At 70.0% G+C, this 210,104-nt stretch carries 205 protein-coding genes and 2 pseudogenes; 112 read left to right on the top strand and 95 right to left on the bottom strand.

Translation table 11 applies throughout. From position 1 onward, the window contains the following. The first annotated feature begins 660 nt into the window (after nt 1-660). The 7 genes from ASD35_RS15645 (at nt 661) to ASD35_RS15615 (ending at nt 6,292) form a co-directional block, all read left to right on the top strand. The gene (locus tag ASD35_RS15645; protein WP_056875856.1) at nt 661-2,388 is read left to right on the top strand and encodes an ABC transporter permease subunit; all 1,728 of its coding nucleotides are present in this window, start codon (nt 661-663) and stop codon (nt 2,386-2,388) included. Further along, nucleotides 2,388-3,683, top strand: coding sequence for a nitrate/sulfonate/bicarbonate ABC transporter ATP-binding protein (locus tag ASD35_RS15640; protein WP_056875855.1), 1,296 nt, complete (start codon nt 2,388-2,390; stop codon nt 3,681-3,683). Before ASD35_RS15645 ends, ASD35_RS15640 begins: the two co-directional genes overlap by 1 nt. Nucleotides 3,684-3,873: 190 nt before the next feature. After that, nucleotides 3,874-4,575: a hypothetical protein gene (locus ASD35_RS15635; RefSeq protein WP_157275591.1), complete on the top strand. Its 702-nt coding sequence runs from the start codon at nt 3,874-3,876 to the stop codon at nt 4,573-4,575. A gap of 2 nt (nt 4,576-4,577) precedes the next feature. After that, nucleotides 4,578-5,105, top strand: a complete 528-nt coding sequence (locus tag ASD35_RS15630) for an ATP/GTP-binding protein (RefSeq protein WP_056875853.1) — start codon at nt 4,578-4,580, stop codon at nt 5,103-5,105. A gap of 17 nt (nt 5,106-5,122) precedes the next feature. Further along, nucleotides 5,123-5,509, top strand: coding sequence for a roadblock/LC7 domain-containing protein (locus tag ASD35_RS15625; RefSeq protein ID WP_056875852.1), 387 nt, complete (start codon nt 5,123-5,125; stop codon nt 5,507-5,509). Then, nucleotides 5,506-5,883, top strand: coding sequence for a hypothetical protein (locus tag ASD35_RS15620; protein ID WP_056875851.1), 378 nt, complete (start codon nt 5,506-5,508; stop codon nt 5,881-5,883). Before ASD35_RS15625 ends, ASD35_RS15620 begins: the two co-directional genes overlap by 4 nt. 49 nt (nt 5,884-5,932) lie before the next feature. Further along, on the top strand, nt 5,933-6,292 hold the full coding sequence (locus ASD35_RS15615; protein WP_056875850.1) for a hypothetical protein: 360 nt from the start codon (nt 5,933-5,935) through the stop codon (nt 6,290-6,292). A 43-nt stretch (nt 6,293-6,335) separates the two neighbouring features. Here the strand turns inward: ASD35_RS15615 and ASD35_RS15610 are convergent, their stop codons facing one another. Continuing rightward, a complete protein-coding gene (locus ASD35_RS15610) occupies nt 6,336-6,857 on the bottom strand; it encodes a DUF1697 domain-containing protein (protein ID WP_056875849.1) in 522 nt (173 codons plus the stop codon). Between the two features lie 170 nt (nt 6,858-7,027). Between ASD35_RS15610 and ASD35_RS15605 the strand changes: the two genes are divergently transcribed. The 3 genes from ASD35_RS15605 (at nt 7,028) to ASD35_RS15595 (ending at nt 10,121) form a co-directional block, all read left to right on the top strand. After that, the gene (locus tag ASD35_RS15605; protein ID WP_157275590.1) at nt 7,028-8,200 is read left to right on the top strand and encodes a hypothetical protein; all 1,173 of its coding nucleotides are present in this window, start codon (nt 7,028-7,030) and stop codon (nt 8,198-8,200) included. Beyond that, nucleotides 8,187-9,215, top strand: a complete 1,029-nt coding sequence (locus ASD35_RS15600) for a DUF4034 domain-containing protein (protein ID WP_157275589.1) — start codon at nt 8,187-8,189, stop codon at nt 9,213-9,215. Before ASD35_RS15605 ends, ASD35_RS15600 begins: the two co-directional genes overlap by 14 nt. A gap of 210 nt (nt 9,216-9,425) precedes the next feature. Continuing rightward, nucleotides 9,426-10,121, top strand: coding sequence for a hypothetical protein (locus ASD35_RS15595; RefSeq protein WP_157275588.1), 696 nt, complete (start codon nt 9,426-9,428; stop codon nt 10,119-10,121). 9 nt (nt 10,122-10,130) lie between these two features. Here ASD35_RS15595 and ASD35_RS15590 read toward each other — a convergent pair whose 3' ends face one another. Both ASD35_RS15590 and ASD35_RS15585 read right to left on the bottom strand, forming a co-directional pair. Then, nucleotides 10,131-10,928: a helix-turn-helix domain-containing protein gene (locus ASD35_RS15590; RefSeq protein WP_056875845.1), complete on the bottom strand. Its 798-nt coding sequence runs from the start codon at nt 10,926-10,928 to the stop codon at nt 10,131-10,133. Beyond that, a complete protein-coding gene (locus tag ASD35_RS15585; RefSeq protein WP_056875893.1) occupies nt 10,925-11,305 on the bottom strand; it encodes a hypothetical protein in 381 nt (126 codons plus the stop codon). The genes ASD35_RS15590 and ASD35_RS15585 overlap by 4 nt, the downstream gene beginning before the upstream one ends. Before the next feature lie 110 nt (nt 11,306-11,415). Here ASD35_RS15585 and ASD35_RS15580 point away from each other — a divergent pair, with 110 nt between their 5' ends. The 3 genes from ASD35_RS15580 to ASD35_RS15570 all read left to right on the top strand — a co-directional run bounded on the left by ASD35_RS15580 (nt 11,416) and on the right by ASD35_RS15570 (nt 12,689). After that, entirely contained in the window at nt 11,416-11,742 is a 327-nt protein-coding gene (locus ASD35_RS15580; protein WP_056875844.1) for a hypothetical protein, read from the top strand. Nucleotides 11,743-11,827: 85 nt separating this feature from the next. After that, entirely contained in the window at nt 11,828-12,313 is a 486-nt protein-coding gene (locus ASD35_RS15575) for a GFA family protein (protein WP_056875843.1), read from the top strand. Between the two features lie 169 nt (nt 12,314-12,482). Further along, nucleotides 12,483-12,689, top strand: coding sequence for a hypothetical protein (locus tag ASD35_RS15570; protein WP_056875842.1), 207 nt, complete (start codon nt 12,483-12,485; stop codon nt 12,687-12,689). A gap of 21 nt (nt 12,690-12,710) precedes the next feature. Here the strand turns inward: ASD35_RS15570 and ASD35_RS15565 are convergent, their stop codons facing one another. From ASD35_RS15565 to ASD35_RS15535, 7 genes are all read right to left on the bottom strand, one after another. Beyond that, nucleotides 12,711-13,277 carry a nucleotidyltransferase family protein gene (locus ASD35_RS15565; protein ID WP_369819220.1) on the bottom strand — a complete coding sequence of 189 codons (567 nt, stop codon included), beginning with the start codon at nt 13,275-13,277 and terminating at the stop codon, nt 12,711-12,713. After that, nucleotides 13,274-14,935 (bottom strand): long-chain-fatty-acid--CoA ligase, encoded by a 1,662-nt coding sequence (locus ASD35_RS15560; protein ID WP_056875841.1) that lies wholly within the window; start codon nt 14,933-14,935, stop codon nt 13,274-13,276. The genes ASD35_RS15565 and ASD35_RS15560 overlap by 4 nt, the downstream gene beginning before the upstream one ends. Beyond that, complete coding sequence (locus ASD35_RS15555; RefSeq protein WP_056875840.1) at nt 14,932-15,807, bottom strand: DMT family transporter; 876 nt, start codon at nt 15,805-15,807, stop codon at nt 14,932-14,934. Before ASD35_RS15555 ends, ASD35_RS15560 begins: the two co-directional genes overlap by 4 nt. A 54-nt stretch (nt 15,808-15,861) precedes the next feature. Beyond that, on the bottom strand, nt 15,862-16,083 hold the full coding sequence (locus ASD35_RS15550; RefSeq protein ID WP_056875839.1) for a cysteine-rich CWC family protein: 222 nt from the start codon (nt 16,081-16,083) through the stop codon (nt 15,862-15,864). Next, nucleotides 16,080-16,484 carry a DUF1801 domain-containing protein gene (locus ASD35_RS15545; RefSeq protein WP_056875838.1) on the bottom strand — a complete coding sequence of 135 codons (405 nt, stop codon included), beginning with the start codon at nt 16,482-16,484 and terminating at the stop codon, nt 16,080-16,082. The genes ASD35_RS15550 and ASD35_RS15545 overlap by 4 nt, the downstream gene beginning before the upstream one ends. A 103-nt stretch (nt 16,485-16,587) precedes the next feature. Beyond that, complete coding sequence (locus tag ASD35_RS15540) at nt 16,588-17,259, bottom strand: hypothetical protein (protein ID WP_235538357.1); 672 nt, start codon at nt 17,257-17,259, stop codon at nt 16,588-16,590. Nucleotides 17,260-17,354: 95 nt separating this feature from the next. After that, nucleotides 17,355-18,665, bottom strand: a complete 1,311-nt coding sequence (locus ASD35_RS15535) for a DUF4397 domain-containing protein (RefSeq protein WP_056875837.1) — start codon at nt 18,663-18,665, stop codon at nt 17,355-17,357. A 187-nt stretch (nt 18,666-18,852) separates the two neighbouring features. On the opposite strand from ASD35_RS15535, the gene ASD35_RS15530 reads away from it, so the two are divergent. Continuing rightward, the gene (locus ASD35_RS15530; RefSeq protein WP_056875836.1) at nt 18,853-20,904 is read left to right on the top strand and encodes an NADPH-dependent 2,4-dienoyl-CoA reductase; all 2,052 of its coding nucleotides are present in this window, start codon (nt 18,853-18,855) and stop codon (nt 20,902-20,904) included. Nucleotide 20,905: 1 nt separating this feature from the next. On the opposite strand, the gene ASD35_RS15525 is transcribed toward ASD35_RS15530, so the two are convergent. Beyond that, nucleotides 20,906-21,115 carry a hypothetical protein gene (locus ASD35_RS15525; protein ID WP_056875835.1) on the bottom strand — a complete coding sequence of 70 codons (210 nt, stop codon included), beginning with the start codon at nt 21,113-21,115 and terminating at the stop codon, nt 20,906-20,908. Nucleotides 21,116-21,306: 191 nt separating this feature from the next. After that, the gene (locus tag ASD35_RS15520) at nt 21,307-21,984 is read right to left on the bottom strand and encodes a DNA alkylation repair protein (protein WP_056875834.1); all 678 of its coding nucleotides are present in this window, start codon (nt 21,982-21,984) and stop codon (nt 21,307-21,309) included. 67 nt (nt 21,985-22,051) lie between these two features. On the opposite strand from ASD35_RS15520, the gene ASD35_RS15515 reads away from it, so the two are divergent. Further along, nucleotides 22,052-23,605, top strand: a complete 1,554-nt coding sequence (locus ASD35_RS15515) for a thioredoxin fold domain-containing protein (RefSeq protein ID WP_082580194.1) — start codon at nt 22,052-22,054, stop codon at nt 23,603-23,605. Here the strand turns inward: ASD35_RS15515 and ASD35_RS15510 are convergent. Continuing rightward, nucleotides 23,602-24,483, bottom strand: a complete 882-nt coding sequence (locus ASD35_RS15510; RefSeq protein WP_162254471.1) for a LysR family transcriptional regulator — start codon at nt 24,481-24,483, stop codon at nt 23,602-23,604. The genes ASD35_RS15515 and ASD35_RS15510 overlap by 4 nt on opposite strands. 111 nt (nt 24,484-24,594) lie before the next feature. Between ASD35_RS15510 and ASD35_RS15505 the strand changes: the two genes are divergently transcribed. The 6 genes from ASD35_RS15505 (at nt 24,595) to ASD35_RS15480 (ending at nt 30,385) form a co-directional block, all read left to right on the top strand. Next, the gene (locus ASD35_RS15505) at nt 24,595-25,482 is read left to right on the top strand and encodes an amino acid ABC transporter substrate-binding protein (RefSeq protein WP_056875831.1); all 888 of its coding nucleotides are present in this window, start codon (nt 24,595-24,597) and stop codon (nt 25,480-25,482) included. 156 nt (nt 25,483-25,638) lie between these two features. Then, nucleotides 25,639-26,331 (top strand): aspartate/glutamate racemase family protein, encoded by a 693-nt coding sequence (locus ASD35_RS15500; RefSeq protein WP_056875830.1) that lies wholly within the window; start codon nt 25,639-25,641, stop codon nt 26,329-26,331. Nucleotides 26,332-26,454: 123 nt separating this feature from the next. After that, nucleotides 26,455-27,918 (top strand): alpha/beta hydrolase, encoded by a 1,464-nt coding sequence (locus ASD35_RS15495; protein WP_056875890.1) that lies wholly within the window; start codon nt 26,455-26,457, stop codon nt 27,916-27,918. Beyond that, the gene (locus tag ASD35_RS15490; RefSeq protein WP_082580184.1) at nt 27,915-28,697 is read left to right on the top strand and encodes an ATP-binding cassette domain-containing protein; all 783 of its coding nucleotides are present in this window, start codon (nt 27,915-27,917) and stop codon (nt 28,695-28,697) included. Before ASD35_RS15495 ends, ASD35_RS15490 begins: the two co-directional genes overlap by 4 nt. Then, complete coding sequence (locus ASD35_RS15485; RefSeq protein WP_056875829.1) at nt 28,694-29,857, top strand: ABC transporter permease; 1,164 nt, start codon at nt 28,694-28,696, stop codon at nt 29,855-29,857. Before ASD35_RS15490 ends, ASD35_RS15485 begins: the two co-directional genes overlap by 4 nt. 12 nt (nt 29,858-29,869) lie before the next feature. Further along, nucleotides 29,870-30,385, top strand: a complete 516-nt coding sequence (locus ASD35_RS15480; protein ID WP_056875828.1) for a hypothetical protein — start codon at nt 29,870-29,872, stop codon at nt 30,383-30,385. Here the strand turns inward: ASD35_RS15480 and ASD35_RS15475 are convergent. Next, nucleotides 30,382-30,876, bottom strand: a complete 495-nt coding sequence (locus ASD35_RS15475) for a hypothetical protein (protein ID WP_056875827.1) — start codon at nt 30,874-30,876, stop codon at nt 30,382-30,384. The two genes, ASD35_RS15480 and ASD35_RS15475, sit on opposite strands and share 4 nt — an antisense overlap. Nucleotides 30,877-30,977: 101 nt before the next feature. On the opposite strand from ASD35_RS15475, the gene ASD35_RS15470 reads away from it, so the two are divergent. After that, nucleotides 30,978-31,202, top strand: coding sequence for a DUF2061 domain-containing protein (locus ASD35_RS15470; RefSeq protein WP_056875826.1), 225 nt, complete (start codon nt 30,978-30,980; stop codon nt 31,200-31,202). Here ASD35_RS15470 and ASD35_RS15465 read toward each other — a convergent pair. From ASD35_RS15465 to ASD35_RS15450, 4 genes are all read right to left on the bottom strand, one after another. After that, nucleotides 31,189-32,157, bottom strand: coding sequence for a tripartite tricarboxylate transporter substrate binding protein (locus ASD35_RS15465; protein WP_056875825.1), 969 nt, complete (start codon nt 32,155-32,157; stop codon nt 31,189-31,191). The two genes, ASD35_RS15470 and ASD35_RS15465, sit on opposite strands and share 14 nt — an antisense overlap. Nucleotides 32,158-32,189: 32 nt before the next feature. Further along, nucleotides 32,190-32,477, bottom strand: coding sequence for a YkgJ family cysteine cluster protein (locus tag ASD35_RS15460; protein ID WP_056875824.1), 288 nt, complete (start codon nt 32,475-32,477; stop codon nt 32,190-32,192). Between the two features lie 25 nt (nt 32,478-32,502). After that, nucleotides 32,503-32,697, bottom strand: a complete 195-nt coding sequence (locus ASD35_RS15455; RefSeq protein WP_056875823.1) for a DUF2892 domain-containing protein — start codon at nt 32,695-32,697, stop codon at nt 32,503-32,505. 68 nt (nt 32,698-32,765) lie between these two features. Then, complete coding sequence (locus ASD35_RS15450) at nt 32,766-33,404, bottom strand: Crp/Fnr family transcriptional regulator (protein WP_056875822.1); 639 nt, start codon at nt 33,402-33,404, stop codon at nt 32,766-32,768. A gap of 107 nt (nt 33,405-33,511) precedes the next feature. On the opposite strand from ASD35_RS15450, the gene ASD35_RS15445 reads away from it, so the two are divergent. The 11 genes from ASD35_RS15445 (at nt 33,512) to ASD35_RS15395 (ending at nt 44,348) form a co-directional block, all read left to right on the top strand. Next, complete coding sequence (locus tag ASD35_RS15445) at nt 33,512-34,243, top strand: cytochrome b/b6 domain-containing protein (RefSeq protein ID WP_056875821.1); 732 nt, start codon at nt 33,512-33,514, stop codon at nt 34,241-34,243. 7 nt (nt 34,244-34,250) lie between these two features. Next, complete coding sequence (locus ASD35_RS15440) at nt 34,251-35,015, top strand: response regulator (RefSeq protein ID WP_082580193.1); 765 nt, start codon at nt 34,251-34,253, stop codon at nt 35,013-35,015. A 54-nt stretch (nt 35,016-35,069) separates the two neighbouring features. Then, nucleotides 35,070-37,019, top strand: coding sequence for a tRNA uridine-5-carboxymethylaminomethyl(34) synthesis enzyme MnmG (gene mnmG, locus ASD35_RS15435; protein ID WP_056875820.1), 1,950 nt, complete (start codon nt 35,070-35,072; stop codon nt 37,017-37,019). Continuing rightward, a complete protein-coding gene (gene rsmG, locus ASD35_RS15430) occupies nt 37,016-37,642 on the top strand; it encodes a 16S rRNA (guanine(527)-N(7))-methyltransferase RsmG (RefSeq protein WP_056875819.1) in 627 nt (208 codons plus the stop codon). The genes mnmG and rsmG overlap by 4 nt, the downstream gene beginning before the upstream one ends. A 76-nt stretch (nt 37,643-37,718) precedes the next feature. Then, nucleotides 37,719-38,492 carry a ParA family protein gene (locus ASD35_RS15425; protein ID WP_056875818.1) on the top strand — a complete coding sequence of 258 codons (774 nt, stop codon included), beginning with the start codon at nt 37,719-37,721 and terminating at the stop codon, nt 38,490-38,492. After that, nucleotides 38,489-39,028: a GNAT family N-acetyltransferase gene (locus tag ASD35_RS15420; protein WP_056875817.1), complete on the top strand. Its 540-nt coding sequence runs from the start codon at nt 38,489-38,491 to the stop codon at nt 39,026-39,028. Before ASD35_RS15425 ends, ASD35_RS15420 begins: the two co-directional genes overlap by 4 nt. Beyond that, nucleotides 39,021-39,767 (top strand): GNAT family N-acetyltransferase, encoded by a 747-nt coding sequence (locus ASD35_RS27610; protein WP_056875816.1) that lies wholly within the window; start codon nt 39,021-39,023, stop codon nt 39,765-39,767. The genes ASD35_RS15420 and ASD35_RS27610 overlap by 8 nt, the downstream gene beginning before the upstream one ends. A 103-nt stretch (nt 39,768-39,870) precedes the next feature. Further along, a complete protein-coding gene (locus ASD35_RS15410) occupies nt 39,871-40,899 on the top strand; it encodes an OmpA family protein (protein ID WP_056875815.1) in 1,029 nt (342 codons plus the stop codon). 24 nt (nt 40,900-40,923) lie between these two features. Next, entirely contained in the window at nt 40,924-41,937 is a 1,014-nt protein-coding gene (locus ASD35_RS15405; protein ID WP_056875814.1) for an OmpA family protein, read from the top strand. A 62-nt stretch (nt 41,938-41,999) separates the two neighbouring features. Beyond that, complete coding sequence (locus ASD35_RS15400; RefSeq protein ID WP_056875813.1) at nt 42,000-43,685, top strand: ExeA family protein; 1,686 nt, start codon at nt 42,000-42,002, stop codon at nt 43,683-43,685. A gap of 6 nt (nt 43,686-43,691) precedes the next feature. Then, nucleotides 43,692-44,348, top strand: a complete 657-nt coding sequence (locus tag ASD35_RS15395; RefSeq protein ID WP_056875812.1) for a general secretion pathway protein GspB — start codon at nt 43,692-43,694, stop codon at nt 44,346-44,348. 10 nt (nt 44,349-44,358) lie between these two features. Here the strand turns inward: ASD35_RS15395 and ASD35_RS15390 are convergent, their stop codons facing one another. The 3 genes from ASD35_RS15390 to argC form a co-directional block, all read right to left on the bottom strand. Next, nucleotides 44,359-45,705: a hypothetical protein gene (locus ASD35_RS15390; RefSeq protein ID WP_056875811.1), complete on the bottom strand. Its 1,347-nt coding sequence runs from the start codon at nt 45,703-45,705 to the stop codon at nt 44,359-44,361. Continuing rightward, the gene (locus ASD35_RS15385; RefSeq protein ID WP_056875810.1) at nt 45,702-48,158 is read right to left on the bottom strand and encodes a hypothetical protein; all 2,457 of its coding nucleotides are present in this window, start codon (nt 48,156-48,158) and stop codon (nt 45,702-45,704) included. The genes ASD35_RS15390 and ASD35_RS15385 overlap by 4 nt, the downstream gene beginning before the upstream one ends. Nucleotides 48,159-48,231: 73 nt before the next feature. Then, a complete protein-coding gene (gene argC / locus ASD35_RS15380; RefSeq protein WP_056875888.1) occupies nt 48,232-49,179 on the bottom strand; it encodes an N-acetyl-gamma-glutamyl-phosphate reductase in 948 nt (315 codons plus the stop codon). 45 nt (nt 49,180-49,224) lie between these two features. Between argC and ASD35_RS15375 the strand changes: the two genes are divergently transcribed. The 5 genes from ASD35_RS15375 (at nt 49,225) to ASD35_RS15355 (ending at nt 55,998) form a co-directional block, all read left to right on the top strand. Next, nucleotides 49,225-49,755 (top strand): alpha/beta hydrolase, encoded by a 531-nt coding sequence (locus tag ASD35_RS15375; RefSeq protein ID WP_056875809.1) that lies wholly within the window; start codon nt 49,225-49,227, stop codon nt 49,753-49,755. A 16-nt stretch (nt 49,756-49,771) separates the two neighbouring features. Next, nucleotides 49,772-50,665, top strand: coding sequence for a ParB/RepB/Spo0J family partition protein (locus ASD35_RS15370; protein WP_056875808.1), 894 nt, complete (start codon nt 49,772-49,774; stop codon nt 50,663-50,665). A 465-nt stretch (nt 50,666-51,130) separates the two neighbouring features. Continuing rightward, nucleotides 51,131-53,053 carry a PrkA family serine protein kinase gene (locus tag ASD35_RS15365; RefSeq protein WP_056875887.1) on the top strand — a complete coding sequence of 641 codons (1,923 nt, stop codon included), beginning with the start codon at nt 51,131-51,133 and terminating at the stop codon, nt 53,051-53,053. 14 nt (nt 53,054-53,067) lie between these two features. Continuing rightward, nucleotides 53,068-54,348: a YeaH/YhbH family protein gene (locus ASD35_RS15360; protein ID WP_056875807.1), complete on the top strand. Its 1,281-nt coding sequence runs from the start codon at nt 53,068-53,070 to the stop codon at nt 54,346-54,348. Nucleotides 54,349-54,396: 48 nt separating this feature from the next. Beyond that, complete coding sequence (locus ASD35_RS15355; protein WP_056875806.1) at nt 54,397-55,998, top strand: SpoVR family protein; 1,602 nt, start codon at nt 54,397-54,399, stop codon at nt 55,996-55,998. A gap of 40 nt (nt 55,999-56,038) precedes the next feature. Here the strand turns inward: ASD35_RS15355 and ASD35_RS15350 are convergent, their stop codons facing one another. The 8 genes from ASD35_RS15350 to bla all read right to left on the bottom strand — a co-directional run bounded on the left by ASD35_RS15350 (nt 56,039) and on the right by bla (nt 61,001). Further along, nucleotides 56,039-56,692: a hypothetical protein gene (locus tag ASD35_RS15350; protein ID WP_056875805.1), complete on the bottom strand. Its 654-nt coding sequence runs from the start codon at nt 56,690-56,692 to the stop codon at nt 56,039-56,041. 75 nt (nt 56,693-56,767) lie between these two features. Continuing rightward, on the bottom strand, nt 56,768-57,091 hold the full coding sequence (locus tag ASD35_RS15345) for a TM2 domain-containing protein (RefSeq protein WP_082580182.1): 324 nt from the start codon (nt 57,089-57,091) through the stop codon (nt 56,768-56,770). Between the two features lie 79 nt (nt 57,092-57,170). Further along, on the bottom strand, nt 57,171-57,896 hold the full coding sequence (locus tag ASD35_RS15340; RefSeq protein ID WP_056875803.1) for a helix-turn-helix transcriptional regulator: 726 nt from the start codon (nt 57,894-57,896) through the stop codon (nt 57,171-57,173). Beyond that, on the bottom strand, nt 57,893-58,216 hold the full coding sequence (locus ASD35_RS15335) for an antibiotic biosynthesis monooxygenase (RefSeq protein WP_056875802.1): 324 nt from the start codon (nt 58,214-58,216) through the stop codon (nt 57,893-57,895). Before ASD35_RS15335 ends, ASD35_RS15340 begins: the two co-directional genes overlap by 4 nt. Further along, nucleotides 58,213-58,524 (bottom strand): NIPSNAP family protein, encoded by a 312-nt coding sequence (locus ASD35_RS15330; RefSeq protein ID WP_056875801.1) that lies wholly within the window; start codon nt 58,522-58,524, stop codon nt 58,213-58,215. The genes ASD35_RS15335 and ASD35_RS15330 overlap by 4 nt, the downstream gene beginning before the upstream one ends. 82 nt (nt 58,525-58,606) lie before the next feature. Beyond that, nucleotides 58,607-59,206: a GyrI-like domain-containing protein gene (locus ASD35_RS15325; RefSeq protein ID WP_235538356.1), complete on the bottom strand. Its 600-nt coding sequence runs from the start codon at nt 59,204-59,206 to the stop codon at nt 58,607-58,609. Between the two features lie 23 nt (nt 59,207-59,229). Beyond that, nucleotides 59,230-60,129 carry a GyrI-like domain-containing protein gene (locus ASD35_RS15320; protein WP_056875800.1) on the bottom strand — a complete coding sequence of 300 codons (900 nt, stop codon included), beginning with the start codon at nt 60,127-60,129 and terminating at the stop codon, nt 59,230-59,232. A gap of 2 nt (nt 60,130-60,131) precedes the next feature. Continuing rightward, on the bottom strand, nt 60,132-61,001 hold the full coding sequence (bla, locus tag ASD35_RS15315; protein ID WP_162254470.1) for a class A beta-lactamase: 870 nt from the start codon (nt 60,999-61,001) through the stop codon (nt 60,132-60,134). Nucleotides 61,002-61,294: 293 nt separating this feature from the next. On the opposite strand from bla, the gene ASD35_RS15310 reads away from it, so the two are divergent. Next, a complete protein-coding gene (locus ASD35_RS15310) occupies nt 61,295-63,514 on the top strand; it encodes a TonB-dependent receptor (RefSeq protein WP_056875798.1) in 2,220 nt (739 codons plus the stop codon). Nucleotides 63,515-63,566: 52 nt separating this feature from the next. Here the strand turns inward: ASD35_RS15310 and ASD35_RS15305 are convergent, their stop codons facing one another. Together ASD35_RS15305 and ASD35_RS15300 are read right to left on the bottom strand one after the other, a co-directional pair. Then, nucleotides 63,567-63,959 carry a VOC family protein gene (locus tag ASD35_RS15305; protein WP_056875797.1) on the bottom strand — a complete coding sequence of 131 codons (393 nt, stop codon included), beginning with the start codon at nt 63,957-63,959 and terminating at the stop codon, nt 63,567-63,569. 14 nt (nt 63,960-63,973) lie between these two features. Further along, a complete protein-coding gene (locus ASD35_RS15300) occupies nt 63,974-65,383 on the bottom strand; it encodes an FAD-binding oxidoreductase (protein ID WP_056875796.1) in 1,410 nt (469 codons plus the stop codon). Nucleotides 65,384-65,471: 88 nt separating this feature from the next. Between ASD35_RS15300 and ASD35_RS27275 the strand changes: the two genes are divergently transcribed. Both ASD35_RS27275 and ASD35_RS15295 read left to right on the top strand, forming a co-directional pair. Beyond that, a complete protein-coding gene (locus tag ASD35_RS27275; protein WP_157275585.1) occupies nt 65,472-65,648 on the top strand; it encodes a hypothetical protein in 177 nt (58 codons plus the stop codon). A gap of 43 nt (nt 65,649-65,691) precedes the next feature. Beyond that, nucleotides 65,692-66,273 carry a cob(I)yrinic acid a,c-diamide adenosyltransferase gene (locus ASD35_RS15295; protein WP_056875795.1) on the top strand — a complete coding sequence of 194 codons (582 nt, stop codon included), beginning with the start codon at nt 65,692-65,694 and terminating at the stop codon, nt 66,271-66,273. A gap of 38 nt (nt 66,274-66,311) precedes the next feature. On the opposite strand, the gene ASD35_RS15290 is transcribed toward ASD35_RS15295, so the two are convergent. Beyond that, the gene (locus tag ASD35_RS15290; protein ID WP_056875885.1) at nt 66,312-66,620 is read right to left on the bottom strand and encodes a YqjD family protein; all 309 of its coding nucleotides are present in this window, start codon (nt 66,618-66,620) and stop codon (nt 66,312-66,314) included. Between the two features lie 64 nt (nt 66,621-66,684). Beyond that, the gene (locus ASD35_RS15285; RefSeq protein ID WP_056875794.1) at nt 66,685-67,671 is read right to left on the bottom strand and encodes a YafY family protein; all 987 of its coding nucleotides are present in this window, start codon (nt 67,669-67,671) and stop codon (nt 66,685-66,687) included. Between the two features lie 120 nt (nt 67,672-67,791). Here ASD35_RS15285 and ASD35_RS15280 point away from each other — a divergent pair, with 120 nt between their 5' ends. Beyond that, a complete protein-coding gene (locus ASD35_RS15280; protein ID WP_056875793.1) occupies nt 67,792-68,835 on the top strand; it encodes a hypothetical protein in 1,044 nt (347 codons plus the stop codon). Nucleotides 68,836-68,901: 66 nt separating this feature from the next. Here the strand turns inward: ASD35_RS15280 and ASD35_RS15275 are convergent, their stop codons facing one another. Genes ASD35_RS15275 through ASD35_RS15265 form a run of 3 tightly spaced genes read right to left on the bottom strand, consistent with a single transcriptional unit; the run spans nt 68,902 to nt 70,482 of the window. Next, nucleotides 68,902-69,420: a GNAT family N-acetyltransferase gene (locus ASD35_RS15275; protein ID WP_056875792.1), complete on the bottom strand. Its 519-nt coding sequence runs from the start codon at nt 69,418-69,420 to the stop codon at nt 68,902-68,904. Then, entirely contained in the window at nt 69,411-70,157 is a 747-nt protein-coding gene (locus ASD35_RS15270) for a PolC-type DNA polymerase III (protein WP_082580180.1), read from the bottom strand. Before ASD35_RS15270 ends, ASD35_RS15275 begins: the two co-directional genes overlap by 10 nt. Nucleotides 70,158-70,167: 10 nt before the next feature. After that, the gene (locus ASD35_RS15265; RefSeq protein ID WP_056875791.1) at nt 70,168-70,482 is read right to left on the bottom strand and encodes a nucleotide pyrophosphohydrolase; all 315 of its coding nucleotides are present in this window, start codon (nt 70,480-70,482) and stop codon (nt 70,168-70,170) included. A gap of 372 nt (nt 70,483-70,854) precedes the next feature. Here ASD35_RS15265 and ASD35_RS15260 point away from each other — a divergent pair, with 372 nt between their 5' ends. The 3 genes from ASD35_RS15260 (at nt 70,855) to ASD35_RS15250 (ending at nt 73,161) form a co-directional block, all read left to right on the top strand. Next, a complete protein-coding gene (locus ASD35_RS15260; protein ID WP_056875790.1) occupies nt 70,855-72,018 on the top strand; it encodes an SGNH/GDSL hydrolase family protein in 1,164 nt (387 codons plus the stop codon). A 30-nt stretch (nt 72,019-72,048) separates the two neighbouring features. After that, nucleotides 72,049-72,726 (top strand): OmpW family protein, encoded by a 678-nt coding sequence (locus ASD35_RS15255; protein ID WP_056875789.1) that lies wholly within the window; start codon nt 72,049-72,051, stop codon nt 72,724-72,726. Nucleotides 72,727-72,816: 90 nt separating this feature from the next. Beyond that, nucleotides 72,817-73,161, top strand: coding sequence for a hypothetical protein (locus ASD35_RS15250; protein ID WP_056875788.1), 345 nt, complete (start codon nt 72,817-72,819; stop codon nt 73,159-73,161). A gap of 37 nt (nt 73,162-73,198) precedes the next feature. Here ASD35_RS15250 and queE read toward each other — a convergent pair whose 3' ends face one another. Then, complete coding sequence (gene queE, locus ASD35_RS15245; RefSeq protein WP_056875787.1) at nt 73,199-73,828, bottom strand: 7-carboxy-7-deazaguanine synthase; 630 nt, start codon at nt 73,826-73,828, stop codon at nt 73,199-73,201. Beyond that, nucleotides 73,825-74,919 (bottom strand): 6-carboxytetrahydropterin synthase, encoded by a 1,095-nt coding sequence (locus tag ASD35_RS15240; protein ID WP_056875786.1) that lies wholly within the window; start codon nt 74,917-74,919, stop codon nt 73,825-73,827. The genes queE and ASD35_RS15240 overlap by 4 nt, the downstream gene beginning before the upstream one ends. Before the next feature lie 146 nt (nt 74,920-75,065). On the opposite strand from ASD35_RS15240, the gene ASD35_RS15235 reads away from it, so the two are divergent. Together ASD35_RS15235 and ASD35_RS15230 are read left to right on the top strand one after the other, a co-directional pair. Then, entirely contained in the window at nt 75,066-76,430 is a 1,365-nt protein-coding gene (locus ASD35_RS15235; protein ID WP_056875785.1) for an MFS transporter, read from the top strand. A 164-nt stretch (nt 76,431-76,594) separates the two neighbouring features. Next, entirely contained in the window at nt 76,595-77,686 is a 1,092-nt protein-coding gene (locus ASD35_RS15230) for a hypothetical protein (protein WP_056875784.1), read from the top strand. 143 nt (nt 77,687-77,829) lie between these two features. On the opposite strand, the gene ASD35_RS15225 is transcribed toward ASD35_RS15230, so the two are convergent. The 3 genes from ASD35_RS15225 to ASD35_RS15215 form a co-directional block, all read right to left on the bottom strand. Then, entirely contained in the window at nt 77,830-78,555 is a 726-nt protein-coding gene (locus ASD35_RS15225) for a PleD family two-component system response regulator (RefSeq protein WP_162254469.1), read from the bottom strand. Nucleotides 78,556-78,719: 164 nt separating this feature from the next. Further along, on the bottom strand, nt 78,720-79,880 hold the full coding sequence (locus ASD35_RS15220; RefSeq protein WP_056875782.1) for a PAS domain-containing sensor histidine kinase: 1,161 nt from the start codon (nt 79,878-79,880) through the stop codon (nt 78,720-78,722). Beyond that, entirely contained in the window at nt 79,870-81,165 is a 1,296-nt protein-coding gene (locus tag ASD35_RS15215) for a sigma-54 dependent transcriptional regulator (RefSeq protein ID WP_056875781.1), read from the bottom strand. Before ASD35_RS15215 ends, ASD35_RS15220 begins: the two co-directional genes overlap by 11 nt. A 154-nt stretch (nt 81,166-81,319) precedes the next feature. Here ASD35_RS15215 and ASD35_RS15210 point away from each other — a divergent pair, with 154 nt between their 5' ends. The 7 genes from ASD35_RS15210 (at nt 81,320) to ASD35_RS15180 (ending at nt 93,917) form a co-directional block, all read left to right on the top strand. Beyond that, nucleotides 81,320-83,782, top strand: a complete 2,463-nt coding sequence (locus ASD35_RS15210) for an FtsX-like permease family protein (protein WP_056875780.1) — start codon at nt 81,320-81,322, stop codon at nt 83,780-83,782. 51 nt (nt 83,783-83,833) lie between these two features. Further along, nucleotides 83,834-85,099 carry an efflux RND transporter periplasmic adaptor subunit gene (locus ASD35_RS15205; protein ID WP_162254468.1) on the top strand — a complete coding sequence of 422 codons (1,266 nt, stop codon included), beginning with the start codon at nt 83,834-83,836 and terminating at the stop codon, nt 85,097-85,099. Nucleotides 85,100-85,102: 3 nt separating this feature from the next. Then, the gene (locus tag ASD35_RS15200) at nt 85,103-85,786 is read left to right on the top strand and encodes an ABC transporter ATP-binding protein (protein ID WP_056875778.1); all 684 of its coding nucleotides are present in this window, start codon (nt 85,103-85,105) and stop codon (nt 85,784-85,786) included. Nucleotides 85,787-85,906: 120 nt separating this feature from the next. Further along, on the top strand, nt 85,907-88,984 hold the full coding sequence (locus tag ASD35_RS15195) for a ligand-binding sensor domain-containing diguanylate cyclase (protein ID WP_157275584.1): 3,078 nt from the start codon (nt 85,907-85,909) through the stop codon (nt 88,982-88,984). 145 nt (nt 88,985-89,129) lie between these two features. Then, nucleotides 89,130-91,955 carry a xanthine dehydrogenase family protein molybdopterin-binding subunit gene (locus ASD35_RS15190; protein WP_056875776.1) on the top strand — a complete coding sequence of 942 codons (2,826 nt, stop codon included), beginning with the start codon at nt 89,130-89,132 and terminating at the stop codon, nt 91,953-91,955. Between the two features lie 421 nt (nt 91,956-92,376). After that, entirely contained in the window at nt 92,377-92,901 is a 525-nt protein-coding gene (locus ASD35_RS15185) for a (2Fe-2S)-binding protein (RefSeq protein WP_056875775.1), read from the top strand. Beyond that, complete coding sequence (locus ASD35_RS15180; protein ID WP_056875774.1) at nt 92,898-93,917, top strand: hypothetical protein; 1,020 nt, start codon at nt 92,898-92,900, stop codon at nt 93,915-93,917. The genes ASD35_RS15185 and ASD35_RS15180 overlap by 4 nt, the downstream gene beginning before the upstream one ends. Nucleotides 93,918-93,937: 20 nt before the next feature. On the opposite strand, the gene ASD35_RS15175 is transcribed toward ASD35_RS15180, so the two are convergent. The 3 genes from ASD35_RS15175 to ASD35_RS15165 all read right to left on the bottom strand — a co-directional run bounded on the left by ASD35_RS15175 (nt 93,938) and on the right by ASD35_RS15165 (nt 96,936). Then, nucleotides 93,938-94,618, bottom strand: coding sequence for a methyltransferase (locus ASD35_RS15175; protein ID WP_056875773.1), 681 nt, complete (start codon nt 94,616-94,618; stop codon nt 93,938-93,940). A gap of 142 nt (nt 94,619-94,760) precedes the next feature. Further along, nucleotides 94,761-95,426: a glutathione S-transferase family protein gene (locus ASD35_RS15170; RefSeq protein WP_056875772.1), complete on the bottom strand. Its 666-nt coding sequence runs from the start codon at nt 95,424-95,426 to the stop codon at nt 94,761-94,763. A gap of 91 nt (nt 95,427-95,517) precedes the next feature. Then, nucleotides 95,518-96,936, bottom strand: a complete 1,419-nt coding sequence (locus ASD35_RS15165; RefSeq protein WP_157275583.1) for a peptide MFS transporter — start codon at nt 96,934-96,936, stop codon at nt 95,518-95,520. A 133-nt stretch (nt 96,937-97,069) separates the two neighbouring features. On the opposite strand from ASD35_RS15165, the gene ASD35_RS15160 reads away from it, so the two are divergent. Together ASD35_RS15160 and ASD35_RS15155 are read left to right on the top strand one after the other, a co-directional pair. Continuing rightward, nucleotides 97,070-98,137: a serine hydrolase gene (locus tag ASD35_RS15160; RefSeq protein ID WP_056875771.1), complete on the top strand. Its 1,068-nt coding sequence runs from the start codon at nt 97,070-97,072 to the stop codon at nt 98,135-98,137. Next, the gene (locus ASD35_RS15155) at nt 98,134-99,156 is read left to right on the top strand and encodes an NAD-dependent epimerase/dehydratase family protein (protein WP_056875770.1); all 1,023 of its coding nucleotides are present in this window, start codon (nt 98,134-98,136) and stop codon (nt 99,154-99,156) included. The genes ASD35_RS15160 and ASD35_RS15155 overlap by 4 nt, the downstream gene beginning before the upstream one ends. Nucleotides 99,157-99,267: 111 nt before the next feature. On the opposite strand, the gene ASD35_RS15150 is transcribed toward ASD35_RS15155, so the two are convergent. The 6 genes from ASD35_RS15150 to ASD35_RS15125 form a co-directional block, all read right to left on the bottom strand. After that, nucleotides 99,268-99,570 (bottom strand): type II toxin-antitoxin system RelE/ParE family toxin, encoded by a 303-nt coding sequence (locus tag ASD35_RS15150; RefSeq protein ID WP_056875769.1) that lies wholly within the window; start codon nt 99,568-99,570, stop codon nt 99,268-99,270. After that, entirely contained in the window at nt 99,567-99,788 is a 222-nt protein-coding gene (locus tag ASD35_RS15145; RefSeq protein ID WP_056875768.1) for a hypothetical protein, read from the bottom strand. The genes ASD35_RS15150 and ASD35_RS15145 overlap by 4 nt, the downstream gene beginning before the upstream one ends. Nucleotides 99,789-99,843: 55 nt before the next feature. Next, complete coding sequence (locus tag ASD35_RS15140) at nt 99,844-100,197, bottom strand: hypothetical protein (protein WP_056875767.1); 354 nt, start codon at nt 100,195-100,197, stop codon at nt 99,844-99,846. Between the two features lie 6 nt (nt 100,198-100,203). Beyond that, entirely contained in the window at nt 100,204-102,426 is a 2,223-nt protein-coding gene (locus ASD35_RS15135) for a helicase-related protein (protein WP_056875766.1), read from the bottom strand. A 63-nt stretch (nt 102,427-102,489) separates the two neighbouring features. Beyond that, complete coding sequence (locus ASD35_RS15130) at nt 102,490-103,284, bottom strand: serine protease (protein ID WP_056875765.1); 795 nt, start codon at nt 103,282-103,284, stop codon at nt 102,490-102,492. Then, nucleotides 103,284-103,529, bottom strand: a complete 246-nt coding sequence (locus tag ASD35_RS15125) for a hypothetical protein (RefSeq protein WP_056875764.1) — start codon at nt 103,527-103,529, stop codon at nt 103,284-103,286. Before ASD35_RS15125 ends, ASD35_RS15130 begins: the two co-directional genes overlap by 1 nt. A 385-nt stretch (nt 103,530-103,914) precedes the next feature. Here ASD35_RS15125 and ASD35_RS15120 point away from each other — a divergent pair, with 385 nt between their 5' ends. Further along, on the top strand, nt 103,915-105,705 hold the full coding sequence (locus ASD35_RS15120) for a DUF885 family protein (RefSeq protein WP_056875763.1): 1,791 nt from the start codon (nt 103,915-103,917) through the stop codon (nt 105,703-105,705). Nucleotides 105,706-105,707: 2 nt separating this feature from the next. Here ASD35_RS15120 and ASD35_RS15115 read toward each other — a convergent pair whose 3' ends face one another. Together ASD35_RS15115 and ASD35_RS15110 are read right to left on the bottom strand one after the other, a co-directional pair. Continuing rightward, entirely contained in the window at nt 105,708-106,403 is a 696-nt protein-coding gene (locus ASD35_RS15115) for a DsbA family protein (RefSeq protein WP_157275582.1), read from the bottom strand. Next, a complete protein-coding gene (locus tag ASD35_RS15110) occupies nt 106,400-107,296 on the bottom strand; it encodes an MBL fold metallo-hydrolase (RefSeq protein ID WP_056875761.1) in 897 nt (298 codons plus the stop codon). Before ASD35_RS15110 ends, ASD35_RS15115 begins: the two co-directional genes overlap by 4 nt. Nucleotides 107,297-107,401: 105 nt before the next feature. Between ASD35_RS15110 and ASD35_RS15105 the strand changes: the two genes are divergently transcribed. Next, nucleotides 107,402-108,307 (top strand): LysR family transcriptional regulator, encoded by a 906-nt coding sequence (locus tag ASD35_RS15105; RefSeq protein WP_056875760.1) that lies wholly within the window; start codon nt 107,402-107,404, stop codon nt 108,305-108,307. 20 nt (nt 108,308-108,327) lie between these two features. Here the strand turns inward: ASD35_RS15105 and ASD35_RS28115 are convergent. Beyond that, nucleotides 108,328-108,468: pseudogene (locus ASD35_RS28115) on the bottom strand (short-chain dehydrogenase/reductase); the annotation flags it as partial. Here ASD35_RS28115 and ASD35_RS26715 point away from each other — a divergent pair. Further along, entirely contained in the window at nt 108,469-108,948 is a 480-nt protein-coding gene (locus ASD35_RS26715) for a substrate binding domain-containing protein (protein WP_235538362.1), read from the top strand. Between the two features lie 6 nt (nt 108,949-108,954). On the opposite strand, the gene ASD35_RS15090 is transcribed toward ASD35_RS26715, so the two are convergent. After that, the gene (locus ASD35_RS15090) at nt 108,955-109,707 is read right to left on the bottom strand and encodes an SDR family oxidoreductase (RefSeq protein ID WP_056875757.1); all 753 of its coding nucleotides are present in this window, start codon (nt 109,705-109,707) and stop codon (nt 108,955-108,957) included. A gap of 111 nt (nt 109,708-109,818) precedes the next feature. Between ASD35_RS15090 and ASD35_RS15085 the strand changes: the two genes are divergently transcribed. Next, on the top strand, nt 109,819-110,712 hold the full coding sequence (locus tag ASD35_RS15085) for a LysR family transcriptional regulator (RefSeq protein WP_056875756.1): 894 nt from the start codon (nt 109,819-109,821) through the stop codon (nt 110,710-110,712). Between the two features lie 79 nt (nt 110,713-110,791). Here ASD35_RS15085 and ASD35_RS15080 read toward each other — a convergent pair whose 3' ends face one another. Genes ASD35_RS15080 through ASD35_RS27270 form a run of 4 tightly spaced genes read right to left on the bottom strand, consistent with a single transcriptional unit; the run spans nt 110,792 to nt 112,862 of the window. Further along, nucleotides 110,792-111,931 carry an MBL fold metallo-hydrolase gene (locus ASD35_RS15080; protein ID WP_056875755.1) on the bottom strand — a complete coding sequence of 380 codons (1,140 nt, stop codon included), beginning with the start codon at nt 111,929-111,931 and terminating at the stop codon, nt 110,792-110,794. Next, nucleotides 111,928-112,311, bottom strand: coding sequence for a YkgJ family cysteine cluster protein (locus tag ASD35_RS15075; protein WP_200956054.1), 384 nt, complete (start codon nt 112,309-112,311; stop codon nt 111,928-111,930). Before ASD35_RS15075 ends, ASD35_RS15080 begins: the two co-directional genes overlap by 4 nt. Then, on the bottom strand, nt 112,308-112,688 hold the full coding sequence (locus tag ASD35_RS15070) for a RidA family protein (protein WP_056875754.1): 381 nt from the start codon (nt 112,686-112,688) through the stop codon (nt 112,308-112,310). The genes ASD35_RS15075 and ASD35_RS15070 overlap by 4 nt, the downstream gene beginning before the upstream one ends. A gap of 15 nt (nt 112,689-112,703) precedes the next feature. Then, entirely contained in the window at nt 112,704-112,862 is a 159-nt protein-coding gene (locus ASD35_RS27270; RefSeq protein ID WP_157275581.1) for a hypothetical protein, read from the bottom strand. A 96-nt stretch (nt 112,863-112,958) separates the two neighbouring features. Between ASD35_RS27270 and ASD35_RS15065 the strand changes: the two genes are divergently transcribed. After that, nucleotides 112,959-113,282, top strand: a complete 324-nt coding sequence (locus ASD35_RS15065; protein WP_056875753.1) for a hypothetical protein — start codon at nt 112,959-112,961, stop codon at nt 113,280-113,282. A gap of 1 nt (nt 113,283) precedes the next feature. On the opposite strand, the gene ASD35_RS15060 is transcribed toward ASD35_RS15065, so the two are convergent. From ASD35_RS15060 to ASD35_RS15045, 4 genes are all read right to left on the bottom strand, one after another. Next, nucleotides 113,284-113,520 carry a hypothetical protein gene (locus tag ASD35_RS15060; protein WP_056875752.1) on the bottom strand — a complete coding sequence of 79 codons (237 nt, stop codon included), beginning with the start codon at nt 113,518-113,520 and terminating at the stop codon, nt 113,284-113,286. Further along, complete coding sequence (locus tag ASD35_RS15055; RefSeq protein WP_056875751.1) at nt 113,517-115,586, bottom strand: HAMP domain-containing sensor histidine kinase; 2,070 nt, start codon at nt 115,584-115,586, stop codon at nt 113,517-113,519. Before ASD35_RS15055 ends, ASD35_RS15060 begins: the two co-directional genes overlap by 4 nt. Then, nucleotides 115,583-116,281, bottom strand: coding sequence for a response regulator transcription factor (locus ASD35_RS15050; protein ID WP_056875750.1), 699 nt, complete (start codon nt 116,279-116,281; stop codon nt 115,583-115,585). The genes ASD35_RS15055 and ASD35_RS15050 overlap by 4 nt, the downstream gene beginning before the upstream one ends. A gap of 66 nt (nt 116,282-116,347) precedes the next feature. Next, a complete protein-coding gene (locus ASD35_RS15045; RefSeq protein WP_056875749.1) occupies nt 116,348-116,749 on the bottom strand; it encodes a DUF1801 domain-containing protein in 402 nt (133 codons plus the stop codon). 89 nt (nt 116,750-116,838) lie between these two features. Here ASD35_RS15045 and ASD35_RS15040 point away from each other — a divergent pair, with 89 nt between their 5' ends. Then, nucleotides 116,839-117,219 (top strand): VOC family protein, encoded by a 381-nt coding sequence (locus ASD35_RS15040; RefSeq protein ID WP_056875748.1) that lies wholly within the window; start codon nt 116,839-116,841, stop codon nt 117,217-117,219. Between the two features lie 3 nt (nt 117,220-117,222). Here the strand turns inward: ASD35_RS15040 and sodC are convergent, their stop codons facing one another. Further along, complete coding sequence (gene sodC / locus ASD35_RS15035) at nt 117,223-117,744, bottom strand: superoxide dismutase family protein (protein ID WP_056875747.1); 522 nt, start codon at nt 117,742-117,744, stop codon at nt 117,223-117,225. A gap of 242 nt (nt 117,745-117,986) precedes the next feature. Between sodC and ASD35_RS15030 the strand changes: the two genes are divergently transcribed. The 11 genes from ASD35_RS15030 to ASD35_RS14980 all read left to right on the top strand — a co-directional run bounded on the left by ASD35_RS15030 (nt 117,987) and on the right by ASD35_RS14980 (nt 128,347). Beyond that, the gene (locus ASD35_RS15030; protein ID WP_056875746.1) at nt 117,987-119,228 is read left to right on the top strand and encodes an SPFH domain-containing protein; all 1,242 of its coding nucleotides are present in this window, start codon (nt 117,987-117,989) and stop codon (nt 119,226-119,228) included. 6 nt (nt 119,229-119,234) lie between these two features. Next, nucleotides 119,235-120,704, top strand: a complete 1,470-nt coding sequence (locus ASD35_RS15025) for a hypothetical protein (RefSeq protein ID WP_235538355.1) — start codon at nt 119,235-119,237, stop codon at nt 120,702-120,704. A gap of 82 nt (nt 120,705-120,786) precedes the next feature. Continuing rightward, nucleotides 120,787-121,134 carry a YciI family protein gene (locus tag ASD35_RS15020; protein ID WP_056875745.1) on the top strand — a complete coding sequence of 116 codons (348 nt, stop codon included), beginning with the start codon at nt 120,787-120,789 and terminating at the stop codon, nt 121,132-121,134. Between the two features lie 256 nt (nt 121,135-121,390). After that, complete coding sequence (locus ASD35_RS15015; RefSeq protein WP_056875744.1) at nt 121,391-121,795, top strand: YciI family protein; 405 nt, start codon at nt 121,391-121,393, stop codon at nt 121,793-121,795. 10 nt (nt 121,796-121,805) lie between these two features. After that, nucleotides 121,806-122,345 carry an SRPBCC family protein gene (locus ASD35_RS15010; protein WP_056875743.1) on the top strand — a complete coding sequence of 180 codons (540 nt, stop codon included), beginning with the start codon at nt 121,806-121,808 and terminating at the stop codon, nt 122,343-122,345. After that, nucleotides 122,342-122,785: an SRPBCC domain-containing protein gene (locus tag ASD35_RS15005; RefSeq protein WP_056875742.1), complete on the top strand. Its 444-nt coding sequence runs from the start codon at nt 122,342-122,344 to the stop codon at nt 122,783-122,785. Before ASD35_RS15010 ends, ASD35_RS15005 begins: the two co-directional genes overlap by 4 nt. Before the next feature lie 11 nt (nt 122,786-122,796). Continuing rightward, complete coding sequence (locus ASD35_RS15000; RefSeq protein WP_056875741.1) at nt 122,797-123,186, top strand: VOC family protein; 390 nt, start codon at nt 122,797-122,799, stop codon at nt 123,184-123,186. 8 nt (nt 123,187-123,194) lie between these two features. Beyond that, nucleotides 123,195-123,605: a VOC family protein gene (locus ASD35_RS14995; protein WP_056875740.1), complete on the top strand. Its 411-nt coding sequence runs from the start codon at nt 123,195-123,197 to the stop codon at nt 123,603-123,605. Between the two features lie 18 nt (nt 123,606-123,623). Further along, entirely contained in the window at nt 123,624-124,109 is a 486-nt protein-coding gene (locus ASD35_RS14990; protein ID WP_056875739.1) for a VOC family protein, read from the top strand. A gap of 4 nt (nt 124,110-124,113) precedes the next feature. Next, nucleotides 124,114-125,373 (top strand): RNA polymerase sigma factor, encoded by a 1,260-nt coding sequence (locus tag ASD35_RS14985; RefSeq protein WP_056875738.1) that lies wholly within the window; start codon nt 124,114-124,116, stop codon nt 125,371-125,373. 112 nt (nt 125,374-125,485) lie between these two features. After that, nucleotides 125,486-128,347 carry a pitrilysin family protein gene (locus ASD35_RS14980; protein WP_082580176.1) on the top strand — a complete coding sequence of 954 codons (2,862 nt, stop codon included), beginning with the start codon at nt 125,486-125,488 and terminating at the stop codon, nt 128,345-128,347. A 198-nt stretch (nt 128,348-128,545) separates the two neighbouring features. Here the strand turns inward: ASD35_RS14980 and ASD35_RS14975 are convergent, their stop codons facing one another. From ASD35_RS14975 to ASD35_RS14965, 3 genes are all read right to left on the bottom strand, one after another. Continuing rightward, a complete protein-coding gene (locus ASD35_RS14975) occupies nt 128,546-129,163 on the bottom strand; it encodes a phosphatase PAP2 family protein (RefSeq protein ID WP_162254467.1) in 618 nt (205 codons plus the stop codon). A 74-nt stretch (nt 129,164-129,237) separates the two neighbouring features. Next, nucleotides 129,238-129,975, bottom strand: a complete 738-nt coding sequence (locus ASD35_RS14970) for a hypothetical protein (RefSeq protein WP_056875735.1) — start codon at nt 129,973-129,975, stop codon at nt 129,238-129,240. A 12-nt stretch (nt 129,976-129,987) separates the two neighbouring features. Beyond that, complete coding sequence (locus ASD35_RS14965; protein ID WP_056875734.1) at nt 129,988-130,545, bottom strand: DUF2242 domain-containing protein; 558 nt, start codon at nt 130,543-130,545, stop codon at nt 129,988-129,990. Between the two features lie 136 nt (nt 130,546-130,681). On the opposite strand from ASD35_RS14965, the gene ASD35_RS14960 reads away from it, so the two are divergent. The 3 genes from ASD35_RS14960 (at nt 130,682) to ASD35_RS14950 (ending at nt 135,130) form a co-directional block, all read left to right on the top strand. Further along, nucleotides 130,682-131,344 (top strand): hypothetical protein, encoded by a 663-nt coding sequence (locus tag ASD35_RS14960; RefSeq protein ID WP_056875733.1) that lies wholly within the window; start codon nt 130,682-130,684, stop codon nt 131,342-131,344. Between the two features lie 233 nt (nt 131,345-131,577). Next, entirely contained in the window at nt 131,578-133,833 is a 2,256-nt protein-coding gene (locus ASD35_RS14955) for a hypothetical protein (protein ID WP_157275579.1), read from the top strand. Between the two features lie 103 nt (nt 133,834-133,936). Next, nucleotides 133,937-135,130, top strand: coding sequence for a hypothetical protein (locus ASD35_RS14950; protein WP_056875731.1), 1,194 nt, complete (start codon nt 133,937-133,939; stop codon nt 135,128-135,130). Between the two features lie 308 nt (nt 135,131-135,438). Here ASD35_RS14950 and ASD35_RS28110 read toward each other — a convergent pair whose 3' ends face one another. Further along, on the bottom strand, nt 135,439-135,576 hold the full coding sequence (locus ASD35_RS28110) for a hypothetical protein (RefSeq protein ID WP_235538364.1): 138 nt from the start codon (nt 135,574-135,576) through the stop codon (nt 135,439-135,441). On the opposite strand from ASD35_RS28110, the gene ASD35_RS14945 reads away from it, so the two are divergent. Together ASD35_RS14945 and ASD35_RS14940 are read left to right on the top strand one after the other, a co-directional pair. Continuing rightward, complete coding sequence (locus ASD35_RS14945) at nt 135,517-136,998, top strand: IS1182 family transposase (protein WP_235538361.1); 1,482 nt, start codon at nt 135,517-135,519, stop codon at nt 136,996-136,998. The two genes, ASD35_RS28110 and ASD35_RS14945, sit on opposite strands and share 60 nt — an antisense overlap. 559 nt (nt 136,999-137,557) lie before the next feature. Continuing rightward, a complete protein-coding gene (locus ASD35_RS14940; protein WP_157275578.1) occupies nt 137,558-137,917 on the top strand; it encodes a hypothetical protein in 360 nt (119 codons plus the stop codon). A 410-nt stretch (nt 137,918-138,327) separates the two neighbouring features. On the opposite strand, the gene ASD35_RS14935 is transcribed toward ASD35_RS14940, so the two are convergent. Continuing rightward, a complete protein-coding gene (locus tag ASD35_RS14935; RefSeq protein WP_056875728.1) occupies nt 138,328-139,344 on the bottom strand; it encodes an IS110 family transposase in 1,017 nt (338 codons plus the stop codon). Nucleotides 139,345-139,465: 121 nt separating this feature from the next. On the opposite strand from ASD35_RS14935, the gene ASD35_RS27265 reads away from it, so the two are divergent. The 3 genes from ASD35_RS27265 to ASD35_RS14925 all read left to right on the top strand — a co-directional run bounded on the left by ASD35_RS27265 (nt 139,466) and on the right by ASD35_RS14925 (nt 140,913). Continuing rightward, a complete protein-coding gene (locus ASD35_RS27265) occupies nt 139,466-139,891 on the top strand; it encodes a hypothetical protein (protein ID WP_157275577.1) in 426 nt (141 codons plus the stop codon). 2 nt (nt 139,892-139,893) lie between these two features. Next, nucleotides 139,894-140,205, top strand: coding sequence for a hypothetical protein (locus tag ASD35_RS14930; RefSeq protein ID WP_157275576.1), 312 nt, complete (start codon nt 139,894-139,896; stop codon nt 140,203-140,205). A 264-nt stretch (nt 140,206-140,469) separates the two neighbouring features. Beyond that, the gene (locus tag ASD35_RS14925) at nt 140,470-140,913 is read left to right on the top strand and encodes an OsmC family protein (protein ID WP_056875726.1); all 444 of its coding nucleotides are present in this window, start codon (nt 140,470-140,472) and stop codon (nt 140,911-140,913) included. Between the two features lie 13 nt (nt 140,914-140,926). Here ASD35_RS14925 and ASD35_RS14920 read toward each other — a convergent pair whose 3' ends face one another. The 7 genes from ASD35_RS14920 to ASD35_RS14890 form a co-directional block, all read right to left on the bottom strand. After that, nucleotides 140,927-141,733, bottom strand: coding sequence for a hypothetical protein (locus tag ASD35_RS14920; protein WP_157275575.1), 807 nt, complete (start codon nt 141,731-141,733; stop codon nt 140,927-140,929). 78 nt (nt 141,734-141,811) lie between these two features. Next, a complete protein-coding gene (locus ASD35_RS14915; protein ID WP_235538354.1) occupies nt 141,812-142,573 on the bottom strand; it encodes an ABC transporter ATP-binding protein in 762 nt (253 codons plus the stop codon). A 4-nt stretch (nt 142,574-142,577) separates the two neighbouring features. Beyond that, entirely contained in the window at nt 142,578-143,339 is a 762-nt protein-coding gene (locus ASD35_RS14910; RefSeq protein WP_235538353.1) for an ABC transporter permease, read from the bottom strand. Further along, the gene (locus tag ASD35_RS14905; RefSeq protein ID WP_082580175.1) at nt 143,336-143,755 is read right to left on the bottom strand and encodes a hypothetical protein; all 420 of its coding nucleotides are present in this window, start codon (nt 143,753-143,755) and stop codon (nt 143,336-143,338) included. Before ASD35_RS14905 ends, ASD35_RS14910 begins: the two co-directional genes overlap by 4 nt. Before the next feature lie 8 nt (nt 143,756-143,763). Next, nucleotides 143,764-144,342, bottom strand: coding sequence for an SCO family protein (locus ASD35_RS14900; RefSeq protein WP_056875722.1), 579 nt, complete (start codon nt 144,340-144,342; stop codon nt 143,764-143,766). Further along, a complete protein-coding gene (locus tag ASD35_RS14895) occupies nt 144,339-145,379 on the bottom strand; it encodes an ABC transporter substrate-binding protein (RefSeq protein ID WP_056875881.1) in 1,041 nt (346 codons plus the stop codon). Before ASD35_RS14895 ends, ASD35_RS14900 begins: the two co-directional genes overlap by 4 nt. 214 nt (nt 145,380-145,593) lie before the next feature. Further along, on the bottom strand, nt 145,594-146,865 hold the full coding sequence (locus ASD35_RS14890; protein WP_056875721.1) for a Glu/Leu/Phe/Val dehydrogenase: 1,272 nt from the start codon (nt 146,863-146,865) through the stop codon (nt 145,594-145,596). A gap of 182 nt (nt 146,866-147,047) precedes the next feature. Between ASD35_RS14890 and ASD35_RS14885 the strand changes: the two genes are divergently transcribed. The 3 genes from ASD35_RS14885 to ASD35_RS14875 all read left to right on the top strand — a co-directional run bounded on the left by ASD35_RS14885 (nt 147,048) and on the right by ASD35_RS14875 (nt 152,501). Next, nucleotides 147,048-149,039, top strand: a complete 1,992-nt coding sequence (locus tag ASD35_RS14885) for a monovalent cation:proton antiporter family protein (RefSeq protein WP_056875720.1) — start codon at nt 147,048-147,050, stop codon at nt 149,037-149,039. 68 nt (nt 149,040-149,107) lie between these two features. Further along, entirely contained in the window at nt 149,108-150,370 is a 1,263-nt protein-coding gene (locus ASD35_RS14880) for an acyl-CoA dehydrogenase family protein (RefSeq protein WP_056875719.1), read from the top strand. Between the two features lie 76 nt (nt 150,371-150,446). Continuing rightward, nucleotides 150,447-152,501: a DUF1631 family protein gene (locus ASD35_RS14875; protein ID WP_082580173.1), complete on the top strand. Its 2,055-nt coding sequence runs from the start codon at nt 150,447-150,449 to the stop codon at nt 152,499-152,501. A 10-nt stretch (nt 152,502-152,511) separates the two neighbouring features. Here the strand turns inward: ASD35_RS14875 and ASD35_RS14870 are convergent, their stop codons facing one another. Both ASD35_RS14870 and ASD35_RS14865 read right to left on the bottom strand, forming a co-directional pair. Further along, complete coding sequence (locus ASD35_RS14870; RefSeq protein ID WP_235538352.1) at nt 152,512-154,284, bottom strand: ATP-dependent DNA helicase RecQ; 1,773 nt, start codon at nt 154,282-154,284, stop codon at nt 152,512-152,514. Continuing rightward, entirely contained in the window at nt 154,281-155,018 is a 738-nt protein-coding gene (locus ASD35_RS14865) for an alpha/beta hydrolase (protein WP_157275574.1), read from the bottom strand. The genes ASD35_RS14870 and ASD35_RS14865 overlap by 4 nt, the downstream gene beginning before the upstream one ends. Before the next feature lie 151 nt (nt 155,019-155,169). Here ASD35_RS14865 and ASD35_RS14860 point away from each other — a divergent pair, with 151 nt between their 5' ends. From ASD35_RS14860 to ASD35_RS14780, 17 genes are all read left to right on the top strand, one after another. Then, nucleotides 155,170-155,403, top strand: a complete 234-nt coding sequence (locus tag ASD35_RS14860; RefSeq protein WP_056875716.1) for a DUF2805 domain-containing protein — start codon at nt 155,170-155,172, stop codon at nt 155,401-155,403. Nucleotides 155,404-155,698: 295 nt separating this feature from the next. Beyond that, entirely contained in the window at nt 155,699-158,377 is a 2,679-nt protein-coding gene (locus ASD35_RS14855; protein ID WP_162254466.1) for a TonB-dependent receptor, read from the top strand. 91 nt (nt 158,378-158,468) lie between these two features. Next, nucleotides 158,469-159,434, top strand: a complete 966-nt coding sequence (locus tag ASD35_RS14850) for a family 43 glycosylhydrolase (protein WP_235538351.1) — start codon at nt 158,469-158,471, stop codon at nt 159,432-159,434. Nucleotides 159,435-159,562: 128 nt separating this feature from the next. Beyond that, entirely contained in the window at nt 159,563-161,317 is a 1,755-nt protein-coding gene (locus ASD35_RS14845; RefSeq protein WP_056875714.1) for an IlvD/Edd family dehydratase, read from the top strand. 15 nt (nt 161,318-161,332) lie between these two features. Further along, nucleotides 161,333-162,913 (top strand): aldehyde dehydrogenase (NADP(+)), encoded by a 1,581-nt coding sequence (locus ASD35_RS14840; protein WP_056875878.1) that lies wholly within the window; start codon nt 161,333-161,335, stop codon nt 162,911-162,913. 38 nt (nt 162,914-162,951) lie between these two features. Next, complete coding sequence (locus tag ASD35_RS14835; RefSeq protein ID WP_056875713.1) at nt 162,952-164,493, top strand: alpha-N-arabinofuranosidase; 1,542 nt, start codon at nt 162,952-162,954, stop codon at nt 164,491-164,493. A gap of 201 nt (nt 164,494-164,694) precedes the next feature. Next, nucleotides 164,695-166,218: a glycoside hydrolase family 43 protein gene (locus tag ASD35_RS14830; protein WP_082580170.1), complete on the top strand. Its 1,524-nt coding sequence runs from the start codon at nt 164,695-164,697 to the stop codon at nt 166,216-166,218. A gap of 2 nt (nt 166,219-166,220) precedes the next feature. Beyond that, complete coding sequence (locus ASD35_RS14825) at nt 166,221-168,599, top strand: glycoside hydrolase family 127 protein (protein ID WP_056875876.1); 2,379 nt, start codon at nt 166,221-166,223, stop codon at nt 168,597-168,599. A gap of 31 nt (nt 168,600-168,630) precedes the next feature. Continuing rightward, a complete protein-coding gene (locus ASD35_RS14820; protein WP_056875712.1) occupies nt 168,631-169,587 on the top strand; it encodes an ABC transporter substrate-binding protein in 957 nt (318 codons plus the stop codon). 473 nt (nt 169,588-170,060) lie between these two features. After that, entirely contained in the window at nt 170,061-171,587 is a 1,527-nt protein-coding gene (locus tag ASD35_RS14815) for a sugar ABC transporter ATP-binding protein (RefSeq protein WP_369819218.1), read from the top strand. A 25-nt stretch (nt 171,588-171,612) separates the two neighbouring features. Next, nucleotides 171,613-174,525, top strand: a complete 2,913-nt coding sequence (locus ASD35_RS14810; protein ID WP_056875711.1) for a TIM-barrel domain-containing protein — start codon at nt 171,613-171,615, stop codon at nt 174,523-174,525. Next, complete coding sequence (locus tag ASD35_RS14805; RefSeq protein WP_056875710.1) at nt 174,522-175,526, top strand: ABC transporter permease; 1,005 nt, start codon at nt 174,522-174,524, stop codon at nt 175,524-175,526. The genes ASD35_RS14810 and ASD35_RS14805 overlap by 4 nt, the downstream gene beginning before the upstream one ends. Then, a complete protein-coding gene (gene yjfF, locus ASD35_RS14800) occupies nt 175,523-176,491 on the top strand; it encodes a galactofuranose ABC transporter, permease protein YjfF (protein ID WP_056875709.1) in 969 nt (322 codons plus the stop codon). Before ASD35_RS14805 ends, yjfF begins: the two co-directional genes overlap by 4 nt. Nucleotides 176,492-176,511: 20 nt before the next feature. After that, entirely contained in the window at nt 176,512-177,291 is a 780-nt protein-coding gene (locus ASD35_RS14795) for a DUF1080 domain-containing protein (RefSeq protein ID WP_056875708.1), read from the top strand. A gap of 45 nt (nt 177,292-177,336) precedes the next feature. After that, nucleotides 177,337-178,302 (top strand): glycoside hydrolase family 43 protein, encoded by a 966-nt coding sequence (locus tag ASD35_RS14790; protein WP_056875707.1) that lies wholly within the window; start codon nt 177,337-177,339, stop codon nt 178,300-178,302. Between the two features lie 108 nt (nt 178,303-178,410). Then, complete coding sequence (locus tag ASD35_RS14785; RefSeq protein WP_056875706.1) at nt 178,411-178,995, top strand: PAS domain-containing protein; 585 nt, start codon at nt 178,411-178,413, stop codon at nt 178,993-178,995. Between the two features lie 85 nt (nt 178,996-179,080). Then, nucleotides 179,081-179,383, top strand: coding sequence for a hypothetical protein (locus ASD35_RS14780; RefSeq protein WP_056875705.1), 303 nt, complete (start codon nt 179,081-179,083; stop codon nt 179,381-179,383). Nucleotides 179,384-179,546: 163 nt separating this feature from the next. On the opposite strand, the gene ASD35_RS14775 is transcribed toward ASD35_RS14780, so the two are convergent. From ASD35_RS14775 to ASD35_RS14715, 13 genes are all read right to left on the bottom strand, one after another. Continuing rightward, nucleotides 179,547-180,380 (bottom strand): sterol desaturase family protein, encoded by an 834-nt coding sequence (locus ASD35_RS14775; protein WP_056875704.1) that lies wholly within the window; start codon nt 180,378-180,380, stop codon nt 179,547-179,549. A 16-nt stretch (nt 180,381-180,396) separates the two neighbouring features. Continuing rightward, nucleotides 180,397-181,020 (bottom strand): hypothetical protein, encoded by a 624-nt coding sequence (locus tag ASD35_RS14770; protein ID WP_056875703.1) that lies wholly within the window; start codon nt 181,018-181,020, stop codon nt 180,397-180,399. Nucleotides 181,021-181,149: 129 nt separating this feature from the next. After that, on the bottom strand, nt 181,150-182,127 hold the full coding sequence (locus ASD35_RS14765) for a LysR family transcriptional regulator (protein ID WP_056875702.1): 978 nt from the start codon (nt 182,125-182,127) through the stop codon (nt 181,150-181,152). A gap of 13 nt (nt 182,128-182,140) precedes the next feature. Beyond that, the gene (locus tag ASD35_RS14760; RefSeq protein WP_056875701.1) at nt 182,141-182,893 is read right to left on the bottom strand and encodes a FadR/GntR family transcriptional regulator; all 753 of its coding nucleotides are present in this window, start codon (nt 182,891-182,893) and stop codon (nt 182,141-182,143) included. Between the two features lie 29 nt (nt 182,894-182,922). Beyond that, nucleotides 182,923-184,818 (bottom strand): glycoside hydrolase family 97 protein, encoded by a 1,896-nt coding sequence (locus ASD35_RS14755; RefSeq protein ID WP_056875700.1) that lies wholly within the window; start codon nt 184,816-184,818, stop codon nt 182,923-182,925. Nucleotide 184,819: 1 nt separating this feature from the next. Beyond that, nucleotides 184,820-185,764: a family 43 glycosylhydrolase gene (locus ASD35_RS14750; protein WP_056875699.1), complete on the bottom strand. Its 945-nt coding sequence runs from the start codon at nt 185,762-185,764 to the stop codon at nt 184,820-184,822. Then, nucleotides 185,761-187,287: an alpha-N-arabinofuranosidase gene (locus ASD35_RS14745; RefSeq protein WP_056875698.1), complete on the bottom strand. Its 1,527-nt coding sequence runs from the start codon at nt 187,285-187,287 to the stop codon at nt 185,761-185,763. The genes ASD35_RS14750 and ASD35_RS14745 overlap by 4 nt, the downstream gene beginning before the upstream one ends. Then, nucleotides 187,284-188,615 (bottom strand): extracellular solute-binding protein, encoded by a 1,332-nt coding sequence (locus ASD35_RS14740; RefSeq protein WP_056875697.1) that lies wholly within the window; start codon nt 188,613-188,615, stop codon nt 187,284-187,286. The genes ASD35_RS14745 and ASD35_RS14740 overlap by 4 nt, the downstream gene beginning before the upstream one ends. Continuing rightward, the gene (locus ASD35_RS14735; RefSeq protein WP_056875696.1) at nt 188,612-189,448 is read right to left on the bottom strand and encodes a carbohydrate ABC transporter permease; all 837 of its coding nucleotides are present in this window, start codon (nt 189,446-189,448) and stop codon (nt 188,612-188,614) included. Before ASD35_RS14735 ends, ASD35_RS14740 begins: the two co-directional genes overlap by 4 nt. Further along, a complete protein-coding gene (locus tag ASD35_RS14730) occupies nt 189,445-190,335 on the bottom strand; it encodes a carbohydrate ABC transporter permease (RefSeq protein WP_056875695.1) in 891 nt (296 codons plus the stop codon). The genes ASD35_RS14735 and ASD35_RS14730 overlap by 4 nt, the downstream gene beginning before the upstream one ends. 106 nt (nt 190,336-190,441) lie before the next feature. Continuing rightward, on the bottom strand, nt 190,442-191,533 hold the full coding sequence (locus tag ASD35_RS14725) for an ABC transporter ATP-binding protein (RefSeq protein ID WP_056875694.1): 1,092 nt from the start codon (nt 191,531-191,533) through the stop codon (nt 190,442-190,444). A gap of 16 nt (nt 191,534-191,549) precedes the next feature. After that, nucleotides 191,550-192,482: an arabinan endo-1,5-alpha-L-arabinosidase gene (locus tag ASD35_RS14720; protein WP_056875693.1), complete on the bottom strand. Its 933-nt coding sequence runs from the start codon at nt 192,480-192,482 to the stop codon at nt 191,550-191,552. Beyond that, complete coding sequence (locus ASD35_RS14715; protein WP_056875692.1) at nt 192,482-193,411, bottom strand: dihydrodipicolinate synthase family protein; 930 nt, start codon at nt 193,409-193,411, stop codon at nt 192,482-192,484. Before ASD35_RS14715 ends, ASD35_RS14720 begins: the two co-directional genes overlap by 1 nt. A gap of 222 nt (nt 193,412-193,633) precedes the next feature. Here ASD35_RS14715 and ASD35_RS14710 point away from each other — a divergent pair, with 222 nt between their 5' ends. The 11 genes from ASD35_RS14710 to ASD35_RS14660 all read left to right on the top strand — a co-directional run bounded on the left by ASD35_RS14710 (nt 193,634) and on the right by ASD35_RS14660 (nt 205,864). After that, on the top strand, nt 193,634-194,401 hold the full coding sequence (locus ASD35_RS14710) for an SDR family NAD(P)-dependent oxidoreductase (protein ID WP_056875691.1): 768 nt from the start codon (nt 193,634-193,636) through the stop codon (nt 194,399-194,401). Then, the gene (locus ASD35_RS14705; protein WP_200956053.1) at nt 194,398-195,465 is read left to right on the top strand and encodes an aldose epimerase family protein; all 1,068 of its coding nucleotides are present in this window, start codon (nt 194,398-194,400) and stop codon (nt 195,463-195,465) included. Before ASD35_RS14710 ends, ASD35_RS14705 begins: the two co-directional genes overlap by 4 nt. 16 nt (nt 195,466-195,481) lie before the next feature. Further along, entirely contained in the window at nt 195,482-195,949 is a 468-nt protein-coding gene (locus ASD35_RS14700; RefSeq protein ID WP_056875689.1) for an acyl-CoA thioesterase, read from the top strand. After that, the gene (locus ASD35_RS14695; RefSeq protein WP_056875688.1) at nt 195,939-196,865 is read left to right on the top strand and encodes an SMP-30/gluconolactonase/LRE family protein; all 927 of its coding nucleotides are present in this window, start codon (nt 195,939-195,941) and stop codon (nt 196,863-196,865) included. The genes ASD35_RS14700 and ASD35_RS14695 overlap by 11 nt, the downstream gene beginning before the upstream one ends. A gap of 31 nt (nt 196,866-196,896) precedes the next feature. After that, the gene (locus ASD35_RS14690) at nt 196,897-197,508 is read left to right on the top strand and encodes a YdeI family protein (RefSeq protein ID WP_056875687.1); all 612 of its coding nucleotides are present in this window, start codon (nt 196,897-196,899) and stop codon (nt 197,506-197,508) included. Between the two features lie 48 nt (nt 197,509-197,556). Continuing rightward, a complete protein-coding gene (locus tag ASD35_RS14685; RefSeq protein ID WP_056875686.1) occupies nt 197,557-198,435 on the top strand; it encodes a 2-dehydropantoate 2-reductase in 879 nt (292 codons plus the stop codon). Between the two features lie 115 nt (nt 198,436-198,550). Next, nucleotides 198,551-199,831, top strand: coding sequence for an oligogalacturonate lyase family protein (locus tag ASD35_RS14680; protein WP_082580167.1), 1,281 nt, complete (start codon nt 198,551-198,553; stop codon nt 199,829-199,831). A 42-nt stretch (nt 199,832-199,873) separates the two neighbouring features. Further along, the gene (locus tag ASD35_RS14675; RefSeq protein ID WP_056875685.1) at nt 199,874-201,136 is read left to right on the top strand and encodes an amidohydrolase family protein; all 1,263 of its coding nucleotides are present in this window, start codon (nt 199,874-199,876) and stop codon (nt 201,134-201,136) included. A gap of 73 nt (nt 201,137-201,209) precedes the next feature. After that, nucleotides 201,210-203,354, top strand: a complete 2,145-nt coding sequence (locus tag ASD35_RS14670; RefSeq protein WP_056875684.1) for a hypothetical protein — start codon at nt 201,210-201,212, stop codon at nt 203,352-203,354. Beyond that, nucleotides 203,351-204,640, top strand: a complete 1,290-nt coding sequence (gene pelA / locus ASD35_RS14665; protein ID WP_200956052.1) for a pectate lyase — start codon at nt 203,351-203,353, stop codon at nt 204,638-204,640. The genes ASD35_RS14670 and pelA overlap by 4 nt, the downstream gene beginning before the upstream one ends. Nucleotides 204,641-204,700: 60 nt before the next feature. Continuing rightward, nucleotides 204,701-205,864: an alpha/beta hydrolase gene (locus tag ASD35_RS14660; protein ID WP_056875683.1), complete on the top strand. Its 1,164-nt coding sequence runs from the start codon at nt 204,701-204,703 to the stop codon at nt 205,862-205,864. A gap of 52 nt (nt 205,865-205,916) precedes the next feature. Here ASD35_RS14660 and mnmE read toward each other — a convergent pair whose 3' ends face one another. The 5 genes and pseudogenes from mnmE to ASD35_RS26710 all read right to left on the bottom strand — a co-directional run. Then, nucleotides 205,917-207,281 (bottom strand): tRNA uridine-5-carboxymethylaminomethyl(34) synthesis GTPase MnmE, encoded by a 1,365-nt coding sequence (gene mnmE, locus ASD35_RS14655; protein ID WP_056875682.1) that lies wholly within the window; start codon nt 207,279-207,281, stop codon nt 205,917-205,919. 202 nt (nt 207,282-207,483) lie between these two features. Then, nucleotides 207,484-209,202, bottom strand: a complete 1,719-nt coding sequence (gene yidC / locus ASD35_RS14650; RefSeq protein ID WP_056875681.1) for a membrane protein insertase YidC — start codon at nt 209,200-209,202, stop codon at nt 207,484-207,486. Then, complete coding sequence (yidD, locus tag ASD35_RS14645) at nt 209,195-209,509, bottom strand: membrane protein insertion efficiency factor YidD (RefSeq protein ID WP_056875680.1); 315 nt, start codon at nt 209,507-209,509, stop codon at nt 209,195-209,197. The genes yidC and yidD overlap by 8 nt, the downstream gene beginning before the upstream one ends. Continuing rightward, nucleotides 209,506-209,991 (bottom strand): ribonuclease P protein component, encoded by a 486-nt coding sequence (locus tag ASD35_RS14640; protein ID WP_157275573.1) that lies wholly within the window; start codon nt 209,989-209,991, stop codon nt 209,506-209,508. Before ASD35_RS14640 ends, yidD begins: the two co-directional genes overlap by 4 nt. 51 nt (nt 209,992-210,042) lie before the next feature. Further along, nucleotides 210,043-210,104, bottom strand: a pseudogene (locus ASD35_RS26710) (50S ribosomal protein L34); the annotation flags it as partial.

Here is a 210,104-nt window from a genome sequence, read left to right as displayed (position 1 = left end):
CTCAGCGAAACCTTCAGCTCTTCGAAAAGGCGCGGTCAATTCCATGAGGCTCAACGTGTTATCGGTGGATCGTTAACGATATTTGCCTAACATTTGAGCATGCGACCCTACCGTCCAGCAACGGCTGCTGAGCGCGATGCTCGGCGCGAGCGTCGCTTGAGGACTGCAGGCCAGGAACCCGCCCTCGATATCCCTCTGCCGAGGCGCGAGGACCTACGCCAGCCGTTCGACTGGACGTTCTCATGTGGCGGCGTTGCCTGGGTCCTGCACTTTGAGCCGAATCCCAGGGACGTGAGGCAGTGGCGCGTGCACAGAGATGGCAAGCCGTGGATGTGTGCAGGCTTGGAGCGGGTCTGGCGCGCCTTGCAGCGCGAGATGAGTCCCGCGCTTGGCCGCCGTCACTGGCGATGACGCGGCCGTCGAAGGCACAACCTGCTTCTGCTCAGGGCGCAAAGTTGAAACTTTGACATCGCTTCGCCTTCTGGCGAACCGGCCTACTTCGAAACATTGGCAGTCAGTTCGACACTTTGTTATCAGCCCCCAGTAGGCGTGGCGCCGGCATCGAGCGCCGGCTGAGCGCTCCCGCAAGGCTGCGGACAGCGACGCTTCACGGGCCAGAGACATGGCCCGCCTAGGCTGCCGGGTTTTGCCGCACAGCCCATGGCCGACCGTCGCTTCTTCACCCGCACCGCCGTCGAGGCCAGCTTCAACCGCTGGGACTGGGCGCTGCTGCCGCTCGTGCTGGCGGTGCTGTGCCTGCTGACCATGGCCGCGGCGCAGATGGCGCGCCCCTTCCATGTCGGCGAACCCCTGCCGCTGACGCTGGACGTCGCCTGGCTGCCCTACTACCTGCTGCGCACGACGCTGCGCATGTTCATCGCGCTGGCGGCGTCGGTGGTGTTCGCCTGCGTGTTCGCGGTGCTGGCGGCCAAGGTGCGCGCGGCCGAGAAGGTGTTGGTGCCGCTGCTGGACATCCTGCAGTCCATCCCCATCCTGGGCTTCCAGGCGATCGCGGTCGCGCCCTTCATCGCGCTGTTCCCGGGCAACCTGTTCGGCGTGGAGCTGGCGGCGCTGTTCGCGATCTTCACGTCGCAGGCCTGGAACATGGCCTTCAGCCTCTACCAGTCGCTGCGCACCGTGCCGGGCGAGCTGCAGGAGGCCGCCCACATCTTCCAACTGTCGGGCTGGCAGCGCTTCTGGCGGCTGGAGCTGCCGTTCGCGATGCCGGGGCTGCTGTGGAACATGATGATGAGCATGTCGGGCGGCTGGTTCTTCGTCGTCGCGTCGGAAGCCATCTCGGTGGCCGGCCAGGACATCAAGCTGCCCGGCGTGGGCTCGTACATCGCCGTCGCCATCCAGGCGCGCGACCTTCACGCCATCGCCTGGGCCATCCTGGGCATGCTGGTGGGCATCCTGCTGTACGACCAGCTGTTCTTCCGCCCGCTGCTGGCCTGGGCCGACAAGTTCCGCTTCGAGGCCGCGGGCGGCGAGCCGGCGCCGCGGTCCTGGCTGCTGGCCTGGCTGCGCCGCACGCGGCGGCTGCAGCGACTGGGCGCCTGGCCGGGGCGCTGGATCACGGCGAGCTTCGCGCCGCTGAGGAAGACCTACGACGGCCGCTCCATCCGCGCCCGCCCACAGCCGCCCAACCCGCTGTGGGCGCGCGCCTGGGACGCGCTGGTCGCGGCGCTGGTGCTGTTCGCCGTCTGGCGGCTCGTCACCTTCATCCACACCGAGGTCGGCTGGGGCGAGGCGGCACATGTCTTCAAGCTCGGGCTGTACACGCTGGCGCGCGTGCTGGTGCTGACCGCGCTGGCCGCGCTGATCTGGGTGCCCATCGGCGTGTGGATCGGCCTGCACCCGCGCATCGCCGGCCGCGTGCAGGCGGTGGTGCAGTGCCTCGCGGCCTTCCCGTCCAACCTGGTGTTCCCGGTCGCCGTACTCGCCATCGTCAAGTGGCGGCTGAATCCCGACCTGTGGCTGTCGCCGCTGATCATCCTGGGCACGCAGTGGTACCTGCTCTTCAACGTCGTGGCCGGCGCGTCCACCATCCCGACCGAGCTGCGCCTGGCGGCGCGCAACCTCGGCCTGAAGGGCTGGCTGGCCTGGAAGCGCTACCTGCTTCCGGCCATCTTCCCGAGCTTCGTGACCGGCGCGCTGACGGCCAGCGGCGGCTCTTGGAACGCGAGCATCGTGGCCGAGTCCGTGAGCTGGGGCGACACCCAGCTGCAGGCCGCGGGCCTGGGCAGCTACATCCAGCAGATGACGACGGCCGGCGACTTCCCGCGCATCGCCTTGGGCATCGGCGTCATGTGCGTCTTCGTCATGGCGATGAACCATTGCGTGTGGCGGCGGCTGTACCGGCTCGCCGAACAGAGGATGCATTCCTGATGGACGACTTGATTGAACTGAAGGGCGTCGCCAAGGGCTTCAAGTCCTCGGATGGCAGCCTGCGCACGGTGCTGCAGGAAGTGGACTTCTCGCTGGCCAAGGGCGAGATCGTCGCGCTGCTGGGCCAGAGCGGCTCGGGCAAGAGCACGCTGCTGCGCATCATGGCCGGGCTGGTGCCGGCCGATGCGGGCGACGTGCGCTACCGCGGCCAGCCGCTGTTCGGGCCGGCGCAGGGCATCGCGATGGTGTTCCAGAGCTTCGCGCTGTTCCCGTGGCTGACGGTGCAGCAGAACGTCGAGCTGGGCCTGGAGGCGGCGGGCGTGCCGGCGGCCGAGCGCGCGCGCCGCGCCGGCGCGGCCATCGAGCTGATCGGCCTGGCGGGCTTCGAGGGCGCGCTGCCGCGCGAGCTGTCGGGCGGCATGCGCCAACGCGTGGGCATCGCACGGGCGCTGGTCATGCAGCCGGCCGTGCTGCTGATGGACGAGGCCTTCTCGGCGCTGGACGTGCTGACCGGCGAGCGGCTGCGCCAGGAGATCCTGCAGCTGTGGGACAGCGACCAGATGCCCACGCAAGCCATGCTGGTCGTCTCGCACAACATCGAGGAGGCCGTCATGATGGCCGACCGGGTGCTGATCTTCGCCAGCAACCCGGGCCGCGTGCGCACCGAGCTGCCGATCACGCTGCCGCGCCCGCGCCACGCCGACAGCGCGGAGGTGCGGCTGCTGGTCGACGAGGTCTACCGGCTGATGACCAGCGCCGCGCCCGCCGCGGGCGCGCCCGGGGAGCCGGCGCGGCCGCACCTGTCGGACCGCCTGCCCGAGGCCGACATTGGCCGCATGGAGAGCCTGCTGGAGCTGCTGGCCAATGCGCAGTTCCAGGGCCGCGCCGACCTGCCGCGGCTGGCCGAGCAGAGCGCGCTGACCGACGAGGCGCTGCTGCCGCTGGCGGACGCGCTGCACCGCCTGGGCCTGGCCCAGCTCAGCGGCGGCGACCTCATCGTCACGCCGCTGGGCCACAACTACGTGCAGGGCGGCCACGAGTTCCGCCGCGAGATCTTCGGCCAGCAGCTGCTGGCCCACGTGCCGCTGGCCGCCTTCATCCGCCACAGCCTGGAGCAGGAGGCCGGCGGCGAGCTCAAGCAGGGGCCCTTCCTGAAGCTGCTGCAGGACAGCATGGAGGCCGCCGAGGCGCAACGCGTGCTGCGCGTGGCCATCGAATGGGCGCGTTATGGCGAGGTGTTCGACTACAACTTCCACACCGGCGTGATCCACCTGCCCGAGTCGGGCCAGACGTGAACCTGCGGGCCGGGCGTGTCGACGCGCTTCAGCAAGCCTTCTGTAGATAAACATCTACTCACGTAGATTAATATGTACATCGGGGCTGCACTGCAGCCCCACGGCACAAGCAGTCCGTCATGAATGCCTATCTCCGGTCCTCACCGTCCTCACCGTCCTCACCGTCCGCACGGCCCCTGATCACCGCCCGGTGGCACTGATGGGGCAGGCCGCATCGTTCAGCAGCGCCTTGCCGCGTCGCATCCTGCTGGCCGGCCTGCCGGAGAGCGACACCCGCCGCCTGCAGGTGTTCCTCCTCGTGGACAGCGACCGGCTGCGCCAGGAGTGGCGCATCGTGACCGAGGGCCCGGTGGACGTTTACTTCTACGCCGCGGACGACCCACCCACCGTGCCGGGCTGGCTGGAGCGCGCGCCGCATCAGGTGCGCATCGTCGAGGCCGCCGCGCACGTCGAGGCCGGTGACTTGCTCGTGCTGCGGCGGCCGCTGCAGTACGACGACTTCGTGGAAGTCCTCGCCGCCATCGAGCGCCAGACGCCCGCCCCGCCTCCGGCGCTCCGCACGCGGGCGCCCGCCGCCGCGGCGCCGTTGGCCGTGCGCTTCCGGCTGCGGCGCTGGCCGGGCACCAACCTGCTGGACGCCATCCCCCAGGGCCTGCGCATGGCCAGCTTCATCACCGTGCGCTACCTGAGCGTGGACGAACTGGCGTCGCTCAGCGGCGTGGCCCTGGAGCGCTGCCGCCATTTCCTGGACCTGATGCGGGACAACGACCTGCTGCGCGCCGAGCCCGCCGCCCCGCCCCCACTGCGCGCGACGAGGGACCCGGCGCGCCCGGACCGCGCCCTGCTGACCCGGCTGCGCGCCCGGCTCGGCATTCCCGAGGAAAGCCGCTGACGATGGACTTGAAGATCGTCTTCACCGGCACGCCCGGCGCCGGCAAGACCACCGCCATCGCGGCGCTCAGCGACATCGCGCCCATCGTCACCGACGTCGCCAACAGCGACCCCGGCCTGGCCAAGGCGGTGACCACCGTGGGGCTGGACTACGGCCACGTCGACCTGGGCGAGGGCGTGCGCGTGCGGCTGTTCGGCACGCCCGGCCAGCAGCGCTTCGACTTCATGTGGCGCATCCTGGTCGAGCAGGCGCTGGGCCTGGTCATCCTGATCGACAACTCGCGCCCCGACCCGCGGGCCGACCTGCGCGTCTACCTGGACCACTTCGCCGACCTGCTGCCGCAGATGAACTGCGCCATCGGCGTGGGCCGCACGCTGGAATGCCCGCTGCCGACGCTGGACGACTTCACCGACCTGGTGGCCGAGCGCGGCCTCGCCATCCCGACGCTGGCGGTCGACGTGCGCGAGCGCCATGACGTGCTGCGGCTGATCGATGCCATCCTGGCCCAGGCCGAGGCGGCTGCCCCCTGACCGACAACCGCCCCGCCATGAACCTCCGCGACCATCCCTACAGCGCCCCCGGCGCGCGCGCCGCCCAGGACCTCCTGGACGGCATCGACGGTGCCCGCACCGTGCTCGTGGCCACCATCGACGGCTTCTCGCTCGCCGTGGCCCAGCGCCAACCCCTCGACGCCGACCGCCTGGCCGCCCTCATCAGCTCCATCGGTGCGCTGGGTGCGGCGGCCAGCCGCGAAACGGGCATCGGCACCCCGCGCTGCCTGGTGGTCGAGTCCACCCAGGGCCGCCTGGTCGTGCGGTGCGTGAAGGCCGGCATGCACGAGCTGGTCGTCGGCGTGCTGACCGACACCCAGGCGCTGCTCGGCATGGTCTGGGCGGCGCTCGCGCAATGCGAGAAGGCGCTGCTGCGCGCATGAGGGCCAGCAAGGACGAACTCTCGCAAGCCGTCGACACGCTCGCGCAGCGGCCCGGCATCCGCGGCTGCGCGCTGGTCGAGGCCGGCTCCGGCATGGTCTGGACCGCCCACGGCGAACTGGCGGCGCAGGCCTCGCTGTGGGAGGCGGCCTCCGACCACTGGCGGCTGCACCGCCGCCATGCGGCGCATTTCGGCTGCCTGGGGGATTTCATCGCCGTGGCGCTGTACCACGCCGACGGCCTGATCGCCGTGTTCCGCTGCGCCGCCGACCCCGAACTCCTCTTCATCGCCGTCGGCCAGCACCGTGCCGTCGACTGGCCGACGCTCCAACGCATGGGCATGCGCATCGGCGAGCTGGTGGCTGGCCGCGGCTGACACCCCACCCCTTTTTCACAACCCGTCTGAACGACAGAAAGCAAACACCATGGCCAACATCCGCCAAAGCCTCGAAGACCTCCTGACCGTGGACGGCGCCATGTGCGCCGCCGTCGTCGACGCCGGCAGCGGCATGATGCTGGGCTCCGCCGGCTCGGGCGTGGACCTGGAGATCGCTGCCGCCGGCAACACCGAAGTCGTGCGCGCCAAGGCCAAGGTCATGCGCCAGCTGGGCCTGAACGACGTCATCGACGACATCCTCATCACGCTGGGCAAGCAGTACCACGTCATCCGCCCGATGTCGCGCAAGGAAGGCGTGTTCATCTACTTCGTGCTCGACAAGGCCAAGTCCAACCTGGCCCTGGCGCGCCGCAAGGTGCAGGACGTGGAGCGCGAGCTGACGATCTGACGGGCCGACGCTCAGCCCGGGGCGACAAGTGCGTGGGAACGCCTCAAGCGCGGGCGCACCTGGCGACGGTGTCCCAGGTGCGCGTCGTGATCGCCTTGCCGAAGGTCTTCTCCAGCAGCTGCATGAAGGCCGGGCCCTTGGCGTTGGGCACGTAGACGCACAACACCTCGCCGCCCCTGCGCTGGAGGATGCTGGCCTCGTCACGCGAGATGGGCAGCTCGACCTCGTGCACCGCGTCGGGCTCGCGCAGGAAGGTCAGCACACGCTTGCCGCCGGCCGGCAGCTTGAACGCCGCAAACGGGTCCGCGTCGAGCAGCCGCTGCAGGTGCGCGGTCGAGCGCACGACGGTCAGGAAGTCGTAGCCTGCGCCGTCGCGCATCGCCTTCTCGACGCGCTTCTGCAGCGCGGGCAGCGATGCGGACCGGGCCGTAGAGAAAGCCACGTTGCCGCTGCTCAGCAGCGTCTTCACATCGGTGAAGCCGGCCTCCTCCAGGCAACGCTTGAGCACCGGCATCTGGCAGTTCATCGGGCTCACGCCTCGGAGCAGTGCGACGTAGCGGGGCATGGTTCACAGCGCCACAAACAGGGGATGCAACGATAGCCGTGAACTCGTCGGATGCTTGAACCTCGGTCTGCAGCGCGGCGACCAGCGAATCCACGCATACCCGATGAACTGCCGGGCGCTTTCTCCCTAACATCCGCCGCTGCTCAGGGACTGCGCTTGGGAGGGCGTGTATGCGTTGGTTGAAAACCGGGTTGGGGCGTCTTTTGCTTTGCTGCGCTAGCGCACCGTTGCCATCGATTGCCAGCGCCGCAACCGAAGCGCCCACGGTCCAGGCGCTGCTGGCGGAACAGGACGCAGCGTTGGTCAATGGCTTGGCGAGGTGGCATGAGAACGCCTATGCGGTGCCCGACGACATCGCGCTGGACTCCAGCTTGCGTGACGCGGCAGCTCAACTCGCCCGCGATCATGTGGCCCGTTTGAAGACGCTGATCCCCGCCTGGATCGCCGAGGAACGCGCCGCGGCAAACAACCCGAACTTGAGAGGCGCCGACCTGCATCAGGCGCTGTACCTGAGGTCCCTCAACGAGATCGCCATCGCGTCCGTGGAGAGCGCCGGTCCGGCCCTTGACGAAGCCTGGTTGAAGGCGGCTCTGGCGCCTAAGGCATGCAGCACCTTGCCCGCGGCCTATTTCGGTCGCCGGATCGCCATGATCCAGGCCGCACCGGCCGATGCGCGGGCGGCGCTGCTGGCCGCGGAGAAGGAACTGCTGTCCCGGGTGGGCACCACGCGGCAGGGGCTGGCGGCACGCCCGGCAGCGGCCGAACTGATGGCGGCGGATCACGCCGTGACGCGCCTGCGCGAGGGCCTGCCCGTGGCGGCCGCACCGATGACGCCCTTCCTGGCCGCACAGGTTTTCGCTCGCGACCGCAAGCCCGCCAAGCCGGATCGCTGGGAACAGTGCGCCAAAAGCCAGTGGTGGCTGCAGTCGCAGCTCGCCGACGTGAAGACGGACCGAACCCGGGCGCTGACGGTCTACCGCTACTCGACCATGCTGGACGTCAATGACTTCGTGCCTGCCGGCTACAAACCGAAGGCGGCGTCGGCGCCCCGAGCCGACGGCAAGCCCGCCTATCCGGCCGTCGCGAGTTTCTTTCACGTTCAAGGAGAGAGCACGCTGCAAGTCAACGTGGACGACCAGGGCAAGGCCTTCAAGACCGAGGTGGTGGCGCGTGAGATGCGGGTGCCCGGCGTGCGCGGCAACAGGCCGCTGGCGTTTGAAGCGCTGCTCGATGACGCCGCCCTCGACTACGCGAGGCAGCGGAGCTATCCCACCGGCAAGGCGGGGAAGGCTGAATTCGTCATGGAATGGAACCTCGACAAGGGCAGCGATGAAGCAAAGTAGGTTTTCACTGGCCCTCTGCGCCGGGCTCCTGTGTGGATGGCTCGCCCTGGGCCAGCCAGCGCATGCGCAGACCCCCGACAAGCCAAAGCCGCCCACGGTGCCCGACCAGGTGGAGGCCGCGTTCCGCTATGGAGACTTCGTCGAGCTGGAGCGCCTGTATGCGATCTACGGCAAACCCGGTGAACGCTCGCCGTTGACCGGCAACCCACGCGTCGAGCATTTCTGGATGGGCATCGGAAAGGTCAGCGACTCGGGCTTGCACGTCACCGAGGCGTACTACGCGCAGATGGACGCCCTGACGCGCAAGTGGGCGCTGGACCATCCGCAATCGGTCCTGGCGCAACTGCTCTATGTGAACAGCCTCTCGGCCCATGCATGGTTCCACCGGGGCGGCGGCTACGCCAATACGGTGTCACCGGCGTCCTGGGCCGAATTCGGCAAGTACCTGGGTCTGGCCCTCGATCATCTGCGGCGCAACCAGGAACTGGCCGCCAAGGACAGCTCCTGGAACAGCCTCATGCTGAACGTCGGCCGCGGCCTGGGATGGGAGATCGATCGCTTGATGGCGGTCTTCGAGAAGGGCATCGCGAAGAACCCCGACCATGACGCGCTGTATTTCCTGATGGAGGAGTCATTGCTGCCGAAATGGGGCGGCGACCTCGACCTCGTCGAGCGGTTCATCACATCGGTGACCAAAAGCACCCGGGAGAAGCGCGGCATGGAGATGTATGCGCGCCTGTATGCCGGGCTCAGCTATGCGGAGACGAAGCAGTCGCTGTTCAGCGCGACGCATGCCTCCTGGCCGAAGATGAAAGCGGGATTTGAGGACCGCCTGTCGCGCTACCCGCACACCGACCATCGGAACATGTACGCCTATTTCGCATGCATGGCCAAGGACAAACAGGCCTTGCAGGAACAGCTGAAGCTGATGGGCGACGGCTTTGACCGCATATTCTGGGGCGACAGCCCCGAGCGAAGTTTCGAAGAGTGCAAGGCGATGGCGCAGCAGCTCTAGCCGGAGCCTGCGGTCGCCCAAGGCATCGCGCCGCACGCCGGCGACGGCCGCTCCGTCGCGGTCGAAGCGGGCTCGTCGCCGGCCTTGCCCGGTTCGTCGCATGCCCCTGACCGCCGTCCTGCTCGCGCCTAGATTGCAGGCCTTTCAACTCCACGGGGGAAGCGCATGCACACGACGGGGCGCGGCCGGTCAAGGCGGGTGGTGCTGGGCATGATGGCCGCCGCCAGTGCCGCCGCCACGCAGGCACTGGCGAATCCGCCAGGCGACGTGTTTGTCATCTCCACCTTGTACGCACGCCACCGCACGGTGCCGGCCTACGGGCTCGCCGCCCTGCAGCGGCTGATCGATGCGGTGAAGCCCGAGGTGCTGGTGCTGGACGTCACGCCGACGGAGCTGCGCGACCGCAAGGTCTGGCCCGGCAAGGTCGAGTACACCGAGGTCATCTTCCCGTACCTCGACGCCACCGGCGCGCCGGCTTTCGGCTCGGAGCCGGATGGGGCCTTGTTCACGGAGCTGACGGGCGCGGCGGGGCAGGCGTACAAGGCCTTCGGCGAGCGCAACCCGGCGGGCGCCAAGGCGCTCGACGAACTGAAGCAGGCCACGTACCGGGCGATGGCTGCCGGGTGGGCCTCCGCCGCCGACGTGAATAGCGCGAAGACCGACCAGCTGGTGGCGGCGATGCGGGAGCTCGAGGAAGGCCTGGTCGGCGGGGCGGCGGCCCGCGTGCAGCAGCAGTGGGACCAGCACCATGCGGACCGCCTGCGCGACGTCGTGCGCGCACATCCGGGCAAGCGGGTGCTGATGCTGGTGGGCATCGAAAGCCGGCATCGCGTGCTGCGCAACCTGCAGTCCGCCGGCGTCCGCGTGGTCGAAACCGAGGCGTGGCTGCGCCGCGCGGGACTGTGACGTCAGCGTTCAGCCGTTCGGCCCGGCACTCTTGGCCCGTGGCTCGTCGTCGGCCTCCGCGAGTGCCCGCCGTGTCAGTTCGTCGGCCGGGAACAGATGCTCCACCTTCAGCGACGCCAGCGTGATGTCCAGCGGCGTGCCGAAGCTGGTGAGGGCCGAGAAGAAGCTCAGCGTGCGGCCGTCCGCCGCGCGCAGGCGAAAGGAGAGGACGGGCAGGTTGCCGGTTTCGACCGGGGCCCACGGCTGCAGCGTCGGCCGCAGTTCGTCCAGCAGCGCGCGCAGCCGCGGCAGGTGTTCGGCCTCGCGGCTGGCGCGGGCCCACATCTCGCCGCACAGCTCGGCCTCGTTCACGCACAGGCCCCGCAGGCCTCCGGGTGAGAAGACGGCACGCAGCAGGTTCATGGGCTGGCTCAGCATCGCTTCGCCCGGCAGGCCCAGCAACGTCAGCAGACGGGCCAGGCCGACGTTGGCCATGACAAGGTTGTAGTCGCCGTCGATCACCAGCGCGGGCGTCGCGCCGTGGGCGTGCAGCAGCTGCTCCAGCGCGGCGCGCACCGGCGCCATCTCGGGCGCGTCCAGCGCGCGCTCGGCATGGGCGGGTGCATAGCCGGCAGCGAGCAAGGCCTGGTTGCGCTCCTCCAGCGTGGCGCCGAGGGCGTCGAGCAGCGCGAACAGCGTCTCGCGGCCGGCGCGTGAGCGGCCGGTCTCGATGCAGCTGAGGTGGCGTTGCGAGACGCCGGTGCGCAGCGACAGCTCCAGCTGGCTGACGCGGCGGCGCTTGCGCAGGGCGGCGAGGGTGGCGGTCATGGCGATGGCTGGGTTAGCAGGTGGGCAAGGCCTGCGGCAATCAGCAGTATCAACGCCACGATGTCGAGACGCACGACGGTGACGAGGGCGGCGTTGAGCGGCCCTTCCAGCAGCGCCAGCAGCAGGAAGGCGCCGACGCTGACGAGGCCCGCCACCAGGCCCGCACCGTGCAGCGCGGGCCGCAGCGCCGCGGTGGCCAGCAAGGCCGCGAGCAGGCCGAAGAGCACGGCGCGGTGGCGCAGCAGCAGCGCGAGGTTGGGCTCCTGCACGTCGATGCCGTAGAGCATGGACAACCGCGCGGCGCCCAGCACGCCGGCCAGGGGCAGCGCATGCAGCAGGGCGACGAGCAGCAGGGCGGTGGGAACGATGTGCTTCATGGCCGCCACCTTAAGGGCCGCGGGTCAAGCCGGCGATGACCTCCCAGGTCATTGCGGCGCCGTGGGCCGCTGCCGACGATGGCACCACCCCAACCCACCGGAGAACCGCCATGCGCACCATCCTCGTCATCGTCCTCGCCGCCTTCGGCGCCTTCTCGCTGTATGCGATGTGGCAGGTCGGCTACGTCGGCATCTGGCAGGCCGGCATGGCAAGCGTCGGCGCCTGGCAGGTGCTGCTCGATCTGGTGGTCATGTCCTTCATCGCGCTGGGCTTCATCTGGCGCGACGCGAAGCGCAATGGCCGCACGGTCTGGCCGTATGCCGTGCTGACGGTGGCGGCCGGGTCGTTCGGGCCGCTGCTGTACCTGCTGTTGCAGCCCGCGGGGCGGCCCGGCCTGCAGGCATCGCACACCGGTTCGGTCGCGGTCGGTCGCTGAGGGCCAGGGCGCGATGCCGAATCTCAGGCTTGGTCCCGGCGCGCCGTTTGCCCCTTGGCCGCTGTGCGACTCAGGAGCCAGAAGAATGCAGACACCGCCCACCCAAGCCGACGGCACCGCCGGCAGCACCTCGGCCAAAGGCCCCATCACCGGCCGTTGTCTGTGCGGCGCCGTCACGATCACCGTGGCCGGCCACCACGATCCGCGGATCGGCGCCTGCCATTGCCGGATGTGCCAACGGTGGTCGGGCGGGTTGTTCCTGTGCTTCACGGCGGATGCGCCCGCCGTCACCGTCACCGGCCAGGTGACCCGTTATCGCTCCTCCAGCTTCGCAGAGCGGGCCTTCTGCCCGAGCTGTGGTTCGCACCTGTGGTTCAACGACGTCGACGCCGACGGCAAGCCGCTGAGCTACGAACTCATGCCAGGGCTGTTTGACGCCGCCCACGATTGGCCACTCCGGTCGGAGATCTACACGGACCGCGCCTTGGCGGCCGTGGGCCTGACGGGCAACCACCGTCGCAAGACGCGGGCGGAGTACGAGGCCGAGAACCCGTTTGTTCCCGGCGACTGACGGGCAGCCGCTCCTGCTTGCCCAGCGCGTCAGCAGGCTGTGGTCGCTCACGCGATGGGCCCGCCCTTCACATCCCGTATCAACGAGCCCGTCAACGGCAGTGGCGCATCGGCGTTCAAGAAGGCAGACGGCATTCACCCATCAGCCATTCTGGAAGGACGGCACGCTCATGACCACACTGACCCTCACGTTCAATGGCCACCCCGGCGAGGCACGCAAAGCGCTCGGGGGATTGCTGCAGCGCTACCGCTCGGCTTACTTCGTGGAGCGCAGCAGCAATGAATATGCCGTCACCGCCGACGAGGTCACCGCGGCGGAGCTGGCCAGGCAACCGCACTGGTCCACGCAGCCGCAACCGACACCGGCCCAGCATTGAACGCGGGCCACAACGGCGGCCTCAACCCGGTTCGATGACGACCTGGGGCCAGCGCTCGGTGTAGCGTTTGCTGGCGCAGCGCGCGCGATAGGTCTCCATGCTCACGCGCACCGGGTTGCGGCGGATGCGCATGTGCAGCAGGTCATCCAACCCATGCGGCGCGATGACATGCAGCGCGTCGGCGGTGTCCAGCCACACGCCCACTGCCGTTGCCGGCTCGGGCCAGGTGGCGATGGCGTCGGCCAGCGAGTGCAGCGGCTCAACGGCCTGGCCGAAACAGGCCTCGAACCACAGGTGCACGCCGGCCTGGTTGGTCACTTCCCACGGCAGGCCGGGGCAGAGCGCGCCGAGGCGGCGTTGCAGTCCGGCGTCGCGCGCCGGGCCGATGTCCGCGGCGCAGAAATAGGCGAAGTCCACATCGGTCAGTTCGGAACGCGGCTGGCCGTGCAACGCGTCCCAGACGAGGTTGCGCAGCGCACCGGCGCCGATGCACCACTGCGCCAGGCCCAGCTCGCGGCCGGCGCGCAGCGCAGCCATGAACCAGGGCGTCCCGCGCACCAGCGCGGTCAGCCGCTCGACGTCGCTCACCGGTCGCGCTCGCGCTCCTGCAGCGCCCGCCACATCACCTTGCCAGCGCCGCTCTTGGGCAGGCTGTCGACGAACTCGATGCGCGCCGGCACCTTGTAGGCGGCCATGTTGGCGCGGCACCAGTCGCGCAGCTCGGCCTCGGTGAGGGACGCATGGCCGGCACGACGCACGACGACGGCCTTGACGGTCTCGCCACGGTAGGCGTCGGGCGCCGAGATGATGCAGGCCTCGGCGATGCCGGGGTGGGCGTGCATGAGGTTCTCGACCTCGGACGGCCAGACCTTGAAGCCGCTCGCATTGATCATGCGCTTCAGGCGGTCGGTCATGAAGAAGTAGCCGTCGGCGTCGACGTAGCCGATGTCGCCGGTGCGGAAGAAGCGCTTGCCGTCGAACGCCACGAAGGCCGCCTCGGTGGCGTCGGCGCGGCGCCAGTAGCCGTCGAACACCATGGGACCGTGGACGATGATCTCGCCGCTTTCGCCCACCGGCAGTTCGCGCAGGGTGTCGGGGTCGACGACGCGGGCGTCGCAGCTCAGGTAAGGCACACCCAGGCATTGCTGCTTGGGCGCGTCGTAGGGGTTGGTGTGGCTGGGCGCCGCGGTCTCGGTCAGGCCGTAGCCTTCCATGTAGCGCAGGCCCCAACGGTTCAGCAGCCGCTCGGCCACGGCCTGGGGCATGGCCGCGCCGCCCCCGCCGATGCTGACCATGCTGCTGAGGTCGAAGCTGTCGACCTCGGGGCTGGCGAGCAGGTCGATGACCATGGTGGGGATGTTGGTCCAGCGCGTGACGCGGTGCGCCTTGATGAGTCGGGCGGCGTACTCGCGCTGCCAGCGCGGCATCAGCACGAGGCTGGCACCCGCGGCCAGCGTGCCGTGCATGACGACCACCATGCCGGTGATGTGGAACATGGGCACGACGCCCAGCACGACATCTTCATGGCAGACGTTGGCCCACATCCCGCCGGCGAACACGTTGTGCTGCAGGCTGCGGTGGCGGTGCATGCAGCCCTTGGGGTGGCCGGTGGTGCCGCTGGTGTAGGGCAGCAGCGCGAGGTCGTCGGCGCCGACGGTGGTCACCGGCGGCGGGGCCGAGCAGGCGAGGGCGTCGGCCCAGGAGGTGGCGCCCGCGGGCAGCGCGATGTCGGCGTCGAGCCAGTCGGCCCAGCCCGGAGGAAGCCCATGCAGGCCGGCGCGGCCGTCCGGCAGCACTTCGGCCAGTCGCGTGACCAGCAGGTCCGCAGCGGCCATGCCGGCGGCCAGCCATTCGGCGCTGAGGTCGGCGCTGGTGATGGCGAGGACGGCGCCGCTGTCCTCGATGAGGTGCTTCAGCTCCGGCGCGCGGTTCATCGGGTTGACCGGCACGACGACCGCGGCGGCGCTCAGCACGGCGTAATGGGCAATGACGAGCTGCGGGCAGTTCTGCAGGCCGACGGCCACGCGGTCGCCCTTCTTGACGCCGCGCTGGGCCAGCCAGGCGGACAGGCGTGCGACCTGCGCGGCCAGCTCGGCATAGGTCGTCGTGTGGCCCAGGTAGACCAGCGCCGGCCGGTGGGGGAAGCGGCGCGCGCTGACCTGCAGGTTGTCCGGCAGCGCGGTGGCGGGCGGCTCGATGGCATGCGGCAAGCGGGCCGGCCAGAACTGGTGATGGGCTCGGGTCATGACGCGGTCTCCGGCTTTCTTTGGCCGACGACGAGGTAGACGCCCAGCAGCGTCACGCCCATGCCGGCAATGGCTTGTGCGCCGAGTGTCTCGCCGAACATCAACCACGCCATCACCGAGGTGACAGAGGGCACCAGATACATGGTGCTGCTGACGGCCGTGACGCGGCCATGGCGCAGCATGTAGAACATCAGGCTGATGCCGCCGGCGGTCAGCACCAGGATGCTCCAGGCCATCGCGACAAGCACCGAGGCATTCCATTCGATGCGCATCGGCTCCATCCACCAGGCCAGCGGCAGCGTGACGGCCAGCGAGGCGGCGAACTGCACGACCTGGCCGGTGCGCAGGTCGAAGTGCGGCACGAAGCGCTTCTGGTACAGCGTGCCGGCGGTGATGCCGAGCAGCGCCATCAGGCACAGCAGCAGCGGCAGGCCGAAGCTGGTGCCCAGGGTCAGTTTGTGCCAGATGACCAGGACGACGCCGGCCAGGCCGAAGCCCACGCCCAGCCACTGCCGCGGCGTGACGCGCTCGCCGATCATCGGCGCCAGTGCGGCCACCAGCACCGGCTGCAGGTTGACGATGAGCGCCGCGGTGCCGGCCGGCAGGCCCTGGCGGATGGAGACCCACACGCCGGCGAGATAGAGCGCCTGGATGCCGATGCCGGCCACGGCCAGGTGCAGCATGTCGCGCCGCGACGGCCAGGCGGCTCGCGCCGCCAGCGCCAAGCCCAGCATCAGCGCAACGACGCCGGCATAGCGCCAGCTCAGGAAGGTCAGCGGGTCAGCGTACGGCGCGGCCAGCTTGGCGACGAGGTAGCCGGTGGCCCAGATGAAGATGAACAGGGGTGGTGCGATGCGGTCGAGGAGGTTCATTGCCTCGCATCATGCCCAAGGCGGCGGGCCATGCCGGTGAAGTGGGCCGTTCGCTCAGCCGGGCGCGGTGTCGTCGTTGCCGGCCGGCGGGGCGTCGGCTTCCATCAGCTCACGCAGGCAGCGCAGGCACAGGCAGCCGCTGTAGCGCGCGGCCAGCTCCGCGCGCAACGGGTCGGTCAGGCGGATGCCGAAACAGTCGCAATGGCCCGCGTTCACGCCGCATTCGAAGCCGCCGCCGCAGCGCGGGCAGGTGGCGGCCAGCAGGGCGTCGCTCATCGACGCAAGGCGCCAAGCGCCGCCTCGCAGAGCTGGGCCAGCACACTTTTATCAACGTCGGCCAAGCGCTTGATGTAGACGCAGCCCTTGCCATGGCGATGCTTGCCCAGCTGAACCAGCAGCCCGGCGTTGACGCTGGCATCGCAGTTCAGGTACAGGCTGATGTCGCCCTTGCCCCCAGCGCCGCTGGCAAAGCCGATCTCGAAGGTGTCGCCCTCACGGCCACTGTCATAGACGTAATGGTGATGGCCGAAACCGACCATGCGGCCCCACATCTTCGGCGGGTGGCCGCTCACCTGCTGCATCAGCGCGATCAGCGCCCGGCAGTCGGCGGCGCGCGCCTCGGGCTGGGCGGTGCAGTAGGCCTCGACATCGGCATCGGTGGGCACGGTCTTGCTCATCTCAGTTCTTCATGGCGCTGCGGATGAAACGGGTGCATTTCGGGCCGAGCGCCGGGCCGCCCCAAGCCGGCGCGTTCAGCGCTGCATAACCGGGCGAGGGGCGTCATAACGGCGATTGTGGATCGTCATCGGGCGGCGCAAGCGGCGTGGCGCGGGCCAGCGCCATCCAGGTGGGGAAGTCGGGCTTGCAGGCGCGCCTGGGCGCCGGGCGGGCGAGTTCGAGGTGCGTGGCGTGGCCGATCAGCACGCCGTACTCGGGCGGGATCTCCTCGGGCTCGGCGATGCCGGCCTTGATGACGAACCAGCACTGTCCGCACAGCGCCCTGTAGGCGGCGGACTTGGCGGGGCGGCGCAGCTCGCCCAGCAGGTCGGCGCGGCTGACCTTGATCTCGTGGATGGCCGGTTCGAGGTAGTCCTCCACCGTGCTGTGGCGGATGGAATAGACATCGGGCATCGCGTTGACCCACAGCGTCTTGCCGTCTTCCGCGGGCAGGCCGGCGCGCAGCGCGAGGCCGCGCCAGGCGATGCGGCCGGCGCGCTGCATCTCGGTGGCGACGCGCTCGACCAGCAACTCGTGGGCGTCGCGCGCGGCGCGGTTGCGGGCCAGCGAGGCAGCGATGAGCGCGATGCCGGCATCGGTCACGCGCAGGCACTCGCGGCCGCCGGGCTCGGCCAGGCGCTCGACCCAGCCGGCCGCCAGCAGTTCCACCTCGACGAGGTCCTGGCAGGGCCAGCCGGCGCTGCGCCAGAGCTGGCGCAGACGCTGCAGTTGCAAGCGGGTGGGTGGGGACACAGTCGCCATCTTGCCGCCAGAAAGGAGAAGGCCCCCGGGCCGGTGGGCGCGGGGGCCTTGCAGTGGGGCGCTGAAGCTTACGGGCGCTCGCGCTTGGGCAGGGCGGTCATGCCTTGCGCGGCAGCGGCGTTCGGCACGGCGAAGAAGGTCCAGACGCTGTTGGCCGGGAAGGCAATGGTGGTGTTGTTGTTGTTGAAGATCGGGGTGGCCGAGGTCGGCACCACGACTTCCACCTGCGAGGCCGTCGTCGACGAGAACGTGCCGGCATTCGACACTGCGCCGGGCGACACGTTGGACGCGATGGCGCTGAAGTCCACGTTCAGCGACGCGGTCAGCGAGGGCAGCGCGTTGACCAGGCGAACCTTCACGTTGCCGATGACGGTGGGCAGACGGTTGTCGTCGTTCAGCACGGCCAGCTTGGGCGCTGCGGCATCGCCCCAGACCAGCAGCGTGGTGTCCGAACCGGCGGTCAACGTCGGCGCCGCGAACGTGACCGGCACATCGTTGACGCTGGTCGTCAGGGTGCTGGCACCGGCCGTGGTGGTCACGTACTCACTGATCAGCGGGCTGGTGGCACCCACGCTGAACATGCCCTGGCCGTTGATGGTCGAGGCGACCTTGCCACCGGCGGTCAATGCGGCGACCGTGCGCACGCGGGCTTGCGCGGTGGGGTAGTTCGTGACCGCACCCTTTTGCACCAGCTTGATGCCGTTGACCAGCACGCCGCCATCCGTGGCCGTCAGGATCAGCGTGTTGACGCTGGTCGACTCCAGGGTGACGGACGGGATGTTCAGGCGCAGGTCCGTGGTCTTGTTGTAGCCGGTCACGCAGACGCGGAAGGTACCGGCGTTCAGGCTGATGTAGCCGCTGCCCGCGCCGCCTTGCAGATTGGTCGTCGCGGCGGTTTCGGAGGTCAGCGCGCAGTTGGCGGCAGTCGTCAGATACACGTCCAGTGCGCCGGCATCGGGAGCCAGATTCAGCACCAGCAGCTTGACCTTGTTGGCGTCAGCCGCGGGCTCGGCTTCCTGCAGCAGCGTGGTACGAACCGCGCCGGCGAAACCGTAGGTGATGTAGGTGTAGTTGTTGCCGCTGGCGAGCGTCGGCGTGGTCGCCGAGACGCTGGTGCCGACGTCGCTTTGCTGCACCTGGGTGCCCGTGGCGTTGGTGTCCACGCCGCCGTATTCGCCGGCGGTCGCGTAGGCCACCTTGCTGTTGATGGTCTTGCTGTTGACCACTAGATCCAGCTGCGGGAAGGAGCGCGTGGCATTGAGCAGCCGCACCTGGGCACTGCCACCACCATCGCCGCCACCGCCGCAGGCGGTCAAGAGGGCAGTGGCCGACAGGCTCAGCGTCAGGGCCAGTCGCGTGGCCCAAGGGGTGAATCGCATCGAGAACTCTCCAAAAAACCAAACCGCCGGGCCGATCCCATGTACGCGGATTGGCGATTAGAACTCAAGCGGACGATGTCACGATTTCCGCCATCCCGCAGCGGGTGAAGAACTGTTGCTGCACCGGCCGCGCCATTGAGGAGAGCTCTCCAATTGCGGCCTGCCGGCGCTGGTTAGCATCGACCGGATGAACTATCCACACTTGCTCGCCCCGCTGGATCTCGGCTTCACCACGCTGAAGAACCGCGTGCTGATGGGCAGCATGCACACCGGCCTGGAGGACGGGCGCAAGCACTTCGAGCGCATGGCGGTGTTCTTCGCCGAGCGGGCGCGCGGGGAGGTGGGGCTGATCGTGACGGGCGGCTTCGCGCCCAACATCGAAGGCTGGGCGAAGCCGTTCGCCGGCACGCTGGCCACGTCGGGCGCGGCGCGGCGGCACAAGCTCATCACGGACGCGGTGCATGCGGAGGGCGGCCAGATCGCGCTGCAGATCCTGCACACCGGCCGCTACGGCTACTCGCCGCTGTGCGTGGCACCGTCGCGCATCCAGAGCCCGATCTCGCCGTTCACGCCGCGCGAACTGAGCGCCCGCGGCATCGAGCGGCAGGTCCGCGCCTTCATCCGCTGCGCACGGCTGGCACGCGAGGCCGGCTACGACGGCGTGGAGGTGATGGGCTCGGAGGGTTACTTCATCAACCAGTTCCTGGTCACGCACACCAACCAGCGCAGCGACGAGTGGGGCGGGTCGTACGAGAACCGCATGCGGCTGCCGCTGGAGATCCTGGCGCGCATGCGCGAGGCAGTCGGGCCGGACTTCATCATCATCTACCGCCTGTCCATGCTGGACCTGGTGCCGGACGGCAGCAGCTGGGAGGAGGTCGTCGAGCTGGGGCGGCGCGTGGCCAGGGGCGGAGCGACGATCATCAACACCGGCATCGGCTGGCATGAGGCGCGCATTCCGACCATCGCAACCAGCGTGCCGCGCGCCGGCTTCGCGTGGGTCACGGCCAAGCTGCGTGCCCGGCTGCGCGAGGAAGGCATCACGACGCCGCTGATCACGAGCAACCGCATCAACACGCCGGAGGTGGCCGAAGGCGTGCTGGCCGATGGCTCGGCCGACATGGTGTCGATGGCGCGGCCCTTCCTGGCCGACCCGGAGTTCGTCAAGAAGGCCCGAGAGAACCGGGCCGACGAGATCAACACCTGCATCGCCTGCAACCAGGCCTGCCTGGACCACACCTTCGCGCAGAAGATCTCCACCTGCCTCGTCAACCCGCGCGCGGCCTACGAGCAGGAGATCGTGCTGCGGCCGGTGGGCGCAGCGAAGAAGCGCATCGCCGTCGTCGGCGCCGGGCCGGCGGGCCTGGCCGCGGCGACGACGCTGGCCGAGCGCGGCCATGCAGTGACGCTGTTCGACGCAGCGGCCGAGATCGGCGGCCAGTTCAACATGGCCAGGCGCATCCCGGGCAAGGAGGAGTTCAGCGAGACGCTGCGCTACTTCCGCCGCCGCATCGAGATCACCGGCGTGGACTTGAAGCTGAACTGTCGCGTCGACACCGAGGCGCTGAAGGGCTTCGACGAGGTGCTGCTGGCCACCGGCGTCAGCGCGCGCGACCCGAAGATCAAGGGCCAGGCCGAGGGCATTGCGCGCGGCCAGGTGCTGAGCTACATCGACGTGCTGCGGCACGACAAGCCGGTGGGCGGCCGCGTGGCCATCGTCGGCGCGGGCGGCATCGGCTTCGACGTGGCCGAGTACCTGCTGGAGGCCGGCCATTCGCTGACGCTGGACCCGGCCGCGTGGCGCCGCCACTGGGGCGTGGGCGACCCGGAACAGGTGCGCGCCGGCCTGCTGCGGCCGGCGCCCGAGGCGCCCACGCGCCGCATCACGCTGCTGCAGCGCAAGGCCGGCAAGCCGGGCGCAGGGCTGGGCAAGACGACCGGCTGGATCCATCGCGCGGCGCTGAAGATGAAGCAGGTCGACATGCTGGCCAGCGTCAACTACGAGCAGATCACGCCGGAGGGGTTGTGGGTCAGCTATGGCGAGGACCGCAAGGACGCCCAGCTGATCGAGGCCGACACCATCGTGCTGTGCGCGGGCCAGGAGCCGCTGCGCGAGCTGGAGGCGCCATTGAAGGCGGCGGGTGTCAGCGTGCACCTGATCGGCGGCGCGCTGGAGGCCGGCGAGCTGGATGCCAAGCGCGCCATCCTGCAAGGCACGACGCTGGCCTGCCGGCTCTGAATCAGCGCTGGGAGAGTTCCCACAGCTGGTAAAGCGTGTCGTTGTCCTGCTCCGACACCTCCAGGCCCGTGGACAGGTCGAAGCTGGAGTCGAACCAGCCGCAGACCTCGGGCTTCGGCGCGGACGCCCCCATGGCGGTGGGCCGGGCCTGCAGCGCCACCGGCAGCTTGGAGGTGGACCAGGGGGACTGCGAAGAAGCGAAGAATTGCATGGCGGGCTCCGGTTCGTGGGCTTCGACGTCGTGGAAAACGTCACACCCTCAGCATCGGCGCCGGGCCTTTTTCCGGACATCACCCAGAGGGTGGAGCGAAGGGGGATGCCGGCCGGTCGCATCCCCCGCGCATCCCTCCAAAGGGGGATTCAAATTGGGGTCAGAGTCATTTTCCGATCGGCCCCTGACGCTCACTCCCCGCTGCGGCTCAGCTCTCGCCGCGCATCGCTGCCAATCCAGCGCGCCGACCTCTCGCTTCGCCCGCACATCCGATCCGCCACAGTGAGCGCGTGCTCACGCAACAGCAGGCTGCGCTTGCCGATCTGCCGCAAGGCCCAGTTGACGGCCTTCTTGACGAAGTTGCGTTCATCGTCGGCCGCGGCCTCGATGAGTGGCAGGCGGGCCAGGAAGTCCGAGTCCGGCCGCGTCTTCTGGTGCACGGCGGCGACGGCCAGCAGCGAGAAGCCGGCGCGCCGCTCGAATTCGGCCTCGCGCGCCGCCCAGCGCGGGATGGCATCCCAGGCCAGCGGGCTCTTCACGAAGGCGTTCAGGCAGGCCTGGTCGCAAACATCCCAGGCGCGCATGCCGGCGACCCAGTGGTCCATCTGCTCGGCGGTGAACCGCGCCGGCTCGGCCACCATGCCGGCCAGGATCTGCGCGTCCGGGATGCCGGTGTCCCACAGCGCCAGCGCCAGTTCGTGGTCGCGCTTGAATTCCTTCGCCAGCGCGCGCAGCGTCGGCACGGCCAGGCCCAGGCGGCCGTCGCCGGTGAGGCCGAAGCGGGCCATCGCGTCGAGCTGGTCGGGCCGGGCCTGGGCCCGCAGCGCGGCCAGGGCCTCATCCAGCCGCTGAGTGAGCTTATTCGGCATGCGCGGATTCTCCCCAATGACGGCCGCGGACAATCGCGGCTTCGACACGATCGACACCCCAGGCCCGATGACACGCCATCCTCGTATCGCAGCCCTGGCTACCGCCTGGCTGCTCGCCATCACACCCACCGCCCACGCCCTCAGCACCTCCTCGGGCGTGTCCTGGCAGGCCGCCGAAGCGGATGCCGACATCGACCGCGCCTTCGTCCAGGCCAAGGCCGAGAAGAAGCCCGTGCTGCTGTACTGGGGCGCCAAGTGGTGCCCGCCCTGCAACCAGCTCAAAGCAACGCTGTTCAACCGCGCGGACTTCATCGAGCAGAGCAAGGCCTTCGTGGCCGTGGGCATCGACGGCGACGCGCCCGGCGCGCAGAAGCTGGGCACGCGCTTCAAGGTGCGCGGCTATCCGACGCTGATCCTCTTCAACCCCAACGGCAGCGAGATCACGCGCCTGCCCGGCGAGGCCGACGCGGCCCAGGTCATGAAGGTGCTGCAGATGGGCCTGTCCAGCGGTCGCCCGGTCAAGGCGGTGCTGGCGGACGCCAAGGCGGGCAGGAAGCTGGGCGCCAACGAGTGGCGGCTGCTGGGCTTCTACGGCTGGGAGACGGACGAGCAACAACTGCTGCCGATGGCCGAACGCGCCGCCACGCTGGCGCAGTTGGCCAAGGCCAGCGAGGGCGCCGACCGCGAGACGACCACACGCCTGTGGCTGAAGTCCATCGGTGCGCTGGCCGAGGGCAAGGCCGCCGACCCCGCGCAGCTGCCGCGGCTGCGCGCCGTGCTGGCCGACGCCGCCCAGGCGCGGGCCCAGATGGACGTGCTGAGCAACGAGGCGCCCGACCTCGCCAAGGCGCTGGCGCCGGCCGCCGGCGCGGCGCGCAGCCAGCTCGTCGCCGAGTTCGACACCGCGCTGAAGCGGCTCAACGAGGACGCCACGCTGTCGCGCGCCGACCGCCTGAATGCGCTGCAGGCCCGCATCGAGCTGGCCCGGCTGGACGCGGCCAAGGACGAGCCGCATCCCAAGACCATCCCCGCCGCCTTGTTGGTGGAGGCGCGTGACCAGGCCACCAAGGCCAACCGCGAGATCACCGACGGCTTCGAGCGCCAGGCCGTCGTCACGCAGGCCGCCTACCTGCTGGGCCGCGCGGGGCTGTGGACCGAGAGCGACGAGCTGCTGAAGTCGGCGCTGGCGCGCAGCCACTCGCCCTACTACCTGATGAGCCAGCTGGGCGGCAACGCCAGGAAGCAGAGCCGCAAGGCGGACGCGCTGCGCTGGTATGAAGAGGCCTTCAACAAGAGTGAGGGCCCGGCCACGCGGCTGCAATGGGGGTCGAGCTACCTGGCCGCGCTGGTGGAGCTGTCGCCCGAGGACGCGCCACGCATCGAGAAGGCCGCGGCCCAGCTGTTCGCCGAGGCCGAGAAGGACCCCGGCGCGTTTTACGAGCGCAGCGAGCGCTCGCTGAAGAAGGTCGCGACGCTGCTGGGCGACTGGAACAAGACCCCGGCCCAGGCGGCCGCCGTGGGCCGGCTCAAGGCCCAGCTCGACGGCGTCTGCGGCAAGCTCGATGGCAGCGACGCCAAGGCCCGGTCGGCCTGCCAGGGGCTGTTCAAAGCGAAGGCCTAAGCGGCGATCACCTGCCGGAAGGCCTTGATGAAGTCCGCCACCGGCCGCGGCGAGCGCAGCCCCTGCGGCTGCACGGCGCGCACCTCCACCGGCACCTCGGGCAGCAGCGTGCGCACCTGCAAGCTCTCGCCCGTCGAGGCCTGCGCCGTGAACGAGTCGATGATGGCCGGGCCGAAGCCCTGCTCGGCCATGACCATGGCGATGTGATGCGTCTGCACCGTCATGCCGGCCTTGGCGGTGAGGCCCAGGCGTGACCAGTGGTCGGCCAGCACGGCGCCCAGCGGGTCGCGCTCGTCGATGCGGATGAAGGGCTCGCGCAGCACCTCCTGCAGCGTCACCGTCGTGCGCTTGTCGGCGCGCGTCTTGCGCGCGGACACGCAAACCAGCCGGCCGGTGGCCACCAGCTCGTCCTGCAGCGCGGGGTGCGACAGCTTGCCGTAGACGATGCCCACGTCGGCCTCCTGCAGCGCCATGGCGCGGGCGATGTCGTTGGAATGCAGCGTGCGCACCGCGACCTCCATGCCGGCGTGCGCCTTGCGGAAGATGCGCAGCGCGTCCGGCAGCGCGCGCACCGCCAGCGACGGCACGATGAGGATGCGGAACGGGCTGTCCTGGCCCTCGCGCAGCGCCGAGGCCATGCGGCGCAGCGACTCCAGCTGCAGCATCAACGCCTGCACCTCGGGGTAGAGGGCCTGGGCCTCGCGCGTGGGCACCAGGCGGCGCTTCTGGCGCGTGAAGAGGGCGTAGCCCAGCTGCAGCTCGGCGTGCTGCAGCGTCTGCGTGATGGCGGGCTGCGTGACGTGCAGCAGCTTCGCCGCGGCGCCGACGCTGCCGGTCAGCATGACGGCGTGGAAGACTTCGACGTGCTTGATCCTCATGGCGGCGTTCATTAGGCCGCCTTATGAACTGCCGGTCAAACGCGATGCACGGCGGCCGCGCGTTTTCCTAGCATTCAGGCATCCGATCAACGCACCGCACCGAGGACCTCCATGAAGCACTCCGCCACCGCCGCAGCCGCCCTCGCCTGCCTGGCCTGCATGGGCGCGCACGCCGAACCCGGCACGCTCGACAAGGCCAAGGCCTCGGGCACCATCACGCTGGCCTATCGCGAATCCTCCATCCCCTTCTCCTACCTCGGCGCGGACACCAAGCCCACCGGCTTCGGCTGGGAGATCTGCGGCCGCATCGTCGAGCAGGTGAAGAAGGCCACCGGCCGCGCCGACCTGCAGGTGGCCACGCAGGCCGTCACGTCGCAGAACCGCATCCCGCTGCTGATGAACGGCACGGTGGACATCGAATGCGGCTCGACGACCAACAACACCGCGCGCAGCAAGCAGGTCGCGTTCTCGGTCAACTACTTCTACACCGGCACGCGGCTGCTCGTGAAGGCGGGCTCGCCGGTGCGCGCCCTCGCCGACCTGAAGGGCAAGCGGGTGGTGTCCACCGTCGGCACCACCAACTTCCAGGTGCTGCGCAAGGTCAATGCCGAGCGCGACCTGGGCTTCGAGCTGCTGGGCGCCAAGGACCATGCCGAATCGGCGTTGCTGGTGCAGCAGGAGCGCGCCGACGCCTTCGGCATGGACGACATCCTGCTGTTCGGCCTGCGCGCCAGCAGCCCCGACCCCGCGGCGCTGGCCATCGTCGGCGAGCCGCTGCAGGTGGAGCCCTACGCCATCATGCTGCGCAAGGACGACCCGGCCTTCAAGAAGCTGGTGGACGACACCGTCGCCGCGCTGATGAAGAGCGGCGAGTTCGAGGCGCTCTACAAGAAGTGGTTCCTGTCGCCCATCCCGCCGCGCGGCATCAACCTGAATGCGCCGATGAGCCCGGAGCTGCGCGACAACCTCAAGCAGCTCTCCGACAAGCCCGCGGTGTGACATGGCGCCCCTCGTCCAAGGAGTACCTTGGCCGGTCCCCCGCGGGGACGGCGATGTTTGCCGGATCGACCGGCAAGCACATCGCCAGCGCGGTCCGGCTTGGGAGCGGCCCGGCGCTCGGCCCGCAAGTTTCATGCGTTGCATGGGTCCGGTGACATGGAGGTCGTAGGCGTCCTCGGTGGCATGGGCCCGCTGGCCACGATCGATTTCATGCGCAAGGTGCTGGACGCCACACCCGCCGCGCGCGACCAGGACCATGTGCCGATGATCGTCAGCTGCGTGCCGCAGATCCCCGACCGCACGGCCGCCTTCCGCGGCGAGGGGGGCTCGCCGCTGGCGGCCATCGTCGCCTGCGGCCGGCGGCTGGCATCGGCCGGCGCGGACCTGATCGTCATGCCTTGCAACACGGCGCACCTGTGGTTCGAGGAGGTGCAGGAGCAGCTGCAGCGGCCGATGCTGCATCTCGTCGACGCGGCGCTGCACGAGGCGCTGGCGCTGGCCGGCGCCCAAGCGCGCGTGGGCCTGCTGGCCACCGACGCCACCATCGCGTCGGGCCTCTACATCAACCGCCGCCTGGCCGAGACGCCGCCGGTGCAGTGGCTGCTGCCGACCGCCGGCGAGATGCTGACGCTGGTCATGCCCGGCATCGAGGCCGTGAAGGCCGGCCAGCTGCAGGACGGCCAGGCGCTGCTGGCGGATGCGGCGCGCGCCTTGCGCCAGCGCGGCGCGGCGGCCCTGGTGCTGGGCTGCACGGAGATCCCGCTGGTGCTGGACGCCGCGGCCTGCGGCCTGCCGGTCGTCGACGCGACGGCCGCGCTGGCGCGCCTGGTGGTGGCGCGCGCCGGCTGACGCCGCTGGCCCCACGTTTCCTGCCGCTCATGCGGCCGCCCGTGCCGGTCGCCCGCGGCGGGTGCGGCCGCCGCGGGCCGCGCCGCATACTGCACGCCATTCCAACGACGACAAGTGAACGGCATGCGTGATTGGCGCGGAGGCCTGCTGGTGCTCCTGACGACGGCCGGCCTGTGCGGCACGGCGATGGCGGCAGCGCCGCTGAAGCCCTGCCGCATCGAGGGCATCCCCAACGAGTTGCTGTGCGGCAGCCTGCAGCGCCCGCTGGACCCGGCGCGGCCGGACGGCGTGAAGATCACCATCCACTACCTGGTCGTGCCGGCGATGGCGCGCAACAAGCAGCCCGACGCCGTGCTGATGCTGGCCGGCGGCCCCGGGCAGAGCGCCATCAAGGTGGCGCCGCGCGTGCTGCAGCGGCTCTCGCGGCTGAACAACCGGCGCGACCTGGTCTTCGTCGACCAGCGCGGCACCGGCCTGTCGGCACCGCTGGAATGCCCCGACGACAGCAAGCTGCCCATCACCGAGCAGCTCGACACCGCCGCGCAGATGCGCCGCCTGGACGCCTGCCGCGCGACGCTGGAAAAACTCCCCTACGGCCAGGACGGCGGCCTGCGCTTCTTCACGACGACGATCGCGATGCAGGACATGGAGGCCGTGCGACAGGCGTTGGACGTGCCGCAGTGGAACCTCATCGGCGGCAGCTACGGCACGCGTGCGGCGCTGGAGTACCTGCGCCAGTTCCCGGCCCAGGTGCGGCGCACCCTCATCGATGGCGTCGCGCCGCCGGACATGGTGCTGCCCGCCAGCTTCTCGACGGACGGCCAGGCGGCGCTGGACAAGCTCTTCGACGCCCATGCCAAGACCCACCCGCAGCTGCGCGCCGACTGGGCCAAGCTGCTGGCCTCCCTGCCCCGCGCGGTGACGGTGCAGCAGCCGCTGACGGGCGTGCCCGAGCACTTCACTGTCGACCGCGAGCTGCTGCTGCGCGCCGTGCGCGGGCCGCTCTACCAGCCGGCGCTGGCCGCCGCCCTGCCCGCGGCCATCCAGGCCGCCGCGCGGGACGGGCGCTTCGACGGCCTGTTCGGCCTGACGACGGCCTTCGGCAGCGGCAAGGGCATGAAGCTGGCGATGGGCATGCACTTCTCCGTCGTCTGCGCGGAGGACATGCCGCGGCTGGCGCAGGCGACCGACACGCCCGGTACGGACTTCCGCAACGTCGACGCCGACATGTACGCCCGCATATGCAAGACCTGGCCCCGCGGCGACGTGCCGGCGGACTTCTACAAGGTGCCGCCGGCGCCCAGCCCGGTGCTGCTGTTGAGCGGCGGCGCCGACCCCGCCACGCCGGCACGCCACGGCGAGCGCGTCGCCAAGGCGCTGGGCGCCGGCCAGCCGGCGCGCGTGCAGCACCTCGTCGTGCCGGAGGCCGGCCATGGCGTGATGGCGGTGGGCTGCATGCGCGACGTGATGTTCCGCTTCATCGACGCCAAGACCGACGCGGAGGCGCTGCCGCAGGACGCGGCCTGCGCGACCCGCATCCCCCGCCCGCCCGCTTTCCAGCCCGTGCAGGGAGGGCCTGCCCAATGATCGAGATCCAGGACGTTCACAAACAGTTTTCCACGCGCACGGGCGCCGGCCTGTTCAAGCGTGGCGCCAAGAAGGTCGTGCATGCGGTGCAGGGCGTGAGCCTGACGGCCGCCAACGGCCGCATCACCGGCCTGCTGGGCGCCAACGGCGCGGGCAAGACGACGACGCTGCGCATGCTGGGCGGGCTGTTCGCGCCGGACAGCGGCCACATCGCCTGCGACGGCATCGTCGTGAAGAACGCGCCGCTGCAAGCCCTGGCCCGCATGGGCATCCTGGGTGATGCGCACGGCCTGTACCCGCGCCTGAGCGCGCGCGAGAACATCGCCTACTACGGCCGCCTGCAGGGCATGGCACCGGAAGCCGCCAACGCGCGCGCCGAGGAGCTGGCCCGCCTGCTGGAGATGCAGTCCATCCTGGACCGCCGCGCCGAGGGCTTCAGCCAGGGAGAGCGCATGAAGACCGCGCTGGCGCGCGCCCTCGTGCACGACCCCGCCAACATCGTGCTGGACGAACCGACCAACGGCCTGGACGTGCTGGCCACGCGCGCCCTGCGCGAGGCCTTGCGATGGCTGCGCAGCCCCGCGGGCGGCAGCAAATGCATCGTCTTCTCGACCCACATCATGCAGGAGGTGGAGCACCTCTGCGACGAGGTCGTGGTCGTGTCGCACGGCCGCAGCGTGGCGCATGGCAGCGTGCCGGCGCTGCTCGAACAGGCGGGTGAGCACCGCTTCGAGGATGCCTTCGTGAAGCTCGCGTTCCCCGAGGAGGTCGCGGCATGAAGCACGCTTGGATCGTCTTTGCAAAAGAACTGGCCGACGCGCTGCGCGACCGCCGCACGCTGCTGCGCATCCTCATCCCCGCCGTGTTGATGGGACCGCTGCTGCTGGCCGCGCTGTCGGGCCTGATCGCGTCGTTCGAGGCCCGCGCCGAACGCCGCGAGCTGATGGCCGTCGGCATCGACAACGCGCCGACGCTGAAGAACTTCATCGAGCGCCAGACCTACACCATCAAGGCCGCGCCCAGCGACTACGAGGCGCGGCTGCGCGCCACGACGCTGCTGGAGCCGGTGCTCGTCGTGCCGGCGGACTTCGAGGCCAAGCTGCTGCAAGGCGAGGCCCCGACGGTGGAGATCGTCGGCGACAGCGCCAACCAGCGCGCCAGCGCCGGCATCGGCGCCATCAAGGGCCTGCTGTGGAGCTTCAACCGCGAGCGCTCGGCGCTGAACCTGGCGATGCGCGGCGTGTCCATCGAACTGCTGGAACCCATAGACATCGAGGAGCGCGACCTCGCCAGCGCGCAGGCACGCGCGGCGCGGCTGACCAGCATCATCCCGATGTTCATCATCATGGCCGTGCTGTACGGCGCCTTGACCGCGGCGCTGGACAGCACCGCCGGCGAACGCGAGCGCGGGTCGCTGGAACCGCTGCTGATGAACCCCGCGCCGCACGGCGCCATCGTGGCCGGCAAGTGGGGCGCTGTCGCGCTGCTGGGCATGGCGGTGGCGCTGCTGGCGAGCTTGAGCTTCGTGCCGGCGCAGTGGCTGCTGCAGAGCGACAGCCTGCAGGCGATGTTCCAGTTCGGCACCGGCGAGGTGCTGGCCTTCTGGCTGCTGCAGATCCCGCTGGCGGCCGGACTGTCGGCCCTGCTGATGGCGCTGGCCATCCGCTCCAAGACCTTCAAGGAGGCGCAGGCCAGCAGCACGCTGGTCATCACCGCCGTCAGCCTGGCGCCGATGGTGAGCCTGCTGAACCCGGGTGGCGACGCGCCCTGGTACCTGTGGGTGCCCGGCCTGGCCCAAAACACGCTGATGCTGGCCGTGCTGAAGGGCGAGGCGCTGCGCTGGAGCCAGGTGCTGCCGGGCGTCGTCATCGGCTTCGGCCTCGCGGCCGTGGCGCTGGTTTACGTGGCGCGGTCGATGCGCGCGGCGGTGGCGCGGTAAGCTGCGCGCCGCATGAAACGCATCGCCTTCCTGGCGGCCACGGCACTGTCGCTGTCCGGCTGCACCAGCTTCAAGAGCTTCAGCGCCTTCGAACCCGCCACCCCGGCCGACTACACCGGCCCGACGGCGAACGTCGCCGACCAGGTGGTGGCCGTCAGCCCGCAGCAGCTGCATGTCTTCGAGATGACGCAGGCCGACGGGCGCCGCCTGGCCAGCAGCAGCGTGGCCACCACGCGCGCCGGCCAGGGCAGCGGCATGACGGTCACGCCGGTGGCGCTGACCAACGAGCTGCCGCTGGGCCCCGCGCGCGTGAGGCTGCAGGCCGCGACGCAATACGCCTCGCCGGTGCTGGGGCTGTCCCACCCGCACTGCCGCACGGTGGGCGAGGTGGACTTCACGCCGGCGGAGGGCCGACGCTACGTCGTCACCGGCCGCATCGCCGCCGATGCCTGCGAGGTGTGGATCGAGGATCTCGGGAGCAAGCAGGCGGTCACCGAGAAGATCAGCGGCCCGGGCACCAGGCCCTAACCTAACCTTCGCGCGGCAGCCTTGAGGAGCGCGCGCGAGTACCAGCGGTGAAAGCCCAGCAGCGCGTGGAACACCCCGCTGAAGCGCGCCTCGCCGCCCGGCCCGCGGCGGCGCGGCACGACGGCCGAGCCGAACCACAGCGTCGTGGCGCCCCCGCCCGCCTCGACCTTGAACCAGGAGCGCGTGGCGCCGCTGTCCTCGTGCATCAGCAACTCATCCGGGCGGCGCGCCTCGACGGTCCAGACGGCCAGCCGTTCGCCCTCGTCGCGCGCCAGGGCTCGCGCCATCGCGTCGCTGGACGGCTTGCCGAGCAGCGCGAGCAGCACGCGCTCGACCTTGAACAGCCGCGTCGTGTAGAAGGCTTCGACGAACTCGGCCAGCGTGACGGCGCGCGGCAGGTGCAGCGTGTAGGCGTCGGCAAACGCGCCGCGCTGCTCGGCCAGTTGTGCCAGCAGGCTGTGCGGAGGCAGCGGGGTCGCGGCCGGCGTCATGACCGGGCAGCGCCGATCGCGGGGATAGCCGCAAGCGATTGGCTACCGGTGATAAGAATCATTAGCATTTGACTATTCGATTCACTCGGGCGATAGACAACATGGCCAAGGCCGTCAGCTTCGGCATCCTGCACCTGGGCACCTCGTTCACGGTCACCTACGCCCTGACCGGCAGCATCGCGGTGGCCGGCGCGGTCACCTTCATCGAGCCGCTGGCCAACACGGTGCTGCACTACTTCTTCGACAAGTACTGGGACCACCCGCGCGCCCAGGCCTGGCGCGCCCGCCTGGGCCGCGGGGCGGCGTGGCGGCTCAATCGGGCTTGACCTTGGCCCGCTGGATGACGGGCTTCCAGCGCTGCTGCTCCTGCGCGATGAAGGCGGCGAACTGGGCCGGCGTGTTGCCGACGGCCTCGGCCGAGTCGGCGCCCAGGCGCTCCTTCGCACCCACCGAACGGATGGCCTTGGCCGCCTCGACGGCGAGCTTGTCGACCGAGGCCTGCGCCATGCTGGATGGCGCCAGCAGACCGTACCACTGCGTCATCTCGAAGCCGGGGAAGCCCTGCTCGGCCACGGTCGGCACGTCGGGCAGCTGGGGCAGGCGCTCGCGCGAGCCGGTGGCCAGGCAGCGCAGCTTGCCGGCCTTGATGAACTGCATGACGGCCGGCGCGCCCACGGAAGCAGCCTCCAGCCGGCCCGCCAGCAGGTCGGTCAGTTGCGGGCCGGTGCCGCGGTAGGGCACGTGCAGCATGAAGAGGTTGGCCGCCATCTTCAGGTACTCCATGGCCAGGTGGCCGGCGCTGCCGTTGCCGGCCGAGCCGTAGTTCAGCTGCCCCGGGCGCTTGCGCGCGTAGGCGACGAACTCCTGCAGCGTCTTCACCGGCAGGTCCGGGTGGACGACGTACAGGCTTGGCACCTTGGCCAGCAGCGTGACCGGGCGGAAGTCCTTGACCGGGTCGTAGGGCAGCTTGTCGAAGATGTAGGGGTTCACGGCCAGCGTGCCGATGTGGCCCAGCACGAGGGTGTGCTGGTCGTCCGCGCGGGCCACCTCGGCCATGGCCACGTTGCCGGCGCCGCCGGGTTTGTTCTCGACGTACATGGTCTGGCCGAGCGACTTGGTCAGCTCGGCCGCGACGGTGCGCGCGACGATTTCACTGCTGCCGCCCGGTGCGAACGGCACGAGCAGGCGGATGGCGCGGCTGGGCCAGGGGCCGTCGGCCAGGCTGGGCAGCGCCAGGCCGCAGGAGGACAGCAACAACAGGCGGCGTCGTGGGTCGGTCATGGCGGTGGGTGGCAGCGGCGGACCACCCGACTCTAGCCGCCTGGCGCCGTCTCGCGCTCCATCCATCCCAGCCAGTGCATGGCCTGCTCGCGGCTGTCACCGCACATCTCCGCGTGCGGCGCCAGCGAGCCGCACACCGCCGGCCGCTCGGGCCGGCCGAAGAGGCGGCAGCGGTCTTCGTCGTCCAGCTGCACGCAGCGCACACCGGCCGGCTTGCCGCCAGGGTGGCCGGGGATGGGCGAGCTGATCGACGGGGCGATGCAGCAGGCGGCGCACCGGGGGCGGCAGGCGGGGGATGTCGAGGGCTGGGACAAGGCCATGCCGGCATTGTCCCGCCCACGCGCCTCAGGACTTGCGCGGGCAGGTGCTGAAGCCGAACAGCGCGTACAGCGGGCAGCTGCCCATCAGGCCGGTGGCCAGCGGCACCAGGCCGATGTAGCCCCAGGCGCCGATGCTGCCGGTCACCGCCAGGCCCAGCAGCGCGAGGCCGGCTGCGATGCGCGCACCGCGGTCCAGGCCGCCGACATTGGTCTTGAACATCTTGCTTCTCCTCGGGTTGCGATGGCTTGCATGCTGCGCCGGGGCGGCCGGCCTGTCGGTGACCGCGGTCACACAACGCTTGCGCCAGCGCAAACCCGCTGCAGGCCGGCAGCGCTGACCACCTCGATGCGCTCGCGCCCGAGGCGCACCAGGCCATCGCGCTCGAAGCGGCGCAGCAGCCGGCTGACGATCTCGCGCACCGTGCCCAGCTCGTCGGCCAGCTGCTGGTGGGTGGCGGCGAGCCGCGGGCCGCGCGCGCCCAGCAAGGCGGCCAGGCGCTGGTCCAGCCGCTGGAAGGCCACGGCCTCGACCAGCGCCATCAGGTCGGCCAGGCGCTCGGCCATCAGCCCCATCACGTAGCGGCGCAGCAGCGGGTCGCGCTCGCAGACGGCCTCGAAGTCGGCCGGGCTGACGAGTCGCAGCGCGGTCTCGGTGCGTGCCTCGCCTTGCGCGGTGGCCACGCGATGCGCAAACAGGCAGGTGGCCGACACGACGCAGACCTCCCCCGGCTCGACGCGGTAGAGCTCCATCTGGCGGCCGTCCGGCGAGGCCAGCGACACGCGCACGCAGCCCGCGTCGACGATGGGAAAGCCCGGGCAGGGCTGGCCGGCCTCGAACAGCCGCGTGCCGGCGGGCACGCGCAGGGGGCGGGCCCGGCGGGCCAGTTCGGCCAGCGGCGCCAGGGCGGGGTCGGGCGGAAAAGGCATGGCCCGATTGCAGCACGGCGCGCGCCCTCGGCGGCCGGAACGCATGCGGCTTCAGCCAGCACTAAGCCGGGCCCGTCAGCATGGCGGCATTCGCATCAGGAGCCGTCATGACCTCGCCTTCGACCGACACCGCCCCGTCCACCCCCGTCACGCAGCCGCTGTGGGACGCACCGGTGCGCCTGCTGCACGGGCTGATGGCGCTGAGCGTGGTCGGCGCCTGGCTGACCGCCGAGGCCTATGGCTGGCGGGCCGTGCACATCAGCTTCGGCCTGACGCTGGCCGGCGCGATGGCGCTGCGGCTGCTGTGGGGCTTCGTCGGCACGCCGCCGGCACGCTTCGCGAGCTTCGTGCGCGGGCCGGCCGCCGTGGTTGCGCACCTGCGCGAGCTGCTGGCGGGCCGGGCGCGGCCGCATGCCGGCCACAACCCGGCAGGTGGCTGGGCGGTGCTGGCGCTGATCGCGACCGGCCTGCTGGCAGCCGGCAGCGGCTGGCTGGCCTGGCAGGGCGGCGAGGCCTGGGAGGAGGTGCATGAGACGCTGGCCAACGGGCTGCTGCTGCTGGTGGGCATGCATGTGGCCGCGGTGCTGCTGACGAGCTGGCTGGCGCGCGACCGGCTCGTGCCGGCGATGCTGACCGGCCGCAAGGCCGTGCCGGCCGGCACGCCGCCGACGCGGGCCATGCACCGCGGCCTGGCCGCTGCGCTGCTCGTCGCCGTGCTGGGCTTCTGGGCCTGGAGCCTGGGGCCGGCCTCGCCCTGGCGCGATGCCGGCGAGGCAGCGCACGGCCAAACGCATGGTGAAGGGCGGCATCATCGCGAACGGGACCACGACGACGACTGACGAGACGATGCGCATCCTGCTCGCCGAAGACGACCCGCTGCTGGGCGACGGCCTGCGCGCGGGCCTGCGCCAACAGGGCTTCCAGGTGGACTGGGTGCGCGACGGCGAGGCCGCCGAACGCGAGCTGCGCGCCGCGCCCTATGCCGCGGCCGTGCTCGACCTGGGCCTGCCCCGGCTGGACGGGCTGCAGGCGCTGGCGCGCGCCCGCGCGGCCGGCTGCACGGTGCCCGTGCTGGTGCTGACCGCCCGCGACGCCGTGCCCGACCGCATCCGCGGCCTGGACGGCGGCGCCGACGACTATGTCGTCAAGCCGGTGGATTTGTTCGAGCTGGGCGCGCGGCTGCGGGCGTTGGTGCGGCGCGCCCACGGCCAGCAGCAGGAGCAACTGGCGTGGCGGGACGTCGCACTGGATCCTGCCACCCGCCGCGTGACGCAGGCGGGCGCCGAGGTCGCGCTGTCGGCGCGCGAGTTCGACCTACTGGCCCTGCTGCTGCGCCAGGCCGGCCGCGTGCTGAGCCGCGAGCAGCTGGAGGCGCAGCTCTATGCCTGGGGCCAGGAGGTGGACAGCAATGCCATCGAGGTCCACGTCCACCACCTGCGGCGCGCGGACGCCGCGGCTCCGGGCAGCGGCCTGGGTTGGTCCATCGTGAAGCGCATCGCCGCCCTGCAGGGTTGGGCCGTGACGGCCGACCGTTCACCTGCCCTCGGCGGCCTGCGCGTGGCGCTCGCGCCCGAGAAATCGTCGGATGACTTATCCACAGCCGCTTCGTAAAATTCGGGGTTTGCCCGAGCCCTCGCGCGGGCCTGCGTTCTTTCCAGGATCGAGATGCTCTACCCCAAGGAATTCGATGTCATCGTCGTCGGCGGCGGCCATGCCGGCACCGAGGCGGCGCTCGCCGCCGCCCGCATGGGCGCGCAGACGCTGCTGCTGACCCACAACATCGAGACCCTGGGCCAGATGAGCTGCAACCCCAGCATCGGCGGCATCGGCAAGGGCCACCTCGTCAAGGAGGTCGACGCGCTGGGCGGCGCGATGGCGCTGGCCACCGACGAAGGCGGCATCCAGTTCCGCATCCTCAATTCGTCAAAGGGCCCGGCCGTGCGGGCGACTAGAGCCCAGGCCGACCGTATCCTCTACAAGGCCGCCATCCGCCGCCGGCTGGAGAACCAGCCCAACCTGATGCTGTTCCAGCAGGCCGTGGACGACCTGATGGTGGAAGGCGACCGCGTCGTCGGTGCCGTCACGCAGGCCGGCATCCGTTTCCGCGCCCGCGCCGTCGTGCTGACGGCCGGCACCTTCCTGGACGGGCGCATCCATGTGGGCCTGGAAAACTACGCCGCCGGCCGCGCGGGCGACCCGCCGGCCGTGTCGCTGTCGGCCCGGCTCAAGGAGCTGAAGCTGCCGCAGGGGCGCCTGAAGACCGGCACGCCGCCGCGCATCGACGGCCGCACCATCGACTTTAGCAAGTGCGAGGCCCAGCCCGGCGATCTTGATCCCGTGCCCGTGTTCAGCTTCATGGGCAACGCCGCCATGCACCCGCAGCAGGTGCCCTGCTGGATCACACACACCAACCTGCGCACGCACGAGATCATCCGCAGCGGCTTCGACCGCAGCCCGATGTTCACCGGCGTCATCGAGGGCGTGGGGCCGCGCTACTGCCCGAGCATCGAGGACAAGGTCAACCGCTTCGCGGACAAGGACTCGCACCAGATCTTCCTGGAGCCCGAGGGCCTGACGACGCACGAGTTCTACCCCAACGGCATCTCCACCTCCCTGCCCTTCGACATCCAGCTCGCCGCCGTGCGCAGCATCCCGGGCCTGGAGAACGCCGACATCCTGCGCCCCGGCTACGCCATCGAATACGACTACTTCGACCCGCGCGGCCTGAAGGCTTCGTTCGAGACCAGGGTCATCCAGGGCCTGTTCTTCGCCGGCCAGATCAACGGCACGACCGGCTACGAGGAAGCGGCGGCGCAAGGCCTGTTCGCCGGCCTGAATGCGGCGCTGCAGGTGCGCGGCGACGGCGCCTGGACGCCGGCGCGCGACCAGGCCTACCTGGGCGTGCTGGTGGACGACCTCATCACCAAGGGCGTCACCGAGCCCTACCGCATGTTCACCAGCCGCGCCGAGTTCCGCCTGCAGCTGCGCGAGGACAACGCCGACGCCCGCCTGACCGAAACGGGCCGCCAGCTGGGCCTGGTGGACGACGAGCGCTGGACCGCGTTCAACCGCAAGCGTGATGCTGTTTCACGTGAAACGGAGAAGCTGAAGAGCACCTGGGTGCATCCGGGCATCCTGCCGGCGGCGGACGCCGAGCGCCTGGTCGGCAAGGCGTTGGAGCGTGAGTACAACCTCGCCGACCTGCTGCGCCGCCCCGGCGTCGTCTTCGACACGGTCGCGGAAGTGGCCGCGATTGCGCGACCCGAAGCCGCTGTTTCACGTGAAACGTTGGTCACGGAGCTTGGTCGCGAACTGGCCGACCTGGTCACCGAACAGGTCGAGATCAGCACCAAGTACGCCGGCTACATCAACAAGCAGGCCGACGATGTGGCCCGTGCGGCCCACTTCGAGCACCTGAAGCTGCCCGACGACCTGGACTACGGCCTCGTGCACGCCCTCTCTTTCGAGGCGCGGCAGAAGCTCAACAAGCACAGGCCTGAGACGCTGGGCCAGGCGTCGCGCATCTCCGGCATCACGCCGGCAGCGATCTCGCTGCTGCTGGTGCATCTAAAGAAGGGTAAGTTCAAGGGCTTCACGGAAGCGGAAGCGGCATGAGGGACGCCCTCCAAGCGGCCGCCACCGAACTCGGCCTCGAACTCAACGACTCCCAACTCGACCAGCTGCTGGCCTACCTGGCCCTGCTGCAGAAGTGGAACAAGGTCTACAACCTGACCGCCGTGCGTGACCCGGCGCAGATGCTGAGCCACCACCTGGTGGACAGCCTCTCCGTCGTCGCGCCCCTGAAGCGCCACGGCGCGCCGGCCCGATTGATGGACGTTGGTGCGGGCGGTGGGCTGCCGGGCGTCGTCATTGCGATCTGCTTCCCTGAGACCGACGTCAGCTGCGTGGATGCCGTCGCCAAGAAGGCGACGTTCATCCAGCAGGTCGCGGCCGAGCTGAAGCTGCCCAACCTGCACGGCGTGCACAGCCGCGTCGAAGCGCTGGAGACCGAGCCGTTCGGTGTCATCACCTCGCGCGCCTTCGCGTCCCTGGTCGACTTCACCCGCCTGACTCGCCAGCACCTCGCCGAGGGTGCGGTGTGGATGGCCATGAAGGGGCAGCACCCCGCCGACGAGATGGCCGCGCTGCCTGCCGACGTGGACGTGTTTCACGTGGAACAACTGGCCGTCCCGGGCCTGGATGCCCAGCGCTGCATCGTGTGGATGCGCCCTCGCTGAGCTGACTCACGGGTCGCGCCCGAGGGTCGACCCGCCCTCTCGCCGGTACGATGCCGGTAGTCGAAAACTGGAACCCATGGCCAAGATTTTCTGCATCGCCAACCAGAAGGGCGGCGTCGGCAAGACCACCACCACCGTCAACCTCGCCGCCGGCCTGGCGCAGATCGGCCAGCGCGTCCTCGTCGTCGACCTGGACCCGCAAGGCAACGCGACGATGGGCTCGGGCATCGACAAGCGCAAGCTGGAGTTGACCGTCTACGACGTGCTGCTGGAATCCGCCTCGCTGCCCGAGGCCAAGGCCCGCGCCGAGAAAGCCGGCTATGACGTCCTGGGTGCCAACCGCGAATTGGCCGGCGCGGAGGTGGACCTGGTCGCACTGGAGCGCCGCGAGGCGCGGCTGAAGGCGGCGCTGGCAGACGCCGGCAAGGACTACGACTTCATCCTCATCGACTGCCCGCCGTCGCTGTCGATGTTGACGCTGAACGGCCTGTGCTGCGCCCATGGCGTCATCGTGCCGATGCAGTGCGAGTACTTCGCGCTGGAAGGCCTGACCGACCTGGTCAACACCATCAAGCAGATCCACGCCAACCTGAACCCTGACCTGCAGATCATCGGCCTGCTGCGCGTCATGTTCGACCCGCGCATCACGCTGCAGCAGCAGGTCAGTGACCAGCTCAAGGCCCACTTCGGCAACAAGGTCTTCGACACGGTCATCCCGCGCAACGTCCGCCTGGCCGAGGCGCCGAGCTACGGCCTGCCCGGTGTGGTGTTCGACCCCAGCTCCAAGGGCGCGGTGGCCTTCGTCGACTTCGCCAAGGAGATGGTGCGGCGGATCGAGACGATGCGATGAGCGTGACGCTGAGGCCGATGCAAGACAGCGATGCCGACGCAGTCGCCGACCTGCACGCCACCAGCTGGCGCAGCGCCTACCGCGGCATCGTGCCGGACAGCTTCCTCGACCACGACGTCTTCGCCGACCGCCGGGCCGTCTGGCGTGAGCGCCTGCAAACCTCGCCGGTCACGTCCGCCTTCGGCATCGTCGCCGAAGACGCTTCGGGCCGGCTGATCGGCTTCGCCTACGTGCTGCCTGGCCACGACCCCGTCTGCGGCACGCTGGTCGACAACCTGCACGTCCACCCAGAGCTGAAGGGCGGTGGCATCGGCCGCCGGCTGCTGCAGGCCGTCGTCCGCGAGCTGGGGCCGGCGCACACCCTGCCGCTGCACCTGTGGGTGCTGGACCAGAACGAGCCCGCCAAGCGCTTCTATGCGCGCATGGGCGCCGAGTTCATCGACCCCGGCACGACGCCGCCTTTCGGTGGTGTCTGCCTGCCCGAATGGCGCTGCATCTGGCGCAATCCTTCCACCCTGCTCGACGCCAATGCTTGACGCCCTTGCCCTGCGCGCCGAAATGGCCGGCCTCGACGCCAGCGCCCCGCCCCAGCAGGCCGACATCGACGGCTGGCTGATCCGGCTGTCGCCCGGCAAGGCCAAGCGCTCGCGCTGCATCAACGCGCTGCACCAGGGCACGCTGCCGCTGGACGACCTGCTCGCCCGCTGCCAGCAGGCCTACGACGCCGCCGGCCTGCCGCTGGCCATCCGCGTGACGCCGTGGAGCCAGCCGGCCGACCTGGACGCGCGCCTCGCCGCCAAGGGCTGGGGCGTGTTCGACGCGGCCGATGTGATGGTGCTGGACCGGCTCACGCCCGAGCCCGCACCCGCTGCCCTCCAGGCCCTCGATGCGCCCGCCTACGCCGCCGTCGTCGGCGCCTTGCGCGGCTCCTCCAGCACGGCCATCGCCGCCCATGCGGAGCGCATTGCTAACGCCCCGGTCACCTACCAGGGCTTCGCGCTGAACGACGCCGGCGGCGCGCTGCTGGCCTGTGGCCAGATGGTTGTCGACGACGACATCGTGGGCCTCTACGACGTCTTCTCGGCCGTGCCGCGCCACGGCCATGCCGAGCGCCTGTGCCGCGCGCTGCTCGCGCTGGCCCACGCCCAGGGCGCGCGCCAGGCCTACCTGCAGGTGGGCAGCGACAACAGCGTCGCCCAGCGGCTCTACGCGCGCCTGGGCTTCGTCTTCGCCTACCGCTACCACTACCGCAGCCCCGAGACCGAGCTGGCCTGAAGGCGTCGTCACCGCTTTCGGCTCCCACGTTTGCAGGTCGGCCGCGACGCGGGCCGGCGCGGTGGCTGCGTCAACATCGTGCCTCTCATTCGACGCCGCCCACATGACGCTGACCCGCACCGCCCTCGCCCTGCTGGCCTCCCTGACCGTTGCCACCGCGCAAGCCGACGCCCCGAAGGCCGACGTCCCGGGTAGCGCCGACCATCCCGTCCTCAAGCGCTTCACCGGCAGCCTGCTTGTCGGCTACGCGCAGCAGGAGTGGGAGCAGCGCAGCTTCCCCGACGCCAGTGGCGTCTCGAAGACCGAAGACAAGTTCAACCGCCCGGTCAACGTCGAGGGCAAGGTCACGCGCCTGTATTACCTCGCGCCGCTGGGCAAGAGCCCGCTGGAGGTGTTCCGCAACTACCAGCAGGCGCTCACTGCCGCCGGCTTCAAGCCCACCTGGGGCTGCGAGAGCGAAGCCCAAGGCTGCACCAAGGCCTACTTCGCCATCGACGGCTACGAGCGCGGCAAGGGCATGCGCTGGGCCGAGGGCGACCTGCCCGCCGCGGACAGTGCGCACCGCGGCAGCACCTGGGCCCTGCCGATGGCGCTCAGCTACGACCAGGCCCGCATGACGGTCGGCACCCTCACCAGCGGCGGCCGCACGCTGAACCTGCTGCTGTTCACGTCCATGGCCGAGAACGAGCACACGAACCGTGCCGCGACCTACATCGAGATCGTCGAGCCCAAGGCCATGCCCACCGGCCAGGTCACGGTCGATGCCAAGGCCATCGGCCAGGGCCTGCAGGCCGAGGGCAAGGTGGCGCTGTACGGCCTGCTCTTCGACACCGGCAAAACCGACATCAAGCCCGAAAGCGGCAAGCAGCTGGACCAGATGGCCGCCGTGCTGAAGGCCCAGCCGGCGCTGAAGGTGCTCATCGTCGGCCACACCGACAACGTCGGCAGCATCGACGCCAACCTCGCGCTGAGCCAGGGCCGCGCCCAGTCGGTGGTGGCGGCGCTGGCGCAGCGCGGCATCGCGGCCAACCGGCTGCAGGCGCGCGGCGTCGCCAACTTCGCGCCCGTGGCCGCCAACGGCAGCGAAGACGGCCGCGCGAAGAACCGCCGCGTCGAGATGGTGCTGCAATAACCTAACGCCCTATCCAACCGAATCATGAAGCTCATCGCCGCCATCGCCACGCTGCTGGCCGCCACCGCCAGCTTCGCCGCCGACAAGCCCGTCTCCGACCTGCCCGGCGCCGCCGACCACCCGCTCATCAAGCGCTTCGCCGGCTCCTGGCTAGCCGGCCAGCGCGTCTCCAGTTGGGACGCCGCCGTCGTGCCCGCCAGCGCCGAGCTGTCCAAGGCGGACAAGCGCCAGTTCACGGAGCTGCTCAACCTCGAAGGCAAGGTCACGCGCACGGTCTACATCGCGCCGCGCGGCAAGTCCGCGCTGGAGGTGTGGCGCAACTACGAGCAGGCGCTCAACGCCGCCGGCTTCAAGAAGCGCTTCTCGTGCGAGCGCAACTGCGCCGACCTCTACTTCGCGTGGTGGAAGACCAGCGAGCCCAACAAGGGCATGACCTGGGCCAAGGGCGACGTCGACACGCCCACCGGCAGCCGCTACAGCCTGACGTCGGCGCTGTCCGCCGAGGACGGCCGCATGCTCGTCGGCACGCTCGGCAAGCCGGGGCAGGAAGCCACCGTGCTGCTCTACAACTCGGTGGCCGCCAACGCAACCACCGGCCTCGTCGCCACCTACCTCGAAGTCGTCGAACCCAAGGCCATGGAGACCGGCCAGGTCAGCGTCGACCCGGCCGCGATGCAGGCCGGCCTGGCGGCCGAGGGCCGCGTCACACTGACGGGTCTGTTCTTCGACACCGGCAAGACCGAGCTCAAGCCCGAGTCCAAGGCCCAGCTGGAGGCGATGGCCGAGCTGCTGAAGAGCCAGCCCGCGCTGAAGGCCTGGATCGTCGGCCACACCGACAACGTCGGCGGCTTCGAGGCCAACGAGAAGTTGAGCCTCGCCCGCGCCCAGGCCGTCGTCGCGGCGCTGGCTGCGGCGCCCTACAAGGTCGATGCCAAGCGCCTGGTGCCCAAGGGCCTGGCCAGCCTGGCGCCGGTGGCCGGCAACGGCGAGGAGGCCGGGCGGGCTCGCAACCGCCGCGTGGAGCTGGTGGCGCAATAGCGTCGCGCAACGGTTCAGGCCAAGGGCGGCGCGGCCCGGCGCAGTGGTTATCCTGCCGCCCCATGTACGCGCCCTTCTTCGGCTTGAAACAAGCGCCGTTCTCGATCGCGCCGGACCCGCACTACCTGTTCATGAGCGAGCGCCACCGCGAGGCGCTGGCCCACCTGCTGTATGGGCTGGACGGCGGCGGCGGCTTCGTGCTGCTGACCGGCGAGATCGGGGCCGGCAAGACCACCGTCTGCCGCTGCTTCCTGGAGCAGATCCCGGCGAACTGCAACGTCGCCTACATCTTCAACCCCAAGCTCACCGTCCCCGAGCTGCTGCAGGCCATCTGCGACGAATTCCACGTCCCGGTGCCGGCGGGCGCGCTGACGGTGAAGGACTATGTCGACCCACTGAACGCCTTCCTGCTGGCGCAGCACGCGGCGGGCCGCAACAACGTGCTCATCATCGACGAGGCGCAGAACCTCTCGGCCGACGTGCTGGAGCAGCTGCGCCTGCTGACCAACCTGGAGACGACCGAGCGCAAGCTGCTGCAGGTGGTGCTGATCGGCCAGCCCGAGCTGCGCGGCATGCTGGCCCGGCCCGAACTGGAGCAGCTGGCGCAGCGCGTCATCGCGCGCTTTCACCTGGGCGCGCTGTCCGAGGCCGAGACGGCGCAGTACATCCGCCACCGCCTGACCGTGGCTGGCCTCACCGGCGCGCTGCCCTTCGACCGCGCCGCGCTGCGCCTGATCCACCAGCTCACCCGCGGCGTGCCGCGCCGCATCAACCTGCTGTGCGACCGCGCGCTGCTGGGCGGCTATGCCGGCGGCCAGGCGCTGATCACGCCGGCGATCGTGCGCCAGGCCGCGGCCGAGGTGTTCGACGCGCAGCGCCCCGCGGCACGCCGCCGCCGCCGGCCGGACCCGATCGGCATCAGCCTGGTCGTGCTGGCTGCGGCCATGGCCGGCGCCGGGCTGACCTGGGCCCTGCAGCGGCCGTCGCCCGGGCGCGGCGGCGCGGCCGGCGCCGCGGTGGCCACGGCCGCGAGTGCCGCGTCGTCTCCGGCGAGCGCCGCGTCGGCCGTCACGCTGGCCGCGAGTGCGGCTTCCCAGCCGGCCTCGGCCGCCGGCCGCGCCGGGCCGCCCGAGGCACAGCCGCTGCAGCTGGCCGACTGGACGCCGCGCGACGACGACGCCTGGGCGGCGCTGGCCAAAGCCTGGGGCTTGCCGCTGCCGGCCCAGGCCGACCCCTGCGCCGTCGCCGCCCAGCGCGGCCTGCAGTGCTACCGCAGCACCAGCGGCAGCCTGTCGGTGATCCGCCTGATCGACCGCCCGGTGCTGCTCACGCTGCGCCGCCCCGGCCAGCCGCCCGCCCTGGCCGCGCTGGTGGGGCTGGACGGCCAGCAGGCCACGCTGTGGGTGGACGGCGCGCCGCGCCGCGTCGAGCTGCAGGAGCTGGCGGGGGCCTGGCGCGGCGAGTTCGCCACCTTCTGGCGCGTGCCGCCGGGCTACGCCAGCCGGGCGGACAACAGCGGCCCGTTGCGCGGCTGGCTGGCGGCCCAGCTGGCCCGCGTGCCGGGCCTGGCCGCCCCCGGCGCGGCCGCCTCCGCGCCACCGAGCTGGCCCGAGTTGAGCCGCCAGGTTCAAGCCTTCCAGGCCAGCCAGGGCCTGCAGCCGGACGGCCGCGTCGGCCCCATCACGCTGATGCTGGTCAACCGGGTTGCCGGCGTCGCCGAGCCGAAGCTGGACCCCACGACCGACTGAACCGCCATGTCCTACATCCTTGACGCCCTGCGCCGGGCCGAAGCCGATCGCGAACGCGAGCGCGGCCAGGTGCCGGGCCTGCACACCCAGCCCCTGCCCGGCCGCGAAGCCCGAGGGGCCGCGGGCCGGCGCCGCTGGCTGCCCTGGGCGGGCAGCGGCCTGTTGCTGCTGGCCGGCATCGGCGCCGGCAGCTGGTGGGCCAGCGGCCCGCAGGACGCCGCGCCGCCGGCGTCGCCCCCTGTTCCTGCACCTGCACCGCTCGCCACCGCGCCCAGCGCACCGACGGTGACGCCACCGGTCGCCAGCCCGCCACCACCGCAGCCCGCGGCAGCAGACTCCCCCTACCTCGCGCCCCCACCTCCGCCGGGCACGGCGGCCGCAGCCAAGCCGGCACCCGTGCCGGTGCCGCCCCCTCCCGCCCCAGCGCCCGAAGCCCGCATCCCGCGCCTGGCCGAACTGCCGGAAAGCACGCGCCGGGAACTGCCCAAGCTGGCGATCAGCGGCTCGGTCTACTCCGACGACCCGGCCAGCCGCATGGTGATCGTCAACGGCGAGGTGCTGCGCGAAGGCGCCAAGCTCGGCGCCGACCTGGTGCTGGAGCAGATCGGCCCGCGCGAACTGGTGCTGCGCTTCAAGGGCCAGCGCTACCGGCAGCCGGTCTGACGCCGCAGCCTCAGCGCAGGCGCCGGTCCAGCCAGTTCAGCACCCGCGCATCCTGGAAGTAGTTGGTGTGGTGCGTCTCGGCGCTGGGGCCCAGGTCCTCCCAGTGCGGCGCCACCAGCAGCTGGCTGCCCAGCCGGTTCATCGCGGCGCTGTCGACGACCAGGTCGTTGGGCTGGTCGAAGATCAGGTCGGCGCCGTGGTACATCGCCTGGCCTTTGAGGTTCGTGACGCGCTTCCACAGCTTCCACAGCGGCTCGTGCACTTCGCTGGGCTGGAAGCTGCCGCCGATGGCCCGCACGTCCACGCCGGCCGCCGGCCCCTGCAGCGGCCACAGCTGCGCCAGCTCCAGGTTGTTGGCCACGCGCCCCTGGGCCAGCAGGCCCGGCACCAGGCCCACGGCCGCGTCGGCCAGCGGCAGGCGCGAGCCCAGCTGCAGCACCTTGCCCAACACGCAGGCCAGGCCCGCCACCCCAAGCGACAGCGGCTCCAGGCCCGGCATCAACCGGCCCGTGCGCACGGCGCCCTCGGCCAGCACGTCGGCGATGCTGGCCAGCGTGTCCAGCGCCTGGCGGATCTTGTCCGGCGCGGCGAGTGACGTGCCGGCCAGCGGCGAGCCGACGAACAGCGCCTGGCGCACCGGCAACGCCGGCGCCAGCCGCAGCAGCCAGGCGATGACGAGGCCGCCGCGGCTGTGGCCGACGAAGTCCAGCTCCGCGGTGCAGGCGGCCAGCGCGTCGCGAAGCGCCAGCGCGTTCAGCCAGGGCGCGACGCTGAGCGTCGGGTGGTCGAAGGCCAGCACCGCGGCATAACGATCGCCCGCGCGCGTCAGGCGTTCGAACAGCGCCTCGCCGTCGGCCGTCGCGGCGAACTCCCGGGCATACATGGCGCTGGCACTGAAGGTGCCGTGCACCAGCACCAGCACGCGCCCCGCCAGCCCGCTCAGGAAGCCGGCCGGCAGCGGCGCCCAGTGCGTCCCGTCCCAGCGGCGCAGCCCGTCCGTGGGCTGCATGCCGCCGAGCACCGGGTTCAGCCGTACGTCCAGCTTCTGCAGGCCTGCGGTGACCGCATTGACGCCCAGCGCGGGGAAGGCGATGCGCTCGACCGTCTCGCGCGGGTCCAGCCCCACGGCGCGCCAGCTGCGCCGCGCGCCGCCGCCGCGCTCCCGTGCCGGCGGCTCGTAGACCCAGCGCAGCAGCCCGTCGTCGCGCACCAGCCGCACGGCGGCGCGGCCATCGTCGCGCGCGGCCTCGTAGCCGCGGCGGCGGCGCTGCTGGATGGAAGCACGGGCCTCCTCGCCGCGGTCCGGCGCCGGTTCACTGAGCTGCTCGCGCGCCGCGCGCCATAGCGGGTGGCTCATGACCGCTCCTTGAGCAGCGGCAGCGGCGTGACCTGGGCCTGGCGGGCGGTGACGATGTCCAGCATCGAGTCGTAGTCGCTGCGCTCGGCCAACGCCTGCACGCCCGCCTCGATGGCCTCGATGAAGCCGCAGTGCTCCGTCAAGCGCACCGTCTCGATGGGCACCAGCTTGCGCTCGCGCACCCAGCGCCGCACCTCCGCCCAGCTGGCCTTGCCGGCATGCCAGCTCACCACCTGCGCATTCGCGGCCGAGCTGCCGCCGGCGTCGGCCTGCACCACCTCGCTGTAGTTGGCCGCGCCCATGCGCTGGTACTCCTCCTGGAAGCTGCGGTGCCGCCACCAGCCCGGCAGCGCATGGCCTTCGAGCAAAAACACGACCGGGTAGATGTCCACCAGCTCCAGGCAGGCCGCGAACAGCAGCGCCAGGTCGATGCAGGTGCCGGCACGCTCGGCCAGCACCATGGACGGCACGCGCAGCCGCTGCGAGTCCAGCTCGCCGCTGTAGCTGGGCGGTGGGTTGATGTAGCCCAGCCGCCAGTCGTGCAGCAGCGTCGCCCACAAGGCCTCCACCTGCCGGTCCACGCCGCGCAGCGCTTCCTCGTCGATGGCGTCGTCGCGCACGCACTGGTAGCCGTCGAAGCCTGCCGTCGGGTCGTCGCGCAGCACGCGGTTGTAGCGGCGCGCCATGGACACGGCGTCCAGCACCGCCGGGTCGCGCGGCAGCACGAAGGACGGCAGCCAACGGCCGTCGCGACGGTTGTCGCGCCACTGATCCACCGGCAGCAGGCGCAGGCGATGGCTGTCGTGGTACAGCAGCTCGTCGTCCTGGCGCACGCTGACGACGAGGCTGGTGTTGATCGCCTCGTGCACGCTGCGCGCGACCTCCGCCGTCAACGGCACGTGGATCTTGTCGGTGAGCTTCTCGCGCACCTGGCGCAGCCGCACGCGGCGCTGGAAGCGCGCCACCTCGGCGCCCATGTGCACGGCCACCTCCACGTCCAGCGGCGCGGCGCGGCCGGGGTTGTCGCAACTCAGCACGAAGCGCTTGAACAGCGGCTGGGCGTTGTGCAGCACCGCGTAGTTCAGCTCCGGGAAGGGCTCGACCTCGCAGCGCACCACCGCCGATGCCGACTCCGGCGCCGCGACATCGGCCTTGGCCATCGCCAGCCCGCGGGCCCGGGCCTCGTGGGCCGCGCGCACGGTCGGATCGACGAACACCGGGCCGTCCAGCCACAGCGTCACGCCGGTCGCATCCACCGATTCCGGCAGCGCCCGCACCTCTTCCCAGACGCTGGTGAAGGCCGCCGGCAGGTCGAACCCGCCCGCGAACAGGTGGCGCAGCAGCTGCGTCAGCGCGTACTCCGCCAGCGAGTCGTCGAAGGCGTCCTGGAAGCCCAGCGCCGCCCGCGACGCGCCCTCGGTGATCAGCATCGGCGCCAGCCGCGCCGCGCTGTTCCACACGTTCAGCGTCGTCAGGTAGGGCGGTGTCTTGCCCACCGCCTCGGCCACCGCCGTCGCCAGCGCCTGCGCATGCACCAGGCGCGGATAGCCCTCGGCGCCGCGCAGCAGCAGGCCGTCCAGCACGCGGCGCGAGTCGGCCAGCAGCTCGTCGATCGGCTGAACCTGGCAGGGCGCATCGGCCGCGTCAGACTCGGGCGCCTCCACCAGCGCCGACTTGCCCACCAGCGTGCCCAGCTCGCGCAGGCCCTGGTGGCTGTCCATGCCGGCGAAGTGCAGCAGGTGCGGCGGCCGCGCCTTCAGCTCGGCACTCAGCTCCGCGAGGCTCGGGTAGTTCAGCACCCGCGGCGCCGGCACCTCCTTGGGCAGCGCCGCGGCGAGGTTCTTCAGCTCGGCGTCCACCGTCCAGCGCTCGCACAGCTCCAGCGGCAGCGCGTTGACGAACAGCACGCGCAAGTCCTTCCACGACGGAAAGACCACCGCGTCGCGCGGCATGGGCTGCCAGCGCCCCTCCACCTCGTGCTGCACCTGCAGCTCGCGGATGATGGTCAACGGCCGCGGCTTGCCCACGGCGGCGCGGCGCTGCTCGCGCGTGGCCGCCGCCAGCACGTACTCCCACGGGAAGATGCGCCCCTCCCACAGGATGGCCTCGTGCCGGTAAGGCACGCGCACCACCAGCGTCGACGCCTCGCTCAGCGCGCGCACCTGCGCCGTGCTCAGGCCCAGCGCCTTCAGCGTCTCGGCGGCCTCGAGCTGGTGCTGCTCGCGCACCTTGGCCTCGCGCACCCAGCGCTGGCGGGAACGCAGCACATAGGTCCAGCGCAAGGCCTGCTGGGCCATGCTCTGGCGCGAGCGGTCGTCCACCGCGGCCAGCGGCACGCCGAGCGCATTGCCCGCGCTGGCGATGTGCACGCCGGGCAGCAGCAGCTCGTGCTCGGGCTGCGGCTTGCCGTTCTTCCTCGGCGTCCCTTTCGGCGCTCTGCCGGATGTGCTCACGGGCCCTCCTTGCTCATGAAGACGGCCCGCAGTATCGCGACGCTGCGCCGATGCGCAACGCCACGTTTGACGCTCAGATCAGGCCGAGGCTTTCCTCGACGCCCAGGTGCACGTTCATGCTCTGCACGGCCGCGCCGCTGGCGCCCTTGCCGAGGTTGTCCAGGCGCGTGATGAGCAGCACCTGTGTGTCAGAAGCGAACACGAAGATGTCCACGCGGTTGGTGTCGTTGCAGGCCTGCACGTCGAAGAAGCCGGCCTCCAGCGCGGCCGCGTCGCGCAGCGGCTTCACGCTGATGAAGCGTTCGCCCTCGTAGTGCGCGGCCAGCGCGGCCTGCACCTGCTCGGGCGTCGTGCCGGGCTTGAACTGGCTCAGCTGCAGCGGCACGCTGACGGCCAGGCCCTTGTAGAAGCTGCTCACGATGGGCATGAACACCGGCGGGTTCGCCAGGCCGGTGTGGGCCATCATCTCCGGCAGGTGCTTGTGCTTGAGCCCCAGGCCGTAGGGCCGCGGGGCCTGGAGGTGGGCGGGCAGCGGCTGCTGTTCGTACTCGGCGATCATGGATTTGCCGCCACCCGAGTAGCCGGTGATGGAGGTGGCGCTCACCGCCGCATCGGCCGGCAGCAGGCCGGCGTCCACCAGCGGGCGCACGCCCAGGATGAAGGCGCTGGAGTGGCAGCCGGGGTTGGAGATGCGCTTGCTGGCCTGGATGGCGCCGCGCTGGCCGCGCGCCAGCTCCGGCAGGCCGAACACCCAGCCCGGCGCCGTGCGGTGCGCGGTGCTGGCGTCGATGAGGCAGGTGTGCGGGTTGTTGATCATGAACGCCGCCTCGCGCGACGCCGCATCGGGCAGGCACAGGAAGGCCACGTCGGCGGCATTCAGCAGGCGCGAGCGCTCGGCCGGGTCCTTGCGCTTGTCGGCGTCGATCTTCAGCACCTCGATGTCGGCCCGCGCCGCGAGGTACTCGTGAATGCGCAGACCGGTCGTGCCTTCCTGGCCGTCCACAAACACGCGATAAGTCATGCCCAGCTCCAAGCAAAATTCAGCCAGGAAGGATAAGGGAAAACGATGAAGGACCGACGTGTACTGCTTCTGCCGGGCTGGCAGAACTCCGGCCCCGGCCATTGGCAAAGCCGCTGGGAGTCGCTGTATGGCGACCAGCGCGTGACGCAGCACGATTGGGACTGGCCGCGCCGCGGCGACTGGATGGCGCGGCTGGACGAAGTGCTGCTGGAGATCGAGATGCCGGCCCTGCTGGCCGCGCATTCGCTGGGCTGCCAGCTCGTCGCGGCCTGGGCCGAGCATTCGCGGCACACCGCCCGCGTCGCTGGCGCCCTGCTGGTCGCCCCGCCCGACACCGAGCGCGCGGACATGCCGCCGCAGCTGCACGGTTGGCGCCCGATCCGCCGTTCGCGCCTGCCCTTCCCCAGCATCGCCGTCATCAGCAGCGACGACCCGTACGCCACGCCGGAGCGCAGCGCGCAGATGGCGGCGGACTGGGGCGCCAGCGTCGTCATGGCCGGGCCGCGGGGCCATCTGAATGCAGACTCCGGCCTGGGCGACTGGCCGGAGGGCCGGGAGCTGCTGCTCGGCCTCTGACTGACAATCCGCCCCCATGGCAACGAAGAAACCCAAAGGCCTCGGCCTCGGCCTGGAAGCCCTGCTGGGCCCCAAAGTCAGTGAGGCACCCGCCACCGACTTGCCCTCCACCCTCAAGCTCGAACAGCTGCAGGCCGGCAAATACCAGCCGCGCACGCGCATGGACGAGGGCTCGCTGTACGAGCTGGCCGAGAGCATCAAGGCGCAGGGCATCATGCAGCCCATCCTCGTGCGCCCGATCACGCCGAACGGCGGTGTGAATTACGAGATCATTGCCGGCGAACGGCGCTTCCGTGCCGCAAAGCTTGCCGGTCTGCGCGAGGTGCCGGTGCTGGTCAAGGCGGTGCCCGACGAATCGGCGGCCGCGATGGCGCTGATCGAGAACATCCAGCGCGAGGACCTCAACCCGCTGGAAGAAGCGCAAGGCCTCAAGCGCCTGACCGACGAGTTCGGGCTGACGCACGAGCAGGCGGCCCAGGCCGTCGGTCGTTCGCGCAGCGCCGCATCGAACCTGCTGCGGCTGTTGAACCTTTCGGCGCCGGTGCAGAACATGCTGATGGCCGGCGACCTCGACATGGGCCATGCGCGCGCGCTGCTGCCGCTGGACGGCGCCACGCAGATCACGACGGCCACCGAGATCGCAGCCAAGAAACTCAGCGTGCGCGAGGCCGAGAAGCTGGTCGCCAAACAGCAGGGCGCCGCCCGCCAGACACCGCTGCTGCGTGTGAAGGGCGACAAGAGCCGCGACGTGCTGCGGCTGGAGGAGGAGCTGGCCGACGCCCTCGGCGCGAGCGTCGAGGTGCGCGTGAAGAAGCGCAGCAAGCGCGGCGGCCAGAGCGGCGAGCTGGCCATCCACTTCGACTCGCTGGACGCGCTGTCCGGCATCCTCGACAAGCTGCGCGGCGGCTGAACCTCGCAGGCGCAGCGCGGCACTCAGTCAGGCGCTCGCAATGCGGCGGCGTCTGACAACGGGCACCCTCGCACGCGCTCAACACTAGGGTGCGCGGCGGCGCCGCCGCGTGTTGCACAGCGCCTTGCTGCGCGCTCAACAGTTCTTCACCGAGGGCCTGTCTGCGACGCACCACAAGGCCCCCATGTTCGTGTGGTTTGGCCGAGAAGTGCCAGGTCTTGCCCAGGGCGCGGGCGTATGCTGGCCCGGCACCCTGTCAACCGAACGCGAAGCTGGTTTGTTGGTGGTCGTGTGGCGGCTTATTCTTGAGATGGATGCGTGGTCCGCGGCAGCAAGCTGTTGTGGGCTCACCGGACGGAGAGTTCTGATGACGCCTTGCAGTTGAGGCGCGATCAGAACCCCCCAGTTCCTCGGGCACGGATCGTGCCTGCGGCCTGCGTGGAGTTCAAACCGCAGGAGGTCGGCATGGACGTCATCAGCCATTTCTCAGCGCGCTTCGAGCGCAGCAAGGTCGAGGAGCTCTCGCTGGAGGACTACCTCGCGGAGTGCAAGAAGAACCCTTTGGCCTACGCCACAGCTGCCGAGCGCATGCTGCAGGCCATCGGCGAGCCGCAGATGCTCGACACGCGGAATGACCCGCGGCTGTCGCGCCTGTTCGCCAACAAGACCATCAAGATCTACCCGGCGTTCGCCGAGTTCTATGGGCTTGAAGAGGCCATCGAGCAGGTGGTCTCCTACTTCCGGCACGCCGCGCAGGGCCTGGAGGAAAAGAAGCAGATCCTCTATCTGCTGGGCCCGGTGGGCGGGGGCAAGAGCTCCATTGCCGAACGGCTCAAGCAGCTGATGGAGCATGTGCCCTTCTATGCGCTCGCTGGCTCGCCGGTCAACGAGTCGCCGCTGGGGCTGTTCGACCCGACGGAGGACGGCCCGCTGCTGGAGCGCGACTACGGCATCCCGCGCCGCTACCTGAACCGCATCCTCAGCCCCTGGGCGGTCAAGCGGCTGGACGAGTTCGGCGGCGACATCCGCAAGTTCAAGGTCGTCAAACGCTACCCCAGCGTGCTCAAGCAACTCGGCGTGGCCAAGACCGAGCCGGGCGACGAGAACAACCAGGACATCAGCTCGCTGGTCGGCAAGGTCGACATCCGCAAGCTCGAGACCTATGCCCAGGACGACCCCGACGCCTACAGCTACTCCGGCGGCCTGTGCCTGGCCAACCAGGGCCTGCTCGAGTTCGTCGAAATGTTCAAGGCGCCGATCAAGGTGCTGCACCCGCTGCTGACCGCCACGCAGGAAGGCAACTACAAGGGTACCGAGGGCTTCGGCGCCATCCCCTTCGACGGCATCATCCTCGCGCACAGCAACGAGAGTGAGTGGAAGACCTTCCGCAACAACAAGAACAACGAGGCTTTCCTCGACCGCGTCTACATCGTCAAGGTGCCGTACTGCCTGCGCGTCAGCGAGGAGGTCAAGATCTACGAGAAGCTGATCCGCGGCTCGTCGCTGGCCGAGGCCAAGTGCGCACCGGGCACGCTGAAGATGATGAGCCAGTTCGCGGTGCTCACGCGCCTGAAGGAGCCGGAGAACTCATCGCTGTTCAGCAAGATGCAGATCTATGACGGCGAGAACCTCAAGGACACCGACCCGCGCGCCAAGAGCTACCAGGAGTACCGCGACTACGCCGGCGTCGACGAGGGCATGAGCGGCATCAGCACGCGCTTCGCGTACAAGATCCTGTCCAAGGTCTTCAACTTCGACAGCTCGGAGGTGGCCGCCAACCCCGTGCACCTGATGTATGTGCTGGAGCAGCAGATCGAGCGCGAGCAGTTCCCCAAGGAGCTGGAGGAGAAGTACGTCGGCTTCATCAAGGAACAGCTGTCGCCGCGCTACGCCGAGTTCATCGGCAAGGAGATCCAGACCGCCTACCTGGAGAGCTACAGCGAGTACGGCCAGAACATCTTCGACCGCTACGTGACCTACGCCGACTACTGGATCCAGGACCAGGAGTACCGCGACACCGACACCGGTGAAGTCTTCGACCGCGTGGCGCTGAACGCCGAGCTGGAGAAGATCGAGAAACCGGCGGGCATCTCCAACCCCAAGGACTTCCGCAACGAGATCGTGAACTTCGTGCTGCGCGCGCGCGCCAACAACGCCGGCAAGAACCCGCTGTGGACCAGCTACGAGAAGCTGCGCACCGTCATCGAGAAGAAGATGTTCTCCAACACCGAGGAGCTGCTGCCCGTCATCAGCTTCAACGCCAAGGCCAGCGCCGAGGACGCCAAGAAGCACGAGAACTTCGTGCAGCGCATGGTGGACAAGGGCTACACGGCCAAGCAGGTGCGGCTGTTGTGCGAGTGGTATTTGAGGGTTCGCAAGTCCAGCTGAATAGGCGGTGAGGCATGTCCCTCCAGCAGATCATCGACCGACGGCTGTCCGGCAAGAACAAGTCCATCGGCAACCGTGAGCGCTTCCTGCGCCGCCACAAGGAGCAGATCCGCGAGGCGGTCAAGCGCGCGGTCGACGGCCGTGGCATCCGGGACATGGAGCGTGGCGAGGATGTGCACATCCCCAAGAAGGACCTCACCGAGCCGGTCTTTGGCCATGGCGACGGCGGCGTGCGCGAGGTCGTGCGGCCGGGCAACCAGGAGTATGTGAAGGGCGACCGCATCGCCAAGCCCAAGGGCGGGCAGGGCGGCGGCGGGGGTGGCGGCCAGGCCAGCGACCAGGGCGAGGGAGAGGACGACTTCGTCTTCCACCTCACCAAGGAAGAATTCATGCAGGTCTTCTTCGACGACCTGGCCCTGCCCAACCTCGCCCGCACGACATTGGCCGACACGCCGGAATGGCGCAGCCAGCGCGCCGGCTTCGTCTCCGATGGCACGCCCACCAACCTGCATGTGGTGCGCTCCATGCGCGGCGCCCTGGGCCGGCGCATCGCGCTCGGCATGGACAAGCGCCGCGAGCTGCACGAGCTCGAAGCCCGCGAGCAGGAGCTGCTGAAGGAAGACCGCCCCGAAACGCCGCGCCTGCTGCTGGAGACGCGTGAACGCATCGCGCACCTGCGCCAGCGCATCGAGGCCATCCCCTTCCTCGACCCCATCGACCTGCGCTTCCGCGCCCGCGTGCGCATCCCCGTGCCGACGACGCGCGCCGTCATGTTCTGCCTGATGGACGTGTCCGGCTCCATGGACGAAGGCCGCAAGGACCTCGCCAAGCGCTTCTTCATCCTGCTCTACCTGTTCCTGACGCGGCACTACGAGAAGATCGACGTCGTCTTCATCCGCCACCACACGCAGGCGCAGGAGGTCGACGAGCAGAACTTCTTCCACGCCACCGAGACCGGGGGCACGGTCGTGTCCAGCGCGCTGGTGCTGATGGAGCAGATCATCAAGGAGCGCTACTCGCCAACCGAGTGGAACATCTACGGCGCCCAGGCCAGCGACGGCGACAACTGGCACCACGACAGCGGCCGCTGCCGCGAGCTGCTGGCCGACAAGCTGCTGCCGCTGTGCCGCTATTTCGCCTACGTGCAGGTGGCCGAGCCGGAGCAGAACCTCTGGGAGGAGTACCAGAAGCTCTCCGAGGACGTGCGCCACTTCGCGATGCGCAAGGCGGTCGAGGCGTCGGAGATCTACCCGGTCTTCCGTGACCTGTTCAAGAAGGAAGGGGCGCCCGCATGAATTCCGCACGCAGGGCCGGCCGACCTTCCCGTCGAGCGAGGGGCTGACATGAGCAGCAAGGAAGACCGCCGCCACCACGAGCGCACCGCCACGCCGCCGGCCGGCATGGCCGACCGCCGCCAGCGCCAGCCGCTGCAGCGCATGAAGCCGCTCGACAAGCGCCCCAGCCAGCCGCTGCCCTCGCCCAACGACTGGAGCTTCGAGCTCATCGACGAGTACCACACCGTCATCAAGAACACGGCCGAGCGCTTCGGCCTGGACACGTATGCCAACCAGCTCGAGGTCATCACCGCCGAGCAGATGATGGACGCCTATGCCTCCGTGGGCATGCCGGTCAACTACCGGCACTGGAGCTACGGCAAGGAGTTCATCAGCACCGAGCGCAACTACAAGCGCGGCCAGATGGGCCTGGCCTACGAGATCGTCATCAACTCCGACCCCTGCATCGCCTACCTGATGGAGGAGAACACGCTGGCCATGCAGGCCCTGGTCATCGCCCACGCCTGCTATGGGCACAACAGCTTCTTCAAGGGCAACTACCTGTTCCGCATGTGGACGGATGCCTCGTCCATCATCGACTACCTCGTCTACGCCAAGAACTACGTTGCCGACTGCGAGGAGCGCTATGGCCTGGACGCCGTCGAGACGCTGCTGGACAGCTGCCATGCGCTGATGAACCATGGCGTGGACCGCTACCGCCGCCCCGCCAAGCTGTCGCTCGCCGAGGAGCGCGCGCGCCTGAAGGACCGCGAGCAGCACGCGCAGCTGCAGGTCAACGACCTGTGGCGCACGCTGCCCAAGAAGCCGGACCGCCCGGACGAAGCCGCCGAAAGCCGCCGCTTCCCTGAAGAGCCGCAGGAGAACCTGCTGTACTTCATCGAGAAGAATGCGCCGCTGCTGGAGCCCTGGCAGCGCGAGGTCGTGCGCATCGTGCGCAAGATCGCGCAGTACTTCTATCCGCAGCGCCAGACCCAGGTCATGAACGAAGGCTGGGCCACCTTCTGGCACCACCGGCTGCTCAACCAGATGTACGACGACGGCTACCTGTCGGACGGCATGATGATCGAGTGGCTCAAGTCCCACACCAACGTCGTCTACCAGCACCCCGGGGCCAATCTCAACCCGTATGCGTTGGGCTTCGCGATGTACACCGACATCAAGCGCATCTGCGAGAACCCCACCGACGAAGACCGCGACTGGTTCCCCGACATCGCCGGCAGCGACTGGCTGCCCACGCTGGACCACGCGATGCGCAACTTCAAGGACGAGAGCTTCATAGGCCAGTACCTCAGCCCGAAGATCATGCGCGACTTCCGGCTCTTCTCCATCCTCGACGATGAGACCAAGAGCGAGTACGAGATCTCCGCCATCCACGACGAAGGCGGCTACCGCCACCTGCGCCAGGCGCTGTCGCGCCAGTACGACCTGTCCACGCGCGAGCCCAACATCCAGGTCTGGAACGTCAACCTGCGCGGCGACCGGTCGCTCACGCTGCGCCACGTGCAACACCTCAACCGCCCGCTGCACGACAGCGCGCAAGAGGTGCTCAAGCACGTCGGCCGGTTGTGGGGCTTCGCGGTCAACCTGGAAAGCGTCAACGGCAAGGGCGACGTGACACGGCGCTGGAACGTGCCGGCGCAGCACAGCTGACGCCAGCTTCAAACGCTGGCCGGCCGCGGGCGCGACCGGCTCACTTCTTCTTCAGCAGCCGCTCGAACTTGTCCTGCCGGAAGTCCTCCGGTGTGGTGTCCATCGTGTTGAGGTACATCAGCAGGCGGTATTCCGACTCGACAGCCTTGCCATCGACCTGCTGAGGCTCGAACACCCAGCCGTCCAGCGACGCCTTGGCATAGCGCCGCACGCTTTCCGGCATTCCTGGTTGCGCGACCACGTCGACCGTCTTGCAGCGGCCAAGAACGCCCACCGTGCAGACGCCGAGCACCTGCCCTTCCCAGCCACCGTTTGCAGCGATGTCGGCCGGGTAGCTAGCCAAAGACCTCTGGATGGGAATCGGCCCCACCGACAGCCCGTCGACCCGTACCGAGCCACCGCCGTCGGCGTTCGGCGTCACGGTGAACCGCATCTCGACGCCCGAGCGCAGCGTGACCGGCTTGCCATCCACCAGCGGCGGCTGGATCGTTGCCTGCGCTACGCGCACCTTCACGTTCTCCACGAACTTGGCGGGGTACTTTGGCTCGTCGACCACCGTGTACTCGACCGGCTTGCCGTCCACACCGAACAGCACCCGCGTCCACACGGACACCGGATAAGGGTCCAACGCGCCGGCCGCCAGCGCGGGCATCGAACCCAGGGCCAAAGCGGCCATCCACATCGGCTTGATCATCTTCTCGCTCCCAGTGATTCCATTCTCTGCGGGACCGCCCTCACGGGCGAACACCATGAACGGCCGAGCCTGCTGTCATGTCCACTGGGTGAGTTTGCGGCCTTGCTTGTCGGTGAAGGCGCTCACCAGGATCATGATGAAGTCGATCAGCACCCAGATGCCCAGACCCCCGAAGGTCAGGATCTGCAGGACACCGGTGCCGATCTTGCCGACATAGAAGCGGTGCACCCCCAGGAAGCCCACGAAGAAGCACAGCAGAAACGCCGGAAGGATCTTCTTGTCCGACACCCCCTGCACCGATTGAGGCGCGCCACAGTTCGGGCAAGTCAACGCGGTGGCGTGGATCTGCTTGCCGCAGCCTCGGCAATACACCATTTGTCCTTCCAGGACTGCATTCATTTTTCATCCTCCGAGTTGAGCCGGCGACGCCGCAAGGCTGCTGCGATCGCAGCGGCGCACTATGCCAACAAAGCCAGGCCTAAAGCGGCGCCGGCTCGCGATTGGCAATAGGCACGTCACTGAAGATGCGGTCCGTCAGGGCCAGCCGCCCTCGCGGCGTCAAGCCCAGTTCGCGCGAGCCCTCCACGCGCCGCAGCCAGCCCTGCGCCAACATCGCTTCCAGCCAGGCCACGGCCAATGGCCCGGCGAAGTGATCGCGCCGTTCGGACCAGTCCACGCAGTCGTAGAGGGCTCGCCCCGACTGCGCAAAGCCCTCCGGCGTCAGCTGCGCCAGCGCCTCACGGCCCGCTTCGCTGAGTTCATAACGCCCATCCGGCGTCGCCTTCACCCAGCCCTTGGCCAGCAGCGTCTCGCGCCAACGCACGCCCAGCTCGCCGGCCAGATGGCCGTAGCAGCTGCGCGCATGCCGAAGCCCGCGCATCTCCGGCTTCTGCCAGCGGCGCAGGTCGGCCGCGGGTTCGGCATCACGCCCGTCCGCCACGCGCAGCAGCGCCTCCAGCGCGTGCGCTACGTCGCCGTCCGCCAGGCCGAAGTAGCGGTGCCGCCCCTGCGGCCGCACGCGCGCCAGGCCTTCGTCGACGAGCAGCTTCAGGTGCGCCGACATCGTCGCCGCGCTCACGCCCGCATGCGCCGCCAGCTCGCCCGCCGTGTGCAGGCGGCCGTCCAGCAGCCGCGCCAGCACACGCGCCCGTGTCGGGTCGGCGATCGCCGCGGCGACGCGGGCCAGGCGCGGTTCGGCGCTCACCTCGGCACCTGCTCGCGCTCGTTCAGCCCGTAGTCGCGCACGACGTGGGCCACGCGCAGCCGGTAGTCCGCAAACAACCCGCTGCGGCCGGCCGCCTGGGCCTCGCGGTGGCGCTCCATTTCACGCCAGCCGCGCACGGCGGCCTCGTCGCGCCAGAAGGACAGCGACAGCAGCTTGTCCGGTGCGGTGAGGCTCTGGAAGCGCTCCACCGAGATGAAGCCCTCCATGCGCTCCAGCAGCGGCTTCAGCGCGGCGGCGTGGTCGAGGTAGGCCTGGCGGCCCTCGGCCGTGGGTTGCACTTCGAAGATGACGGCGATCATGGCTGGACATCCTCACAGAAAGTGCGTTCCTCGCGCAGGATGAAGCTCCGCTTCTGCGCCAACTCGAAGTTGGCGCGCGCCTCGGGGTCGGCCTTCAGTCGTGCACGGTAGGCCTCGTAGTCGGCCAGCGAGTCGAAGCCCACCAGGCCCCAGGCCTCGTAATTCGTGCCCTCCCACGGCAGCCAGTAGCCCAGCAGCCGGCCGCCCAGGCGCGGAATGATGCGGCCCCAGGCCTGGGCGTACTCACGGAAGGCCTCGCGCTGCAGCGGGTCCAGTTCGTAGCGGATGAAGCAGGTGATGGCGGGCATGGCGGCGGCTCCTTGTGGCAATGAACCGCACTGTGCACCGCCATCCGGCGGCGATGCTTAGGCGCGCAACGAAGCGTCGCCGTCAGGCCATGGGCTGGCGAACGATGGTCTTCCAGTTCGCAGGCGCCGCACGCCGGATGTCCGAGAGATAGATCTCGTGGTGCTTGCCGCGCAGCGCACCTTTGGCCGTGATGAAGCGGTGCAGCCGCTCGATGGTCGGCCCTTCCTCGGTGAACGGGCCGACGTGCAGCACCTGGGCGCATCTGCCTTCCGCGAACGCGGACACACGCAGCTTCTGCAAGCCTGGCAGGTTCTTCTTTCGCTGCACGGCGCTGATCGCCTGCGCAAGCAGCTCAGCCGTGACGATGGGCGGCTGCATCACCATCATGGTCCATTGCCAGCCGCGCCGGTCGTTCATCGCAAAGGCCGACAGGTCCTCCGCCCACCACAGGCCTTCCAGCGGCATGACCGCGTAGTCAACGGCTTGCGGCCCCTGCCTGGCCATGAATTTCGCGGTGTACGACACGGAGAACAGCGCCTCGACCGCCTGCGCATACCCGCTCGACGTGTTCGGGTCGCCACTGCCGTCGATCATCAGGTAGTTCATCTCCGGCACGTCGACCTCGGCGATGCGCATCGCGGACGCTTGATAGAAAGGCTTCAGCGTTTTCTTGAAGTCCATCCTTTCCAAGCCGGCAGCCGTCGTCACAGCGGCGCGACGGGGATGCACAGCTCGCAGTCGAACACCCCGGTGCGGTAGTCGAACTTCGCCGCTGGCCCGTAGTGCTCGAAGCAAGGCCGCGCATCCAGCTGCAGGCCGCTGCCGGGCAGCCAGCGGCCCATCATGGCCTGCCAGGCCGCGCCGATGTCGGCGGCGGTGCCTTCGAAGTCCAGCGCGGCATAGCGGCCGCCGGGCAGCTCGGTGACGAGAGCGCCGCCGTTGGGCACCCAGTCGGGCGGCACGGCCACGCCGCAGTCGTAGCGGCATTGCTCGGGTGGCACGAGGCTGGGGTCGTCATGGCTGATGCCGAAGCGCGACACGGCCCCAAGGTTCTGCGTCGCCAGCCAGGGGTTGAAGGTCTCGGCCCAGAAGCGGCCGAGGGCAGGGCCATAGGCGCCTTGGTAGCGCAGATAGCCCATGCGCACGGGGGAGCGGTCGATGAGGCGGACGTTCACGGGATCTCCTTCGCCGGGGTTGCGGAAGAGGCCATGTTCCGCGTCGGGCGCGGCGCCGGCTTGATCGAGATTGCTATCGGCCTGATCGTGATTGCGCCATTGCGCAGGCGGCAGGCCGAAACGCGCCTTGAAGGCGCGCGAGAAGGCCTCCGCAGAGCCGTAGCCCACGCTGAGCGCGATGCTCAGCACGGTGGAATCCGGCTGGCCGCGCAGCCGTTGCGCCGCCTTTTCCAGCCGGCGGCGCGCCAGGTAATCGCCCAGCGTCTGGCCGGTCCAGGCCAGGAAGAGGCGGTGGAAATGGTAGGGCGAGAAGTGCGCGACGGCGGCCAGCGCCTCCAGGTCCAGCGGCGCGTCCAAGTGGCGGTCGATGTGGGCCTGCACGCGGTGCATGCGCGCCTCGTACTGCCGGCGGCTGGCGTTGTCGGCCATGGTCAGGCCCAGGTCTGGACGAGCCGTCGCATCACGTCCGCGTGCACGGCCGACAAGTCGTCGGTGGGCGCCCCCGAGCCCGACTGGAAGGCCGCGACCACCCAGGGCGCGCGGCCGTGCGGCGGGAAGACCAGCGCCACGTCGTTGACGGCGCCGCGGTTGCCGGTGCCGGTCTTGTCCAGCACCCGCCAGTCCGCACCGGGCACGCCGGCGCGCAGGCGCTCCAGGCCCGTGCGCGAGGCCTGCATGTCGGCCCACAGCCGTGCCTGGCTGGCCCGCTTGAGGCCACGGCCCAGCAGCAGGTGCTGCAGCGTGGTGGCGAACGCGCGCGGCGTGCTGGTGTCGCGCGGGTCGCCGGGCGCGTTCTCGTTCAGCGCCAGCTCCCAGCGGTCCAGCCGCGTGACGGTGTCGCCTTGCTCGCGCAGCCAGGCCGTCAGCCCCGCTGGCGCGTCGCAACAGCGGCGCAGCAGCAGGTTGGCGCAGGGGTTGTCGCTCTCGACGACGATGCCCTGCACCAGCTCGGCCAGCGTCGCACGGCCGCGCGGCAGCAGGCGGTCGAACGCGGGGGCGTGCGCCACGCGGTCGCTCGCCTGCAGCGGCACTTCGTCGTCCCAGCGCCAGCGCCCGGTGTCCACGCCGTGGGCCACGCGCGCGGCGAGGAGGATCTTGAAGGTGGACGCCGTCGCAAAGCGTTCGTCGGCGCGGTGCGCCAGCGTGCGGCCGCTGCCGGTGTCCAGCGCGAAGAAGCCGAGCCGGCCGCCCACGCGGCGCTCCAGCGCGGCAAAGCCGGCAGACGGCCCGGCGTGCGCGGCGGTGGTCCACGTCATGCCGGCGAGCCCGGCGAGCAGGGTGAGGGAAGAACGACGTTGCATCATGCGCGCCATTCTGCGGTCATCGTTGCTGGCGGCATGCGCCCAGCGGGGCCGCGTCACCCGGCGGACAAGCGAGAAGGCCGCGCGCTTTCGACCGACGCGGCATGCCGCGTTCTGGTGCGCGCCGCCTCAGGGCTGGTGCAGCCGCACCAGGGGCGCCCGTCTAGAAACTGACCATCCCGTCAGACTTGCGCAACAACACCGGCGCGAACGCCGTTGCGGCCCGGCGCGGTCCGCACAATCGCCGCCGGCCCTGCAATGGGGGCCGTTTTTCTTTCTGGAGTCGTTGTTTGATGAACGTACCGCGCCTCAGCCTCCTGGCCCTCGCCCTGAGCACCGCCCTGCCTGCCCTGGCCCAAGAAACGCCGGCCAAAGACCGCAGCCAGCTCGAAACCGTCGTCATCACGGCCGAGCGCCGTGCCGAGAACATCAAGGACGTGCCGAACGCCGTCTCCAAGATCAGCGGCGAGCGGCTCGACGTGCTGGCCTCCGGCGGCCAGGACCTGCGCTTCCTGTCCGGCCGCGTGCCCAGCCTGAACATCGAGTCCAGCTTCGGCCGCGCCTTCCCGCGCTTCTACATCCGCGGCTACGGCAACACCGACTTCCGTCTCAACGCCTCGCAACCCGTCAGCGTCATCGTCGACGACGTGATCCAGGAGAACCCCATCCTGAAGGGCTTCCCCATCTTCGACACCGCCGCGGTGGAAGTGGTGGCCGGCCCCCAGGGCACGCTGTTCGGCCGCAACACGCCGGCCGGCGTCGTCAAGTTCGACTCCGTCAAGCCGAGCCAGAAGCGGGACGGCTACGTCAGCGCCACCATCGGCAACTTCGGCACCCTCAACCTCGAAGGTGCCGCCAACCTGCCACTGTCCGACGACTGGGCCGCCCGCATCTCCGCGCAGACCCAGCGCCGCAGCGACTGGGTGGACAACACGGCTGCCAACGCCGCCACGCCCAAGACCGAAGGCTACCGCGACAGCGCCGTGCGCGCCCAGGTGCTGTACGAGCCGCACAAGCAGTTCAGCGCGCTGGCCAATGTGCACTTCCGTGACCTGGACGGCAGCCCGCGCCTGTTCCGTGCCAACGCCATCAAGCGTGGCACGAACGACCTGGCCGACGGCTTCAGCAACGACACCGTCGCCTTCAACGGCGTCAACGCGCAGACGTTGAAGCAGAGCGGCGGCAGCCTGCGCCTGAAGTGGTCGCTGGACGGCGTCAACATCTACTCGATCACCGGCTACGAGCACGTGAAGCCGCTGTCGCGCGGCGACATCGACGGCGGCGTGCCGGGCGCGCCCGGCATCCCCTTCCAGTCCGAGACCGGCAGCGGCATGAACGGCCACCGCCAGCTGACGCAGGAAGTCCGCCTGGAGTCCAACACCAGCAGCCCGCTGAGCTGGCAGGCCGGCATGTATGCCTTCGACGAGAAGTACACGATAGACAACATCGGCTACGACACGACGACCCACGCCGACGTCGATCACATCTACACCGCGCAGACCAACAAGGCCTGGGCTGCGTTCGGTTCGGTGAACTACGCCGTCAGCAAGGACATCACGCTGCGCGGCGGCCTGCGCTACACGAAGGACAAGAAGGACCTGTCCACGACCCACGCCGGCTCCGGCGGGTTCAACACCTCCGCTGGCACCACCGCCAGCACGGACGACGGCAAGTGGAGCGGCGACCTGTCCGCCACCTACAAGCTGGACGCGACGACCAACCTCTACGCGCGCTATGCCAACGGCTTCCGCGCGTCGTCCATGCAGAACGCATCGGCCTTCGCGGGCCAGTCGCAAGCCGGCCCGGAGAGCGTGAACTCCTACGAGATCGGCTTCAAGAGCGAACTGCTCAAGCGCACGCTGCGCCTGTCGGGCTCGCTGTTCACCTACACCGTCAAGGACCTGCAGCTCACCGCGGTCGGCGGCAGCAACAACGCCACCCGCCTGCTCAACGCGCAGAAGGCCACCGGCAGCGGTGCCGAACTGAACCTGGAAGCGCTGATCACGCCGGACTTCCTGGTCACGTTCGGCGGCTCGCTGAACAACACGAAGATCAAGGACGCCGGCCTCGGCGTGCCGCCGGGCGGCTCGCTCAACACGGCGCCGTTCGGACAGCCCAGGACCTACCCGACGGTGCTGGACCCCATCGTCAACGGCAACGCGATGGTGGACGGCAACCCGCTGCCCAACGCGCCCAAGTGGACGGCCAACCTGACCGCCCGCTACAGCATCCCGCTGGCCAGCGGCGACGAGGTCTACGTCTACACCGACTGGGCGTACCGCTCCAAGGTCAACTTCTTCCTGTACGAGGCCACCGAGTTCACCGGCAAGAGCCTGACCGAAGGCGGCCTGCGCGCGGGCTACATCTGGGGCAACGGCAAGTACGAGGCCGCCGGCTTCGTGCGCAACCTGACCAACCAGGTCCGCGTCACGGGTGGCATCGACTTCAACAACCTGACCGGCTTCATCAACGACCCGCGCACGTACGGCGTGCAGTTCAAGGCGATGTTCTGAAGACCGTCTGCCGACGACAGGAACGCCGCCCTCGGGCGGCGTTTTTCATGGGCTACTTGACGCGGTAGACCGCGCACAGCTTGTTGCCGTCGGGGTCGCGTACATAGGCCAGGTGCATCGGGCCCAGGGAACCATCGCGCAGGCCCGGCGGCTCTTCGATGGACTGGCCGCCATGCGCCACGGCCGCGTCATGGAACGCCTTCACCTGCTCGGCCGATTCGCACTTGAAGCCGATCGTGCCACCGTTCGCATGGCAGGCCGGCTCGCCGTTGATGGGCTGGCTGATGCCGAAGCTGTTGCCCGCATGGCGGTAGAACACCCGCTGGTGGCCGGACGGCGCCGTGTTGGGAAAGCCCGCCGGTGCGCCCAGCACGGCCAGCACCGCGTCGTAGAAGCGCTTGCTGCGTTCGATGTCGTTGCTGCCGACCATGATGTGGTTGAACACGCTGTTTCCTTCTTTCAGTTCACAAAGATCTTGCCGGGATTCAGTATCCCCAACGGGTCCATCGCCGCCTTCACCGCGCGCATCACCGCCACCGCCTCGTCGCCGGTCTCGTCGCGCAGGAACCCCTGCTTGTGCAAGCCGATCCCGTGCTCGCCCGTGCAGGTGCCTTCGAGTGCAATTGCCCGCGCCACCATCTGCGCGCTCAGCCGCTCGGCCGTCGCCAGTTCCTCGGGCTGGGCCGGGTCCAGCAGGTAGGCCATGTGGAAGTTGCCGTCGCCCACATGGCCCACAATGAAGTAGGGCAGGCCGGCGGCCTCCACCTCGGCGATGGACGCATTGATGTTCTCGGCCAGCCGCGAGATGGGCACGCAGGTGTCCGTCGTCACCGCGCGGCAGCCGGGGCGCATCTGCAGGCCGGACAGGTAGGCATGGTGGCGCGCCGTCCACAGCCGTGTGCGAGCCTCCGGCGTGGTGGCCCATTCGAAGGCTTCGCCGCCATGATCCGCCGCAAGCTCCTGCACGGCCGCCGCCTGCTCGGCCACGCCGGCCTCGCTGCCGTGGAACTCCATCAGCAGCATGGGTGCTTCCGTCAGGCCTAACTTGTCATGTGCGTTGACCGCGCGGATGGCGTTCGCGTCCAGCAGCTCACAGCGGGCGATGGGCACGCCGATCTGGATGACTTGCATCGCCGTGCGCACCGCCGCGTCGATGCTGGGGAAGAAGCAGACCGCCGCCGACACGGCCTCGGGCAGCGGGTGCACCTTGACCGTCAGCTCGGTGATGACGCCCAGCGTGCCTTCACTGCCGATCAGCAGGCGCGTCAGGTCGTAGCCGGCACTGCTCTTCTTCGCGCGCGAGCCGGTCCGCACGACTTCGCCGTTCGCGCTCACGAAGCGCAGCCCCAGCACGTTCTCGCGCATCGTGCCGTAGCGCACGGCGTTCGTACCGCTGGCCCGCGTGGCGGCCATGCCGCCCAGGCTCGCGTCGGCGCCCGGGTCGATCGGGAAGAACAGGCCCTCGTGCTTCAGTGCCTCGTTCAGCGCCTTGCGCGTGACGCCGGGCTGCACGGTGACCGTCAGGTCCTCGGCGTCGATGCGCAGGATGCCGTTCATGCGCGACACGTCCAGGCTGATGCCGCCCCGTACGGCCAGCAGATGGCCTTCCAGCGACGAGCCCGCGCCATAGGGGATGACCGGCACGCGGTGTTGCGCGCACAAGGCCACCACGCGCGCGACCTCCGCCTCGCTCTCGGCGAAGACCACCGCCTGCGGCGGCGGCACGTCGAAGACGGATTCATCGCGGCCATGCTGCTCGCGCACGGCCAGTGCCGTCGAGCAACGCTCGGCGAATGCGGCGCGCAGCGCATCCAGCATTTCGGTTGGCAGCGGGAGGGCGGGCGGGAAGTGGTGATCGGGCGCGTTCATGGGCGGCTCCACGGGGCGGATCAAGATTGTCTTGCAGTGACCCGTGCATGGTGACAGGATCGCCTCACAGCGACCCCGGGAGACCTGTATGGACCCGACCCTGACCTGGCTGGTGTTGATTGCCGCCGCCGTGCTGATCGTGCTCGGCGCCGTGCGCTTCGACATGTTTGCCGCGCGCTGGCGCGAGCTCTTCATCGGCACGCCACGGCCCGACCAGCCGCCACCGCCCAAAATGGCCGAGCATGACCCCCTGGGCGAGTCCTGATCCCTGAGCACAATGCGGGCCTCACCGCCACGCAAAGCTGCTCATGGGCAACAGACTCTCACAGATCGCCACCCGCACCGGCGACGACGGCACCACCGGCCTGTCGGACGGCAGCCGCGTCCCCAAGGATCACCTGCGCGTGCAGGCCATGGGCGATGTCGACGAGCTCAATTCCAACCTCGGGCTGCTGCTGGCCGAGCCGCTGCCCGGCGACGTCCGCGAACTGCTGGTCACCATCCAGCACGAGCTCTTCAACCTCGGCGGCGAGCTGTCCTGGCCCGGCGGCGAGCTGCTGAAGGACGCCGCCGTGCTGCGCCTGGACGAGGCGCTCGCCCACCACAACGAGCATCTGCCGCGGCTGAAGGAGTTCATCCTGCCGGCCGGCACGCGCAGCGCGGCCATCGCCCATGTCTGCCGCACCATCGCCCGGCGCGCCGAGCGCACGGTCATCACGCTGGCCGGCACGGAGGCCATCCGCGCCGCACCGCGCCAGTACCTGAACCGACTGTCCGACCTGCTCTTCGTGCTGAGCCGCGTGCTGAACCGCGCCAACCTCGACGGGCTGGGCGGTGACGATGTCTATTGGCAGAGCGAGCGCATGAAGAGGCTGGACGCCGAAGACTGAAACGGGCTCCTTGGCCTCGCTGAAATGCCCCGCAGGGCTCAACGGCGGCCGATCAGCACGCCCAGGGCCAGCCCTACCGCGGCCGCCGCGCCGATGGCCTGCCACGGGTTGGCGTGCACGTAGTCGTCGGTGGCCGTCGCGGCTTCCTTGGCGCGCTGCACGGTTTCATGCTGGGCATCCAGCAGCTTGTCCTTCGCGCCATCGAGCCGGTCGCGGATGCGCGAGCGCAAGGCCTTGGCCTCGCCATCCGCCTTGTTGGTCGTGGCCGTCATCAGCGCATCGATGTCGTCCATCACGGCACGAAAGTCCGCCGCCAACTTTTCCTTTGCCTGGGTTGCGTCACTCATCGCCAGCTCCTCGATCAAGGGGATACACGCGGCCAGCCTACCCCCTTTGCGCTGCGCGGTCCCGTCATGCCTGCCCGACATCTAGGGATTTGGCGGCCTGCCGCAGCCGCGCGGCAAACGCCTCGCGCAACGCCGCCGGCGCGACGACCTCAACCTGGCCGGCGTGGCGCAGCAGGTCCATCAACAGTTCGGTGTCATCCACATACGGCAGCTGCAAGCGCCAGCGGCCATCGGGCAGGAACTCGCTGCGCTGCGCCGGATGCCATTCCTCGCGCGACACCCAGGCCGCCGCCTCCGGGCTGAACAGCAGCTCGGCCTCGCGCGGCGTGCCGCCGGCAAAGATGCCGTAGCCGCGATCCAGCTCGGCCTCCAGCACGTCCAGCGCCAGGGCCTGCGCGGGTACGTCCAGCATCGTCGCGGCCTCAATGCCGTCCAGCGCAAAGCGTCGCAGGCCCTCGCTCTGGTGGCAAAAGGCATCCAGGTACCAGGCATGACGGTGATGCACCAGCCGCTGTGGCGACAACTCACGCTCGCTGACCTCGCCGGCGCCGGACTTCTTGCGGTAGCGGATGGCCAGGCGCTTGCGCTTGACGACGGCGCTGCCGACGGTCTCGAAGCTGTCGCTGGCGATGCGCCGCCGCGCCGTGCCGATCAGCTTGACGCGGCGGCGCAACTCCTGCGCCTCGCCCTGGTCCACGCCCAGCATGCCAGTGATCTTGTCGAACATCGGCTGCAGGTGGCGGCCGACGACGCCCTGCTCGTCCAGGCCGGCCAGCATCTGCTGCATGGTGAGCAGCGCATGCAGTTCCGCCTCGTTGAACCACACCCCCGGCAGCTCGTGCTTGCCGCCACGCCACTGCTGGCCGAAGCGGTAGCCGTTGGCACCGGCGTCGTACTCGATGGGAGCGTCCAGCCGCTCGCGCAGATAGGCCAGGTCGCGCTTCAGCGTGGCAGGCGACACCTCCAAGGCCTCGATCAGGTCGGCAAACGACACACAGCCGCGGGTGCGGATCAGGTGCTCGATCTTGTAGAAGCGTTCGGTGCGGTCCATGGCGGGTGCTGAAAATATTCACAGTGGTTTCGAGATGGATCATCTCATGAGCCACCCGGCTCACAGACTGCATGCAAGGCCCGCGACTCCACGGCGTGCCTCTCAATCCAGGAGCTCGACATGCAAGCCGTCCTCAATGCCCAAGCCAATGCCCGCCCCGCCCTCGTCCAGTTCGACCTGGGACTGATCGACGCGCCCGCCAGCGTCAGCGCCCACGAGCGCACCGGCCTGGCCCTGGGCCGTGACTACGCGCTGCACGGCGTGACGCCGCCCATCGGCCACCTCTACCCGCAGTCGCCGCTGCAGCGCGGCTGGCTGGCCAGCCGTGGCCGCCCGGTGCGCGCGCCCGCCAGCCCGCAGGTCGAACAATGGCTGAGCCTGCGCACCCACGCCTGGGCCCGCGGCCGCAGCTTCGAAGACATCCAGCTGACGCCACATCACCTGGCTCAGCTCGATACCAGCCATTGCCCCATTTCGCGCGAACCGCTCGACGACACCAACCGCTCCATCGACCGCGTCCGTGACGACGCCGGCTATGCCGCCGGCAACCTTGCCGTCATGAGCCGCCGCGCCAACCAGGCCAAGGGTTCACGCGACCATGCCGCGTTGAACGGAATGGCCGGCAGCTGCGCCTCTGGGCCCATCACCCGCATCGGTGGCCTGGCGGAGGCCGAATGGCGGCGCCTGGCGGTGCTGGCCAGCTTCGTCACGCCGTTGAGCCATGAGGACGCTGCGCAGATCCCGCTACACGTGCTGCCGCCAAACCGGCTGCGCCTCTTCAACCCCATCCAGGCGCTGCAGGCGCTGGTCACGCGCCAGCTTGCCACGCCCGGCTGGAGTGCCCGGCTGAGCCGCCTGGAAGCCCTGCTGCCGACGGACCCACTGCGAACCGACTTCAACCGTTTCGTGCTGGCCCTGGCGCCGCGCGTTCTGGCCGCCAACGAACTGCAGGAGCCGCATCACATCCGTTGGGCGCTAGAGGACGCCTGGGCCCTGCCGCTGGTGCAGAAGCGCTGGACGCGCTTCGCGCTGCAGCTGACGCCCGCGCAGGCCGAGAACCTCGTGGAACGTGCTGCCGCCAAGAAGCTCAGCCCCGTGCATGTGCAACGTCATGACGACGCCACCGACGGCTGGGCATTGAACACAGGCGGCTACGCGGCTTGAGGCCTGCGCCGCTGACCCCATCGAAAAGCGCCCCGAGGGGCGCTTTGTTCCTTCGTGCTGGGTCGTTCAGACCAACGAGCGGTGCAGGCGGATCTCTTCGACCCGTGCGCCGCCGACTTCCGTCGTGCGGGCGCTGCCCAGCTCGCGCTTGAAGCCGGCCAGCTCGAAGAAGCGCAGGGCGCGTTCGTTGCGCAGGTAGCACCACAGCGTGGCCTTGGTGCAGCCTTCTTCCTGCAGGCCGTCGCGCGTGGCATCCCACAGCGCCAGGCCCACGCCCTTGTCCCAGTGCACCGGGTCGGCAAACATCGCCCAGACCTCGCCGGTCGTGGCCGGCGTGCCCTTGTCGCGTGAACGGTCGAAGCCGGCGAAGCCCATGATCTTGTTGTCCAGATGGGCGACGATGACTTGCGGCTCGCAGAGGTCGATGGCCTCGCGCCAGAAGGCCTGGCGCTTCTGCACCGACATCGCATCCAGGGCGGCGGCCGGCAGCAAGGCCTTGTAGGCATCCTGGCTGGCAGCGACATGGATCTCGGCGATGGCCTTGGCATCGCGCAGGGTGGCGGGGCGAACCTGGATCACGGACATGGAACTCTTGGGCAATGGCACGGGGACGAAAGGGCGCGATTGTCCTTGTCCAAGCCTGCGGCGTCAGCTCTTGACAGAAATTTTTCCTGTACCTCAGCCGTCGCCCGGTGCGCTTTCACATGCTCGACGAGGCCGCGCCTGAGCCAGCGCAGTGGCGTGCGTTGCAGCTGCGCCAGCAGCGCATGGTTGACCTCGACGTCACCCAGATCCATCGCAAACCGCTGCGCGATCTCGACCCGCACTTTCAGCAGCAGCTCGGCCGTCACGCGCGCGTCGGCCATCGCCCGGTGGGCGCGGCCGCTGAAGCGGATGTCGTGAAAGCGCGTCATCTCGCCCAGCGAATGGCTGCTGGCCTCGGGCCAGAGCCGGCGCGACAGCAGCACGGTGCAGGCGAACTCGTGCGCCGGGTCGGGCGGGAGCGCGGCACGAGACATCTCGGCTTGCCAGAAGCCCCGGTCGAAGGCCGCGTTATGCGCCACCAGCGGGCAGCCGGCAGTGAAGTGCGCCAGTTCGCGCATGACGCTCGCCGAGTCCGGTGCGCCCGCCAGCATCTCGTTGGTGATGCCGGTCAGCGCCTGGATGTAGGGCGGCACCCAGGCGCCGCTGTTCATCAGGCTGCTCCAGGCATCGACCACCGCGCCGTTGCGAACCAGCACGGCGGCGATCTCGGTGGCCCGCCCGCCGCTCGTGGGCCCGAGGCCGGTCGTCTCGAAGTCGATGACGGCGATGGTTTCCATGCAGCCCTCCTCAAGACTTCTTGGCCGGATGCTTGATGGCATTCATCGCCAGCTTGCGCTCGACGGCCGCATCCAGGTCGACGCCGCCATGGTCGGCGATCTGCACCAGGTACAGCAGCACATCGGACAGTTCCTCGCCGAGATGGCGGCGCTGGTCATCGCTGAGGTCGAGGGACTGCTCCGGCGTCAGCCACTGGAAGATTTCCAGCAGCTCGGCGGCCTCCACCGTCATGGCCATCGCCAGGTTCTTGGGGGTCTGGTAGGGCTGCCAGTCGCGGTCGGCAGCGAACTGGCGCAGGCGCTGCTGCAGGGTCGGAATGTCCATGGGGAAGTGTCTTCTGTATTCCAGATGGTGTTCAAGATTTCAAGGTGGTAGTGGTCGTAGAGGGCGCCCTGCGCTGTGGACAAGGGCAAAAAGTCCTTACGCCGCAAGCGCTTGACCGGCGCACAAGCCTGTGCGCCAGGCCCGGTACGGCGGCACTGGCGTTTGGGTACAACTTCGCAAATCGGCGCCGCGCTGTGGATAACTGGCCGCTTATCCCAGCGCCGTCCACAGACTTTGCGGCTTCCTTGCGCGTGACTTTCTTTACGCGCACTCAGGGGAAAAACGAACGACCGTACTAAAAAGCAACCGCTAGAGTTGCCGTCCCGAATTGACTGCGATGCGCCGGCCGCGCGTGTCGCCCTGGAGACAACGATGAAACCCTTTCTCACCCGGATCGCCACAGCCTCGGCGGCGTTGTTGGGCAGCCTGCTCGTGGCCGGCTGCGGCGGTGGCGGTGAAACTGCGGACACGACGCCGCAGGTCAACATCACCTCGGTCAAGGTCTTCGGCGACAGCATCCAGGACAGCGGCACCTTCGGCTACAAGTTCACCGTCCAGAGCCCCGACAACCTGATCTACGCCGAGCGCGTCGCCGCCAACTACGGCAAGACGCTCTGCCCGTATTACGCCGCCACCGGCGCGACGACCTTCGGCGTCAACCCGGCGGCCGGCTGCACGAACTACGCCATCGGTGGTGGCCGCATCACGCACACCAGCGTGCTGCCGACCAACCCGTTGAACATCGGCACGCAGATGGCGACCTTTGCGGCCACCGGCAGCTTCACGGCGACCGACCTCGTCATCATCGACGGCGGCGGCAACGATGCGGCCGACCTTGTCGGCGTCTACCTGAACATCCCGCGTGACGCCGCTGCCGCCTACCGCGGCCTGCTCGGCACGCTGCTCACGCCCACGCAGATCGGCACCGGCCTGGCCGGCGGCGCCGCCGGCACTGCGGGCCTCGGCGCAACCTACATGACGGCGCTGGCCGACAAGTTCTACGCGGCCATCAAGGCCAACGTGCTGGACAAGGGCGCCACCCATGTCGTGCTGCTCAACATCCCCGACGTCACCTACACGCCGCGTTTCCAGCTGGTGCTGGACAGCATCGCCGCTGCCAATGGCGGCGGCACGGCCGGCGCCACCGCCCGTGCCGCGGCGCAATCCACCTTCCAGGGCTGGATGACCGCCTACAACACCCAGCTCGCGGCCAAGGTCGGCACCGACGAGCGCGTCGTGCTGATCGATTTCTACAAGGCCTTCCAGGACCAGGTCGCCACGCCGGCGCAGTTCGGCATCACCAACGTGAAGACGCCGGCCTGCCCCATCGCCGGCGTGGGCGGCGATGGCCTGCCCACCTACAACTTCCCGGCCTGCACGGCCACCGCCCTGTCCGCCGCGCCACCCACCGGCGTGACCGGCAACGACTGGTGGAAGACCTACGCCTTCTCTGACGGCTTCCACCCCACGCCGTACGGCCACCAGCTGACGCAGCAGTTGATCGGCAAATCGCTGGCCACCAAGGGCTGGCTGTAAGCCGCGCCGCACCCCATCCGGAGACCACCCATGAAGAAAACCAAGCTCCTCCTCGGTGCCGCAGCCTCGATCGCCCTTCTCGCCAGCGGCGCTGCCTTTGCGCAATCCGCCGGCAGCGTCGTCGTCTACGGCGGCGCGGCGCAGATCACGCCGCAGGTCGAAAGCGGTGACCTGACCGCGCCCAGCCTGGCTGGCACCAAGGTCGACGTGAAGAAGGCCAGCTCCTTCGTCGGCGGCATCACCTACTACTGGACCGACAACATCAGCATCGACCTGCCGATCGCCGCGCCCTTCAAGCACGACGTCGTCGGCGCGGGCGCGATCGACGGCGTGGGCAAGCTCGGCACCGTCAAGTCGCTGCCGATGACACTGCTGGCCCAGTACCGCTTCGGCGACGCCGGCAGCGCCTTCCGCCCCTTCGTCGGCGTGGGCCCGACCTATGGCTACTTCTTCAAGCCCCGCGCCACGGCCGTGCTGTCCGGCATCACCGGCGGCACGGCCAGCAACCCGACCACGCTGTCCATGAAGAGCAGGCTCGGTGCCACGCTGGAACTGGGCGCCGCCTACAACGTGACCAAGGACTGGTCCGCCAGCTTGTCCGTCACCAAGACCTTCATCAAGACGACCGGTTCGCTGTCCACCGGGCAGACCATAGAGACGACGCTGGATCCGGTGTCGATCAAGTTCGGCGTGGGGTACCGGTTCTGATCGGGCTTCAATGGTTCAACAAGGGGCCGCGGCCCCTTTTTCTTTGCCGCCGCTTGTTGGCATAGTCGGTCTCACCGCGCCCAGGCAATCATGACCGACAGACCGACGCTCCTCGACCACGTGGCCTTCTTTGAGACCGAGCCCGAATGGGTCCATCCCGACGGTTGGCACTACGGCGCCAGGTTCTCGACGCGGCGCGGCGACGACCGCGTCATCGCGACCGTGGCGCCGGACGAAGGGGAGTTTTCGTTCGAGTGGTGGCAGGGCGAGTTGCTGCGGGCGCGGCTGCACTGCGTGAGGGTGAACCGTTGGGAAATCGTGTCCACAGGCGCCACGGAGCTGCTGCGGGTCGGGTTCAGTGACGAGAGCGTCAGGTCCTGCGAGCTTCAGCTCAAGCCGCACGTCCGCGTCGAATGGGGGATGGCATGGGCTTGATGATTTCCAGCGCGACGGACAAGCAGCGGACTGGCTGTCACGCGATCCCCACCACCTTGTGCATCTGCACCGACAACCGCCACTGCGGGTGTTGCATGCAGTAGGCCACTGCCCTCTTGGTGTGTTCTCGCTGCAGCACCGAGTCCATCGGCTGCAGAAAGAAATGCTGGAAGTCGAGCGCGGCAAACCGCTCGGGTTGCGCCAGCGGCTGCGGATAGACCAGCTTCAGCTCGTGCCCCGACGTCAGCACCAGCGGCGCATCGGCCTTGGGGCTGACGCAGATCCAGTCCAGTCCCGGCGGTGCCGGTTGCGTGCCGTTGGTCTCGACGGCGACTTCGAAGCCGCGGGCGTGCAACGCATCGATCAGCGGTGTGTCCAGTTGCAGCAACGGCTCGCCGCCCGTGCAAACCACGTAAGGTCGCCCCCCGCCCGGCCAGGCCTTGGCAATCGCGTCCGCCAGCGCATCCGCCGTCGCGAACTTGCCGCCGCCCTCGCCGTCCGTGCCAACAAAGTCGGTGTCGCAGAACGTGCAGACCGCCGCCGCCCGGTCCTGCTCGCGGCCGGTCCAGAGGTTGCAGCCGGCAAAGCGGCAGAACACCGCCGCGCGTCCGGCCTGGGCGCCTTCGCCCTGCAGCGTGTAGAAGAGTTCTTTAACGCTGTACGTCATACGGGGATCAATTCTTCGGAGTCGGCGCGGCTGACGATGGCCCCCGAGCCGCGCGTCTCGTACAGGTCCACGCGGTCGATCTGCGGCAGCAAGCCGCCGCCCTCGCGCAGCACCCACGCCGCGATGGACGCCGCGTCGCCATCCGGCAGGCCGGCGATCTCGTACAGCGGGTGGTGGTCCAGCCGCTTGAAGATCGGGTTGAACAACGCCTTCACGTCGCCGAAGTCCACCGTCCAGCCCATCACCTGGTCCAGCGGCGCGGCCAGGTGCAGCCGCAAGGTGAAGGTATGGCCGTGGATGCCCGCCAGCGGGTGGCCGGTGGGTGCGGCGGCCATGCGAACGGCACTGTCGAGCGTCATCTCCTTCCAGATGCGATAGCTCTGGCCGTTGAAGTTCGCGCCGCTGGAGCCGGTCTCGTAGACCGTCACCCAGCTCAGCTCCGGCAGCGCGGGCTTCAGGCGCTGCCACAGCCAGGCCGAGATGTTCTCGCTGGTCGGGTTGTGCAGGCCGTCGATGTCGTTCAGGCAGCGGTAGTTCAGCTCGAAATGCAGCGGCGCCCAGACCTCGTCCAGCTGGTCGTAGTCGATGGCGAGGTCGCGCTCGCCCAGGTCCGCGTTGGCATGCAGGATGACCTCGAAGCCATGGCCGTGCATGCGGCCGCACTGGTGGCCGGCCGGCACGTGGGGCAGCTGGTGCGCGGCCTGGAAGCGGTAGCGGCGCCACACATGGGCGTGGCCGACGCCGTCCAGGTCCACGCCGCTGTGGGTCGTGCTCTGCACACCGACCTGCACGATGCCGGGCACGTCGAGGCGGCCGCGCAGCCAGCGCGCCAGATTCTCGTCGGTCGGTTCGGGCAGGAAGTCGTTCAGCAGCGCATGGTCCAGCGGCGCGACCGTGTCGGCCATGCGCACCCGCAGCGCCTGCACCTCGCCGCCCGGGAAGGCCGCCCAGCCAGCTGGCAGCGCCGTGCGCACCGTGGCGAAATAGCTGTGGCCGTGCAGCCCATGGCTGCGGTGCGAGGCGGGCAGGGCAGGGATGCGGCAGGCCGACTCGAAGCCGGCTGAGGCACAGTGCAACACGGAAAGGGACATGCCCCGATTGTCCCCTGGGCCTTTCCTGCCCGCTTGACTTGAAGTGAGCTTGAACTTTTAGCCTTCAGGAAACAACTGCCCCCACGCTCACGTTGCTCGCTGTCCCCGAGGGGCGGCCGGTGGCTCGGCGGCCGGGCGCCACCGACATGAACCTCGCAGATCCCATCGAGGCGCCCGCCACGGCCGCCGACACCAGCCTCTTCGCCCCCGGCCGCCGCGGCGCCTGCATCGGCGCCGTGGCCCTCATCTCCATGCTCGCCTTCGAGGCCATTGCCGTCGCGACCGCGATGCCGGCCGTGGCCGAGGCGCTGCAAGGCCTGCCGCTGTATGCGCTGGCCTTTGGCGCCACGCTGGCCACCTCCGTGCTCGGCATGACGGCCGCCGGCCAGCTGTGCGACAAGCGCGGGCCATACCGCGCGTCGCTGCTGGGCCTGGCGGCATTCCTGCTCGGGCTGCTGCTGGCGGGCTTCGCGCCGTCCATGGCCGTGCTGGTGCTCGGCCGCGCGTTGCAGGGCCTGGGCTCGGGCGTGCTGGGCGTGGCGCTGTATGTCGGCGTCGGCAAGGTCGTGCCGGCGCCACTGCACCCCAAGCTGTTCGCGATGTTCGCCGGCGCCTGGGTGCTGCCGGGCCTGCTCGGGCCGGCGCTCGCATCCGGCCTGGTGCACCTGATGGGCTGGCGCTCGGTGTTCCTCGCCGTCGCGGCCGTCGTGCCGGTGGCGGCGCTGCTGATGCTGCCGGCGCTCCAGCGCGTGGGCGGCTGCAGCGGCGAGGCGCTGCGCTGGGGTGCCATGCGCTGGGCCGTGCTGGCCAGTGGCGGCGCGCTGATGCTGCACGGCGCCAGCCAGCAGGAAGGCGCCGGCTCGGGCCTGCTGTTCGCCGCGGGCCTGGCCGCCGCCTTCATCGCGGCACGGCAGCTGCTGCCGCGCGGCACGCTGGCGGCGGCGCGCGGCCTGCCCAGCGTCATCCTGCTGCGCGGCTTCATCGCCGCCGCGTTCGCCAGCGCCGAGGCCTTCCTGCCGCTGCTGCTGACGCATCACTTCGGCTGGAGCCTCACGCAGGCGGGCATCGCGCTCAGCGCCGGCGCGGTGACCTGGAGCATCGGCAGCGCGGTGCAGGCGCGGGTGCGGGGTGAGGCTGCCCGGCGGCGCCTGCTGCCCACCGGCTTCGCCATCGCGGCGGCGGGCCTGGCGGTGGTCATGGTGCCAGTGCTTGTCACTGCCCTGCCGTCCTGGATCGCGCTGGCCGGCTGGGTCGGCGTGGGGCTGGGCATCGGCCTGTCGTTCCCGATGCTGTCGGTGTTGCTGCTGCAGCTGTCGCCGCCCGAGCAGCAGGGCGCCAACTCATCGGCGCTGCAGCTCAGCGACGCGCTGGTCAGCAGCGCGGCCCTCGGTGGCGCCGGCCTGCTGTTCGACCCCGCGACGCGCCAGGTGCTGCCCGTGCTGCTGCTGGCCTTTGCACTGGCCACCGCGGCCGCCGTCATCAGCCCGCGCGCGCTGCCGGCGCGGGCTTGATGCGCGCCACCGCCGCCTGCGGAGTTCGAGGCCAACTGCTATCGAAGCCTTGAGTCTCAGGCCATGACGGTTTGACTCAAGCCAACGGGCCTGCATGGATCCCGGGTCGGTTCAGCTAGGCTGCGCGCCGTTCGCTTCGGCTCCAAACTTCCGCCACCGCTTCGATGACCCACCGTGAGCGCATTGCACGATTTGCACACCTCTCGACAGAGCTTGCCCTGCAAAGTGACCAGCAGTTGGCTCAACTGGTGGACGGAGCCGAGCAATTGGCGTCGGGCATCGGCGGGACCACTCTGACCTTTGCGCTCGCCGGACACCAGGTGTTCGCAAAGCGTCTGCGGCTGACCGAGTTGGAGCTGCACCCCGCACACCAGATGTCGACGGCGAACCTCTTCGGGCTTCCGACGTATTGCCAACGCAACGTCGGCTCGGCAGGTTTCGGTGCCTGGCGCGAATTGGCCGCCAATGTCATGACGACGGGCTGGGTGCTGTCGCAGCAGCTGGAGAGCTTTCCGCTGATGTACCACTGGCGTGTGCTGGACGGCCCGTCGTCCCCCGCAGCCGCACCGCCACCCGTCGAATGGACTGACGTTGAACGCATGACCAGCTATTGGGGTGGCTCCGGCGCGATGCGGGCTCGCCTGGTTGCGCTCGCTGAAGCCAAGTCCAGCCTCATGCTCTTTCTGGAGCACGTGCCGTGGACGCTCGGTGCGTGGCTGGAGCGCCAAATTACTCCGCGCAGCAAGGTGGCAATTGAGCCTGCGCTCGCGATGGTCGAGCGCGGCCTGACCGTCGACATCCCATTGATGAACTCATTGGGTTTGCTCCACGGCGATGTCCACCACGGGAACATCCTGACCGATGGCCAACGGCTGTACTTCGCCGACCTCGGCCTGGCCACATCGTCGCGTTTTGCGCTTTCGGCAGACGAAGTGAGCTACCTGCACCACAACGCGAGCCTCGACCGCGGCTACGCACTGGCCAAATGGGTCAATGGGTTGGTAAAAGCCTTCGCGCCTGCGGTAGACAGCCCGCTGGATCGTTTCGAATTGGTGCGTGCCGCCGCACAGGGTCAAGCAATGCATCAACTCGTCCCCGGTATTCCTTCCAACGTGGCCGAGATCATTCACCGCCATGCGTGGATCGCCACGATCGTCAATGACTTCTACGTCAAGCTGCACAGTGAAGACAGACGTACCCCATATCCACGCGACGAAATCGAGGCCTTGCTTGGACGGATCGCATCGGCGACCTAGCAGATGACCCGGGCAGCCGGCGACGTGCGGCCGCGTGCCAGAGCCTGCCACGGGTCAGAGGCACATCGCCGTCCGTAGGCACGAGCAGCCCGCAGGGGCGATCTGCTTGCGGTTTGATGCCGCAAGGCGAGGCCGGTTTCGCTTCAGGCGCCCGGCGGAACCCGCATGTCCGTCACGCGGCGCTGGCGGCGCGAGGCGGCCGTGCGCAAGTGCACCAGCGACTCCACGCGCTTGAGCAGCTCGCGGTCGTTCCAGGGCTTCTTGAAGATGCCGTACACGCCTTCGATCTGGCCCACGCGGCCGTGCAGCTCGTCGTGGCCGGTGATGGCGATGACCGGCAGGTCCTCGGTGGTCAGGCTGCCGTGCACGTCGGCGATCAGCTCGAAGCCGTCCTTGTTGGGCATCTCGAGGTCCGTGATCAGCACGGCGATCTCGGGTTTTTCTTCCAGCTGCGCGAGGGCCTCGTTGCCGTCGTTGACCTGCACGACGACGAAGCCGGCGCCTTCCAGCAGGCGGCGCAGCTTGGTGCGCACGACGGCGGAGTCGTCGGCGATCAGCACGGTGGCCGGGCCGTCGGGCTCGGCTGCCGGGGCAGCGGGCGGCTGCATCGGTGTGGGCGTGGGCGCCGTGACGAAGGCGCTGGCCATGGACGGGCCGGCGCCGGGCGTGCCTGGCAGGGGCGGCAGCACCACCGGTGGCTGCGCGGTGCGGCGCGTCCCTTCGGGCGGGCGCGGCGGCGGCGTGTACTCGCGCGGCGGACGGTAGTCGTCACGCTTGAAGGCGGCGATGAGCACGATGATGGCCAGCGGTATCGCGATCAATACCGGCATCAGGTAGGCGCCCAGCAACTCCTGCAATTCGTGAAACATCGACTCCATCCGTGGGGTGTAAGAGCGAGCAGCCTATCACCCGGCCGTGGCCCCGGCCATGCAGGAATGCCGCATATCAGGCTTCGCACGCGTCGGGCTTCGAGTTCCGTCGTGGCTTCCGTGGGGCTGCGGGACCGGCGAAGGTCATCCTTGGGCGAGGGGCTTCAGAACGTCAGCACGAAGCGCGCGCCGCCGCCCGGCCGCTTGGCATGCCGCACCGTGCCGCCCAGGCCGTGCACCAGCTGGCGCACGACGGCCAGCCCCAGGCCGCTGCCGCCTTCGCGCGTCGTGAAGAAGGGGGTGAAGATGCGCCCCTCCAGCCCCGGCGCCACGCCCGGGCCGTTGTCGCTGACCGTCAGCCGCAGCCGCGCGCCGCGGCTCAGTCGCGCTTCGACGACCAGCACCGGCGCAGGCCGGCCGGCACAGGCCTGCAGCGCGTTCTGCGCCAGGTTGATGAGCACCTGTTCCAGCTGGGCCGCGTCGGTGCGCAGCGCCAGGCTGGCCGGCTCGACGGCGATCTCCACCGTGCCGCCGGCCTCGGCCCACGCTGGCGCGACCAGCCGCTGCACCGCCTGCAGCAGCGGCAGCAGCGGCACGTCCGCCAGCGTCGGCGCCGGCGGCTGGCTGACGCTGCGGTAGCGCTCCACAAAACCCTGCAGGTGCGCGGCGCGGCGGGCCAGCGTGGCCAGCGCCGCGTCCAGTTCCTCGCGCTCGCCCGCGGCCAGCAGCGCCGGTGCGCTGGCCGCGAGCGACGCGATCGGCGTCAGCGAATTCATGATCTCGTGCGTCAGCACCTGCACCAGCTGGCGCCAGGCCACCAGCGTCTCGGTTTCCAGTTCCGACTCGATGGGCGCCAGCGCCGCCAGCCGCCAGGCCTGGCCCTGCACGGTCAGCGCCGAGACGGCCAGCACGGCGCGCTCCTGGCCGTGCTCGGTGGGCAGCGTGACGACACGCCGGCCCGGCTCGGCGTCCACGAGCGCCAGCAGCGCGGCCGGCTCGACGGCGCGGCCGGGCGCGATCAGCCGGCGTGCGGCGGCATTCAGCGCCAGCGGCGGGCTGCCGGCGACGAGGCGCCACAGCGCCAGCGGCGCATGCTCCAGCGCGGCATCCAGGTCGGGGTGCGGCGCGGGTGGCGGCTCCGGCGGCAAAGGCTTGGGTTGATGGGCCAGGCGGCTCAGCGCGGCCCAGCCGAAGGCGGCGGCGATGAGCCCGGCCAGCACACAGGCGACCAGCAGGCGCGGCGAGTCCAGCGTGGCGACCGCGCCGGCCGCACTGCCCGCGAGCACCAGCGCCGCGGCCGCCACGCGGGCGCGCTCAAAGGCCATGTTTGTCCAGCCGCCGGTACAGCGCCGCGCGGCTCACGCCCAGCAGCTTGGCCGCCTGGCTGATGTTGCCGTCGGCCTGCGCCAAGGCCGCCTGCACCGCTTCGCGCTCGCGCCGGGCGAGGTCCAGTCCCTGCTCGGCGGGGGCCGGTGCGGCCAGGTCGGGCAGGCCGAAGTCGGCGAACGTGAACACCGGGCCGCGCGCCAGCAGCGTGGCGCGCTCGCAGGCCTGGCGCAGCTCGCGCACGTTCCCCGGCCAGCGATAGGCGGCCAGGCGCGCGAGGGCTTCGGGCGCCAGCTCGACGGGGCGCTTGGCGAATTGCGCGAGGTAGTGGCGCAGCAGCAGCGCGATGTCCGCCGCGCCGCGCTCTCGCAGCGGCGGCACGCGCAGCACCACGGTGTTCAGGCGGTAAAGCAGGTCGGGCCGGAAGCGCCGCGCGTCGAACAGCTCGGCCTCGGGCACGTTGGTGGCGGCCAGCACGCGCACGTCCACCGGCACCGGGCGGTCGCTGCCCAGCGGCGTCACCTCACGGCGCTCCAGCGCGGCCAGCAGCTTGGCCTGTTGGGCCAGCGGCAGGTTGCCGATCTCGTCGAGGAACAGCGTGCCGCCCGCCGCCGCGACGAAGCGCCCAGGCCGCGACTCGCGCGCATCGGTGAAGCTGCCGCGGCGGTGGCCGAACAGCTCGCTCTCCACCAACGCCTCCGGCAGCGAGCCCATGTCCACGGCCAGCAGCGGGCCGGCCGCGCGCGGCGAGGCCGCGTGCAGCGCGCGCGCCACCAGCTCCTTGCCGACGCCGTTCTCGCCCAGGATCAGCACGCTGGCCTCGCTGGCGCCTACCTGCGCGATCTGCGCGCGCAGCGACTGCATCGCGGCCGACTCGCCCAGCAGCTCGCCCACTGCAGGCGCCGGTGCACGGCGCGCGAGCGCGGCCTGCACGCAGGCGACCAGCCGCTCGTTCGCCCAAGGCTTGGTGATGAAGTCCACCGCGCCGGCCTTCAGCGCCTGCACGGCCAGCTCGACCTCGGCATAGGCCGTCATCACGACGACGGCCGGCGCTGCGACCTGGCCTTGGCGCGCGACGACCTCGCGCAGCAGCGCCAGGCCCGCCGCGCCGTCGCTCGCGCCGGGCGTGAAGTTCATGTCCAGCAGCAGCACGTCGGGCCGGGTCTCGTCCAGCGCGGCCATCAGCTCCGCGGGCGCATGCCGCACGGCCACGGGCGCCAGCTTGCGCAGCGCCAGCCGCGCGGCCAGGGCCACGTCGGGGTCGTCGTCGAGGATGAGGATCATGGGAGGGCGCGACTCTAAGGGTGCGCGGGAGTCGGGGCAAGGCGGTGTCCGGAAGCGGACAGTGCCAGTGTCCGCAAGCGGACGTTCAGCGTGCCTTGCGGCCTTGTTCTCCCGGGGCAGACCGCCTGGCCCGGCTCTTGCAAAAAGAGCCGCCATGAACCTGCTTTCCACCACCCTTTGGCGCGGCGCCTGGCGCCAGCTGCGCGCCGAGCCCGGCCCCGCCGCCCTCGTCATCGCCGGCCTGGCGCTGGGCCTGGCGCTCACGTTGCTGACGGTCGGCTTCCTGCGCGACGTGCTGTGGCCGCATGCCCACCTGCCCGAGGCCGACCGCCTCATTGCGTTCGAGTGGAAGACGCGCTCGCCCGGTGGCGGCCACAGCGACTGGCTGAGCCATGTTCCCAACACGCCGCTGAGCCGGGCGTTGCGCGACACCGGCGCGCCGGTGGGTGCGATGAGCCGCGTCATCTCGCTGCCGCTGCTGTCGCGCGCTGTGGATGCCCAGGGCGCCACCCACCATGCGCGGCTGACGACGGCGCTGGTGGACCCAGACTTTGAAGCCCTTTTCGGCGTGCGGCCCATCGCCGGCGACCTGAAGGCCGCGCTGACGGCGCCCGAAGGCATCGCGCTGACGGAGGTGGGTGCGAACAAGCTGTTCGGCACGACCCAGGTCGTCGGCAAGCCGGTCAGCGCGCTGATCACGGTGGATGGGGACAACGGCCAGCCGCAGTCGGTGGAGCTGACGTTGACCGTCATGGCCGTGCTGCCCTCGGCCAGCCTGAATTCATCGGTCATCTACGAGGCGTTGGCCGGTTTCAACGCGCCGCCTGCCAAGGCCTATGTCGAGCGCGCCAGCATGTGGACCTGGGGCAACGGCCATCTCTATGCCCGCCTGCAGCCCGGCGCCACGGCCGCCCAGGTGGGTGCGCTGGCCGATCGCCTGTTGCAGAGCCAGCCCGTGCCCAAGGGCCTGCCGGCCGATTTCCTGAAGGGCGGCGGCTCCTTCGCCACGCTGCGCGCGTTGCCGGTGGCCGACCTGGGCTTGCACGGCGCCGGCAGCGGCCAGCGCCGCCTGCAGCTCGGCAGCCTGGCGGCCGCGGCGGCGGGCGTGCTGGCGCTGGCCGTCATCAACTTCATCAACCTGTGGAGCGTGCGCACGCTCAGGCGCCAGCGCGAGATCGGCCTGCGCAAATCGCTGGGCGCCGGCGCGCCGGCGCTGGCGGTGCAGTTCTTCATCGAGGCGCTGGCCGTGGCCGGGCTGGCCGGCGCGCTGGGGTTGCTGCTGGCCTGGTGGGGCACGCCGCCGCTGTCCGCGCTGCTGCAGCACTTCTTTGAAGCGCCCGTGCTGGCCCCCGGCATGGTGGCATTGACCGGCCTGCTGTGCGTGCTCATCGCGGCGTTGAGCGCGCTGCCGCTGACGCACATCGCGCTGCGCGTGCGGCCCGCCGAGTCGCTGGCCGGGCGCAGCCACAGCGAGGGCGCGGCCAGCCGCTGGCTGCGCCGGCTGATGACGACGGTGCAGTTCGGCGCCGCCGCGCTGTTCACGGCGATGGCGTTGACGGTGGCCTGGCAGAGCCGGCACGTCGCCGACATGCCGCGCGGTTTCGAGGTGGAGAACCGCCTGGCCGTGGACCTGCCGTGGGAGACACGGCCGGCGCAGACCACGGCGCTGCTCGCGCGCATCCAGGCCTGGCCCGAGGTCGTGGCCGCAGCAGCGTCCGAGGACGTGCCGGGGCGCGACTTCGGCGATTGGTACATCGACTACACCGGCCCCAGCGGGCAGGCCCTAGCCTTGCGCAACGGCGCGAATTTCACGCCGGGCTATCTGGACGTGTACGGCATGCGCCTGCTGGCCGGCCGGCTGTCGGCCGACCACCGCGCCGAGGTGGCCCAGCACGGTGGCGTGCTGGACCGCAGCGCCGTGCGGGCGCTGGGCTTTGCCAGCCCCGAGGCGGCCATCGGCCAGACCATCCTCGACGACGGCAAGCCGGTCACGGTCGTCGCCGTCATCGACGACATCCGGGTCGAAGGCCCGCGCAGCCCGGCCATGCCGCACATCCTGGTGCCGGTGACCGAGCGCGGCTCCGGTGTCATCAGCGTGCACAGCCGCAACCCGGCGGAGACGCGCCGCAAGCTGGCCGATCTCGTCAACCAGACGCTGCCCGACGCCCAGGCGCAGGTGCTGTCGGTGCGCGAGCAGCAGGCCCGCAAGATGGCCGAGGACGTGCGCCTCGGCCAGCTCATCGCCGTGACCGGCGCGCTGGCGCTGCTGCTGGCGGCCGTGGGCATCTACGCGCTGGCCGCCTACACGCTGCGCCGCCGCGAGCGCGAGATCGTGCTGCGCAAGCTGCATGGCGCCGGGGCCGGCGCCGTGGCACGGCTGCTGGGCAAGGAGTTCGCCGCCGTGCTGGCCGCGGCCTGCGTCGTCGCGCTGCCGGTGGCGGCCTGGGTCACGCAGCTCTACCTCAGCGGCTTCGTCGCACGGGCACCGGTGGGGCCGGGGTCGCTGTGGGTGCTGCTCGCGTCGGTCGTGCTGCTGGCCGTCGTCACGGCCATCGCCGTGGCCCGCCACCTGCGCGCGGCGCTGGCGCTGCGGCCGCTGCAGGCGCTGCGGGGTTGATGTGGCAATGAACGCATTCGCCACCGAGGCACCGGGCGCGCGATGAGCGACATGGCCGATCAAAGGCACATCTCCGGCGCCGCGATGGACCGCCGCGTGGCCGCACCGAAGCGCTACAGCCTGGTCGTGCTGGCGGTGACCGTCGCACTCGCGGGGGCAGTGCTGCTGCTGCGCTACTGGCCGCGCGGTGTGCCCGTGTCGCGCGCCGACGTGGAGATCGCCGCGGCCAAGACCGGCCCGTTCCGCGACGTCGTCGTCGGCCGCGCGACGGCGCAGCCGCTGCAGTCCGTGCTGCTGGACGCGACCGAGGACGGCCGCGTCGAGCAGGTGCTGGTGAAGGACGGCGCGCGTGTGGAGGCCGGCCAGCTGCTGGTCGTACTCAACAGCACCCAGCGCGCGCAGGAACTGATGGCACGCTCCAGCGAGGCCGCGCAGCAGCTGGCCAACTTCTCGACGTTGCGTGCCGCGTGGATGCAGGCGCAGGCCCTGCAGCGCCGCACGTTGACGGAGGGCCAGTTCGAGCTGGAGCGCGTGCGCCGGCTGCACCAGCGCAATGCCGGCCTGGCCGCGCAGGGCTTCCTGTCGCCGTCGGCGCTGGAGGACTCGGCCGACAAGCTCGCGATGGCCGAACGCCTGTTCGCCCAGCAGCAGGCCGACGGCCGCGAGGAGCTGGCCGTGCGCGAGCAGTCCGTGCAGGCCATGCAGCGCGCCGTGGCCGACCTCAACAGGCGGCTGGACGCGATGCGCACCGCCAGCGAAGGCCTGGCCGTGCGCGCGCCGGTGGCCGGCCGCGTGACGGGCCTCGCGCTGCAGGTCGGCGAGAGCGTGCGCAGCGGCACGCGCATCGCACGGCTGGACAGCCTGGGCCGCTTCAAGCTGGACCTGCGGTTGGACGAATACCACCTCGGCCGCGTGCACGAAGGCCTGGCTGCGTGGTTCACGCAGGACGGCCGCGACCACGCGCTGCACGTCGCCCGCATCGACCCGCAGGTGAAGGACGGCCGCTTCAGCGTCGAGCTCACCTTCGATGCCGAGCCGCCGCCGCTGCAGGTCGGCCAGGGCCTGGATGTGCGCCTGACGCTTGGCAACACGCAACAGGCACTGCTGCTGCCCGACGCCGGCTTCTACGCCGACACCGGCGGCGCCTGGGCCTTCGTGCTGGCCGCCGACGGCCGCCATGCCGACCGCCGCCCGCTGCAACTCGGCCGCCGCGCCGACGGCGTCATCGAAGTGCTGGGCGGCCTGCAGCCCGGCGAGCAGGTCGTCGTCTCACCCTACCGCGCCTTTGCGGGCGCCCCGTCCATCGAACTCCACTGAGCCATGTTCACCCTCAAGCACCTCACCAAGACCTTCCACACCGGCGACATCGAGACCACCGCGCTGGACCGCATCGACCTCGACATCGAGGCCGGTGAATACCTCGCCATCACCGGCCCGTCGGGCTGCGGCAAGTCCACGTTGTTGGGCATCCTCGGGCTGCTGGACGCGCCGAGCGGCGGCGAGTACTGGTTCGACGGCCACAACGTGGCGGGCTGGAGCGAGAAGCAACTCAACACGCTGCGCCGCGGCCGCATCGGTTTCGTGTTCCAGAGCTTCAACCTCATCGACGACCTGAGCGTGGCCGAGAACATCGGCCTCGCGCTCGAGTACGGCGCCATGCCGCAGCGCGAGCGGCGCGCGCGTGTCGCCGAGGTCATGGAACGCCTGGGCCTGACGCACCGCGCCGGCCACCGCCCCAGCCAGCTCAGTGGCGGCCAGCAGCAGCGCGTGGCCATCGCCCGCGCCATCGCCGCCCGCCCGGCGCTGCTGCTGGCGGACGAGCCCACCGGCAACCTCGACAGTGCCCACGGCGCCGAGGTCATGCGCATCCTGCGCGAGCTCAACGCCGAGGGCACGACGCTGGTCATGGTGACGCACTCGCTGGAGCACGCGGCGCAGGCATCGCGGACGTTGCGGCTGTTGGATGGGCGGGTGGTGGTGGACGCGGTGGCGGCGGTGGCCTGAACGGGGCAAGGCGGATCCGCGAAGGGTTTCACGAGAGCCGGCAGGGGCAACGCTGAAACGGCGGCGCGGCCGGGCCCCGGTGGCAGTCAGGCGCGAATCGCCCGCTTAGGATGCCGCCCCATGCACCCCCTAGTTCGTGGCCTGGCGGCCTGGTTGACGGCCCTTGGCATGGGCCTGGCCCTGGCCGACGCCGGCCCGCTGGAGGTGCAATTCCGCAGCGTCGCCGTGCCGCAGAACTCGGTGCCGGCGATCGCGCAGGACCGAGCGGGGTTCATGTGGATCGCGACGAGCAAGGGGCTGACGCGCTACGACGGCTACCGGCTGCGGCCCATCGAGCTGGCGGGCGACACGCCGTCGCAGCGCAACCTGGGCTGGGTGCGCGCGCTGGCCCCCGGGGCCGACGGGCGCATGTGGATAGGCACCGAGTTCAAGGGCCTGGTCGCCTATGAGCCGGGGCAGGACCGCGTGGCCAGCCATGCCGACAGCGGCCCGCAGGCGCCCATCCGCGCGCTGGCCGAGGACCGTGACGGCGCCGTCTGGGTCGGCACCATGGGGCGCGGCCTGCAGCGCTACGACCCGCGGACGAAACGCTTCGAGCCGCAGGCGCTGGACTGGCGCGGCCAGGCCGAGGCGCGCGTGCTGGCGCTGCATGTCGGCGCCGACGGCACGGTGTGGGCCGGGCACTGGCGCGGCCTGTCCCGGCGCGTGAAGGGCGGCTGGCAAGACGTGGCCCTCCCCGGCCTGGCGGACGGCGCGCCGGTGCTGGCGCTGGCCGAAGACCGCGGCGGCCGCCTCTGGCTGGGCACGCAGGACGGGCGCCTGGGCGTCGTCGAGCAGGGCCAGGTGCGTTGGGTGCAAACGCTGGGCCATGCCGTCCACGCGCTGGCCGAAGGCGCCGACGGCCGGCTCTGGGTGGGTAGCAAGGGCGGCCTCTTCTGGGTGAACCCGGCCAGCGGCCACATCGACGCCCGGCTGCGGCAGGACCCGCGTCGCGTCACGGGCCTGGCCGGCAACGACATCAGCGGCCTGCTGCGCGACCAGAGCGGCGCGATGTGGGTCAGCGGCTATGGCCTGGGCGTGCAGCGCCACCTCCACCACCCCGCGCTGGCGGTGCGCGGGCCCGATGCCGACCCGGCCGGCCCGCTGGCCGAGGCGGACGTGCGCGCCGTGCTGGCGTTGCGCAGCGGCGAGGTGCTGGCGGCCGCGCAGGCCGGCCAGGTGGTGCGGCTGGACGGCCGGCCTGGCCGCGAGCTGGCGACGCTGGGCAGCTGGCCGCGCGAGCGGCGCAACGTCGTCGAGATGATGGCCGAGGCGGCCGACGGCAGCCTGTGGATGGCCGCGGCCGGCCGCCTGGAGCACCGCGCGCCCGACGGCCGCCTGCTGCGCGACTGGCCGCTGGACGGTGGCCGCGCGCAGCAGCTGCTGCCGCGCGCCGACGGCAGTGTCTGGCTGGGCATGCAGGAAGGCCTGTACCGCCTGGACGGCGCCACGGCGGCGGCGCTGGAGCGCGTGCAGCCGCTGGGCGAGGCGCGCCTGCACGGCGGCGTCTACACCGTGCGTGAGGCGCCCGACGGCCGGCTGTGGGTGGGCGGCCAGCAAGGCCTGTTCCGCGAGCGCGAGGCGGGCGGTGGTGGCCTGGAGCCGCTGCCCCAGGCACCCGGCGAGGCGCTGTCCACCCCCATCGTCATGGCCCTGCTGTGGAGCCGCGACGGGCGGCTGTGGGTGGACACGCCGGCCAGCGGCCTGCACCGGTTGCGCGGCTGGGACGCCGCGGGCCGCGCGCGCTTCGAGCGCATCAGCGAGCGGCTTGGCGTCGAAGGCGTGTTCGGCGGCAACCTGCACGAGGACAGCCAGGGCCGCATCTGGAGCCAGCTCTACGTCTACGACCCGGCGACCGACCGCATCGACAGCTTCGGCGCCGCCGAGGGCGCGAACTTCGGCAGCTTCTGGTTCTTCGCCAGCGCCGAGCTGCCCGGCGGCGCACTGCTGTTCGGCGGCAGCCGCGGCCTGTTGCGCGTGCAGCCCCAGGCCTGGCGCGCCCCGGCCACCAGCCCGCCGCTGGTCATCGCCGGCCTGCGCGTCAACGGCCAGCCGCAGGGCCTCATGCGCCCGCCCGGCGCGGGCCTGGCGCTGCCGCCGGGCAAGCGCACGCTGTCCATCGAGTTCGCGGCGCTGGACTATGCCGACCCGGCGCGGCCGCGCTACGAGTACCGCCTGCTGGGGCTGGACAGCGAATGGACGCGTGTCGACGCCAGCGCGCGCAACCCCAGCTTCGGGCCGCTGCGGCCGGGCCACTACACCTTGCAGGTGCGCGCCACGTCGCACCAGACGCTGTGGGGCACCGAGCAGCTGCAGCTGCCCATCGAGCTGGCGCCGGCCTGGTGGGAAACCACGCCCGCGCATGCCGGCGGCGTGCTGCTCGGGCTGGCGGGCATCTGGGGCTGGACGCGCTGGCGCACCCGCAAGCTGCGCCGGCACGAGGCCGAGCTGCAGACCCTCGTGGACGAGCGCACCGCCGAGCTGCGCGAGCTGAGCCTGACCGACGCGCTGACCGGGCTGCGCAACCGCCGCTACCTGGAGATGCGGCTGGACGACGACCTGCGCCTGTGCCTGCGCCGCTTCGAGGCGCCGGCCGGCGACGGCCCGGGCCATGCCATCGGCGCCAAGGCCGACCTGCTGCTGATGCTGCTGGACGTGGACCACTTCAAACGCATCAACGACCAGCATGGCCATGCTGCCGGCGACGCGGTGCTGGTGCAGCTGGCCCAGCGGCTGCGCCAGGTCTTCCGCGAGACCGATTCGCTGGTGCGCTGGGGCGGCGAGGAGGTGCTTGCGCTGGCCCGCGAGACCGAGCGCCGCGACGCGCCCGAGCTGGCCGCGCGCGTCTGCGCCGCGGTGCGCGAGCAGCCGTTCGACATCGGTGGGGGCGAGACGGTGCATGTGACCGTCTCCATCGGCTTCTGCGCCTTCCCGCTGGACCCGAAGCAGCCGCGGCTGTGGGACTGGCGTGCCTGCCTGGCGCTGGCCGATTCGGCGCTGTACGCCGCCAAGGGGCAGGGCCGCGACGGCCATGTGGGCGCCGTCCGCGCCGACGGCCTGCCGCCGCGCGAGGCGCCCTACAGCCTGAGCGGCTGGCTCACCGAGCCGCGGCTGCAGGTGGCGCGAGGCACGGCCAAGGACGCGGTCGGCTCTGGCTGACGGCTTGGGGCGGCCCGGCGCTCGGCCCGGTGGGTCGTGCGCGACGCGCATGGGGAAACTGCGGGCGCGAATCGTGCCTGATCCGCCGACCGCGGCCCGGCCGCGGTGACACACTCGCCCCCCATCGCAGGGATGGGAGACAGGCGTGTCGCAGAACACAAACGGGCCGTTTCAACTGACACGGCGCCGCGTCATCGGCAGCGGCGCCGCGGCCGTGACCTTGCTGGTGCACGAGCTGGCGCTGGCCTTCAAGCCGCCCGGCATCCGGACCCCCGGCGCCCGCCCGCCGGCGCCGGACACGCCGACCCAGCCGCACGCGCCGCCCGGCGCGCCGAACTGGTCCGGCGGGCCTGGCAAGGCGCGTTTTCGCATCGACGGCCTGGCCAAGGTCACGGGCCAGAAGATCTACGCCCGCGACTTCCGCGCCAACGACATGCCGGGCTGGCCGCAGGTCGAGCGCATGGCAATGATCCTGCGTGCCACGCAGCCGGGCCTGGTCTTCACGGGCCTGGACCTGGCGCGCCTGCAGGACGCCCAGGCCCTGCCGCTGCTGACCCTCACGCAGGCGCCGCTGCCGGGCTTCGCCTGGCCGCAGCGCGACCTCGCCTCGCTGAACCTGCAGCTGCCCTTCTCCACCGCGGGCGCCGACGGCATCAAGCAGCTGCTGGTGCCGGTGGGCAGCGCGCCGCAGTTCTACGGCCAGCCGGTGGCCATCCTCGTCTTCGCCGACAACAACGCCTACCGCCGCGCCAAGCGCGCGCTGCAGTTCGAGCCCGGCGTCGTCAAGACCGGGGCAGCCCCGCCACCGCCGCCCACGCCGCCCGCCAAGGCCTACGCCCCGGTCAACTACCTGACGCGTTATGAGGCCGCGGGCATCGCGCCCTTCTCGCAGGTGCAGGTGGGCTGCGCGTCCGACCCCTTCCAGCCCGACAGCGCGAGCCAGCCCTACAACACGACGGCCAAGGCGCTGCGCGGGCGCATCGATGCGACGCTGCAAAGCGCCAGCCCCGCGCTGCTGCAGCTGGGCGGCACCTACACGACGCAGGTGCTGGACCCGATGTTCATGGAGCCCGAGGCCGGCCTGGCCTGGCTGGACCGCGCGGGCGACGGCACGCTGAGCCTGGTGCTGGGCACGCAGGCCACCAACGGCGACGCGGGCGACAGCCTGGCGATGTTCGGCGGCACGGGCTGCCCCATCCACGTCAAGACCGTGGCGCTGCACTCCTGCTATCCCGGCGGCGGCTTCGGCGGGCGCGACGTGTCCACCTTCCCGGCACTGCTGGCCGTCACCGCGGCGCTGGCCGACGGCCCGGTGCGCATCGCGCAGGACCGCTACGAGCAGTTCCAGGGCGGCCTCAAGCAGCTGGCGAGCCGCATCACGCAGCGCATCGCGGTCGACGCCAAGAGCGGCAGGTTCATCGCCTTCGGCAGCCAGCAGGTGCTGCCCGCCGGCGGGCAGAACAACTACAGCCAGTTCGTCGCCATGCTGGCCGCCTACTGCGGCCTGAGCGGCTACGACATCCGCCAGGCCTATGTGGACGCCATCGCGCAGCCCAGCACCGGCGTCGTCGCCGGCTCCATGCGCGGCTTCGGCGGCCCGCAGGCCAGCTTCGCGGTCGAGACGCTGGTGGACGAGGTGGCCGTGGCGCTCCAGCGCGACCCGATCGAGCTGCGCGAGATCAACGCGCTGCAGCAGTTCGACCGCACCATCACCGGCGCGCCGCTGACGCAGGCGATGACGCTGCGCGAGATCTGCCGCCGCGCGCGCCAGCACCCGCTGTGGCGCGAGCGCGAGGCGGTCAAGGCACGCAAGGCGCGCGAGGGCGTGCGCTACGGCGTCGGCTTCGCGCTGGCCAACCAGGCCTATGGCACCGGCAAGGACGGCGTCATGGCCGAGGTGGCTCTTGCACCTGACGGCCGGCTGACCGTGCGCACCAACTGCGTCGACATGGGCAACGGCTCGGCGACGACGCTGGCCATCAGCACGGCCGCCTGGCTGGGCCACAACGCGCACGACGTCGTCATGGGCGACGTGGGCAGCTTCAACGCGCTGGACCTCAACAACACGCCGGGCGGCAGCTGGAGCGACCCGCGCTGGACGGCCAGCTTCAGCATGTCCAGCAGCGCCTGCCTGACGGCCTTCCACCAGGTCCACGTCACCGAGCAGGCCAGCCGCGTGCTGTTCGAGGCCGGCCTGCTGCCGGCCGCCGCGGCGATCTGGGGCGTGCCGCTGGCGCAGCTGCAGGGGCGCACGCGCTGGGAGGCCGGGCGCCTGGTGGTGCCGGGTCTTGCGCCGCTGCCCTTGCCGGCGCTGGCGGCCAAGGTGCACGAAGGCCGGCTCACGGCCGCGGCGATGGTGCATGGCTTGTACGAGGGCGCCTGGGTGTCGGCCACCTACGCCGTGCCGGTGGGCGCGCCGTTGCTGCTGCCCATCGACGGCCTGTCACTGCGACCGGCCGGGCAGTCGACGTGGACGCCGGTGCTGCGGCAGGACGTCATGCCGCCGAGCCCGGAGGCGGCGCTGTACGGCCGCAGCCTGTATGCGCCGTCGGGCGTGCTGGTGGCCGTCGAGATCGCGCCGCGCAGCTTCGAGCCGCGGGTGGTGGCGGTGGAGTTGATGCTGGACGCGGGCAAGGTGCTGCAGCGCGACCTGCTCGTTGGGCAGGCGCAGGGCGGCGTGGCGATGGGCATCGGCTATGCGTTGCTGGAGGACTTGCCGCTGGAGGCGGGGGGTGCGGGCGACGGGCGGTGGAACCTGGACCGGTATCACGTGGCGTTGTCGTCCGACGTGCCTTTGGGTCGGGTGGGGATCACCACGTTGCCCTCTGATGAGCCGACGGCCAAGGGCATCGCGGAGGCGGTGCTGTGCCCGATCGCGCCGGCGATTGGCAATGCGATTGCGCATGCGACGGGGAAGCGGTTTCGGGCGTTGCCGATCACTGCGGCGGATATTGGGAGGGCTTTGGGATGAGTGGGTTTGTGCCTAGGCCCAGCGGGGATTTCGCCCCCGCAGGCGAGTCACTTTCTTGGGCGCCCAAGAAAGTAACCAAAGAAACCGCCCCCGAACCGCACCGCCCTGCGCTTCGCTCCGGGTTCCCTGCGGTACTCAGACCCGAAGCCCCGCGCCGAACTCGCGCCGCTACGCTCTGCTCAAACAAGCGTCGCGAGTCAGATCTTCAGGCGAGCTTCGCTCGCGGGCTTCGGGTCTTCCGTTCCTCGGCGGCGCTACAGGGGGGAAGAGAAATACCTCGTGGCGAACGGCTTTCGGGTTTGGCTGTTGGCTGTTCGGCCGTTCAAGGGGCTCGGTCGCCCGCGGGAGCGAACTCCCGGCATGGGCCTTGGCGCTCACCTGACGCAGCGAACAATCAACCCACGAAGGCGGAGCCCCAGCCATGACCGACCTCGTCCCCGTCCAATTCCACGTCAACGGCCGCCCCATCAAAGCGACCGTCCCCACCGACCTCCCCCTCGTCGACTTCCTGCGCGAAGAGCTGGGCCTTGCCGGCACCCGCCTGTGCTGCGGCATCGGCGTCTGCAAGGCCTGCACCGTCGCCGCGCGCCGCGTGCCCACCAGCCAGGCGCAGCCCATGCTCGCCTGCTCCACGCCCGTCGCCCTGCTGCAAGGCCAGTCCATCACCACCGTCGAAGGCACCGGCAGCATGGAGAAACCCAGCGCCGTGCAACAGGCTTTCCTCGACCACTTCGCCTTCCAGTGCGGCTATTGCACGCCCGGCTTCGTCATGGCCACCGAGATGCTGCTGGGCCGCCTGCGCGTGCAGCCCGTCCAGCGCGACCGGCTCGACGCGGCGATCGAAGAAGCCGTCGGCCAGCACATCTGCCGCTGCACCGGCTACGCCCGCTACCACCAGGCCATCCGCGCCGTGGTGCTGGCGGAGAAAGGCCTGGTGACCGCATGAGGGCGCTGCTGCTGCTGGCGCTGTGCGCCTCCGCCCAGGCCGAGACGCTGTTCGAGTACGGCCGCCAATGCGCCGCGCAGGTCAGCGAGATCCCCGCCTTCAACTGCATGGCCGGCGAGGAGATCCCCATCACCGTCGACGGCAAGCCGGTGCCGCCCCAGCCCGCGCCGGCGCGCTGCGACAGGCCGTCGCTGCTGCCCCAGCACGACGCCGGCAGCCAGGGCCAGTGCGTGCCCGGCAGCCGCGCGCTGGTGCTGCGCGACGACAAGACCGCGCAGATCAGCGCCATCTGCCGCAAGCAGGTCGCGCGGCCCGCGGGCAGCTGGCTGTTCGACGAAATCAACGTCATCTCGCACAGCCTGAAGGACGGCAAGACCTGCTGGTTCACCGCCAAGGCGCAGGCGCCGCTGAGCGCTGCCAGCGGCATCGACGGCCGCTGGGTGCCTTCGCCCAGCACGCTGACGCGCAAGCCGCCGCCGCCGAGCCCCGAGGGCGTGCGCGCGCTGCCGGCCGACAAGGTCTGGCAGACGCCCCACCAGGTCGCCTGGAGCCAGCCGGCCTGCATCAACTGCCACGACAGCGGGCCGTTCATGTACTCGCCCTACATCGCGCAGACGCGGCAGCTGCCCGGCGACCCTTTCGGCGACTACCAGCCCAAGGCCATCGGCGCGGACTTCAAGAAGGCCTGGGCGAAGCTGCACGCCTTCGGCATCACGACGCGCGGCAACACCTGCACGGCCTGCCACCGCATGGGCAACATGAACTCCTGCCAGGTCGCGATGAACCAGTCCACCGGCCGCGCGCCGCAGGAGGGCGGCGACGAATGGTCGAAGAGGTTCCCGCAGTCGCATTGGATGAGCCCGGGCAACCTGCACAGCAAGGCGCAGTGGGACGAGCAGTTCAGCGAGAGCCTGAAGAAGCTGGCCGCGTGTTGCGAGAACCCGCAGGGGGCGGGGTGCCAGGTCGTGGAGTACGGGCCGAAGGGCGCGTTGCCTCGCAAGCAGCCGAAACCGTGACTGCCGAAGCCAGGTGATCTTCAACCTCTTACGAACCTCATCAGCCGCCCCCGATAGTCCGCCCGCCCCGCCCCCGCGCTCAGCAGCGTCTCGCTGAACTCGAACCCCAGCCCCGCCATCCGCTTGACGAAGGCCGCGCGGTTGCTGCGGTTGGGGTCCACGATCAGCAGCTCGCAGCGCGGCAGCGCATGCCGCTCGATGAAGGCCGCCAGCGCGCCGCCGTCGTCGCGCTCGTAGAGCACGTCGCTGCCGATGATGAGGTCGAAGCGACCCTGGACCTTGGGCGCGCCGCCCTCGGCGGCCACGGCGTCCTCGTTCCAGTCGCCATGGCAGTAGCGCATCGGTGCCAGCGCGTTCAGCCGCAGGTTCTCCAGCAGGAAGGCGCCCGCCAGCGGGTGGATGTCGCTGGCCGTGACCTCGGCGCCGCGGCGGTGGCAGACGAGACTGGCCAGCGCCAGGCCGCAGCCGATCTCCAGGATGCGCTCGCCCTCGGTCAGCGGCCGCACCGCCATCGCGGCGGCCAGATGCAGGCCCGAAGGCCAGACCTGGCCGAACAGCGGCCATTGGGCGGCTGAAATGCCCAGCGCCTGCGCGGCGCCAGCGGGGTCGGCGAACTGGTCGTTGTCGAACAGGGAGCGGATCTGCAGGTCGGCCGCGCCGTCGATGGCGAGGGACCTGACCTTGACTTCGTAGCCGGGCATGCGCGCCTCCGGTGTGCTGCGTGACGGATCGCAATGCGACACGGGGAGGTCAGCGCCGCTGGTTCGCAGCGGCCGGGCGACAGGCCGGCGGGGCAAGACGTTGGCGGCGCGCGGTGCGCGGCCCCGGGGCAGTGTAGGCCGCTCAGTTCATCAGGCTGTAGGGGCCGCCGCGCTCCAGCGCCTTCTTGTAGGCGGGCCGCGCGTGGATGCGGGCCAGGAAATCCTGCAGCTTGGGGTAGCCGTCGAAACCACCTCGCGCCGCGGCGGCTTCGACGGGGAAGCTCATCTGCACATCCGCCGCCGAGAACGCCGCGCCGGCGAACCAGGGCCGTGCGCTCAGCTGGCCTTCGAGGAACTTCAGCTGCGCATCGATGTTGGGCTGCACGAAGCTCGTCAGCACCTTGTCGGCGATGCCCTTGGCGATGGGCTTGACGAAGAAGGGCATGGGCGCGCGCTTGATCTTGTTGAAGATCAGCTTCATCACCAGCGGCGGCATGGCCGAGCCCTCGGCGAAGTGCATGAAGTAGCGGTAGTCCAGCAGGTCCTGCTCGCCGGTGGGCTTGAGCCGCCCCTGGCCGTGGCGCTCTACCAGGTACTCCAGGATGGCGCCGCTCTCGGCCACGGTCAGCCCGCCTTCGGTGATGACGGGCGACTTGCCCAGCGGGTGCACGCGCTTCAGCTCCGGCGGTGCCAGCGAGGTCTTGGCGTCGCGCTGGTAGTGCTTGATCTCGTAGGGCAGGCCCAGCTCCTCGAGCAGCCAGAGCACGCGTTGCGAGCGGGAGTTGTTGAGGTGGTGGACGGTGATCATCCGGCGAGTGTAGGCAGGCGATCCCGAGGGCGTGGAACCTGGCGCGCCGGGCCGCCCGCGTTCAGCGAAGCGGGCCTGGACGAGGGGCCGTTCATTCAGGCGCCAGCAGCCGGCCGAACACCAGTTTCACCGCCAGCAGCCCCACGCCGGCGGCCGCCACCAGCACCGCGTGCAGGCCCCAGAACTGCGAGCCCGGCATCGTCTCCAGCAGCCCGGCCAGCCAGCCGACGAAGCTGTTGCCGAAGAACAGATGCAGGTAGTAGATGCCGATCATGACGCCCTGCAGACCGCGCGGTGCGGCGCGCGAGTACAGCGCCAGGCCCACCGGCATGATGTTGGCGAAGCCGATGTTGTTGACCAGCGAGTAGGCGAACGACCACAGGATGCTGATGCGCGCGCCGCCGCCTTCGATGGCCAGCGCCGGGATCATCAGCAGTGCTGGTGCGCAGGCGGCGACGAAGCAGGCCAGGGCCATCTTGGTGATCTCGTCCGGCTCGCGCCGCCGCGTGGCCCACCAGCGCCAGAAGGCCAGCGAGGCCAGCATGGCGCCGGTGCTCGTCAGCGCGTCCACGGCCTGCAGCCAGGTCACCGGCACCTCGAAGCCGGCGACCACCATGTCCATGTGCTGCTGCGACCACAGCGGGAAGCCGTTGTTGTATTGCTGGTTGCCGACGATGGACAGCATCAGGAGGGGCAGGATGGCGACCAGCAGCACGACCTGCAGCACCGCGCGCCGGCCCAGCGGCTGCTTGACCGCGGCGGCCTTGGCGCCGCCTCGCGCCGCCGAACGTGTCGATTCGGGCGGCAGCCAGCGCCGCCCGGCCAGGTAGACGCACAGGCCGATCAGCATGCCCACGCCGGCCGAGCCGAAGCCCCAGTGCCAGCCCACCTTCTCGCCCAGCGTGCCGCAGACGATGGGCGCCGCGATGACGGCCACCTGCACCGCCAGCATGAAGATCTGGAAGGCGCTGGCGCGGCGCTTGTCGCCGGGCGCGTACAGGTCGCCCACCTGGGCGGCGATGTTGCCCTTGAAGCAGCCCACGCCCAGCAGCAGGCAGCCCAGTGCCGGCAGCAGCGCGGCCTCGAAGGCCATCAGGAAATGGCCGATGGCCATCAGCAGCGCGCCGATGACGACCGTGCGCGTGCGGCCCAGCCAGCGGTCCGCGACCAGCCCGCCGAAGATGGGCAGCAGGTAGACCAGGCCCACGTACAGGCCGAACACGGCGGACGCGAGCTGCTGCGTCGAGCGCGGCCCGGTGACGTTCTCGATGCCGCGGCGCAATGCGTCCATGCCGGCCACCTGGCCGATGTTCTCGGGCATGAACAGGTAGTTGCTGAGGTACAGCACCAGCAGCGCCTGCATGCCGTAGTAACTGAAGCGCTCCCACAGCTCGCAGAAGGACAGCCAGCCCAGGCCGGCGGGGTGGCCGAGGAAGGCGCGGTCGTGGCGGGCGCGTGCGTCGGTGGTGGCGTCGGTGGCCGCGTTCAGGTTGGCGGAGGTCAAGGACATTCCCGTGGATTGGAAAGGCGCGACTGTCCCTGCACGCCGTTGCGCTGGCAATCGGCAGTGGCCCGGGCGTGACGGACGGCATGCCGCACGGGCGTGAAATGATCGCCCCGCACCGCAACGACAGGAGGACTGCATGAAGAGGCTGGCGACGGCAGGGCTTGCGCTGGTGCTGCTCGGCGCGGCGGTGGCAGCGGACACGCCGCCGCCGCTGCCACCGCCGCGCGAGCTGGACGCGATGCTGGCGAGGTTCGACGTGCCCGGCATCGCGGTGGCGACGTTGAAGCAGTGCGAGCCGGACGAAGCCGCCGTGGCGGGCCGGGCGTCGCTGGACCCGCCGAGCCCGGTCACGCCTGCCACCGTGTTCGAGGCGGCCTCGCTGTCCAAGCCGGTCTTCGCGTGGCTGGTCATGCAGCTGGTGGACGAGAAGGTCATCGACCTGGACCGGCCTTTGGCCCCGACCTTCGACTACGCGCGCATCCCCGACAAGGCCGCCTATGCGCGGTTGACGCCGCGCATGGTGCTCACGCACCGCACCGGCCTGCCCAACTGGGTCGACGGCGACACCGAGTTCCCGCAGCGCGTCGCCCCCATCCCGTTCCAGCACCCACCAGGCACGGCCGACAGCTACTCCGGCGAGGCCTTCCAGCTGCTGCAGGCCTTCGTCGAGAAGCAGACCGGCCAGACCTTGCAGGCGCTGTTCGAGGCTCGGTTGAGCCGGTGGATGCCGCACTCGACCTTCACCCGCCCGCTGCCCCGGGGCACCGTGGCGTCGCGCGGCTACCGCATCGCGACGCAGGCCAGCGGCGGGCGCGACATGACCAACCTGACCGACTTTGCGATGTCGGCCGCCTCGCTGGTGACGACGGCGCAGGACTACGCCCGCTTCCTGTCGCTGGTGTGCAAGCGCGAGGGCCTGTCCCGCGCGGCCTACGACGACATGCTGCGGCCGCAGGTGCCGCTGCCCAAGGGCGACTCGCCATGGCCCGCGTCCCGCGGCCTGGGCTGGGCGATCACCGACCTGGGCGGCACGACGCTCATCAGCCACAACGGCAGCAACGGCGAGTACCGCGCCTTCGCCGGCTTCGTGCGCGAAACCCGCGACGGCATCGTCATCCTGACCAACGGCGTCAAAGGGCGGGCGTTGATCGAGGCGCTGCTGCAGCCGCCGCCCGCGCCTGAAGCCGGGACGAAGGCCCCATGAATTCACGCGTCCTCGTCACCGGCGGCAGCGGCTACATCGCCGGCGTGCTGATCCGCCAGCTGCTGGCCGCCGGCTGGCTGGTGAACACCACCGTGCGCGACCTGGCGCGCGAGCCGGCGCTGCGCCAGCTGCTCGGCGTGGCGCCGGGTGACGAACAGCTGCGCTGCTTCGCCGCCGACCTGCTGCACGACGCCGGCTGGGCCGAGGCCGCGGCCGGCTGCAGCCATGTGGCCCATGTCGCGTCGCCGCTGCCGGCCGGCGTGCCGCGCGATGCCAACGAGCTGATCGTGCCGGCGCGCGATGGCGCGCTGCGTGCGCTGAAGGCGGCGCGCGACGCGGGCGTGCAACGCTTCGTGATGACCTCATCCGTCGCCGCCATCGCGTATGGCCACGGCCCCGGCGAGCACCGCTTCACCGAGCGCGACTGGACGCGGCTGGAGGTGCCCGGCATCCCGGCCTATGTGCAGTCCAAGACGGTGGCTGAACGGGCGGCGCGCGACTGGGTGGCGCGCGAGGGTGGCGGGCTGGCGTTCTGCACGGTCAACCCATCCGTGGTGTTAGGCCCGGTGGCCAGCGCCGACTATTCGGCCAGCGTGCTCATCGTGCGCAGCCTGCTCGAAGGCCGCATCCCGGCCCTGCCCCGCATCGGCTTTGGCATCGTCGATGTGCGCGACGTGGCCGACCTGCACGTTCGCGCGCTGACCGCGCCAGACATGGCCGACGAGCGCTTCATCGCCTGCGGCGGCTTCCTGTGGCTGCGCGAGATCGCCGCGGTGCTGCGCGCTGAACTCGGCGAGCAGGCGCGGCGCGTGCCGACGCTTCAGATGCCCGACTGGGCCATGCGGCTGCTGGCCAGGGTCAGCCCGACGGTACGGGCGGCGGCGAGCGAGCTGGGGACGGTGCGGCACCAGGATTCAGCCCATGCGCGGGAGGTACTGGGCTGGGTGGCGAGGGCGCCGAGGGAGGCCATCGTGGCGACAGCGCGGGACCTGATCGCGCTGGGCGTGTTGCCGCGGTAGGGCGGGTCGGGATCCGCCGTTTGTTTGACTTGCACCGATGCCGGCGGGTCATGACCCGCCCTACCAGGAGCGCTGCGGGGGTGCCGCTACAACCTTGTTCGGCAAGGCGATTCAGAGTGTCGGGGACTGCCTGCTGGCGTGCCAGAACGCCAGGATCACCACTTTGTCTGGCAGCGTTTGGTAGTAGACGTGATACCGGATGCGCGAGAGAAACAGCCGTCGCAGATCCGGATAGCGCGGCGACGCGGACCGCGCACCCAGTTCGGGTTGCAACGCCAGCAGGCGGAGTGCGTCCTCAAAATCGTCGGCCACGGCGTGTGGCGCAGCCTGCCGGTTCTCGCGCCACCACAACGCTGCCCGCTCCAGCTGGGCGGCAGCCCGGCGGGTCACCACCACGCTGACGTGGCCGCTCACGAGGCGGTGCGAATGCGCTGCAACAGCGCTTCAGCGGGCATCGTCTCGTCGCGTTCCAGCTCTCCCAGCGATGCCTGCAACTCGGCCTCGAGTTGAGGGGAGACGAGAAAGGTCTCATCCCGGTCGCGAGCCAGGATGGTCACGACAGTCCCTTCGGGCAGCGGGTCGCCTTCGATGACGATCTTGCCGCCAATGACGGTGCCGGTGGTGAGCTGCATGGGCGGCATGGTACGCCTCACCTCACCCGCTTCTGCTGCAACGACCTCGCTCCCTTCAACCGCCGCGTGCGAAGAGCTCCAGATTCGCCCAGGCAACTTCTGGCGTCAGAAGGACGAGCCCGTCTGCACGATTCCATACCGACGAACGCTCGTTTTCATCCGGCCATGCGTGGTGCCAGCCATAGGAAACCAAGGACAGGATCTGTTCGAACGCGGCAACCTTTGCCGGCTGAAGGTCAAAGGTGAACTCGTACAGCTCCGGTAGTTTCCAGTAGCGCTTGGGTTCAGCGGCCGCTGTGGGGCGCCACGCAGCCAATGCGTCGCAAAGCCGCAGCCTTAGCGAGTGGGCGGTCGACTCATCGGCGCAGTTAGCGAAGGTGCGGAGAAACAGGCAGAAGTCCGCCGCCATTTCCGCTCACCGCCCCCGCCGCTGCCACAACGGCTTCTTCCCCTTCAGATGCCGCTCGATGCCGTCATTCAACCGCCCGCGCAGGTCGATGACCGCCTCGACATGCCCGAACACGTCCGGGAAGCGCAGGTCCAGCCACAGCCACAGCGTGCATTGGCGCAGCGCCTGCTCCATGCGGTCCAGGCGGCTGTGCTCGTCGACGTCGTCCAGGAACCAGGGCGTGCCGGCCTTGCCGGTGCGGGCGTGGCTGGCGGCCCAGGCCTGGAACTGCTCCACCACCTGCGGCAGGCGGTCGTCCACCGGCGCCTGCGCGTAGCGGAAGCGCTCCTGCAGCGACAGCGCGCCGGCGTTGCGGTCCAGCATCTCGGCCAGGCCCAGCATCTGCTCCAGCTCGGCCACCTCGAAGTGCGCGTCGTCCAGCCGCAGCTGCTGCATGAAGACGGTCAGCACCTGGTGCAGGCTGTTCACGCCCAGCCGCTGTGAGATGGTCTGCACATGGCGCCAGTTGGGGGCCACCGGGCACTTGAAGTCGCGCGGCGCGCGCGGCTCCTTGGGCAGCAGGCTGCGCAGCGTCTTCATCGCGTCGGCCTCGGCCTCCTTGAGCACGCTGACGAAGCCCTCGTCGTGCATGCCGTAGCGGCCCGCGCGGCCGGCGATCTGGTGCACCTCGCTGACGCTGAGCTCGCGGTCACCGACGCCGTCGAACTTGGTCAGCGTCGAGAACAGCACGCGGCGGATGGGCAGGTTCAGGCCCATGCCGATGGCGTCGGTCGCGACCAGCACGTCGCTCGCTCCCACCGCAAAGCGCTCGGCCTCGCGGCGGCGCACCTCGGGCGGCAGCGCGCCGTAGATGACGCTGACGACATGGCCGCTTTGCGCGATCTGGTCGCGCAGCATCAGCACGTCGCGGCGGCTGAAGGCCACCACGGCGTCGCCCGCGTGCAGGTGCGTCATCGGCACCGGCGCGGGCATCAGCTGCACCTGCTGCTTGCGCTCGAACACGCGCTTCTCGGGCTTTTCGCCGCACAGCAGCAGCAGCCGCTCGATGGCCGGCGCCGCATAGCTTGAGGCGATGATGATGAGCTCGCGCGCCGGCACGCCGACGATGGCCTGCGTCCAGGCCCAGCCGCGCGAGTCGTCGAAGATCATCTGCGCCTCGTCGATGACCGCCACGTCGATGGTGTCGCGCGTGTTGACCATCTCGATGGTGCTGCTCACCACGCGCGCGCCGTCGGCCGGCACGTTCTCCTCGCCGGTCAGCAGGGAGCAGGGCACGCCCCGGGCCACGAGCCGGTCGCGCCCTTCCAGGGCCAGCAACCGCAGCGGCGCGAGATATGCGCCGTCCAGTGCCTGCGCCAGCCGTTCGAAGGCCGAATAGGTCTTGCCGCTGTTCGGCGGGCCCAGGTACAGCGTCACCTTGCGGCCCAGCTTGCGCGCTGCGTCGAAGCTGTCGGGGTAGCCCTGGAAGGCCAGCTCGCGGCCCAGGCTGGCCAGCGTGTCCTGCTCCTCGACCTGCTGTTCCCAGCGGTCCTGGGCGCGGGTCAGCGCGGCCTTCAGGTCCTGGTAGGGCATGGGCACGCCGCATTCGGCCTGCAGCCGCGGCAGCAGTGACGCGAGCTGGCTCGCATGGCCCATGGCCTCGCTGCGCGCGATGAGGTGGTTGAGGTGCAGCGTCAGCTCGGCCGTGTACGAGTACTCCGGCGCCTGGCCCAGCGCGGCGCGCAGCACATGGGCGTCGCCGTCGCGGAAGAAGGCCCAGACGGGTTCCTCGGGCACGGGCACGCGGTGCGACAGGTCGATGCGCCAGCCCTCGTGGGCCAGCGTGATCGGGTGCACGCACAGCCGCGTGAACACCAGCCCTTCGCGGCGCAGGCCCAGGCCTTCGAGCTGGGCCATGCGCTGCTGCAGCTGCGGGCGTAGCGTGTTGGTCTGCGGCGTGGCCTCGAGCTGGGCCAGGGCGACGGGGATGTGCTGGGGCAGGATCCAGCGGCTGGGCCGGCCGCCGCCAGCGGCCCTGGAGATCTGGATGCAGCCCAGGCGGTCCAGCATCTCGTCGCTGCCGGCGTCGAAATCGGCGGGCACCAGCACCTGCGGCAGCGCATGGGCCGCCTGGCGCACGCGGGCCCAGTCTTCGGGTGCCAAGCCGGCGGGCAGGCGGGCGGCGTGGCGGGGTTGCGGGAGGGGAAAGGCCGGCGCTGGCGGCCGGGCATCGGGGGTCTCGGGCTTCACGCCGGAAGTGGAACACAGGCCAGCGCGCAGGCCCGCCGGCCTGCCAGCGCGGCGCTGGCGTCGTCAAGCCGCGTTGGCGGCGTGTCCGTGGGCCATGTCAGCCTCGGTCGGCGCGGCTGCCGGCGGCGCGGTCAGCGTCGACAGGATGTCGGGGTACCAGGCGGCGTTCAGGCCCAGCGATTCGTCCGACCCCCGGTCCCGCCCACCCATGTCGAAGCGCGCGGAATGCACGCCCAGCAGCAGCCAGGGCAGCCCCTCGCGCCGCGGTGCGCTGACGACGACGGGCGCGCCGCTGATGCCGCGGTGCGTGCGTGCGTCGGTGAGGAACCAGCCCTGGCCCTGGAAGCGCCAGCCATAAGGCGACGCGACGACGCCCTGGCGCACGACCGGGAAATGATGCAGCCCGTCGTGGAAATCGAGCGGAAAGCCGGGAATCAGTACCGGCTGGCCGATGGGCACCACGTCGCCGGCACCGGGCAGGTGGTCGGGCGTGAACGCGGCCAGCTTGACCGTCGCCGGCAGCGCGTCGGCGTCGATCTCCAGCACCGCCACGTCGATGTCGCCGCCGTCATCCTGGCCCTGGCGCCAGTTGGCCAGGCCGTCGCGGTACAGCAGCACGGACAGCACGGTGACGTCGGCCAAGTTGTCCGCGTCGGCATGCAGCTCGACCTCGATGCGGTCCGGGTGATGCTGGATGGCCTCGTCGAAGAACACATGGCGGCTGCTGACGAGGTACAGCCGCTGGTCGCGCCGGAAGAAGAAACCGCTGGCGGTGGTCAGCCCGCGCGGGCCGTCGAAGGTGGCGATGCGCACGGTGGCCAGCAGCAGCGGGTCCAGCGCCGCCGGGGCGGGCGCCATCAAGCCACCAGGGCGCCCGGCCGGGCCAGCATGGACGTCATGTGTTTGCACAGGTTCTCGCCGGTCGTCGTCAGGCGCAGCGAGCCGCCATGCCATTCGAGCCAGTTCAGGGCGACGTAGTCGTCGATGGCGGCGGTGGCGATGTCGGCGGCGCGGCGGCGCTTGAGCAGGTCGACGGTGGCAAGCAATTCGGCGCGGAGCGCCTCGCGCCGCAGCGTCGCGGGCAGCGGGTTGGACTGGGTCATCTCGATCTCCGGAAACGGCGCCCGGCAGCGGTGAAGCCCGCGCGAACGGCCGTACAAGGGGGCAGGCCGCGCCGATGCTGGCAGGCGGCCCAGGCGTTCATCGAAGCCCGGAGGGGCACATGGCGTGCATGCAAGAAGCATTCCGGGGCGGTTGAGCTCGCCGCTTGGAGGAGGATGACGACCGTGCCGGCCGGCGGGAGCCGGCGGGCGGGGAGCGCGGGAGGTGATGCGCGGCGTCCAGCCACCGAGGTCGCGCCATTGAGCAGTACGCGACGGCCGTTGCAGTGTATGCGTGCCGCCATAACCCCTTGGTGCCGCTGCTGACGGCAACCAGCGGCCCGTGTCAGCAGAATGCGGCCACCGCCATTCCAGCCCGTACACGACGATGCGCCTGCCCGCCCTGACGCTGCCCCTCGCCCCGTTCCTCATCCTCGCGGCGCTTGCACTGCCGCCCGCCAACGCCGCCACGCCCGCGCAGCGCCTGGACGACCTCGCGACGCGCTATCACGACGCCCGCGCGCGCTCCGACCCCATGGCCGCCACCGAGAACGGCGACAACCGCTTCGACGACCAGCTGGGCCTCGCCATCGCGCCGGCCGAACGCAGCCGGCAGTTCGCGGCCTGGCGCGGCTTCCTGAAGGAGCTGAACGCGCTGCCGGCCGCCAGCCTGCCGCCGGCCGAGCGCCTGAACCGCGAGCTGCTGGAGCGCCAGCTGCGCGACCGCCTGGCCTTCGAGCGCTTCCCCGACCACCTGCTGCCGCTGCACCACATGGGCGCCGTGCCGCTGCAGCTGGCCTTCTTCTCCAGCGGCCAGGCCGGTCAGCCGCTCAAGACGGCGGCGCAGGTCGAGGCCTACCTGAAGCGCGTCGCGGCCCTGCCGGCGTGGTGCGACCAGGCCATCGCCAACATGCGCGAAGGGATGCGGCGCGGCGTCGTGCAATCGCGGCCCGTCGTCGATGCGACCTTGCCGTTGCTGAAGGCGCTGGCCGATGCCGACGCGAACAACAGCCCCTTCACCGCGCCGGCGCGCAACCTGCCGGTCGACTTGGCCGCTGCGGAGGGCGGGCGCCTGGCAGAGGCCTACCGGCTTGAATGGACGGAGCGCACCGCGCCGGCGCTGCGCCGCCTGGTGGCCTTCGTCGAGGCCGAGTACCGGCCCGCCGCGCGTGCCGAGGCCATAGGCTGGACCGCCCTGCCCGACGGTCGCGCCTGGTACCGCCAATGGGTGCGCGAGCAGACGACCACCGAGCTGACGCCCGAGCAGGTTCACGAGCTGGGCCTGCGGGAGGTCGCGCGCATCCAGGGCGAGATCACGCGCCTGGCGCCCAAGCTGGGCTACACCGGCGACCCGCTGAAGAACGGCGGCCTGCTGGCCTGGGCGCGTAGTGATGCGCGCTTCCTGCCGTTCACGACCGAGGCCGAGATCCTCGACCACTACCGCGCCCTCAACGCCCGCATCGTGCCGCAGCTGCCCCGGCTGTTCGGCCGGCGGCCGCGCATGGCCATGGACATCCGCGCCGAGCCCGAGTTGACGCGCGAGACCGCGTCCGACCACTACACCGTGGGCCAGGCCGACGGCGGCGCGCCCGGCGTGTTCTGGGCCGTCATCAACGACCCCAAGGCCTACGCGGTGACGACCATGACGGCGTTGCTGCTGCACGAGGGCCAGCCCGGGCATCACTTCCACATCGGCCTGCAGATGGAGATGCCGCTGCCGGAGTTCCGGCGCCGCCACTGGATCAATGCCTATGGCGAGGGCTGGGCGCTGTATGCCGAGACGCTGGGCCATGAGCTGGGCCTGTACGAAGACCCGGTGGCCTATGCCGGCATGCTGCGCCTGGAGATCAGCCGCGCGGCGCGCCTCGTCGTCGACACCGGCCTGCACGCCAAGGGCTGGAGCCGCGAGCGGGCGCTGAAGTACTGGATGGATGTGACCGGCGCCAGCGAGCAGCAGGCCGTGGCGCAGATCGACCGCTACCTCGCCTGGCCGGGCCAGGCGCTGGGCTACAAGATCGGCGCGCTGAAGATCCAGGAACTGCGCCGCCGCGCGCAAGAGCGCCTCGGCGCCAGGTTCAGCCTGGCCGCCTTCCATGACCAGGTGCTGGCCGAGGGCTCACTGCCGCTGGCGGTGCTGGAGCAGCGCATCGACGCGTGGATCGCGGCGCAGGCGCGCTGAAGTCAACTCGCCGGCGGCGCGCAGCTCTCGGGCGTGCAGGCCAGCGCGTTCGCGTCGGCCGCCGCTGGCGCAGGCAGCTCGCCGCGCAGCCAGTCGGCAAAGCGCTGCGGCTGGCCGAGGAAGGCGTTGACGTCGATGGGGCGCAATTCCCCGTCCACCTCCAGCGCCAGCGTCGGGAAGCCCTGCCCGCCCAGCCGTTGCAGCAGCGCGCGGCTGGCCTGCATGTGGGCTTGCACGGCGGCGCCCCCGGCGTCGGCCAGTGCCTGGGCGAAGGGCTCGCGGCCCAGGCCGATCTCGGCGGCCAGGTCCACCAGCACGTCGGCGTCGGCGATGCGCCGGCCCTCGACGTAGTGCGCCGTCTGCAGGCGCGCGAACAGGTCGGCGCCGCGCCCGCCCAGCTGTTCGGCGGCGAGCACCGCGGCGATCGGCGGCTCGGAGTCGTAGACGGCGCTGGCGTCGCGCAGCAGGCCGTCGAAGTAGGCGTCGCCGAACGGCTGGCCGGTCAGCGCGGCGATGCGGCGGTCGTGCGGCATCACGTAGTCGCGCAGTTGCGGCGTGACCGGCTGGCGGCGCGCGCCGGTCATCAGCCCGCCGCCGTGCAGCCGCACCGGCACCACGCCGCGGGCGGCCTGGATCAGCGGTGCGATGGCATAGCACCAGCCGCACAGCGGGTCGTGAACATAGTGCAGCTGCCTCACCACTTCATCTCGCCCTTGTTGACCTTGGCGCCGATGTCCAGCGCCATGCCCATGCCGGCCTTGGGGTAGGCCTGCTGCATCATCGCGATCAGCGCGGCGGCGTCGGCGGCCTTGGGCAGCTCGGCCTCGAAGCGCTGCAGGTAGCCGCGCGTGTAGGCGATGGCGCTGTCGTCCAGCGCGGTGCCGGCGGCCATGTGGCCTGGCACGACCAGGGCCGGCTTGAGCGCCTGCATCTCGTCCAGCTGGGCCAGCCAGGCCTGGCGCTCGGCGGGCTTTTGCGTGTCGGCCGTCCACACGTGCAGGCCGCCGAAGACGGCGATGTTGCCGACGATGGCGCGGAGGGACGGGATCCAGACATAGGGCCGGTGCGCGAGCAGGCCCGTGGTGCCGCGCACCTCGACGGTCTCGCCGTCCACGCTCAGCGTCGTGCCGGTCATCGCGTCGGGCAGCAGCGGCTGGCGCGGCGCGTTGGCACCCATCTTGGGACCCCAGAACGCGACCTTGGCCGCCATCTTGGCCTGGATCTTCTCGCGCACGGCGGGCGTGGTCAGCAGCTGCGCCTGCGGGAACAGGCCCTTCAGCACCTCGGCGCCGAAGTAGAAGTCCGGGTCGGCGTTGCTGATGAAGATGGTCTTCAGCGTCTTGCCGCTGTCCAGCACGTCGGCGGCCACGCGCAGCGCGTCGGCGCGGGTGAAGCCGGTGTCGATGACCAGGGCCTCCGTCTTGCCGCTGACGACCACGGCGTTGACGTGGAAGCTGCCGGCGGCGGCGTTGTGGACCTTGACGGCCAGCGGCGCGGCGGGTGCCTGGGCCAGCGCGGCGTCGGCGCCGACGACGGCCAGCGCCGGCAGCAGCAGGCGCGAGAGTTGGCGGAAGAAGCGGGTCGTGGACATGGCGGATTCCAGGGTTGCGAAACGATGGAGGCCACTGTATTGGCCACCTTTCGGTTGATAAAGTCCGTTCCGATCGAATGTTCTTTGCGCCAATCGAGGTAATTGATGGACCGACTGACCGCCGCGCGCGTCTTCGTCAGCGTCGTCGAGCAGGGCAGCCTGACGCAGGCGGCCGAGCAGCTGGACATGTCGACCGCGATGGTCAGCCGCTACCTCGCCGCGATGGAGGCCTGGCTGGGCGCGCGCCTGCTGCACCGCACGACGCGGCGCCTGAGCCTGACCGAGGCCGGGCAGTCGGCTCTGCCGTCCTGCCGCCAGCTGCTGGACCTGGCGCAGGACGTGGAGCACCACGCTGGCGCCGCGCAGCGCGAGCCCGCCGGCCGGCTGCGCATCGCCTGCTCGCCGTCGTTCGCCGAGGCCCAGCTGGCGCCGGCGCTGGTCGAGTTCCAGCAGGCCCATCCGCGCGTGAGCTTCGCGCTGCTGGCCGCCGACCGCAGCGTCGACCTGGCGACGGAACGCGTCGACCTGGCGGTGCGCATCACGAATGCGCTGGAGCCCACGCTGATCACGCGGCCGCTGGCGCTGTGCCGGTCGGTGCTGTGTGCGTCACCGGCTTACCTGCACGCCCATGGCCGGCCGGCCACGCTGGGAGACCTCCAGGCGCACCGCTGCCTCAGCCATGCCTTCGTCAATGCCGCGCAGTACCGCTTGCGGCGCGAGGGCGAGCTGGTCGAACTGCCCTTTGCCGACAGCTTCTCGACCAACGAGACGGCGGTGCTGCGGCGCGCGGTGCTGGCCGGCGGCGGCATTGCGATGCTGCCGACCTACTTCGTCGGCGGCGACCTCGCCAGCGGCCGCCTGGTGCGCGTGCTGCCAGAACTCGAACCGGAGACGCTCGGCATCCACGCCATCTTCCTGTCGCGCCAGCACCAACCGCTGGCGCTGCGGCTGCTGGTGGACTTCCTGGCGGCGCGCTTCGGCGGGCCGACGCCGCCGTGGGACACGGCCTGAGCGTCGTTCGTTCCTTCCGCTCAGGCGGCCTGCGGAAAGTCCGTCGAGGCCGCCACGCCGCGCCACGCCGCCGTCTCGCGCTCGACGAAGGCGTGCTTGTCGGCAATGGCCCGCAGCGTGTCGGTGCCCAGCGGCAGGCGCAGCGGCCCGGTGACGGCGTCATCGCCCGCCTGCTGCTGCCGCTGCAGCTCGTCGTCTGCGCGGCGCCGAGCTACATCGCCCGGCACGGCGCGCCGCAGAGCATCGACGCGCTGGCCCAGCATCGCTGCAGCGGCTTTCGCCACCCCGGCACCGGCAAGCCCATGCCGTGGGAGTTCGCGGTGGGCGGTGAAACGCTGGCGCGCGACGTCGCCTCGGTCGTCATGACCAACGACGTCGAGCTGGAGGCCAACGCGGTGGTGGCCGGCCAGTGCATCGACCAGCTCGTCGGCGTGACGGCCGCGCCGCTGGTGCGCGCCGGCCGCCTGGTGCCGCTGCTGACGGCGCATGTGACCCACCACCTGGGCCTGTACCTGTACTACGGCAGCCGCGTGGCCCAGCCGGCGCGGGTGCGGGCCTTCATCGACCTGGTCGTGGAACGCGTGGCGGGCAACGCCGAGTGGGTGCTGAGCGTGCAGGAGCTGCGTCGCTTCGGCCGCTGAGCCTGTTCAGACGATGCCGCCATTCACGCGGATCGTCTGGCCGTTGACCCAGGCGCCCTGCGGCCCGGCCAGCACGCTGACCATGGCGGCGATGTCCTCCGGCTGGCCCAGGCGCTCCAGCGGCGCCATCTTCGCGAGCTGCTCGACGCGGGCGGGCGTCTTGCCGTCCAGGAACAGCGCCGTCGCCGTCGGGCCCGGCGCCACCGCGTTGACGGTGATGTTCCTGCCGCGCAGCTCCTTGGCCAGGATGTTCGTCATCGTCTCGATGGCGGACTTGGTGGCCGCATAGACGGCATAGCCCGGCAGGCCCAGGCCGATGACGCTGGTGGAGAAATTGATGATGCGGCCGCCGTTGCGAATCCGCTTGGCGGCCTCGCGCATCGCGAGGAAGCTGCCCTTCACGTTGATGTTGAACAGGCGGTCGAAGGTCGCATCGGAGGTGTCCGCCAGGTGGGGCAGCTCGCTGGCCATCGCGCCGGCGTTGTTGACGAGCACGTCCACGCCGCCGAAGGCTTTCGTGGCGGCGTCGAACAGCAGCCGGGCGGCGTCCGCGTGGGCCACGTCGGCCTGCACCGCGATGGCGCGGCCGCCGCGCTCGACGATGGCGGCGACCACCTTCTCGGCCTCGGCGAGGTTGCTGGCGTAGTTGACGACGACGGCATGGCCGTCCGCGGCCAGCCGCTGGGCGATGGCCGCGCCGATGCCGCGCGAGGCGCCGGTGACGATGGCGACGGGGGAGGACGTGTGGGCTTGGCTCATGCGATGGCTCCGTTTTGGATGGGGTGAAGTCACTGTATTGATCGAATCCAGTCGGATAAAGACGCAGCGCAACACATCACAATCCAGCTTGTCTAAACAATGGGACGCCACATGGACCGACTCGACGCCATGCACCTCTTCGTGCGCATCGTCGACCTGGCGAGCTTCACCAAAGCCGCGGACGAGCTGAAGCTGCCGCGCGCCTCGGCCAGCCTGGCGCTGCAGCAGCTCGAAGCGCGCCTGGGCGTGCGGCTGCTGAACCGCACGACGCGGCATGTGAGCCCCACGCTGGACGGCCAGGCCTACTACGGGCGCTGCCAGCAGATCCTGCAGGACGTGGGCGAGGCCGAGGAGCTGTTCCGCGCCAGCCAGCTCAAGCCGCGCGGCAAGCTGCGCGTGGACCTGCAAGGCACGCAGGCGCTGCGCTTCGTGCTGCCCTTCCTTGGCGACTTTCACGCCCGCTATCCCGACATCGAACTGGAGATCGGCCTGGGCGACCGGCTGGTGGACCTGGTGCGCGAAGGCATCGACTGCGTGTTGCGCTCGGGCGAACCCAAGGACTCGTCCATGGTGGGCCGGCGCGTGGCGCTGCTGGCGCAGGTGACGTGTGCCAGCCGAAGCTACCTGGCGCGGCGCGGCGTGCCGACCACGCTGGAAGAGTTCGCCCGGCACGATGCGGTGAACTACGCCGGCAGCGGCGGCCGCATCCTGCCTTTTGACTTCATCGTCGATGGCCAGACCCGCAGCCTGACGCTGCGCGGCCCGGTGACCGTCAACAGCGCTGCCGCTTATTCGGTCTGCTGCCTGGCCGGCCTGGGCTTCGTGCAGATGCCGCGTTATGCCATCGCGGCCGAACTGGCGAGCGGCGAGCTGGTGGAGGTCTTGCCCGACTGGCGGCCGGCGCCGATGCCGGTGTCGGTGCTGTACCCGCACGCGCGGCAGCTGTCATCGCGGGTGCGGGTGTTTGTGGACTGGATCGCGGAGCGGATGGCGGTGGCGAGCTGACGACGAACATGGACGCCTGCGACGGTGGCGTCAGCTCCCCGCGAGTGGGAGCCACTTCTCCCGCGGCAGGAAGCCCATCTCAGTCCAGCGGCCAGGGCATCGCCTTCGGCATCTTGCCCGGCTCCTCCGGCTCGAACGGCTTCGCGCGCCTGCCCGTGGGCGCATCGGCCGCCCGCCACCATGGCGCCGCCAGCTCGCCGTGCGCCGGCTCCACCGCCTCGCCCAGCCGCGGCATCAGCAACTGCGCACCCTGCTTCGGGCCGAGTTTCAGCAACGTCTCCGCTGGCTGGTCCCAGTCGTGCAGCGCCAGCGAGAACGTGCCCCAGTGCACCGGCAGGAAGGCACCGCCGCCCAGCAGCTGCAACGCCTTCAGCGCGTTCTCCGGCCCGAGGTGGATGTCGCCCCAGGACGGGTGGAAGGCGCCCACTTCCAGCATGACGAGGTCGAACGGCCCGAAGCGTTCGCGGATGGCGGCGTACTCGCTCGTCAGCCCGGTGTCGCCGCTGAAGAACACGCGGTGCTTCGGCGTCTCGATGACGAGGGACGACCACAGCGTGGCGTTGCGGTCCTTCAGCGAGCGGCCGGAGAAATGCTGTGACGGCGCGGCGTGGATGCGCAGTTCGGCGCCCGGCGCCTGCCAGTGCTCCCACCAGTCCAGTTCGACGATGCGCTCCGGCGGCACGCCCCAGGCCTGCAGGTGGGCGCCCACGCCCAGCGAGGTGATGAAGGGCACCTGCTGCAGCTTGGCCAGCTCCCTGACGGTGCCGATGTCCAGGTGGTCGTAGTGGTCGTGCGAGATGACGACCGCGTCGAGCCGAGGCAGCGCCTTCAGCGCCAGTGGCACGGGCTGGAAGCGCTTGGGCCCGGCCAGCTGCGTCGGCGACGCGCGCTGGCCCCAGACCGGGTCGGTCAGCACGCGCAGGCCGTCGATCTCGATCAGCACGGTGGAGTGCCCCAGCCAGGTCGCGCGCAGGCCGCTGCCGGCGGGCTTGAGCCAGGCGTCCAGCGGGTCGACCGACGGCAGCGGTGCCGCGGGTTTGCGGCGCCCGTCGGCGCAGAGGAAGTCGCCGATGGACGGCCGTTCGGTGCGGTCGCGCAGGCCCGGCTGGATCGGGTGGACGTTGTGGAAGCCCTCGCCTGTGTCGGTCACGCGGTAGCGCGGCGAGGCCCGCATGCGTTCGAGACGGAGGCCGGTGGCGCGTTGGCCGAGTGATTTCATGAGGCGGCCGAGGCATGCCCGGAAGAAGCAAGGCCTGCCGACGTGATGCCGCCCGGCCCGCTTTCAAGCCCATGCGCCGCGCGCGCCTTCAGGCATTGCGCGTCGCCGGGCTGCACGCTGCGGCAGGTGCTGGAGCGCTGCGCGTAGATGCCGCAGGCGACCGCCCCGCCCACGTCGCCCTGCAGCGCGACGCAGCGCACCGGCCGGGCCTCGGTGCCGGCCATGCAGCGGTGCAGGGGACCCACGGGCCGCGTCAGCGCCACGGGCACGCTGCCGCCGCGGGCATCGTCGGCCTCGGCCCAGTAGAAGGACACGCGGAACACGGCGCAGCAGGCGCCGCACTGCTGGCAGTCCAATGCCTCGTCCATCGGTGGCGTCATGCCTTGGCGATGGCGGCGATGGACACTTTCAGCCCCGGCACGCGGGCCGGCAGCTTGGCGCCCTGGCGGGCTGGCGGATCGGCCGGGAACCAGCGCAGGTATTCCTCGTTCATGCCCGCGAAGTCGTCCTCATCGGCCAGCACGATGGTGACGCTGACGATCTTGTCCATCGAGCTGCCCGCGGCGTCGAGGATGGCAGCGATGTTGGTCAGGCATTGGCGCGTCTGCTCCTGCACCGTCGTGCCGACGAACTGGCCGGTCTCGGGGTCGGTCGGCGCCGTGCCGGACACGAAGACCAGCCCCGCCGCCTTGACGGCCTGGCTGTACATGGGCGGCGGCTTGGCAGCCTTCGACGTGTAGACAATGTCGCGTGACATGGGGTCTCCTTGTGTTCATGCCGGCTGATGCTTGGCGCCGCCAAGCATCGTGAAAAAACTGCGGCCGGGCCGGAAGACCTCGGTCCTGTGCAGCACGCCGCGCGGGACGGCGCCGCCGCGGTCGGTGATGGGCTGCGAGGTCAGCACGCCGTCCTCAGCCGTCTCTCGCTTCATCAACGCAACGTCCTGGCGCTGATTGTGCGGGGCCGGTGTGCAACATGCCGCAACCGGGTGGCTTGAAAAGTGTGGGGGTGGCGGCATGTGGGACGCATGCCTTCCGTCATCAAGCTCGCTGTCCCCGCCGAACTGCTGTCCCTCGTGCGCCTGGCCCAGTTGCTGCAGGCGCTTGAAGGCCAGGGCCATGCGGCGGACCCTCATCAATACCAACTTCTCGTTCAGAAACTCGGTGCTGAGTTGCACGAGCACCAGGGCCACGAAGCGCTGCGCGGCCTGCTCGACCACTTCCCCGCCGCCGCCGAGGTCTATGAAAACCTGCAGTACGGCCACGCCGGGCTGGTGCGGGCGCCGCTGGAGATGTCGCTGAATTCAGAGCTGGTCACGCGCAGCCTGTTGGAGCGTCTGCGTCGCGGTTGATCTACCGCGGCGGCTCCGGCGCCGTGAGCAGTTGCCGCAGGGTTGGGCGTCCGGGGCCGTAGTCGATGTCGGGGACGCGCCATGCGCCGCCTTGGCGGGTGACCGAGTAAGTCGGCACCGCCGGGGTCGCATCTGCCAGCCCCGTGGTCTTGGCGTCGTCGGTGACGGCTTCGGCCGCGAAGCGCACATACAGGGTGCGCACAGTGGCGACCTCCGGTAGGGCGGTGGCGATCTTCATTGCCGCCTCAGCCCGATCTCGAACACCACGCCATCGGCCACGTTGCGGGCCGCGATGCTGCCGCCCATCTTGGCAAGGTAGGTCTTGGCCACGAACAAGCCCTGGCCGCGCCGCGCGCCGTCCTGGGGCTCGGCGTCGCTGACGCCGTAGTCGAAGATGCGGGCGAGCTGCTCGTCGGGGATGCGCGGTCCCTGGTTGTGGATGTCGACCGTCGCCAACTCGCCGTCGACCCGCAGCGCCAGCGTGATGGGCGTGCCTGCCACGCGGTAGCGGTCGGCATTGGTCAGCACATGCGTGATCGCGTCCTCCAGCGGGTACTCGTCGGCCTGCACCCACACCGGTTCGGCGGCCGGCGCGTAGGCCACACCGGCGATGCCGGCATAGGCCGCGTTCTCGGCCACGCCGCGCAGGAAGGCATCCAGGTCCAGCCGGGCCACGGCCAGCGTCGCCGCCGCGAGCGCCTCGCTGGGTGATGCCTGGCCGTACAGCACCTTCACCGCCTGCTGCATGCGCTGCACATAGCGCCGGCTGGGATCGTCGTCGCCCGCGTGCAGCAGCATCAGCGATTGCAGCGGCGACATGATCTCGTGGCCCACCGCATGCCACTGGTCGTGCTCGCGCTCGGCGCGCAGCTGCTCGCGGCGCAGGCTGTCCTTCACCTGCTGCAGCAGGTCCGCCAAGCTGCCGGCCAGGATGCCCAGCTCGTCGCGCCCGCGCAGGTCGGCCACATCCAGCGTGCCCAGCTCGGCGCGCGGTCCGTCGGGCCGCTGCAGCTGGTGCGACAGCGCCGCCGCGCGCTTCGTCAGCGTGGCGACGCGGCGGATCAGGCCCATCTCGATGATGAGCCAGGCCAGCGCGATGGCGGCCAGCATCGCGCCCACCGGCCACGCCAGACGGGCCGCGCTGGCGCTCAGGGAACGGTCCAGGCCCTGCAGGTCGCCGGTCAGCGTGATGTCGAAGCGGCCGGCCGGCGTCGTCACCGCGTCCTGCGCCCGCAGCGTGCGTGGCGTGGCGGGCGCGGGCAGGTGCTGGATCAGCGCCGTCAACCACGGCGAGGGCGGCGCGCCGGTGTCGTCGGCGCCCTGCAGCAGCGCCACCACCGTGGGGCCCCGTGCGATGTTCAGCGTCTCGCCCGGCGCCAGCGCGGCCGACAGCCGGCCCAGCGTCAGCGGCGGCTGCGCGCCTGCGGCGGCACTGTCGAACAGCGTGGCGCCGCCCGGCCCCAGCAGCGCCAGGCGCAGGCCCGTGCGGGCCAGGTCGGCCGGCGGCCATTGCGGCCCGCCGGGTCGGAACAGCGCCTCGCGGAAGGCCTCCACCGGCAGGCGGATGGAGATCGTCGTGCGGCGCGGGCAGTCCTCGCCCGCGGCCAGGCAGGGGCCTTCGCGCCACACCCAGCCTCGGAAGTCGCGCTGCGGGCGCGCGCGGCGCGGCAGCGTGGCGCTGTCGTCCGTGTCGACGACGAAGCCGGCCAGCTGGCCGCGCTGCGCATCCAGCGCCTCGATCGGCGCCAGCCAGTGCTGCACCGCGCCGTCGCGCTGCACGCTGACGCGCACGCGATGCACGCCGTGCAGCTCGGTCGCACCGCGCTCGCGGCCGACGAGGGGCGGTGCATCCAGGCTGGCCACCAGGTAGACGAAGCCGCCCGCGTAGGCATTGCTGCCCACCGCGGCGCACAGGCTGGCGCCGCCGGGGTATTGCAGCGCGCAGCCGGCCATGTCCACGGCGCGCTGGGCCTTGGTGGCGTCGTCGAAGTCGATGGCGGCGAAGGGCAGCACCAGCGGCGCGACCCAACCCGGCCCCACCTGTGCCGGCTCCGGGTTCAGCAGCGCGAGCTGTCCGGACGGGTGGCGCAGCTGGGCCACGACCTGGGCCAGCGACTTGGCGAAGCTCTGCTGGTAGCGCTGGGCGTTGCGCTGGCGCTCCTCGTTCAGCAGCGCCAGCGCCAGCGCGAGCGTGGCCAGCGCCAGCGCGACGAAGACGAGGTGGAAGACGATGCGGTTGCGGAAGGCCGCGACACCCAGGCGCGGCATGTCCGGCAAGGGAAAGTCGACGCGGCCCAGCTTCATCCGCCGGACGTCCAGCGGAAGCCGCGCATCGGGATGTTCTCGATGCCGTCGAACGTCGGGTCCACGTCGCGGAACGCGTCGCGGATGGTGGCCACATGCTTGCGCACGTTGTCGCGGTTGCGACCGCTTTTCACGACGTCGAACAGGTCTTCATAACTGACCACCTCGCCGGTGCGTGCGTGCAGCGTGGCCAGGATGCGCTGCGCCGTCAGCGGCAGGTTGACGCGCTGGCCGCGCCACATCGGCGTGCGCTGCTTCAGCGGGTCCAGCTGCAGGCTGGCGTCGGCGGCCGGTTTGGCGGCGGCCTTCGCAGCCGGGCGGGCGGTGCGCAGGATGTCCAGGAAGGTCTCGACGAACTCGGCCTCGTCGAAGGTCGTCTTCTGCAGGTAGTCCCAGGCGTCCAGTGCCTTCATGATGCTGCGGTAGATGGCCGCTGGCATGGCCGACACGACCAGCACCGGCGTGCCCAGGCCCTGCTTGTTGATCTCGTTGATCAGCGCCACGCCGGCATTGCGTTCGCGGCCCAGCTCGATGTCCAGCACGACGAGGTCGTAGCGCTCGCGCAGCAGCGCGGCTTCCGCCGAGTCGCGGTCGAAGTGCTGGTCGACGACCAGCTCAGGGCGGGCGGCGCGTATCCAGCCGGCGAGCTGTTCGCTGGTGGTGGGGTCGTCTTCGATGACGGCGATGCGGGGCATGGGGCGGATTATCTGGAGCCGGGGTTGCGCCGCCGCGGAAGGATTCTTCCGGCCAGGCGCACTGCGTCAGACGTGCCGGATCCATTGCTTGAGCAAGGCTTGCAGCGCGGGCAGCTTGGCTTGCAAGTCAGCGGCGGTGCTGAATTCGACCTGCGCGCGGTCCTTGCCCAGCCATTTCAGCAGGCCGGTCGGGTCGTCGATGGCCAGCCCTCCTGCCGGCAGCGCGCGGGCCTTGGCGCCCAGGTGCAGGATCAGGCCCAGGCCCACCTTGCTGCGCAGATGCGTCGTGGCGAAGTAGTCGGTCGTGCGCCAGCTCGGCGCGTTCCACTTGACGCCCTCGGCGATGGCCGGGTCCACCGCGAGGATGGCGCGGCGCAGCGTCTCGATCTCGGCCTTGCAGGGGTGGTCCAGTGCGGCCATGAACTGGTCCACGGCGGCGCGGGTGTCGGCGGCGGTCAGCTTGGGCATGGCGGGATTCTGGCGCCGGCGCGCGAGTCGGCCTAAGCTGTCTTTGCGGCCCGCTGGCTCCGGCTGGCGGCACGCGCGAAAGGACCGTCATGCTGAACAACGCCCTGGTCACGACGATGCTGCCCGTCAGCGACATGGCCCGGGCCCGGGCCTTCTACGAAGGCAGCCTGGGCCTGGTGCCGGGCGGCCTGAAGCCGGACGGCAAGTTCGTCTACCAAGTGGGCGGCAGCACGCTGGCCCTCTTCCCCAAGCCCGGCGGCACCAAGGCGGACCACACCGCCATCAGCTTCAAGGTGGACGACATCGCCGCCAGCATCGCCGCGCTGAAGCGGGCCGGCGTCGTCTTCGAGGACTACGACTTCCCCGGCCTGAAGACGGTCGACCATGTCTGCGTGTTGGGCGCCGAGAAGGCCGCGTGGTTCAAGGACACCGAGGGCAACTACCTCTGCATCCACGAGGACCTGACGTAGCGGTCAGCCGCCGATCACGCCGCAGCCCACGCGTGCACCGCCGCCCCCCAGCGGCATCGGATGGTCCGAATGGTTGTCGCCACCGGCGTGAACCATCAGCGAACGGTTGCGCACGTCCGCCAGCTTGAGGCGGGGCCCCAGCACGGGCGATGTGGCCGTGCCGTCCGCGGCCACGAACAGCGGTGGCAGGTCGCCCAGGTGGCCGTCGCCCCAGGGTTCGCCGTGCTTCTTCGTGCCCTGCGGGTCCAGGTGGCCGCCGGCGGCGAAGGCGGGCGTCACCGTACCGTTGTTGTCGCCGGGTGCGCAGGAGGGCTTCTCGTGGACGTGGAAGCCGTGCTGGCCGGGCGGCAGCCCCTTCAGCGCGGGGTAGAAGGCCAGGCCGTAGGCGGTTTCGACGATGCGCACCGTGCCGAGGGCGGCGCCATCGCCTTGCTTCTCGGCCAGAGCCAACGGGACCGTGACCTCAGCGGCGAAGGCGGCCGAGCCGGCCAGCAGGCAGGCGCTGAGAACGAATGAGCGTTTCATCTGGATCTTCCGGGAATCACGAAGCCACCAAGCCTATCGACTGCCTCACGCCGCACCCCGCCCCCCTGTACCGGCTTGGCGGTACATCTCCACTGCATTGATGGGATGGCGGCGGGCGGCGGAAGATTCCTTCCGCGCCGCCGGAAGACAACCACCCCGCGGCGTTCTAGTCCCTTCCCGCAGCACCGGGAACCATGGCCGCCATGCATCAAGCCGATGCGAGACCGCTCCAAGGAGCTCACATGCTGCACCGCCTCCAGTACCTCGCCACTGCCATCCGCCACGCCTTCCGCCGCGGCGCCAGCCGCACGGTCGAGGCCGCGCCCTCCGCTGCACGCTCGCTGCGCCGCGTGCTGCCCCCGCTGCTCGTCGCCACCGCCGTGACCGCGGCCGGCTACGCGGTCGTCACGCACCCGCCCATCCAGGCCGTGCCGCACGGCCAGGCCGCGCTGCGCACCAACCAGTTCAGCGGCGGCACGGCCGAGTTCCGCGACGGCAGCTTCCTGCGCATCCCCGGCCTGCACGAGGTGCGCTTGTTCCCGCTGCGCGACCAGAGCTACCGCCCCGCCTCGATTGCCAAGGCCGGCGGCCCGGCGCCGCTGCAGTCGGTCGAGGGACTGTCGCTGGGCCTGGACATGACGGTGCGCTGGACGGTGGACACGACGCGCCTGCCCGAGCTGGCACGCAAGCTGCCCGACGACATCGAGGCCGACGTCATCACGCCGGCCGTGCAGGCCGTCGTCTACAAGCAGATCGCCCGCCACACGGTGCGCGAGATCTTCTCCAGCCAGCGCGCCGAGATCGCCGCGGCGCTGGAGGCCGAGCTGCGCGCCAGGCTGGCGGCCGATGGCATCGTGCTCAAGGGCGTGCAGATCGGCTCGGTGGACCTGCCACCCGACTACCGCCGCGGCATGGACCGGCTGCTGGCCGACAGCCTGGCCAGTGAGCGCATGCGCTACACGCTGGAGATCAGCGAGAAGAAGGTCAAGGAGACCGAGTTCGAGGCCGCCGCCGACAAGGTGCGCCGCGAGACCGCCGCCGAGGCCGCGGGCCGCGAGCAGATCATCGCCGCCAAGGCGCAGGAGGAGGCCATGAAGCATGTGCTGCCCTTCAAGCAAAAGCAGATCGAGCAGCGCGCGCTGGAAGCCCAGGCCGACAGCGCTGCGCGAGTCCAGCAGGCCGAAGGCGCGGCCAAGGCGCGCCGCATTGAGATCGATGCCGAAGCGGCCGCGCGCCAGAAGCTGGCCGATGCCGAGGCCTACCGTGTGGCGCAGGTGGGCAAGGCCAATGCCGGCCAGATGGCCACCGAGGGCGAGCTGCTGACCAGGCACCCGCTGCTGGTGCAGAAGGCCATGGCCGACAAGCTCTCGGACAAGGTGCAGGTCATCATCGCGCCGCCCGGCTCGGGCGGCTTCATCGGCAGCGCCCTGCTGGGCGGCACCACGCCCAAGGCCGCCGCGGCCGGCAACCCGGAGCAGGAGTAAGCCGCCATGCGCCGTTTTGCCCTGATCGTCGTCGCGGCCGCCGCCGCGGCCATCGTCATCACGCAGGCGGAGGCCGCCGAGCCGCCCGCCTTCCCGCGCGCCGGCCTGGTGTCGCAGGACGCACCGCTGCGCGGCGCACCGCGCGACACGGCGTCGCTGCAGGCCCAGATGGGCCGCGGCGAGGCGCTGGAGATCCGCGCCGAGCGTGGCGACCACTGGCAGGTGTGGGACTACCGCCGCGAGCGTGGCGGCTGGCTGCGCAAGAGCCAGGTCTTGCTGGTGCCGCGTGGCGAGGGCGCGGCCGCGGAGCTGCTGTCGCAGCTGCGGCTGGCGCGCCAGCAGTTCGGTACCGAGGGGCTGGGCCTGGGGCTGGCCGCGGCCTACGTGCAGGCCGCCACGCCCGCCGAACTCGCCGGCGCGGGCGGCGCCGAGGCGCTGGACGCGATGGGCACGTTTGCCGAGCGCATCGCCGACCGCGCCTCCGTCCCCACCGCCCGGCCCACCGAAGGCCAGCTTGCCGCGCAGATGGACGTGGCGGCGCGCTACGGCCTGAAGTTCGAGCAGTTCGAAGCCGAGGACGGCCGCGTGCAGGTCTGCTACGACGGCGAGGTGTTCCGCCGCCTGCTGGCCACGCCAGCCGTGCCCGAGCAGCGCGTGCGCGCGGCGCTGGCGCTGACGCGGCCCGACTGCCTGAACCCCCGCGCCACCGTGCGCGAGGCCGAGGCGCGCGACCAGTGGCGCCAGCAGGTGCTGGCCCAGGTGGACGCGGCCACGCTGGCGCCGCACTGGAAGAACCGCCTGTCGATGCGCCGCGCGTCGGTGGCTGCCAGCCTGGCGTTTGCGCAGGCCCGCCGGGGCGACGCGGTGCAGCCGCAGGCGCTGGCAGAGTTCGCCGCCATCGTGCCCACGGAGCTGACCGAGGACGACCAGGCCGCCTACGCCGACGCCGCCATGCGCGTGAACGCCGCGCGCTGGCTGGGCAGCAGCGCGGCGGCGCGCGACTTCGGTGCCGTGCAGCTGAGCCTGCAACCCGGCGCCGACGGCGAGCGCTGCGTCGAGCTGAAGGAGGCCGGCAAGCCCGCCGCGCGCCGTTGCAGCTTCGGCCAGGTGGCGCTGGCGTCCGCGTCGTTGAACCGCGAGGGCCGCGCGCTGGCCCTGGCCGTCCAGCCGCTGGACGGCTGGCGCGAGCTGTGGGTGTTCCAGAAGGGCCGCGACGGCTGGCGCATCGACGTCATGCCGCCCGCGCCGGCGCAGCCGGGGCTGGGCGTGGCGGAGTTCGCCGGCTGGGTGCCGGGCGGCGCGCAGATGCTGCTGGCGCGCGAGTTCCGCGCCGAGGGGAGGTACCGCCGCAGCTTCGAAGTGGTGGCGCTGGCCAACCTCGCCACCGAGCGGCAGTCGCCCGAGCCGGCCCTGCTGGGCGCCTTCCAGCGCTGGTCGGACCCGGCCTGGCGGGGCGGCTCGCCGATGCGGCGCTGATGGCTTGATCACCCGCAACTGCCACATCCGGGCCGCGGCGGCGCCAGAATCGCGGCCTTGCCACGGACTGCCGGACCCGACCATGCCCCAGATGTTGCTCATCGTCGAACCCATTGGCCAGCGCGCCGAACGCGGCCGCGCTGACGGCGAGGCCGTCTACCAGCGCATGCTGGACTTCGCCGCCGAACTGCAGGCCGAAGGCCTGTTGCTGGGCGTGAACTCGCTCGGCTCGGCGGCCAAGCGGCTGGCCAAGCGCGACGGCGGCGCCCAGGTCTGCGACGGCCCGTTCGCCGAGGCCAAGGAAATGGTGGGCGGCTATTTCCTGCTCGACACCGAGGACGAAGGCGTCGCGATGGCCTGGGCCGAGCGTTGCCCGGCGGCCGAGTGGGCGACGGTGGAGATCCGCGGCGTGGGGCCTTGCTATATGTGAGGCCCCTCGTCTGGTCTCGCGCCGCTGGACGCGGGCGAGCCCAGCCGGTCCCCCCGGGGGGACGGCCAAGCTTGCGGCATCGAGCCGCAAGCGTGGCCAGGCGGGCCGGCTTGGGGCGGCCCGGCGCTCGGCCCGGACACCGCCCCCCAATATCGAAAACTTCGTAGTTACCCGGAGTCTGTCGAAACCGGCTCGCATGGATCGTCGTGGGTATGAAGGCAGCGAAACGGCTGCCTCCCCACAGGAGAGACCCACCATGCGATTCATGATCCAAGTCCGCGCCACTGACGTCAGCGAGCGCGGCGAGCCGCCCGGCCCCGAGTACGCCAAGCTCTTCGAGGAGATGGGCGCCTTCCACGAGGAGATGGCGCGCGCCGGCGTGCTGCTGGACGGCGCCGGCCTGCGCCCCAGCCGCGACGGCTGGCGCCAGCGCTATGACGCCGCCGGCCGCCGCGAGGTGGTCGACGGCCCCTTCGCCGAGACCAAGGAACTGATCGCCGGCTACACGCTGATCCAGGTGCGCTCCGAGGAAGAGGCGCGCGCCTGGGCCAGCCGCTTCCCGATGCCCTTCGTCGGCATGGCCTGCGAGATCGAGGTGCGCCGGCTCTACGAAGACGCCGACTTCGCCCCGGGCGGCGACATGGCCATCCGCAGCGAGTGAGGAGGCCGCCATGAACAACCTCTCCCTCGTCCTCGTCTGCCTGGGCGTCGCGCTGCTGATGCTGCTGGCCTATGCCGCGACGCGGCCCGACGAGTTCCGCGTCGAGCGCCGCGTGCGCATCGCAGCGCCCGCCGAGCAGGTCTGGCCGCTGGTCGCCGAGCTGCGCGCCTTCAACCGCTGGAACCCCTACGAGCGCAAGGACCCACTGATCAAGAGCGCCTACAGCGGCGCCGCCAGCGGCGTGGGCTCGCGCTACGACTGGGACAGCCGCGAGGTCGGCAGCGGCAGCCTGGAGATCGTCGGCCAGCAGCCCGGCCGCGCCGTGCAGATGAAGCTGGATTTCGTGAAGCCCTTCGAGGCCCACAACCAGGCCGAGTTCACGCTGCAACCCACCCCTGACGGCGCGACCGAGGTGCGCTGGACCATGCACGGCCCCGCCAACTTCCTCAGCAAGCTGATGGGCGTGTTCATCAACATGGACAAGATGGTGGGCCGGGACTTCGAGGCCGGCCTGCAGAACCTGCGCCAGATCGCGGAGGTGAAGGCATGAAGGACTTGACTTTCAGCATCGACATCGCCGCCCCGGTGGCGCGCGTGTGGGACTGCATGCTCGACCCCATCGCCTACCGCGACTGGACGCGCGCCTTCTGCGAGGGCTCGTACTTCGAGGGCTCGTGGGCCCAGGGCAGCCGCATGCAGTTCCGCGACCCGGACGGCAACGGCATGGACGCCATCGTCGAGGAGAACCGCCTGCACCAGCGCCTGGCGCTGAAGCTGGTGGGCGACCTCACCGCGGGCCGCCCGACGGCCGACAGCCCGCTCAGCCGCGAACCCGCGCACGAGATCTACGAGTTCAGCGCCGCACCCGGCGGCGGCACCCACCTCGTCATCCAGCTGCGCGGCTGGGACGACGGCTTCGCCGACATGATGGCGGGCCTGTGGCCCACCGCCCTGCAGCGCCTGAAGACCCTCGCCGAATCCACCCACTGAAAGGCATCACCATGCAGATCAAGGTCACCAGCGTCATGGTCGACGACCAGGAGAAGGCCCTGGCCTTCTATACCGGCAAGCTCGGCTTCAGGAAGATGGCCGACATCCAGATGGGCCCCAGCTACCGTTGGTTGACGGTCGTGTCGCCCGAGGGCATCGATGGCGTCGAGCTGTCGCTGGACCCGATGAACATGGAGGCGTCCAGGGTCTACCAGAAGGCCTTGTACGACGCGAACGTCCCCCTCAACGCCTTCGTGACGACCGACGTCGAGGCCGAGGCGCGCAAGCTGCGCGAGCGCGGCGTCGTCGTGCGCGGCGAGCCGGTCGACATGGGCCCCATCAAGGCCGTCATGTTCGAGGACGGCTGCGGCAACCTCATCCACCTCGTGCAACCCTTGTGAGCCCCACCATGACCACCCACAAGCAGATCTTCGTCAACCTCCCCTGCAAGGACCTGCCCGCCAGCAAGGCCTTCTTCGAGGCCATGGGCTACGGCTTCAACCCGCAGTTCACCAACGACAAGGGCGCCAGCCTCATCCTGGGCGACAACCTGTTCGTGATGCTGCTGACCCGCGACTTCGCGCAGACCTTCACCAGCAAGACGCTGCCCGACCCCAAGGGCGCCACCACCGGCTGGGTGTGCCTGAGCTGTGACAGCCGCGGGGAGGTCGATGAGCTGGTCGCGAAAGCCAAGGCCGCCGGCGCCACCATCCCCAGCGAGCCGCAGGACTACGGCTTCATGTACGGCCATGGCTTCGAGGACCTGGACGGGCACCACTGGGAGCTCGTCTACATGAGCGGAACGCCGCCCCAGGCCTGAACTGATCGGGAGACCACCATGCAGATTCAACACAAGCTCACGCCCTTCATCTGGTACCAGCGCGGCGCCGAGGATGCCGTGGCGCATTACCTGAAGGTGTTCGGCAGCGGCGAAGTCCAGCACACGCAGCGTTGGGGCGAGAACGCGCCGGGCGAGGCCGGCACGGTCATGGTCGTGCAGTTCGAGCTGCTCGGCCTGCAGATGACGGCCTTCAACGGCGGCCCGCATTTCAAGCTCAACGAGGCCTTCTCGCTGACCGTCGCATGCGACGACCAGGCCGAGGTCGACCGCCTGTGGGAGCAACTGCCCGCTGGCGGCGGCCGCGAAAAAGCCTGCGGCTGGGTGGAAGACGCCTGGGGCTTGTCCTGGCAGATCATCCCCAGGGTCTGGTTCGACATGATCCGCGACCCCGACCCGGCGCGGGTGCAACGCGTGTTCCAGGCGGTCTGGCAGATGCAGAAACTCGACATCGCCGCCCTGCAACGGGCCTACGGCGGCGTTTGAAGCCGTGAGCCATGCCGACCTGGCCGCCGGCGTCTGGCGCATCGAGCGCAGCCGCCTCGTGGGCGCCGCGGCCAAGCTGCTGCGCGACCTCGACGAGGCCGAGGACTGCGCGCAGGACGCGCTCATCGCCGCCATCGAGACCTGGCCCCGCGACGGCCAGCCCGCCAACCCTGCCGCCTGGCTGATGACGACCACCCGCAACAAGGCCCTGGACCGGCTGCGCCGCCGCCAGATGCTGGAGCGCGAGCACGAGCACCTGGCGGCCGACGACGAGGCCGCCGGCACGCATGTCGTGCCCGACTTCGTCGACCACCTCGACGCCGCGCGCGACCAGGCCGAGATCGGCGACGAGCTGTTGCGGCTGATCTTCATCGCCTGCCACCCGGTGCTGCCGCGCGAGGCGCAGGTGGCGCTGACGCTGCGGCTGCTGGGCGGCCTGGAGACGGCCGAGATCGCCCGCGCCTTCCTGCAGCCCGAGGCCACCGTGGCGCAGCGCATCGTGCGCGCCAAGAAGGCGCTCAACGGCCAGGCCTACGAGCTGCCCGGCCCGGGCGAGCGCGCCCAGCGCCTCGGCGCCGTGCTGGCCGTCGTCTACCTGATCTTCAACGAGGGCCACAGCGCCGGCAGCGGTGCCAGCCTGCTGCGCCCGGCGCTGTGCGACGAGGCCTTGCGCCTGGTGCGTCAGCTGCAGCACCTGCTGCCGCATGACGCCGAGGTGCACGGCCTTGCCGCGCTGCTGGAGATCCAGGCGTCGCGCCTGCCCGCGCGGCTGGACGCCGAAGGTCGCCCCGTGCTGCTGCCCGACCAGGACCGCCGCCGCTGGGACGCGCTGCTGATCCGCCGCGGCCTGGTCGCGCTGGAGCGGGCACTGTCACTGGGTGAACCGGGGCCTTACACGCTGCAGGCCGCGATCGCGGCCTGCCACGCCCGCGCGGCGCGCGTGGAGGACACGGACTGGAGCGCCATCGTGGCCGGCTACGACCGGCTGCTGGCGCTGAACCCCTCGCCCGTCATCGCGTTGAACCGCGCGGTGGCCGTGAGCTTTGCGAGCGGCCCGGCGGCCGCGCTGCCGCTGCTGGACGTGCTGGCTGCCGAGCCGCAGCTCCAGCGCTACCCCTTCCTCGCCGGCGCGCAGGCCGACGTGCTGGAACGCCTGGGCCGCGTGGGCGAGGCGCGCGACGCCTACCTGCGCGCGGCGGAGCTGACCGACAACGAGGTGCAGCGGGCGCTGCTGCTGGGGCGGGCCAGGCGGCTGGCGAGTTGAGCCGGCCTATCGCTTCACGCGCCAGCCGGCTTCGGCAGTGTTTCTGACGCAGGGCTGCGCTCAATCGGCCTGGTAGATTTCCCGGCAGGGAAAGTACAAGACCTCGGAGCCCATGAGCACGAAACGACGATGGATGCAGGCCGCCCTGGTGCTGCTGCTGGCGCTGTCGACGCCGGCCTTTGCTGAACCGGCCGCGCTGCCCTCCGAACAGAGAACGCTGGGCGGCATCACCGAATACCGCCTGGACAACGGCCTGCAGGTGCTGTTGATGCCGCAGGCCGGCGCGCCGCGCATCGGCTTGACGGTGACCTATCGCGTCGGCAGCCGGCATGAAGGGCCGGGGCAGGCCGGCATGGCGCACCTGTTGGAGCACGTGACGTTCCGCGGCACGGCGTCCATCGCCGACCTCGGGGCCGAGATGCAGCGCCTGGGCGTCAGCTTCAACGGCACCACCAGCACCGATCGCACCAACTACCTCAGCACCTTTCCCGCCGGCGATGCCGCGACCACGCTGCAGCGCATGCTGCGGTTGGAGGCCTCGCGCATGAGCGAGGCGCGCCTGGCCGAGGGCGACTTCGCCAAGGAAAAGCCCATCGTGCTCAACGAGATGGGCCTGCACGACGGCGTGAGACGCATGCGCCAAGGGCTGCTCGCCGCCGCGTTCCGTCAGCATCCCTACGGCCGGCCCGTGATCGGCTACGAGGCCGACATCGAGCAGCTGTCGCTGCCGACGCTGCAGGCCTTCTACCGCCGCCACTACCGGCCCGAGAACGCGGTGCTGATGCTGACCGGTGGCTTCGAGCCGGTCCAGGCGCTGGCGGCCGTGGCCGAGATCTTCGGGCCGCTGAAGAACCCCGAGCCGCCTGCCGCGGCGCTGCTGCCGCCCCTGCCCGAGCAGGCCGAACCGCAGCAGACGGCGCCGCGTGTGATGACCCTGCGAACCGCCAGCACGGCCCTGGCCGTGGGCTGGCGCGTGCCCGGCATGGCGCACGAGCACGCGGCGGCCGTCGTGGTGCTGGCGCAGCTGCTGGGGCAGGTGCCCGCCCGCCTGACCGAGCGCAAGCCCGAGCGGCCCTTTTCGCTGGCCGTGCTGGGCGAGGCGGGCCGCACGCGGGACCCCGCCCTCCTGGGCCTGGTCGTGCAATCGCCCAACACCCCGAGCGCGAACGCTGACTCGCGGCAGGCGCTGCTGTCTCTGGAATCGCAGTGGACCGACCGCCTGCAGGACCTCAGGCGCGCCATCAGCCCCGAGCTGGTACGGCAGATGACCGACACCCGCGCCCGTGAGCTCGCCCAAGCGCTTCGCGACCCCATGCGGGCACCGGCGCTGATCAGCGACGCCGTCGGCGCGGGCGACTGGCGCCTGGCATTCTGGCTGCAGGAGCGTCTGGCCGCGCTGAAGCCGGCGGCCGTGTACGCGGCCGCGGACCTGTACCTGCGCAGCCTCAACCGCGTCAACGCCCGTGGCGTCACCGATGCCGCCGTGCCGAGACAGGCCATGCAGTTCGAGGAGCAGCCCGTGACCGGCATCGCCAGCTGGTTCGAGCGGCCGGTGGAAGTCGCGCACGTCAGCGACCCCGCCGGGGAGATTGGCGAACTCAAGCCGCCGCAGGCGCTCGGCGCGGGCGATGCCTTTGAGACCGACCCGGTGCTGCTGGAGCGCGCGTCCAGGCGCTACCTGCTGCCCAGCGGCATCAAGCTGGGCGTGCTGCCGCGCAACTCGGCGGACGAGCGCGTGGCCGTGATGCTGGGCTTTCGCTGGGGCCGTGCCGACGACATGGCACGGCTCGCCGGTTGGCGCGCGCTGAGCGGCTCCATGCTGGAGGCCGGTGCCGCCGGCCGCACGGCCGCGACGATCCGCCAGCTCAAGAAGGCGCTCCAGGCCGAGCTGCGCGTCGCCAGCGGCCCGCAGTCGGTGACCGTGCAGCTGCTGACGCGGCGCCAGCATCTCGCGCCGGCGTTGCAATGGGTCAAGGAGCTGCTCAGCGAGCCCGATCTGCCCGAGGCCGCCTTCGAGGTGGAGCGCAACGCGGCCCTCGCCCGCCTGGCCGGCGCCGAGCGCAACAGCAGCGAAGGCCGCACCAGCGCCCCGGAGCGCGAGCGCCAGCACCGCATGGCGCAGATGGGCCTGCAGCCGGGCGACGCGGGCTACCAGCCCTCGGGCGCCGAGCTGGCCGCGCAGTGGCGGGCGTTGACGGTGGCGGACGTGCGCGAGTTCCAGCGCAAGCATTGGTCGGCCAATGATCTGAGGATCACCGTCGCTGGCCAGGTGCCGGAGGGGTTGGTGGCGCTGGTCGAGAACCTCTTCGCCGGCTGGAAGAAGCCCGACGCGCCGGCCTACGTGAGCCCGGCACCGGTGCACAAGCCGGTGGCGGCAGGGCGCTTCGCCACGCTGTCGCCCGGCGCTGCGAGCGGCGAGGGCGACGGGCAGCCGGCCGTCGTGATCTCGCTGATGCAGGAGCTGCCACTGAGCCGTGGCGACGAAGCCTATTACCCCATGCTCGTCGGCACGCGCATCCTCGGCGGCGGCGCGATCAGCGGCGGCCGTCTGGCAGAGCGACTGCGTGTGCAGGACGCGGTGAGCTACCGCGTCGACGCTCAGCTGCGCGTGCCGGGCGACGGCGACCGCGCCGGCCTGCGCCTGCAGGCCAGCGGCGCACCCGGCCGCGCCGCGCAGGTCGAGGCCGCTTTGCGCGAGGAGGTGCAGCGCCTGCTGGCCGAAGGTGTCAGCGCGGAGGAGGTGGCGCACGCGCGCTCTCGCCTGCTTGCCGACAGGCGTCAGCGGCTGAGCAGCGAGATGGGCCTGGCCGGCGCGCTGATGGTGCAGCTGGAGCGCGAGATCAGCTTCGCGCAGCTGCTCGCCGAAGAGGAAGAAGGCCTGGCCGCCGTCACGCCCGAGCGCGTGCTGCTGGCCCTGCGCCGCCTGCTCAAGCCGGATCAGTGGGTGACCCTGATCGCGCGTGCTCCCAGCTGACGCAGCCGAGGCATGCATGGGCAGCGTCACCGCGGCCTGTAGGGCCCAGCCTACGTCGACGCGCGGTGCCGATGGCATGCCTGGCCACAACCGGCTGGCCTACATTGGATCCATCGCGAGCCCGCATTGCTGCACCGACCTGCAGCTCGATGGGCAGACCGATGGAAGGCCTGGCGCCCACGCGCCGGGCCTTCTTCTTTACGCGCCTGACCTGGGCCTGCGTGCGTCTCGCAGATGCGCGGCAATCCAGAACCACAGCGCCGCCCAGCCGGCGCCGAAGGCCCAGCCGGCAAGCACGTCGCTGGCCCAGTGCACGCCCAGCATCACGCGGGTCACGCCCACCAGCACGGTCATGAAGGCCGCGGCGCCGATGAGGAAGGCCCGCATGCGCAGCCCCGCCTGCCGCTGTGCCACCAGCACGCCCACGGTCAGATAGAACACGGCGGACATGCTCGCGTGGCCGCTCGGAAAGCTCAGGCCGTCCTGCACGACCGCGGCGAAGGCCGGGTCCGGGCGCACGCGGCCGAAGCCGCTCTTCAGCGCCGTCACCGCCAGTGCGCCGGTGATCATGGCCAGGCTCACCGCCGCAGCCCGCGCCGGCCGGCCCGCCATGCACAGGCAGCCGGCGGCGAGCACCGTGAACAGCGTCATCACCGGCGTGCTGCCCAGGCTGCTCAGCTCACGCATGACGGCCTCCACCAGCGGGTGCGTGGCGCGCCACTGCTGCGCCAGGTGCAGCGCTGCCGTGTCCCAGCGGGCGGTGTCCGACTCGCGCATCTCGCCGGCCAACGCCGCGAAGCCGCTCAAAGCGAGCATGGCAAAGGCAAAGGTCAACCAGCGGCGGCCGGTACGGGATTGCAAGCCCAGGCGCTGCGGCAACGACCGCACGCTCATGAGCGCGGCAACAGCGCCTTGGCTGCTTCGATGCGCAGGGGCAGCGCGGCAGTCTCGTCGTTCAGCACCTGCTGAAGGAAGCGCCGCGGATCCACGTCCGGGCTGGCGACGGGTTGGGTGGCGGCGCGCGGCGCGTTCGGTGGCGGCGCTTCGGGCGCCGGGCCATCCAGCGGCTGCAGGCGCCGGATCGCGGCGTCCAGCGCGACCGGCTCGATGCTCTTGAGCTTCGCCAGCAGGTCCGCCTGGCCTTCGACGCTGGGCGGGATGTCCAGCCAGGGCGTGTCGGCGAACACCGGTGCCAGGTCTGGCGCGACGAAGGCCGACCAGTTCTCCGAGCCTGCCTGCTGGGCCGGCACCAGCGCCGCCCGCCACGATGGCTCGGTGGCCGACGGCATGGACCGCAGGCGGGCCGGCGCGACGCCCGCGAGATAGCGGGCCGTCAGCTGTGACAGGAACGCTGCCGCGCGGGCGGCGCTCGTCGCCTCCTGCAGCGAGAACCACAGCTGCAGCCCGTCCGTGCCCGACACGGCGATGGCCGGCGCCGGCAGCCCCAGGTCCGCCTGCACCCCCTGCCAGACCCGGGACAGCGCGTCCCACCCGGCGGGGCGGGCCAGCTCCAGCATCATCGCCCGGAGTTCGCCGCGCGCGTTGATGAGGCGGCCGTCAGCAGCTTCGCCGGGGTGCGACGACGGCAGCAGGTACAGGCGCTGCAGTTCGGACTGGAGGCGATTCATGTCCCGCGGCGGTCAACGCTCACCCGTGTTCTCGCGCAGCATGCGCTGCATCAGCGTGAAGAAGCGGTCGTAGAACTCGCCGGCAGGGATGGTCTCGGACGCGACCTTCACGAGAGAGTCGTCGCTGGACGACAGCGGCACGGAGATGGAGCCCAGCGCGCTGACCCCGAGACTCGCGGCCTGCGGGCTCTTCTTCAGCGCATAGCGGTCCTGCTGGGCGCTGACGTAGGCGGTGGCGACCTGCTGCTTCGGCCCGTCGCCCACGCAGACGACGTTGAAGGCGATCTCCACATGCATCTCCCCGCCGGGCTGGAAGTGCTTGCTGCCGCGCACCAGGCCGCTGTCGGCCTTGCTGATGACGTAGCCCTGGCTCAGCAGCGCGCGGCGTGCGGCCTCGCAGGTGGTCTCGACATTGGCGTCGAACAGCCGCGAGAAGGTCTCCTCGGCGGCGAAGCTCTCGCGCTGGTAGACCTTGCCGGCGGTCTTGTCGGACGAAGAAGGCAGGCTGCCACAGCCGGCCAGCAGCGTGCCGACGAGGAGCGGCAGGATCAGGGAACGAAGGCGATGCATGTGGGGATTATTCCGTCGTCGGGAGGCAGCAGGCCAGGGCACCTGCGGGGCCGGTGACGGGGCCAACGCCGCCGGTCCGCCAACCGATGACAGGGCAAGCCGCATGCCCCCAAGTGCGGTGCTCCAGAATGGCGGCATGAATGACACCAAGCGCCGCTTGCTGCTGGCATTGGCCGCCCTGCCGTTGGCGGCCGGCGCCGCCGAAACCGCCGTGGGCGGCCACGGCATGGCGGTGTTCGGCGGGCGCGAGGGCCTGTATGCCTCGCACCTGCCGATGTTCCATGCGCCGCATGACAGCCAGATCGTGCTGCGCTTTCACTTGGCCGACGCCGCAGCCGACCGCGCGCTGCGCGACACGCTGGCCGCGCGGCCGCGGCTGTGGACCTTCGACCCCGAGACTTTCGACCTGCTGCGCCTGGACCCGGGCCACGCCAGCCCGCTGCGCGAGTTCAAGGCGCGTTTCTTCGAAGGGCATTTCGAGCGGGGCGGGAGACCGCAGGCCGGCGAGCAGCGCGTCGTCGTCGACGAGGTGCTGCTGTTCCGCCGCCTGAGCCCCGCGCTGCGCGACGCCGCGACGGGGCGCTACCGGTTGATCGGTCAGGGCGGCGAGTGGTTCGCCTTCAAGACGATAGACCGCCGGCCGGACTTCGACCACATCGTGCGGCTGGATGCACCCGTGCCGCGCGGCGAGGTCGAGGTCCCGCTGCAGGGCCTGGAGCGGCCCGGTGCGGCGGTGCAGCGCGCCTTCCAGGCCCGCGGCCTGGCGGAGGTCTATTTCGAGACCGGCGACCTGCGCTGACGGGGAGGGGCGCTGATCGAGCGTCGGCCACAGGCTGCCCGGCGGTCGGGCGGCTGTCTCTTTTTAGGGTCGGCCCGCTTGCCTTCGGCGCCGGGTTGAACGGTCCTTTTTCACAGCGCCCCCGATTGGTTCGCGCGGCCCGCCGGTGCCGCTGCCTAGACTCGCCGGCGTCTGCGGGGGGCGGCATACGCATCGCTCTGGACCGCGGCAGCGACACCGAGGGAATACACAAGATGGCTTCGTCCAAGAACATTCAGCTCACCGCACTGGTGGTGGCCAGCGCATTGGCATTGACCGCCTGCGGTGGCGGCGGCAGCAGCGGCAGTGATTCGCCGGCACCGCCGCCGGTCACGGTTTCCAACCCCATCACGGTCACACCTTCGCTCGGCCAGTTCTCGGCCGGCACCGTGGTGGTGGCCTACAAGCTCGACGGCACGACCGAGATCGCGCGTGGCACGGTCGACGCCAATGGCGTCGCCAAGATCGACCTGGGCAGCCACACCGGCGCCGTCGTCGTGAGCGTGCAGGGCGGCACGGGCGTCACCTACTTCGACGAGCACACCAAGACCAATGTCAGCTTCCCGGCCGGCCAGACGCTGTCTGCCGTCGCGCCCGGCGGCACGGCCACCGTCGGCGTGACGCCGCTGACCGAGGCCGCCAAGCAGCAACTGGCCGCGGCCGCCGGCGGCATCGCCGCCGCCACCGACACGACGATCGGCGCGGCCAACAAGACCGTGGCCGCCGCCTTCGGCCTGGCCGATGCGCTGACGCCGCCGGTGCTGATCAAGGACGCCACCGCCAAGAACACCGACAACAGCGACGCCGGCCGCTATGCGCTGGTGCTCGCGGTGCTGGCGGGCAGCGGCGACGCGGGCGTGCCTGCCCACGAGGCCGCGGCCGCGCTGGCCAAGGACTTCGCCGCCGACGGCAAGCTCGACGGCAAGGGCCCGGGCGGCACGGCCGTCGGCAAGGTCGACGTGGCCAAGCTGACCACCAACTATGGCGACATGCTGGCCGACGCGGCCAAGACCTTCGCCAAGCCCGACGTGGCCGCGGTCATCGAGGCCGAGGCTGCCGCCAAGCTCGTCAACATCATCACCGCGCCCAAGGCGCCTGACGCCAACACCACCGGCATCAAGGCCGCGCGCGACGTCATCGCCGACGTGCGCCTGTCGGCCAGCATCGCCGACGGCCAGCTGCGCGCCACCGGCAAGGCGCTCGCCGATGCGGTGACCGCAGTCAACGACAGCACTCGCCTGGCCATCGAGCACTACGAGCTGCTCAGCATGGGCGGCACCTTCATGTGGTCGCTCATCCAGGGCGACACAGCCGGCATGGTGTCGCGCGCGCCGACGGCCGTTGGCTGGACCAAGCGCTACAACCCGAGCGGTAGTCGCCCCGCGATGGACTGCTACAGCGATACCGCAGAGGCGGCCCAGACTACCCGCGTCGTCTGCAACTATTCGCGCCGTCAGGGCCGTAACCTGGAGAAGCCGCATGAGTGGAGCCGCTTCCGCGTCGTCTTCACGCGCGGCGCCAACGCCGGTGACTTCAACTGGGACGCTCTGGCCCAGACGTCGACCAACGGCACCTTCGCCGAGGGTGACGTCACCAACCTGCCCTTCGGCACCGAACAGGACGGCGTCTTCCACTTCGAGCTGACCGAGCCGGGCAACGCGACGGCCGCCACCAAGGCCAAGGCCTCGATCAAAGGCGCGTTGCCTTTCGGCATGGCCCAGATGGCGACCGACAAGCAGGACCTGGACCTCACCGTCAACGCCTCGCTCGCCGAGCTGACCGCCGGCGCCGTCGCCGACGCCACCATCGCCGGCGCCATGACGCGCACGGTGGGTGGCAAGACGGCCAAGATCGAGTTCCTGCCCGACTCCAAGATCGCCGTCGACGAGACCAGGAGCTCGCTCGTCGCCAGCCTCGGCGTGAAGGCCACCGTGGGCGACTACACGCTGACCGGCTCCCTCAGCCAGAGCGACACCGCCACGCTGCTGGCCGCCACGCCGACGCCCACCACGGCCAAGTTCACCGGCTCGGTTGTCGGCACCAGCGGCGACTCGGCCAGCATCGAGGCGACGGCCAAGATCAGCAAGCTCGACACCGTCGGCGAACTGCATGCCGGCACCGTGTCGCTGGCCGGCAAGGTGACGACCAAGGCCGGCCTCGTCGTTCAGCTGGCCGTCGGCGCCGAGCGTGCCGAGGCGGGCAAGGACGTGACCAGCGTGACCGTCACCCAGCAGTTCACCAGCGGCGCGGGCGAGCGCAAGGTCAGCGTGGCCGCCAAGCTGACCGCGGGCGAGCTGGACGGCCCGCTGACCATCACTGCCAGCCGCAACGGCCTGGCCGTCGCGGCGACGGTCACGCGCGGCAGCGACGGCAAGATCACCGGCTCGATCAAGGCCGGCGACCAGGAGGTCGGCACCGTGTCGGGCACGCAGATCAACTACAAGGACGGCACGACCGAGAGCCTGGGCTGATCGCCAGGTTCCCGAAGTCCCGCAAGGCCCGCGGCCCAGGCGCGCGGGCTTTTTTTTGACCGCAGCCATGGATGCCCACTTGCACCTTCCCCGCCTTCGCCACTTGTCCCGGCGGCTTCTCGCGCTGCCGCTGTGCGCTGGGCTGGCCGCGCCCGCCGGCGCGGGCACGCTGGGCGACACCCTGGCCGACAACCCGGCCCGCATCGCGCCCGCCGGCCTGCGCGTGCAGGCCGACGCCCGCGTCGACGCCTTCAGCGACCCAGCACCCCTGCTGCGCCTGGACGACAAGGACTGGGGCCGGCATGCACGCAGCCGGCATGCGCTGAACCACGCGCAGCTGGCGGTGCAGGCCTCGGCCGGCTTCGAGGCCGGCGGCTGGCGCCTGAGGGCGCTGACCCGCAGCGGCGGCATCGCCACGGCCAGCGCCGACACGGTGACGCTGCTCGGCCTGCTCAACCGCGACGAAGCGCCGGGCAGTGGCACCTCGTTCGACCTCGACTACCGCCTGAACTACTGGCGGGGCGATGGCCTGAGCCTGGGCCACGGCTGGCACTGGACACCCGCGCCGGGGCAGCGCCTCGAAGTCGGCGCCTCCCTGCAGTACCTGGGCCGCATCGAGCTGCTGCGCGAGGTCTTCACGGGCATCGCCACGCCGGCCGGTGCGGACCGCATGCTCTTCAACGGCCAGCACCTGCGCGCCGGCAACCGCATGCGCACCGACGACCCGAGCCGGTTCAACCCCTTCGTGCGCGAAGGCAACCCGGGCGGCCACGGCCGCGCGCTGGACCTGGGCGCACGCTGGACGCTGTCCGAGCGCTGGCAGCTGGAGCTGGCCGGCTTCGACCTCGCGGCACGGCTGGACGGCCGCGACATGCCCGAGTCGCTGCGCGTCGGCCGCTTCCTCTACGACGCGCAGGGCCGGTTGATCGGCAATGCCGACGGCTCGGCCGCCGTGCAGGGCCAGGACCGCCGCGCCGACCTGCGCATGCACCCGCGGGCGCGCTGGCTCGGCCGGCTCGGCTGGCAGCAGCACGCCTGGCAGCTCGATGTGCTGTGGCAGTCGCATGCCGGCGTGCGCGAGATCGAGCTGGCGGGCCGGCGCAACCTGGGCGACAGCGGCTACTGGGTCGGCGCCTCCGCGACCGCACGCCACGCGGCCCTGGGCCTGAGCGCGGGCAACGCGTGGTTCAGCGCCGGCCTGACCCTCAGCAACCCGCGCGCCGGCGCGGCCCGCACGCTGGGTGCCGCGCTGCGGCTGAACTTGCCGCTGCCCGGCGCGAGCCCGGTCCGCGATTGACGAGGTCAGCCGGCTCACAAGAACAAAGTTTCGGACCGGCCCCAGAGTGAAGCTGAGGCAGTCAAGCGACCATGCGAGACGGCAAAGTCTCGAACTTCGATCCTCGGCACAGGTTGCAAACCACTCAGGTCGAAGGTCAATGTCTCGACCTCGTTTCCCGCGGGAAACTTCAGTGGGGGCTGATGACAAAGTGTCGAACTGCCTGTCAATGTTTCGAAGTAGGCCCGGTCCGCGAGCATTGAAGCGACGTCAAAGTGTCGACTTTGCTCCCGCGCAAGAAGCGCTCGAACCCTTCGACGACCGCTGCGTCATCGCCAGTGACGACGGCCAAGCGCAGGCCACGCTACAAGCTCGTAGATCGCAGTCCCCGCTTTCTGCCTGTTGTACTGGCCGAGCAGATTCAACCCGGCACCTTCGAGTTCGCGCTGGATCATCTGGTCGATCACGAGTTGGACCTGAGCGCACTGGATGCCAAGTTCAGCAACGATGAAGTCGGCGCCAGTGCCTACGACCCGCGCGTGATGCTCAAGATCGTGCTGCTGGCGTACAGCCGAGGCCTGGTCTCCAGCCGCGGCATCGAGCATGCCTGCCTGCACCATGTGCAGTTCCTCGCCATCAGCGGCGACAGCCAGCCCAGCTACACCCACATTGCCAAGTTCGTGCGCGAGTTGAAGGATCAGATCCAGCCGCTGTTCACGCAGGTGCTGCTCACCTGCGACCGCATGGGCTTGATTGGGCGGCAGATGTTCGCCATCGACGGGGTCAAGCTGCCCAGCAACGCCAGCAAGGCGCGCAGCGGCACGCATGAGGAGCTCAAGCACCGGGCGCTGAGGCTGGACAAGGCGGCCGACAAGATCCTGGCACTCCATCAGGCGCAGGACGCTGGCGGCGACAGCGCGCAAGCGCTTGACGCCAAGCGCCAGGCCCGTATCGATGAACTGCGCCGTGAAGCCCAGGCCACGCGCGACTTCGTTGCCTGCAACGAGCCACGGCGCAACGACCGCGGCCAGGAGCTCAAGAGCAACGTGACCGACCCCGACAGCGCCAAAATGGCCACAGGCAAAGGCGTGATGCAGGGCTACGCCGCGCAGGCAGCGGTGGACAGCGAGAACCAGATCATCGTGGCCGCCGAGGTGACGGGATCCGGCTCCGAACAGCACATGCTGCTGCCCATGATCGAAGCGACGGCTGCGGTGCGCGCGCCCGACACCTTGATCACGGCAGACGCTGGCTACCACTCCAACGACAACGTCCGGGCCTTGTGCGAGGCCGCCATCCCGGCCCTCGTGGCCGACAACGCGATGCGCCAGCGCGACGAGCGCTTCGCAGAGCAGGCCAAGCACAAGGCGAAGGGCGAAGTGCTCGCCGACAAGCGAGCGCGAGGCGAAAGCCCCAATCCGAAGGTCAAGGGCTTCTTCGGCACCGGCGACTTCGTCTTCCATGGCGACAACACCTGCACATGCCCGGCGGGCTGCACGCTGCGAAGCAGTGGCGCGCTGTACAAGGTGGGGCTGTACCTGCGGCAGGACTTCAAGGCCAGCGCCAGCGATTGCACGAGCTGCGCGCAGCGCGCTCAATGCATCCGCAAGCCAGACGCCGCGCGCAGAACGGTGGCGCTGCACACCCGAATGCCTGACGATCCTCAAGACCCGCTGCACCGCATGCGCCAAGCCATCGACAGCCCGCGAGGTCGGCGGCTCTACAGCCAGCGCATCGCCACCGTCGAGCCGGTGTTCGCCAACCTGCGCCACAACAAGCGGCTGAGCCGCTTCACGCTGCGCGGCAAGGACAAGGTCGGTACGCAGTGGCGGCTGTTCTGCCTGGTGCACAACATCGAGAAAATAGCCCACACAGGCGAGCGATCATGAGGGATGCGAAAGATGCCCACCGCGCGCAAGGCGCCACAAGCGCCACCCAGGTCACTCACAATGTCCAATCCAATCGGGCCGGCGGCTCGCCGCATCAGACGATGAAGAATTCCTCAGCATCGATCGCAATCAGCCGCTGCGGGCATCGCAGAAATCGGGTTATTGCCCAGCCTCGTTAAACGGCAGTGGAAACCCTTTTCGGCCTCTTCATTTGGCAAGCGCTCATGGCGGGGCTCGCGATGCTGGTTCATCTATGGCGCAATCAAGCGCTGAAGGACCCCGCCCAAGCCTCCGGGCTGGTTTGGAGTGCGTGGGCAATTGCAATCGGTTCGGCGGTAGGGGCTGTGCCCATCGTCATCTTGGCCGACCTACTAGCGCCGGTAGAAACGATGCTCGTGTTGGCCTTTCCTTTGTGCGTCGGCGCGGTTCTTGTATCGGTGCTCAGAGATCGCCCGAGATTCGCGGCTAAACACCCAGGAGGCGAGCGTGCCGTTTAACCTGCCAGCGGAGCGGACCGCCTACGGCGTCCGCTCACCTTCACGGTTGAGTGGCTCTGCTCGTGTCCCCCAAGTTCTTCACATCTGTCGCTGAGCGCTTCTATGCGCGCCGCTGGTGGCTCTTTGGTGCATCGTCCCTGGCTATCGCAATCTTGTTCGCTGCGCTTTCCGCTGCTCCGCCTCAGATGGCCTTCTTCGCAAGCACTCTTGCCGGGCCGGCTATTGCCGTGCCTTGGGCACTGCTGTGTGCCTGCGTTTGGTTTCACCCGCAACGCGGCAACCTGCAACCGCAAAGCAAGCTGATCGGGCGGCTGCCACAGCTTGTTCAAACAGGGGTGCGCTGGTACGCGGCGGTGTTTCTCGCGATCTTCCTGTTCTTCGGTGCGGTGGTCATGCCAGTGTTGTCGGTGGCTTGGCTATGAAGCCACTCAACCATTTGCTGCAGCGGACGGCTTCGCCGCCCGCTGAGCGCGAACTACAAGGGCTCCCCCAGTTGTCAAGCCAAACGCATCCCTGATGGCCCGCTCAGCGGGCCATTTCTTCATCTGCATTCCCTTCAAGACCTGCAGCCGTGGCGCCGGCGCGCGCTGGCGAAGACAACAAGGTGCGGACTGGCCAAACTACAAACGGTCATTCGTGTGGCGCGCGATGCCACGGACCCTGATGAAGGACGCACGCGGGGGACCCATTCGTTAGCCGGCAAGTCTTGCGCCGCCCTTAAGCTCATCGGTCACGCCCCGCGCAGGTCCAAACCTGTTGTCATCAACGCTTGCCGTCACACGGCGGTGGTTCAGTGTTCTCCTGGGTTTCGATGGTTGGCGAGGTGGGGCAGCTACGCCGGCAGTGCAAACGCCTGGCCTCGTCGCAGCACCGCCCAGGCCATGCGCGCGTTCTTGGCTGCGATGGCCACGACCGCCCGCCAGTAGCCTCGCCGCTCGGCCAAGGCCACCGCCCATCGGCTGATGCTGTCCGACTTGTGTTTGGCCGCCGCGAGCAGCGCCTTGGCACCCAGGACGAGCAGACTGCGCAGGTAGGCGTCGCCTGCCTTGGTGATGCGCCCCAGCCGGGTCTTGCCGCCCGAGCTGTACTGCCCTGGCGCCAAGCCCAGCCAGGCGGCGAATTGCCGCCCGCAATCGAAGTCATGCCCGTTGCCGATCATGGCAAGCAGGCAGGTGGCGGTAGTAGGCCCAACGCCTCCGAGCTGCATCAGCTGCTGCGCACGTGCATCGTCCTTGGACATGGCCTGAATGTGGACGTCGTACTGCGCGATACGCTCGTCCAGCCGGGTGACCTCGCTGAGCAGGTCACCGATGACGGTGTTGGCGTAGCCGGGCAGGTCTTCCAGGCACTCGCAAGCGCGCCGCCGCACGGTCGCGGCCTTCAGTGGCAGCACGATGCCAAACTCACTGAGCAGGCCGCGGATGCGGTTGAACGTGGCGGTGCGCTGCTCGACGAACCCCTGGCGAGCGCGGTGCACCATCAGGACCGACTGCTGTGGCAGGCTCTTGATGGGCACGAAGCGCATGTGTGGGCGCTGGATGGCCTCGCAGATCGCAGCGGCGTCGGCCGCGTCGTTCTTGCCGTGCTTGCCCGTCATGCGGTAGGGCGTCACGAACTTCGGCGCGATCAACCGCACCGTGTGGCCCGAGGCCTGGAACAGCCGTGCCCAGTGGTGAGCGCCCGAGCAGGCCTCCATGCCGATCACGCAGGGCGCCAGGCTGGCGATGAGCTCATGGAGCTTGTCGCGCGGTACGGCCGGTCGAACCAGCTCGGCCTTGCCGGCCTCGTTGACGCCATGCACCGCAAAAACATTCTTGGCGAGATCGATACCCACGGTCAGAATCGTCATGGACTTCCCCTTCCGAATGAGTTGATGAGAAACCGTACTTCCCATCGTGGCACCTGGTTGCCGTCTGCCGCAACGCGGCTGGTTCGGGACGGGGAAGTCCCTTTCATTCGTTAGAACTCGGATGACTTCGCGCGGACAGGTTTCTCTTGGCGTATTTGCGCTGCTGGTTCCGGCAGCACTGGTCATCGGACGCGAAGTCTTATCGGGCCGGTCTCTGTTAGCCGATCCAACAACTGCTTCACTGAACTGGCTTTTCATGGCTGCCCCGCAACTGGTGGCTCTTGCTGTCGGCGCCGTCAACGTCCGATCTCGTGAGAGATTCCTTCCCCTAGCGCTTCTGCTGAGCGCATTCGTTGTTGTCGCGTTTCAGGCTTGGATCTTGTTCTTCGTGCCACCACGGGAAGGCGCTCTTGCTTGGATTCTCTACATTCCGCTGTGGCTCATTGTGTTGGCCGTTCTTGCCGGCGTGCTGGTATGGCAAGGTGGCGGCATGACGAGTCCTAACCTCCCAGTGCAGCGGACGGCTTCGCCGCCCGCTGACTTTTGACGTTGAGCATCATCGTGAAGCCTGGCAATCGCGTTGGTCTTCTTATCTCGGCGATCTTGGCAGGGGCAATCACCCTGCCACTCTGCCTACTGGGCGCGTACGCGAGCATGGCGCTGGTGCATAGCGATGGCGGCATAGCCTTGCTGCTCTTCTGGCCCGTCTTCCCAGTGATGTTGTTGTTTGGGTCGGGCGGGCTCTTTGCTCCTGTGCCGGAATGGCTGTTCAACGTACTGGCCGTCATCGCTGAGTTTGCCGGCGTGTTTTTCATAGTCCATGTCGTCCGGATATGCCTCGCGATGCGTCACCGACAATGACGCCCGACCTTTTGCTGCAGCGGAGGGCGACGCCGCCCGCTGAGCGCCAATGTTGAACGACTGCTTTCAGGCGCCGAGTTCGACGAAGCGGAGGACGGCAACCGCTGGCGAAGCGGTCGTCGGCAGCCGTGACAGCTTCAGCACACGTGGGACGCAAGTCGACAATTTGACGTCGAAGCCAAGCCTCGGGGACCGGCCTGGTTCGCACATTGATCGCCGGTTCGACACTTTGTTGTCAGCCCCAACCGTCACGGAGATTCCCAGATGGACAACCCCAGCGTCACCCTCACCCAGCGCCACGGCTACCAGTTCGAGCACCACTACGCGCCGGAGCTGCCGGTGCTGCTGTCCGACGAACCGCCCCCGCAGGGCACCGGCCTGGGTCCCGATCCGGTCGAGTTGCTGGCCTCGGCGGTGGGCAACTGCCTGTCGGCGTCGATCTGGTTCGCCAGCCAGAAGTACAAGGACGACCCGTCGCCGCTGCGCACCGAGGTGAAGGCGACGGTGGCCCGCAACGAGCGTGGCCGAAACCGTGTGCAGGGGCTGGCGGTGGACCTGCACCTGGGCAAGCCGGCCGCTGAACTGGGGCACATCCAGCGCGTACTGGACACATTCGAGGACTTCTGCACCGTGACGCAGAGCGTCGCCCCGGCCATTCCGGTCACGCTGCGCGTGCTGGACAGCACCGGCGCCGTGCTGAAGGGCTAAGGGCTAAAGGGGCTCAGCCGGCCGCGCCACGCTGCAACCAGATCTCGACATGGTTGAACCGCACGCGCTCGCAGGCTGACGCCGACAGCGGCTTGGGCTCGGCGCTCAGGCTGGCCTGCTGGAGCGCCGCCTGGATGCGACCGAGCGCGTCGGGGGCGACCTTGTCGGCGCAATAGCGCAGGTCGCTGCGTGCGGGGGTGCGCCGTGCATCCACCAGCTCGATGCCAGGCGCCACCACGTTGGCGTTGCTCAGCGACTTGCGCAGGCGCCGCGCGGTCTCGCGGTCCGCCTCGTCGCCAATCTGCAGGTACACGCGCAAGGGCAGGACGGCATCGTTGAGCTGTCGCGCGGCGGGTATGGCAGCCGGCGCGGACGCCGCCGGGCTGGCGATGGCGGCAACGCGCTCGCTGTCCTCGGCCTTGAGGATGAGCGACGCCTGGCGACGGTCGTTGTCGGTCGCGCTGGCGCCGGTGCCGGCCTTGAGCCGGGTGTCGAGCACCGCCTGCACCAGGGCGAGGCTGTCTTCCTCGATGGCCTTCTTGCTGCGCAGCGACAGCAGCAGCTTGACGCCCAGGTCCTGCTGGCCGTCCTCGGGTGCGAACAGCAGCGGCACGACCTTGAGGACCGCGTCCATGTCCCGCCGGGCGGCCTCGGCGGCGCGCGCCTTGTCGGCCTCGTCCTTGTGCAGGTAGCGGTCGACGGCCGCGTAGGTCGAGCCCCAGACGGCGACCAGCAGCGTCGTCGTGAGCCAGAAGCCGAACTTGCTGTCGAGGAAGTTCAGCAAGCCCCGCGCCGGGGCAGGTTTGTCGTCGCCGCTCATCGTCGCCTCCGTCATCGAACCGACGGCGATGCTGGCCGAACGACGTGGCCCACGCATCCTCAAGATGCGCGAGAACGGTCAGCCAGGCATTTCCAGCCCCAGCTCCTTCAGGATGGCCTCGCGCAGCTGGTCCATCTCGGGGCTGATGAGGCGCCGCGGGTGCGGCATGTCCAGCTCGAAGCGGGCCTGGATGCGCGTGGGCCGCGGCGACAGCACGAGGATGCGGTCCGCCATGTAGAGCGCCTCGTCGACGTCGTGGGTGATGAGCAGCACGGTGTGCTTTTCTTCGGCCAGGATGCGCAGCAGCTCGTTGCGCATGCGCAGGTTCATCAGCGCGTCGAGCGCCGAGAACGGCTCGTCCAGGTACAGGATCTCGGGCTTGACGATGAAGGCCCGCGCCAGCTCCACACGCTTGAGCATGCCGCCGGACAGCTCATGCGGGTAGGCGTTCTCGAAGCCTTTGAGGCCGACCATCGCGGCGTAGTGGTCCGCCAGCTTGGCGCGCTCGGCATCGACGCCATGCTCAACGCCGGTCAGGCCGAACATCAGGTTCTGCTGCACGGTGAGCCAGGGGAAGACCGAGCCGTACTGCGAGATGACGATGCCCTGCGGGCTGGGCCCGGGGTGGGGCTGGCCGTCGATGAGCAGGCTGCCGCCGTCGGGCTTCTCGAAGCCGGCGAGGATGTTCATCAGCGTCGACTTGCCGCAGCCCGACGGGCCGACGATGGCGACGAACTCGCCCTCCGCGACCTCGAAATCCACGCCCTGGATGACGGGCAGCTGGCCGCCCTTGGCGGCCTTGAAGCTCTTGGTCAGGCCGCTGACGGCGATCTTCGGCATGCTGTTATCTGACATAGCGCCACCGCACGGTCTTGAGTTTTTCGAGCAGGCGCGTGATGCCGTCCAGCAGCAGGCCGATGACGCCGATGAGGATCATGCTGGCGATGACGAGGTCGTAGCGGTTGCCGGCGTTGCGCGAATCCATGATGAGGTAGCCCAGGCCCGAGCGCAGCGCGATCATCTCGGCGGCCACGACGACCAGCCAGGCCACGCCGATGCCGATGCGCATGCCGATGATGATCTCCGGCAGCACGGCCGGGATGACGACGCGGCGGAACATGACGCTGCGCGACACGCCGAAATTGGCGGCGGCGCGCAGGTAGCGCCGGTCGATGGTGTGCACGCCCGAGGTGGTCTGCACGATGAGCGGGAACACCGACGAGATGAAGATCAGGAAGATGGGCGAGATGTCGCCGACGCCGAACCACAGGATGGCCAGCGGGATCCACGCGATCGGCGAGATCGGCCGCAGCATCTGGAAGATGGGATTGAAGGTGCGGTAGGCGGCGTCCACCCAGCCCATCCACAGCCCGAGCGGGATGCCCACCAGCATGGCCAGCCCGAAGCCAATGCCCACGCGCATCAGCGACGCCGTGATGTGCTCCCACAGCGTGCCGTCCTCGGCCAGCTCCAGCGTGCCGGTGACGACGGCCCAGGGTGTCGGGAAGATGGGGCTTTCGGTGTAGACGACGATGCTCCACCAGGCGGCGATGACCACCGCGAGGACCGCCAGCGGCGGCAGGATGCGACTCAGGCGCAGGTTCACCGGTTCTCCTCGTTCCAACGTTTCTTCAGTTGCTGCCAGCGCCATTGCAGGCGCGGCCAGCCGGCCCCGGGCGTCGGCGCGACGACGACGGCCATCTGCCCGCTGGCATGCGCGCTGCACGCGAAGCTGTAGGTCGACGCGACCTCGAAGGGCAGGCGAAAGCTCTGCCCCGGCATGATGAGCACGGGTCCGAACTGCTGCGGCACGTCGTCGCGGTTGCGCAGCAGCAATTGGTCGTTCAGGCCCAGCGTCAGGTCGATGCGGTCCGGCAGGATCTCGACCTTGTCGCCGGCCATGCGGCGGGCGTAGGTGCCGGGCGGGATCTCGAACAGCTCGTCGCGCGTGGCGAGCTCGATCGGCGCGAAGGCGGCCCAGCCGAGGGGCGCCAGCAGCGCCGCCGCTGGCAGGAGCCACAACCCGCGCTTCACTTCGCCGCCAAGAGCAGCTTGAGGTCGTGGACGAAGTCCTTGGCCTCGTGGCCGTAGGGCATCATGGCCCGCAGCTTGCCGGCGCGGTCGATGACGTAGACCGAGGTCGAGTGGTTCATGCCGTAGGCGTTGGCTTGCGGCTTGGGGATCTTCTCGGCGACGACGCCGTAGCGCTTGCGCATCTCGGCCAGCCTGGCGGGCGTCTCGGTGCCGCCGACGAAGGTCGGGTCGAAGGCGGCGAGGTACTGGCGGATGCGGTTCACGTCGTCGCGTTCGGGGTCGACGGTCACGTACACGACCTGCACGTCCGCCGCATCGGCGCCGAGCTGCTTGCGCGCCTGGGCCAGCGTGGCCAGCGTCGTCGGGCAGACCTCGGGGCAGTTCGTGAAGCCGAACATCAGCAGCACCAGCTTGCCCTTGAAACGGGCCAGCTTCAGCTCGATGCCGTCACTGCCCTTGAGCGCGAACTCGGGCGCGGGCTGCGCGGGCTCGAAGACGCCGGCCTTCAGTCGCGCTGGCGTGTTGGCGAAGGCGGCGGCCGGCAGCGCGGCCAGCAGGACGGTGCGACGTTTCATATCGGAATCGGGGCGACCTTGGCGGCCTTCACGAAGCTTTCGTCGACATACTTCTCGTAGGACACCGGGGCCTTGAGCGTGCCGGCCTCGACGGACAGCTGCATCAGCTCGTCGAACTCGGCGCGGATCATGCGCAGGTCGCCGTAGGTCACGCGGTCCGTCGGGTTCTCCATCACGAAGCGCAGGATGTTGGGGTCCTGGTTGAAGAACTTGCGGCCCGCGGCGATCTGGATGGCCTTCTCGCGGTTGGCGGCCTGCTGGTCCAGCCAGTTGCCGGCGCCCTGCACGTGGTCCACGAGGTTCTGCACCAGCGGCCGGTTTTCCTTGATGAGCTCCTCGCGCACCGTCAGCACGCAGCAGATGTAATTGCGCCATTCGTCGCGCGTCATGCGCAGCGGCTTGGCATAGCCGGCTTTCTGCGCAGCGGCGCCGAAGGGCTCGCCGGTGCAGTAGCCGTCCACCGCCTTGGCAAACAGGGCCGCCGGCATGTCGGGCGGCGGCATCTCGATGATCTGGATGTCCTTCGGGCTCATCCCCTCTGCGGCGAGCATCTTGCGCAGGAACAGGAAGTCCACCGCGAAGCGGCTGGGGATGGCGATGCGCTTGCCGGCGAGGTCCTTGAACTTCTTGTACGGCGAATCGGTGCGCACCATGATCACCGCGCCCGAGCGGTGCCCCAGCGAGACGATCTTGACGGGGATGCGCTTGTCCGCCAGGTCCATCACCAGCGGCGCCAGCATGTAGGCCGCCTGGATGCGGCCCGTCATCAGCGATTCCTTGATCTCGGGCCAGCCGTTGTACTTGCTGTACTCGAACTCGAAGGCCTTGCTGCCGGCCGCCTTGTTGCTGGTGGCGCGCGCCATGCAGGCGACCGGCAGCGTCAGGTTGCAGGTGACGGGCAGGCCGCCCACCACCAGCGGGCCGGGGGCCGCCGCCGCGGGCAGGCCGAGTGCCGGCAACGCGCCGGCGAGCGCACCGCGCAGCAATTGCCGGCGGGCTAGGCCGGTGGAGAGGGATTCAGGCAGTTCGAGGGTCATGACCAAGGCGCGTGCGACTGTGCCAACTTCGTGCCGGCTGTCCATGCGCGTTGACCGAATTGTGCCTATGTACCTACGTGAGGCTGCTCGCCACAGGACTGGCCATGTCCGGCCTCCGCCCCCCACGGGGGCGGCGATGCTTGCGGCATTGAGCCGCAAGCACATCGCCCGGCCCGCAATACCCCCGGGGAACAACCCCGCAGGGGCTACCGGATCACGGGTACAGGCCGCGCTCCTCGCGCGCCTGCAGCACCCGTGTGCAAGCCACCGTGAAGGCGGCCGTGCGCAGCGGGATCTTGTACTGCTCGCCGGTTTCCCAGATGTGCTTGAAGGCGCCGATCAGGATCTTGTCCAGGCGCACGTTGATCTCGTCCTCGGTCCAGAAGAAGGACGAGAAGTCCTGCACCCACTCGAAGTAGGACACGGTCACGCCGCCGGCGTTGGCGATCACGTCCGGCACCACGACGATGCCGCGGTCGGCCAGCACGGCCTCGCCGTCCGGCGTGGTCGGGCCGTTGGCGCCCTCGATCACCAGGCGGGTCTGGATGCGCTGGGCGCGCTCCGCGGTGATCTGGCCTTCCAGCGCCGCGGGGATCAGGATGTCGCTCTTGATGTCCCAGAAGTCTTCGTTGGCGATCATGTCGCCGCCCTTGAAGCCGGCCACGCCGCGCGTTTGCGCCACGTGCTCCAGCAGGTCGGTCATGTCGAAGCCGTTGTGGTTGACGATGGTGCCGGTGTGGTCTTGCACGGCGACGATCTTGGCGCCGTTGGCGGCAAACAGCTTGGCGGCGATGGAGCCGACGTTGCCGAAGCCCTGCACGGCGACGCGCGCGTGGTCCATCTCGACGTTGAGGCGGCGCATCGCTTCGCGGCCGACGACGAACACGCCGCGGCCGGTGGCGGCCACGCGGCCCAGCGAGCCGCCCAGTTCGATGGGCTTGCCGGTGACGACGCCGGTCGCCGTGGCGCCGGTGTTCATCGAGTAGGTGTCCATCATCCAGGCCATGATCTTGCCGTTCGTGTTCACGTCCGGCGCGGGGATGTCCTGGTTGGGGCCGATGATGATGCCGATCTCGCTGGTGTACCGGCGCGTAACCTTCTCCAGCTCCTTCATCGACAGCGCCGACGGATCGAGGCGGATGCCGCCCTTGGCACCGCCGTACGGCAGGTTGACGGCGGCGTTCTTGACCGTCATCCAGGCCGACAGCGCCATCACCTCTTCCAGCGTCACGTCCGGGTGGTAGCGCACGCCGCCCTTGCCGGGGCCACGCGTCAGGCTGTGCTGGACGCGGTAGCCCTCATAGTGGGCGATGGTGCCGTTGTCCAGCTCGATGGGGATGTCGACGATGAGCGCGCGCTTGGGGCGGCGCAGCGTTTCGACCCAGCGGCGCAGGTGCCCGAGATAGGGCTCGACCGCGTCGATCTGGGACAGGTACGTTCCCCACGGGCTGTTGCGCGTGGGCGAAACAAACGACAGGTTGGGCATGAAATGCTCCGTAACTTTGAGTGGGGCGAACGGTAGCGCGAAGGCCGCCCCCGGCGCCAGGACATGTCTAGCCAAGTGCGTATGCGGCCATGCGTGCAATGCATGGGTGCTGGCCGGCGGCGGATTTCACACCCGGGAAGGCGTGACGTGAACCCCCTTGCCGCGCCGAATACCATCGCCCGGTGACCTCCCTCGATCTCGCCCTCCTCTATCTTGTGGCCGCCGTGTTCGGCGTGGTGATCTGCCGTTCGCTGAAGCTGCCGCCCATGCTGGGTTATCTCGCGGTGGGCGTGTTGATCGGGCCGAACGCGCTGGCCTTCGCGCATGACTCGGCCAGCATCCAGTACCTGGCGGAGTTCGGTGTCGTGTTCCTGATGTTCGCCATCGGGCTGGAGTTCAACCTGCCCAAGCTGCGCGCGCTGAAGACGGCCGTGTTCGGCATCGGCATGGCGCAGGTGACGCTGACCATCGCCGGCGCCATGCTCGGCAACGCCCTGCTGATCGCCGGTTTCGCGATGTTGGGCGTGGCCTGGGAGCTGAACTGGCAGGGTTCGCTCGTGCTGGGCGCGGCCATGGCGATGAGCTCCACCGCCATCGTCGTCAAGCTGATGGCCGAGCGGCTGGAACTGGAGAGCCCGCACGGCAAGCTGGTCATGGGCGTGCTGCTGTTCCAGGACCTGGCCGTGGTGCCGCTGCTGGTGCTGATCCCGGCGCTGAACAGCAGCGGCAGCGAGATGGTGAGCGCGCTGGCCTGGGCCGGGCTGAAGGCGGCCGGCCTGCTGGGCGTGCTGCTGTACGGCGGCCAGAAGGCGATGCGCTGGTGGCTCACGCTGGTGGCGCGCCGCAAGAGCGACGAGCTCTTCATGCTCAACCTGCTGCTGGTCACGCTGGGCCTGGCCTGGATGACCGAGCACGCCGGCCTGAGCCTGGCGCTGGGCGCGTTCGTGGCCGGCATGCTGATCTCCGAGACCGAGTACCGCCACCAGGTGGAGACCGACATCCGGCCCTTCCACGATGTGCTGCTCGGGCTGTTCTTCATCACCATCGGCATGAAGCTGGACTGGCGGCCGGTGGTGGACCACTGGTGGCTCATCATCCTGCTGACCGCCCTGCCGGTGCTGGCCAAGTTCGCGCTCATCGCCGGCCTGGCGCGGTTGTTCAAGTCGCCGCCGGGCGTGGCGCTGCGCACCGGCCTGTACCTCGCGCAGGCGGGCGAGTTCGGCTTCGTGCTGTTGACGCTGGGTGCCCAGCACGGGCTGGTGGCGCCGCAGTGGGTCAGCCCGGTGCTGGCGAGCATGGTGCTGTCCATGCTGGCCACGCCCATCCTGATCATGTACAGCAACCGCATCGTCATGAAGCTGTCCAGCAGCGACTGGCTGATGCAGTCGGTGCAGCTGACGAGTATCGCCAAGAAGAGCATCAAGACCGAGGCCCACGTCATCATCTGCGGCTATGGCCGCTCGGGCCAAAACCTGGCGCGGCTGCTGGAGGGCGAGCACATCCCCTACATGGCGCTGGACCTCGACCCCGACCGCGTGCGCCAGGCGGCGGCGGCCGGGCAGAGCGTCGTCTTCGGTGACGCGGCCAAGGTGCAGAGCCTGATGGCCGCGGGCCTGGCGCGCGCCAGCGCGGTGGTGGTCAGCTATCACGACACGCCGTCGGCGCTGAAGATCCTCGACCTCGTGCGGGCCCATGCGCCGCGCGTGCCGGTCGTCGTGCGCACCATCGACGACAGCGACCTGGAGCGCCTCAAGGCGGCCGGCGCCACCGAGGTGGTGCCCGAGGCCATCGAGGGCTCGCTGATGCTGGCCTCGCATGCGCTGGCACTCGTGGGCGTGCCGATGCGGCGCGTCATCCGCATCACGCGCGATGCGCGCGACAAGCGCTACGGCCTGCTGCGCGGCTACTTCCACGGCGCCGACGACGACACCGTCGACGAGCTGGCCCAGGAGCGGCTGGCCTCCGTCACGCTGCCCACCGTCAGCCCGCATGCCGGCCGGCCGCTGGACGACCTGGCCCTGCATGCGCTGGGTATCGCCGTGGTGTCCCTGCGGCGCGCCGACGGCAAGGGCTTGCTCGTCGACGGCGCGACGCTGGCCGGCGGCGACACGCTGGTCCTCAGCGGCATGCCCGCGGCGCTGGCGCTGGCCGAAGAGAAGCTGTTGTCGGGCTGATGCCTGCGTGACAAGGCCGGCGGCCTCGCTGCGCCACACTGGCGGCACACGAACGGGAAAGCCGCGCCATGAACTTCGACTACAGCCCCAAGGTCGCGCAGATGCGCGAACGCCTGCTCGCCTTCTTCGACGAGCACATCTACCCGAACGAGCGCCGCTACTTCGAAGAGATCGAGGCCAACCGCCGCGCCGGCAACGTGTGGCAGCCCCTGCAGGTCATCGAGGAACTCAAGCCCAAGGCCCGCGCCGCCGGGCTGTGGAACCTGTTCCTGCCCAAGTCCAGCCGCGCGCCGGAGGGCCTGTCCAACCTCGAATACGCGCCGATGTGCGAGATCATGGGCCGCGTGTTCTGGGCGCCCGAGGTCTTCAACTGCTCGGCGCCGGACACCGGCAACATGGAGACGCTGGAGCGCTATGCGTCCGAAGCGCTGAAGGACCGCTGGCTGGAGCCGCTGCTGCGCGGCGAGATCCGTTCGGCCTTCCTGATGACCGAGCCGGCCGTGGCGTCGTCGGACGCGACCAACATCGAATGCCGCATCGAGCGCGACGGCGACGACTACGTCATCAACGGCCGCAAGTGGTGGAGCAGCGGCGCCGGCGACCCGCGCTGCGCCGTCTACATCGTCATGGGCAAGACCAATCCCGAGGCCGGCCGCCACGAGCAGCAGTCGATGATCGTCGTGCCGGCCGACACGCCGGGCATCACCGTCGTCCGCGCGCTGTCCGTGTTCGGCTATGACGACGCGCCCCACGGCCACATGGAGGTCGAGCTGAAGAACGTGCGCGTGCCGGCCAGCAACATCCTGCTGGGCGAGGGACGCGGCTTCGAGATCGCGCAGGGCCGCCTGGGCCCGGGCCGCATCCACCACTGCATGCGCTCCATCGGCGCGGCCGAGCGCGCGCTGCAGCTGATGTGCGAGCGCGCCATCTCGCGCACGGCCTTCGGCAAGACCATCGCGCAGCAGACCGTCACGCAGGAGCGCATCGCCGAGGCGCGCTGCATGATCGAGCAGGCGCGCCTGCTGACGCTGAAGGCCGCCTACATGATGGACACGGTGGGCAACAAGGTCGCCAAGGCCGAGATCGCGATGATCAAGATCGTCGCGCCCAACATGGCGCTGCAGGTCATCGACTGGGCCATGCAGGTGTTCGGTGGCGCCGGCGTGTCGCAGGACACACCGCTGGCGATGATGTGGGCCCACCAGCGCACGCTGCGCTTTGCCGACGGCCCGGACGAGGTGCACCGCAACTCGCTGGCCAAGCTGGAGCTGGCCCGCCACATGAAGTTGCCGAGCGACAAGATCGCGATGCCCGTCACGCGCGGCGCCTGAGGGCGCTGGCCGACGAGGGCCGACCTCGTGACATACGGGCTAGAGTGGGCGCACCGACGACGGAGCGCTGCCGGCCATGCCTGTACATCCCCAGTTCGACCGCCATGTCAGATACCTGGAGTCCCAGGTGCTGCCGTTCTCGACCGCCTGGGTGGATGCGATGGTGGAGGCGATGCGCGATCCGGGCCAGGCCGGCGTCGTGGGGCTGGAGCGCCGGCATTGCGCGGGCTTGCTGGCCGTCGTCGAGCCGTTGCGCATGCATGTCGGCGAGTGCCTGTCCGGCCACCTGATGCATGGCATCCAGGGCGCCGAGGCGCGCGCGCTCGGCCGCGGCAGCGCGGCGTCGGCGCTGAGCGGCTTCGACATCGACGAGCTGACGCTGGTCGACGAGGCCCAGGCCGAGAAGGATGTCGAGATCTCTCGCATCGTGCAGCTGGCCGACGTCAGGCTGGAATGGGAATTGCGCGAGCTGCAGGGGCTGGCCATGGCCATGCTGCCGGAGCTGCCCTGGGGTGAAGACCCGACGGCTTGTGGCGCGCCCGTGTTCGCCCGCGCCGTCAGCCGGACCGTCTACGAGCAGACGTTGCAGTCCGAACAGCAGGCGCTGTGGATGCGCCTGGCGGCACCGACGCTGGTACGCCAGCTGGGGCCTTTGCTGACGACCGTGGCCGACCGGCTCAAGGCGGCCGGACTGCAGGCGCCGCGCTACCGCGCCATCCTCGCGCCCAACACCGCCACCGACGCCGGCACCGACACCACCACGGGCGCCGTGGCGACGATCCCCACCGAACACCTGCAGGCGCTGATGCAAGGCTTGCCACTGCTGCGACGCGCGCTCGCGGGGATGAGCACGCGCGCCGTGGCGCCGGGTCAGCCGCCGGCACCCGGCGAGCAAGCCCTGGAGCGGCAGCCGGTGCACCAGCCCGCGACGGCCGATCTCGGCCACGTGCTGCTGGGCCGGCTGTTCGAGCGCCTGCTGGCCGACCCGCAACTGGCCCCGACGCTGCGCGGCTCGATCGCACGGCTGGAGGCGCCGGTGCGCGAGCTGGCCCGGCACGATGACGCGGTGCTGAACTCCGAGCAGCATCCGGCCTGGGCGCTGATCAACCGCATCGTGGGCCACGCGGGTTCGCTGCCCGCCCAGGACGCCGAGCGGGGCGCGGCCTTCCAGCGCTTCGTGGAGCCCCTTGTGACCCGCCTGACCGAGGGCCGGCCGGCCCAGCCCGGGGTCTATGCCGAGGCGCTGCAGCAGGTGCAGACCTTCATCGACGAGGAGCGGCAGCAGCAGGTCGAGAGCACGCTGTCGGTCCTGGATGCGCTGGGCCAGCGCGAGGCCGAGCGCCGGCTGTTGCCCCTGATGCGCGACCAGGTCGAGGCGCAGCTGGCCAAGGCGCAAGAGGTCAGCCCCTTGGTGCAGACCTTCCTGCGTGGCCCGTGGATCGAGGTGCTGGCCAAGGTCATGGCCACCGAGGGGGCCGAGTCGCCCGAGGCCCAGGCCCTGGTCGGCACGGTGGACGAGCTGCTGGCCAGCCTCCAGCGGCCGGCGACGGCGGCCGAACGTGCGGACCTGCGGCGGCGCCTGCCCAAGCTGATCGGCCGCGTCCAGCAAGGCATGGCCTTGATCGACCTGCCCCAGCAGCACCGGACGCGGCTGCTCGCCGAGCTGATGCAGAGCCATCGCCGGCACCTCGCCGAGACGAACGAAACGCCCCCGCCGGTGCCCGAACCACCGGCACCCGCACCGGCGCCGGAACCGGTCGATGCCGAGCCGGTCGCACGGCCCGCCTGGCAGGGCCACGACACCCACGTGGGCGCGCTGCCCACCGTCGCCATGGCACTGGAGGACGATGCCGGTCGTGACCCGCTGGACGACTGGATCGATGCGCTGCGTCCGGGCCTGCGCTGCAAGCTGAACCTGCAGGGCGTGTGGGCGACGGCGCAGCTGGCCTGGGCCAGCGACAACGGCGCGTTCTTCATGTTCACCAGCAACCTGGCCGGCGGCATGCATTCCATGACGCGCCGGGGCCTGCGGCGGCTGCGCAGGGAGGGGCTGGCCACCGAGCTGACCGAGCCCAGCCCGGTGCAGCGCGCGCTGGGCGGCTTGCTGCAGGAGCTCGGCGCAGGCGCCTAGCCCGGCTGCTTCACGATCGTGCCGTGGCGAGCACGAAGTCGGGGTGGATCTGTCGCAGGCCGTGGCGGGCGAACAGGATGCTGACCGCGTCGGCGCTGCAGTCCTGCACCTCGCCCCAGCCGAAGCGGCGCACGCGCACGCGCTGGCCCGGTTCGAAGGCGCGGGCCTGGGTGGGCTGCATGTCGCTGCCGTGCTCCGGCGCCTGTTCGGCCGCCAGCAGCGTCTCGAAGCGCGCGCAGCTGTCGCAATGCCCGCAGCGCGCCTGGCCTTCGCCCAGCGCCTCGCCGAAATGCGCCAGCACGCCCGCCCAGCGGCAGCTGCCGGCCTTGGCATAGAGCACCATGGCCGCGAGGCCGTCGCGGTCGTGCTGCTGGCGCTGCTGCGCGGCAGCCTCGGCGGCGTCGATGACGGCGGCTGCCTCGCGCCGCGTGGCCGGGCGCAGGCCGCCGGCGTCGCCGCCGCCCACGGAACGCACGGCGCGCACCGAGCGCAGCGTGGCCAGCACCTGGTCCAGCCGGCGCTGCGGCAGCCGCACCATCTCGGCCAGCGCGGCCGGCAGCCAGCCGCCTTGGGGCGTGTGCGTGGCCAGCGCCCGCCAAACGCTGGCCAGTTCCTCACGGCTGGGCGCCTGGCCGCCGGCGAAGAACTGCTGCAGCGCGCGGTCGCCCTCGCGGAACATCAGCACGCAGTCCGCCGGCTCGCCGTCGCGGCCCGCGCGGCCGCATTCCTGCACGTAGGCCTCGATGGAAGCTGGCATCTGCGCGTGCAGCACCAGGCGGATGTCGGGCTTGTCGATGCCCATGCCGAAGGCGTTGGTGGCCACCATGATGCGGTGCTCGCCGCGCATGAAGGCCTCCTGCGCGGCGGTGCGCTCCTTCGCGGGCAGCTTGCCGTGGTACAGGCCTGCCGGCAGCTCGGCCTCGCGCAGTTGCCGGTGCAGCGCGATGGCCTCGCGGACGGTGGCGCAATAGACGATCGCGCTGCCGTCGCCGGCGACGAAATCGCGCAGCCGGCGCAGGGTGAATTCCCGGCGCTGGGCCTCGGTCTGCGGCAGCTCGACGACGAGGTGCAGGTTGGGCCGGTAGACGCCGTGGCTGAGGATGCCGTCGCGCGGGATGCCCAGCGCCTGCGCGATCTCGCGCTGCACCGGCACGGCGGCCGTGGCCGTCAACGCCAGCACGGGCGGCCGGCCGAGGGCGCGGCGGGCGTCGCGCAGCGCGCTGAAGGCGGGGCGGAAGTCGTGCCCCCACTGCGAGATGCAATGCGCCTCGTCCACCACCAGCAGGCCCACGCGCTGCGATTGCAGCAGCACGAGCGTGCGCGCGTCGGCCAGCCGCTCGGGCGTCGTGAAGACCACGCGCACCGCGCCGCGCGTGAGCAGCGCCTCGGCTTCCAGGCGCCGGTTGGCGTCCAGCGCCGAGTGCAGCTCGACGGACTTCACGCCGCGCGCGTTGAGCGCGTCGCACTGGTCCTTCATCAGCGCGATCAGCGGCGAGATGACGACCGTCAGCGCGTCGCTGAGCACGGCCGGCAGCTGGTAGCACAGCGACTTGCCGGCACCGGTGGGCATGACGGCCAGCGTGTTCTGCCCGGCCAGCACGCGGTTGATGACCTCGGCCTGGCCCGGCCGCAGCGCGCGCAGGCCGAACACGCGCTTGAGCGTGCTGCGCAGCTTGGCGGGCACGACCGGCTCGCGCGGCGGCAGCTTCTCCGGCACCGGGGACGGGCTGGGTGAGTCCTCGCGCGGGCCCATGCGGCTCGGCCAGGTGGCGGTTGCGCTCATTCGGCCGCTCCGCGGCGGCAGGCCAGCACGCCGGTCACGCGGTGGAGCACCTCGGGCGCCCAGCCCATGCCCATGTGGCTGGCCTGCACCTCGATGTCGCGCGCCAGCGGCCAGCGGCGGGCGTGCGTGCAGGCCTTCCAGGCGACGACGCCGTCGCGGCGGCTGTACAGCGAGATCGTCGGCACCGGCGGGGGCTCGGCCAGGCGCTCGCGCAGGGCGGCTTCGTCAGGCGCGCGGCGGCCATTGAGCAGGCGGAACAGCCAGCCCACGTTGGTGTCGTCCGCACTCCCGTTGAACGGCGTGCCGATGGTGATGACGTGGTGCACGCGGTCGTGCCAGCGCTTGGCCAGTTCGCGGGCATAGAAGCCGCCCAGGCTCCAGCCGACGAGGCTGACCTCGCGCGCCGGCGCCACGCGCTCGTGCAGCGAGTCCGCCAGCTGGTCGAGCCAGGCGTCGACATCGCCGCGCGGCCCGGTGTTCAAGCCCTGGCCCCAGTCCAGCGCCCGGAACCCGGCGCGTTCCAGGTGGCGGCGCAGCGGCCACAGGGTCAGGCCGTCGGTGCCCAGGCCGGGGAACAGCACCACGGTGTGCCCCGCCCCGACCTGCGCCGGCGTGTGCCGCCAGTGCAGCAGGGCCTGCCAGGCTTCCAGCGTGGCGCGCGCGGGCTCGGAGGCCAGCAACGACAAAGCCGGTCGGCGGTTGGGCGCGCGGGCCGGCTTGGGCGGGAGGGTCACGGCGGAGGTGGTCGAAGAGGTCATCGCTGCAGGGGCGGGGCGCCGTTGAAAGTGAGTGGCCCGATGCTGGCGCCAGACGAACCGCGGCGATGCCAGCGTGACGGCAGAGGTCTTGTAGGACACGCGATACACGCGCCCTGGACAATGCGCCATGGCCAAGACCGCACCCCGCCTCAGCCCCGAAGACCTCAAGCGCGTGATCGCCACGGCGTGGGAGGACCGGCCGCCCTACAACAAGGTGTTGCTGGAACACGGCATCGGCCACGGCGCGCTGGTGGCGTTGCTCAAGCGGGAACTGACACCGACCGCCTACAAGCTGTGGACGGCGCGCGGCAAGGCGGCCAAGGGGCCGGCGTCCAAGTCGACCTGGCCGCACGGCCGCTGAAGCCGGCCCGCTGCCCCCCCAAGGCCTGGCGCGGTCCTGGCTGTTGTATGCGCTCGACAACGCGGCGGCGGCGCTGTGCCTGCGCAGCCGCCGCGGGCGCCGGCGCGCCCTGGGAAGACCCCGGATTAACCCGTGCTGCCGATGCGCAAATCAGCATCGGCAAGTCCAAAAATGTGATTAGTCGCGGATCGGTCGGCCCCCTAGCATGAATTCAGACCCCAGCCCCACGGGCCCACCAAAGAGGCCTGGACGGTTGCCGAGGTTCCCGTCCTTCCATAACGATTCCGGAGACACGATGAGAAAACCAGCCCTGGTGCCGCTGCGCGCGGCCGCCAACACCTCCCGCTTCGCGCTGAGCCTGACAGCCGCCGCCGCGCTGGCCGCGCTGTCCACCATGGCCGTGGCGCAGGAAGCCGCCAAGACCGAGACGCAGCTGGAGACCGTGGTCGTTACCGGCGCCCGCGCGTCGGCCGAGACGGCCCAGGCCATCAAGAAGAACTCCGACCAGGTCGTCGACTCCATCGTGGCCGAAGACATCGGCAAGTTCCCGGACAAGAACGTCGCCGAACTGCTGGGCCGCGTGCCCGGCGTGCAGCTTCAGCGCGGCATGGGCGAAGCGGGCACGGTCATCGTGCGCGGCCTGGGCGGCGTCGCCACGCTGCTGAACGGCCGCGAGTTCTTCACCGACTCGGGCCGCAACCTGTTCCTGGCCGACGTCCCGGCGACGATGCTCAAGCGCATCGATGTCTACAAGACGCAGGAAGCCAGCCTGCCCGAAGGCGGCACCGCCGGCGTCATCGACGTGCGCACCAACCGCCCGTTCGACTTCAAGGGCGCGCAGCTCTACGTCAACGGCCGCATGGAGCACCGCGACAAGGCCGATGTCAACAACCCCGACGTCAGCGGCATGGCGTCCAACCGCTGGAAGACCGACCTGGGCGAATTCGGCGCCCTGGTGGGTCTGTCCTACCAGCGCGGCAAATACCACGACGAGCGCGCCTGGGTGGGCGATCCGCAACCCATCGTCGTCCCGGGCCGCACGAACCCCATCCTGGCTTCCGACGCGATGGGTCGCGTTCTGGACCTGGGCGACCGCAAGCGCCTGGCTGGCAACTTCGCACTTCAGTGGAAGCCAAGCGCCGATAAAGAGGTCTACTTGGAAGGCTTTGCGACCTCCATCGACCACCGCTTCCAGCAGTCCTTCCTGGTTGGTGGCATCGGCATGTGGAACGACAACGGCACTTGGCGCCCGAATGCCGGCACGGTGATCTCTGCTAAGCCCGGCACCGATCTAGCCGACACGATCAACGGCGTCAACACCTGGGGCTTTACGTCCACGCAAGCCAAGCATGATCTGGCCAGCAATGCGCAGACGGCTCTCGGCGGCCACTGGGACGTGACGGACCGCCTGCGCCTGTCCTCCGAGCTGGCGGTGACCAACAGCCAGTGGGATGGCGTCAACCGCATCCTAGACAGCGGCTACAACCCGACGAGCGTCCTGGCCAAGGTGCAGGACGGCGGCGGCTTCATCGACTACCCCGGCCTGGATATGACCAACAAGGCCAACTTCCGCATCAACGGCGGGGTGGACGTGCGCCAGGAACGCCAAGGCAAGAACACCGACTGGCGTGCCGACGCGACCTATGACGTGGGCGACGGCTTCTTCCGCGAGGTCAGTGGCGGCGTACGCCTCGCCAAGCGCAAGGCGCTGTCCCAATCCACCTCCATGCCCTGGCAGTCCGCTTTCCCTGGCACCGGCCAGACCGTCAATCAGGCGGCTTATGCCGACATGTTCACCGTGTCGCCGGCTACCTGGGGCGACTTCGGTGTCAAGCAGTACGTCTTTGCTGACCGCGAATGGCTGCTGAACAATGGTGAAGCATTCCGCAAGCTGTTGACCGGCGGCAACGGCGCCCTGACGCCGTACGACCCAATGGCTCTGTTCGACGACGTCGAAACTACCAAGGCAATCTACGGCCGCACCAAGTTCGGCTTCGACGTCGGCAGCGTTCCGGTGACCGGCGTGTTCGGTCTGCGCGTCGTGCAGACCGGCCAAGAGCTGATGGGCAACTCGCGCAATGCCAACACCGGCGTCATCACGCCCGTGAACATGGACACCTCCCGCACCGATGTGCTGCCCATGCTGTCGCTCAGAGCGGAGCTGACGTCCAAGCTGATCGCCCGGCTGGTGACCGGTAAGACCATCGAGCGCCCCGGCTTCAACCAGTACAACCCGGGTCAGACAATCACCGGCGGCACCTTCCAAACCCAGTCAAACGGCACGGTCATCCAGACCCAGAATGGCACCATTGCCGGCGGCAATCCCGACCTGAAGCCCACCGAGTCGGCCAACGTGGACGCGTCGCTGGAATACTACTTTGCCCGCACCGGCTCAGTGAGCGCCACTGCCTTCCAGCACAAGTTCAAGAACCGGGTCTTCGACAAGACGGTTGAGACGACGATCAATGGCACGCGGTACAACGTCACTCAGCCGATCAACATCAGCGACGCCAAGCTGCACGGCTACGAGCTGAGCTACCGCCAGTTCTACGACTTCCTGCCCGGCTGGCTGGGCGGCTTTGGCCTGGAGGCCAACTACACCTACATGACCGGCAAGCAAACCGATCCGAATGGTGTGCAGGGTCCCTTCCTTGGCCAGTCCAAGGCCTCTTACAACTTGGTGGGCTTGTACGAGTATGGTCCGGTCTACGGCCGCCTGGCTTACAACTGGCGCGATAAGTTCCTGGCGGAGAAACCCTATCGCAGCACCGGCCGAGAGCTTTGGGTTGCGCCTCTGCGCACGCTGGACGCGTCCTTCGGCTACACCTTCGACAAGCGGTGGACGCTGTCGCTGGATGTGACCAACCTGCTGAACCAGTCCTATCACGACTACTTCGACAAGAACCCGTCCATCGTGCGTGACGTGCGCTACTACGACCGCACGATCGGGCTGTCCGTACGCTGGAAGCTCTGATTCGAGCGTTATCTGAGAAATTGAGTTCATCCTCGTTGAGGCGTTGCACGGGCCTTCCCCGCGCAACGCCTTTTTTCCTAGCGCCTTGCCCATGTCCGACCTGCCCGAGCCCTTGCTCACGCCGCTGATCCGCCAGCGTGCCGACCCCCACATCAGCCGCTATGCCGACGGCCATTACTACTTCACCGCGTCGGTGCCGCAGTACGACCGCATCGAGGTGCGGCGTGCGCCGACGATCGAAGCCCTGGCGGACGCGCCGGTGTTCGACGTCTGGCACAAGCCCGACACCGGGCCGTACTCGGAGCTGCTCTGGGCGCCGGAGCTGCATTTCAACGACGGCGCCTGGTATGTCTACTTCGCCGCGGCCCCTACCCGCGCGCTGGACCATCAAGGCATGTTCCAGCACCGCATGTATGCGATCCGCAACCAGGCGAAAGACCCGCTGGGCGGTGAATGGGAGTTCCTGGGCCAGGTCGATTCCGGCATCGACAGCTTCTGCCTGGACGCGACCACCTTCACCCACCGCGGCCAGCTCTACTACCTGTGGGCGCAGAAGGACCCGGCCATTCCGGGCAACTCCAACCTCTACCTCGCGCCGATGAAGACGCCCTGGCAATTGGGCGGCGCGCCGGTGCTGCTCAGCAGGCCCGAGTTCGACTGGGAATGCCGCGGCTTCCTCGTCAACGAGGGGCCGTCGGTGCTGCAGCGCCACGGCCGCGTCTTCATCAGCTACTCGGCCAGCGCGACCGACGAGAACTACGCGATGGGCCTGCTGTGGGCCGACGATGGCGCCGACCTGCTGGACCCGGCCAGCTGGCACAAGTCGCCCGAGCCGGTGATGCGCAGCGCGCCGGAGGACAGCGTCTTCGGCCCCGGCCACAACAGCTTCACCGTGACCGACGACCCCGACGAGGTGCTGCTGGTCTACCACGCCCGCACCTACACCGAGATCGAAGGCGACCCGCTGTGGAACCCGGACCGGCACACCTTCGTCAAGCCGCTGCGCTGGCGCCCGGACGGCATGCCGGTCTTTGGCCTGCCGTCGCGCCGCGACTAGGGACAGCCCTGATGCCGGAAACAACATCGGTACACCTTGGAAATTGATTGGATTGCAATTCCCCCGGCCCATAGCATGGGTTGAAGCGGCCCCGGTGCGCGCGCGTGGAACGAACCCAGAGACATGACATGACGACTGAGGACAAGAAGAGCAAGGTCAAGCTGCGATCGGCCGAATGGTTCGGGACGCAGGACAAGAACGGCTTCATGTACCGCTCCTGGATGAAGAACCAGGGCATCCCCGACCACGAGTTCCAGGGCAAGCCCATCATCGGCATCTGCAACACCTGGAGCGAGCTGACGCCCTGCAACGCCCACTTCCGCAAGCTCGCCGAGCATGTCAAGAAGGGCATCCTGGAAGCAGGCGGCTGGCCGGTCGAGTTCCCGGTGTTCTCCAACGGCGAGAGCAACCTGCGCCCCACGGCGATGCTGACGCGCAACCTTGCCAGCATGGACGTGGAGGAAAGCATCCGCGGCAACCCGATGGACGCCGTCGTGCTGCTGGTGGGCTGCGACAAGACCACGCCCGCGCTGCTGATGGGCGCGGCCAGCGTCGACGTGCCGGCCATCGTCGTCACCGGGGGCCCCATGCTCAACGGCAAGTTGAACGGCAAGAACATCGGCTCCGGCACCGCCGTGTGGCAGCTGCACGAGCAGGTCAAGGCCGGCGAGATCAGCATGCACGACTTCCTGGCCGCCGAGGCCGGCCACTCGCGCTCCGCCGGCACCTGCAACACCATGGGCACGGCCTCCACGATGGCCTGCATGGCCGAGGCGCTGGGCACCTCGCTGCCGCACAACGCCGCCATCCCCGCCGTGGACGCGCGCCGTTATGTGATGGCCCACCTGTCGGGCATGCGCATCGTCGACATGGTCTGGGAGCAGCTCACGCTGTCCAAGGTGCTGACCAAGGAAGCGTTCGAGAACGCCATCCGCGTCAACGCGGCCATCGGCGGCTCCACCAACGCCGTCATCCACCTGAAGGCCATTGCCGGCCGCATCGGCGTGGACCTGGAGCTGGAAGACTGGACTCGCATCGGCCGCGGCACGCCCACCCTCGTGGACCTGCTGCCCTCGGGCCGCTTCCTGATGGAAGAGTTCTATTACGCGGGCGGCCTGCCCGCCGTCATCCGCCGCCTGGGCGATGCCGGCCTGCTGCCCAACCCCGACGCGCTGACGGTCAACGGCAAGAGCCTGTGGACCAACTGCGTCGACGCGCCCATCTACGACGACGAAGTCATCCGCAAGCTGGACAACCCGCTGATCGCCGACGGCGGCATCTGCATCCTGCGCGGCAACCTGGCGCCGCGTGGCGCCGTGCTCAAGCCCTCGGCCGCCACACCCGAGCTGATGACCCACCGCGGTCGCGCCGTCGTGTTCGAGAACTTCGAGGACTACAAGGCGCGCATCGTCGACCCCGACCTGGTCGTCGACGCCAGCTCCATCCTCGTCATGAAGAACTGCGGCCCCAAGGGCTACCCCGGCATGGCCGAGGTCGGCAACATGGGCCTGCCGCCCAAGCTGCTCGCCGCCGGCGTGAAGGACATGGTGCGCATCTCCGACGCCCGCATGAGCGGCACCGCCTACGGCACCGTCGTGCTGCACGTGGCGCCCGAAGCGCGCGCCGGTGGGCCGCTCGCGGTCGTGCAGGAAGGCGACTTCATCGAGCTGGACTGCGCCGCGGGTCGCCTGCACCTGGACATCCCCGAAGCCGAGCTGGCCGCGCGCCTGGAGGCCTGGGCCGCCGCGCAGACGGTGGACCCGGCCGACGCCAGCGGCTACCGCCAGCTCTACGTGCAGCATGTGCTGCAGGCCGACGAGGGCTGCGACTTCGACTTCCTGCGCGGCAAGCGCGGCTCCGCCGTGCCGCGTCATTCACATTAAGGAGTCCTCATGGACATCACGATCCAAGGCCTGGCGCTGATCGGCGGCCAGCCGGTGCGCGGCGCGGGCAAGGCCTTCCAGGCCTTCGACCCCAGCAAGAACGAAGCCCTCGGCCCCGACTTCAATGCCGTTGACGCCGCCCAGGTGGAGGCCGCCTGCGCGCTGGCCGGCGCCACGTTCGACACCTACCGCGCCACCAGCGACCACGAGCGCGCCGACTTCCTCGAGCAGATCGCCGCGCAGATCCTGGCGCTGGGCGACACGCTGATCGAGCGCGCCATGGCCGAGACCGGCCTGCCGCGCGCCCGCCTCGAAGGCGAGCGCGGCCGCACGATGAACCAGCTCAAGCTGTTCGCCGAACTGCTGCGTGAAGGCAGCTGGCAGGACGCCCGCATCGACACCGCGCTGCCCACGCGCACGCCGCCGCGGCCGGACCTGCGCCTGCGCTTCGTCGGCGTCGGCCCCGTCGCCGTGTTCGGCGCCAGCAACTTCCCGCTGGCCTTCTCGGTCGCCGGTGGCGACACCGCAGCGGCACTGGCCGCCGGCTGCCCCGTCGTCGTCAAGGCGCACTCGGCCCACCCGGGCACGTCCGAACTCGTCGGCCGCGCGGTCGTCGAGGCCGTGCGCCTGTCCAACCTGCCCGCCGGCGTCTTCGCGCTACTGACCGGCAGCGGCCATGGCATCGGCGACACGCTGGTGCGCCACCCGGCCATCCAGGCCGTCGGCTTCACCGGCTCGCGCAGCGGCGGCACGGCGCTGATGGCCGCGGCCGCGGCGCGCCCGCAGCCCATCCCCGTCTATGCCGAGATGAGCAGCATCAACCCCGTCGTCCTGCTGCCCGGCGCACTGGCTGCGCGTGGCGCAGAGATCGCCACCGGCTTCGCTGCGTCGCTGACGATGGGCGTGGGCCAGTTCTGCACCAACCCCGGCCTGGTGCTGGGCATCGCCGGCCCCGACTTCGACCGCTTCGCCGCCGCCGCTGCCGAGGCGCTCAAGCCCGTGCCGGCCGCCACCATGCTGACCCCCGGCATCGCCAGCGCCTACCAGCGCGGTGAAGACCAGCTCGCCGGCCAGGCGCAGGTGGACACGCTGCTGCGCGGCGAGTCCGCCGGCTGCAAGGGCGCGCCCAGCCTGTTCAAGACGACCGGTGCGGCCTTCCTGGCCAACCACGCCATGCAGTCCGAGATCTTCGGCCCGGCTTCGCTGCTGATCGCCTGCAAGGACCTCGCCGAGGTGCTCGCCGTCATCGAGGGCCTGGAAGGCCAGTTGACCGCCACGCTGCAGCTGCAGGACGAGGACGAAGCCGACCTGGCCGCCGCCCGCACGCTGCTGCCGGCGCTGGAGCGCAAGGTCGGCCGCATCCTGGCCAACGGCTACCCCACCGGCGTCGAGGTGTCGACGGCCATGGTTCACGGCGGCCCGTTCCCGGCCACCAGCGACGGCCGCAGCAGCTCGGTCGGCACGGCGGCCATCCAGCGCTTCCTGCGCCCGGTCTGCTACCAGAACCTGCCGCGCGCACTGCTGCCCGCGGTGCTGCGCGAACCCAACGAGCGCGGCGTCTGGCGGCGCCGCGATGGGGCGCTGACGCGGAATTGACGCGCCAGGCCCGCAGAACAACGAAGGAGACAGAAGACATGAAGAAGCAACTGCTCGCGCTCGTCGCGACGCTGGCCGTGGGCGCCAGCGCCCTGGCTGCCGACATCAAGCTGGTCGTCAATGCCGACCAGCCCGGCCCGGTCATCCACCGCAACATCTACGGCCAGTTCGCCGAGCACCTCGGCACCGGCATCTACGAGGGCATGTGGGTGGGCCCCGAGTCCAAGATCCCCAACGTGCGCGGCTGGCGCAAGGACGTCGTCGCGGCGCTCAAGGAACTGAAGGTGCCGCTGGTGCGCTGGCCCGGCGGCTGCTTCGCCGACGAATACCACTGGCGCGAGGGCATCGGCCCGCGCAACAAGCGCCCCGTCAAGGTCAACAGCAACTGGGGCGGTGTGCCCGAGAACAACGCCGTCGGCACGCACGAGTTCTTCGACCTCGTCGAGCAGCTCGGCGCCGAGGCCTATGTCAACGGCAACCTCGGCACCGGCAGCTCGCAGGAAATGGCCGAGTGGCTGGAGTACATGACCTCCACGGGCAAGTCCACGCTCGCCGAGCTGCGCCGCAAGAACGGCCGCGACAAGCCCTTCCGCGTGCACTACTTCGCCGTTGGCAACGAGGCCTGGGGCTGCGGCGGCAACATGCGGCCCGAGTACTACGCCGACCAGTACCGCCAGGTCGCCACCTTCCTGAGGACGCCGGAAGACAACCGCCCGATCTTCATCGCCAGCGGCGGCAACGGCATGCAGACCGAATGGACCGAGGCGCTGAGCAAGGGCGTGCACAGCGTCAACGCCATCTCCCACCATGCCTACACGCTGCCCACCGGCCAGTGGGAGAAAAAGGGCTCGGCGGTCGGCTTCCCTGAAAGCGAATGGGTCTCGACGCTGGGCAACGTCCAGCAGATCGAGGAGATGATCAAGGTCAACAAGGCCGTCCTCGACAAGAACGACCCGAGCAAGAAGATCGGTTTCTACTTCGACGAGTGGGGCAGCTGGTACGACCCCGATCCCGGCAGCAACCCGGGCTTCCTGGTCCAGCGCAACACCTTGCGTGACGCGCTGCTGGCCGCCCTGCACTTCAACGTCTTCCATGCCCACGCCGACCGCGTGCACATGACCAACGTCGCGCAGATGGTCAACGTGCTGCAGGCCATGATCCTGACCAGCAAGGACAAGCTGGTGCTGACCCCGACGTACCACGCCTTCGCGATGTACACGCCCTTCCAGGACGCCACCTCGGTGCCCGCGAAGATCGAGAACAACCCGGTCTACAAGGTCGACAAGTTCGCGATGCCGACGCTCTCCGCCACCGCCGCGCGCGGCAAGGACGGCAAGCTCTACATCGGCCTGGTCAACTCGAATGCGAACCAGCCGGCCGAGCTGACCCTGCAGGTCGGGGCCAACGCGCCCAAGTCCGTGAAGGGCAAGCTGCTGACCGCTGGCGCGATGGACGCGCAGAACGAACTCGGCAAACCCGCCCAGGTCGTGCCCGTGGCGTATGAAGCCCAGGCCGCGGACGGCAAGCTCACGCTGAAGCTGCCGGCCAAGTCCGTCGTGGTCGTCGCTGTCGAGGGCTGATCGCCCTCGCCGCCAGCGCTTTCGACTGATTCGCAACCCTGGGTCCGCCATGCTGCTTGCCCAGGCGTTGCGCTGCGTCCGTAGCCCTCACGCGGCATATCAAAACCAGGATCGACCGCTCCTGCAATGTCATTGGTGTGCCACCGCCGAGCCTCCTAGGCTGCGCCGGTCACAACCCACAGACCAGGAGACAAACACATCATGGCCCCTCAGAACCGACGCAACTTCCTTGCGGGCTCTGCTGCCCTCGCGCTGACCGCCTGCGGCGGGGGCGGTGGCGGCGGTGGCGGCACCGGCACGGTCACGCCGGTGGACACCACCCCCACGCCCACCAACCCCAACCCCGTCCAGACGGCGCTCACCTTCAGCAACGCATCGGTCCATGACCCGTCCATCGTCAGGGACGGCAGCACGTACTACGTCTTCGGCTCCCACCTCGCGGCGGCCAAGACGACGGACCTGATGAACTGGACCAAGATCGCCGACACGGTGAACGACGCGAACCCGCTGTTCACCAAGGTCACGACCGAGCTGTCCGCCGCGCTGACGTGGGCGCAGACGACCACGCTGTGGGCGCCCGACGTCATCAAGCTCGCCGACGGCAAGTTCTACATGTACTACTGCGCCTGCAAGGGCGACTCGCCGCTGTCGGCGCTGGGCATCGCCGTGGCCGACAAGGTCGACGGGCCCTACGCCAACAAGCAGCTGCTGTTGAAGTCCGGCATGGTGGGCCCGTCCGAGGACGGCACCAACTACGACGCCACCAAGCACCCCAACGTCGTCGACCCGGCGGTGTTCTTCGACGCGACCGGCAAGCTGTGGATGGTCTACGGCTCCTACTCGGGCGGCATCTTCATCCTGCAGCTCGACACGGCGACGGGGCTGCCGATCGCAGGCCAGGGCTACGGCAAGCACCTGATGGGCGGCAACCATGCCCGCATCGAAGGCGCCTACGTCCTGTACAGCCCGACGAGCAAGTACTACTACCTGTTCACGTCCTTCGGCGGCCTCGACGCCGTCGGCGGCTACAACGTACGCGTCGCCCGCTCGCTGCAGCCCGACGGCCCCTACCTCGACGGCGCCGGCACCGACATGGCCACCGTCAAAGGTGCCGCCGGCACGGTGTTCGACGATGCCAGCATCGCGCCGCACGGCGTGAAGCTGATGGGCGGCCACCAGTTCTCCAACGCGAGCTTCGAGACCGGCACGGCGCTGGGCTACGTGTCGCCCGGCCACAACTCGGCCTACCACGACCCGGCCACGGGCAAGTACTTCATCGTCTTCCACACGCGCTTCCCCGGCACCGGCGAGGCCCACGAGATCCGTGTGCACGAGATGCTGCTGAACGAGGACGGCTGGCTGGTCATCGCGCCGCTGCGTTATGCGCCGCTGAGCCTGGCTTCGCCCGCGCAGACGGCCGACGTCACCGCGGCCCAGGCGGCCGGCACCTACAAGCTCGTCAACCACGGCAAGGACATCACCGCCCAGAGCAAGGCCTCCATCGCCGTGACATTGAACGCCGACGGCACCGTGGGCGGCGCCGGCGGCATGACGGGCACCTGGGTGCACAACGGCAGCAACAAGATCTCCGTGGTGAGCGGCGGCGTGACCTACAAGGGCGTACTGTCCCGGCAATGGAACATGAACTCCAGCGCGTTCGTGGTGAGCTTCAGCGCGCTGTCGTCCGGCGGCGTGTCGTTGTGGGCGGTTCGCACCGGCAGCTGACGATGAAACGCCTGCTCGCCGCCGTTGCCTTCGCGCTGTGTGCCCACGGCGCGGATGCGGCCGCGGGCGGGGCGACGCAGGCGTTCCCGCTGGACCGCGTCCGGTTGCAGGACGGCCCCTTCCTGGAAGCCCAGACCACCGACCTGCACTACCTGATGGCTCTGGACGCCGACAAGCTGCTGGCGCCCTTCCTGCGCGAAGCCGGCTTGCCCGCCAAGGCGCCCAGCTACGGCAACTGGGAGTCCTCAGGCCTGGATGGCCACATGGGCGGCCACTACGTCTCGGCGCTGGCGCTGATGTGGGCCTCCACCGGCGACGCCGAGGTCAAGAAGCGGCTGGACTACGTCATCGCCGAACTCAAGCGCTGCCAGGACAAGCTCGGCAACGGCTACATCGGCGGCGTGCCCGACGGCGCCAAGGCCTGGGCCCAGGTGGGTTCGGGCGAGCTCAAGGTCGACAGCTTCTCGGTCAACGGCCGCTGGGTGCCCTGGTACAACATCCACAAGATGTTCGCCGGCCTGCGCGATGCGTGGGTGCACGCCGGCAATACCGACGCCAGGGCGATGCTGATCCGCATGAGCGACTGGGCGCTGCGGCTGACCACGCCGCTTTCTGATCAGCAGATGCAGGACATGCTGCGTGCCGAGCACGGCGGCATGAACGAGGTGCTGGCCGACGTCGCCGAGATGACCGGCGACCTGCGCTACCTGGCGCTGGCGCGGCGCTTCTCGCACCAGGCCGTGCTGCAGCCGCTGGCCAACGGGCAGGACAAGCTGACCGGCCTGCATGCCAACACGCAGATCCCCAAGGTCATCGGCTTCGCCCGCATCGCGCAGCAGGCTGGTGAGGACGAGGGCCGGCGCGCGGCCGAGTTCTTCTGGCGCACGGTCGTCGAGAAGCGCAGCGTGGTCATAGGCGGCAATAGCGTGCGTGAGCATTTCCACCCGGCCGACGACTTCAAGCCGATGCTCAACGAGGTGGAAGGCCCCGAGACCTGCAACAGCTACAACATGCTGAAGCTCACGGCGCTGTTGTCGAAGGCATCGCCGGATGTCGGCGCCTATACGGACTACTACGAGCGCACGCTCTACAACCACATCCTCGCGTCGCAGCACCCGGGCGAAGGCGGCTTCGTCTACTTCACGCCGATGCGGCCGCAGCATTACCGCGTCTACTCCAAGGTTGACGAAGGCATGTGGTGCTGCGTCGGCTCCGGCATCGAGAGCCACGCTCGCCACGGCGAGTTCATCTACGCGCACGACGGCGACGCGCTCTACGTCAACCTCTTCATCGCCTCCAAGCTGGACTGGCGCGAGCGCGGCATCCAGCTGACGCAGAGCACCCGCTTCCCCGACGAGTCGCGCACGCGGCTGACAGTGCAGGGCGCCGGCACGTTCGCGCTCAAGGTCCGCTACCCCGGCTGGGTCGCGCCTGGCGCGCTCAAGGTCAGGCTCAACGGCAAGCCGGTCAAGGTGACGGCCAGGCCCGGCGGCCATGTCGAACTGCGCCGTGCGTGGACGACCGGCGACCAGGTCGACGTCGAGCTGCCGATGCGCACGCGGCTCGAGCCCATGCCCGGCTTGAAGAACCATGTCGCCGTGCTGCACGGCCCCATCGTGCTGGCCGCCAAGACGCCGCAGCCGGGCGAGACGCTGAACTTCATGGCCGACGGCTCGCGCATGGGCCACATCGCGCACGGCGCCGTTTGCCCGCAGGAGGCCGCGCCGGTGTTCGTCAGCCCGACCCTGCGTGAGGCCGACATCGTGCGCCGCATCAAGCCCGTGCCCGGCCGGCCGATGACCTTCACCGCGCCCGGGCTGATCCAGGGTCGCAAGGACGCCGACCGCCTGCAACTCATCCCCTTCTTCCGCCTGCACGATTCGCGCTACATGCTCTATTGGGCGCGCAGCACACCGGCCCAGCAGAGCCTGTTGCGCATGGAACTGGCCAAGGCCGAGGAGGCGCGACTGGCGCTGGAGGCGCAGACCATCGACCAGGTCGCCCCCGGCGAGCAGCAGCCCGAGTCCGACCACGGCTTCAAGGGTGAGGGCGCCGAGAACGGCATCGCCCCGGCCGGCCGCTGGCGGCATGCGAAGCAGTGGTTCAGCTACGACCTGAGCGACCCCAAGGCCGAGGCCCGCGCGCTGCTTCTCAGCTTCGCCAAGGGCGACGCCGGCCGCCGCTTCGATCTTGTTGTCAACGGCCAGCTCATCGCGGAAGTTGAGTTGGGCAAGCCCGATACGCCTGACGAGATCTACACCCGAGAGTTCCCGCTGCCCGCCGACCTCGTGCGCACGGCAGCCGGCAAGTTGAATGTGAAGTTCGTTGCCAAGCCCGGCTCCATCGCCGGGGGGCTTTACGGCTTGCGATTACTGCGTTAGACAGCCCAACCACCCAACGGAGACCTCCCCAATGATCAAGCTCATCGCCCGCCGCACGCTGCTTGCCGCAGCCCTGTCGCTGCCCGCCTTCGGCGCCCTGGCCGCACCCCTCGTCATGGGCTTCTCGCAGGTCGGCGCCGAGAGCGAATGGCGCACCGCCAACACCGCCTCCATCAAGGCCGCGGCCAAGGAAGCCGGCATCACATTGAAATTTGCTGACGCGCAGCAGAAGCAGGAAAACCAGGTCAAGGCCATCCGTAGCTTCATCGCGCAGAAGGTCGACGTCATCGCCTTCTCGCCGGTCGTGGAGTCCGGCTGGGACACGGTGCTGAAGGAAGCCAAGACGGCGGGCATCCCCGTCATCCTGACCGACCGCGCCGTCAAGGTCGCCGACCCGTCGCTGTACGTCACCTTCATCGGCTCCGACTTCGTCGAGGAAGGCCGCAAGGCCGCGCGCTGGCTGCTGGAGCGCGCCGCCAAGACGCCGGGCGCCGCGCTGAACATCGTCGAACTGCAGGGCACGGTGGGCTCGGCCCCGGCCATCGACCGCAAGAAGGGCTTCGAGGAAGTCATCAAGACCAACCCCAAGCTGCAGATCATCCGCTCGCAGTCCGGCGAGTTCACGCGCGCCAAGGGCAAGGAAGTGATGGAGTCTTTCCTGAAGCAGCGCGACAAGAAGATCGACGTGCTGTACGCGCACAACGACGACATGGCGATCGGCGCGATCCAGGCGATCGAGGAAGCCGGGCTGAAGCCGGGTCAGGACATCGTCATCATCTCCATCGACGGCGTGCGTGGCGCGTTCGAGGCCATGAAGGCCGGCAAGCTGAACGTCACCGTCGAATGCAACCCGCTGCTGGGACCGCAGCTGATGCAGCTGGCCAAGGACGTGGTGGCCAAGAAGCCGGTGGAGAAGCGCATCACCGTCAACGAAGGGGTGTTCCCGGCTGAAGTGGCGGCCAAGGAATTGCCGAATCGGAAGTACTGAAATCGTGCGGTTTTCGGAGTTCGGCTTGGTGGCAAGGCCCGTGCGGGGATTTGCTTTCAGCGAAACCTTCGGTTTTCGCCCCCGCGGGCGACCTACTTCTTTGGGCGCCCAAAGAAGTAGGCAAGAAAACCGCCCCGATTCCGCCGCCCCTCGCTGCGCGAGGGGTTCCCTGCGCTTCTCGGTCGCCGAGGCCCGCGCAAAACTCCCTCCGCTACGCTCCGGTCAAACAGTTGCGCGGAGTCAGTCCACGAAGCGCGCTGGCGCGCGCGCCTCGACGCCCTGCGATGCTCGGCGGCTCCAAAGGGGTGAATCGAAACAGCCAACAGCCAACAGCCCGATCCAGCAGCCGGCCAAGGCCGGCTGCTTGGTATCCGGTATTGAGCATTTGGGGCGAAGCCAAAGCAGGTCGCCCGCAGGGGCGAAATCCCGGCACCACCCTTGCCACCAACGCAACGGTTATCGGAGCCACTGACGTGACCAAACCCGTGCTGGACCTCTCCGGCATCCACAAATCCTTCCCCGGCGTCAAAGCCCTCACCGACGTCAGCCTGCGCCTCTTCCCCGGCGAAGTGCATGCCCTCATGGGCCAGAACGGCGCCGGCAAGTCCACGCTGATCAAGGTGCTGACGGGCCTGTACCAGCCCGACGCCGGCACCATCACGCTCGACGGCAACCCCATCGCCCCGAAGCGCACCGAGGACGCCCAGGACCTCGGCATCCGCACCGTCTACCAAGAGGTCAACCTCTGCCCCAACCTCAGCGTGGCCGAGAACATCTGCGCCGGGCGCTTCCCGCGCAAATCCTGGCTGGGTGGGGGCCGCATCGACTGGGCCGCCGTCCATACCGAAGCCCGCCGCGTGCTCGCGCAGATGGACCTGGACATCGACGTCACGGCGCCGCTGTCGCGCTACTCGCTGTCCGTGCAGCAGATGGTCGCCATCGCCCGCGCGCTGCGCATCTCGGCCCGCGTGCTCATCCTCGACGAGCCCACGTCCAGCCTGGACGACGCGGCCGTGCAGCGGCTCTTCACCGTGCTGCGCCGCCTGCGCGACCAGGGCCTGGCCATCCTGTTCGTCACCCACTTCCTCGACCAGACCTATGCGCTGGCCGATCGCATCACCGTCATGCGCAACGGCGAGACCGAGGGCGAGTACCTGGCCGCCGACCTGAGCCGCCTGGCCCTCGTCAACAAGATGGTGGGCGCGCCGCCCGACCAGCAGCCCACCCGCCTGGACAGCCGCGCCCCCGAGACCGGCGCGCCCGTGCTGAAGGCCGTGGGCCTGGGCCGGCGCGGCGCACTGCAGCCGCTGGACATGGAGCTCAAGCGCGGCGAGGTGCTGGGCCTCGCGGGCCTGCTCGGCTCGGGCCGCACCGAGGCCGCGCGCCTGCTGTTCGGCGCCGACACGGCGGACGAAGGCCATGTCGAGACCGAGGGCCGCAGCGGCCGCTGGCATTCGCCGCGCGAGGCCATCGCTGCCGGCATCGCCTTCTGCTCCGAGGACCGCAAGCACGAGGGCGCCATCCTCGACCTGTCGGTGCGCGAGAACATCCTGCTCGCGCTGCAGGCCCGGTCGGGCCTGCGCCTGTGCATGAGTCGTGAGCAACAGCAGGCACTGGCCGACGACTACATCAAGCGCCTGGGCATCAAGACCGCCAGCGCCGACACGCCCATCGGGCAACTGTCAGGCGGCAACCAGCAGAAGGCCTTGCTCGCGCGCTGGCTGGCGACCGAGCCGGCCGTCCTCATCCTCGACGAGCCCACGCGCGGCATCGACGTACGCGCCAAGGAAGACCTGATGGACGCCGTGCGCGCGCTGGCCCACAAGGAAGACGGCACGGGCATGTCCATCCTCTTCATCTCCTCCGAGCTGCCCGAGGTGCTGCACTGCAGCGACCGCGTGCTGGTGCTGCGCGACCGCCGCGCCGCCGGCGAGTACCGCCGCGGCGAGCTGGACGAGCGCAGCGTGCTCGAAGTCATCGCGGCCGAGCCCGCGGCCTGATCCGCGTCTGCCCCGAAAGCCCACCATGAGCGTCCGCACCCTTCCCGCCCTGGCCACGCTGGCGCTGCTGTGCCTGGCCGCGCTGGCGCCCGCCCGCGCCGCGGCACCGACCGGCCTCGACCCCCAGGGCCAGGCGTTGCGCCAGCCGTTGACGCCCGACGCGCGCGGCTTCGCGTGGACGCCGCTGGCCGCGGGCGCGCAGGTGCAGCTCGGCACGTTGACGCGCAACATCCTGTTCTACGGCCCCGGCCTCGTGCGCGTGACGGCCCACCTGGGCCAGAGCCACGCGACCCAGCCCAGCCTGGTCGTCGTGGCCGCGCCGCAGGCCGTGTCGCTGGACGTGAAGGACGCCGGCGACACGCTGTCGCTGGCCAGCGCCGCCGTGCGCGTGGAGATCGACAAGCGCAGCGGCGCGCTCGCCTTCTACAAGCCCGACGGCAGCCTGTTCACGCGCGAGCAGGCGCCGGCCGCGCTCAAGCCGGTCGAGATCTCGGGCGCGCCCAGCTACACGATGACGCAGGCCTTCAGCCTGACGCCCGACGAATCGCTCTACGGCCTGGGCCAGTACAACGAGTCCTACATGGACTACCGCGGCCGCGACGTGCTGATGGTGCAGACCAACATCGGCACCGTGCTGCCCTTCATGGTCTCGACGCGCCGCTGGGGCGTGCTGTGGGACGTCTATTCCAAGATGCGCTTCACCGACGACGCGCAGGGTGCGCGCTTCTGGGCCGAGAGCGCTCCGGCGGGCGCCGACTACTACCTCGTCGCCGGCACGACGATGGACGACGTGATGGCCGGCTACCGCCAGCTGACCGGCGCCGCGCCGCTGTTCCCCAAGAGCGCCCTGGGCCTGTTCATGAGCAAGGAGCGCTACAAGACCCAGCAGCAGTTGCTCGACGTCGCCAAGCGCTTCCGTGCCGAGCATTTCCCGCTCGACACCATCGTGCAGGACTGGCAGTACTGGGGCGGCGACAAGGACGGCACCTGGAGCGGCATGACCTGGAACGCCGAGCGCTTCCCCGACCCGCGCGGCATGGTCGACACGCTGCACCGCCAGCTGAACACCCAGCTCATGGTGTCCATCTGGCCCTCGGTCGGCGACGACACCGCGCTGGCCCATGAGCTGGACGCCAAGGGCCTGCGCTTCGCGCCCAAGCACTGGATCTCCGGCAAGGCGCAGATCTACGACGCCTTCAGCGTCGAGGGCCGCGACATCTACTTCAAGCACGTCAAGAAGGGGCTGCTGGACATCGGCGTGGACGCGCTGTGGATGGACGGCACCGAGGTCGAAGTGGGCGGCGCCGCCCACGACCCCGGCGAGGTCGAAGCCGACATCAAGCGCCTCGGGCGCAACGCGATGGGCGACTTCACGCGCTACCTGAACGTCTACAGCCTGGTCACGACCCGCGGCGTCTACGAGGGCCAGCGCGCCAGCGGCGCCAAGCGCGCGTTGACGCTGACCCGCTCCGGCTGGGCCGGCCAGCAGCGCTATGCGGCCCTGCCCTGGTCGGGCGACACGACGGCCAGCTGGGCGACGCTGCGCGCGCAGATCGCCGGCGGCCTGAACGTCGGCATGGCCGGCATGCCGTACTGGACGCAGGACACCGGCGGCTTCTTCGTCAGGCATGCCGGCGGCGAGCGCAACCCGGCCTGGCGCGAGCTGTACGCGCGCTGGAACCAGTTCGGCATCTTCAACCCCATCTACCGCATCCACGGCACGGACGTCGAGCGCGAGCCCTACCTGTTCAAGACGCTGGACCCGGCCGTCTACGACTCGTTGCTGAAGGCCGCCCAGCTGCGCTACCGCCTGCTGCCCTACCTGTACGGCCTGGCCTGGCGTGCCCACGACGAGGGCTACGTGATGATGCGCGGCCTGGCGATGGACTTCCCCGACCAGAAGCCGCTGCGCCAGGTGGACGACACCTACATGTTCGGCCCGGCCTTCCTCGTGCAGCCCATCACCCGCTCCACGCTCTACCCCGAGGTGCCGCCGGCCGCCACCATCCCCGCCAGCGCACTGCGCACGCCGTCCGGCGAGCCCGGGCTGCAGCTGGAGTACTTCTCCGGCATGAACTTCGAGAAGCCGGCCAGCCGCACCGTCGACGGCCCGGTGGACCACGACTGGCCGCCCGCGCCGCTGGGCAGCGTGCCGCCCGGCCTGCAAGGCCTCAACCAGTTCTCGGCGCGCTGGCAGGGCACCCTCGTCGCGCCGGAGGCCGGCGAGTACGAGATCGGCCTGGAAGGCGACGACGGCTTCCGTCTGTGGCTGGACGACAAGCTCGTCGTCGACGACTGGAAGAACGGCGCGCCCCGCTTCGAGGGCACGCGCGTCAAGCTGGCGGCGGGCCAGGCTCTGCGCCTGCGCATCGACTTCTACCAGGACGCCTACGGCCGCAAGCTGCGTCTGGCGTGGCGCACGCCGGCCCAGCTGCTGGCGCTGGCCGACGCGCAGCGCAACGTCGACAAGCGCCAGGCCACGCTGCTGCCGGCCGGCAGCACCTGGTTCGACTTCTGGACCGGCAAGCCCCACGCCGGCGGCCAGTCGGTGGCGCGCGAGTACAGGCTCGACGAATTCCCGCTGTTCGTGCGCGCCGGCAGCATCGTGCCCATGGGCCCGGTCGTCGAGCATGTCGGCCAGAAGCCCGACGCGCCCTACGACATCCGCATCTACCCCGGCGCCGACGCGCAGTTCACGCTCTACGAGGACGACGGCGAGACCTACCGTTATGAAGCCGGCGAGCGCGCCACCGTCACGCTGCGCTGGGACGACGCCCGCCGCGTGCTGAACGTCGGCGCGCGGGACGGCCGCTTCCCCGGCCTCGTCGAGCAACGCCGCTTCAACGTGACGCTGATGGACGCGTCCGGCCGCGGCACGAAGCCCCGGTCCGTCCTCTACCGCGGCAAAGCGACGGCGCTGCAGTTCCCGACCCCATGAGTTCTTCCACGCTTGCCATGTCTTCTCCTCCTGCGCCCTCCTCCTTCTGGCGCCATCCGCTGGCCCGGCCGCTCGCTGCGCTGGCGCTGCTGCTGGCCGTCGCGGCCCTCTTCGTGCCCGGCTTCCTGCACCTCGAAATCAAGGACGGCCACCTCTACGGCAGCCTCATCGACATCCTGCACCGCGCCGCACCGCTGATGCTGGCGGCGCTGGGCATGACGCTGGTCATCGCCACGCGCGGCATCGACGTGTCGGTGGGCGCCGTCGTCGCCATCGCCGGCACGGTGGCCTGCGTGCTGGTCGGCTCGCACGGCCTGGCGATCGCCTTCGCGGCGGCGCTGGGCGCGGCGCTGCTGTGCGGGCTGTGGAACGGCCTGCTCGTGTCGGCGCTGGGCCTGCAGCCCATCATCGCGACGCTGATCCTGATGGTCGCCGGCCGCGGCCTGGCGCAGCTGCTGACCGACGGCCAGATCATCACCGTCTACGAGCCCGCGAGCTTCTTCTGGCTCGGCGGCGGCTACCTGCTGGGCCTGCCGGTGTCGCTGTTCGTCGTGGCGACGGTCGGCGGCCTCACTGCGCTGCTGATGAAGCGCACCGCGCTGGGCCTGTTCATCCAGACCGTCGGCATCAACCCCGTCGCCGCCCGCCTGGCCGGCGTGCGCACCGCGGCCATCGTGTTCTTCGTCTACGTCTACTGCAGCCTGGGCGCGGGCCTGGCCGGGCTGATGATCTCGTCCAACATCAAGAGCGCCGACGCCAACAACGCCGGCCTGCTGCTGGAGCTGGACGCCATCCTGGCGGTCACGCTGGGCGGCGGGCAGCTCAGCGGCGGCAAGTTCAGCCTGGCCGGCAGCCTCATCGGCGCGCTGATCATCCAGACGCTGACCTCCACCATCTACGCCATGGGCGTGCCGCCGCAGGTGACCATGGTCGTCAAGGCCATCGTCGTGTTCGCGGTCTGCATCTCGCAGTCGTCCATCTGGTCGCGGAGGACCGCATGAAGCGTCTTCTCTCTGCCCCTTCTTTCACCAGCTGGGTCAGCGTCGTGCTGATGGCGGTGCTCTTCATCGCCGGCGCCGCCAACTACACCGGCTTCGCGTCCACGCAGGTCGTGCTCAACCTGCTCATCGACAACGCCTTCCTGCTCGTCATCGCGGTGGGCATGAGCTTCGTCATCCTGTCCGGCGGCATCGACCTGTCGGTGGGCTCGGTGCTGGCGCTGACCACCATGGTCGCCGCCTGGCTGCTGCAGGTCGCGCAATGGCCGGCGGAAGCCGTCATCGTGCTCGTGCTGCTCGGCGGCGCGGCCTTCGGCGCGCTGCAGGGCGGTGTCATCCACGTCTTCAAGCTGCAGCCCTTCATCGTCACGCTGGCCGGCATGTTCCTGGCGCGCGGCCTGTGCTTCCTGATCAGCGTCGACAGCGTCACCATCGACGCGCCGCTGTTCGTCGCGCTGTCGCAGACGCAGATCCCGCTCTTTGGTGGCGCCTTCCTGTCGCCCGGTGCGGTCATCGCGTTGGTGGTGCTGGGCCTGGGCCTGTGGATCGCGCATTGCACCGCCTTCGGCCGCACCATCTACGCGCTGGGCGGCAGCGAGGCCTCGGCGCTGATGATGGGCCTGAACGTCGGCCGCACCAAGGTCGCCGTCTATGCGCTCAGCGGCTTCTGCGCGTCGCTGGCCGGCCTGCTGTTCGCGTTCTACATGCTCAGCGGCTATGGCCAGCATGGCCAGGGTGTGGAGCTGGACGCGATCGCCGCCGTCGTCATCGGCGGCACGGTGCTGACGGGCGGTTATGGCTACGTGGCCGGTGCGCTGTCCGGCGTGCTGGTGCTGGGCCTGATCCAGACGCTGATCGCCTTCGACGGCACGCTCAGCTCCTGGTGGACCAAGATCGTCATCGGCGCGCTGCTGTTCGTCTTCTGCGCCGTGCAGCGGCTGCTGTCTCTCAAGAAGGCGGCCAGCTGAGCGCCGCACCGGAGCTGCCCATGAAGAAGCTTTGCGCATCGATGTGGGCCGCCCTGGCGCTGGCGGCCGTGCCCGCCTGGGGTGCGGACGACGGCGGATGGCATTCGCTGTTCAACGGCCGCGACCTGTCCGGCTGGACCGTCAAGATCAACAAGCACCCGCTCGGCGACAACCACGCCAACACCTTCCGCGTCGAGGACGGCATCCTCAAGGTCGGCTACGACGGCTACGGCAAGTTCGAGGAGCGCTTCGGCCACCTGTACTCCAACCTCGCCTACTCGCACTACGTCCTGCGCCTGGAGTACCGCATCACCGGCACCGCCATGGCCGACGCGCCGCCCTGGGCCAAGCTCAACAGCGGCGTGATGATCCACGCGCAGTCACCGTTGACGATCGGCCTGAACCAGGCCTGGCCGGTCAGCATGGAGTTCCAGTTCCTCAGCGTGGGTGCCAGCGCCGGCCGGCAGACGGGCAACGTCGTCACGCCGGGCACGAACCTGGAGATCGACGGCAAGCTGCGCACCGACCACATCATCGACTCGACCTCCAAGCTCTTCCCCGTCGACGAATGGGTGGCGGTGGAGGTCGAGGTGCACGGCAACGACGAGGTCATCCACCGCATCAATGGCGCCGAGGTGCTGCGCTACCAGCGCCCGCAGCTCGACCCCAAGGACGACAGCGCCAAGGCCTTGCTGGCCGCGGGCGCGCCGCTGCAGCTGTCGTTCGGCCACATCGCGCTGCAGGCTGAATCGCAGCCGGTGTGGTTCAGGAATATCAGGATCCGCCCGCTCCCGCGCTGACGTGCTCGCCGGGTGTGCGCCGCCCTTGAGGAAAGCTTGAAGCCGATGTTGAAGAAGATCACCGCTGCGGCGCTGTCGCTGCTTGCGCTGGGCGCCGCTCAGGCTGCCAACCCGCTGTTCGCGCCGCTCTACACCGCCGACCCGGCGGTGCTTGTGGAAGGCGGCCGCGTCTATCTGTTCGCCGGCCGTGATGAGGCCTTGCCGGCAGGCAAGGACTTCGTCATGCACGAGTGGCGCGTGTTCTCCAGCTGCGACATGGTGAACTGGCGCGACGACGGCGTGCCGCTGAAGGCCAGGACCTTCGCCTGGGCCAAGGGCCGCGCCTGGGCGTCCGACATCGTCAAGCGCGACGGCAAGTACTGGTTCTACTCGACGGTCGAGCACGCGACGGTGCCCGGCTTTGCGGTCGGCGTGGCCGTGTCGGACTCACCCACCGGCCCGTTCGTGGATGCGCGCGGTTCTGCGCTCGTCACCAACGACATGACCCAGCAGACCGACATCGCGTGGGACGACATCGACCCGACCGTGTTCCTGGACGACGACGGCCAGGCCTGGCTGTACTGGGGCAACACGGTGCTGAAGTACGCCAAGCTCAAGGCCAGCATGACCGAGCTGGACGGGCCCATCCACGTGCTGCCGGTGAAGGACTTCGTCGAGGCGCCCTACCTGCACAAGCGCAAGGTCGAGGGCAAGAGCACCTACTACCTCAGCTACTCCGAGTTCTTCCCCGAGCAGACGGCCTACCTGACCGGGCCTTCTCCCACCGGCCCCTGGACGCCGCGTGGCGTCATCATGGCCAAGAACCTGAAGACGCCCACCATCCACCAGGCCATCTTCGACTTCAACGGCAGGAGCTACATCGCGTATCACAACGCGGAGCTGCCGGGCGGTGGCGAGTACCGGCGGTCGGTGGCGATCGAGGAGTTCTCGTACCGGCCGGACGGGACGATCCCGTTCATCGAGCAGACGAAGACAGGGCCGAAGGCGAATCCTTCGACGGGGTGCAAGTAGCGCGGTATCGGCGGGACCGGCCCGCGGTCAGCGCTTGGGGCCGGCTGACGCCGAAAGCCAGCAGCCCCAACGCCAGCAGGGCGATGGCCGGCCATGACAATCCAGCGCATGGGCACCAAAGGACGGACACTGACACTGCGTGTGCGAGAGGCCGTCGATGCGGGTGAGCTCGGCCTATGGGACCTTCGCCCCGAGCTGGAGACGGTCCATTACTCGCCGCAGTGGAAATCGAAGCTGGGGTTCCCCGATCCTCACCGCGCCGACAGCACGCACTTCTGGCGCTGCCGGGTGCACCCCGCCGACCTGGACGGCATGCTGGGGGCGATGCGCGCGCATGCCGGCCGCACGCAGCCCGGCTATGAGGCCACCTTCCGCCTGCGGAGCAACGGTTCGGGCTATCGCCTGATGCACTCGCGCGGCCGCGTTGTCGAGTGGAGCGCCGACGGCCGCGCCGCACGCATGATCGGCACGATGGTCGACCTGACCCAGCGGCCCTTCACCCCGCAGGGTGGACTGCCAACTGGCCCGCGGGGCTCGATGGGCGGCCTGCCGCTGGTGCAGCCGTTCCATCGGCTGCTGAGCGCAGAGACACCCGGGAACGCCTCGGAGCGGCAGCGGTTGCTCGGGGAGCTGGAAGAGATGCTGCAGGCGTCGTTGGCCGAGGTGGAAGGCCTGCGTCCGGCGGCGGGGTGACGTTGGCGAAACCTTCGGTTTTCTTCTGCGGCTGCTGCTTTGTTGTCACGGCGCGAGCTTGACTCGCTGCACGACACTTCTCGAGATGCGTCATCTCACCTTCGACCTCACAGACGGCTCCGACGACATCCTCACGCTGGAAGCCATGGCGTCTACGCGCGAGGCCGAGCACGCGGCGGTGATGGCGGAGGCAGTGCAGCTGCTGGCCTGGGCGGAGTCCGAGTTCGGTGGCCGGCACGGGCCGGTGGAGGATGGCAACGCATGGGATCACGAGCTGCTGGTGCAGCATGAGCCGGGTGGGTGGGTGACGGTGACGCTGACCTTCAGCGCGTCGGTCGAGTTCGCCGAGGCGTTTCAGGCCAAGTTCGGCGAAGCCGACGAAGACTGAAGCCACGGCTCAGGGCTCGCCAACACAGAACCGCCGCGTCGCCCGGGCGACGCTGTCTTCGCGTGACCGGTGAGCCCGGCGTGCGGCCGGCGTCAGGCGGGCCGGTGGTGCGATGGATGCCCCAGCGCGCTGCGGTCAACGGCTCAGGACGCCGACGACCGGCTCAGCCCAGCCGCCGTCTGAACGGGCTGACCAACTGCTTTCCCAATGTCTCCGGCAGCTCCCGGTCGGCACCGTACGACAGCGGGAACTGCTGTGCCGGCAAGTGGTAAGTGCCGAACACACGGTCGATCCAGGGGAACAAGGACGCGTAGTTCTTGTTCAGCGTGCCGGGCATGTTGGCGTGATGCCAATGGTGAAAGGCGGGCGTCACGATGAGTTGTTCCAGCCAGCCCAGGCGCCACTTCAGGTTGGTGTGCACGAAGAACGCCCACAGCGTGGTGAGCGTGAGGTAGACCGCAACAGCCGCGTCCAGCCCGTCGTTGCCCTGCCGAACACCCAGCACCACGATGGGCACCGCCGACACCGCGCGCGCGAACACCAGGTCCAGCGGATGGGCGCGCGTGTTCACCAGCCAGTCCAGTTCCGTCGGGCTGTGATGCACGGCGTGCAATCGCCACAGCCATTCGTTCTCATGAGACCAGCGATGCGCCCAGTAGAACGCCACGTCGCCCAGCAGCACCATCGCGCCCACGCGCACCGCGAACGGCAGGCTGGCGACCCAGGCGTAGAAGGACGCCGGCACGAGCCCGCTGACGAACCAGGCCAGGGCCGCCGTTGCCGCCACCGTCAGGAACGGCGGCAGCAGGCCGCCGAGGAAGTAGTAGCCGACGTCCTGCGCCATGTTCTCGCGCAGGAAGCGTTGGCGGCGGACCGGGAAGCGGCGCTCCAGCAGGCCGAACACCACCGCCATGGCCAGCAACCAGGCGGCCAGCCCCAGCGCCTTGTGCGGCAACGACGCCGCCAGCGCCTGCCACTGCTGCCAGACCTGGCTCAAGTGCGAGACGCCTTGGCTAAGGGGTCGCCCTGCGGCGCCGCAGTTTCAGCCAGCCCAGGCCCGCCAGCCCCGCCGCGAGCAGGTGCTGAATCGAGACTTCAGGCACCGCCGCCGCGCTCAGCGTGACCCCATCGAGATTGAGGATCTCCGGATAAGAACCCGGCAGGAACTCGGCCGCGAAGGTCAGCGCCTGCACCGTCGCTGTGGCGGTGAAGGTCATCGTCGACTGCACCCACGTGGCGTCGCTCGCCGACGTCTGTTGCCCCGCCTTCGTCTGCGTGCCGAACGTGACGGCCCACCGCTGCATCGCGCCGGGGCTGAGGGACGTGTGGTTGGACATCGAGAAGAAGCTCAGCTGGTAGCTGGTGCCGACTTCCAGCCCCGACACGAGCTGCGTGATGCCGCCTGCATTGAATCGCGGCGAGAACGCGTCGAGGTCCTGGATGCCGAAATAGGCGCCCCCTTCCGGGCTCGGATGGTTCTCGAAGGAGTGCCACGATTCACCGCCCGGCACCAGCACCGCCCACCCCGTGGGCGGGCCCGCGCCGGAGAAGTTCATCGAGCCGTTGATGACCAGGCTGTCCGCGGCGTGCGCCATCAGCGGCGCGACGAGGAGCCAAGGCAGATGTTTGAACACCATCTCGGACCACCATCGTTGGGTTGACAAGCCGCGGACACTACGCCGGCCTTGGGCCGGCACAACCCCTAGTCCTCAGGGCGCGCGGGTGCGGTTCGTGGGGGATGTCGAGGAAACGCCCACCCGCCATCCTCAATACAGATCACGCGCCGCCAGCCGCACCTCGTGCAGCAACTGCCTCGCCCCCGGCGACATCAGGTGCCCTTCACGCGTGATGATCCCGAACGCGTCCATGTGGCACGGCAACTCGATCGGCAGGATCGCCAGCACGTTCAGCGACGCGTAATAGCGCGCCACCTCGACGGGCATCACGTGCAGCGAATCGGTCTGCTGCAGCAATGCGGTGATCAACAGCAACGCCGTCGTGTCGACCACATTGGCCGGCGGCTCCAGTTCGGCGCGGCGGAACATCAGCTCCCACCGATGGCGCAGCACGCTGCCCTGCGGCGGCAATATCCATGGTTGATTCGCCAGATCCGCGAGCTTGAGGTTGTCGGACCTGAGCAGCGGATGCCCCACACGCGCCACCGCGCAGGCGGGCTCCACCGTCAGCTCCTCGTAGTGCATGCCGGCCGCGCCTTCCTCCTCGACGATGCGGCCGATCATGAAGTCCAGCTTGCCCCGCTGCAGCATGTCCAGCAGCACCTTGCTGGCCTCCATGTGCACGCCGATGCGCAGCTTGGGTGCCTGCAGCTTAATGCGCGAGATGGCGCGCGGCAGCAGGCCCATGGCCGGGGTCATGATGACGCCCACTTCCACCTGGCCGGAGAGGCCGTTCTTCAGCGCCACGATGTCGTCATGTGCGGCCGACAGCGACGTGAGCGCCATGCGGGCATGGCGGATCATGGTCTCGCCGTAGAGCGTGGGCTCCATGCCGCGCGGGTGGCGCTCGAAAAGCTTCACGTCCAGCATGTCCTCCAGGTCCTTGAGCTGCTTGGAGGCCGCCGGCTGGGTCATGCACAGCACCTCGGCGGCGCGGTGGATGTTGCGCTCGTCGTCGAGCGCGATCAGCAGCAGCAGCTGGCGCGTCTTCAGCCGCGCGCGCAGGAACCAGTTGGGGTTGGGGCTGGCGTCGGTCAGGCCGCTGTCGTCATCTTCGTCGCGGGCCATGGGGGTGACTTTCCTAAGCAAGATTGACCCGGCCATCGCTGGCCAGCACGCTGTTGATGTCATCGCCGGTCTCGTCCAGCTGCACCAGCGTCGCCTGGCGGGCGCCGAGCGGGTCGCGGGCTTGCAGCGCGGTCAGGATGGCCTTGTGGCGCGGCAGCGAGAGCTCGTGCGTGTTGGGCAGCTGGCTGGACAGGATGATGGATTCGCGCAGCGCCAGCGACAGCATGTTGCCGATGTAGGCCAGCAAGTCGTTGCCGGTGGCCTCGGCGATGCGGCGGTGGAAGGCCAGGTCGGGCTCCAGCAGCTCCTCGGTCGTGCGCGCCGCGGCCATGCCTTCGTAGGCGGCGGCGATCGAGCTCAGCTGCTCGTCCGTCGCGGCGCGCGCGGCGAGTGCCGCGGCCGCGGGCTCGAAGATCTGGCGCACCTCCAGCAGCGTCTGCACGAAGTCGTGCTGCGGCCGGGCCTGGATGAGCCAGTACAGCACGTCGGGATCCAGCAGGTGCCATTCGTTGCGCGGCCGCACGATGGCGCCGGCGCGCTGGCGCGACACCACCAGGCCCTTGGCGACCAGCACGCGCACCGCCTCGCGCAGCACGGGGCGGCTGATCTCGTAGCGCTCCAGCAGCTGGGCCTCGGGCGGCAGCTTGTCGCCGGGCTGCAGCTCGCCGCCCACGATGGCCTGGCCCAGCTCGCCGACGATGCGGCCGTGCTGGCTCTTGCCCTCGGGCTGGGCGCTGTAGGTGGAGTGGTCCGCTCGGGTTCGCATCTGCGCCAGGCTTGTCGCTAAAGCTTTCATTATCGAAAGCGCGCGACAAAGCCGCCCTTGGGAGCCAGCGTCAGCTTGGCCGCGGGTGCCGCGAGCCGGCTTTCGGCGAACTCGCGCGCGCCCGCGCCGTCGGTGATGAGCTGGCCTTCGCGCGCGCCCAGCCAGGCCAGGTCCAGCTGCAGGTCGCGCGGCGTGTCGTCGGCGTTCAGGCCGGCGATGAACCACTGCTTGCCGGCGCGGCGCGCCAGCACGACGTACTTGCCCGGCTCGCCGTCGAGGAAGCGCACTTCGTCCCAATGGCGCGGCAGCTCGCGCAGCAATCCCTTCACATACGCGGGCACCGTGGCCATGCCCTCGGGCGTCTCGGCGTAGTGCTGGATGCCCGATAGGAACAGCACGCTCTGCGCCAGCTCGAAGCCATTGCGCGTGGTGCGCTTGATGTTGGGGATGTCGCCGAACACCATGGGCGTGAAGTCCATGGGGTCGAACAGGTTGCGCGTGAAGGGCACCATCGCGGCGTGCGGGGCGACGGCGTCCTGGTCCTCCTGCGTGAAGGTGGTGAACTCGAGGCCGCGCACCGCCTCGACGGTCATCAGGTGGGGGTAGGTGCGGCTCCAACCGCGCGGCAGCGTGGCGCCGTGGAAGTTCATCAGCAGGCCGGCCGCCGCGGACTCCTTCAGCAGGTCCACGTAATACGCCTGCATGGAGGCGCCGTCTCCGCCGAAGAAGTCCACCTTCAGGCCGGCCATGCCCATGGCCTTCATGCGCGCGAATTCGCGTTGCCGGTCGGCGCGCGTCAGCAGCGCGCCGCGGGGCGTCTGCGGCGTGTCGTTCCAGTCGCCGGCGGAGTTGTACCAAGCCAGCAGGCCGACGCCCTTGGTCTTGCCGTAGTCCGCCAGTGCCTTCATCTTGGCGTCGCCGATCTGGCGGTCCCACTCGGCGTCCACCAGCGTGTAGTTCCAGCCCATGTCGGCGGCGTAGTCGATGAAGCGCTTTTGCACGTCGAAGACGGTGGCCTCGTCCTTCAGCAGCGCCCAGCTCCAGGACGCATGGCCGGGCTTGAGCCGGGCGTTGTCGAAGCGCACCGCAGGGGCGGCGAGGTCTGTGCCGAGGGTGGATTCCATGACCGTCTTCAGCGGGCCGATGGCGAGCACGCGCCAGGGGGTGGTCAGCGGGCCATCGGCTTGCGCCAGCAGGTGGCCGCCGGTGAAGACCTCGCTCGCATCGGGCAGGCCGATGCGGTAGACGCCGCCGGTCGAGTCGGCCTGCAGGCGCGACGCGTGGAAGCGGCCGTCCATGCCGGCCTCGGTCAGCGCCACCCAGTTGTCGCCGCTGCGGAACAGCGCCGGGAAGACCCAGCCGGCCGGGATGGGCGACGGCGTGCCGACGGCGATGCCCATCTGGTAGTGCTCTTCGTAGGACGGGTTCACGCGGCTGTAGCCCGACTTGGCGAGCGCCATGGGCTGAAGCCAGGCGCGCGCCTCGGGTGCGAAGGCGAAGCTCGTCAGCTCGTCCTTGAACTGCTTGCGGCCCGCGCCGGGCACCGCGTAGCGGAAGGCCACGCCGTCGTCGGAGGCGCGCACCGTCAGCAGCAGCCGCTGCCCGGCCGCGTTGGCCACGGCGAAGGTTTGCTCGTTGGCGCGGTAGTCCACGCGGCTCTTCTTGCCCGCGGCCAGCGTGTACTGCTCGCGGTGGGCCTTCACCGGCGACGTGGACACGAGCTTGAGCCCGTTGGCAAGGTCGCCCTGCTCCAGCACCAGGCCGAGCCGCGACGCCAGCAGCACCGGCTGGCCGGCGCGCTGCACCGTGTAGACGAGCTGCTGGTCGGCATTGACCGACACGTCGACCTGCAGCTGGCCGTCGGGGCTGTTCAAGGCCTGGGCGAGCGCAGGGATGGCGAGCAGCAACGAAGCGATGAGGCGCATGTCAGTCTCCGAGGGAATAAGGCCCATCGGCGACCGGCGTGCCGAAGTCGGGGAAGCCGTCATCGCGCCAGCCGAAGGCCTGCACGCGCGTGTGGCGGTTGGGGTCGTTGAGCGGGTCACCGACGATGTCACGGTAGTTGCGGGCGTGATAGACCAGCAGGTCGGTCTGGCCGTCGGGCGTCGTCGTGAAGCTGTTGTGGCCGGGGCCGAACTGGCTCACCGACTCGTCGGTCGTGAACACCGGCGTGGGCGACTTGTGCCAGCTGTGGCCGGCCAGCAGGTCGGCGTTCTCGTCGGCCCACAGGAGGCCCATGCAGTAGTTCGCATCGGTCGCGGCAGCCGAGTAGGCGATGAAGACGCGGCCATTGCGTTTCAGCACGGCGGGCCCCTCGTTGACGCAGAAGCCGATGCGCTCCCAGGCCAGCTCGGGGCGCGTGATGATGACCGGCTCGGTCTTCAAGGTCCACGGGTTGGCCATCTCGGCGAGGTAGAGGTTGCTCTCCGTCGGCGGGCTCTTCTGCGCCCAGCAGAGGAAGCGCCGGCCGCGGTGCTCGAAGGGCGTCGCGTCCAGCGAGAAGCCTTCCTCGGGCGTGGCGATCTGGCCGCGCTCCACCCACGAGTCTTGCAATGGGTCGTCGCCCTCGCATTCGAGGACGTACATGCGCAGCTTCCAAATGTCGTCGCGCTCACTGGCCGCGAAGTAGACATACCAGCGGCCGTCGATGCGGTGCAGCTCGGGCGCCCAGACGTGGAAGCTCGCCGGGCCGCTCTCGTGCTTGGTCCAGATCACCTTGGGCGTGGCGGTGGCCAGGCCGGCGATGCTGTCGGCGCTGCGGACCTCGATGGCGTCGTAGCTGGGCACCGAGGCGGTGAACCAATAGCGCCCATCGACGAGGCTGATCTGCGGGTCGGCGCGCTGGGCTATCAGGGGGTTGTGCCAGTTCATGTGCGGGCGGCTCGGGTGACGATGACGTTCCAGGAGGCGGGCTTGAGCGTCACGCGCAGTTGCTCGCCGGCGATGGCGACGCCGCCCAAGGCTTGAGGCGCGACGCGGTCGGGCGCGTCGACGGTGTTGGTGGCGTTCAGGTCCGTCGCGTGCAGTTGCTCGGCCTGCACCAGCTGGCGGTCTGACCCAAGGCCGCGCAGCGTGATGGACAGCTCCATCTCGTCGGTGAGGCTGCGGTTCAGCAGGAACACGGCGGTCTGCCCCGTGGCCGAATCGTCGACGACGCTGGCGCACAGATAGGGCAGCTCGCCATGGCGGGCATTGGCATAGCCGGGCGACTTCACGATGGAGCGCAACACATCGCCATGCGCCCAGCGCGCCGCCTGCGCGAAGGGATGGAAGATGGTCTGCCGCCAGGCCGGCCCGCCGGGCTCGGTCATGATGGGCGCGATGACGTTGCACAGCTGCGCCATGCAGGCGACCTTGAGCCGGTCCGCATGGTTCATGAACATCGTCAGCATGCCGCCGATGAGCAGCGCGTCCTCGGCCGTGTAGACCTCTTCCAGCAGCCGCGGCGCCTCGGGCCAGCCGGTCTGGCGCAAATGCTCGCCGTGGCGGGCGCGGTACCAGACGTTCCATTCGTCGAAGGACAGCTTCAGGCGCTTGCTGGAGCGCTTGCGCGTCGCGACCGAGTCCGCAATCGCCACCGTGTCCTCGATGTAGCGCGCATTCGTCTCGATCTGCGCGAAGAAGCTTTCGGTGGACGTGTCCGCCGGCGGCTTCACGAAATAGCTGTGCAGCGACAGGTAGTCGACGAACTCGAAGCAATGCTCCAGCACGCGGTCTTCCCACGCGCCGTAGGTCGGCATGTCGTAGGCCGACGAGCCGCAGGCGGCCAGCTCGATGCTCGGGTCCACCCAGCGCATCAGCTTGGCGGTCTCCTTGGCGATGCGGCCGTACTCGTCCGGCGTCTTCTGGCAGATCTGCCAGGGGCCGTCCATCTCGTTGCCCAGGCACCAGAACTTGATGCCCAGCGGCTCCTCGGCGCCGTGCGCGCGGCGCAGGTCCGACAGCGCCGTGCCGCCGGGGTGGTTGCAGTATTCGAGGTAGTGGCGCGCCTCGTCAGGCCCGCGCGTGCCGAGGTTGACGCCGAACATCGGCTCTATGCCGACCTTGCGGCACCAGGCCATGAACTCGTGCGTGCCGACCTGGTTGGTCTCGGTGGAGAACCAGGCCAGGTCCAGCCGGCGCGGGCGCTGGTCCCTGGGGCCGACGCCGTCTTCCCAGTCGTAGCCCGACATGAAGTTGCCGCCGGGGTAGCGCACGATGGTGGCGCCCAGTTCCTTGGTCAGCTCGGCGACGTCGTTACGGAAGCCGTGCTCGTCGGCTGTCGGGTGGCCCGGCTCGTGGATGCCGTTGTAGACGCAGCGCCCGAGGTGCTCGACGAACACGCCGAAGAGGCGGCGGTCCAGCGGCGCGAGGTCGAAGTCGCGGTCGACGATCAATGAGGCTTCAAAGGTCATCTGCGGGCTTTCTTCAGCGCTTTGTTGACCCGCTTCTCGACGCTGGCCTGCACCTCGGCGACCGGCTTGCCCGAGATCATCACGTTGGCCACGTCCTCGCCGATCAGCAGTTCGATGCCGCGCTGCGTGGGCACGTTGCCGGGCATGCCGACGCCGGTCTGCGTGATCTCCGTCAGCGCCGCTCGCAGCGGCAGCGCGCGGAAGGCTTCGCTCTGCGCCACGGTCTTGCTGACCGGCAGGTGGCCCGTGCGCGACCACTCGGCGCTGTGGTCCCAGACGAACTTCAGGAACTTGACCGCCGCCTCGTGCGCCTTGGCGTCCTGCGTCCCACCCTTGAACAGCGCCCACGAATGGCCGTCCGCGAACACGGCGGGCTTCTCGTAGAGCTGCGGGAAGGGCTTCACCGTGTAGGCGCCCTTGAGCTTGGACTCGGGCTTTTGCGATTCGCGCAGGAACTGGTCGATCGTCCAGGTGCCGACGACCACGACGCCCGCCTCGCCGTTCAGGAAGGCCTGGTTGGCGGCGGCGTAGTCGAGGTTGGGTCGCACATGGCCCTCGCGGTACAGCATCTGCATCAAGGTCAGCGCGTTGACGACGGCGGGCTGGTGCATGTCGATGGTCTTGCCGTCGGCGGAGAACAGCCGGGCGTTCTGCTGCGCCACCAGCGTCAAGAAGGTGCGGTCGTTGGCTGCGGTTTCATTCGCCACTGCCCAGGCGAAGTAGGGCTTGCCGGTGCGCTGCTTGAACTGCCGCGCCTGCGCCAGCAGCTCGTCGGGCGAGCGTGGCAGCGCCGGCTGCCCGTCTGCGCCCGTGAGCCCCGCCTGCTTCATCAGCCCGGTGTTGATGTGCCAGAGCCAGGCCCAGGTGTCGAAAGGCAAGGCGTAGGTCTGGCCGTTGAACGAGGTGCCGCGGCGTGCGTGTTCGGTGAAGTCGTCCACCGGCACGCCGACCCGCTTGAAGTCCTCGTCCAGCGGCAGCACCAGCTTGCGACGCACGTAGTCGCCCAGCGCCGACTCGTGCATGACGGCGACGGCCGGGATGTCCTTGGCGACGAGGCGCGCGGTGAGCTGGTCGTAGTACGGGCCCCACTCGCCGATCTGCGTCTTCACGACGATGCCGTCGGTGTTGGTCGCATTGAACTCGTTGACCAGCGCCGTGACGATGCCGCATTCGCCGACGCCTTCGGCGGTCTTCACGACCTGGCCGTACTGCGCCTCGCAGCTGCCGAAGAAGCGCATCAGCGTGATCTCGGTCTTGCCGGCCTCGGGCGTGCGCGCGCCACAGGCCGCGAGCAGCGTGGCAGAGAGACAGATGAGCAGGCGCTTCATGACTTGCCCGTCCCCGCCACGGCCGTCACCAGGTGGCGTTGGAAGAAGAGATACAGCATCAGCGCCGGCATGCCCGCGAACACGGCCTGCGCCATCAGGAAGCCCAAACCTTCAGACTGCGCGAAGTTGGTCTGCGTCGACGCGAGGCCGCGTGTGAGCGTGTACATGTCCGGCTGCGTCGCGATGACCAGCGGCCAGAGGTAGTCGTTCCAGCAGGCCAGGAAGGTGAAGATGCCGAGCGTGGCCTGCGCCGGCAGCGTCAGCGGCAGGATGATGGTCAGGAAGGTCTTGAAGCGCGAGGCGTTGTCCAGCAGCGCGGCCTCTTCCAGCTCGGCCGGGATGGCCTTGAAATACTGCGTCATCAGGTAGACGCCGAAGGGCGCGGCCAGGCCTGGCAGCGTCAGGCCGGCTATCGTGTTCTGCAGGTTCCACTCCGAGAACAGCCGGTGCAGCGGGATGAAGACCGACTGCGCCGGCACGGCCAGGCCGAACATGACGAGGGCGAACAGCCACTTGCGGCCCGGGAACTCGCAGCGCGCGAAGCCATAGCCCGCCAGCGACGACAGCACCAGCACGCCAACCGTCTGCAGCAGCGCGACCAGCGCGCTGTTGCCCAGCCAGCGGAACACCTGCGAGGTCTGCAGGATGTCCAGGTAGTTGGCCAGCGTGTAGGGCGGCGCCAGGAAGACGTCGGTGCGCGTCAGCAGGAATTCGTTGGGCTTGAAGGACAGCGCCAGCACCCACAGCAGCGGTGCCATCCAGGCGAGGGCCAGCAGCGTGAGCGCGGCCATGACGGCGCGGTCGAACCAACCGCGTCTGAGCAACGGGTTCATCGCTGACCTTTCTTGTCGCGTTCCAGCCAGAGCTGCGTGGAGACGCCCACCAGCATGATGGCCAGCAGCACCTGCGACGCGGCGGTGGCGTAGCCCAGCGAGAGCTGCATGAAGGCCTGTTCGTAGATGAACTGCACGACCGAGCGCGTCGTGTTGTTGGGCCCGCCGTTGGTCATCAGCATGATCTGCGGGAAGACCTGGAACTGGCGGATCACCTCGATCAGCGCCACCAGCACGATGGCACGCTTCAAGCTGGGCAGCGTGATGTGCGTGAGCACGCGCCATCTGGAGGTGTTGTCGAGCGCTGCGGCCTCGTAGATGTCCGACGGGATCTGCTGCAGCGCCGACAGGAACATGATCATCGGCAGGCCGATGATCCACCAGACGGTGACGAGGGCCACGGTGAGCAGGGCGAGGTTGTCACTGGTCAGCAGCGGCAGTTCCGGCAGGCCCAGCGCGGCGAAGAACTGCGCGATGAGGCCGCGTTCGGGCATGAGCGCGAGCTTCCACACGAGCGTGATCAGCGTCACCGAGAAGACGGAGGCGCAGAAGAAGGTGGCGCGCAGGAAGGTGGCGAGCTTGCCTGTGCGGTTCAGCGCCAGGGCGAGCATCAGCGACAGGATCACGAAGATCGGCGTGCTGATGAGCACGAAGCGGAGGGTGTTCCACACGACCTGGTGGAAGACCTCGTCGCCCCACAGCTCCTGGTAGTTGCCCAGGCCCACCCAGAAGCTGTCGTTGGACAGCAGGTCGTGGTCGTGGAAGCTGATCCAGATGCCCTTGGCGAGGGGCCAGAGGAGCAGCAGCACGTAGAGCGCGACGAAGGGGAGGACAAAGAGGGCGTAGGCGGGGCGGGAGGCGCGGAGGCCGACGGTGGGCGCGCTCATTTGGGTTGCTCCGGACGCTTTGGCTTTGTGCCGAGGCTCAGCGGGGATTTCGCCCCCGCGGCCGCCGGGACGAAATCCCGGCTGGGCCTGGCCTGAGACGCCGCACTCACGACAAAGCCTCCTGCGCATGATGCGCACGCCCGCTCTCGTCGAACAGATGCGCCTCGGCCACATCCACGCTGACGGCGACATGCGAGCCCAGCTCCGGCGAAACCCCAGCCGGCACCGTGACGATCAGCGGGCTGTCGCCTTCCAGCTTCAGGTGCGCCAGCGTGCGCTCGCCCAGGAACTCCACCAACTCGACGCGCCCACGCAGCGGACCCACCTCCGCCACGCGCAGGTTCTCCGGTCGCACGCCCAGCACCAGGCCTTGCGCGGGCAGGCCATCGGCCGAAACACGCGTCGTCACCGCAGCACCGCCCGGCACCGTGACGACGGCACGACCCTGCTCGTCCGCTGCGCGTTGCACCGGCACAAAGCCCATCCCCGGCGTGCCGATGAAGCTGGCGACAAAGCGCGTCGCCGGCCGGCGGTACAGCTCCGCCGGCGTCGCCACCTGCTCGATCGCCCCGCCCTTCATGACGACGATGCGCGTGGCCAGCGTCATCGCCTCGATCTGGTCGTGCGTGACGAAGACCATCGTCGCGCCCAGGCGCTGGTGCAGCTGCGCCAGCTCCAGCCGCGTGCGGCCGCGCAGCGCGGCGTCGAGGTTGGACAGTGGTTCGTCGAACAGGAAGATGCCCGGCTCCTTCACCACCGCGCGGCCGATGGCGACGCGCTGGCGCTGCCCGCCGGACAGCTGCCCCGGCTTGCGGTCCAGCAGCGAGTCCAGCTCCAGCATGCGGGCCGACTCGGTGATGCGCCTGGCGATCTCGTCGGCAGGGATGCCGATGTTCTTCAAGCCGAACGCGAGGTTCTCGCGCACGCTCATGTGCGGGTACAGCGCGTAGTGCTGGAACACCATCGCCAGGTTGCGCTGCCCCGGCGGCGCGACGGTCACGTCGCGCTCGCCGATGAGGATGCGGCCGCCGCTGACCTCTTCCAGCCCCGCCACCATGCGCAGCAGGCTGGTTTTGCCGCAGCCCGACGGGCCCAGGAAGACGACGAACTCGCCTTCGGCCACGTCCAGCGACAGGTTCTCAATGACCTGCACCGCGCCATAGCGCTTGCAGACGTTCTCCAACTTCAGGCCAGCCACGGTGGGTGTCTCCGGTTCATTCTTCTTGAGGGATCACAGGCCAGCCGTCGGCCGTCCAGCTCAGGCGCTTGATGCGCAGGTGCGCCTTGCCGCCGCGCTCGGTGTCGTAGGCGTGGTGCACCAACCAGTCACCGACGACGTCCTGGTGGCCCGGGCCCTTCCAGCGCGCGCCGCCCGCCAGCAGCGGGGTTCCGCCCGCGTCCAGCAGGTTCTTGCCGTCGCGGTCCAGGTAGGGCCCGGTCACGCTGCGGGCGCGGCCGACGCGGACGTTGTAGGTGCTGTTGGCGCCCTTGCAGCACAGGTCGTAGGAGGCGAACAGATAGACCCAGTCGCCGTGGCGCACGAGGGTCGGCGCCTCGATGCCGCCCTTGCGGCGCGCGATGAAGCTCGATTCACCGATGGGCTTCAGCGTATCGGCGCTCAGCTCGGTCAGGCGGATGCCGCCCCAGAACGAGCCATAGCTCAGCCACAGCCTGCCGTCGGTGTCGGCGAAGAGGTCGGGGTCGATGGCGTTGAAGTCGTCAGCGGCGGTACTGGCCACGACGAGGCCCTCGTCGCGCCAGTCGTTGCCGTCGGGCCCGGCGCTGCTGGCCAGGCCGATGGCCGAGCGGTTCTTGCCGAAGGTCGAGATCGAGTACAGCACCCAGGTGCGGCCGCGATGCTCGAAGAGCTTGGGCGCCCAGACGTCCAGGCCCTTGTGCTCGGGCACGGCCTCCAGCCACCAGGCGGGCGGCGCGGTGAAGACGGGTGCCAGACGTTGCCAGGTCCTGCCCGCATCGGCCGACTCCAGCCGCTGCAGGCCGCGGCCCGTCGTGAAGACGAACCAGTGATCATGCTGGATCAGCAGCGTCGGGTCGTGCGCGCCCGGCTCGGCCTGTGGTTCGACGGCATCCACGCGTGCAGCCAGCAGCAGCGCGAGGGCCGCCACCAGCGCCCACAGCGCGCGCATTACTTGCCCCAGCGGAGCACGAGGGGATCGAGTCGCTTGGCGGCGTCCAGCAGGCCGGCGCGGGTTTCGGGGCTCATCTCGGGGAAGGGGTGGCGCGGGGCATCGCTCTGGATGACGCCGCCTTCCTTCATCAGCGCCTTGGCGGTCAGGATGCCGCCCTGGCGGTTCTCGTAGTTGATCAGCGGCAGCCAGCGGCCGTACTCGACGACGGCCGTCTCGCGGTCACCGGCGTGGAAGGCGTCGAAGATCTTGCGGATGCCGTCCGGGAAGCCGCCGCCGGTCATCGCGCCGGTGGCGCCGGCGTCCAGGTCGGCCAGCAGCGTGATGGCTTCCTCGCCGTCCCACGGGCCTTCGATGGCGGCGCCGCCGACGCGGATCAGCTCGCGCATCTTGGCCGCCGCCTGCGGCATCTCCAGCTTGAAGTACTTCACGTTGGCTATTGTTGAAGCCATGCGCGCCAGGAAGGGCACCGACAGCGGCGTGCCGGCCACCGGGGCGTCCTGGATCATGATCGGAATCGAGATCGCGTCGGACAGGCGCTGGTAGAAGCCTTCGATCTGGCCTTCCGACACGCGGAAGGTGGCGCCGTGGTACGGCGGCATCACCATGACCATGGCCGCGCCGAGCGCTTCAGCCAGCTGGCTGCGCTCGATGCAGATCTGCGTCGAGTAATGCGTCGTCGTGACGATGACCGGCACGCGGCCGGCGACGTGTTCGAGGATCGCCCGCGTCAGCGTCTCGCGCTCGGCGTCCGACAGCACGAACTGCTCGGAGAAGTTCGCCAGGATGCACAGGCCCGTGGAACCGGCATCGATCATGAAGTCCACGCAGCGCAGCTGGCCGGGAAGGTCCAGCGTGCCGTCGGCGTGGAAGATGGTCGGCACGACGGGGAAGACGCCGCGGTAAGGACGGGTGGTGGAGGCGCTCATGATGCGGTCCCTTGTCTCGGTGGGAGGTTGATTGCCAAGCGCCGACGTGCGCTTCGGGCCCGGCTGTGGTTGCCGGCGAGTTCTCATTAAAGTATGACTATTTATGCAAGATCATCGGGGTTAACCCGTGCTTTGGCGACTTTGCAAACTAAAAAGTATGACTAATAATCGGCCCACAGCCCGGTCGTAGAAGCCGGCCAGCATCCGACCGGAGACCTTTCCATGAACGCCCAAGCGCGCTATCCCAGCCTTCAGGACCGGGGCGTCCTGATCACCGGCGGGGCCACCGGCATCGGCGAAACGCTGGTCGAGGCGTTCGCCGCGCAAGGCGCCAGGGTGGCCTTCATCGACCTGGCCGCGGACGCGGGCCACGCGCTGGCCGCGCGGCTGGCCGCGACGTCGCGCCACGCGCCGCAGTTCGCCGCCGCCGACCTGTCGCACGTCGAGTCGCTGCGCGCGGCCGTCGCCGCGCTGCGCGAGCGCAGCGGCCCGTTCACGGTGCTGCTCAACAACGCGGCCAACGACAGGCGCCACGCTGTCGAGGACACCACGCCCGAGTTCTGGGACGCCAGCGTGGCGGTCAACATCAAGCACCAGTTCTTCACGGCCCAGGCCGTGCTGCCCGACATGAAGGCCGCCGGCGGCGGCAGCATCGTCAACTTCGGCTCCATCAGCTGGATGCTCAAGCAGGGCGGCATGCCCGCTTACACCGCCAGCAAGGCGGCCACGCAGGGCCTGACGCGCTGCCTGGCGCGCGACTTCGGAGTTCACGGGATCCGCGTCAACACGCTGGTGCCGGGCTGGGTGATGACCGAGAAGCAATTGAAGCTCTGGGTCACCGAGGAGACCAAGATCGAGATCGCCAAAGGCCAGTGCATCAACGAGCCGCTGATGCCCCAGCACATCGCTTCGATGGCGCTGTTCCTCGCGGCCGACGACAGCGCGATGTGTACGGCGCAGGACTTCGTCGTTGACGGCGGCTGGGCATGAGCATGAAGTGCGTCGAGTACGGCCTGCTGCCCGACGGGCGCGCGGTCCACGAATACACGCTGGGCAACGGCCTGGGCCTGACGCTGACCGCCATCACGCTGGGCGGCATCGTCACCGGCCTGTGGGTGCCGGATGCGCAAGGTGCCGCTGGCAACGTCGTGCTGGGCTTTGACAACCTGGACGACTACGTCCACCGCAACCCGTCGTTCGGCATCATCGTGGGCCGCTACGGCAACCGCATCGCGGGTGCCAGCTTCGAGCTGGACGGCCAGACGCACACGCTGGCGCGCAACGACGGCCCCAACTGCCTGCATGGCGGTACCGAGGGCTTCGGACACCGGCTGTGGGCGGCCGAACCCGTCGAGCCGCAGCCGGGCGAGGCCCAGGCGCTGCTGTTCAGCTACACCAGCCCGCACGGCGAGCAAGGCTTCCCCGGCGAGCTGCAGGTGCGCGTGCGCTACGCCGTCAGCGCGACCGAGAACGCCTGGCGCATCGATTACGAAGCCACCACCGACCGCGCCACCGTCGTCAACCTGACGCACCACGACTACTTCAACCTCGCCGGCCAGGGCTCCGTGCTGCGCCACCGGCTGACGATTCCCGCGTCGCGCTACAGCGAGGTGGACCAGCACCTGATCCCGCTGCAGCATGCGAGCGTCGACGGCACGCCCTTCGACTTCCGCCGGTCCACGCCCATCGTGGCCCGCATCCGCGACGCCCACCCGCAGCTGCTGCGCGCCAAGGGCTACGACCACAACTGGCTGCTCGACGGCGAACCCGGTGCCGACGGCCTGCGCCCCGCGGCCACGCTGGAGGACCCGCACTCCGGCCGCCGCATGGAGGTGCTGACCAGCGAGCCGGCGCTGCAGTTCTATTCCGGCAACTTCCTCGACGGCAGCCTGGCCGGCCCGGGCGGGCGCATCTACCGCCAGGGCGATGGACTTTGTCTCGAAACCCAGCACAACCCCGATTCGCCGCACCACGCCGTCAGCGACGATTGGCCCTCGACGGTGCTGAGGCCGGGCCAGGTCTGGCGCAGCACGACCGTGCATCGCTTCACCTGACGCCGAGGACGCCGCCATGGACCTGCCCGCCCACCAACTGACGATGACCGTGCTGATGACGCCGGACACCGCCAACTTCGCCGGCAACGTCCACGGCGGCAACATCCTCAAGCTGCTCGACCAGGTCGCCTACGCCTGCGCCAGCCGCTACGCGGGGCGCTACGTCGTCACGCTGTCGGTGGACCGCGTCATCTTCCGCCAGGCCATCCACGTCGGCGAGCTGGTCACCTTTCTGGCCAGCATCAACATGACCGGCACCTCGTCGATGGAGGTCGGCATCAAGGTCGTGGCCGAGAACATCCGCACGCAGGAAACCCGCCACGTCAACAGCTGCTATTTCACGATGGTGGCCGTGGGCGACGACAACAAGCCGGTGGCGGTGGCGCCGCTGCGCCCCTTCACCCCCGACGAACGCCGCCGCCACGCCGCGGCCCTCGCCCGCAAGCAGGCGCGCGCCAGCCTGGAAGCCCCCGATGCAAGCTGAACATCCCTTCGTCCTCACCCTCGCCCAAGCCGTCACCCTCGGCGAGGGCCTGCAATGGCACGCCCCCAGCGGCCGCTGGTGGTGGGCCGACATCGAAGGCGCCTGCATCTACGCCTGGACGCCCGGCGCCAGCGCCACGCTGCAGGTGCGCCTGCCCGAGCGGGTCGGCTGCTTCGTGCATGGCCGCTCCGGCGCCCTCGTGCTGGGCATGGCCAAGCGCCTGGCGCGCCTCACGCTGCCCGACCTGCAGGCCACCGGCAGCATCGCCGGCGAGCCGGTCGAGATCGCACCTGTCGAGGCGGCAGTCGCCACCACTCGCGTCAACGACGGCCGCTGCGACCGCGACGGCGCCTTCGTCTTCGGCACGCTGGACGAAGGCAAGCCGGGCCAGCCGCGCCAGACCATCGGCGGCTTCTACCAGTACTCGATGTCCCGGGGCCTGCGCCGCCTGCCGCTGGACGGCGTGGCCATCGCCAACAGCATCTGCTTCAGCCCCGACGGCCGGCGCATGTACTACTGCGACTCGCCCACCCGCCGCATCATGGTCTGCGACTACGACTCGGCCAGCGCCCGCGTCAGCGAGCCGCGCCTCTTCGTGAAGAAGGACGTCCACGCCGCCGAGCCGGACGGCTCCTGCATCGACGCCCAGGGCTGCCTGTGGAACGCCGAATGGGGCAACGCCGCCGTCGCCCGTTACGCGCCCGACGGCCGCCTGCTGGCGCGCTACGCGGTGCCGGTCAGCCATGTCACCTGCCCCGCCATCGGCGGCCCGGACGGCGACCAGATCCTGGTCACCACGGCGCGCGCCGGCCTCAGCACGGCCGACCTGATGGCACGCCCGCTGTCGGGCAGCCTGTTCGGCATGGCGGTGCCCGCGGCGCTGCACCTGCCCGAGCCGTTGTTCAACGACGCTTGAGGACCGCGGCGCCCCGCGGCAAACTCGCGCGATGCCCGCCGCCAAGCCAACCAGCCCACCCGACGCCGCCCCGGCCCTGTTCAAGAACGCCAAGGCGTTCGAGACCTGGCTGAAGAAGCATCACGCCACCTCCGACGGCCTGTGGCTCAAGATCGCCAAGAAGGGCGCCACCGAACCCAGCGTCACCTACCCCGAGGCGGTGGAGGTCGCGCTCTGCTGGGGCTGGATCGACGGCCAGAAGAAGAGCTTCGACGACCAGCACTTCCTCCAGCGCTTCACGCCGCGGCGCGCACGCAGCGTCTGGTCCAAGATCAACGTCGACAAGGTCGCGGCGCTGCTCGAGGCCGGCCGCATGCAGGCGCCGGGCCTGGCCGAGGTCGAGGCCGCCAAGGCCGACGGCCGCTGGGCACAGGCCTACGACGGCGCACGCACTTCCACGGTACCCGAAGACCTGCAGGCCGCGCTGGACGCGGAGCCCAAGGCCAAGGCCTTCTTTGCCACCCTCAACGCGACCAACCGCTATGCGGTGCTGTGGCGCATCCAGACGGCCGCCCGGCCCGAGACGCGCGCCAGGCGCGTCGAGCAACTGGTGGCGATGCTGGCGCGCGGGGAGGCCCTCCACAAGCCCGCCGCCAAGGGCTGACATGCCGGCCCGCGTACGCCGGCCCCGGGCCGGACATGGAGGCCCGACATGGCCGCGGTGGCGGTCGTAGGCCCGGGCGCGGTCGGTTGCACGGTGCTGGCCTGGCTGGCCCAGCACGCGGGGCATCGCGTGACGGTCGTGGCCCGCTCGGCCATCGAAGACGTCGAGGTCCAGACGCCCCAAGGCCTGCTGCGCGCTTCGCCCACGCTGGTGTCCAACGCGTCCGAGCTGCGCGGCCAGGACTGGGTGCTCGTGGCGACCAAGGCGTACGACGCGCCGACGGTCGCGCAAAGCCTGGCCGGCCTGGCGGGAAGCGCGACCCGGCTCGCCATCCTGCAGAACGGCGTCGAGCACCTGGAGCCCTTCGCGGCCCATTTCCCGGCCGGGCAGCTGTTGCCGGTGGTCGTGGACATCCCCGCGTTGCGAACCGCGCCGGGGCGCGCCATCCAGCATCGCCGCGGCCGCCTGCGCGTGCCTGAAGGTGCGATGGGCGCGGGCTTCGTCGCGCTCTTCGCGAACACCGGCATCGACGTGAGCGAGTCCCCCGACTTCCAGACCGAGGCCTGGAAGAAGCTCTGTCTGAACGCGGCCGGTGCCTTCTCCGCCGTGTTGTTGAAGCCGGCCGTGATTGCCAGGCATGCCGGCGTGGCCATGCTGATGGGCCGGTTGATCTCGGAGGCCATCGAGGTGGCGCGCGCGGAAGGCGCGGTCATCGACGACGCGCTCCAGGATGCCATCCTTGACGGTTATCGCGCCAACCCCGCCGGCGTCAACTCGCTGCATGCGGACCGCCTGGCGGGGCGTGCCATGGAGATCGACGCCCGCAACGGCGTCATCGTCCGGCTGGGCCGCAAGCATGGCATTCCCACGCCCATGAACGAGATGGTCGTGGCGTTGCTGGAGGCCAGTTTGATGGGCGTCGGCTGACCCGCCGCCGCGGCGCGCTCATCCTGTTGAGCGATGTGCACCCGGCGGCCCGCGCGGCCGGCCGGCTTCCTAACATCGCGCCGGCTTGCGCCCATCGACTGAAGGAGACGCCGTGATGAAGCATCGATTCGCCCGTGCATGGCAACGGCTCGTGTCCTCGGCGGCCGCGTTCGTGTTTGCGGCGTCGGCCGGGCCGTGCGCGGCGCAAGCCGAACCGGCCAGCTGGAAGGACCGCTCGACCGGCCAGCGCATCGTGCGCGTCGATGACACGCCGGGCAACTACGCCCTGTACTTCAACTACTCGCCGTTCACGCCGCAGGGCGATCTGATGATCTACCTGACGCCCGAGGGCATCCGCGTGGCCGACACCAAGACCTGGCGTACGCGCCTCGTCCTGCCGGCCCGGGTGGACCGGCTGCTGTTCACCGGGCCGCGCAGCCGCGCTGCCTACTACACGACGCGCGATCCGGCGGTCGAGGAGGGCGGCCCCTTCACGGTGTGGTCGGTCGACCTCGACAGCGGCCGGACGCGCAAGATCGCCGACCTGCCCGGCGGACGCATCCAGACCATCAATGCCGACGAGACGTTGCTGGCCGGCGCCTATGAGACATCGCCGCCGCCGCCCGACATCGCCCGCCAGGGCAAGCGGGACCCGCTGACCGGCTCGCCCAGCTACGCCGGCGTGGGGCCGGACGGCAAGCCGCTGTCCTTCGCCGCGGCCAAGGGCCAGTGGATGGCGGCGCGGCTGGCCGCACGCGTGCCGATGGAGATGTACAGCGTCTCGGTGCGCACCGGCGAGCGCAAGACCATCCACCGGGCCACCGACTGGCTCAACCACCTGCTGTTCTCGCCCAGCGACCCGACGCTGCTGATGTTCTGCCACGAAGGCCCCTGGCACGAGGTGGACCGCATCTGGACCATCCGCACGGACGGCACGCAGCTCACCAAGATCCACACCCGCACGATGGCCGGCGAGATTGCCGGCCACGAGTTCTGGGGCAGCGACGGCAGCACGGTCTGGTACGACCTGCAGATGCCGCGCGGCAGCACGACCTGGCTGGCGGGGCGCAACCTCGCCACCGGTGAGCAGTGGCGTTATGAGGTGGCGCGCGACCAGGCGTCCTACCATTTCTCGCAGTCGCCGGACGGCCGGCAGTTCTCGGGCGATGGCGGCAATGCCGGCAAGTGGATCAGCCTGCTCAAGCCGGTGGTGCGCGAGAAGCCCGTGCCCGGCCTCATCACGCCCGGCCGGCTCGAGACCGTTCGCATCGCCGACCTGAGCGCACACGACTACACGCTGGAGCCCAACCAGCACTTCACGCCGGATGGCAAGTGGCTGGTCTACCGCGCCAATGTCGAAGGCCGGCCGGCGATCTACGCGGTCGAACTGCCGTAGCCACACCGCCGTGGCCAGGGTCGCCTTTGATACGCTGGGCGCATGCCTTCCGCCCGCCTGCACCTCACCCTGATCGCCGCCGCCCTGCTGGGTGGCGGGTTGGCCGTCGCACCTGCCCACGCCGCCGAGCCCGGCGTCCGCGCGCTGCGCGGCGTGAAGGTGTACCCCGCCCCCGATGCACCGCCCATCGACGATGGCGTGGTGCTGGTGCGCGGGGGCCGCATCGTTGGCCTCGGCACCCGTGATGCGGCGTCCGGCGTGCCGCCGCTGGCGCCCGCCTGTGACGGCGGTGTGCTCATGGCCGGCTTCCAGAACAGCCACGTGCATCTCAACGGCACCGCGTTCGCGAACGCGAAGGCCGCGCCGGCTGCCAAGCTGGAGGACGGCCTGGCCGCCCTGTTGACGCGTTATGGCTTCACGACCGCCTTCGACATCGCATCCGACCGCGACAACACGCTCGCCTTGCGCAAGCGCGTGGATCAGGGCGAGTTGAAGGGGCCGCGTCTGCTGACGGCAGGCCTGCCGTTGTTTCCACAGGGGCTGCCGTTCTACCTGGACCACTTCGACCCGGCCTTCCTCGCCAAGCTGCCGCAGCCCGACTCGGTGCCCGCGGCGCTGGCGACGGTGCGGCAGAACCTCGATGCCGGTGCCGAGGCGACCAAGCTGTTCCTGGTGACGCCGCAGCGCAACCGGCCGCCCAAGCGCATGGCTGCCGACATCGCCGAGGCGGCCGCCGCGGAAACGCACCGCCGCGGCCGTCTGGTGTTCGCGCACCCGACCGACCTGGACGGCGTGCGGGCGGCGTTGCGGGCGCAGGTGAACATCCTGGCGCATCCGCCGCTGGGCGTGCCCGGCCCGTGGCCCGTGGAGCTGATGGACGCGTTGCGCGCCGCGGGCGTCCACATGGTGCCCACCCTCAAGCTGCTGCGGTACGAGCTGGCCAAGGAAAAGCTGCCGCTGCCGGCGGCCGATGCGGTGCTGCAGGACAGCGTGCGCGAGTTCGGGCGCTTCGCCGCCGCGGGCGGCAAGGTGCTGTTCGGCACCGACGTCGACTACATGGAGGACAGCGACCCCACCGAGGAGTACGAACTGCTGGCGCAGGCGGGCCTGCGCCCGATGCAGATCCTCGCGTCGCTGACCACCGTGCCGGCCGAGCGCTGGAACGAGGCCACGCGACACGGGCGGCTCATGCCGGGCATGGAGGCGGACATCGTCGTGCTGAACGGCGACCCGGCGCAGTCGGTCGCGCGCTTCGCAGACGTGAAGTGCACGCTGCGCGGCGGCCGCGTGATCTTCAGCCGCTGACGGCGTCGGCGCGGCACATCAACCGGTCACGCGCTTGCGCGCCGCGCGGCGGCGATTTCGGCGAGCATGCCGCATGCTCGCCCGCCTTCTGCTGCTACTGCTCGCTGTGTCAGCGCCTGCCGTGCAGGCCGTCCAGCCCATCGACCGCGCCGCCGTGGTGGCGCGCCACATGGTGCGCAACACGGCCCTCAATCCCGAGTCGGCGCTGACCATCGGTAACGGCGACTTCGCGCTGACCGTCGACGTCACCGGCCTGCAGACGCTGGAGCGCATCTACTACGACAACGGGCTGCCGCTGGAGACGCGCAACACCTGGAGCTGGCACAGCTTCCCCAACCCCGACAAGCTGCGCTTCGAGGACACGCTGGCGCCCGTGCCCTTCCACGGCCGGCAGATCCTCTACCCCACGCAGCAGAACACCCCCGCCGGCCGCTACTACCGCGAGAACCCGCAGCCCATGCCGCTGGGGCAGTTCGCCTTCACGCTGCACGGCGAGCCGCTGCGCACCGAAGACATCGCCGGCATCGACCAGACGCTGGACCTCTGGACCGGCATCGTCACCAGCCGCCTGACCGTGCGCGGCCAGCCGCTGGAAGTGACGACCGCCGCCCATGGCAGCGCCGCGGTGCTGGCCGTGCAGGCGCGCTCACCGCTGATCGCCAGCGGCGAGCTGCAGGTACGGCTGCGCTTCCCCTACGCCTACCGCACCTCGATTGCCCACAAGCCGCCCTTCATCTGGGAGCAGCCCGACCGGCACCAGAGCACGCTGACGCAGGTGGCGCCCGGCCGCGCCCGCATCGCCCGCCATGCCGACGGCACGCGCTACGACACCGAGTTGCGCTGGTCCACGCCGGCGGAACTGGTGAGCGCATCCACACCGCAGCTCGCCGCACCGCACGACTTCCGCCTGCGTGCGACCAGCGGCGACACGATCGCCTTCACCGCCGCCTTCGCCGACGCCGAGCATCCCGCACCTAACGAGACGGTCGACAGCACTTTCGCATCGTCCAAGCATGCCTGGGCCGACTACTGGACGAAAGGCGGCATGGTGGATCTCGGCGCCGCCACCGACCCGCGCGCCCGGGAGATCGAGCGCCGCGCCGTGCTGTCGCTCTACCTGATGCGCGTCAACTACGCCGGCAGCGTCCCGCCCGCCGAGAGCGGGCTGCAGCACCTGAGCTGGTTCGGCAAGCACAACTCGGAGGTCTACGTCTTCCACGCCGCGCAGTTCTACCAATGGGGCCATGTCGACTTGCTGGAGAAAGGCCTGGCCTGGTACCTGAAACAGTTGCCCCAGGGCATCGCGCAGGCCAGGGCCGAGGGCTTCGATGGCGTGCGCTGGCCCAAGATGTCCGGCCTGGACGGCCGCCCGACGCCTGGCGGCATCAACCCCTACATCATCTGGAACCAGCCCAACCCCATCTACCTGGCCGAGCTGGTCTACCGCGCCAAGCCGACGCGCCAGACGCTGCAGCGCTATGGCGACATGGTGTTCGAGTCGGCGAAGTTCCTCGCTTCATTCGCGCAACGCGACGCCGCCACCGGCATCTACCACCTCGGCCCGCCGCTGAAGAACGTCAGCGAGAGCACCTCCGCCGAACTGGTGCGCGACCCGACCTTCGAGCTCGCGTTCTGGCACTGGGGCCTGCGTGTCGCGCAGCAGTGGCGCGGGCGCCTGGGCCTGCCGCCCGAGCCGCACTGGGCCGACGTGATCGACCACCTCGCGCCGCTGCCGCAGCAGGACGGCCGCTACCTGGAGATCGCCGGCATCCGCGACCTGTTCGGCCCGGGCAAGCGCGGCGCGCCGTCGTCCATGCTGCTGGCGCTCGGCTACCTGCCGGCCACGCCCAAGGTCGACATCGAGACGGCGCGCCGCACCTTCCACGCGGTGCATGAGCAGCGCGGTGCCGATGGCGGCTGGGTCAGCTGGCAGATGGGGCAGGGCGCGCTCACCGCCGCGAGGCTGGGCGAACCGGAGCGGGCCGTCGCCATCCTCGCCAACACGTCGCCCGCGGCCCGCTTCATGCCCAGCGGCTACAGCCGCCGCCCGCGCGACCCCGAGGGCGCCGTGGCCTACCTGCCCACCAACGCCGCCTACCTGATGGCGCTGGGCTTGATGGCCGGCGGCTGGGACGGCGCACCGGCCGGCCCCGCGCCCGGCTTCCCCAAGGACGGCGCCTGGACCGTGCGCGCCGAAGGCCTGCTGCCGCTGCCATGAAGTCGCTGGCCGCACTCTGCGCGCTTTTTCCAGGCCTGGTGTTCGCCGCCGTCATCGGCCACAACGTCCCGGCCCCCGAGATGGACCGCGCCCGCCTCGCCGAGCTGCCCGCCGCCCAACGCCCCGCCTGGCAGGCCTACCTCGACCGCTCCGACCGCCAGATGACGCTGGACCGCGCCACGCTCGCGCGCGAGCTGAACGCCGGCGACACCGTGCCGCCGCCGCCCACCGCCGGCAGGATGAATGCGCCGCTGGACCGAGAGCCCGCCTGGTATGCGTCGGACGAGGCGCGCGCGATCGCCAACACCATCGTCAGCTTCCAGACGCCCAGCGGCGGTTGGAGCAAGAACCAGGACCGCAGCAGGCCGCCGCGCCAGCCGGGCCAGCGCTACGCCAACGACGCCGAGACGATGACCCTCGGCACCGGCAGCTTCGACGAACCGCGCGACCGCTTCTGGACCTTCGTCGGCACGCTGGACAACGACGCCACGCACACCGAGATCCGCTTTCTCGCGCGCGTCAATCAGCAGCACCCGAGCGACGCCTGTCGCGCGGCCATCGTCAAGGGCATCGGCTACCTGCTGATGGCCCAGTACCCCAACGGCGGCTGGCCACAGGTCTACCCGCTGGAAGGCGGCTTCCACGACGGCATCACCTTCAACGACGACGCCGTCGTCGAGGCCGCGCGGCTGCTGCAGGACGTTGGCCGCGGCGCGCCCGAGTTCGCCTTCGTCCCCGTGCCGCTGCGGCGCCAGGCCCGTGCCGCCGCAGCCCGCGCGGTGAACCTGCTTGTCGCGGCGCAGGTGCAGGTCGATGCCCGCCCGACGATCTGGCCGCAGCAGATCGATGCGCTCACGCTGGCGCCCATCTCCGCCCGCAACTACGAGCCGCGCGGCCTGGCCAGCGCCGAGAGCGCGGGGGTGCTGCTGTTCCTGATGCAGCAACCGCGCCCCACGCCCGCGATGAAGGCGGCCATCGCGTCGGGCATCGGCTGGCTCAAGGCCCACGCGCTGCACGACCACGCCTTCACGATGACGCCCGACGGCCGAAAGCTCGTGTCGCAGCCCGGCGCCGGCCCGCTGTGGGCGCGCCTGTACGACGTCGCCACGGGCCGACCGGTCTTCGGCGACTGGGGCAAGACCATCCACGACGATGTCAACGAGATCTCCAGGGGCCGCCGCAACGGCTACACGTGGTGGGGCACCTGGCCGCAGAAGGCGTTGGCCGCCCACCGGCGCTGGCTGGACGAGCACCCCGGACCGTCGTCTTGGGGGGAGGCGGACTGACACCGTTGCCGCGCGCCGCCTGTTCGGCGACATTGCCCCACCCTCGCTGACACGTCCGCCATGCGCCGCCTGCTCGTTCTCGGCTTCTGCCTCGCCCTCGCCCTCGCCCTCGCCCTCGCCACGCGCACCCATGCGGCCGAGATCCCGGCCTTCGTGCCCGGCCCGCATGCCGTCGGCTCCACGAACCTGGAGGTCACCCCGCCCAGGGACCGACCGCTGATCGACCACCTCAACGGCAGCAAGGACGGCGCCTACCTGCCGGCCGTGCTGACGCACCCGCAGGCCGTGCCGCAGCTGCAGGTCGCCGTGCCGGCCAACCAGCCGGGTGCGGGCGCCATTGCTGGCAAGCCGCAACCCGTGGTGCTGCACATCCTCTATCCCACGACCGCCGGCAACCCGCGGCCCGACTACGCCTTTCCGTACAAGGACACCGGCGACGCCGTCGTGCCGCACATGCAGGGCCCGGCCGACAAGCCGCTGCTGGCCGACCCCGCCGCCAAGTACCCACTCATCGTCTACTCCGGCGGCTACAACACGCACGGCCTGTGGCACCTCGGCCATCTGAAGGGGCTGGCCTCGCATGGCTACATCGTCGTCAACCTCTTCCACGGCGACGGCCGCGTGCCCGGCTTTCCGGAGACGGTCACGCTGCGCGAGGCCGGCGTGCGCGCGGCGCTGGACCACGTGCTGGCCGACCCGGTCTTCGGCCCGGCCATCGACCGCGACCGCATCGGCGCGTCCGGCGCCAGCGCCGGCGGCATGACCGTGCTGGCCTTGCTCGGTGGCGTCGACCCCAAGTACCCGGCGCACAACCCGCGCGAGCCGCGCATCAAGGCCGGCTTCGGCCTCGTGCCTTTCATGGGCGCCACGCTGGGCGTCTGGCCGTTTGCCGTCGATGGCTGGCACCTGGGCCGCGAGTTCGAAGGCCTGGCCGCCGTCAAGGCGCCTTTCTTCGCGGTCTATGCCGACCAGGACAAGAGCGTCTCACCGGATGCCGTCCGCGCCGGCGTCCGCCGCCTCGGCGGCCCGGCCTGGGCCGTGGAGCTCCCCGGCGAAGGCCACCTGCTGTCGCCTGCCGCCGAGCGCGAGGCCTACAGCTGGGAGCTGACCTTCTTCGACGCTTTCCTGCGCGGCGACGCCCAGGCGCGCGCGAAGCTCGTCGCAACCACCAGGGTGCGTGAGGTCGGCAAGGGCAAGATGACGTACATCAGCGCCGGGCGCTGAGGGGAGCGGTGAATGAGCCTCGCGCGCGCGAAGACACGTTGAGCGCTCCCTGTTATTTGCCAATGCAGAAGCTGCTGAAGATGACGCCCAGCAGCTCGTCGGCCGAGAACGCGCCGGTGATCTCGCCCAGCGCGTCATGCGCCAGGCGCAGCTCCTCGGCCAGCAGGTCCAACGCGGCGTCGCGCTGGGCGGCGACTTCGCGCGCCAGCGCCAAGTGCTCGGCCGTGCGCGCCAGCGCCTGCACGTGGCGCTCACGGGCGATGAACAGGCCTTCGGGCACGGCCTGCCAGCCGGCCGTCTGCAGCAGGCGCTGCCGCAGCGCCTCCAGCCCCGCGCCGGTCTTCAGGCTCAGTGCAATCTCGCCTGCGGGCGCCGCGGCGAGGTCGGCCTTGTTGAAGACCTGCACGATGCGGCTCGCGTCCACGCCCGCCAGGCGCGTGCGGATGCGCTCGTCCTCGGCCTCGTAGTCGGCCTGGCCCACGCGGCCCAGGTCGTGCAGGAACAGCACCACGTCGGCCTCCGAAATCGCAGCCCAGCTGCGCGACACGCCGATGCGCTCCACCTCATCGGCCGTCGCGTCGCGCAGGCCGGCCGTGTCGGTGATGTGCAGCGGCACGCCTTCGATCTGGATGGTCTGGCTGACCTTGTCGCGCGTCGTGCCGGGGATGGGCGTGACGATGGCCAGCTCCGCGCCGGCCAGTGCGTTGAGCAGCGAGCTTTTTCCCACGTTCGGCTGGCCGGCCAGCACCACCTTGAGGCCATCGCGCAGCAGCGCACCCTGGCGCGTGCGGGCCTGTACTGCGCTCAGTTGGGCCGTCAGGCGGTCCAGCCGGCCGAAGGCGTCGGCCTTTTCAAGGAAGTCGATCTCCTCCTCGGGAAAGTCCAGCGTCGCCTCGACCAGCATGCGCAGCTGGATGAGCTGGTCGCGCAGCACGCCGACCTCGTGCGACAACGCCCCGCCCAGCGCCCGGCTCGCGCTGCGCGCGGCGGCCTCGGTGCTGGCGTCGATCAGGTCGGCCACCGCCTCGGCCTGGGCCAGGTCCAGCTTGCCGTTCAGGAAGGCGCGCTGCGTGAACTCGCCCGGCTCGGCGAGCCTGACGTTCGCGCCCGCCTCGATGACGCGCGCCAGCAGCAACTGCATGACCACGGCGCCGCCGTGGGCCTGCAGTTCCAGCACATGCTCGCCGGTGTACGAATGCGGCGCCGGGAAGTGCAGCGCGAGGCCCTGGTCGATGGCTTGTCCTGCGGCGTCGCGAAAGGGCAGGTAGGTGGCCTCGCGGGCTTTCAGCGCGCGGCCGCAGACGGCTTCCATCAGCCCGGAGAGATCCTGCGGCGACGACACGCGCACGATGCCGACCGCGCCCCGCCCCGGGGCGGTGGCGATGGCGGCGATGGGGTCGGCATGGCGGGCGAGCATGGGGGCGATTGTCTTCGCCCAAAAGCAAACAGCCGCCCGGTCGGGGGCGGCTGTTTGCGGGTGTTGGCGCGGGGGAGGCTCGGTTCGGTCGCTCTCGTGAGCCCCGTCCGGGCCGGTGTTCTCTGCCCCGCTGAGCCATTGAACTGCGAACCGCAGACATTAAAAAGCCCCCGGGATGCGGGGGCTGGCTCATGCGCGTGAATCAGTTCACGCCCAGCTGCCTGTTGATCATCCACTGCTGGGCGATGGACAGGATGTTGTTCGTCAGCCAGTACAGCACCAGGCCGGCCGGGAAGACGAAGAACATGACGCCGAAGGCGATGGGCATGATCCACATCATCTTCTGCTGCACCGGGTCGGCGGCCGGCGGGTTCAGCCAGACCTGGAACAGGCTGGACGCCATCATCAGCAGCGGCAGGATGAAGTAGGGGTCGCGTACCGACAGGTCGGTGATCCACAGGATCCACGGCGCCTGGCGCATTTCAACGGTGGACAGCAGCACCCAGTACAGCGCCATGAAGATGGGCATCTGCAGGAAGATGGGCAGGCAGCCGCCGATCGGGTTGATCTTCTCCTCGCGGTAGATCTTCATCATCTCCTGCTGCATTTCCTGCGGCTTGTCCTTCAGGCGCTCCTTCATCTCGTTGATGCGCGGCGCGACGGCCTTCATGCGCGCCATCGACTTGTAGGCACTGGCATTCAGGCCGTACAGCGCGATCTTCAGCAGCAACACCAGCGCGACGATGGTCCAGCCCCAGTTGCCGATGAAGCCGTGCAGCTTGTCGAGCAGCCAGAACAGCGGCTCGGCCAGGATGGTCAGCACGCCGTAGTCCTTGACGCGCTCCAGCCCGGGGGCGAGCTTGGCGAGGTTGTTCTCCTCCTGCGGGCCGGCGAACAGCGTGGCGTTCTGCGTCGTGCTGGCGCCGGGGGCGAGTGTGGGCAGCGTGAACACCATGCCGGTGGCATAGGTGTCGCCGCGCACGCCGGCCTGGCCGGGCAGCTTGCGCACGAAGAACTCGCGGTTGCCGGGTTCGTTGACGAGCCAGGCGCTGGCGAAGTAGTGCTGCACCATCGAGACCCAGCCGTCGTTCGCCTGCTTCTCGATGTCGACCTTGTTCTTGTCGATGTCCTCGAACTTGAGCGTCTTGAACTTGGTGTTGCTGTTGTAGACCGCCGGGCCGGTGAAGCTGGGCGTGAAGGCCGCGCCGCCGGTGACGGTGCTGCCGTCGCGCACCAGCTGCAGGTAGACCTGCGGCGTGACCGGCGCGCTGCCCGCGTTGACGATCTCGTGCGTCACGCCCACCGTGTAGGCGCCGCGCTTGAAGGTGAAGGTCTTGACCAGCTTGACGCCGCCAACTTCGGGCGACTCCAGGCGCAGCTTGACCTCGTCCTGGCCGGCCGCCAGCTCGCGCGGGCCTTCCACCGCCGTCATCGGCGTGTTGTGCGTGGGCAGCGGGCCCTGGGCGCCGACCAGGCCGGTCTGCGCGCGGTACTGCTGGCCGGCGTTGAACAGCACGACCGGCTCCGGCGTGAAGGGCGCGGGCTTCTTCAGGCCGACCATCTGCAGCAGCTGGTCCGTCACCGTCGGGTCGGGTGCGGTCAGGTACTTGGGCAGCTCGGCGCGGACGATGTCGCCGCCGAGCGTGTCGACCGTGACGGTCAATACGTCCGTGCGGACGGTGATCTTCTCGGACGGCGCTGCCGTCGTGGGCGTGGCCGCCACGGCTGCGGTGCCGGGGGCGCCCGCGGTGGCGGCCGGTACGCCGCCGGAGGCCGCGCCGGTGGGCGCCGTGGCCACGGCCTTCGGCGCCGAGGGGCTGAACATCGAGGGATGCCCGTTGTGCTTTTGCCAGCCGTCCCAGAGCAGGACGAGGGACATGGTGAACACCACCCACAGCACGGTGCGGCGAATATCAGTCATGAGGGGACTCGGACGAGGAAGAGGACGCGCAGGCGCGCGCCACGGAGGGAGAAACGAGGCGGGAAAACAGCCGCGGCGGATTGTCAGGCACGGGGTCGTGCCCGCCGTCGCACCACGGCTGGCAGCGCAGGATGCGGTGGGCCGTCAGGTAGCTGCCGGCCAGCGCCCCATGCTTTTCCAGCGCGGCAAGCGAGTAGCGCGAGCAGGTCGGCTCGAAGCGGCAGGCGTTGCCCAGCCATGGGCTGAGCATCACGCGGTAGCCACGCACGATGGCCATCAGCACGCGGGCGGGCCAGCTGGGTGTCATGTGGCGGCCTCGCGTTTCGGCGGCGGCTTCAGCGCACGGTCCAGCAGTTGGGCGAGTTCGTCGCGCGCGGCCTGGCGCAGCGCGTCGGACGCAGCGCTCGGGAACTTCTGGCGGTCAAAGGGAGAGCGCAAGCGGACGACCCACAGGCCCGGCGGGATGCCGGCTGTCGCAGCAAATGCGGCGCGGATCTGGCGCTTCAAGAGTGTGCGGGTCACTGCACGCCGCGCATGCCGCTTGGGCACGACCATGCCCAGCCAGCAGCCGTTCGGCACGCTGGGCGGCTGGTGTTCCACAACATTGTGAACAGGCTGTGATTCACCTGTTGATAACTCGGCCTGGGCTGTGCGTAACTTTGCCGCCGCCCAAGCGCTGGGCGCCAGGTCGGCCGAGAGATGGTGCAACGCGAAGTGGGCGCTGCGGGAGCGGCTCGGGCGGGCGAGCACCCGCTCGAAATCCACCGGGCGTTGGATGCGACCGATCATCGGGAGCCCGGCAGCCGCGGCGCGGAGGGCGCCGCCTTGTGCGACAAGACCTTAGACGGCCAGGCGCTTGCGGCCCTTGGCGCGGCGCGCGGCGATGACGGCGCGGCCACCGC

The sequence above is a fragment of the Pelomonas sp. Root1444 genome, assembly GCF_001426885.1.
Classification (GTDB): domain Bacteria; phylum Pseudomonadota; class Gammaproteobacteria; order Burkholderiales; family Burkholderiaceae_C; genus Pelomonas.
This window is presented reverse-complemented; position numbering and strand designations above follow the sequence as displayed.

Excerpts from the sequence above, each read along its gene's own strand:
- mnmE (WP_056875682.1), bottom strand. The coding sequence starts at position 207,281 with ATGCTCGCCCGCCATGCCGACCCCATCGCCGCCATCGCCACCGCCCCG.
- ASD35_RS14845 (WP_056875714.1), top strand. The coding sequence starts at position 159,563 with ATGACGACTGAGGACAAGAAGAGCAAGGTCAAGCTGCGATCGGCCGAA.
- ASD35_RS15195 (WP_157275584.1), top strand. The coding sequence starts at position 85,907 with ATGCACCCCCTAGTTCGTGGCCTGGCGGCCTGGTTGACGGCCCTTGGC.
- ASD35_RS15060 (WP_056875752.1), bottom strand. The coding sequence starts at position 113,520 with ATGAAGATCGCCACCGCCCTACCGGAGGTCGCCACTGTGCGCACCCTG.
- ASD35_RS14730 (WP_056875695.1), bottom strand. The coding sequence starts at position 190,335 with ATGAGCGCGCCCACCGTCGGCCTCCGCGCCTCCCGCCCCGCCTACGCC.
- ASD35_RS15360 (WP_056875807.1), top strand. The coding sequence starts at position 53,068 with ATGTCCCTCCAGCAGATCATCGACCGACGGCTGTCCGGCAAGAACAAG.
- ASD35_RS15620 (WP_056875851.1), top strand. The coding sequence starts at position 5,506 with ATGAGGGCCAGCAAGGACGAACTCTCGCAAGCCGTCGACACGCTCGCG.
- ASD35_RS15250 (WP_056875788.1), top strand. The coding sequence starts at position 72,817 with ATGACCGACAGACCGACGCTCCTCGACCACGTGGCCTTCTTTGAGACC.
- ASD35_RS15260 (WP_056875790.1), top strand. The coding sequence starts at position 70,855 with ATGAAACCCTTTCTCACCCGGATCGCCACAGCCTCGGCGGCGTTGTTG.
- ASD35_RS15490 (WP_082580184.1), top strand. The coding sequence starts at position 27,915 with ATGATCGAGATCCAGGACGTTCACAAACAGTTTTCCACGCGCACGGGC.
- ASD35_RS15185 (WP_056875775.1), top strand. The coding sequence starts at position 92,377 with ATGACCGACCTCGTCCCCGTCCAATTCCACGTCAACGGCCGCCCCATC.
- ASD35_RS14935 (WP_056875728.1), bottom strand. The coding sequence starts at position 139,344 with ATGACGATTCTGACCGTGGGTATCGATCTCGCCAAGAATGTTTTTGCG.
- ASD35_RS15545 (WP_056875838.1), bottom strand. The coding sequence starts at position 16,484 with ATGAGCAAGACCGTGCCCACCGATGCCGATGTCGAGGCCTACTGCACC.
- ASD35_RS15000 (WP_056875741.1), top strand. The coding sequence starts at position 122,797 with ATGCAGATCAAGGTCACCAGCGTCATGGTCGACGACCAGGAGAAGGCC.
- ASD35_RS15210 (WP_056875780.1), top strand. The coding sequence starts at position 81,320 with ATGAACCTGCTTTCCACCACCCTTTGGCGCGGCGCCTGGCGCCAGCTG.
- ASD35_RS15170 (WP_056875772.1), bottom strand. The coding sequence starts at position 95,426 with ATGATCACCGTCCACCACCTCAACAACTCCCGCTCGCAACGCGTGCTC.
- bla (WP_162254470.1), bottom strand. The coding sequence starts at position 61,001 with ATGCAACGTCGTTCTTCCCTCACCCTGCTCGCCGGGCTCGCCGGCATG.
- yjfF (WP_056875709.1), top strand. The coding sequence starts at position 175,523 with ATGAAGCGTCTTCTCTCTGCCCCTTCTTTCACCAGCTGGGTCAGCGTC.
- ASD35_RS15255 (WP_056875789.1), top strand. The coding sequence starts at position 72,049 with ATGAAGAAAACCAAGCTCCTCCTCGGTGCCGCAGCCTCGATCGCCCTT.
- ASD35_RS14920 (WP_157275575.1), bottom strand. The coding sequence starts at position 141,733 with ATGAGCGGCGACGACAAACCTGCCCCGGCGCGGGGCTTGCTGAACTTC.
- ASD35_RS14690 (WP_056875687.1), top strand. The coding sequence starts at position 196,897 with ATGCCCGCCGCCAAGCCAACCAGCCCACCCGACGCCGCCCCGGCCCTG.
- ASD35_RS27265 (WP_157275577.1), top strand. The coding sequence starts at position 139,466 with ATGACTTCGCGCGGACAGGTTTCTCTTGGCGTATTTGCGCTGCTGGTT.
- ASD35_RS14975 (WP_162254467.1), bottom strand. The coding sequence starts at position 129,163 with ATGCTCGCTTTGAGCGGCTTCGCGGCGTTGGCCGGCGAGATGCGCGAG.
- ASD35_RS15025 (WP_235538355.1), top strand. The coding sequence starts at position 119,235 with ATGCGCCGTTTTGCCCTGATCGTCGTCGCGGCCGCCGCCGCGGCCATC.
- ASD35_RS15320 (WP_056875800.1), bottom strand. The coding sequence starts at position 60,129 with ATGGCCGACAACGCCAGCCGCCGGCAGTACGAGGCGCGCATGCACCGC.
- ASD35_RS14660 (WP_056875683.1), top strand. The coding sequence starts at position 204,701 with ATGCGCCGCCTGCTCGTTCTCGGCTTCTGCCTCGCCCTCGCCCTCGCC.
- ASD35_RS15505 (WP_056875831.1), top strand. The coding sequence starts at position 24,595 with ATGAAGCACTCCGCCACCGCCGCAGCCGCCCTCGCCTGCCTGGCCTGC.
- ASD35_RS15120 (WP_056875763.1), top strand. The coding sequence starts at position 103,915 with ATGCGCCTGCCCGCCCTGACGCTGCCCCTCGCCCCGTTCCTCATCCTC.
- ASD35_RS15535 (WP_056875837.1), bottom strand. The coding sequence starts at position 18,665 with ATGCGATTCACCCCTTGGGCCACGCGACTGGCCCTGACGCTGAGCCTG.
- ASD35_RS15480 (WP_056875828.1), top strand. The coding sequence starts at position 29,870 with ATGAAACGCATCGCCTTCCTGGCGGCCACGGCACTGTCGCTGTCCGGC.
- ASD35_RS27270 (WP_157275581.1), bottom strand. The coding sequence starts at position 112,862 with ATGAAGCGAGAGACGGCTGAGGACGGCGTGCTGACCTCGCAGCCCATC.
- ASD35_RS15070 (WP_056875754.1), bottom strand. The coding sequence starts at position 112,688 with ATGTCACGCGACATTGTCTACACGTCGAAGGCTGCCAAGCCGCCGCCC.
- ASD35_RS15640 (WP_056875855.1), top strand. The coding sequence starts at position 2,388 with ATGGACGACTTGATTGAACTGAAGGGCGTCGCCAAGGGCTTCAAGTCC.
- ASD35_RS15300 (WP_056875796.1), bottom strand. The coding sequence starts at position 65,383 with ATGAACGCGCCCGATCACCACTTCCCGCCCGCCCTCCCGCTGCCAACC.
- ASD35_RS15280 (WP_056875793.1), top strand. The coding sequence starts at position 67,792 with ATGCAAGCCGTCCTCAATGCCCAAGCCAATGCCCGCCCCGCCCTCGTC.
- ASD35_RS15295 (WP_056875795.1), top strand. The coding sequence starts at position 65,692 with ATGGGCAACAGACTCTCACAGATCGCCACCCGCACCGGCGACGACGGC.
- ASD35_RS15065 (WP_056875753.1), top strand. The coding sequence starts at position 112,959 with ATGCCTTCCGTCATCAAGCTCGCTGTCCCCGCCGAACTGCTGTCCCTC.
- ASD35_RS15615 (WP_056875850.1), top strand. The coding sequence starts at position 5,933 with ATGGCCAACATCCGCCAAAGCCTCGAAGACCTCCTGACCGTGGACGGC.
- ASD35_RS14680 (WP_082580167.1), top strand. The coding sequence starts at position 198,551 with ATGAAGCATCGATTCGCCCGTGCATGGCAACGGCTCGTGTCCTCGGCG.
- ASD35_RS15155 (WP_056875770.1), top strand. The coding sequence starts at position 98,134 with ATGAATTCACGCGTCCTCGTCACCGGCGGCAGCGGCTACATCGCCGGC.
- ASD35_RS15330 (WP_056875801.1), bottom strand. The coding sequence starts at position 58,524 with ATGCCCGCCATCACCTGCTTCATCCGCTACGAACTGGACCCGCTGCAG.
- ASD35_RS14670 (WP_056875684.1), top strand. The coding sequence starts at position 201,210 with ATGCTCGCCCGCCTTCTGCTGCTACTGCTCGCTGTGTCAGCGCCTGCC.
- ASD35_RS15145 (WP_056875768.1), bottom strand. The coding sequence starts at position 99,788 with ATGCAGCTCACCACCGGCACCGTCATTGGCGGCAAGATCGTCATCGAA.
- ASD35_RS14810 (WP_056875711.1), top strand. The coding sequence starts at position 171,613 with ATGAGCGTCCGCACCCTTCCCGCCCTGGCCACGCTGGCGCTGCTGTGC.
- ASD35_RS15515 (WP_082580194.1), top strand. The coding sequence starts at position 22,052 with ATGACACGCCATCCTCGTATCGCAGCCCTGGCTACCGCCTGGCTGCTC.
- ASD35_RS15325 (WP_235538356.1), bottom strand. The coding sequence starts at position 59,206 with ATGGACTTCAAGAAAACGCTGAAGCCTTTCTATCAAGCGTCCGCGATG.
- ASD35_RS15500 (WP_056875830.1), top strand. The coding sequence starts at position 25,639 with ATGGAGGTCGTAGGCGTCCTCGGTGGCATGGGCCCGCTGGCCACGATC.
- ASD35_RS15555 (WP_056875840.1), bottom strand. The coding sequence starts at position 15,807 with ATGAACCTCCTCGACCGCATCGCACCACCCCTGTTCATCTTCATCTGG.
- ASD35_RS15180 (WP_056875774.1), top strand. The coding sequence starts at position 92,898 with ATGAGGGCGCTGCTGCTGCTGGCGCTGTGCGCCTCCGCCCAGGCCGAG.
- ASD35_RS15055 (WP_056875751.1), bottom strand. The coding sequence starts at position 115,586 with ATGAAGCTGGGCCGCGTCGACTTTCCCTTGCCGGACATGCCGCGCCTG.
- ASD35_RS14860 (WP_056875716.1), top strand. The coding sequence starts at position 155,170 with ATGGCCAAGACCGCACCCCGCCTCAGCCCCGAAGACCTCAAGCGCGTG.
- ASD35_RS15585 (WP_056875893.1), bottom strand. The coding sequence starts at position 11,305 with ATGAAGCACATCGTTCCCACCGCCCTGCTGCTCGTCGCCCTGCTGCAT.
- ASD35_RS14795 (WP_056875708.1), top strand. The coding sequence starts at position 176,512 with ATGAAGAAGCTTTGCGCATCGATGTGGGCCGCCCTGGCGCTGGCGGCC.
- ASD35_RS15235 (WP_056875785.1), top strand. The coding sequence starts at position 75,066 with ATGAACCTCGCAGATCCCATCGAGGCGCCCGCCACGGCCGCCGACACC.
- ASD35_RS14720 (WP_056875693.1), bottom strand. The coding sequence starts at position 192,482 with ATGCGCGCGCTGTGGGCGCTGGTGGCGGCCCTCGCGCTGCTGCTGGCT.
- ASD35_RS15645 (WP_056875856.1), top strand. The coding sequence starts at position 661 with ATGGCCGACCGTCGCTTCTTCACCCGCACCGCCGTCGAGGCCAGCTTC.
- ASD35_RS14915 (WP_235538354.1), bottom strand. The coding sequence starts at position 142,573 with ATGCCGAAGATCGCCGTCAGCGGCCTGACCAAGAGCTTCAAGGCCGCC.
- yidD (WP_056875680.1), bottom strand. The coding sequence starts at position 209,509 with ATGACACCCAGCTGGCCCGCCCGCGTGCTGATGGCCATCGTGCGTGGC.
- ASD35_RS15040 (WP_056875748.1), top strand. The coding sequence starts at position 116,839 with ATGCTGAACAACGCCCTGGTCACGACGATGCTGCCCGTCAGCGACATG.
- ASD35_RS14715 (WP_056875692.1), bottom strand. The coding sequence starts at position 193,411 with ATGAGCGCCTCCACCACCCGTCCTTACCGCGGCGTCTTCCCCGTCGTG.
- ASD35_RS15265 (WP_056875791.1), bottom strand. The coding sequence starts at position 70,482 with ATGGACATTCCGACCCTGCAGCAGCGCCTGCGCCAGTTCGCTGCCGAC.
- ASD35_RS15365 (WP_056875887.1), top strand. The coding sequence starts at position 51,131 with ATGGACGTCATCAGCCATTTCTCAGCGCGCTTCGAGCGCAGCAAGGTC.
- ASD35_RS14830 (WP_082580170.1), top strand. The coding sequence starts at position 164,695 with ATGGCCCCTCAGAACCGACGCAACTTCCTTGCGGGCTCTGCTGCCCTC.
- ASD35_RS15510 (WP_162254471.1), bottom strand. The coding sequence starts at position 24,483 with ATGAGGATCAAGCACGTCGAAGTCTTCCACGCCGTCATGCTGACCGGC.
- ASD35_RS15630 (WP_056875853.1), top strand. The coding sequence starts at position 4,578 with ATGGACTTGAAGATCGTCTTCACCGGCACGCCCGGCGCCGGCAAGACC.
- ASD35_RS14850 (WP_235538351.1), top strand. The coding sequence starts at position 158,469 with ATGTCCGACCTGCCCGAGCCCTTGCTCACGCCGCTGATCCGCCAGCGT.
- ASD35_RS15205 (WP_162254468.1), top strand. The coding sequence starts at position 83,834 with ATGGCCGATCAAAGGCACATCTCCGGCGCCGCGATGGACCGCCGCGTG.
- ASD35_RS15550 (WP_056875839.1), bottom strand. The coding sequence starts at position 16,083 with ATGAGCGACGCCCTGCTGGCCGCCACCTGCCCGCGCTGCGGCGGCGGC.
- ASD35_RS15005 (WP_056875742.1), top strand. The coding sequence starts at position 122,342 with ATGAAGGACTTGACTTTCAGCATCGACATCGCCGCCCCGGTGGCGCGC.
- ASD35_RS14960 (WP_056875733.1), top strand. The coding sequence starts at position 130,682 with ATGAATGACACCAAGCGCCGCTTGCTGCTGGCATTGGCCGCCCTGCCG.
- ASD35_RS14750 (WP_056875699.1), bottom strand. The coding sequence starts at position 185,764 with ATGAACTGGCACAACCCCCTGATAGCCCAGCGCGCCGACCCGCAGATC.
- ASD35_RS14820 (WP_056875712.1), top strand. The coding sequence starts at position 168,631 with ATGATCAAGCTCATCGCCCGCCGCACGCTGCTTGCCGCAGCCCTGTCG.
- ASD35_RS15485 (WP_056875829.1), top strand. The coding sequence starts at position 28,694 with ATGAAGCACGCTTGGATCGTCTTTGCAAAAGAACTGGCCGACGCGCTG.
- ASD35_RS14700 (WP_056875689.1), top strand. The coding sequence starts at position 195,482 with ATGGACCTGCCCGCCCACCAACTGACGATGACCGTGCTGATGACGCCG.
- ASD35_RS14790 (WP_056875707.1), top strand. The coding sequence starts at position 177,337 with ATGTTGAAGAAGATCACCGCTGCGGCGCTGTCGCTGCTTGCGCTGGGC.
- ASD35_RS15610 (WP_056875849.1), bottom strand. The coding sequence starts at position 6,857 with ATGCCCCGCTACGTCGCACTGCTCCGAGGCGTGAGCCCGATGAACTGC.
- ASD35_RS15270 (WP_082580180.1), bottom strand. The coding sequence starts at position 70,157 with ATGGAAACCATCGCCGTCATCGACTTCGAGACGACCGGCCTCGGGCCC.
- ASD35_RS15580 (WP_056875844.1), top strand. The coding sequence starts at position 11,416 with ATGCGCACCATCCTCGTCATCGTCCTCGCCGCCTTCGGCGCCTTCTCG.
- ASD35_RS15225 (WP_162254469.1), bottom strand. The coding sequence starts at position 78,555 with ATGTTTCACGAATTGCAGGAGTTGCTGGGCGCCTACCTGATGCCGGTA.
- ASD35_RS15045 (WP_056875749.1), bottom strand. The coding sequence starts at position 116,749 with ATGCCCAAGCTGACCGCCGCCGACACCCGCGCCGCCGTGGACCAGTTC.
- ASD35_RS14685 (WP_056875686.1), top strand. The coding sequence starts at position 197,557 with ATGGCCGCGGTGGCGGTCGTAGGCCCGGGCGCGGTCGGTTGCACGGTG.
- ASD35_RS14675 (WP_056875685.1), top strand. The coding sequence starts at position 199,874 with ATGCCTTCCGCCCGCCTGCACCTCACCCTGATCGCCGCCGCCCTGCTG.
- ASD35_RS15560 (WP_056875841.1), bottom strand. The coding sequence starts at position 14,935 with ATGACCCGAGCCCATCACCAGTTCTGGCCGGCCCGCTTGCCGCATGCC.
- ASD35_RS14825 (WP_056875876.1), top strand. The coding sequence starts at position 166,221 with ATGAAACGCCTGCTCGCCGCCGTTGCCTTCGCGCTGTGTGCCCACGGC.
- ASD35_RS15575 (WP_056875843.1), top strand. The coding sequence starts at position 11,828 with ATGCAGACACCGCCCACCCAAGCCGACGGCACCGCCGGCAGCACCTCG.
- ASD35_RS15395 (WP_056875812.1), top strand. The coding sequence starts at position 43,692 with ATGTCCTACATCCTTGACGCCCTGCGCCGGGCCGAAGCCGATCGCGAA.
- ASD35_RS15390 (WP_056875811.1), bottom strand. The coding sequence starts at position 45,705 with ATGAGCCACCCGCTATGGCGCGCGGCGCGCGAGCAGCTCAGTGAACCG.
- ASD35_RS15240 (WP_056875786.1), bottom strand. The coding sequence starts at position 74,919 with ATGTCCCTTTCCGTGTTGCACTGTGCCTCAGCCGGCTTCGAGTCGGCC.
- ASD35_RS15130 (WP_056875765.1), bottom strand. The coding sequence starts at position 103,284 with ATGGCGCCCGCCCCGGCGGCGCTGGACCCGCTGCTGCTGGCCACCGTG.
- ASD35_RS14875 (WP_082580173.1), top strand. The coding sequence starts at position 150,447 with ATGCCTGTACATCCCCAGTTCGACCGCCATGTCAGATACCTGGAGTCC.
- ASD35_RS14955 (WP_157275579.1), top strand. The coding sequence starts at position 131,578 with ATGGCTTCGTCCAAGAACATTCAGCTCACCGCACTGGTGGTGGCCAGC.
- ASD35_RS15465 (WP_056875825.1), bottom strand. The coding sequence starts at position 32,157 with ATGACCGACCCACGACGCCGCCTGTTGTTGCTGTCCTCCTGCGGCCTG.
- ASD35_RS15350 (WP_056875805.1), bottom strand. The coding sequence starts at position 56,692 with ATGATCAAGCCGATGTGGATGGCCGCTTTGGCCCTGGGTTCGATGCCC.
- ASD35_RS14785 (WP_056875706.1), top strand. The coding sequence starts at position 178,411 with ATGGGCACCAAAGGACGGACACTGACACTGCGTGTGCGAGAGGCCGTC.
- ASD35_RS15420 (WP_056875817.1), top strand. The coding sequence starts at position 38,489 with ATGAGCGTGACGCTGAGGCCGATGCAAGACAGCGATGCCGACGCAGTC.
- ASD35_RS15050 (WP_056875750.1), bottom strand. The coding sequence starts at position 116,281 with ATGCCCCGCATCGCCGTCATCGAAGACGACCCCACCACCAGCGAACAG.
- queE (WP_056875787.1), bottom strand. The coding sequence starts at position 73,828 with ATGACGTACAGCGTTAAAGAACTCTTCTACACGCTGCAGGGCGAAGGC.
- ASD35_RS14835 (WP_056875713.1), top strand. The coding sequence starts at position 162,952 with ATGAAGAAGCAACTGCTCGCGCTCGTCGCGACGCTGGCCGTGGGCGCC.
- mnmG (WP_056875820.1), top strand. The coding sequence starts at position 35,070 with ATGCTCTACCCCAAGGAATTCGATGTCATCGTCGTCGGCGGCGGCCAT.
- ASD35_RS15605 (WP_157275590.1), top strand. The coding sequence starts at position 7,028 with ATGCGTTGGTTGAAAACCGGGTTGGGGCGTCTTTTGCTTTGCTGCGCT.
- ASD35_RS15165 (WP_157275583.1), bottom strand. The coding sequence starts at position 96,936 with ATGTCCTTGACCTCCGCCAACCTGAACGCGGCCACCGACGCCACCACC.
- ASD35_RS15410 (WP_056875815.1), top strand. The coding sequence starts at position 39,871 with ATGACGCTGACCCGCACCGCCCTCGCCCTGCTGGCCTCCCTGACCGTT.
- ASD35_RS14755 (WP_056875700.1), bottom strand. The coding sequence starts at position 184,818 with ATGCGCCTCATCGCTTCGTTGCTGCTCGCCATCCCTGCGCTCGCCCAG.
- ASD35_RS15530 (WP_056875836.1), top strand. The coding sequence starts at position 18,853 with ATGAACTATCCACACTTGCTCGCCCCGCTGGATCTCGGCTTCACCACG.
- ASD35_RS14900 (WP_056875722.1), bottom strand. The coding sequence starts at position 144,342 with ATGAAACGTCGCACCGTCCTGCTGGCCGCGCTGCCGGCCGCCGCCTTC.
- ASD35_RS14705 (WP_200956053.1), top strand. The coding sequence starts at position 194,398 with ATGAGCATGAAGTGCGTCGAGTACGGCCTGCTGCCCGACGGGCGCGCG.
- ASD35_RS15335 (WP_056875802.1), bottom strand. The coding sequence starts at position 58,216 with ATGATCGCCGTCATCTTCGAAGTGCAACCCACGGCCGAGGGCCGCCAG.
- ASD35_RS15625 (WP_056875852.1), top strand. The coding sequence starts at position 5,123 with ATGAACCTCCGCGACCATCCCTACAGCGCCCCCGGCGCGCGCGCCGCC.
- ASD35_RS14880 (WP_056875719.1), top strand. The coding sequence starts at position 149,108 with ATGAACTTCGACTACAGCCCCAAGGTCGCGCAGATGCGCGAACGCCTG.
- ASD35_RS15455 (WP_056875823.1), bottom strand. The coding sequence starts at position 32,697 with ATGTTCAAGACCAATGTCGGCGGCCTGGACCGCGGTGCGCGCATCGCA.
- ASD35_RS14770 (WP_056875703.1), bottom strand. The coding sequence starts at position 181,020 with ATGGTGTTCAAACATCTGCCTTGGCTCCTCGTCGCGCCGCTGATGGCG.
- ASD35_RS15080 (WP_056875755.1), bottom strand. The coding sequence starts at position 111,931 with ATGAAATCACTCGGCCAACGCGCCACCGGCCTCCGTCTCGAACGCATG.
- ASD35_RS15125 (WP_056875764.1), bottom strand. The coding sequence starts at position 103,529 with ATGACCCAGTCCAACCCGCTGCCCGCGACGCTGCGGCGCGAGGCGCTC.
- ASD35_RS14980 (WP_082580176.1), top strand. The coding sequence starts at position 125,486 with ATGAGCACGAAACGACGATGGATGCAGGCCGCCCTGGTGCTGCTGCTG.
- ASD35_RS15600 (WP_157275589.1), top strand. The coding sequence starts at position 8,187 with ATGAAGCAAAGTAGGTTTTCACTGGCCCTCTGCGCCGGGCTCCTGTGT.
- ASD35_RS15450 (WP_056875822.1), bottom strand. The coding sequence starts at position 33,404 with ATGCCTTTTCCGCCCGACCCCGCCCTGGCGCCGCTGGCCGAACTGGCC.
- ASD35_RS14990 (WP_056875739.1), top strand. The coding sequence starts at position 123,624 with ATGCAGATTCAACACAAGCTCACGCCCTTCATCTGGTACCAGCGCGGC.
- sodC (WP_056875747.1), bottom strand. The coding sequence starts at position 117,744 with ATGAAACGCTCATTCGTTCTCAGCGCCTGCCTGCTGGCCGGCTCGGCC.
- ASD35_RS15400 (WP_056875813.1), top strand. The coding sequence starts at position 42,000 with ATGTACGCGCCCTTCTTCGGCTTGAAACAAGCGCCGTTCTCGATCGCG.
- ASD35_RS15075 (WP_200956054.1), bottom strand. The coding sequence starts at position 112,311 with ATGACGCCACCGATGGACGAGGCATTGGACTGCCAGCAGTGCGGCGCC.
- argC (WP_056875888.1), bottom strand. The coding sequence starts at position 49,179 with ATGACTTATCGCGTGTTTGTGGACGGCCAGGAAGGCACGACCGGTCTG.
- ASD35_RS14965 (WP_056875734.1), bottom strand. The coding sequence starts at position 130,545 with ATGCATCGCCTTCGTTCCCTGATCCTGCCGCTCCTCGTCGGCACGCTG.
- ASD35_RS15290 (WP_056875885.1), bottom strand. The coding sequence starts at position 66,620 with ATGAGTGACGCAACCCAGGCAAAGGAAAAGTTGGCGGCGGACTTTCGT.
- ASD35_RS15220 (WP_056875782.1), bottom strand. The coding sequence starts at position 79,880 with ATGGCCTTTGAGCGCGCCCGCGTGGCGGCCGCGGCGCTGGTGCTCGCG.
- ASD35_RS27275 (WP_157275585.1), top strand. The coding sequence starts at position 65,472 with ATGGACCCGACCCTGACCTGGCTGGTGTTGATTGCCGCCGCCGTGCTG.
- ASD35_RS15200 (WP_056875778.1), top strand. The coding sequence starts at position 85,103 with ATGTTCACCCTCAAGCACCTCACCAAGACCTTCCACACCGGCGACATC.
- ASD35_RS15355 (WP_056875806.1), top strand. The coding sequence starts at position 54,397 with ATGAGCAGCAAGGAAGACCGCCGCCACCACGAGCGCACCGCCACGCCG.
- ASD35_RS15470 (WP_056875826.1), top strand. The coding sequence starts at position 30,978 with ATGGCCAAGGCCGTCAGCTTCGGCATCCTGCACCTGGGCACCTCGTTC.
- ASD35_RS15370 (WP_056875808.1), top strand. The coding sequence starts at position 49,772 with ATGGCAACGAAGAAACCCAAAGGCCTCGGCCTCGGCCTGGAAGCCCTG.
- ASD35_RS15405 (WP_056875814.1), top strand. The coding sequence starts at position 40,924 with ATGAAGCTCATCGCCGCCATCGCCACGCTGCTGGCCGCCACCGCCAGC.
- ASD35_RS14995 (WP_056875740.1), top strand. The coding sequence starts at position 123,195 with ATGACCACCCACAAGCAGATCTTCGTCAACCTCCCCTGCAAGGACCTG.
- ASD35_RS15275 (WP_056875792.1), bottom strand. The coding sequence starts at position 69,420 with ATGTCCGTGATCCAGGTTCGCCCCGCCACCCTGCGCGATGCCAAGGCC.
- ASD35_RS15010 (WP_056875743.1), top strand. The coding sequence starts at position 121,806 with ATGAACAACCTCTCCCTCGTCCTCGTCTGCCTGGGCGTCGCGCTGCTG.
- ASD35_RS15425 (WP_056875818.1), top strand. The coding sequence starts at position 37,719 with ATGGCCAAGATTTTCTGCATCGCCAACCAGAAGGGCGGCGTCGGCAAG.
- ASD35_RS15445 (WP_056875821.1), top strand. The coding sequence starts at position 33,512 with ATGACCTCGCCTTCGACCGACACCGCCCCGTCCACCCCCGTCACGCAG.
- ASD35_RS14760 (WP_056875701.1), bottom strand. The coding sequence starts at position 182,893 with ATGCGAACCCGAGCGGACCACTCCACCTACAGCGCCCAGCCCGAGGGC.
- ASD35_RS15020 (WP_056875745.1), top strand. The coding sequence starts at position 120,787 with ATGCCCCAGATGTTGCTCATCGTCGAACCCATTGGCCAGCGCGCCGAA.
- ASD35_RS14745 (WP_056875698.1), bottom strand. The coding sequence starts at position 187,287 with ATGACCTTTGAAGCCTCATTGATCGTCGACCGCGACTTCGACCTCGCG.
- rsmG (WP_056875819.1), top strand. The coding sequence starts at position 37,016 with ATGAGGGACGCCCTCCAAGCGGCCGCCACCGAACTCGGCCTCGAACTC.
- ASD35_RS15570 (WP_056875842.1), top strand. The coding sequence starts at position 12,483 with ATGACCACACTGACCCTCACGTTCAATGGCCACCCCGGCGAGGCACGC.
- ASD35_RS14870 (WP_235538352.1), bottom strand. The coding sequence starts at position 154,284 with ATGAGCGCAACCGCCACCTGGCCGAGCCGCATGGGCCCGCGCGAGGAC.
- ASD35_RS15310 (WP_056875798.1), top strand. The coding sequence starts at position 61,295 with ATGAACGTACCGCGCCTCAGCCTCCTGGCCCTCGCCCTGAGCACCGCC.
- ASD35_RS15090 (WP_056875757.1), bottom strand. The coding sequence starts at position 109,707 with ATGAGCCAAGCCCACACGTCCTCCCCCGTCGCCATCGTCACCGGCGCC.
- ASD35_RS15595 (WP_157275588.1), top strand. The coding sequence starts at position 9,426 with ATGATGGCCGCCGCCAGTGCCGCCGCCACGCAGGCACTGGCGAATCCG.
- ASD35_RS15460 (WP_056875824.1), bottom strand. The coding sequence starts at position 32,477 with ATGGCCTTGTCCCAGCCCTCGACATCCCCCGCCTGCCGCCCCCGGTGC.
- ASD35_RS15285 (WP_056875794.1), bottom strand. The coding sequence starts at position 67,671 with ATGGACCGCACCGAACGCTTCTACAAGATCGAGCACCTGATCCGCACC.
- ASD35_RS15495 (WP_056875890.1), top strand. The coding sequence starts at position 26,455 with ATGCGTGATTGGCGCGGAGGCCTGCTGGTGCTCCTGACGACGGCCGGC.
- ASD35_RS14855 (WP_162254466.1), top strand. The coding sequence starts at position 155,699 with ATGAGAAAACCAGCCCTGGTGCCGCTGCGCGCGGCCGCCAACACCTCC.
- pelA (WP_200956052.1), top strand. The coding sequence starts at position 203,351 with ATGAAGTCGCTGGCCGCACTCTGCGCGCTTTTTCCAGGCCTGGTGTTC.
- ASD35_RS15110 (WP_056875761.1), bottom strand. The coding sequence starts at position 107,296 with ATGTCCACGACCCGCTTCTTCCGCCAACTCTCGCGCCTGCTGCTGCCG.
- ASD35_RS14780 (WP_056875705.1), top strand. The coding sequence starts at position 179,081 with ATGCGTCATCTCACCTTCGACCTCACAGACGGCTCCGACGACATCCTC.
- ASD35_RS15140 (WP_056875767.1), bottom strand. The coding sequence starts at position 100,197 with ATGGCGGCGGACTTCTGCCTGTTTCTCCGCACCTTCGCTAACTGCGCC.
- ASD35_RS15015 (WP_056875744.1), top strand. The coding sequence starts at position 121,391 with ATGCGATTCATGATCCAAGTCCGCGCCACTGACGTCAGCGAGCGCGGC.
- ASD35_RS15085 (WP_056875756.1), top strand. The coding sequence starts at position 109,819 with ATGGACCGACTCGACGCCATGCACCTCTTCGTGCGCATCGTCGACCTG.
- ASD35_RS14735 (WP_056875696.1), bottom strand. The coding sequence starts at position 189,448 with ATGAACCCGTTGCTCAGACGCGGTTGGTTCGACCGCGCCGTCATGGCC.
- ASD35_RS14695 (WP_056875688.1), top strand. The coding sequence starts at position 195,939 with ATGCAAGCTGAACATCCCTTCGTCCTCACCCTCGCCCAAGCCGTCACC.
- ASD35_RS14740 (WP_056875697.1), bottom strand. The coding sequence starts at position 188,615 with ATGAAGCGCCTGCTCATCTGTCTCTCTGCCACGCTGCTCGCGGCCTGT.
- ASD35_RS15215 (WP_056875781.1), bottom strand. The coding sequence starts at position 81,165 with ATGATCCTCATCCTCGACGACGACCCCGACGTGGCCCTGGCCGCGCGG.
- ASD35_RS14890 (WP_056875721.1), bottom strand. The coding sequence starts at position 146,865 with ATGCCCAACCTGTCGTTTGTTTCGCCCACGCGCAACAGCCCGTGGGGA.
- ASD35_RS15230 (WP_056875784.1), top strand. The coding sequence starts at position 76,595 with ATGACCCACCGTGAGCGCATTGCACGATTTGCACACCTCTCGACAGAG.
- ASD35_RS15030 (WP_056875746.1), top strand. The coding sequence starts at position 117,987 with ATGCTGCACCGCCTCCAGTACCTCGCCACTGCCATCCGCCACGCCTTC.
- ASD35_RS15440 (WP_082580193.1), top strand. The coding sequence starts at position 34,251 with ATGCGCATCCTGCTCGCCGAAGACGACCCGCTGCTGGGCGACGGCCTG.
- ASD35_RS15345 (WP_082580182.1), bottom strand. The coding sequence starts at position 57,091 with ATGAATGCAGTCCTGGAAGGACAAATGGTGTATTGCCGAGGCTGCGGC.
- ASD35_RS14710 (WP_056875691.1), top strand. The coding sequence starts at position 193,634 with ATGAACGCCCAAGCGCGCTATCCCAGCCTTCAGGACCGGGGCGTCCTG.
- ASD35_RS15105 (WP_056875760.1), top strand. The coding sequence starts at position 107,402 with ATGGACCGACTGACCGCCGCGCGCGTCTTCGTCAGCGTCGTCGAGCAG.
- ASD35_RS14640 (WP_157275573.1), bottom strand. The coding sequence starts at position 209,991 with ATGATCGGTCGCATCCAACGCCCGGTGGATTTCGAGCGGGTGCTCGCC.
- ASD35_RS14805 (WP_056875710.1), top strand. The coding sequence starts at position 174,522 with ATGAGTTCTTCCACGCTTGCCATGTCTTCTCCTCCTGCGCCCTCCTCC.
- ASD35_RS14765 (WP_056875702.1), bottom strand. The coding sequence starts at position 182,127 with ATGGCCCGCGACGAAGATGACGACAGCGGCCTGACCGACGCCAGCCCC.
- ASD35_RS15475 (WP_056875827.1), bottom strand. The coding sequence starts at position 30,876 with ATGACGCCGGCCGCGACCCCGCTGCCTCCGCACAGCCTGCTGGCACAA.
- ASD35_RS14925 (WP_056875726.1), top strand. The coding sequence starts at position 140,470 with ATGGACAACCCCAGCGTCACCCTCACCCAGCGCCACGGCTACCAGTTC.
- ASD35_RS15375 (WP_056875809.1), top strand. The coding sequence starts at position 49,225 with ATGAAGGACCGACGTGTACTGCTTCTGCCGGGCTGGCAGAACTCCGGC.
- ASD35_RS15160 (WP_056875771.1), top strand. The coding sequence starts at position 97,070 with ATGAAGAGGCTGGCGACGGCAGGGCTTGCGCTGGTGCTGCTCGGCGCG.
- ASD35_RS15590 (WP_056875845.1), bottom strand. The coding sequence starts at position 10,928 with ATGACCGCCACCCTCGCCGCCCTGCGCAAGCGCCGCCGCGTCAGCCAG.
- ASD35_RS27610 (WP_056875816.1), top strand. The coding sequence starts at position 39,021 with ATGCTTGACGCCCTTGCCCTGCGCGCCGAAATGGCCGGCCTCGACGCC.
- ASD35_RS15525 (WP_056875835.1), bottom strand. The coding sequence starts at position 21,115 with ATGCAATTCTTCGCTTCTTCGCAGTCCCCCTGGTCCACCTCCAAGCTG.
- yidC (WP_056875681.1), bottom strand. The coding sequence starts at position 209,202 with ATGACTGATATTCGCCGCACCGTGCTGTGGGTGGTGTTCACCATGTCC.
- ASD35_RS15175 (WP_056875773.1), bottom strand. The coding sequence starts at position 94,618 with ATGCCCGGCTACGAAGTCAAGGTCAGGTCCCTCGCCATCGACGGCGCG.
- ASD35_RS15520 (WP_056875834.1), bottom strand. The coding sequence starts at position 21,984 with ATGCCGAATAAGCTCACTCAGCGGCTGGATGAGGCCCTGGCCGCGCTG.
- ASD35_RS14970 (WP_056875735.1), bottom strand. The coding sequence starts at position 129,975 with ATGAATCGCCTCCAGTCCGAACTGCAGCGCCTGTACCTGCTGCCGTCG.
- ASD35_RS14895 (WP_056875881.1), bottom strand. The coding sequence starts at position 145,379 with ATGACCCTCGAACTGCCTGAATCCCTCTCCACCGGCCTAGCCCGCCGG.